The sequence below is a fragment of the Streptomyces sp. NBC_01268 genome, from assembly GCF_036240795.1.
GTDB lineage: Bacteria > Actinomycetota > Actinomycetes > Streptomycetales > Streptomycetaceae > Streptomyces.
Map to the genome: position 1 here is coordinate 6,532,887 of NZ_CP108454.1, position 226,025 is coordinate 6,758,911.

212 protein-coding genes, 1 tRNA gene and 3 pseudogenes (2 of these 216 cut by a window edge) are annotated in these 226,025 nt (G+C 73.6%); 108 read left to right on the forward strand and 108 right to left on the reverse strand.

What is annotated here, in order from left to right; all coding sequences use genetic code 11:
* The 7 genes from OG309_RS29320 to OG309_RS29345 all read right to left on the reverse strand — a co-directional run.
* Positions 1-119: the beginning of a phosphoadenylyl-sulfate reductase gene (locus OG309_RS29320; RefSeq protein ID WP_329425319.1), read on the reverse strand. Its footprint begins 598 nt before the window's first position; 119 of the gene's 717 nt are visible here — the first part of the coding sequence; the start codon lies at positions 117-119; the stop codon falls past the left edge of the window.
* Positions 116-295, reverse strand: coding sequence for a hypothetical protein (locus OG309_RS29325; RefSeq protein ID WP_329425321.1), 180 nt, complete (start codon positions 293-295; stop codon positions 116-118). The genes OG309_RS29320 and OG309_RS29325 overlap by 4 nt, the downstream gene beginning before the upstream one ends.
* Positions 292-1,989, reverse strand: coding sequence for a nitrite/sulfite reductase (locus OG309_RS29330; RefSeq protein WP_329425323.1), 1,698 nt, complete (start codon positions 1,987-1,989; stop codon positions 292-294). The genes OG309_RS29325 and OG309_RS29330 overlap by 4 nt, the downstream gene beginning before the upstream one ends.
* Before the next feature lie 126 nt (positions 1,990-2,115).
* A complete protein-coding gene (locus tag OG309_RS38175) occupies positions 2,116-2,199 on the reverse strand; it encodes a putative leader peptide (RefSeq protein ID WP_351188065.1) in 84 nt (27 codons plus the stop codon).
* Between the two features lie 145 nt (positions 2,200-2,344).
* Entirely contained in the window at positions 2,345-2,914 is a 570-nt protein-coding gene (locus OG309_RS29335) for a GNAT family N-acetyltransferase (protein ID WP_329425325.1), read from the reverse strand.
* Positions 2,915-3,078: 164 nt separating this feature from the next.
* Positions 3,079-4,386, reverse strand: a complete 1,308-nt coding sequence (locus tag OG309_RS29340; protein WP_329425327.1) for a GAF domain-containing protein — start codon at positions 4,384-4,386, stop codon at positions 3,079-3,081.
* A 331-nt stretch (positions 4,387-4,717) separates the two neighbouring features.
* Entirely contained in the window at positions 4,718-6,355 is a 1,638-nt protein-coding gene (locus tag OG309_RS29345) for an acyl-CoA dehydrogenase family protein (protein ID WP_329425329.1), read from the reverse strand.
* 17 nt (positions 6,356-6,372) lie between these two features.
* Between OG309_RS29345 and OG309_RS29350 the strand changes: the two genes are divergently transcribed.
* Together OG309_RS29350 and OG309_RS29355 are read left to right on the forward strand one after the other, a co-directional pair.
* Positions 6,373-7,503 carry a YihY/virulence factor BrkB family protein gene (locus OG309_RS29350; protein WP_329425331.1) on the forward strand — a complete coding sequence of 377 codons (1,131 nt, stop codon included), beginning with the start codon at positions 6,373-6,375 and terminating at the stop codon, positions 7,501-7,503.
* A gap of 103 nt (positions 7,504-7,606) precedes the next feature.
* Complete coding sequence (locus tag OG309_RS29355; protein ID WP_329425333.1) at positions 7,607-8,563, forward strand: IS481 family transposase; 957 nt, start codon at positions 7,607-7,609, stop codon at positions 8,561-8,563.
* An 8-nt stretch (positions 8,564-8,571) separates the two neighbouring features.
* Here OG309_RS29355 and OG309_RS29360 read toward each other — a convergent pair whose 3' ends face one another.
* From OG309_RS29360 to OG309_RS29385, 6 genes are all read right to left on the reverse strand, one after another.
* Positions 8,572-8,901: a hypothetical protein gene (locus OG309_RS29360; RefSeq protein ID WP_329425335.1), complete on the reverse strand. Its 330-nt coding sequence runs from the start codon at positions 8,899-8,901 to the stop codon at positions 8,572-8,574.
* A 72-nt stretch (positions 8,902-8,973) separates the two neighbouring features.
* Complete coding sequence (locus OG309_RS29365) at positions 8,974-9,795, reverse strand: IS5 family transposase (protein WP_443067645.1); 822 nt, start codon at positions 9,793-9,795, stop codon at positions 8,974-8,976.
* A gap of 129 nt (positions 9,796-9,924) precedes the next feature.
* Positions 9,925-13,290, reverse strand: coding sequence for an SAV_2336 N-terminal domain-related protein (locus tag OG309_RS29370; RefSeq protein WP_329425339.1), 3,366 nt, complete (start codon positions 13,288-13,290; stop codon positions 9,925-9,927).
* A complete protein-coding gene (locus tag OG309_RS29375; protein WP_329425341.1) occupies positions 13,280-14,302 on the reverse strand; it encodes an AAA family ATPase in 1,023 nt (340 codons plus the stop codon). The genes OG309_RS29370 and OG309_RS29375 overlap by 11 nt, the downstream gene beginning before the upstream one ends.
* Positions 14,303-14,338: 36 nt before the next feature.
* Positions 14,339-16,168 carry a VMAP-C domain-containing protein gene (locus tag OG309_RS29380; RefSeq protein WP_329425342.1) on the reverse strand — a complete coding sequence of 610 codons (1,830 nt, stop codon included), beginning with the start codon at positions 16,166-16,168 and terminating at the stop codon, positions 14,339-14,341.
* The gene (locus tag OG309_RS29385) at positions 16,168-16,623 is read right to left on the reverse strand and encodes a CU044_2847 family protein (protein WP_329425344.1); all 456 of its coding nucleotides are present in this window, start codon (positions 16,621-16,623) and stop codon (positions 16,168-16,170) included. The genes OG309_RS29380 and OG309_RS29385 overlap by 1 nt, the downstream gene beginning before the upstream one ends.
* 106 nt (positions 16,624-16,729) lie before the next feature.
* Between OG309_RS29385 and OG309_RS29390 the strand changes: the two genes are divergently transcribed.
* Complete coding sequence (locus OG309_RS29390; protein ID WP_329425346.1) at positions 16,730-17,467, forward strand: helix-turn-helix domain-containing protein; 738 nt, start codon at positions 16,730-16,732, stop codon at positions 17,465-17,467.
* Here OG309_RS29390 and OG309_RS29395 read toward each other — a convergent pair.
* Complete coding sequence (locus tag OG309_RS29395; RefSeq protein ID WP_329425348.1) at positions 17,404-17,856, reverse strand: VOC family protein; 453 nt, start codon at positions 17,854-17,856, stop codon at positions 17,404-17,406. The two genes, OG309_RS29390 and OG309_RS29395, sit on opposite strands and share 64 nt — an antisense overlap.
* Before the next feature lie 358 nt (positions 17,857-18,214).
* On the opposite strand from OG309_RS29395, the gene rsgA reads away from it, so the two are divergent.
* Together rsgA and OG309_RS29405 are read left to right on the forward strand one after the other, a co-directional pair.
* Positions 18,215-19,345, forward strand: coding sequence for a ribosome small subunit-dependent GTPase A (gene rsgA / locus OG309_RS29400; RefSeq protein WP_329425350.1), 1,131 nt, complete (start codon positions 18,215-18,217; stop codon positions 19,343-19,345).
* A gap of 146 nt (positions 19,346-19,491) precedes the next feature.
* Complete coding sequence (locus OG309_RS29405) at positions 19,492-20,865, forward strand: bifunctional transcriptional activator/DNA repair enzyme AdaA (RefSeq protein ID WP_329425352.1); 1,374 nt, start codon at positions 19,492-19,494, stop codon at positions 20,863-20,865.
* An 18-nt stretch (positions 20,866-20,883) separates the two neighbouring features.
* On the opposite strand, the gene OG309_RS29410 is transcribed toward OG309_RS29405, so the two are convergent.
* The 3 genes from OG309_RS29410 to OG309_RS29420 all read right to left on the reverse strand — a co-directional run bounded on the left by OG309_RS29410 (position 20,884) and on the right by OG309_RS29420 (position 23,041).
* On the reverse strand, positions 20,884-21,366 hold the full coding sequence (locus OG309_RS29410; RefSeq protein ID WP_329425354.1) for a DUF456 domain-containing protein: 483 nt from the start codon (positions 21,364-21,366) through the stop codon (positions 20,884-20,886).
* Positions 21,367-21,420: 54 nt separating this feature from the next.
* A complete protein-coding gene (locus tag OG309_RS29415; RefSeq protein WP_329425356.1) occupies positions 21,421-21,855 on the reverse strand; it encodes a hypothetical protein in 435 nt (144 codons plus the stop codon).
* Positions 21,856-22,057: 202 nt separating this feature from the next.
* Positions 22,058-23,041: a helix-turn-helix domain-containing protein gene (locus OG309_RS29420; RefSeq protein ID WP_329425358.1), complete on the reverse strand. Its 984-nt coding sequence runs from the start codon at positions 23,039-23,041 to the stop codon at positions 22,058-22,060.
* Positions 23,042-23,274: 233 nt separating this feature from the next.
* Between OG309_RS29420 and OG309_RS29425 the strand changes: the two genes are divergently transcribed.
* From OG309_RS29425 to OG309_RS29440, 4 genes are all read left to right on the forward strand, one after another.
* Positions 23,275-27,048 (forward strand): S8 family peptidase, encoded by a 3,774-nt coding sequence (locus tag OG309_RS29425; RefSeq protein ID WP_329425360.1) that lies wholly within the window; start codon positions 23,275-23,277, stop codon positions 27,046-27,048.
* A gap of 147 nt (positions 27,049-27,195) precedes the next feature.
* Positions 27,196-28,425 carry a protein phosphatase 2C domain-containing protein gene (locus OG309_RS29430; protein ID WP_329425362.1) on the forward strand — a complete coding sequence of 410 codons (1,230 nt, stop codon included), beginning with the start codon at positions 27,196-27,198 and terminating at the stop codon, positions 28,423-28,425.
* Between the two features lie 27 nt (positions 28,426-28,452).
* The gene (locus OG309_RS29435) at positions 28,453-30,195 is read left to right on the forward strand and encodes a pyruvate dehydrogenase (protein ID WP_329425364.1); all 1,743 of its coding nucleotides are present in this window, start codon (positions 28,453-28,455) and stop codon (positions 30,193-30,195) included.
* A gap of 149 nt (positions 30,196-30,344) precedes the next feature.
* Positions 30,345-30,683, forward strand: coding sequence for an ATP-binding protein (locus tag OG309_RS29440; RefSeq protein WP_402547161.1), 339 nt, complete (start codon positions 30,345-30,347; stop codon positions 30,681-30,683).
* Between the two features lie 51 nt (positions 30,684-30,734).
* On the opposite strand, the gene OG309_RS29445 is transcribed toward OG309_RS29440, so the two are convergent.
* Together OG309_RS29445 and OG309_RS29450 are read right to left on the reverse strand one after the other, a co-directional pair.
* Positions 30,735-31,808: a DUF2637 domain-containing protein gene (locus tag OG309_RS29445; RefSeq protein ID WP_329425367.1), complete on the reverse strand. Its 1,074-nt coding sequence runs from the start codon at positions 31,806-31,808 to the stop codon at positions 30,735-30,737.
* Positions 31,809-32,028: 220 nt separating this feature from the next.
* The gene (locus OG309_RS29450) at positions 32,029-32,886 is read right to left on the reverse strand and encodes a (2Fe-2S)-binding protein (RefSeq protein WP_329425369.1); all 858 of its coding nucleotides are present in this window, start codon (positions 32,884-32,886) and stop codon (positions 32,029-32,031) included.
* A 148-nt stretch (positions 32,887-33,034) separates the two neighbouring features.
* Here OG309_RS29450 and OG309_RS29455 point away from each other — a divergent pair, with 148 nt between their 5' ends.
* On the forward strand, positions 33,035-33,811 hold the full coding sequence (locus OG309_RS29455; RefSeq protein WP_329425371.1) for a GntR family transcriptional regulator: 777 nt from the start codon (positions 33,035-33,037) through the stop codon (positions 33,809-33,811).
* A 79-nt stretch (positions 33,812-33,890) separates the two neighbouring features.
* Entirely contained in the window at positions 33,891-35,456 is a 1,566-nt protein-coding gene (locus OG309_RS29460) for a WD40 repeat domain-containing protein (protein ID WP_329425373.1), read from the forward strand.
* Positions 35,457-35,683: 227 nt separating this feature from the next.
* On the opposite strand, the gene OG309_RS29465 is transcribed toward OG309_RS29460, so the two are convergent.
* Both OG309_RS29465 and OG309_RS29470 read right to left on the reverse strand, forming a co-directional pair.
* Positions 35,684-36,409 carry a hypothetical protein gene (locus tag OG309_RS29465; protein ID WP_329428597.1) on the reverse strand — a complete coding sequence of 242 codons (726 nt, stop codon included), beginning with the start codon at positions 36,407-36,409 and terminating at the stop codon, positions 35,684-35,686.
* A gap of 215 nt (positions 36,410-36,624) precedes the next feature.
* Entirely contained in the window at positions 36,625-38,319 is a 1,695-nt protein-coding gene (locus tag OG309_RS29470; RefSeq protein ID WP_329425375.1) for a PucR family transcriptional regulator, read from the reverse strand.
* Between the two features lie 298 nt (positions 38,320-38,617).
* On the opposite strand from OG309_RS29470, the gene OG309_RS29475 reads away from it, so the two are divergent.
* From OG309_RS29475 to OG309_RS29495, 5 genes are all read left to right on the forward strand, one after another.
* Entirely contained in the window at positions 38,618-39,508 is an 891-nt protein-coding gene (locus OG309_RS29475) for an FAD binding domain-containing protein (protein WP_329425376.1), read from the forward strand.
* 2 nt (positions 39,509-39,510) lie between these two features.
* Entirely contained in the window at positions 39,511-40,110 is a 600-nt protein-coding gene (locus tag OG309_RS29480; protein WP_329425378.1) for a (2Fe-2S)-binding protein, read from the forward strand.
* 2 nt (positions 40,111-40,112) lie between these two features.
* Entirely contained in the window at positions 40,113-42,518 is a 2,406-nt protein-coding gene (gene pucD / locus OG309_RS29485) for a xanthine dehydrogenase subunit D (RefSeq protein ID WP_329425380.1), read from the forward strand.
* A 212-nt stretch (positions 42,519-42,730) separates the two neighbouring features.
* Complete coding sequence (locus OG309_RS29490) at positions 42,731-44,197, forward strand: NCS2 family permease (protein ID WP_329425381.1); 1,467 nt, start codon at positions 42,731-42,733, stop codon at positions 44,195-44,197.
* 44 nt (positions 44,198-44,241) lie between these two features.
* Positions 44,242-45,378: an XdhC family protein gene (locus OG309_RS29495; RefSeq protein WP_329425384.1), complete on the forward strand. Its 1,137-nt coding sequence runs from the start codon at positions 44,242-44,244 to the stop codon at positions 45,376-45,378.
* A 131-nt stretch (positions 45,379-45,509) separates the two neighbouring features.
* On the opposite strand, the gene OG309_RS29500 is transcribed toward OG309_RS29495, so the two are convergent.
* The gene (locus OG309_RS29500; RefSeq protein ID WP_329425386.1) at positions 45,510-46,115 is read right to left on the reverse strand and encodes a TetR/AcrR family transcriptional regulator; all 606 of its coding nucleotides are present in this window, start codon (positions 46,113-46,115) and stop codon (positions 45,510-45,512) included.
* Between the two features lie 130 nt (positions 46,116-46,245).
* Between OG309_RS29500 and OG309_RS29505 the strand changes: the two genes are divergently transcribed.
* The 6 genes from OG309_RS29505 to OG309_RS29530 all read left to right on the forward strand — a co-directional run bounded on the left by OG309_RS29505 (position 46,246) and on the right by OG309_RS29530 (position 50,519).
* Positions 46,246-47,391 carry an acyl-CoA dehydrogenase family protein gene (locus OG309_RS29505; RefSeq protein ID WP_329425387.1) on the forward strand — a complete coding sequence of 382 codons (1,146 nt, stop codon included), beginning with the start codon at positions 46,246-46,248 and terminating at the stop codon, positions 47,389-47,391.
* A 107-nt stretch (positions 47,392-47,498) separates the two neighbouring features.
* A complete protein-coding gene (locus OG309_RS29510; protein ID WP_329425389.1) occupies positions 47,499-47,903 on the forward strand; it encodes a hypothetical protein in 405 nt (134 codons plus the stop codon).
* Positions 47,878-48,453: a GNAT family N-acetyltransferase gene (locus OG309_RS29515; RefSeq protein WP_402547172.1), complete on the forward strand. Its 576-nt coding sequence runs from the start codon at positions 47,878-47,880 to the stop codon at positions 48,451-48,453. The genes OG309_RS29510 and OG309_RS29515 overlap by 26 nt, the downstream gene beginning before the upstream one ends.
* Before the next feature lie 39 nt (positions 48,454-48,492).
* Positions 48,493-49,254: an SDR family NAD(P)-dependent oxidoreductase gene (locus OG309_RS29520; protein ID WP_329425393.1), complete on the forward strand. Its 762-nt coding sequence runs from the start codon at positions 48,493-48,495 to the stop codon at positions 49,252-49,254.
* A 58-nt stretch (positions 49,255-49,312) separates the two neighbouring features.
* A complete protein-coding gene (locus tag OG309_RS29525; RefSeq protein WP_329425394.1) occupies positions 49,313-50,005 on the forward strand; it encodes a TetR family transcriptional regulator in 693 nt (230 codons plus the stop codon).
* 118 nt (positions 50,006-50,123) lie between these two features.
* On the forward strand, positions 50,124-50,519 hold the full coding sequence (locus tag OG309_RS29530; RefSeq protein WP_329425396.1) for a Zn-ribbon domain-containing OB-fold protein: 396 nt from the start codon (positions 50,124-50,126) through the stop codon (positions 50,517-50,519).
* 86 nt (positions 50,520-50,605) lie between these two features.
* Here OG309_RS29530 and OG309_RS29535 read toward each other — a convergent pair whose 3' ends face one another.
* From OG309_RS29535 to OG309_RS29550, 4 genes are all read right to left on the reverse strand, one after another.
* On the reverse strand, positions 50,606-51,562 hold the full coding sequence (locus OG309_RS29535) for an electron transfer flavoprotein subunit alpha/FixB family protein (RefSeq protein ID WP_329425398.1): 957 nt from the start codon (positions 51,560-51,562) through the stop codon (positions 50,606-50,608).
* 33 nt (positions 51,563-51,595) lie between these two features.
* Positions 51,596-52,390 (reverse strand): electron transfer flavoprotein subunit beta/FixA family protein, encoded by a 795-nt coding sequence (locus OG309_RS29540; protein ID WP_329425400.1) that lies wholly within the window; start codon positions 52,388-52,390, stop codon positions 51,596-51,598.
* 28 nt (positions 52,391-52,418) lie between these two features.
* On the reverse strand, positions 52,419-53,570 hold the full coding sequence (locus tag OG309_RS29545) for an acyl-CoA dehydrogenase family protein (protein WP_329425401.1): 1,152 nt from the start codon (positions 53,568-53,570) through the stop codon (positions 52,419-52,421).
* Between the two features lie 102 nt (positions 53,571-53,672).
* Entirely contained in the window at positions 53,673-54,182 is a 510-nt protein-coding gene (locus OG309_RS29550) for a hypothetical protein (protein WP_329425403.1), read from the reverse strand.
* A 648-nt stretch (positions 54,183-54,830) separates the two neighbouring features.
* Between OG309_RS29550 and OG309_RS29555 the strand changes: the two genes are divergently transcribed.
* The 7 genes from OG309_RS29555 (at position 54,831) to OG309_RS29585 (ending at position 64,282) form a co-directional block, all read left to right on the forward strand.
* Positions 54,831-56,387 (forward strand): vanadium-dependent haloperoxidase, encoded by a 1,557-nt coding sequence (locus OG309_RS29555; protein WP_329425405.1) that lies wholly within the window; start codon positions 54,831-54,833, stop codon positions 56,385-56,387.
* A gap of 11 nt (positions 56,388-56,398) precedes the next feature.
* Complete coding sequence (locus OG309_RS29560) at positions 56,399-56,914, forward strand: HPP family protein (RefSeq protein ID WP_329425407.1); 516 nt, start codon at positions 56,399-56,401, stop codon at positions 56,912-56,914.
* A 5-nt stretch (positions 56,915-56,919) separates the two neighbouring features.
* Positions 56,920-57,831: a sulfurtransferase gene (locus tag OG309_RS29565; RefSeq protein WP_329425409.1), complete on the forward strand. Its 912-nt coding sequence runs from the start codon at positions 56,920-56,922 to the stop codon at positions 57,829-57,831.
* Positions 57,824-58,255 (forward strand): cupin domain-containing protein, encoded by a 432-nt coding sequence (locus OG309_RS29570; RefSeq protein ID WP_329425411.1) that lies wholly within the window; start codon positions 57,824-57,826, stop codon positions 58,253-58,255. The genes OG309_RS29565 and OG309_RS29570 overlap by 8 nt, the downstream gene beginning before the upstream one ends.
* Positions 58,256-58,668: 413 nt before the next feature.
* A complete protein-coding gene (locus tag OG309_RS29575) occupies positions 58,669-59,163 on the forward strand; it encodes a cobalamin B12-binding domain-containing protein (protein ID WP_329425413.1) in 495 nt (164 codons plus the stop codon).
* Positions 59,160-62,417 (forward strand): FAD/NAD(P)-binding protein, encoded by a 3,258-nt coding sequence (locus tag OG309_RS29580; protein ID WP_329425415.1) that lies wholly within the window; start codon positions 59,160-59,162, stop codon positions 62,415-62,417. Before OG309_RS29575 ends, OG309_RS29580 begins: the two co-directional genes overlap by 4 nt.
* On the forward strand, positions 62,414-64,282 hold the full coding sequence (locus OG309_RS29585) for an acyl-CoA synthetase (protein ID WP_329425417.1): 1,869 nt from the start codon (positions 62,414-62,416) through the stop codon (positions 64,280-64,282). Before OG309_RS29580 ends, OG309_RS29585 begins: the two co-directional genes overlap by 4 nt.
* Before the next feature lie 116 nt (positions 64,283-64,398).
* On the opposite strand, the gene OG309_RS29590 is transcribed toward OG309_RS29585, so the two are convergent.
* Positions 64,399-64,983: a TetR/AcrR family transcriptional regulator gene (locus tag OG309_RS29590; protein WP_329425420.1), complete on the reverse strand. Its 585-nt coding sequence runs from the start codon at positions 64,981-64,983 to the stop codon at positions 64,399-64,401.
* 140 nt (positions 64,984-65,123) lie between these two features.
* Between OG309_RS29590 and OG309_RS29595 the strand changes: the two genes are divergently transcribed.
* Both OG309_RS29595 and OG309_RS29600 read left to right on the forward strand, forming a co-directional pair.
* Entirely contained in the window at positions 65,124-65,672 is a 549-nt protein-coding gene (locus OG309_RS29595) for a carboxymuconolactone decarboxylase family protein (protein ID WP_329425422.1), read from the forward strand.
* Positions 65,673-65,822: 150 nt separating this feature from the next.
* A complete protein-coding gene (locus OG309_RS29600) occupies positions 65,823-66,836 on the forward strand; it encodes a LysR family transcriptional regulator (RefSeq protein WP_329425424.1) in 1,014 nt (337 codons plus the stop codon).
* 94 nt (positions 66,837-66,930) lie between these two features.
* Here OG309_RS29600 and OG309_RS29605 read toward each other — a convergent pair whose 3' ends face one another.
* A complete protein-coding gene (locus tag OG309_RS29605) occupies positions 66,931-67,386 on the reverse strand; it encodes a tellurite resistance TerB family protein (protein ID WP_329425426.1) in 456 nt (151 codons plus the stop codon).
* An 89-nt stretch (positions 67,387-67,475) separates the two neighbouring features.
* On the opposite strand from OG309_RS29605, the gene OG309_RS29610 reads away from it, so the two are divergent.
* Entirely contained in the window at positions 67,476-67,814 is a 339-nt protein-coding gene (locus OG309_RS29610; RefSeq protein WP_329425428.1) for an ArsR/SmtB family transcription factor, read from the forward strand.
* 97 nt (positions 67,815-67,911) lie between these two features.
* On the forward strand, positions 67,912-69,249 hold the full coding sequence (locus OG309_RS29615) for an MFS transporter (RefSeq protein WP_329428598.1): 1,338 nt from the start codon (positions 67,912-67,914) through the stop codon (positions 69,247-69,249).
* Between the two features lie 68 nt (positions 69,250-69,317).
* On the opposite strand, the gene OG309_RS29620 is transcribed toward OG309_RS29615, so the two are convergent.
* Positions 69,318-70,763 carry a glyceraldehyde-3-phosphate dehydrogenase gene (locus OG309_RS29620; RefSeq protein WP_329428600.1) on the reverse strand — a complete coding sequence of 482 codons (1,446 nt, stop codon included), beginning with the start codon at positions 70,761-70,763 and terminating at the stop codon, positions 69,318-69,320.
* A 267-nt stretch (positions 70,764-71,030) separates the two neighbouring features.
* On the opposite strand from OG309_RS29620, the gene OG309_RS29625 reads away from it, so the two are divergent.
* Both OG309_RS29625 and OG309_RS29630 read left to right on the forward strand, forming a co-directional pair.
* Positions 71,031-72,131 (forward strand): hypothetical protein, encoded by a 1,101-nt coding sequence (locus tag OG309_RS29625; protein ID WP_329425430.1) that lies wholly within the window; start codon positions 71,031-71,033, stop codon positions 72,129-72,131.
* Positions 72,132-72,292: 161 nt separating this feature from the next.
* Positions 72,293-73,159, forward strand: coding sequence for a DUF3592 domain-containing protein (locus OG309_RS29630; RefSeq protein WP_329425431.1), 867 nt, complete (start codon positions 72,293-72,295; stop codon positions 73,157-73,159).
* Positions 73,160-73,234: 75 nt separating this feature from the next.
* Here the strand turns inward: OG309_RS29630 and OG309_RS29635 are convergent, their stop codons facing one another.
* Positions 73,235-73,951 (reverse strand): sigma-70 family RNA polymerase sigma factor, encoded by a 717-nt coding sequence (locus tag OG309_RS29635; RefSeq protein WP_329425433.1) that lies wholly within the window; start codon positions 73,949-73,951, stop codon positions 73,235-73,237.
* Between the two features lie 120 nt (positions 73,952-74,071).
* Complete coding sequence (locus OG309_RS29640) at positions 74,072-74,857, reverse strand: hypothetical protein (protein WP_329425434.1); 786 nt, start codon at positions 74,855-74,857, stop codon at positions 74,072-74,074.
* A gap of 235 nt (positions 74,858-75,092) precedes the next feature.
* Between OG309_RS29640 and OG309_RS29645 the strand changes: the two genes are divergently transcribed.
* The 4 genes and pseudogenes from OG309_RS29645 to OG309_RS29660 all read left to right on the forward strand — a co-directional run.
* Positions 75,093-76,220, forward strand: a complete 1,128-nt coding sequence (locus tag OG309_RS29645; RefSeq protein ID WP_402547202.1) for an MFS transporter — start codon at positions 75,093-75,095, stop codon at positions 76,218-76,220.
* Entirely contained in the window at positions 76,217-77,341 is a 1,125-nt protein-coding gene (locus tag OG309_RS29650; RefSeq protein WP_329425438.1) for a sugar ABC transporter permease, read from the forward strand. Before OG309_RS29645 ends, OG309_RS29650 begins: the two co-directional genes overlap by 4 nt.
* An 83-nt stretch (positions 77,342-77,424) precedes the next feature.
* A tRNA-Trp gene (locus tag OG309_RS29655) sits at positions 77,425-77,501 on the forward strand.
* Between the two features lie 198 nt (positions 77,502-77,699).
* A pseudogene (locus OG309_RS29660) lies at positions 77,700-77,993 on the forward strand (transposase); the annotation flags it as partial.
* A 62-nt stretch (positions 77,994-78,055) separates the two neighbouring features.
* On the opposite strand, the gene OG309_RS29665 reads toward OG309_RS29660, so the two are convergent.
* Both OG309_RS29665 and OG309_RS29670 read right to left on the reverse strand, forming a co-directional pair.
* Positions 78,056-78,595: a hypothetical protein gene (locus OG309_RS29665; protein WP_329425440.1), complete on the reverse strand. Its 540-nt coding sequence runs from the start codon at positions 78,593-78,595 to the stop codon at positions 78,056-78,058.
* A gap of 14 nt (positions 78,596-78,609) precedes the next feature.
* Positions 78,610-79,809 carry an acyl-CoA dehydrogenase family protein gene (locus OG309_RS29670; RefSeq protein WP_329425442.1) on the reverse strand — a complete coding sequence of 400 codons (1,200 nt, stop codon included), beginning with the start codon at positions 79,807-79,809 and terminating at the stop codon, positions 78,610-78,612.
* A gap of 157 nt (positions 79,810-79,966) precedes the next feature.
* Between OG309_RS29670 and OG309_RS29675 the strand changes: the two genes are divergently transcribed.
* On the forward strand, positions 79,967-81,850 hold the full coding sequence (locus tag OG309_RS29675) for a CoA transferase (RefSeq protein ID WP_329425444.1): 1,884 nt from the start codon (positions 79,967-79,969) through the stop codon (positions 81,848-81,850).
* A complete protein-coding gene (locus OG309_RS29680) occupies positions 81,847-83,556 on the forward strand; it encodes a class I adenylate-forming enzyme family protein (RefSeq protein ID WP_329425446.1) in 1,710 nt (569 codons plus the stop codon). The genes OG309_RS29675 and OG309_RS29680 overlap by 4 nt, the downstream gene beginning before the upstream one ends.
* Before the next feature lie 60 nt (positions 83,557-83,616).
* Here OG309_RS29680 and OG309_RS29685 read toward each other — a convergent pair whose 3' ends face one another.
* Genes OG309_RS29685 through OG309_RS29695 form a run of 3 tightly spaced genes read right to left on the reverse strand, consistent with a single transcriptional unit; the run spans position 83,617 to position 85,930 of the window.
* Complete coding sequence (locus OG309_RS29685) at positions 83,617-84,471, reverse strand: metal ABC transporter solute-binding protein, Zn/Mn family (protein WP_329425448.1); 855 nt, start codon at positions 84,469-84,471, stop codon at positions 83,617-83,619.
* Entirely contained in the window at positions 84,393-85,298 is a 906-nt protein-coding gene (locus OG309_RS29690) for a metal ABC transporter permease (protein ID WP_329425449.1), read from the reverse strand. Before OG309_RS29690 ends, OG309_RS29685 begins: the two co-directional genes overlap by 79 nt.
* Positions 85,295-85,930, reverse strand: a complete 636-nt coding sequence (locus OG309_RS29695) for a metal ABC transporter ATP-binding protein (protein ID WP_329425450.1) — start codon at positions 85,928-85,930, stop codon at positions 85,295-85,297. Before OG309_RS29695 ends, OG309_RS29690 begins: the two co-directional genes overlap by 4 nt.
* Positions 85,931-86,181: 251 nt before the next feature.
* On the opposite strand from OG309_RS29695, the gene OG309_RS29700 reads away from it, so the two are divergent.
* Positions 86,182-86,916 (forward strand): DJ-1/PfpI family protein, encoded by a 735-nt coding sequence (locus OG309_RS29700; RefSeq protein ID WP_329425451.1) that lies wholly within the window; start codon positions 86,182-86,184, stop codon positions 86,914-86,916.
* 30 nt (positions 86,917-86,946) lie between these two features.
* Here the strand turns inward: OG309_RS29700 and lysA are convergent, their stop codons facing one another.
* Positions 86,947-88,281, reverse strand: coding sequence for a diaminopimelate decarboxylase (gene lysA, locus OG309_RS29705; protein WP_329425453.1), 1,335 nt, complete (start codon positions 88,279-88,281; stop codon positions 86,947-86,949).
* 14 nt (positions 88,282-88,295) lie between these two features.
* Positions 88,296-88,658, reverse strand: a complete 363-nt coding sequence (locus OG309_RS29710; protein ID WP_329425454.1) for an SAV_915 family protein — start codon at positions 88,656-88,658, stop codon at positions 88,296-88,298.
* A 397-nt stretch (positions 88,659-89,055) separates the two neighbouring features.
* Here OG309_RS29710 and OG309_RS29715 point away from each other — a divergent pair, with 397 nt between their 5' ends.
* Both OG309_RS29715 and OG309_RS29720 read left to right on the forward strand, forming a co-directional pair.
* A complete protein-coding gene (locus OG309_RS29715) occupies positions 89,056-90,141 on the forward strand; it encodes a hypothetical protein (protein WP_329425456.1) in 1,086 nt (361 codons plus the stop codon).
* A gap of 83 nt (positions 90,142-90,224) precedes the next feature.
* A complete protein-coding gene (locus OG309_RS29720; RefSeq protein ID WP_329425457.1) occupies positions 90,225-90,875 on the forward strand; it encodes a phosphoribosylanthranilate isomerase in 651 nt (216 codons plus the stop codon).
* On the opposite strand, the gene OG309_RS29725 is transcribed toward OG309_RS29720, so the two are convergent.
* From OG309_RS29725 to OG309_RS29775, 11 genes are all read right to left on the reverse strand, one after another.
* Entirely contained in the window at positions 90,872-91,399 is a 528-nt protein-coding gene (locus OG309_RS29725) for a PadR family transcriptional regulator (RefSeq protein ID WP_329425459.1), read from the reverse strand. The genes OG309_RS29720 and OG309_RS29725 overlap by 4 nt on opposite strands.
* A gap of 37 nt (positions 91,400-91,436) precedes the next feature.
* Complete coding sequence (locus OG309_RS29730; protein WP_329425461.1) at positions 91,437-92,300, reverse strand: hypothetical protein; 864 nt, start codon at positions 92,298-92,300, stop codon at positions 91,437-91,439.
* Between the two features lie 115 nt (positions 92,301-92,415).
* A complete protein-coding gene (locus OG309_RS29735) occupies positions 92,416-93,552 on the reverse strand; it encodes a DUF2306 domain-containing protein (protein WP_329425463.1) in 1,137 nt (378 codons plus the stop codon).
* A 359-nt stretch (positions 93,553-93,911) separates the two neighbouring features.
* Positions 93,912-94,706: a maleate cis-trans isomerase family protein gene (locus OG309_RS29740; RefSeq protein ID WP_329425465.1), complete on the reverse strand. Its 795-nt coding sequence runs from the start codon at positions 94,704-94,706 to the stop codon at positions 93,912-93,914.
* Complete coding sequence (locus tag OG309_RS29745) at positions 94,703-96,091, reverse strand: MFS transporter (protein ID WP_329425466.1); 1,389 nt, start codon at positions 96,089-96,091, stop codon at positions 94,703-94,705. The genes OG309_RS29740 and OG309_RS29745 overlap by 4 nt, the downstream gene beginning before the upstream one ends.
* A 35-nt stretch (positions 96,092-96,126) precedes the next feature.
* Entirely contained in the window at positions 96,127-96,807 is a 681-nt protein-coding gene (locus OG309_RS29750; RefSeq protein WP_329425468.1) for an HAD family hydrolase, read from the reverse strand.
* Positions 96,804-97,757, reverse strand: a complete 954-nt coding sequence (locus OG309_RS29755; RefSeq protein ID WP_329425469.1) for a pseudouridine-5'-phosphate glycosidase — start codon at positions 97,755-97,757, stop codon at positions 96,804-96,806. Before OG309_RS29755 ends, OG309_RS29750 begins: the two co-directional genes overlap by 4 nt.
* 88 nt (positions 97,758-97,845) lie before the next feature.
* Positions 97,846-98,544 (reverse strand): DsbA family oxidoreductase, encoded by a 699-nt coding sequence (locus OG309_RS29760; protein WP_329425470.1) that lies wholly within the window; start codon positions 98,542-98,544, stop codon positions 97,846-97,848.
* Positions 98,541-99,029: a nucleoside deaminase gene (locus OG309_RS29765; RefSeq protein ID WP_329425472.1), complete on the reverse strand. Its 489-nt coding sequence runs from the start codon at positions 99,027-99,029 to the stop codon at positions 98,541-98,543. The genes OG309_RS29760 and OG309_RS29765 overlap by 4 nt, the downstream gene beginning before the upstream one ends.
* A gap of 8 nt (positions 99,030-99,037) precedes the next feature.
* The gene (locus OG309_RS29770; RefSeq protein ID WP_046908007.1) at positions 99,038-99,355 is read right to left on the reverse strand and encodes a DMT family transporter; all 318 of its coding nucleotides are present in this window, start codon (positions 99,353-99,355) and stop codon (positions 99,038-99,040) included.
* 46 nt (positions 99,356-99,401) lie between these two features.
* Positions 99,402-99,815, reverse strand: coding sequence for a DMT family transporter (locus tag OG309_RS29775; RefSeq protein ID WP_329425475.1), 414 nt, complete (start codon positions 99,813-99,815; stop codon positions 99,402-99,404).
* A gap of 129 nt (positions 99,816-99,944) precedes the next feature.
* Between OG309_RS29775 and OG309_RS29780 the strand changes: the two genes are divergently transcribed.
* From OG309_RS29780 to OG309_RS29815, 8 genes are all read left to right on the forward strand, one after another.
* A complete protein-coding gene (locus OG309_RS29780) occupies positions 99,945-100,400 on the forward strand; it encodes a MarR family winged helix-turn-helix transcriptional regulator (RefSeq protein WP_329425476.1) in 456 nt (151 codons plus the stop codon).
* A gap of 377 nt (positions 100,401-100,777) precedes the next feature.
* Positions 100,778-102,235, forward strand: coding sequence for an AMP-binding protein (locus tag OG309_RS29785; protein ID WP_329425478.1), 1,458 nt, complete (start codon positions 100,778-100,780; stop codon positions 102,233-102,235).
* Complete coding sequence (locus tag OG309_RS29790; RefSeq protein WP_329425480.1) at positions 102,232-102,501, forward strand: phosphopantetheine-binding protein; 270 nt, start codon at positions 102,232-102,234, stop codon at positions 102,499-102,501. Before OG309_RS29785 ends, OG309_RS29790 begins: the two co-directional genes overlap by 4 nt.
* A 54-nt stretch (positions 102,502-102,555) precedes the next feature.
* Positions 102,556-102,930: an ectoine synthase gene (locus tag OG309_RS29795; protein WP_329425482.1), complete on the forward strand. Its 375-nt coding sequence runs from the start codon at positions 102,556-102,558 to the stop codon at positions 102,928-102,930.
* 86 nt (positions 102,931-103,016) lie between these two features.
* A complete protein-coding gene (locus OG309_RS29800; RefSeq protein ID WP_329425483.1) occupies positions 103,017-104,168 on the forward strand; it encodes an acyl-CoA dehydrogenase family protein in 1,152 nt (383 codons plus the stop codon).
* An 18-nt stretch (positions 104,169-104,186) separates the two neighbouring features.
* On the forward strand, positions 104,187-104,897 hold the full coding sequence (locus OG309_RS29805) for a transglutaminase-like domain-containing protein (protein WP_329425485.1): 711 nt from the start codon (positions 104,187-104,189) through the stop codon (positions 104,895-104,897).
* Positions 104,898-104,911: 14 nt separating this feature from the next.
* Positions 104,912-105,721: a maleate cis-trans isomerase family protein gene (locus OG309_RS29810; protein ID WP_329425487.1), complete on the forward strand. Its 810-nt coding sequence runs from the start codon at positions 104,912-104,914 to the stop codon at positions 105,719-105,721.
* Positions 105,722-105,725: 4 nt separating this feature from the next.
* The gene (locus OG309_RS29815) at positions 105,726-105,962 is read left to right on the forward strand and encodes a DUF6253 family protein (protein WP_329425488.1); all 237 of its coding nucleotides are present in this window, start codon (positions 105,726-105,728) and stop codon (positions 105,960-105,962) included.
* Between the two features lie 118 nt (positions 105,963-106,080).
* Here OG309_RS29815 and OG309_RS29820 read toward each other — a convergent pair whose 3' ends face one another.
* From OG309_RS29820 to OG309_RS29840, 5 genes are all read right to left on the reverse strand, one after another.
* Entirely contained in the window at positions 106,081-107,421 is a 1,341-nt protein-coding gene (locus OG309_RS29820; protein WP_329425490.1) for an esterase-like activity of phytase family protein, read from the reverse strand.
* Positions 107,422-107,458: 37 nt separating this feature from the next.
* Positions 107,459-108,325 carry a hypothetical protein gene (locus tag OG309_RS29825; RefSeq protein ID WP_329425492.1) on the reverse strand — a complete coding sequence of 289 codons (867 nt, stop codon included), beginning with the start codon at positions 108,323-108,325 and terminating at the stop codon, positions 107,459-107,461.
* A gap of 141 nt (positions 108,326-108,466) precedes the next feature.
* A complete protein-coding gene (locus tag OG309_RS29830) occupies positions 108,467-108,682 on the reverse strand; it encodes a DUF397 domain-containing protein (protein WP_329425493.1) in 216 nt (71 codons plus the stop codon).
* Between the two features lie 186 nt (positions 108,683-108,868).
* Positions 108,869-109,234 carry a hypothetical protein gene (locus OG309_RS29835; RefSeq protein ID WP_329425495.1) on the reverse strand — a complete coding sequence of 122 codons (366 nt, stop codon included), beginning with the start codon at positions 109,232-109,234 and terminating at the stop codon, positions 108,869-108,871.
* A 132-nt stretch (positions 109,235-109,366) separates the two neighbouring features.
* Entirely contained in the window at positions 109,367-109,831 is a 465-nt protein-coding gene (locus OG309_RS29840) for an ATP-binding protein (RefSeq protein ID WP_329425496.1), read from the reverse strand.
* A 137-nt stretch (positions 109,832-109,968) separates the two neighbouring features.
* Here OG309_RS29840 and OG309_RS29845 point away from each other — a divergent pair, with 137 nt between their 5' ends.
* Positions 109,969-110,865, forward strand: a complete 897-nt coding sequence (locus OG309_RS29845) for a SigB/SigF/SigG family RNA polymerase sigma factor (protein WP_329425498.1) — start codon at positions 109,969-109,971, stop codon at positions 110,863-110,865.
* Here the strand turns inward: OG309_RS29845 and OG309_RS29850 are convergent.
* From OG309_RS29850 to OG309_RS29885, 8 genes are all read right to left on the reverse strand, one after another.
* Entirely contained in the window at positions 110,807-111,376 is a 570-nt protein-coding gene (locus OG309_RS29850) for an ATP-binding protein (RefSeq protein ID WP_329425500.1), read from the reverse strand. The genes OG309_RS29845 and OG309_RS29850 overlap by 59 nt on opposite strands.
* Positions 111,377-111,392: 16 nt before the next feature.
* Positions 111,393-111,809, reverse strand: a complete 417-nt coding sequence (locus OG309_RS29855) for an STAS domain-containing protein (protein ID WP_329425501.1) — start codon at positions 111,807-111,809, stop codon at positions 111,393-111,395.
* A gap of 42 nt (positions 111,810-111,851) precedes the next feature.
* Complete coding sequence (locus OG309_RS29860; protein ID WP_329425503.1) at positions 111,852-112,268, reverse strand: STAS domain-containing protein; 417 nt, start codon at positions 112,266-112,268, stop codon at positions 111,852-111,854.
* A gap of 208 nt (positions 112,269-112,476) precedes the next feature.
* A complete protein-coding gene (meaB, locus tag OG309_RS29865; RefSeq protein ID WP_329425505.1) occupies positions 112,477-113,466 on the reverse strand; it encodes a methylmalonyl Co-A mutase-associated GTPase MeaB in 990 nt (329 codons plus the stop codon).
* Between the two features lie 4 nt (positions 113,467-113,470).
* Positions 113,471-115,657, reverse strand: coding sequence for a methylmalonyl-CoA mutase (scpA, locus tag OG309_RS29870; protein ID WP_329425506.1), 2,187 nt, complete (start codon positions 115,655-115,657; stop codon positions 113,471-113,473).
* The gene (locus OG309_RS29875; RefSeq protein ID WP_329425508.1) at positions 115,657-117,495 is read right to left on the reverse strand and encodes a methylmalonyl-CoA mutase subunit beta; all 1,839 of its coding nucleotides are present in this window, start codon (positions 117,493-117,495) and stop codon (positions 115,657-115,659) included. Before OG309_RS29875 ends, scpA begins: the two co-directional genes overlap by 1 nt.
* Positions 117,496-117,631: 136 nt before the next feature.
* Complete coding sequence (locus OG309_RS29880) at positions 117,632-119,521, reverse strand: glycoside hydrolase family 15 protein (protein ID WP_329428602.1); 1,890 nt, start codon at positions 119,519-119,521, stop codon at positions 117,632-117,634.
* Between the two features lie 153 nt (positions 119,522-119,674).
* Positions 119,675-120,685 carry a questin oxidase family protein gene (locus OG309_RS29885; protein WP_329425510.1) on the reverse strand — a complete coding sequence of 337 codons (1,011 nt, stop codon included), beginning with the start codon at positions 120,683-120,685 and terminating at the stop codon, positions 119,675-119,677.
* A 188-nt stretch (positions 120,686-120,873) separates the two neighbouring features.
* Here OG309_RS29885 and OG309_RS29890 point away from each other — a divergent pair, with 188 nt between their 5' ends.
* Positions 120,874-121,254: a BlaI/MecI/CopY family transcriptional regulator gene (locus OG309_RS29890; protein WP_329425511.1), complete on the forward strand. Its 381-nt coding sequence runs from the start codon at positions 120,874-120,876 to the stop codon at positions 121,252-121,254.
* A 4-nt stretch (positions 121,255-121,258) separates the two neighbouring features.
* Positions 121,259-122,191 carry a M56 family metallopeptidase gene (locus OG309_RS29895; protein WP_329425512.1) on the forward strand — a complete coding sequence of 311 codons (933 nt, stop codon included), beginning with the start codon at positions 121,259-121,261 and terminating at the stop codon, positions 122,189-122,191.
* Between the two features lie 18 nt (positions 122,192-122,209).
* Here the strand turns inward: OG309_RS29895 and OG309_RS29900 are convergent, their stop codons facing one another.
* From OG309_RS29900 to OG309_RS29910, 3 genes are all read right to left on the reverse strand, one after another.
* Positions 122,210-123,427 (reverse strand): serine hydrolase domain-containing protein, encoded by a 1,218-nt coding sequence (locus OG309_RS29900; protein ID WP_329425513.1) that lies wholly within the window; start codon positions 123,425-123,427, stop codon positions 122,210-122,212.
* A 180-nt stretch (positions 123,428-123,607) separates the two neighbouring features.
* Positions 123,608-124,612, reverse strand: a complete 1,005-nt coding sequence (locus tag OG309_RS29905) for an aldo/keto reductase (protein ID WP_329425515.1) — start codon at positions 124,610-124,612, stop codon at positions 123,608-123,610.
* 92 nt (positions 124,613-124,704) lie between these two features.
* Positions 124,705-125,184 (reverse strand): hypothetical protein, encoded by a 480-nt coding sequence (locus OG309_RS29910; RefSeq protein WP_329425517.1) that lies wholly within the window; start codon positions 125,182-125,184, stop codon positions 124,705-124,707.
* Positions 125,185-125,323: 139 nt separating this feature from the next.
* Here OG309_RS29910 and OG309_RS29915 point away from each other — a divergent pair, with 139 nt between their 5' ends.
* Positions 125,324-125,506, forward strand: a complete 183-nt coding sequence (locus OG309_RS29915; RefSeq protein ID WP_329425519.1) for a hypothetical protein — start codon at positions 125,324-125,326, stop codon at positions 125,504-125,506.
* 70 nt (positions 125,507-125,576) lie between these two features.
* Here OG309_RS29915 and OG309_RS29920 read toward each other — a convergent pair whose 3' ends face one another.
* Positions 125,577-126,362 carry a DeoR/GlpR family DNA-binding transcription regulator gene (locus OG309_RS29920; RefSeq protein WP_329425521.1) on the reverse strand — a complete coding sequence of 262 codons (786 nt, stop codon included), beginning with the start codon at positions 126,360-126,362 and terminating at the stop codon, positions 125,577-125,579.
* Positions 126,363-126,512: 150 nt separating this feature from the next.
* On the opposite strand from OG309_RS29920, the gene OG309_RS29925 reads away from it, so the two are divergent.
* Entirely contained in the window at positions 126,513-127,388 is an 876-nt protein-coding gene (locus tag OG309_RS29925) for an SIS domain-containing protein (protein WP_329425522.1), read from the forward strand.
* 183 nt (positions 127,389-127,571) lie between these two features.
* Positions 127,572-128,423 (forward strand): class II fructose-bisphosphate aldolase, encoded by an 852-nt coding sequence (locus OG309_RS29930; protein WP_329425523.1) that lies wholly within the window; start codon positions 127,572-127,574, stop codon positions 128,421-128,423.
* A 190-nt stretch (positions 128,424-128,613) separates the two neighbouring features.
* On the opposite strand, the gene OG309_RS29935 is transcribed toward OG309_RS29930, so the two are convergent.
* Entirely contained in the window at positions 128,614-130,119 is a 1,506-nt protein-coding gene (locus OG309_RS29935; protein ID WP_329425524.1) for an FAD-dependent monooxygenase, read from the reverse strand.
* Between the two features lie 193 nt (positions 130,120-130,312).
* Here OG309_RS29935 and OG309_RS29940 point away from each other — a divergent pair, with 193 nt between their 5' ends.
* On the forward strand, positions 130,313-132,184 hold the full coding sequence (locus OG309_RS29940) for a CASTOR/POLLUX-related putative ion channel (RefSeq protein WP_329425526.1): 1,872 nt from the start codon (positions 130,313-130,315) through the stop codon (positions 132,182-132,184).
* 174 nt (positions 132,185-132,358) lie between these two features.
* Positions 132,359-133,744 carry a cytochrome P450 gene (locus OG309_RS29945; RefSeq protein WP_329425527.1) on the forward strand — a complete coding sequence of 462 codons (1,386 nt, stop codon included), beginning with the start codon at positions 132,359-132,361 and terminating at the stop codon, positions 133,742-133,744.
* Positions 133,745-133,876: 132 nt separating this feature from the next.
* Here the strand turns inward: OG309_RS29945 and modA are convergent, their stop codons facing one another.
* On the reverse strand, positions 133,877-134,674 hold the full coding sequence (gene modA / locus OG309_RS29950; protein ID WP_329425529.1) for a molybdate ABC transporter substrate-binding protein: 798 nt from the start codon (positions 134,672-134,674) through the stop codon (positions 133,877-133,879).
* 351 nt (positions 134,675-135,025) lie between these two features.
* Between modA and OG309_RS29955 the strand changes: the two genes are divergently transcribed.
* The gene (locus tag OG309_RS29955) at positions 135,026-136,639 is read left to right on the forward strand and encodes a PucR family transcriptional regulator (RefSeq protein ID WP_329425530.1); all 1,614 of its coding nucleotides are present in this window, start codon (positions 135,026-135,028) and stop codon (positions 136,637-136,639) included.
* Between the two features lie 23 nt (positions 136,640-136,662).
* Here the strand turns inward: OG309_RS29955 and OG309_RS29960 are convergent, their stop codons facing one another.
* On the reverse strand, positions 136,663-137,061 hold the full coding sequence (locus tag OG309_RS29960; RefSeq protein WP_329425532.1) for a TOBE domain-containing protein: 399 nt from the start codon (positions 137,059-137,061) through the stop codon (positions 136,663-136,665).
* Between the two features lie 92 nt (positions 137,062-137,153).
* On the opposite strand from OG309_RS29960, the gene OG309_RS29965 reads away from it, so the two are divergent.
* Positions 137,154-137,993 carry a bestrophin-like domain gene (locus OG309_RS29965; protein WP_329425534.1) on the forward strand — a complete coding sequence of 280 codons (840 nt, stop codon included), beginning with the start codon at positions 137,154-137,156 and terminating at the stop codon, positions 137,991-137,993.
* 40 nt (positions 137,994-138,033) lie between these two features.
* Here the strand turns inward: OG309_RS29965 and OG309_RS29970 are convergent, their stop codons facing one another.
* The 4 genes from OG309_RS29970 to OG309_RS29985 all read right to left on the reverse strand — a co-directional run bounded on the left by OG309_RS29970 (position 138,034) and on the right by OG309_RS29985 (position 142,639).
* Positions 138,034-139,365 carry an MFS transporter gene (locus OG309_RS29970; protein ID WP_329425536.1) on the reverse strand — a complete coding sequence of 444 codons (1,332 nt, stop codon included), beginning with the start codon at positions 139,363-139,365 and terminating at the stop codon, positions 138,034-138,036.
* 50 nt (positions 139,366-139,415) lie between these two features.
* Complete coding sequence (locus tag OG309_RS29975) at positions 139,416-140,789, reverse strand: GH1 family beta-glucosidase (RefSeq protein WP_329425538.1); 1,374 nt, start codon at positions 140,787-140,789, stop codon at positions 139,416-139,418.
* 159 nt (positions 140,790-140,948) lie between these two features.
* Positions 140,949-141,593: a TetR/AcrR family transcriptional regulator gene (locus OG309_RS29980; protein ID WP_329425539.1), complete on the reverse strand. Its 645-nt coding sequence runs from the start codon at positions 141,591-141,593 to the stop codon at positions 140,949-140,951.
* Positions 141,593-142,639 carry a LacI family DNA-binding transcriptional regulator gene (locus tag OG309_RS29985; protein WP_329425541.1) on the reverse strand — a complete coding sequence of 349 codons (1,047 nt, stop codon included), beginning with the start codon at positions 142,637-142,639 and terminating at the stop codon, positions 141,593-141,595. Before OG309_RS29985 ends, OG309_RS29980 begins: the two co-directional genes overlap by 1 nt.
* Before the next feature lie 254 nt (positions 142,640-142,893).
* On the opposite strand from OG309_RS29985, the gene OG309_RS29990 reads away from it, so the two are divergent.
* Both OG309_RS29990 and OG309_RS29995 read left to right on the forward strand, forming a co-directional pair.
* Entirely contained in the window at positions 142,894-145,236 is a 2,343-nt protein-coding gene (locus OG309_RS29990) for an RICIN domain-containing protein (protein WP_329425543.1), read from the forward strand.
* Between the two features lie 205 nt (positions 145,237-145,441).
* Positions 145,442-146,749, forward strand: a complete 1,308-nt coding sequence (locus OG309_RS29995; protein WP_329425545.1) for an NAD(P)/FAD-dependent oxidoreductase — start codon at positions 145,442-145,444, stop codon at positions 146,747-146,749.
* Between the two features lie 37 nt (positions 146,750-146,786).
* Here the strand turns inward: OG309_RS29995 and OG309_RS30000 are convergent, their stop codons facing one another.
* The 10 genes from OG309_RS30000 to OG309_RS30045 all read right to left on the reverse strand — a co-directional run bounded on the left by OG309_RS30000 (position 146,787) and on the right by OG309_RS30045 (position 157,783).
* Positions 146,787-148,328, reverse strand: a complete 1,542-nt coding sequence (locus OG309_RS30000; RefSeq protein WP_329425546.1) for a flotillin family protein — start codon at positions 148,326-148,328, stop codon at positions 146,787-146,789.
* A gap of 105 nt (positions 148,329-148,433) precedes the next feature.
* Positions 148,434-148,961, reverse strand: a complete 528-nt coding sequence (locus tag OG309_RS30005; protein ID WP_329425548.1) for a hypothetical protein — start codon at positions 148,959-148,961, stop codon at positions 148,434-148,436.
* A 115-nt stretch (positions 148,962-149,076) separates the two neighbouring features.
* A complete protein-coding gene (locus OG309_RS30010; protein ID WP_329425549.1) occupies positions 149,077-150,141 on the reverse strand; it encodes a PucR family transcriptional regulator in 1,065 nt (354 codons plus the stop codon).
* Positions 150,142-150,266: 125 nt separating this feature from the next.
* On the reverse strand, positions 150,267-152,423 hold the full coding sequence (locus OG309_RS30015; protein ID WP_329425550.1) for a SpoIIE family protein phosphatase: 2,157 nt from the start codon (positions 152,421-152,423) through the stop codon (positions 150,267-150,269).
* Positions 152,424-152,612: 189 nt separating this feature from the next.
* Entirely contained in the window at positions 152,613-152,828 is a 216-nt protein-coding gene (locus OG309_RS30020; protein WP_329425552.1) for a DUF6243 family protein, read from the reverse strand.
* Positions 152,829-153,038: 210 nt separating this feature from the next.
* Positions 153,039-153,878: a DUF1295 domain-containing protein gene (locus tag OG309_RS30025; RefSeq protein ID WP_329425553.1), complete on the reverse strand. Its 840-nt coding sequence runs from the start codon at positions 153,876-153,878 to the stop codon at positions 153,039-153,041.
* Between the two features lie 103 nt (positions 153,879-153,981).
* Complete coding sequence (locus tag OG309_RS30030; RefSeq protein WP_329425554.1) at positions 153,982-155,319, reverse strand: class I SAM-dependent methyltransferase; 1,338 nt, start codon at positions 155,317-155,319, stop codon at positions 153,982-153,984.
* Positions 155,316-156,095 carry a DUF1365 domain-containing protein gene (locus OG309_RS30035; protein ID WP_329425556.1) on the reverse strand — a complete coding sequence of 260 codons (780 nt, stop codon included), beginning with the start codon at positions 156,093-156,095 and terminating at the stop codon, positions 155,316-155,318. Before OG309_RS30035 ends, OG309_RS30030 begins: the two co-directional genes overlap by 4 nt.
* Entirely contained in the window at positions 156,092-157,354 is a 1,263-nt protein-coding gene (locus tag OG309_RS30040) for an NAD(P)/FAD-dependent oxidoreductase (RefSeq protein WP_329425558.1), read from the reverse strand. Before OG309_RS30040 ends, OG309_RS30035 begins: the two co-directional genes overlap by 4 nt.
* Positions 157,355-157,660: 306 nt before the next feature.
* Entirely contained in the window at positions 157,661-157,783 is a 123-nt protein-coding gene (locus OG309_RS30045; protein WP_329425560.1) for a hypothetical protein, read from the reverse strand.
* Here OG309_RS30045 and OG309_RS30050 point away from each other — a divergent pair.
* Positions 157,782-158,084: a VOC family protein gene (locus OG309_RS30050; protein ID WP_329425562.1), complete on the forward strand. Its 303-nt coding sequence runs from the start codon at positions 157,782-157,784 to the stop codon at positions 158,082-158,084. The genes OG309_RS30045 and OG309_RS30050 overlap by 2 nt on opposite strands.
* Before the next feature lie 114 nt (positions 158,085-158,198).
* On the opposite strand, the gene OG309_RS30055 is transcribed toward OG309_RS30050, so the two are convergent.
* Positions 158,199-158,930 carry a helix-turn-helix domain-containing protein gene (locus tag OG309_RS30055; RefSeq protein ID WP_329425564.1) on the reverse strand — a complete coding sequence of 244 codons (732 nt, stop codon included), beginning with the start codon at positions 158,928-158,930 and terminating at the stop codon, positions 158,199-158,201.
* A 222-nt stretch (positions 158,931-159,152) separates the two neighbouring features.
* Here OG309_RS30055 and OG309_RS30060 point away from each other — a divergent pair.
* Both OG309_RS30060 and OG309_RS30065 read left to right on the forward strand, forming a co-directional pair.
* Positions 159,153-159,804: pseudogene (locus OG309_RS30060) on the forward strand (DUF4097 family beta strand repeat-containing protein).
* 135 nt (positions 159,805-159,939) lie between these two features.
* Complete coding sequence (locus OG309_RS30065) at positions 159,940-160,845, forward strand: alpha/beta hydrolase family protein (RefSeq protein ID WP_329425566.1); 906 nt, start codon at positions 159,940-159,942, stop codon at positions 160,843-160,845.
* Between the two features lie 85 nt (positions 160,846-160,930).
* On the opposite strand, the gene OG309_RS30070 is transcribed toward OG309_RS30065, so the two are convergent.
* The 5 genes and pseudogenes from OG309_RS30070 to OG309_RS30090 all read right to left on the reverse strand — a co-directional run.
* Positions 160,931-161,335, reverse strand: coding sequence for an alpha/beta fold hydrolase (locus tag OG309_RS30070; protein WP_329425567.1), 405 nt, complete (start codon positions 161,333-161,335; stop codon positions 160,931-160,933).
* Between the two features lie 96 nt (positions 161,336-161,431).
* On the reverse strand, positions 161,432-161,977 hold the full coding sequence (locus tag OG309_RS30075) for a dihydrofolate reductase family protein (RefSeq protein ID WP_329425569.1): 546 nt from the start codon (positions 161,975-161,977) through the stop codon (positions 161,432-161,434).
* Positions 161,978-162,032: 55 nt separating this feature from the next.
* Positions 162,033-162,896, reverse strand: coding sequence for a haloalkane dehalogenase (locus OG309_RS30080; protein WP_329425571.1), 864 nt, complete (start codon positions 162,894-162,896; stop codon positions 162,033-162,035).
* 40 nt (positions 162,897-162,936) lie between these two features.
* Positions 162,937-163,752 (reverse strand): SDR family oxidoreductase, encoded by an 816-nt coding sequence (locus OG309_RS30085; protein ID WP_329425573.1) that lies wholly within the window; start codon positions 163,750-163,752, stop codon positions 162,937-162,939.
* Positions 163,753-164,162: 410 nt separating this feature from the next.
* Positions 164,163-164,351 (reverse strand): annotated as a pseudogene (locus tag OG309_RS30090) (IS630 family transposase); the annotation flags it as partial.
* A 141-nt stretch (positions 164,352-164,492) separates the two neighbouring features.
* Here OG309_RS30090 and OG309_RS30095 point away from each other — a divergent pair.
* The 4 genes from OG309_RS30095 to OG309_RS30110 all read left to right on the forward strand — a co-directional run bounded on the left by OG309_RS30095 (position 164,493) and on the right by OG309_RS30110 (position 166,363).
* The gene (locus OG309_RS30095) at positions 164,493-164,663 is read left to right on the forward strand and encodes a tectonin domain-containing protein (protein WP_329425575.1); all 171 of its coding nucleotides are present in this window, start codon (positions 164,493-164,495) and stop codon (positions 164,661-164,663) included.
* Between the two features lie 201 nt (positions 164,664-164,864).
* Positions 164,865-165,464 (forward strand): hypothetical protein, encoded by a 600-nt coding sequence (locus OG309_RS30100; protein ID WP_329425576.1) that lies wholly within the window; start codon positions 164,865-164,867, stop codon positions 165,462-165,464.
* Positions 165,465-165,679: 215 nt separating this feature from the next.
* Entirely contained in the window at positions 165,680-166,117 is a 438-nt protein-coding gene (locus OG309_RS30105) for an NUDIX hydrolase (protein ID WP_329428604.1), read from the forward strand.
* 6 nt (positions 166,118-166,123) lie between these two features.
* Entirely contained in the window at positions 166,124-166,363 is a 240-nt protein-coding gene (locus OG309_RS30110) for a hypothetical protein (protein ID WP_329425578.1), read from the forward strand.
* Between the two features lie 184 nt (positions 166,364-166,547).
* Here OG309_RS30110 and OG309_RS30115 read toward each other — a convergent pair whose 3' ends face one another.
* Positions 166,548-167,675, reverse strand: coding sequence for a magnesium and cobalt transport protein CorA (locus tag OG309_RS30115; RefSeq protein ID WP_329425580.1), 1,128 nt, complete (start codon positions 167,673-167,675; stop codon positions 166,548-166,550).
* Positions 167,676-167,860: 185 nt separating this feature from the next.
* On the opposite strand from OG309_RS30115, the gene OG309_RS30120 reads away from it, so the two are divergent.
* The gene (locus OG309_RS30120; RefSeq protein ID WP_329425582.1) at positions 167,861-168,988 is read left to right on the forward strand and encodes a winged helix DNA-binding domain-containing protein; all 1,128 of its coding nucleotides are present in this window, start codon (positions 167,861-167,863) and stop codon (positions 168,986-168,988) included.
* Positions 168,989-169,121: 133 nt separating this feature from the next.
* On the opposite strand, the gene OG309_RS30125 is transcribed toward OG309_RS30120, so the two are convergent.
* Complete coding sequence (locus OG309_RS30125) at positions 169,122-169,952, reverse strand: helix-turn-helix transcriptional regulator (RefSeq protein ID WP_329425584.1); 831 nt, start codon at positions 169,950-169,952, stop codon at positions 169,122-169,124.
* 173 nt (positions 169,953-170,125) lie between these two features.
* On the opposite strand from OG309_RS30125, the gene OG309_RS30130 reads away from it, so the two are divergent.
* Positions 170,126-171,814: an AMP-binding protein gene (locus OG309_RS30130; protein WP_329425587.1), complete on the forward strand. Its 1,689-nt coding sequence runs from the start codon at positions 170,126-170,128 to the stop codon at positions 171,812-171,814.
* The gene (locus OG309_RS30135) at positions 171,811-173,430 is read left to right on the forward strand and encodes an AMP-binding protein (protein ID WP_329425589.1); all 1,620 of its coding nucleotides are present in this window, start codon (positions 171,811-171,813) and stop codon (positions 173,428-173,430) included. Before OG309_RS30130 ends, OG309_RS30135 begins: the two co-directional genes overlap by 4 nt.
* On the opposite strand, the gene OG309_RS30140 is transcribed toward OG309_RS30135, so the two are convergent.
* The 3 genes from OG309_RS30140 to OG309_RS30150 all read right to left on the reverse strand — a co-directional run bounded on the left by OG309_RS30140 (position 173,415) and on the right by OG309_RS30150 (position 175,978).
* The gene (locus tag OG309_RS30140) at positions 173,415-174,035 is read right to left on the reverse strand and encodes a GNAT family N-acetyltransferase (RefSeq protein ID WP_329425590.1); all 621 of its coding nucleotides are present in this window, start codon (positions 174,033-174,035) and stop codon (positions 173,415-173,417) included. The two genes, OG309_RS30135 and OG309_RS30140, sit on opposite strands and share 16 nt — an antisense overlap.
* A 67-nt stretch (positions 174,036-174,102) precedes the next feature.
* Complete coding sequence (locus OG309_RS30145; RefSeq protein WP_329425592.1) at positions 174,103-174,891, reverse strand: TIGR04222 domain-containing membrane protein; 789 nt, start codon at positions 174,889-174,891, stop codon at positions 174,103-174,105.
* 79 nt (positions 174,892-174,970) lie between these two features.
* Positions 174,971-175,978, reverse strand: coding sequence for a hypothetical protein (locus OG309_RS30150; RefSeq protein ID WP_329425593.1), 1,008 nt, complete (start codon positions 175,976-175,978; stop codon positions 174,971-174,973).
* Between the two features lie 364 nt (positions 175,979-176,342).
* Here OG309_RS30150 and gcl point away from each other — a divergent pair, with 364 nt between their 5' ends.
* On the forward strand, positions 176,343-178,130 hold the full coding sequence (gene gcl, locus OG309_RS30155) for a glyoxylate carboligase (protein ID WP_329425594.1): 1,788 nt from the start codon (positions 176,343-176,345) through the stop codon (positions 178,128-178,130).
* Between the two features lie 15 nt (positions 178,131-178,145).
* On the opposite strand, the gene OG309_RS30160 is transcribed toward gcl, so the two are convergent.
* Positions 178,146-179,165, reverse strand: a complete 1,020-nt coding sequence (locus OG309_RS30160; RefSeq protein WP_329425596.1) for an ArsR/SmtB family transcription factor — start codon at positions 179,163-179,165, stop codon at positions 178,146-178,148.
* Positions 179,166-179,240: 75 nt separating this feature from the next.
* On the opposite strand from OG309_RS30160, the gene OG309_RS30165 reads away from it, so the two are divergent.
* Positions 179,241-180,467 carry an MFS transporter gene (locus tag OG309_RS30165; RefSeq protein WP_329425598.1) on the forward strand — a complete coding sequence of 409 codons (1,227 nt, stop codon included), beginning with the start codon at positions 179,241-179,243 and terminating at the stop codon, positions 180,465-180,467.
* A 388-nt stretch (positions 180,468-180,855) separates the two neighbouring features.
* Here the strand turns inward: OG309_RS30165 and OG309_RS30170 are convergent, their stop codons facing one another.
* From OG309_RS30170 to OG309_RS30180, 3 genes are all read right to left on the reverse strand, one after another.
* Entirely contained in the window at positions 180,856-182,313 is a 1,458-nt protein-coding gene (locus OG309_RS30170; RefSeq protein WP_329425600.1) for a catalase, read from the reverse strand.
* A gap of 190 nt (positions 182,314-182,503) precedes the next feature.
* Positions 182,504-183,394, reverse strand: coding sequence for a 2-hydroxy-3-oxopropionate reductase (locus tag OG309_RS30175; RefSeq protein ID WP_329425602.1), 891 nt, complete (start codon positions 183,392-183,394; stop codon positions 182,504-182,506).
* 44 nt (positions 183,395-183,438) lie between these two features.
* Positions 183,439-184,272 carry a TIM barrel protein gene (locus tag OG309_RS30180; protein ID WP_329425604.1) on the reverse strand — a complete coding sequence of 278 codons (834 nt, stop codon included), beginning with the start codon at positions 184,270-184,272 and terminating at the stop codon, positions 183,439-183,441.
* A 140-nt stretch (positions 184,273-184,412) separates the two neighbouring features.
* Here OG309_RS30180 and OG309_RS30185 point away from each other — a divergent pair, with 140 nt between their 5' ends.
* The 9 genes from OG309_RS30185 (at position 184,413) to OG309_RS30225 (ending at position 192,472) form a co-directional block, all read left to right on the forward strand.
* On the forward strand, positions 184,413-184,691 hold the full coding sequence (locus OG309_RS30185) for a hypothetical protein (RefSeq protein WP_329428605.1): 279 nt from the start codon (positions 184,413-184,415) through the stop codon (positions 184,689-184,691).
* 44 nt (positions 184,692-184,735) lie between these two features.
* Positions 184,736-185,074, forward strand: coding sequence for a helix-turn-helix domain-containing protein (locus OG309_RS30190; RefSeq protein WP_329428607.1), 339 nt, complete (start codon positions 184,736-184,738; stop codon positions 185,072-185,074).
* Positions 185,075-185,229: 155 nt separating this feature from the next.
* A complete protein-coding gene (gene uraD, locus OG309_RS30195) occupies positions 185,230-185,745 on the forward strand; it encodes a 2-oxo-4-hydroxy-4-carboxy-5-ureidoimidazoline decarboxylase (protein WP_329425605.1) in 516 nt (171 codons plus the stop codon).
* The gene (gene uraH, locus OG309_RS30200) at positions 185,745-186,164 is read left to right on the forward strand and encodes a hydroxyisourate hydrolase (RefSeq protein ID WP_329425607.1); all 420 of its coding nucleotides are present in this window, start codon (positions 185,745-185,747) and stop codon (positions 186,162-186,164) included. Before uraD ends, uraH begins: the two co-directional genes overlap by 1 nt.
* Before the next feature lie 5 nt (positions 186,165-186,169).
* Positions 186,170-187,093 carry a factor-independent urate hydroxylase gene (gene pucL, locus OG309_RS30205; RefSeq protein ID WP_329425609.1) on the forward strand — a complete coding sequence of 308 codons (924 nt, stop codon included), beginning with the start codon at positions 186,170-186,172 and terminating at the stop codon, positions 187,091-187,093.
* Positions 187,094-187,162: 69 nt separating this feature from the next.
* Positions 187,163-188,569 (forward strand): nucleobase:cation symporter-2 family protein, encoded by a 1,407-nt coding sequence (locus OG309_RS30210; protein ID WP_329425612.1) that lies wholly within the window; start codon positions 187,163-187,165, stop codon positions 188,567-188,569.
* Positions 188,570-188,617: 48 nt separating this feature from the next.
* Positions 188,618-190,006, forward strand: coding sequence for an 8-oxoguanine deaminase (locus tag OG309_RS30215; protein WP_329425614.1), 1,389 nt, complete (start codon positions 188,618-188,620; stop codon positions 190,004-190,006).
* 391 nt (positions 190,007-190,397) lie between these two features.
* Positions 190,398-191,747 carry a nucleobase:cation symporter-2 family protein gene (locus OG309_RS30220; protein ID WP_329425616.1) on the forward strand — a complete coding sequence of 450 codons (1,350 nt, stop codon included), beginning with the start codon at positions 190,398-190,400 and terminating at the stop codon, positions 191,745-191,747.
* Between the two features lie 59 nt (positions 191,748-191,806).
* Entirely contained in the window at positions 191,807-192,472 is a 666-nt protein-coding gene (locus tag OG309_RS30225) for an aspartate/glutamate racemase family protein (protein ID WP_329425618.1), read from the forward strand.
* Positions 192,473-192,497: 25 nt separating this feature from the next.
* Here the strand turns inward: OG309_RS30225 and OG309_RS30230 are convergent, their stop codons facing one another.
* Positions 192,498-193,076: a hypothetical protein gene (locus tag OG309_RS30230; protein WP_329425619.1), complete on the reverse strand. Its 579-nt coding sequence runs from the start codon at positions 193,074-193,076 to the stop codon at positions 192,498-192,500.
* A gap of 326 nt (positions 193,077-193,402) precedes the next feature.
* Here OG309_RS30230 and OG309_RS30235 point away from each other — a divergent pair, with 326 nt between their 5' ends.
* Positions 193,403-194,287 carry a fibronectin type III domain-containing protein gene (locus OG309_RS30235; RefSeq protein WP_329428608.1) on the forward strand — a complete coding sequence of 295 codons (885 nt, stop codon included), beginning with the start codon at positions 193,403-193,405 and terminating at the stop codon, positions 194,285-194,287.
* A gap of 55 nt (positions 194,288-194,342) precedes the next feature.
* Positions 194,343-196,142, forward strand: a complete 1,800-nt coding sequence (locus OG309_RS30240; protein WP_329425621.1) for a hypothetical protein — start codon at positions 194,343-194,345, stop codon at positions 196,140-196,142.
* 159 nt (positions 196,143-196,301) lie between these two features.
* On the opposite strand, the gene OG309_RS30245 is transcribed toward OG309_RS30240, so the two are convergent.
* The 3 genes from OG309_RS30245 to OG309_RS30255 all read right to left on the reverse strand — a co-directional run bounded on the left by OG309_RS30245 (position 196,302) and on the right by OG309_RS30255 (position 200,197).
* Complete coding sequence (locus OG309_RS30245) at positions 196,302-197,450, reverse strand: GDSL-type esterase/lipase family protein (protein WP_329425623.1); 1,149 nt, start codon at positions 197,448-197,450, stop codon at positions 196,302-196,304.
* Between the two features lie 287 nt (positions 197,451-197,737).
* Positions 197,738-199,360: a malate synthase A gene (aceB, locus tag OG309_RS30250; RefSeq protein WP_329425624.1), complete on the reverse strand. Its 1,623-nt coding sequence runs from the start codon at positions 199,358-199,360 to the stop codon at positions 197,738-197,740.
* Positions 199,361-199,585: 225 nt separating this feature from the next.
* Complete coding sequence (locus OG309_RS30255; RefSeq protein WP_329425626.1) at positions 199,586-200,197, reverse strand: nucleotidyltransferase family protein; 612 nt, start codon at positions 200,195-200,197, stop codon at positions 199,586-199,588.
* Positions 200,198-200,364: 167 nt separating this feature from the next.
* Here OG309_RS30255 and OG309_RS30260 point away from each other — a divergent pair, with 167 nt between their 5' ends.
* Positions 200,365-200,730, forward strand: a complete 366-nt coding sequence (locus tag OG309_RS30260; protein WP_329425628.1) for a DUF5955 family protein — start codon at positions 200,365-200,367, stop codon at positions 200,728-200,730.
* A gap of 137 nt (positions 200,731-200,867) precedes the next feature.
* Here the strand turns inward: OG309_RS30260 and OG309_RS30265 are convergent, their stop codons facing one another.
* Entirely contained in the window at positions 200,868-201,494 is a 627-nt protein-coding gene (locus OG309_RS30265; protein ID WP_329425630.1) for a response regulator transcription factor, read from the reverse strand.
* On the reverse strand, positions 201,491-202,672 hold the full coding sequence (locus OG309_RS30270; RefSeq protein ID WP_329425633.1) for a sensor histidine kinase: 1,182 nt from the start codon (positions 202,670-202,672) through the stop codon (positions 201,491-201,493). Before OG309_RS30270 ends, OG309_RS30265 begins: the two co-directional genes overlap by 4 nt.
* Before the next feature lie 124 nt (positions 202,673-202,796).
* Here OG309_RS30270 and OG309_RS30275 point away from each other — a divergent pair, with 124 nt between their 5' ends.
* From OG309_RS30275 to OG309_RS30285, 3 genes are all read left to right on the forward strand, one after another.
* Positions 202,797-203,879: an FtsX-like permease family protein gene (locus OG309_RS30275; protein ID WP_329425634.1), complete on the forward strand. Its 1,083-nt coding sequence runs from the start codon at positions 202,797-202,799 to the stop codon at positions 203,877-203,879.
* On the forward strand, positions 203,876-204,574 hold the full coding sequence (locus tag OG309_RS30280; RefSeq protein ID WP_329425636.1) for an ABC transporter ATP-binding protein: 699 nt from the start codon (positions 203,876-203,878) through the stop codon (positions 204,572-204,574). Before OG309_RS30275 ends, OG309_RS30280 begins: the two co-directional genes overlap by 4 nt.
* Positions 204,575-204,822: 248 nt before the next feature.
* Positions 204,823-206,391 carry a trypsin-like serine protease gene (locus OG309_RS30285; protein WP_329425638.1) on the forward strand — a complete coding sequence of 523 codons (1,569 nt, stop codon included), beginning with the start codon at positions 204,823-204,825 and terminating at the stop codon, positions 206,389-206,391.
* Between the two features lie 160 nt (positions 206,392-206,551).
* Here OG309_RS30285 and OG309_RS30290 read toward each other — a convergent pair whose 3' ends face one another.
* Complete coding sequence (locus tag OG309_RS30290; protein WP_329425639.1) at positions 206,552-207,361, reverse strand: IclR family transcriptional regulator; 810 nt, start codon at positions 207,359-207,361, stop codon at positions 206,552-206,554.
* 333 nt (positions 207,362-207,694) lie between these two features.
* Here OG309_RS30290 and allB point away from each other — a divergent pair, with 333 nt between their 5' ends.
* Positions 207,695-209,038, forward strand: coding sequence for an allantoinase AllB (gene allB / locus OG309_RS30295; protein ID WP_329425641.1), 1,344 nt, complete (start codon positions 207,695-207,697; stop codon positions 209,036-209,038).
* A gap of 1 nt (position 209,039) precedes the next feature.
* A complete protein-coding gene (alc, locus tag OG309_RS30300) occupies positions 209,040-210,155 on the forward strand; it encodes an allantoicase (RefSeq protein ID WP_329425642.1) in 1,116 nt (371 codons plus the stop codon).
* A 109-nt stretch (positions 210,156-210,264) separates the two neighbouring features.
* Here the strand turns inward: alc and OG309_RS30305 are convergent, their stop codons facing one another.
* Complete coding sequence (locus OG309_RS30305) at positions 210,265-211,005, reverse strand: SDR family NAD(P)-dependent oxidoreductase (RefSeq protein ID WP_329428610.1); 741 nt, start codon at positions 211,003-211,005, stop codon at positions 210,265-210,267.
* A 177-nt stretch (positions 211,006-211,182) separates the two neighbouring features.
* Here OG309_RS30305 and OG309_RS30310 point away from each other — a divergent pair, with 177 nt between their 5' ends.
* Positions 211,183-211,791, forward strand: coding sequence for a dihydrofolate reductase family protein (locus tag OG309_RS30310; RefSeq protein WP_329425644.1), 609 nt, complete (start codon positions 211,183-211,185; stop codon positions 211,789-211,791).
* A gap of 113 nt (positions 211,792-211,904) precedes the next feature.
* The gene (locus OG309_RS30315; protein ID WP_329428612.1) at positions 211,905-212,840 is read left to right on the forward strand and encodes a DMT family transporter; all 936 of its coding nucleotides are present in this window, start codon (positions 211,905-211,907) and stop codon (positions 212,838-212,840) included.
* 51 nt (positions 212,841-212,891) lie between these two features.
* On the opposite strand, the gene OG309_RS30320 is transcribed toward OG309_RS30315, so the two are convergent.
* Complete coding sequence (locus OG309_RS30320; protein WP_329425647.1) at positions 212,892-213,113, reverse strand: hypothetical protein; 222 nt, start codon at positions 213,111-213,113, stop codon at positions 212,892-212,894.
* 145 nt (positions 213,114-213,258) lie between these two features.
* On the opposite strand from OG309_RS30320, the gene OG309_RS30325 reads away from it, so the two are divergent.
* The 4 genes from OG309_RS30325 to OG309_RS30340 are packed head-to-tail and all read left to right on the forward strand — an operon-like array spanning position 213,259 to position 216,847.
* Entirely contained in the window at positions 213,259-214,485 is a 1,227-nt protein-coding gene (locus OG309_RS30325; RefSeq protein WP_329425650.1) for a sensor histidine kinase, read from the forward strand.
* Positions 214,482-215,165 (forward strand): response regulator transcription factor, encoded by a 684-nt coding sequence (locus OG309_RS30330; RefSeq protein WP_329425652.1) that lies wholly within the window; start codon positions 214,482-214,484, stop codon positions 215,163-215,165. Before OG309_RS30325 ends, OG309_RS30330 begins: the two co-directional genes overlap by 4 nt.
* A 9-nt stretch (positions 215,166-215,174) precedes the next feature.
* Positions 215,175-216,353 (forward strand): cytochrome P450 family protein, encoded by a 1,179-nt coding sequence (locus tag OG309_RS30335; protein ID WP_329425655.1) that lies wholly within the window; start codon positions 215,175-215,177, stop codon positions 216,351-216,353.
* 5 nt (positions 216,354-216,358) lie between these two features.
* The gene (locus tag OG309_RS30340) at positions 216,359-216,847 is read left to right on the forward strand and encodes a PaaI family thioesterase (RefSeq protein WP_329425657.1); all 489 of its coding nucleotides are present in this window, start codon (positions 216,359-216,361) and stop codon (positions 216,845-216,847) included.
* Here the strand turns inward: OG309_RS30340 and OG309_RS30345 are convergent.
* On the reverse strand, positions 216,844-217,842 hold the full coding sequence (locus OG309_RS30345) for a Gfo/Idh/MocA family protein (protein ID WP_329425661.1): 999 nt from the start codon (positions 217,840-217,842) through the stop codon (positions 216,844-216,846). The two genes, OG309_RS30340 and OG309_RS30345, sit on opposite strands and share 4 nt — an antisense overlap.
* 203 nt (positions 217,843-218,045) lie before the next feature.
* Between OG309_RS30345 and OG309_RS30350 the strand changes: the two genes are divergently transcribed.
* From OG309_RS30350 to OG309_RS30390, 9 genes are all read left to right on the forward strand, one after another.
* On the forward strand, positions 218,046-218,765 hold the full coding sequence (locus OG309_RS30350) for a GntR family transcriptional regulator (RefSeq protein WP_402544703.1): 720 nt from the start codon (positions 218,046-218,048) through the stop codon (positions 218,763-218,765).
* 41 nt (positions 218,766-218,806) lie between these two features.
* Positions 218,807-219,862 (forward strand): sugar ABC transporter substrate-binding protein, encoded by a 1,056-nt coding sequence (locus OG309_RS30355; RefSeq protein ID WP_443067600.1) that lies wholly within the window; start codon positions 218,807-218,809, stop codon positions 219,860-219,862.
* Positions 219,859-220,923, forward strand: coding sequence for an ABC transporter permease (locus OG309_RS30360; protein ID WP_329425663.1), 1,065 nt, complete (start codon positions 219,859-219,861; stop codon positions 220,921-220,923). Before OG309_RS30355 ends, OG309_RS30360 begins: the two co-directional genes overlap by 4 nt.
* Positions 220,920-221,747, forward strand: coding sequence for an ATP-binding cassette domain-containing protein (locus OG309_RS30365; RefSeq protein ID WP_329425666.1), 828 nt, complete (start codon positions 220,920-220,922; stop codon positions 221,745-221,747). The genes OG309_RS30360 and OG309_RS30365 overlap by 4 nt, the downstream gene beginning before the upstream one ends.
* Positions 221,748-221,783: 36 nt before the next feature.
* A complete protein-coding gene (locus OG309_RS30370; protein WP_329425669.1) occupies positions 221,784-222,962 on the forward strand; it encodes an ROK family glucokinase in 1,179 nt (392 codons plus the stop codon).
* Complete coding sequence (locus tag OG309_RS30375) at positions 222,959-223,525, forward strand: hypothetical protein (protein ID WP_329425671.1); 567 nt, start codon at positions 222,959-222,961, stop codon at positions 223,523-223,525. Before OG309_RS30370 ends, OG309_RS30375 begins: the two co-directional genes overlap by 4 nt.
* 91 nt (positions 223,526-223,616) lie before the next feature.
* A complete protein-coding gene (locus OG309_RS30380) occupies positions 223,617-224,012 on the forward strand; it encodes a nuclear transport factor 2 family protein (RefSeq protein ID WP_329425673.1) in 396 nt (131 codons plus the stop codon).
* A gap of 55 nt (positions 224,013-224,067) precedes the next feature.
* Positions 224,068-225,354: a glutaminase A gene (gene glsA, locus OG309_RS30385; protein WP_329425676.1), complete on the forward strand. Its 1,287-nt coding sequence runs from the start codon at positions 224,068-224,070 to the stop codon at positions 225,352-225,354.
* A 134-nt stretch (positions 225,355-225,488) separates the two neighbouring features.
* Positions 225,489-226,025, forward strand: partial view of an amidase gene (locus OG309_RS30390; protein WP_329425679.1) — the start only. 891 nt of this gene lie beyond the right edge of the window; the window shows 537 of its 1,428 coding nt (coding positions 1-537); the start codon lies at positions 225,489-225,491; its stop codon lies off the right edge, out of view.

Consider the following 226,025-nt stretch of genomic DNA (forward strand, 5'->3'; position numbering starts at 1 on the left):
CCGGCCGCCCACTGGAGGATCTCCAGCGCGGAGGCGTCCTCCAGCTCGCGGCCGGCCTGCTCGGCGAGTGCCTGAAGGTCGGCCGCGGTGGCGTCCTGCGGAATCCGAGTGCCCGTCATATCTGTTCCCTCCCAGGTGTGTTGCCCGAAGTCTCCGGGGCGAGGAGCCCCAGGAACTTCAGCTGGAAGGCTCGACTGCAGGCCCTGCATTCCCACGCGCCGTGGCCCTGCTCGTGCGGACGCAGGTCCTCGTCCCCGCAGTAGGGGCAGTGGAAGGGGGCGGCTCGCTCGCTCACGACAGCGCCTCCTCCGACGCGCGCGCCGCCCAGGTGGCGAAGCGCTCGCCGTCCTCGCGCTCCGCCTGGAAGCGCGTGAGGACCCGCTCGACGTAGTCGGGCAGCTCGGCCGAGGTGACCTTGAGGCCGCGGACCTTGCGGCCGAAGCCGGCCTCCAGGCCGAGCGCGCCGCCGAGGTGCACCTGGTAGCCCTCGACGCGGTTGCCGTCGTCGTCCAGGACCAGCTGGCCCTTGAGGCCGATGTCGGCGACCTGGATGCGGGCGCAGGCGTTCGGGCAGCCGTTGATGTTGATGGTGATCGGCTCGTCGAACTCCGGGATGCGGCGCTCCAGTTCGTCGATGAGCGAGGCGCCCCGCCCCTTGGTCTCGACGATGGCCAGCTTGCAGAACTCGATGCCGGTGCAGGCCATCGTGCCGCGCCGGAACGGCGAGGGGGTCACCCGCAGGTCCAGGGACTCCAGGGCGGAGACGATCGAGTCGACCTGCCCCTCCTCGATGTCCAGGACGATCATCTTCTGCTCGGCGGTCGTGCGGACCCGGCCCGAACCGTGCGCCTCGGCGATCTCGGCGATCTTGGTCAGGGTGGTGCCGTCGACCCGGCCGACGCGCGGGGCGAAGCCCACGTAGTAGCGCCCGTCCAGCTGCTTGTGGACGCCCACGTGGTCGCGCCAGCGGCCGGCCGGCTGCTCGGGGGCGGGCCCGTCGGTCAGCTTGCGCTTCAGGTACTCGTCCTCCAGGACCTGGCGGAACTTCTCCGGGCCCCAGTCGGCGACCAGGAACTTCAGGCGGGCGCGGGTGCGCAGCCGGCGGTAGCCGTAGTCGCGGAAGATCGAGATGACGCCCTCGTAGACGTCGGGCACCTCGTCCAGGGAGACCCAGGTGCCGAGCCGGACGCCCAGCTTGGGGTTGGTGGAGAGGCCGCCGCCGACCCAGACGTCGAAGCCGGGGCCGTGCTCCGGGTGGTTCACGCCGACGAAGGCGATGTCGTTGATCTCGTGCGCCACGTCGAGCAGGGGCGAGCCGGAGACCGCGGACTTGAACTTGCGGGGCAGGTTCGAGAAGTCGGGGTTGCCGACGATGCGCCGGTAGATCTCCTCGACGGCGGGGGTGCCGTCGATGATCTCGTTCTCGGCGATGCCGGCGACGGGCGAGCCGAGGATGACGCGCGGGGTGTCGCCACAGGCCTCGGTGGTGGACAGGCCGACCGCCTCCAGGCGGTTCCAGATCTCCGGGACGTCCTCGATCCGGATCCAGTGGTACTGGACGTTCTGCCGGTCGGTGAGGTCGGCGGTGCCGCGGGCGAACTCCTGCGAGATCTCGCCGATGACCCGCAGCTGCTCGGTGGTCAGCCGGCCGCCGTCGATGCGGACGCGGAGCATGAAGTACTCGGCGTCCAGCTCCTCCGGCTCCAGGACTCCGGTCTTGGTGCCGTCCAGGCCCTCGCGGCGCTGGGTGTACAGGCCCCACCAGCGCATCCGGCCGCGGAGGTCGTTGGGGTCGATGGAGTCGAATCCACGCTTGGAGTAGATCGTCTCAATACGTGTCCGTACATTGAGACCGTCGTCGTCCTTCTTGAACTGCTCATTGCCGTTCAGCGGGGTGAAGTGCCCCGCGGCCCACTGACCCTCGCCGCGGTGGCGCCCGGTCTTGCGGCGGGCGGCTGCGGGAGTGGGGTTTTCCGGGGTGGCGGCCATGGCGATATGTCCTTCGGGACTGCGGGAGGGCGGCTCTGACCTGCACACTCGCGCTCGGGATGGAGGGCGGCGCGACAGTGCGCAGAGAAAGGGACTGCAGGAAGATGCGCGGCGGTGCTGGTTCGATCAGCGCGCCGAACAGATGGCGCTGGACATGCGGCCTAGGTCGACGTGCCGCCGACTCACCAAGGCAATTCCAGTTCCAGACATGACGGAAGCGTGTCACGGGACTTTGGACCCAGTCCAGCATTATCCATAATGTGGACATCAGTGTCTCGACTGGCGAGATGGTGTGGTCTGGGTCACGCGAAAGGGGCCCAGTTCAGGGCCCCTTCGGCGAGTGGAACGCGACGGCTCAGGCGTGCGCGCCCGGCCACGGCCCCGGGTTCGCGGGCTCCTCGATCTCCTCGACCTTCGTGTCGAAGAGGCGGAAGCCGCGGCGCTCGTAGTTGGCCATGGCGTGGGGGCCGTCCAGGGAGCAGGTGTGCAGCCAGACCCGCTTGGTCGGCTCACGGTCGGGCCAGCGCTCGGCCAGGTCCCAGGCGCGCTCCACCCCGTACGACAGCAGGCGGCCGCCGATCCGCCGGCCCCGGAAGGCGGGGATCAGGCCGAAGTAGACGATCTCCACGACCCCGTCGTCCTGCGGGTCCAGTTCGACGTATCCGGCCGGCGTCCCGTTCTCGTACGCCACCCAGATCTCGGCGCCCGGCTTCTCCACGATCTCCTGCCACTGGGGGTAGGTCAGCGACAGCCGGTCGGTCCAGCGGATGTCGCCGCCGACCGCGGTATAGAGGAAGCGGCTGAACTCCGCCGAGGGCACCCCGGCGCGCTCGATCCGCAGCTCGACGCCCTCCGGCGGGGCGACCGGGTTCAGATCCGACGGCGAGGTCTGTTCCAGCGACCAGGTGGTGAGAGTGATGCTCATGGGCTTATCGCATCATGCGGAGCGGCGGATTCCTACAGGTGGCGGGGGTGGGCCGGGTGTCCTCGGACACATTGTCCGCCATGCGGACGGGGCGCGGACGGGATGCGGGCGGGGTGCGGACGGGCGGCGTGCGGCTCCCTCGTGCGCGGCACAGTACTAAGGGGTCAAGCCCGCGGCCCGGTCGCCGTGCGCGCGGCCAGGACCGCGGGGGCCGTGGAGCGGGGCAGCAGGTCCGCCGGGTGGGCGGGGCGGCGCAGCTCCACCTCGACCTCCTCGTCGAAGCGGTACGGGCGGTGGGCGAGGACCCCCGCCAGGTTGCGCCGCACCCGCGACATCTCGGCCCGTACCGTCACCGTCCGCGTCCGGTCCCCGAACACGTCCTGCGCCAGCTCCGCCGCCGTCCGGCCCTCCGGGTGCAGCGCCAGTACGTACAGCAGCTCGGCGTGGCGCGGGCTCAGCTCCTGGGACCAGCTGCCCACCGCGCCCGACACCGACACCGTGCAGCGGCGCGGCCCGGTCAGGTCGAGCACCACCCGGCTCACCGCGCCCGAGGCGGCGTCGGCCCCCCGCGCCTCCTCCTCGGCCCGCAGCAGCCAGCCGCCCGGCAGCGGCTCCACCGCGCACATCCCCAGGGAGGGCAGCCACACCCGACCGGCCCGGAACGACTTGGGCAGCGCGAGCCGGTCCACCGGCGCCATCCCGGTCACCGCCGCCGTCCAGCCGTGCGTGTCGACGGCGACGGCCCGGCCGCCCACCCGGCACAGGATCGGCGCCGCCACCGAACGCAGCCGCTCGATCGAGCGCAGATGCCGCTGGCGCATCTCCGCCTCGGCGAGCTGCGCCACCGAGGCGACCAGCGCCAGCGTCGCCGGGTGGAAGCTGGACGCCGGGCCGCTCACGTCGACGATGCCGAGCAGTCGCTGGTCGCGCGGGTCGTGCACGGGTGCGGCGGCGCAGGTCCAGTTGTGCAGGGTGTGCACGTAGTGCTCGGCCGAGTGCACCTGCACGGCCCGGTCCATCGCGAGCGCCGTGCCCACCGCGTTCGTCCCGGTCGACTGCTCGCTCCAGGCCGCGCCCTCCTCCAGGCAGATCCCGTTGGCCTGGCGCAGCACCCCCAGGTTGCCCTCGCGCCACAGCACCCGGCCCTGCTCGTCCGTCACGACCATGATCTGCAGGGAGGCGTCCGCGATCCCCGCCAGACCCGCGCTCAGCGTCCGCATCACCTCGCCGAGCACCGTCGCCCGGCGCCGCTGCTCCAGCTCCTCGCGCTCCAGGAGCACGCTGCTCGTGGTCTGGTCCGGGTCGAGGCCGATCCGGAACATGCGCTGCCAGGACGCGTCGATGACCGGGCGGGGCGCCACCGGCGGCGTCCGGCCGGCCAGCGTCTCCTCGCGGACCCGGTGCAGCAGCCGGCTCGCCTTGCCGGCGTCCATCGCGGCGAGCCGGTTCAGGTCCAGCTTCGTGTTGTTCATCGGTCCCTCCCAGCTCCCCCGCGGTGCTGTATCGGTTCTGCCCCGGGTCGTGCCCGGTCCGGAGTCCTGCCGCCCATCGTGCCGCTCCGGAGAGCGACGCGCGGGGTGCTTGGGGTAATCCTGCAACCCTTTGCAACTCTGGCGACCCCCGCCCCTGTCGAGGAGTCTGGAGCCGAAGCGGAGGGTGGTGCCGTGTCGGCGCAGCACCACCCTCGGCTTTTCCGCGCGTGCCGACCTCCCCGGAGCGCCCGCCGACCGGCGGCCGTCCCCACGGGTCCACCCCTGGGCACGCGCGGACATCAACCCGAAGACGGTCCGACCGCACGCGAGTTCACGCGGCCGGCCGGGCCCGCTCCACCACCGCCGCCAAATCCAGGGTGTGCGGCAGCGTCCCGAACGACGCCCCCCAGTCCCCGCCGAGCCGCGAGGCGCAGAACGCGTCCGCCACCTCGGGCGGCGCCCACCGCACCAGCAGCGCCCCCTGGAGCACCCGCGCCATCCGCTCCACGAGCCGCCGGGCCCGCGCCTCGATGCCCTCCAGGTCCGCGAGTTCGGCCAGCACGTCCCGGATCGCCCGGTCCAGCCGGTGATCCGCGCCGCGCGCCCGTCCCACCTCGCCCAGGAAGGCGTTCAGCGCCGCCGGCTCCCGCTGCAGCACCCGCAGCACGTCGAGCGCCTGCACATTGCCCGCGCCCTCCCAGACCGAGTTCAGCGGGGACTCCCGCAGCAGCCGCGGCAGCCCCGACTCCTCCACGTACCCGTTCCCGCCCAGGCACTCCAGCGCCTCCGCCACCACCGGCGTGCACCGCTTCGTCACCCAGAACTTCGCCACCGGCACCGCGATCCGCAGCAGCGCCCGGTCCGCCTCGCTCCCGCCGTCGTACGCCGCCGCGAGCCGCAGCCCCAGCACCGTCGCCGCCTCCGACTCCAGCGCCAGATCGGCGAGCACGTTGCGCATCAGCGGCTTGTCGACGAGCAGCCCGCCGAACGCGCTGCGGTACGAGGCGTGGTGCACCGCCTGCGCCACCGCCTGCCGCATCAGCGCCGCCGAGCCGAGCACGCAGTCCAGCCGGGTCGCCGCCACCATCCCGATGATCGTGCGCACCCCGCGCCCCTCCTCGCCGACCCGGCGGGCCCAGGTCGACCCGTCGAACTCCACCTCGGCGGACGCGTTCGACCGGTTGCCCAGCTTGTCCTTGAGCCGCTGGATCGCGAACGCGTTCCGCGCGCCGTCCGGCAGCACCCGAGGCACCAGGAAGCAGGTCAGGCCGCCGGGCGCCTGCGCCAGCACCAGGAACCCGTCCGACATCGGCGCCGAGCAGAACCACTTGTGCCCCGTCAGGACGTACGCCCCGTCCTCCGCCAGCGGCCGGGCCCGGGTGGTGTTCGCCCGGACGTCGCTGCCGCCCTGCTTCTCCGTCATCCCCATCCCGAGCAGCACGCCGGTCTTCTCCAGCGGCGGCCGCAGCCCCTGCTCGTACACCCGGGAAGCGATCAGCGGCTCCCAGAGCGCCGCCAGTTCCGGCTCCGCGCGCAGCGCCGGCACCGCCGCGTGCGTCATCGACAGCGGGCAGCCGTGGCCCGCCTCCACCTGCGAGGCCAGCAGGAAGCCGGCCGCCCGCCGCACGTGCCCGCCCGGCCGGTCCCACGCGTCCGTCAGACCCGCCGCCACCCCGCGCCCGAGCAGCCGGTGCCAGGCCGGATGGAACTCCACCTCGTCGATCCGGTGGCCGTACCGGTCGTGGGTCCGCAACCGGGGCGCACACGCGTTCGCGAGCGTCCCCCACTCCAGTGCCTGGGCCGAGCCCGCCGAGACGCCGAAGGCCACCAGCTCCTCGCGCGCCTCGGCGTACAGCTCCGGCGGAAGGTGCCGCTCCACGGCCTCAGCGAGGGCCCGGTCGGTCGAGAAGACGTCATGGCCGACCAGGGGCGGAGCCTGGTTGGTCACGGTGTGGGTGCCGTCAGTCATGCCGATACGGTAAGGACGTGCAGGCAGCAAACGAAACACCCGAAAGGCCAGAGCGGCGGCCCTGGAGCCGGCTCCACCGCGCTCGCGTCCTCTACCGCAACGTCTCGAAGCGGAAGATGGTCTGGCTGCTCCTCAAGGACACCGTGAACTCGTGCATCGAGTACCGCATCCTCGGGCTCGCCGCCGAAGCCGCGTTCTTCACCCTGCTGTCCCTGCCGCCCCTGCTGCTCGGCCTGATCGCCCTCCTCGGCTACGCCGACGACTGGACCAACACCAACACCGTCGCCAGCATCGAGGAGAACATCCTCCACGCCGCCGGAACGGTCCTCTCCGACCGCGGCGTCAACGAGTTCGCCCGCCCCCTGCTGGAAGGCGTCACCCAGGGCAAACGGCCCGAGCTGATCTCCCTCGGCTTCGCCATCGCCCTCTGGTCCGGCTCCCGCGCCGTCAACGTCTTCATCGACACCATCACCGTCATGTACGGCCTCGACGGACACCGCGGCATCGTGAAGACGAGGCTCCTCGCCTTCCTCCTCTACATCGTCGCCCTGCTGATCGGCGCCGTCGTCCTCCCGCTGGCGGTCGTCGGACCGGACCGGATCGTCGAGCTCGTCCCCTGGGGCACGGAAGTCGTCTCCGTCCTGTACTGGCCGACGGTCATCCTGCTCTCCATCGCCTTCCTGACGACCCTGTACCACGTGTCCGTCCCGGTCCGCTCCCCGTGGATCGAGGACATCCCCGGCGCGCTCGTCGCCCTCGCCATCTGGGTCCTCGGCAGCTTCCTCCTCCGCATCTACCTGACCAGCCAGGTCGAGGGCCCCACCATCTACGGCTCCCTCGCCGCCCCCATCGCCGTCCTCCTGTGGATCGGCATCTCCGCCTTCGCCGTCCTCGTCGGCGCCGCCGTCAACGCGGCCATCGACCGCGTCTGGCCCTCCGTCGCCACCGGCGCCGCCCGCGAGGCCAACGAACGCGCCCGCGCCGTCCAGGCCGCCGACCTGGTCGCCCGGCTCCGGGCGGAGGAGGACGACGTGGACGAGGACGACCCGGACATGCCGTCGGAGTTCCCCGAACGGTGGTCGAGGTTCCTGCCGCCGGACGACGTGAAGTCCCGGCTGCATTCGGGGTGGGACAAGGACGCGCCCTAGGTGTATTGATCACGAGCGTTGTTGACACCGGTTCGGTCTTGAACATGGCGAAGACCTCCGGTGTGGTGGGAGCTGTCTAGGAACTCACCGCTCGGAGGTCTTCGTGGCCCACCGTAATGCCCGGCTGACCGTCTTCGGTAGGAGACTGCTGGTCGAACGTGTCTGCTCAGGCCGTCCGGTCGCCCACGTGGCCGCCGAGATGGGCATCTCGCGGGCTACGGCCCACAAATGGATCCGCCGGTGGCGGACCGAGGGCGAGGCAGGCCTGCACGACCGGTCGAGCCGGCCTCACACCACCCCGCACCGGACCGCGGCCGCCGTGGAAGAACAGGTCTGCGGCCTGCGACGGAACCGCAAACTCGGCCCGGCCCGGATCGGCCCGATCCTGGGTCTGCCCACCTCGACCGTGCACCGGATCCTGACCCGCCACCGGCTGAACCGGCTCGCCTGGATCGACCGCCCGACCGGAGTCGTGATCCGCCGTTACGAGCGTGAGCGACCCGGCGAGCTGATCCACGTGGACGTGAAGAAACTCGGCCGGATCCCCGACGGCGGCGGCCACCGCACGTTGGGCCGGCAGGCCGGCCGGGCCACCCGCTCGGCCATGGGTTTCGACTACGTCCACTCCGCCGTCGACGACCACTCCCGCCTCGCCTACAGCGAGATCCACCCCGACGAGAAAGTCGCGACCTGCGCGGCCTTCCTGGCCCGCGCAGCCGCGTTCTTCCACGCCAGCGGCATCACCCGCATCGAACGGGTCCTGACCGACAACGCCTGGGCCTACCGCAAGGGCCTGGCCTGGAAGACGGTCCTGGCCGACCTCGGCGCCACGGGCAAGCTGACCCGTGCCTACCGGCCGCAGACCAACGGCAAGGTCGAACGCTTCAACCGCACCCTGCTGGACGAGTGGGCCTACCTGCGGCCCTACACGTCGAACGACGAGCGGACCGCGGCCCTGGCAGACTTCCTCCACACCTACAACCACCACCGCTGCCACACCGCACTCGACGGACACCCGCCCATCAGCCGCGTCAACAACCCTGCGGGTCAATACACCTAGGTCGTGTTTTAGAACTCGCTGACCTGCTTGGTTGGCCGTCCGGGGAAGTCGCGGGCGGCCATCCAGATGGTGAGGTCGCGGGCGATGTTGCTGATGCTGGTCGCCGTGGTGACCTCGTGCTCGTCGCGGGAGGTGTCACGGCGGACGATCTCGTAACCGCCTTCATCGAGGACGGCCACGGAGGCGAACCAGACGGGGTCGTCCTCGTCGGGCTGGACGACGACGAAGGTGTTGTCGGAGTTGTTGAGGTCGCTGATCATCATGAACAGCGCGTCCTCGGAGGGGTCGTCGATGCGGTCGCCGTTCTCGCTGTCGGCGCCGTAGTACTGAGCCCCCATCGCTGTCTCTCCCTCACCCTGTCGATCCTGGTCGCGGTCAGCATTGCATGAGGAACCGACAGCTCAGACCGGTCATAACCATTCGCCGATCGCGGCGATCAGGACGGTGGCTTCGAAGCGGACGGCGAGTTTGTCGAACCTGGTGGCGACCGCACGGTTGCGCTTGAGCCGGTTGATCCCGCACTCGACCGCGTGCCGGGCCTTGTAGTCCTCGCGGTCGAACGCCGGAGGCCGCCCGCCGGCCTTCCCCCGCCGCTTGCGGTTGGCCACCTGGTCGGCAGGCTCGGGGATCGTGCACCGGATTCCCCGCTTTCGCAGGTAGGCCCGGTTGGCCTGGGACGAATACGCCTTGTCGCCCCGCACTCGCAGGGGACGGACACGGGGACGGCCCGGTCCGGTGCGGGGGACCCGGATGCCTTCCAGGACGGCGGCGAACTGAGGACTGTCACCACTCTGACCTGCGGTGACCAGTAGAGACAGCGGCCGCTGGCCTTGCTCGCAGGCCAGGTGGATCTTGGTGGTGAAGCCTCCCCGGGACCGGCCCAGGCCGTGGTCGTCGGGTTCGCTGCGGGTGCCGCCCGGCGGTTCCTTCTGGGCCTGTCCGTCGCGGCGGGCGCCTGCAGCGTGCTGATGGGCCCGGCAGATCGTGGAGTCGACGTTGACCTCCCACGTGATCAGCCCGCCCGCGTCCGCCCGGGCCTGCAGTCCGGTCAGCAATTCGGGCCAGGTGCCATCACGTTGCCAGCGGCGGAAGAGTCCGTAGACCGTTTGCCACGGCCCGTACTCCGACGGCAGATCCCGCCACGGAGCACCGGTACGAACCCGCCACCGGATCCCATCGATCAGCCTCCTCCGCCCCACCGCCGGCCTGCCCCGCATCGCGACCGGCAGCATCGGCTCGAGCACGGCCCACTGCTCGTCAGAAAGATCCCCTCGCCCCACACCGCGATCATCACGGCGCAGGGCGAACGGCGAAGCCCACTTCTAAAACACGGCCTAGGGCGCGTCCGACCGCTCCCGCCGCTAGGGCGCCCGAGGCGGGGGCGGGGGCCGCCGCCGGAACAGGCGGGCCAAGAAGCCCCTGGGCCGCTCCGGGGCCGGCTCGGGCGGCCACGGCACGGGAACCGAGGGCTGCGGCACCGACGTCACCGTGACCTCCAGCGGCGGAACCAGCTTCAACCACATCCACCCCTGCGGTCCGGGCGCCCCTCGCGCACGCATGCGGAGATGCTCGGGCAGGGCGTCGTGGATCCACCGCGGATACGCGAGCAGCAGCTGCGGCCCCCGCTCGGCTGCCGTCTCGGCCTGCGCCGTCTGGGCCTGGACCACCTCCGCGAGCTCGGACACCTCGGCCGTCGCCCCGGACACGACCAGCCGCAGGGTGACGGGCCGTCGGGGCCCCGGCCCGCGCCAGGCGGAGACGGTGGAGTCCGCCGCCAGCCGGACCGCCACCTCGGGCGGGAACTCCGTCAGATGGGTCAGGGGCGTGGAGCCCACGCCCTCCAGCCCCAGGACGTGCAGCACGGACGCGAATTCCCTGGCGGCCGCGCCTCCGGCGTCCGGGCCGGAGGCGACGGCCAGCAGCCGCGCCCCCCGTGCCGCCGCGGGCTCCGACAGCGCGGCCAGCCGGTCCTCCCAGTCCGCCCGCAGACGCAGCAGCTTGTGCCGCTCCGTGCTCGCCCACCGGCCCGGCAGGCCCGCCAGGGGCTCCGACCGCCACAGGACGAGGGCCGCCCGGTACAGCCGGGTGCCCGTCGCGCGGTCCCCGTTCCTCGCGGCCTCGGCCGCACGCTCCGCGAGCCGCTCGGCGGTCTCCAGGTCGAAGCGCGCGTCGGACAGGTCGATCCGGGCAGCCAGCCCCTCCCACTCGATCGGGTGTCCGTCGGCCCGCAGCCGCTCCAGATGGGCGTGCACGTCGGCGATGAGGTGGGGTTCGCCCCCGGTCTCGAAGGGCAGGGCCCCCATGTCGACGAACTGCCCCCGTCCCAGCAGCAGCCCGGCCAGCAGGAGTGCGTCCCGTTCGGGCAGCGGGTCGAACCAGGCCTTGACCGGCCCGAGGATCCGGTAGCTCGGGCCGGGCACGGCGCCCCACGGGCGCGCCCCGAGGGAGCGGACCAGCCCCGCCAGCCGCCGCAGGGCGTCGCTCCGGTGCGCGACGTGGTCGGACAGCAGGCCGAGGATGCCCTGTTCGAGCGCGAAGGGCACGTCCGGTCGCACGGCCCGGACGGACGGCTGCGTGCCGTCGTCGTCCCGCAGGGCCGTGCCCGTGGCCATCTCGTACAACAGCCGGCCCAGGTCGTACAGGTCGTCCTCGGCCCGCTGCTCCGGCACCGGCGCGGGCTCTCCGAGGAGCGGCTTCTCCTGCCGGGTCAGCAGGACGCGGTCCGTCCGCACGGCGCCGTGCACGAACCCGGCCTCGTGCAGCGCGAGGAGAGCGGAGGCGAGCTCGCCGCCCCCGTACAGGGCGCGGAACGCCGGCAGGCCGTCGGGGGAGGCGGTCAGCTGCTCGCGCAGCGTCGTGCCGGCGACCCCCGCCAGGACGACGGCGCAGCGGCCGTCGAGCTCCAGGCCGTCCAGGACCCTGAGGAGGTGGGGGTGACCGACGCTCCGCAGGGCCTCCACGCGGGCCGCGAACCCCGGCGGCGCGGCGAAGGGGTGGATGCGGACCAGGACCCGGCGGTCCTGCTCGCGGTCCCGGGCCCGCCACAGCTCCTCGCCCTCCGGGCCGGGCCGCCGCTCCAGGAGCTCGTACCGCCCGGCGAGCAGCCGCGGCCGCGCCGCGCCCGGCGTCGGCGCCGAGGCCGGCGGCACCCACTCCGGCCCCCGCAGCAGCCGCACGCTCTCCTCGCTCACCAGCGCGAACGGCCGCCCCATCGCCCGGTCCGCGCCCCGCCCCTCCAGGCTCTCCACCAGGGCGCGGAACTCGCCCGGCAGGGCGCCCGCGCGGGCGTCGATCTCGGCGCTGACGCGGGCCAGGAGTTCGGCCGTGCGGATCAGGGAGGTGCGGGGGAGGGCGCCGAGGAGGACCTCGCGGACGCCGGGGCGGAACGCGTACGCGCCCGGGTCCGCGCCCGGGTGGGCGCGGAGCATGCCGCTGAGGACCACCTCCGCCAGGTGCTGCGGCTCGGGACGTTCCTCCACCGCCGCCTGGACCAGCCGCATCACCGGCAGCCGTGCCGAGCCGACCGCCAGGTGCGCGGCGAGCCGGAAGGCCTGCGGCGAGGCCAGGGCGCGGAAGCGCAGCACCAGTTCCTCGGGGTCGGTGTCCTCCGGGACGAGCGCGTCGTCCGGGGCCACCGGCTCGCAGGGCGTCACGAAGGCCGCCGCGCCCGGCACCTCCGTACCCGCCGGGGAGGCGACCAGCTCGGCCCAGTGGCCGAGCCACACCTCGGTCGGCTCCAGGACCGGCAGCGGGACGCCCGCCCGGCCGGGTGCGCCGTCGTACGGGGTGAACCCCAGGGCCGTGTTGGGGACGCCCGCGGCGGGCGAGACGAACCGGCCCGGCACGGCGGGCGCCGCCGTGTGCCGCCACAGGCGCTCCGGCAGCGGCTGGAGCAGCGCGACCGGAGCCTCCCGGGCGAGCGCGGCGAGCGTGCCGCGCCACCGCACGCCGGCCGGGCCCTCGTGCCACTGCGGCCCCATCGCGTCGCTGACCACGAGCACCGCCGTACGGCCGCGCTCCCGGTGCCGCGGGGGCAGCCGCCCGTCCTCGCCGAGCCGCAGCACGTCGAGCGTGCGGAACGCCCCGGTCTGCGCGAGGGCCGTGTGCAGCTCGCGCGCCAGCGGGCGCCACATCGTCATCGTCGGGCCCGTGTCGAGGACGATCCGCAGGTGCAGCCAGCGCTCCTGCCGGGGCCGCAGCACCGGCAGCCACAGCCGCCGCCGGGCGCCGAGCGCGGCGATCCGGTCGGCCGTCGCGGCCTCGTCCAGCTCCCGGCCGGCCGCGCTCGGCACGGTCCGCCGCAGCGGTCGCAGCGAGCGCTGGAGGGCGAGCGGGCGGGCCAGCATCGGCGGCGCGGGCGCCAGCAGCGGGCTGTGCGAGGGCACGCCGGGAGCCGGCCGGGGGACGGGCCGCGGCGAGGGCCTCGGTTCGGGCGCGGCCGCCGGGGCGTGCAGCGGCACCCGGGGCGGCGCGGCCGGGGCCGGGGCCGGACCGGGAGGGAGCGCGAGGGGCGCCGGCGGGAGGTGGTCCGAGGGCCGGCGGTGGGGTGGAGCGGGCTCCGGAGGCTGCCGCACCGGCCGCTCCGGCGGCGGCTCCGGCGTCCCCATCTGCCGCGCCAGCCACAGCAGTTCCGCCAGCTCCCGCCCGGTCGGCGGCTCCTGCCCGGCCGCCTCCAGGATGCCCGCCAGGGCGGTCAGCGCCTCGCCGGCCGCCCGGTCAGACGTCATCGACGTCCCAGGACTCCGCCGCCCGCCCCAGGTACGGCATCAACGCCTTCGCCAGCTCCTCGCGCGACCCGGTGTCCAGGCCGGCCGTCCGGGTCAGGTAGATCGCGTTGAGCAGCTGGTCCGTGGCGAGCTCGCCCGCGCTGCCCCGGCGCAGGAACGTGTCGACGAGCGCGTGGTCCCGCTCGTCGAGCTCGCCCAGGTGCGCCCGCACGATGTCCTCCAGCTGCCGGCGCGGCGGCTGGTGCAGTTCGAGCCGCACGCAGCGGCGCAGGAACGCCGGCGGGAACTCCCGCTCGCCGTTGCTGGTGAGGACGACGAACGGGAAGGCCCGGCAGCGCACCTCGCCGTGCCGCACCGGCACCCGCTCCTCCGAGTCCGCCACCATCACCTCGGCCACCGGGTGCGAACGGGCCGCCCGCACCAGCTCGGGGATCTCGTACTGCCCCTCCTCCAGCACGTGCAGCAGGTCGTTGGGCAGGTCGAGGTCGCTCTTGTCGATCTCGTCGATGAGCAGCACCCGGGGCCGCTCGTACGGCAGCAGAGCGGTGCCCAGCGGGCCGAGCCGCAGGTGGTCCTCGATCGCCGCCTCCCCGGGCAGCGGCTCGCCGGCGCCGGCCCGCCCGGCCGCGTACAGCCGCGACAGCGGGTCGTACCGGTAGAGGCCGTCGGTCAGCGCCGTGCGGCTCGTCACGTTCCAGCGCAGCACCCGGCCGAGCCGCAGCTCGCGCGCCACCGCGTACGGCAGGCTGGACTTGCCGCTCCCCGGCGGGCCCGTCACGAGCAGCGGCCGCCGCAGGTGCAGCGCCGCGTTGACCAGCTGCACCGTCTCGGGTGTCGGCTGGTACGTGCGGGCCCGGTGCACCCGGCCCGGCGCGCCGCCCGCGGCGTCCTCCTCCCGGGCCGGCGGCAGCGCGGGCCCGCCGTCGAACGCGCGCCACGGCGGCGGCGCGGGCAGCGCGTCGACGCCGTCGTGCGGCGCGCTCGATCCGGTGTAGACGGGCCAGAGGGACATGCCTGCTGCTCCAAGGAGTGGGTACGGGACGGACGGTCAGCCGACGGGGGAGTGGCGCAGGGGGCGGACCTCGGGAAACCGGCGCGGGTCCTCCCACACCAGAGACACGTGCGCCGCCCAGTGCGGCTCGGGGCCCTCGTGCAGGAAGGCCTCCTTCCGCAACCGGAAGACGACGTCCGGGAGCTCGGCCGGTGGAAGGCGGGAGATCCGCTCCGCGATCCGGTCGAGGAAGCCGGCCCCCGAGCAGCTCCCCGTGCACGGCCCGCCCGGCGGGCAGCCGTTGCGCGGCCACAGCACGATCGGCGCGGGCGCGTCCAGCGCCGCGCCGTACAGAGTGCGCTCCCGGGACGCCGTCGGCGGCCGGGAGAAGCCCACCGCGCCGCGCACGTCCTGGAGGAGCACCGACAGCTGCGCCGCGCCCTGCGGGGTGGCGCAGGCGACCCGGTGCAGCGGCGAGCCGTCCTGCCGGTCCAGCTCCTCCCACACCCGCTTGAGGGCGAACTGCTGCCGGCCCTTGGACCGGCGGTCGTGGTCGAGCACGACCACCGGTGAACTGCAGCCGAGCGGCGGCTCCTTGCCGCGCCTGCGGGTCCACTGGTCGACGTCCTTGTTCAGCCACGACCGGGGCAGCGCGAACGCGATCAGCGGACGTCCCTCGACGATCTCCTCGTACGCCTCGTCGATCCGGTCGAGGACCCAGCCGCGCAACTTGGCGACCGCGAGCCGCCGTTCGCTGACGAGGATCCGGTCCCCGCCCCGGTACACCGACACCTCGGCGATCACGGTGCCGCCGTCGGCGCCGCTGCGCCGCACCTCGACGAGGATCGGCGCCCAGGGCAGCGGACCGCCCGGCGCGGCCACCGGGGCGGCCGGCCGGGCGCGCTCGCGGTCGTGGCCGTGCGGGGCGTACGCCGCGGTCTCGTGCCGGGGCTCGTCGTCGTACGCGAACACCGGCCGGGGCCCCTGGTGCCGGTCCCGGTGCTCCCGCGCCCACGCCCGGAAGGCGCGCCGCAGCTCCTCGTCGTCCGTCAGGTCGGCCACCCGCAGGGCGAGTTCGGCGAGCGGCACCCGGCCGCGCCCCGGGGTGGTCTCGGTGAGCAGGTGCCACACGCCCTGCCACAGGTCGCGGGGCGGGGCGGGCGGCAGCGCGGGGCCCAGCGGGCCGGTCGCGGCGGCGAGCAGCCGCTCCACCGGGACGGACAGCGGACCGGCCCGCTCCACCAGGTCCAGGAGTCCGCGCTTCTCCTCGGAGGAACAGCCCGGCGTGGGCACGAGCGCGGCGAGGGCGGGGACGTACCGGGCCAGGATCCGGGCGGGGATGATCCGGGCGTTGCGCACCACCGGGTCGTACGAGGCGACCATCCCGACCACGGCCCCGTCGGCGGCGCGCATGGCGGCGGCCCCGCTGAACCCGTGCGAGGGCTCCTGCCCGAAGCCCTTCCAGTACTCCGCCTGCTGCCACTCGTCGTGGATCAGCTGTCCGGCCGAGGTCGTCCGCAGCTCCGTCTGGGCGCCCTCGTGCGCGTACCCCTCGGGGAAGCCGTACGCCACGAGCCGCGGCGGTTCCCCGTCCTCACCGACGCCCTCGGGCCCCGCGAACGCGATCGGCGGGACCGGCACCGGCCGGTCCAGGGTGAGCACCGCGACATCGCCGGGGTCGGTGCGGCCGCCGCCCCAGGGGCCACGGCGGGCGACCCGGGCCGACACCTCCCCGAGGCCGTGGGCGCCGGGGAACCAGACCGTGGCGTCCGCGCGGCCGTCGACCACATGAGCGCAGGTCAGGACCGTGTCGGCGGCGACGAGGAACCCGGAGCCCAGCACCTGGCCCGCGCCGTCGACCCGCACGTGCCAGGCGGGGGAGCCCATCAGTGCGGGCCGGCGGTCGCTCCGGCACCCGCCTCGGCGGCGCCCGCGCCCGCGGTGCCCGCCGTTCCGCCCGTCGCCGCAGGGCCCGTCGTGCCGTCGGAAGCGGCCGTCGGGACCGTGACCGAGGCCTGCGGGCCGTCGCCGTCCGGCGTCCAGGACAGCTTCACCGTCAGATGCCCCTCGACGGCCGTCTTCGCGATCACCGCGCCCGCCTCGGCCGTCAGCTTCACCCCGAACTCCAGCTCCACCGCGTCCGGCCGGAGCGAACCGCCCCGGAACACGGCCAGCGCGGACTCGGCCGCCGCGCGGATCCCCACGAGCGCCTCGTCGAGCGTCTGGCCCGCCCGGACCAGGGAGTTCCCGCCGCGGGAGACGGGCCGGGCACCCGGCTGATCACCGTCCGCCTCGACCAGGACCGTGCCGTCCGCCGTGTCGAACTCCATGAGTGTGCCCACAACTACCCCCGTGCCCAGAACAGTTGGTTCACGCACCATTCTGTCCGACGGCCCCGTCCGTGTCAGCGGATCGGCGGCAGGGCCGGGCCCGGCCTACCCTGGAGGGGTGTACGAGGAGCGCCCCGCGCGGCTCGCCGGCGCGGTCGTCTGGACCCGCGCGACCGGCCCCGCCGACCCCGGCCGCCGCCCGGTCCTGCCGGACGGGTGCATGGACCTGATCTGGGCCGACGGCCGCCTGATGGTCGCGGGCCCGGACACCGGCGCGTACCTCCCGGAGAGTTTCGCCGCGCACTACGCCGGCCTGCGCTTCGCGCCCGGTGAGGCGCCGGGCGTGCTCGGCGTCGAGGCGAGCGCCCTGCGCGACCGGCGGGTCGACCTCGCCGACCTGTGGGGCGCCCGCGAGGCCCGCCGGCTCGCCGACGGCGTGACCGGCGCCGCCGACCGCGCCGCCGCCCTGGAGGGCCTGGTGCTGCGCCGGGCCGCGGGGGCCCCGGCCCCCGACCCGCTGCTGCGGGCCGTCGTCGCCCGGCTGCGGGCGGGCGACGCGGTCGGAGCCGCCGCCGACGCGGTCGGACTCGGCGCCCGGCAGCTGCACCGGCGCTCGCTCGCGGCCTTCGGCTACGGGCCGAAGACACTGGCCCGGATCCTGCGGCTGCAGCGGGCGCTCGCGCTGGTGCGGGCGGGCGTCCCCTACGCGCAGGCGGCGTACCGCGCGGGCTGCGTCGACCAGGCCCATCTGGCCCGCGAGATGCGGGCCCTGACGGGGACGACCCTGACGGGTTACACCGCGTCCGTCGCGGGGGCGCCGGCCGGTTCCGCCGCCGCCCCGGCGTGGTCGGCGTAGAGCGACACCGCCGCTCCGTCCGGGTCGAGCACCACCGCGTACCGCTGGCCCCACACGGCGTCCCAGGGCTTGAGGTGCCCGCGGTGTCCGGCGCCCGTCAGGGCCGCGTAGACGGCGTCGACCTCGTCCGGGTCCGCGCAGCGGAAGGCGAGGGCGACCCGGTCGCCGCCGGAGGGACGGGTCCAGGCCGGGTCGTAGGACCGGGCGATCTCCTCCGTGTCCCACAGGACGCGCACGCCGCCGGGCAGGGCCAGCTCCACGTGCGGGGCGGTCTCGGCGCCGGGCGGCAGGTCCAGGCCGAGCAGCCGGTAGAAGGCGAGGGAGGCGCCCATGTCGGAGGTGACCAGGCCGATGACGTCGAGGCACGGGGTGGGTCGCTTGGTGTCCATGCCCCCGAACGTAGACCGCTCCGAGCCGCCCGTCTTGTACGGATCGGACACCGGGGCCGCGGGCGCGCGGAGGGGCCCGCGAGGCGCTACCCGACGGGGACCGGGCCGCCCGGAAAATGCTTGGCGCCTCCGGCCCGGCCTCCGCTACGGTGAGCGCACCGCGAAGATCGCGGTCAGGAGACCATCACGACCAGGAGGTGTGACCGATGGCTGTCGTCACGACGGGCGTTGCCCACATCGAGAAGTCCGTCCACACCACCTCCGTGGCCACCGGCTGACGTCCCTCACCGGCTGACGTCTCCCACTCCCCGCGCGCACCTGCGCGCGATGCCGGGGCCACCCCTGTGAAGGGTCCCCCTTGTCTTTCTCGCTTTCCCGTTCCACCGACGACTCCCGCTCCACCCCCGACCCGTCCTCCCTGCGCGCCTACGGCTGGGACGACGCCTGGGCCGCCGAGTTCGCGCCGTACGCGGCGCAGGGCCTGCTGCCCGGCCGGGTCGTCCGCGTCGACCGCGGCCAGTGCGACCTCGTGACCGAGGCCGGACTCGTGCGCGCCGACACCGCCTTCGTCACCCCGCACGACCCGCTGCGGGTGATCTGCACCGGCGACTGGGCCGCCGTCGACCCCGAGGGCGTCAACGACCCCCGCTACGTACGGGCCTGCCTGCCCCGCCGCACCGCGTTCGCCCGGTCCACCTCGTCCAAGCGGTCCGAGGGGCAGATCCTCGCCGCCAACGTCGACCACGCCATCATCACGGTCTCGCTCGCCGTCGAGCTCGACCTGGGGCGCATCGAACGCTTCCTCGCCCTGGCCTGGGAGTCCGGCGCGCAGCCGCTCGTCGTGCTCAGCAAGGCCGACCTGGTGCCCGACCCGGTCGGGCTCTCCTACCTGGTCGAGGACGTCGAGACGGTCGCCCCCGGCGTCCAGGTGCTGCCCGTCAGCTCGCTCACCGGCGAGGGGGTCGACGTGCTCCACGCGGTCGCCGCCGGCGGCACGAGCGTGCTGCTCGGCGTCTCCGGCGCGGGGAAGTCGACCCTCGCCAACACCCTGCTCGGCCAGGACGTGATGGAGGTCCAGGCCGCCCGCGACGTGGACGGCAAGGGCCGGCACACCACCACCACCCGCAACCTGCTCGTGCTGCCCGGCGGCGGGGTGCTCATCGACACGCCCGGACTGCGCGGCGTCGGCCTCTGGGACGCCGAGGCGGGCGTCGGCCAGGTCTTCAGCGAGATCGAGGAGCTGGCGGGCGACTGCCGCTTCCCGGACTGCGCCCACGAGACGGAGCCCGGCTGCGCCGTCACCGCCGCCATCGAGGACGGCTCGCTGCCCGAGCGGCGCCTCGACAGCTACCGCAAGCTGATCCGTGAGAACCAACGCCTCGCCGCCAAGACCGACGCGCGGCTGCGCACGGAGATGCTGAAGGACTGGAAGCGCAAGGGCGCCGAGGGCCGCGCGGCCATGGACATCAAGCGGGGCCGCGTCCGCTGAGCCGGTGGGCCGCCCGGGCGGGGGCGGGGGCGGGAGCGGGAGCCCTGCGGGGGCGGGCCCGCCCGAGCCGCCCCCGCCACCGCCCCCGGCTCTCGGCGTCCGAAAACCGCCAGACGGGTGCGGGGCGGTCCCGCACACTGGAAGGCATGACGGAGACGCTCACGCCCCCGCCCGGGGGCACCGAAGAGGACACCCGGTACGAGGCGGTCAGCAGCCGCGACGCCCGCTTCGACGGCGTGTTCTTCTTCGCCGTCTCCACCACCGGCATCTACTGCCGTCCCAGCTGCCCCGCCGTCACCCCCAAGCGGCGCAACGTCAGCTTCTTCCCCACCGCCGCGGCCGCCCAGGGCCACGGCTTCCGGGCCTGCCGCCGCTGCCGCCCCGACGCCGTGCCCGGCTCCGCAGAGTGGAACGTCCGGGCCGACGTCGTGGGGCGCGCCGTGCGGATGATCGGCGACGGCGTCGTCGACCGCGAGGGCGTCCCCGGTCTCGCCGACCGGCTCGGCTACAGCGCCCGGCAGGTCCAGCGCCAGCTCACCGCCGAGCTCGGCGCCGGGCCGGTCGCCCTGGCCCGCGCCCAGCGTGCCCACACCGCGCGGCTGCTCCTGCAGACCACCGGCCTGCCCGTCACCGAGATCGCCTTCGCGGCCGGGTTCGCCAGCGTCCGCCAGTTCAACGACACCATCCGCGCGATCTACGCCCGCACCCCCAGCCGGCTGCGCGAAGAGTCCGGCACCGGAGCCGGGCCGCGGACCGCGCTCGCCGCCGGGGTGCCGCTGCGGCTCGCCCACCGGGGCCCGTACGCGGCGGGCGAGGTCTTCGACCTGCTCGCCGCCGAGGCCCTGCCCGGCGTCGAGGAGGTCGTCGGGACCCCCGGCGCCCGCACCTACCGGCGCACCCTGCGCCTCCCGTACGGCACCGGCGTCGTCTCCGTCGACGAACGCTCCCCGGGCCGCTGGCTGGAGGCCCGCATCCACCTCACCGAGCTGCGCGACCTCACCACCGCCGTCCAGCGGCTGCGCAGGCTCCTCGACCTGGACGCCGACCCGTACGCCGTCGCCGAACGGCTCGGCGCCGACCCCGTCCTCGCCGCCGAGGTCGCGGCCCGGCCGGGCGTCCGCTCGCCGGGCACGGCCGAACCGGAGGAGTTCGCGGTACGGACCCTCGTCGGCCCGGACCGCGCCGGGCGGCTCGTCGGGGCGCACGGCACCCCGCTGGAGACACCCTGTGGCAGCCTCACGCACGTCTTCCCCGAGCCCGCCGCCCTGACCGGCGACCCGCTCGCGGGCCCGCTCGCCACCGCGCTCGCCGACGGCACCCTCCGGCTCGACCCGGGCGCCGACCGCGCCGCCACCGCCGCCGCCCTGGCCGCCGTGCCGGGCCTGACCCCCCGCGCCGCCGCCGTCATCCGCACCCGCGCCCTCGGCGACCCCGACGTCGCCCCGGAGGGCCTGCCGGACCGCCCGGAGTGGCGGCCCTGGCGCTCGTACGCGGCCCGGTACCTGCGCGTCACCGGCTGAACCGGCTGGGGGCCGGCCTCAGCCCCAGATCACCGCGCACGCCCACGCGCCGACGATCAGCAGACAGGAGAAGAGCTCCACCAGGACGCTCGTCCCGGCCGCCCGCATCACCGTGCGGGTGGCCGCCCGCGCCTGGCCGTGGCCGCCGAGCCGCAGCCGCTCGGAGAGGTACACACCGCCGACGAAACCGGGGATCGCGCCGAGCACCGGGATCAGCAGGAACCCCAGGACGGCGCCCACCCCCGCGTACGCGACCATCCGCCGGGTGATGCCGACGCCCCGGAAGCGGCGGGGCGGCAGCTGCCACACGACCACCTGGGTGAGGAGCAGCAGGCCCGTCGACGAGACCAGCAGGATCCAGGCGAGCCCGGTCTGCTCGTGCAGCGCCCACCAGAGCATGGCCGCCCACACCAGCCACGTCCCCGGCACGCCGGGCGTCAGCACCCCGAACAGTCCGAGCAGCATCACCATCGCGATCAGCAGGAGCTGCCACACACCCATCTGCCAAGGGTGCAGGAATCCGCTCGTTCTCGCAGGTCGCGGGGTACGTACGGGTCAGGCGGCGAGCGGTATCGCGGCGGCGACCAGGTGCCGCTCCCGGCGGCTGATCAGCGGGAAGACGATCTTCAGAGAGCTCTCGCTGTACGGCGAGGAGAGCACGAAGGAGGAGTTGAGGATCCGCTCCTTGATCTCCGAGCGGAAGAGGTGGGCGCGCTGGATCGTCATCCGGTGCCCCACCGGCTTCGCGAAGGTCTGGTCGGCCTCGAAGATCAGCAGTCGGCGGTCGGTCATCGCCAGGTACATGGGCGTCGGCACCGGGACCACCGTCAGCGCCCCGCCGCTCGCGAGCGCCGACGCCACGCCGAACGCCGCCGTCCTGCCCACCGACACGGTGCTCAGGCCCACGATGGTCGTCACCTCCACCCGCTCCCCCGGCTCCAGCATCGGGGTGACGGCGGTCAGCAGGGCGCGGCGGCGCCTTCCGTTCATGAGGGTGCTCCTGGGAGGGAAGTGGGGGTACGGGGACGGCGTGGCGGGTGCAGGGCGAGTGCGACGCGGGCGGAGGCGGAAATCGGCCGCCACCTTACGGCCACCCCGCCGCGCCCCGGCCACCGCCCCCGCGCTCCCGCGCTCGACGCCGCGCCCCCGCGCTCGACGCCGCGCTCCCGCGCTCGACGCCGCGCCCCCGCTCCTACCGTCGGGCCACCCACCCCTTCTCGTACGCGTGCCAGCCCAGCTGCAGCCGGGTCGTCACACCGGTCAGCTCCATCAGCCCCTTCACCCGCCGCTGGACCGTGCGCAGGCCCAGCTCCAGTTGCTTCGCCACGCTCGCGTCGGTCATCCCGGCCAGCAGCAGCGACAGGATCTCCAGGTCCGTCGGGTCCGGGCCGGGGCTCTCGTCCTGGGTCAGCTGCGCGCCCGCGCCGAGCCGCAGCGGAAGCGCCTCCCGCCACACCGACTCGAAGAGGCCCATCAGCGATTCGAGCAGACCGCTGGCGTGCACGACGAGCGCGGCCGGCTCCGCACCGCGGCCGGTGAGCGGCACCATGGCCAGGGACCGGTCCGCGACCACCAGCTTGGTCGGCACCCGGTCCACGATCCGGATCCGCTCCTCGCGGCCGAGCGCCGCCGACAGCTCCAGCAGCCCCGTGGGCAGCGTCAGCACCTCGCGCTCGATGACCACCCGGTAGCGCACGCCCCGCTCCGCGGCCTGTTCCTCCGCGTCGTTCTCCATGCCGGACACCGCGATCGGCTTGCCCGTCACCAGTGCGCAGACCTCCTCGGTCGCGCCGAGCTGGAGCTGGAGGAAACGGTGCGTGACGGCGCTCGCGCCGGTCACCACCTCCACCAGGTCGTGCACGGCGGGCTCGGTCGCCTCGGCGCGGTACTCCTGGGCCAGCAGCGCCGCCGCCAGCTCCGCCTGTTCCAGCTCGTGCCGCTGCTGGGTGAGCAGCGCGCCGAGCGCCACACCGGGCGGCGCGGCGACCCAGCGGCCGGTGCGCGCGGAGGACTGGGCGGCGAGTCCCTGCGACTCCAGACGGCGCAGCGCCCGCTCGGTGTCGTTCTCCGGCAGCGCCAGCCGGTGGGCGAGATCGGAGACCTCCGCCGCGCCCAGCGCGACGAGCGCGCGGTAGGCGGACTCCTGCCGTTCGTCGAGTCCTATCGCACCCAGCATCCCTGACCCCACCCCTCGCCGGACGTCCCCGGACGACCCGGACATTCACCGGACGTCCACCGGACGCGTTCGTTCCGTTGGTGCATTGGCGGGAAACGGCCACGGCGCATTCCCGCCTCGCCCATCCTGCCTGCACCACCCTCACCTCTGCCAATGTGGCGCCACCGCAGCACCAACAGCCTCCGGACATGGGGCCTTTATGCCTGCATTGCCGGAATCAGATGGGGAGAGCGATGCGCCCGATTTCGCGTACGGCCCTGGGGGCGGCGACCGCCGCCGTCCTGGCCGTCACCGCGGTCGCGGCGTCCGCGGCCGCAGCGCCGCAGGACGCCCAGGCGACCGGCAAGCGACCGCTGGTCGGCAGCGACACCGCCGCCAGGAGCGGGCAGCGGCCCGCCACCGTCACCCTCGTGACCGGCGACCGGGTCCTGCTCACCCGCGACGCCGAGGGCAACCCGGCCGCCGCCGCGCTGCCCCGCGAGGACGGCACCGTGCCGCTCGTGCAGACCCGCCGATCCGGCCAGGACCTGTACGTGTACCCCGAGGGCGCCACCGCCGCGCTGGCCGCGGGCCGGGTCGACGAGGAGCTGTTCAACGTCACCGGCCTGGTCCGTCAGGGCTACGACGACGCCGCCTCCGCCACCCTGCCGCTGATCGGCGTCTACGGCACGGATCTGGCCACCACCCGCGCGGTCCCGCCCGCCCCGCGCGGCGCCACCCGCGGCCAGGTCCTGAAGACCGTCGACGCCGTGGCCCTCAAGGCCGACAAGAAGCAGGCCGCCACCTTCTGGGCCGATGTCACCGGGCCCGCCGCCCGCTCGGCCGGCGGTCTGCGCAAGCTGTGGCTCGACCGCAAGGTCCAGGCCACCCTGGAGCGTTCCACCGCCCAGGTCCACGCCCCCGAGGCCTGGGCCGCCGGCTACGACGGCACCGGCACCAAGGTCGCCGTCCTCGACACCGGCGCCGACGCCGAACACCCGGACCTCAAGGGCCGGATCGTCGCCTCGGAGAACTTCACCGACTCCGCCGGCACCGACGACCGCCAGGGCCACGGCACCCACACCATCTCCACCGTCGGCGGCTCCGGCGCCGCCAGCGGCGGCAAGAAGAAGGGCGTCGCTCCCGGCGCCGCCCTGCTCAACGGCAAGGTCCTCAACGACTACGGCTCCGGCGCCACTTCGTGGATCATCGCCGGCATGGAATGGGCCGTCGCCCAGGGCGCCGACGTCGTCTCCATGAGCCTCGGCAACCCCTCCGAGACCGACTGCACCGACCCGATGAGCGTCGCCGCCGAACAACTCGCCCAGAACGAGGGCACGTTGTTCGTCATCGCCGCGGGCAACTCCGGCCCCGGCAACAACACCGTCTCCTCGCCCGGCTGCGCGGTCGGCGTCCTGACCGTCGGCGCCACCGACCGCGACGACTCCACCGCGTCCTTCTCCAGCCGCGGCCCGGCGTCCGACGCGGCCCACACCCTCAAGCCGGAGATCGCCGCGCCCGGCGTCGGCATCTCCGCGGCGGCGGCCGGCGGCCGCGGCGTCTACGCCTACCAGTCGATGTCCGGCACCTCGATGGCCACCCCGCACGTCGCGGGCGCCGCCGCCATCGTCAAGCAGCGCCACCCCGACTGGACCGCCCAGCAGATCAAGGCCGCCCTCGTCTCCTCCGCCGACAGCGGCGTCCCCGGCGACGCCCGCCAGGTCGGCGGCGGCCGCCTCGACGTCAAGGCCGCCGTCGACCAGACCGTCCTCAGCGCGCCCGCCGTCCAGGGCGGCACCTTCAACTGGCCGCAGGACAGCAGCGACCGCACCACCGTCACCGTCCCCTACACCAACACCGGCGACCGGCCCGTCACCCTCTCCCTCGCCGTCGAGAGGCTCACCGGCAACGACGGCTCCGCCGTCCGCTCCCCGATGGCCCGGCTCGGCGCGCGCACCGTCACCGTCCCGGCCGGCGCCACCGTCCAGGTCCCGCTCCGCATCGACCCCGCCGCCCACCTGGAGCGCGCCCAGTACGGCGACGTCACCGGCCGGGTGGTCGCCACCGGCGCCGGCGGCGTCCACGTCTCCACCCCGTTCGCGCTGTACGTCGAACCCGAGACCCTCACCCTGCGCGTCAAGCTGATCGACCGGCAGGGCAAGGCCGCCGACGGCGCCTCCTCCGTCGACGTCATCGGCACCGACGACGCCACCGGCTCCCGCCGCTTCAACGAGGGCTCCGCCGACCAGGTCTACCGCCTGCGCGCCGGCCGCTACTTCCTCTCCTCCTTCGTCACCACCGCCGACCCCGGCGAGGGCGCCACGCTGACCGACTCGATCAGCTACCTGGCCCGCCCGCAGCTGGAGCTGAAGAAGGACACCACCGTCGTCCTCGACGCCCGGCAGGCCCACCGCCTCTCGGTCCGCACCGACAAGCCGTCCGAACCCCGCGGCGCCACCCTCGCCTTCGCCCGCTCCTGGGACGGCACCTGGCTGCACGCCGGCACCGCCACCGGACCGCGCACCGTCCGCGGCTACTACGCGTCCGTCGAGGGCCGCGCCGACGACGGCGACTTCGAGTTCGGCAGCTACTGGCGCGCCGCCGCCCCGCAGATCGAGCGCCTCGCGACCGGCGACGGCATGCGACTGCACCCGCTGACCGCGTCCATCGCCTCCGACAACCTCGACGGCACCGGCTCCGCCCGCCTCGTCGACGCGGGCACCGGCACCCCCGACGAGCTGAAGGCAGCCGCGGTGCAGGGCCGGATCGCCCTGGTCCGGCTGCCCGACGGCAGCACCGCCGCGGGCACCCTCGCCCGCAACGCCAAGGCGGCCGGAGCCGTCGCCGTCGTCGCGTACCACCAGGCCGCCGGCCGCTGGTACCCCGGCGGCGGGTTCACCGGCCTCGGCCTGCCGGTCCTCTCCGTCCCCGCCGACGAGGCCACCGCGCTGCTCGGCAGGCTCACCGCCGGCGAGGTCACCCTCTCCTGGAAGGCCACCGCGAAGAGCCCCTACCTCTACAACCTCGCCTTCCCCGAGGACCGCCCGGTCCGCGACGACCGGAGCTACCGCGTCGAGGACCGCGACCTCGGCCGCACGGACTCGCGCTACGGGTCCGCCGGCATCGCCACCGACTTCGTCGACTTCCCGGCCGCCTACCGGCCCGACGGCACCGCCGTCTCGTTCGGCTCGCTGGAGACCGTCCCGGCGCCCGGCACCCGCACCGAGTACTACACCGCCGGCGACACCACCTGGCGGCAGCTGGTCGGCAGCAGCTTCCCGTTCGGCGAGCTCATGGTCGGCGACGCGCACGGCTACCGCCCCGGCGAGCGGCGCACCGAGCACTGGTACGACGGCGTCATCGCCCCCACCGCCCCGCGCGACGCGGCCGGGAAGCCGGTCCTCGTCGCCGAGCGCCAGGGCGACCTCATCGGCTTCGCGGACGCCATCTGGGGCGACTCCACCCACCACGCCGAGCCCGGCTCCTTCGGTGACATCGGCAGCCTGCGCCTGAGCAGGGACGGCGAGACCATCGGTGAGACCGGCTGGCCGTTCGGCGTCTTCGAGGTCCCGGCCGAGCCCGGCACGTACCGGCTCGAGCAGAACACCATGAAGATCGGCAGCAAGGTGTGGGCCCGCTCCACCTCCGTCAACTCGGTGTGGGAATTCACCTCCAAGTCCGACCCGAGCGTCTATTCTCAGGGCATCCCGATTCTCTTCCCCCGGTACGACCTTCCGGAGGACGGACTCAAGACCCTCGCCGCGGCGGACGGCCAGCGGATCGGCCTCAGCGCGACGGGTCACGCGGGCTACACCCCCGCGGCCCTCACCTCGGCCAGGCTCTCGTACTCCTACGACGGAGGCGAGACCTGGACCTCGGCCCGGGTCTCCCAGCAGGGCGACGGCTGGACCGCGACCGTGAACCACGCGGGCGCGACCGGCAAGCAGGTCACCCTGAAGACCGAACTGACGGACGCCAACGGCAACTCCGTCACCCAGACCGTGGTCCGCGCTTACGACGTGCGCTGATCACGCCGGTCCGCCGGGCGTCCTTCCCGTGGGGGGTGGGGTCGCCCGGCGGACCATTTTCCGCCCCACCCGTTCGCCACGGCGCTTTCCGCGACACATTTCCGGATGTCCCGTTTTCTGACGGCCTGTGCGGTGGACAATAAGGGCATGACTCAGCAGGGGGACAACTGGTGGGACGAGCTCTACGACGCCTCGGCCGCGGACACCGGGCCCGTCACGACGCCCGACAGCCTCGACGACCGCTTCGACTCCGCGTCCAGGACCACGACCCTGGACACGCCTCCTGAAGAGGCACCCCCGGATCGCCCGCCCGCCGAGGCGTCCGTCGGGTCACCCACCGCGGAGCCCGCGGCGGCACCCACCCTCCAGGTCCCCGCGCCCCGCCCCCGCACCGGACACGTCGGCAGCCGGCCGCCCACCTACGAGGCGGAGCCCACCGCCCTGCCCGCCGCCCGGCCCGGCGAGCTCGACGAGCTCGTCGCCGACACCGTCCTCGACGGCGCCCGCTACGGCGCCTACACCCTGCGCGCCGCCTCCGTCCGCGGCGACTCCGCCCGCTTCCGCGGCGAACCCCGCCGCGACGCGCTCCTCACCGCCCGCTTCGGCCAGGACGAGGCCGCCCTCGTCCTCGTCGCCGTCGCCGCCGGACGACGCGCCTCCGAACACGCCCACCTCGCCGCCGCCGACGTCTGCCGCTGGATCGCCGACTCCGTCGGCCGCAGCCACGCCCGGCTCTCCGAGGACATCCGCACCGGCCGCCGCGGCGACCTCAAGTCCGGTCTCCACCGGCTCACCGACCGCACCTACGGCCGGCTCCGCACCCGCGCCGCCGAACGCGGCCTCGCCCCCGAGGAGTACACGGCCGGCCTGCGCTGCCTGCTGCTCTCCGCCGACCCCGGCTGCCGCACCCGGGTCTTCTTCGGCATCGGCACCGGCGGCCTCTTCCGGCTGCGCGACGGGGCCTGGCAGGACATCGAACCGCTCCTCCCCGAACCCTCCGTCGGCGCCCCCGTCGTCGGCTACGGCTCGCCGCCCGCCCGGACCCCCGACGCGCCGGAGGCCACCGAGGAGGGCGACCGCTTCACCATGGACCTCGGCATCACCACCGCCCCCGGCCCCCTCGTGGAGCCCCCCGTGCCCCCGCCCGCCGAGCCGTTCCGCTTCCGCGCGTCCGTCGCCCGCCCCGGCGACACCCTGCTGCTCGCCTCCCACGGCCTCGCCGATCCGCTGCGCGGCGAACCCGCCCTCGCCCGCGAGCTCGCAGCCCGCTGGGCGGGCGCCGCACCGCCCGGTCTGGCCGCCTTCCTCGCCGACACCCAGCTGCGCGTGACCGGCTACGCCGACGACCGCACGGGGGTGGCGGTCTGGGAGGCGTAACCTCCCCGGCCATGGGTTGATGGACCCATGGCCAAACAGAATGTCGCAGAACAGTTCGTCGACATCCTCGTCCGCGCGGGCGTCCAGCGCCTCTACGGAGTGGTCGGCGACAGCCTGAACCCCGTCGTCGACGCCATCCGCCGCAACTCGGCCATCGACTGGATCCAGGTGCGGCACGAGGAGGTCGCCGCCTTCGCGGCCGGCGCCGAGGCCCAGATCACCGGCAGACTGGCGGCCTGCGCCGGCTCCTGTGGCCCGGGCAACCTGCACCTCATCAACGGCCTGTACGACGCCCACCGCTCCATGGCCCCCGTCCTCGCGCTGGCCTCCCACATCCCGTCCGGCGAGATCGGCCTCGGCTACTTCCAGGAGACCCACCCGGACCAGCTGTTCCGCGAGTGCAGCCACTACAGCGAGCTGATCTCCACCCCGAAGCAGATGCCCCGGCTGCTCCACACCGCGATCCAGCACGCGGTCGGCCAGAGCGGCGTCAGCGTCGTGTCGCTGCCCGGCGACATCGCCTCCGAGCCCGCGCCGGAGAAGGCCCCCGAGATCGCCCTGGTCACCTCCCGGCCCACGGTCCGCCCCGGCGACACCGAGATCGACGCCCTCGTCCGGATGATCGACTCAGCCGAACGGGTGACGCTGTTCTGCGGAAGCGGCACCGCGGGCGCGCACCCCGAGGTCATGCAGTTCGCCGAGCGCGTGAAGGCGCCCGTCGGACACGCGCTGCGCGGCAAGGAATGGATCCAGTACGACAACCCGTACGACGTCGGCATGAGCGGACTGCTCGGCTACGGCGCCGCCTACGAGGCCACCCACGAGTGCGACCTGCTGATCCTGCTCGGCACCGACTTCCCCTACAACGCCTTCCTGCCCGACGACGTCAAGATCGTCCAGGTCGACGTGCGGCCCGAGCGGCTCGGCCGGCGCTCCCGGCTCGACCTCGCGGTCTGGGGGGACGTCCGCGAGACCCTGCGCTGCGTCATCCCGCGCGTCCGGGCCAAGACGGACCGCCGCTTCCTGGACAAGATGCTGAAGAAGCACGCCGACGCGCTGGAGGGCGTGGTCAAGGCGTACACCCGCAAGGTGGAGAAGCACGTCCCCATCCACCCCGAGTACGTCGCCTCCGTCATCGACGAACTCGCCGACGACGACGCCGTGTTCACCGTCGACACCGGCATGTGCAACGTCTGGGCGGCCCGTTACGTCTCGCCCAACGGGCGCCGCCGCATCATCGGCTCCTTCAGCCACGGCTCGATGGCCAACGCCCTGCCGCAGGCGATCGGCGCCCAGTTCACCGACCGGAACCGGCAGGTGATCTCGATGTCCGGCGACGGCGGCTTCTCCATGCTGATGGGCGACTTCCTCACCCTGGTCCAGTACGACCTGCCGGTGAAGGTGATCGTCTTCGACAACTCCTCGCTCGGCATGGTCGAGCTGGAGATGCTCGTGTCCGGACTCCCCTCGTACGGCACCACCAACAAGAACCCCGACTTCGCCGCCATCGCCCGCGCGGCCGGCGCCTACGGCGTCCGCGTGGAGAAGCCGAAGCAGCTGGCGGGCGCCCTCAAGGACGCCTTCAAGCACAAGGGCCCGGCCCTCGTGGACGTCGTCACCGACCCCAACGCGCTCTCCATCCCGCCCAAGATCAGCGCCGAGATGGTCACCGGCTTCGCCCTCTCCGCGAGCAAGATCGTCCTCGACGGCGGCGTGGGCCGGATGCTCCAGATGGCCCGATCCAACCTGCGCAACGTGCCCCGTCCCTGACCGTGGGGCGCGCCATGAATGCGGGCCTCCCCAGGGGGCATGCATCCCCGTGAACCTGTTCGATCCGACGCAGGGTGGGGGATATGGCCGGGGAGGCGCGACAGCCGACTCAACTGCTCAGAAAGGTGGGGTGCGCGGATCTCACCGCCGTGCCCGAAGTGCGCCACGCCTTGCGGGCGATGCTCGCGACGTGGGGCGCGCCGGGCGCCGGTGACGTCGCGGAACTGCTCACCAGCGAACTGGTGACCAACGCCCTGATCCACACGGACACCGGGGCGGTCGTCACCGCCACCGTCGCCCCCGAGCAGCTGCGGGTCGAGGTCCGGGACTTCGTCTCCGGACTGCACCGGGCGCGGGCGCCGCGCGCCGAGGACGGCACGCACGGCAGAGGACTGGTCCTGGTGCAGGCGCTCGCCGACTCGTGGGGGGTCGAGAACCACGGGGTGGGCAAGGTGGTCTGGTTCGAACTGAACGGCGGGGCCGCCTGAGGGCGACCCCGCCGTTCGGCGTGGGGCGTGCGCGCACCCGCGTACCCGAGCTCAGCCGAACTGCTGCTCCAGGTCCGCCAGCTTGCGCTCGAGGGAGTCGAGCCGGGGCAGCGTCTGGGTGTCGTCCTCGGCGGTGAGGTCCACCGTCCGGGGCTCGCCCGGGCGCGGCTCAGCGCCCTTCACGGCTTGGAGGGAGGGCCGGTGTCGAAGCGGCAGCTGTCCGGGGTCCGCTATGGCGGGCTCCGCGACGGCGGCCTGCACCGGCGTCGCGGAGCCCGCACCCGTGCCGGTCCCCAGGGCCGACACCTCCACCTGACGACCGCCGCCGCGCCCGAACGCGCGGTGCTGCCGGTTGAGCGCCTTCAGGCGCGCCCGGTCCAGCTTCGCCTGCTCCCGCCTGCGGATCCGGTTGGCCTCCTTCTCCTTGCGGTCCTCGCGCACCTCGTCGACGGCCTCGTCCAGGGTCCGTACGCCTTCCAGGAGCATCAGCGACCAGGCGCCGAAGGTCTCCCGGGGCGCCCGCAGCCAGCGGACCATGCGGATCTGCGGCAGCGGCCTCGGGATCAGGCCCTGCTCGCGCAGCGCGGCCCGCCTGGTCTGCTTCAGCGCCCGGTCGAAGAGGACCGCCGCCGACAGGGACATGCCCGCGAAGAACTGCGGGGCCCCCGCGTGGCCCAGGCCGCGCGGGGCGTGCACCCAGTTGAACCAGGCCGCGGCCCCCGCGAACGTCCACACCAGGAGGCGCGAGCCGAGGGCCGCGTCGCCGTGGCTGGCCTCGCGGACGGCGAGCACCGAGCAGAACATCGCCGCACCGTCGAGGCCGAACGGGACCAGGTACTCCCAGCCCCCGGTGAGGTTGAGGTTCTGCCGGCCGAAGCCGACGAGGCCGTGGAACGAGAGCGCCGCCGCGACCGCGGCGCAGCAGAAGAGCAGGACGTAGGAGGCGGTTCCGTAGACCGCCTCCTTGCGTCTGCGGCGTTCCTCGCTGCGCTCCCAGGAGTCGTCGGCCGCGGCCTGGTCACCGGCGCGCTTCCCGCGCGCGAGCACCGCCACCGCCGTCAGGACTCCCGCCACCATCACGCCGCCCGGAAGCAGCCAGTCCAGCGATATGTCGGTCAGTCTCATTGCGGTGTCCCTTGCCTCGCAGTAGTGCCTCGCAGTTAGGGCGATACGGCCGCCCATACTGGCCGACCCGACGGGGCGGCCACGGGGTTTCGGGACAAGAGCACGCCATCGGGGCCTTATGGCGTACGAATAGGTGCCATCTTGTCGAACTCGTACGCGAGGAAAGGGAGTTGCGTTCGAAGCGCGCCACCCCTGGGGGTGGCGTAACGGCAAGAGTCGGTCAGGCGGTCACGGCGAGCCTGCGGACCCGCTCCGGGTCGGCGGTGCGCGGGCAGGTCAGGCAGGTGTCCTCGGGGCGCAGCGTGTAGAAGAAGCAGCAGGTCGCCCGGTCGCGGGTGGAACGGGTCGCTCCGCAGGCCTCGGCCGAGCCCTCCAGCGCGCGGAAGCCCGCGGCGCCCACGAACGGCTTGTCCGTCCCCGGCATCAGCAGCTCCAGCTCCGCCATGGCCCGGCCCTCCTCGTCCAGCAGCTCCCCGACGTACCAGAGCCCCTCGACGATCTCGTCCGTCACCATGCCCCACAGCGCCCGCCTGCCACGCCGCATCCGGGGCCCGAAGCCGGCCAGCAGCTCCCCGAAGTGCTCGCCGAGCGAGGCCCGCACCTCGGCCCGCAGCGCCTCCTCGTCCGGGACCACCCGGGCGCCGGGCAGCGCGGCGGCGGGGTCGCCGGGCAGGCAGGCGAACTCCTCGACCCGGACCGCGAGCCGGCCGAGGGCGCGCTGGAAGGCCACGTTCCGTGCGGGCAGCCGGGGCACCCTGCGGTGCAGGAACCAGGGGAGCGTCACGAGCAGGCAGGCGGGCCAGGCGTACCGGTGCAGTCCGAAACTCGCCACCACGTCGGGCCGGGCCGCGCGCCCGTAGTCGCGCCGCACCTGTGCCTCGTCCCAGGCGAGGAAGGCGTCCAGGGCGGCGCCGCCGGCGCCGAGCTCGTCCGCGCCGACCCAGCCGGTGCCGTGGGGCATCCGTTCGTCCCGGGCGACTTCGTCGATGCGCAGACCGGAGAAGACCTCGCCGAGCCGGGCGTAGGAGGCCGCGACGGGCGAGGCGGGGGGAGACGGCAGCAGAGCGGGGACGGCCATGAAGGACCACCGAATCGCGATCGTTAGCAGGTTAGCCTTACCTTACCCGATACGCATGGTGTTTGAACTGCGACGCCGTCCGCCTATCGTGCACGGGGGACCCCGGCGCCGCGAGCCGGGCCCGGCACCAAGGCGCAGGAGGACCCGGGTGGAGCAGGGCAGCACGCGCGAGCGGACCACGGACCGCTCGGCCGCGTCGCCGTACGGTGACGCGGCGCGGGTCCCCGAGCAGGCCCGCGTCCACGACGTCCGGGGGGAGCACACCCACGGCGAACCCCCGGCCCCCGGCCTCGCGCCGCGCGCCGTCCGCCGCCACTCCGTGCGCGGCCAGATCCTCGAAGCCCTCCGCACCGCCCTGGTCGGCGGCGAGCTCGTACCCGGCGAGGTCTACTCCGCCCCCGCCCTCGGCGAGCGCTTCGGCGTCTCCGCGACCCCCGTGCGCGAGGCCATGCAGCAGCTCGCCACCGAAGGCGCCGTCGAGGTCGTCCCCAACCGGGGCTTCCGGGTCACCGAACGCACGCCCCGCGAACTCGCCGAGCTCGCGGAGGTCCGCGCGCTCATCGAGGTCCCCGTCATGCTCCGCCTCGCCCGCACCGTCCCCGCCGCCCGCTGGGCCGAACTCCGCCCGCTCGCCGAGGCCACCGGAGCCGCCGCCGCCCGCGGCGACCGCGCCCACTACGCCGACGCCGACCGCGCCTTCCACCGCGCCGTCCTCTCCCTCGCCGGCAACGAACAGCTCCTCGTCATCGCCGACGACCTGCACCGGCGCTCCCAGTGGCCGCTGGTGAGCGCCCCCGCCACCCGGCACGGCGACCTCGTCGCCGACGCCGCCGAGCACAGCGCCCTGCTCGACGCCCTCGTCGCCCAGGACCTGACGGTCGTCTCCTCGCTCGTGCGGGAGCATTTCACCGGGGCGCAGGACTGACGACTGGGGCGCCACGGGCGACTAAGGTCGACAACGTCAGCACGACACCCGTCGCGACCGCGCCGACCGAGAGGTGCCCATGCCGTCCGTCCGCGCGGAGCTCCCCGGGGCCCCGGCCCTGCTCGGCTGGCTCACCGACCCCGAGGCCCCCCGCCTCTGCCTCGTCACCGAAGCGCCCGGCCTGCTCGACTGGTTCGCGGGCCACGGGCCCCGTGGCGCCGGGCGCCGCCGCACCGCCCGCGCGCTCGTCCCGCTGACCGGCCAGACCGCCCTCGGCACCACCTGGGCCGTCGCCGGCCGGCTCGGCGTCGTCGCCACCTCGCCCGCCGACCTCGTCCGGGTCCTCGCCACCACCGAGACCGGCCGCGTCCCCCGCACCGTCCTGATCCTGCCCGCCCTGCACACCGCCGCCGAACCCGTCCCGGTCGCCGAACTGCTCCGGGACCTCGCCACCCTCGGGCGCGTGCGGGTGGTCGTCGAGACCCGGGAGGGCAGCCCGGAGCACGCGGTCCTCGCCGAGGGGCGGGTCGCGGTCGTGGCGGCGGAGGACGAGGAGCGCGGGGAGCGGGCGGACGGCGGGGGCGACACCGGCCCCACCGGCGACACGGGGCGAGCGCACCCCGCCCCCCTGCCGGACCTCTCCGACCCCCTGGCCGTCTGCGCCGCGGACCCCTTCGCGGTCACCGCCGGATACGTCCGTGACCCGGGCGACCAGCACGGCGGCCTCCGCCCGGCCTGGCTCCGTGCCGGGCAGGCGCTCTGTACGGCCCGTACCCCCGCCGACCGGGCCCTCGCCCTGCTCGCCGTCCTCGGCGACGGCGCCGACCCGAGACTGCGGCCCGCGCTGGAGGAGGCGGCCGCGCCGGCGCGCTGGCGGCTGCGGTGGAGCCGGGTGGTGGGGGACGTCGCCCCGCCCTGGCCCGGCCCGGTCGCCGCGCTCGCCGTGCAGGGCGGCACGCTCCTCGCCGCCGACCTGGGCGGCACGGTACGGCTGCTCGGCGCGGCCGACGCGCGCCCGCTGGGGCGGCTCGACCACCCCGTCACCGGGCGCGTCATGGCCCTCGCGCCGGCGCCCGACGGAACGGTCCTGCTTCTCGACGAGCGGGGCCGGCTGCACACCGTACGGGGCAGGGAGCCGCGCCCGCCCTACCTCCAGCGCCTCACCGAAGCCGTCACCGCCACCCTGACCCGGCACCCCGGCACGGCGCTCGCCGCCATCTCCGGCTCGGTCGTCGTCGGTGACCGGCTCGGCTCCGTCCACGCCTTCGGTCTGACCGGGCTGCACCAGGCGTCCCTGCACAGCGGGCGGGTCACGGCCGTCGGTGCGGTGGAGTCGGAGACGCCGTTCGTGTGCAGCGGCGGCAGCGACGGAACGGTTCGCCTGTGGACCCCCGGGCGGGACCCGGAGCCGGCGGCCCTGGCCGAGCGCCCCTCGCCGGTGGTCTCGCTCCACGCGACGGAGACCCCGTACGGCCCGTTCGTGGCGGTGGCCTGGGCCGACGGCTCCGTGGAGCTCCACGACGTCGAGTCGCACACCCACCGCTCCTTCCGCCCGGGCCCGCCCGTACGCGCGGTCGCCGTGACGCCGGACGGCGCGCTGGTCGTCGGCCTGGACGAGGCCGCGGTGTGCCTGGAACGGGCCTGAGGCGGGGGCGGTCGGGGCCGCCGGTGGCGGGACCTCCGCGGGGGTGGGGGTGTCCGGACCGCGACCTCCACTGCGCTGCGCTCGTTCCGGGCGCCGCCCCGTCCGGACACCCCCACCCCCGCTCCGGTCCCGCCGCCGGCGGCCCCGACCTGGGGTGCGTCCGACCGTCCGAGGCGCACGGACGGGAGTGGGGGACGCGGACCCCCGAACGGCCCCCGCCCCGCCCCTCAGATCGCCGGCCGAGGCGTCAACTGCGCCGCCAGCCACGTAGGCACGCCCCCCAGGAGCCGGAACAGCCGCTCGGCCTCCGCGCGCAGCCGCCCCGCCTCCGGTTCCGTCTCCGCCTCGGCGAGCGAGGCCAGTGCCGGAGCGGTGCCCACCAGGTAGCCCAACTCCTCGCGGATCCGCAGCGATTCGGTGAAGCCGTGCCGGGCCTCCGCCAACTCGCCCTCGCGCAGGGCGAGTCCGGCGAGGTGGCGCCAGGTGAAGGACAGCAGCAGGGTGTCACCGTGCGTCGTCGCCCCCTCGTGCGCCCGGCGGTAGGCGGCGCGGGCCGCCTGTGGGGACTCCCCGAGGTTCTGGGCGATCAGGCCGCGCCGGAAGTCGAGCAGGGCCCGCCCGGAGGTCTCGGGGTCGATGAGGGCCGCCGCGCGGCCGAGCGCCGCCCGTGCCTCGTCGGCCCGGTCCCGCACCCCGAGCAGGGTCGAGGCGTAGGCCAGGTAGCCGCGCTCGCACGCCGCCGCCCCGCGTTCCTCGTCGGTCCTGGCCACCGCTTCGGCGGCCCGCAGGGCCTCCTCCGCGTCGCCCCAGCCCTGTTCGGTGTAGAGACAGCGCTCGATCAGCAGCGCCGCCCGCTCCAGAGCCGCGGCGGGCTCCGTCGCGCGTGGGGCGAGCAGTTCGGCCGCGTCCGTCCAGCAGCCGCGGGAGCGAAGTCTCCATACCGCGGTCTCCAGTGGGGTTCCCCGGCCGTACGCCACATTGCCCTCCCCGAGCGCGCCATCGAGCTGTGAGTAGGACGGCATCTCAGCACGGACGCGGGGGCGGGGCCAAGGGGTCGGGTGAAAGAATTCACAAGGGGAGGCGGCGTGGAAGGCGCGCGGGGAGCGGAAAGGGGCGGCAGTCGCCTGTCGCCCCGTCAGTTCACTTGATCACCCGAAGAGATGAACCGTCAGCTCATCCGCAGCGCGAGGAAGAAGTCCAGCTTGTCCTCCAGGCGGGACAGGTCCCGGCCGGTGAGCTGCTCGATCCGGCCCACCCGGTACCGCAGCGTGTTCACGTGCAGGTGCAGGCGGGTCGCGCAGCGCGTCCAGGAGCCGTCGCAGTCGAGGAACGCCTCCAGGGTCGGGATGAGCTCCGCGCGGTGCCGGCGGTCGTAGTCGCGCAGCGGGTCGAGCAGACGGGCCGTGAAGGCGCGCCGCACGTCGTCCGGGACGAAGGGCAGCAGCAGGACGTGCGAGGCCAGCTCGTGGTGTCCGGCGGCGCAGACCCGGCCGGGGCGGGCGGCGGCGACCCGGCGGGCGTGCCGGGCCTCCTCCAGGGCGCCGCGCAGGCCCTCGGCGGAGTGCACGGCGGCGCTGACGCCCAGGGTGAGCCGGCCGTCGTCGGAGAGCCCGGAGGAGAGCGGGGCCCGTACGGAGGCGAGCAGCGCGTCGGCGTGCAGGCCGAGGGCGACGGCGGGCGGCTCGTCCTCGCTGTCCGGCAGCGGGGCGGCGGCCAGCGGGACCAGGGCGATGGCCTCGTCGCCGCTGTGGGCGACGGCGATCCGGTCCGAGGACTCGGCGCCGGTGCCGGCGGGGTCGACCAGGATCTCCTCCAGGAGCGCCTGGGCGACCGGGCCGCTGTCGACGGCCTGGCCCTGTCCGGACTCGTCCCACTCGACCCGGGCCACCACGACCTGCCAGTGCGGGGCGCTGCCGAGGCCGGGCAGCAGCACCGGGGCGGCCACCCGCAGGCGGGCGGCGATCTCGGCGGGGGCGGCGCCCGTCTGGACCAGCTCCAGGACCTCCTGGGCGAGCCGGCGCCGTACCGTGCGGGACGCGTCCCGGCGGTCCCGCTCGACGGCGATCAGCTGGGTCACGCCCTGCAGCAGGTCGAGTCGGGCGGCCGGCCAGTCGCCGGCGTCGGCCTCGACGGCGAGCAGCCAGTCGGACAGGACGGTCTCGCGGACGTCCCGTGCGGCGGGGGCGGCGCCGCGGCCGGTGTTGCGGATCGGGAAGAGCGAGTAGGTGTTTCCACCGAGGTTCAGGCGGTGCGGGCCGCGCCGCCCGGTGCGGGTGGCGGCGAGGTGCTCGCCCGCCAGGGTGGCGGCGAGGGAGGGTTCCAGGGGCTCCCCGGCGCCGGCGATCTGGCGGCCGGTGGGGGAGAGTACCCAGGCCCGGAGGTCCAGGTCGGAGCCGAGGAGATCGAGGACGACCTCGGGGCCCCCGCCGGCCGGGCCGGAGGTCATCAGGCGTCTGTGGCGGTCGACGACGGCGGCCAGGTCGCCCGCCCGCTCACCGGAGACCTGTCGAACAACGTGCTCGGTGATCGTCGCGAAAGCAACGGACTCGTTTACTGCGAACAGGGGAAGCCGGTGGCGTGAACACGCCTGTACGAGGTCGTCGGGGATGTCCCCGAGCTCGGCCTCGCCGGCGGCCAGCGCGGCCACCCCGGCCGAGGCAAGGATCCGCACGAAAGGCTCGGCGTCGGCCGGCTCCCGCAGCCAGGCGAGGCCGGTGAGGACCAGCTCGCCCCCCGAAAGATAGCGGCTGGGGTCCTTGAGGTCCGTCGTCATCACGCCACGGACGGTGCGGTCCAGCTCCTCGTCGCCGCCGAGCAGGCGCAGCCCCAGCGCGTCGTTCTCCAGCAGTGCGCGCAGCCGCATGATGTCGCCGCCGTTCCTTCTCGTGGGTGTCGCGTTGTCGCCGGTGGCGTGGTGCCACCGTTTCCAGGGGGAAACGGAGAGGTTGCCGTTTCCCGCCTTTCGTTCGAATCTACAAGACGAGGATGGCAGCCAGCCAACTCCTTCATGTTTTCGGTGACTGCACCCGGGCGACACGGGCTTGTGTACTAGGCCACACACCGCGTTAACAGCACATGAAGAGATCGTCGCGGGCCGGCCGTCCCCCCAGCCCCGTACGGACGACCCCCCCGTTCACTAGAAGCACAAGAAGAGAGCCACCATGGACTTCCTTCGCCCCGCCAGCTGGGAGGAGGCGCTCGCCGCCAAGGCCGAGCACCCCACGGCCGTGCCCATCGCGGGTGGTACCGACATCATGGTCGAGATCAACTTCGATCACCGGCGTCCCGAGTACCTCCTGGACCTGAACCGTATCGAGCTGCTGCGCGAGTGGGAGGTCGGCGAGGAGAACGTACGCCTCGGCGCCTCCGTCCCGTACACGCAGATCATGGAGAACCTCCGGGCCGAGCTGCCCGGTCTGGCGCTCGCCTCGCACACGGTGGCCTCCCCGCAGATCCGCAACCGCGGCGGCGTAGGCGGCAACCTGGGCACCGCGTCCCCCGCCGGTGACGCCCACCCGGCGCTCCTCGCGGCCGGTGCCGAGGTCGAGGTCGAGTCGGTGCGCGGCAGCCGCTTCATCCCGATCGACGCGTTCTACACGGGTGTGAAGCGCAACGCGCTGGAGCCCGACGAGCTCATCAAGACCGTCCACGTGAAGAAGGCGGACGGTCCCCAGCAGTACTCCAAGGTCGGCACCCGCAACGCGATGGTCATCGCCGTGTGCGCCTTCGGCCTCGCGCTGCACCCGGAGACCCGGACCGTACGGACCGGCATCGGCTCCGCCGCGCCCACCCCGATCCGCGCCAAGGAGGCCGAGGCCTTCCTGAACGCGGCTCTGGAGGAGGGCGGCTTCTGGGACAGCGGAAAGATCATCACCCCGTCGATCGCCAAGCAGTTCGCCGAGCTGTGCTCGGGTGCCGCCAACCCGATCGACGACGTCCGTGGCACCGCCAAGTACCGCCGCCACGCCGTCGGCATCATGGCTCGCCGCCAGCTCGGCTGGACCTGGGAGCAGTACCGCGGCAACGGCCGCACGCTTGAGGGAGCTGCATAACCATGCGCGTCAATTTCACGGTCAACGGACGTCCGCAGGAAGCCGACGACGTCTGGGAGGGCGAGTCCCTCCTCTACGTCCTGCGTGAGCGGATGGGCCTGCCCGGCTCCAAGAACGCCTGCGAGCAGGGCGAGTGCGGTTCCTGCACGGTCCGCCTGGACGGGGTGCCGGTCTGTTCCTGCCTCGTCGCCGCCGGCCAGGTCGAGGGCCGCGAGGTCGTCACCGTCGAGGGTCTCGCCGACTTCGCCAAGGAGCGCGCCGAGCACGGGGGCTGCGCCTCCGGGGCCTGCGGCACCTCGCTCGACGAGGCCAAGAAGTGGCAGGCGCGCCCGGGCCAGGACTCGCAGACCGGCGAGGCCGGCACCGACCCGGCGGCCCTCTCGCCGATCCAGCAGGCGTTCATCGACGCCGGCGCCGTCCAGTGCGGTTTCTGCACCCCGGGCCTGCTGATCGCGGCCGACGAGCTCCTGGAGCGCCAGAGCGACCCGTCCGACCAGGACATCCGGGAGGCCCTCTCCGGCAACCTCTGCCGCTGCACGGGCTACGAGAAGATCCTCGACGCGGTCCGCCTGGCGGCCGCCCGTCAGGGAGAGGCGGTCTGACCATGGCGCAGAACACGCGCACCGTTCCGGCGGGCACGCCGACGAACGTCACCCAGAACCACACGAAGGGCGGCATCGGCGAGTCCACGCTCCGCCCCGACGGCACCCTCAAGGTGACCGGTGAGTTCGCCTACTCCTCGGACATGTGGCACGAGGACATGCTGTGGGGCCAGACCCTGCGCTCCACCGTCGCCCACGCCGAGATCGTCTCCATCGACATCTCCGAGGCCGTCGCGATGTCCGGCGTCTACGCCGTGCTGACCTACGACGACCTGCCGGCCGAGGTGAAGAACTACGGCCTGGAGATCCAGGACACCCCCGTCCTGGCCCACGGCAAGGTACGGCACCACGGCGAGCCGGTGGCGCTGATCGCCGCCGACCACCCGGAGACCGCCCGCCGCGCCGCCGCCAAGATCAGGATCGAGTACAAGGAGCTGCCCGTCGTCACCGACGAGGCCTCCGCGCTCGCTCCCGACGCGCCGCTGATCCACGAGGGCCGCGACGACCACCACTCCGGTCACGTCCCGCACCCGAACATCGTGCACCGCCAGCCGATCATCCGCGGAAACGTGGCGGCGGCCCGCGAGCGGGCCGACGTGATCGTCGAGGGCGAGTACGTCTTCGGCATGCAGGACCAGGCCTTCCTCGGCCCGGAGTCCGGCCTGGCCGTGCCCGCCGAGGACGGCGGCGTCGACCTCTACGTCGCCACCCAGTGGCTGCACTCGGACCTCAAGCAGATCGCCCCCGTCCTCGGCCTGCCCGAGGAGAAGGTCCGCATGACGCTCTCCGGCGTCGGCGGCGCCTTCGGCGGCCGCGAGGACATCTCGATGCAGATCCACGCCTGCCTCCTGGCGCTGCGCACCGGCAAGCCGGTAAAGATCGTCTACAACCGCTTCGAGTCCTTCTTCGGGCACGTGCACCGCCACCCGGCGAAGCTGCACTACGAGCACGGCGCCACCAAGGACGGCAAGCTCACCCACCTCAAGGCACGGATCGTCCTCGACGGCGGCGCCTACGCCTCGGCCTCCCCGGCCGTCGTCGGCAACGCCTCCTCGCTCGGCGCCGGCCCGTACGTGGTCGACGACGTCGAGATCGAGGCGGTCGCCCTCTACACGAACAACCCGCCCTGCGGCGCCATGCGCGGCTTCGGCGCGGTCCAGGCGTGCTTCGCGTACGAGGCGCAGATGGACAAGCTGGCGGCCAAGCTGGGCATGGACCCGGTCGAGTTCCGCCAGATCAACGCCATGGAGCAGGGCACGCTCATGCCGACCGGCCAGGTCGTGGACTCGCCGGCCCCGGTCGCCGAGCTGCTGCGCCGGGTCAAGGCCCGCCCGCTGCCGCCGGAGCGCCAGTGGGAGACCGCCGGCGAGGGCGCGGACGTCCGCGCGCTGCCCGGCGGCCTGTCCAACACCACGCACGGCGAGGGCGTCGTCCGCGGCGTCGGCTACGCCGTCGGCATCAAGAACGTCGGCTTCTCCGAGGGCTTCGACGACTACTCGACCGCCCGCGTGGTGCTCCAGGTCATCAACGGCGAGGCCGTCGCCATGGTCCACACGGCCATGGCCGAGGTCGGCCAGGGCGGTGTCACCGTGCACGCCCAGATCGCCCGCACGGAGCTCGGCGTCACGCAGGTGACCATCCACCCCGCCGACACCCAGGTCGGCTCCGCCGGTTCGACGTCCGCCTCCCGGCAGACGTACATGACCGGCGGCGCGGTGAAGAACACCTGCGAGGCCGTCCGCGAGAAGGTCCTGGAGATCGGCCGCCGCAAGAACGGCTCCTACCACCCCGCGTGGGCGACCGCCGAGCTGCTCCTGGAGGGCGGCAAGGTCGTCACCGACGGCGGCGAGGTGCTCGCGAACCTCGCGGACATCCTGGAGGGCGAGGAGCCGATCGACCTCGAACTCGAGTTCCGGCACCGTGCGACCGTGCCGTTCGACCTGGTCACCGGCCAGGGCGACGGTCACGTCCAGTACACCTTCGCCGCGCACCGCGCGGTGGTGGAGGTGGACACCGAGCTCGGCCTGGTCAAGGTCATCGAGCTCGCCACCGCCCAGGACGTCGGCAAGGCGCTCAACATGCTCTCCGTCGTCGGCCAGATCCAGGGCGGTACCACCCAGGGCCTGGGCGTCGCGGTGATGGAAGAGATCATCGTGGACCCGAAGACCGCGAAGGTGCGCAACCCCTCCTTCACGGACTACCTGATCCCCACGATCCTCGACACGCCGACCATCCCGGTCGACGTCCTCGAACTGGCCGACCCCAACGCGCCGTACGGCCTGCGGGGACTCGGCGAGGCCCCGACCCTGTCGTCCACCCCGGCCGTCCTCGCGGCGATCCGGAACGCGACGGGCCTGGAGCTCAACAAGACGCCGGTCCGCCCCGAGGCGCTCACCGGCACCCTGTAGGACCTCTCCGGACGGTGCGTGCCTCCCAGGAACGTCACACTTCCCCCCGCCCGCACCGTCCGGGGAACCGCAGTACTCGGTAGTACCCGTTCGTCTCGGGCCGTCCCCCGGGTCGTGCAGCCCACTTGATTTCCCAAATCCCGCAGCTTCACAGATCAGAACACCTTCGAAGTCTGATGCGGGTGCCCCTTTGAACCTTGGGAGTAGGCCCCATGACCCAGTCGTCAGTGGAGCCCAAGACCACGGCCGAGGACGCGGGCAACGGCTCGCGCAACCCCGCCGGCAGGTCTTGGCTCGACCGGTACTTTCACATCTCGGAGAGAGGATCCACCGTCGCGACGGAGATCCGCGGCGGCGTCACCACCTTCATGGCGATGGCGTACATTCTCCTGCTCAACCCCCTGATCCTCAGCGGCAAGGATGTCGACGGGAACATCCTGAGCCAGCCCGCGCTGATCACCGCCACCGCGCTCTGCGCGGCCGCGACCACTCTCCTGATGGGCTTCTGGGGCAAGGTCCCGCTCGCCCTGGCCGCGGGCCTCAGCGTCTCCGGCGTGATGGCCTCGCAGGTCGTGCCGGTCATGACCTGGCCGCAGGCCATGGGCATGTCGGTCGCGTACGGAGCGGTGATCTGTCTCCTGGTGGTCACCGGCCTCCGCGAGATGATCATGAACGCGATACCCCTCGCGCTCAAGCACGCCATCACCATCGGCATCGGTCTCTTCATCGCGATCATCGGCTTCGTGAAGGCCGGCTTCGTCCACGAGAACCCCGCCCCCGGCGGCGGTCCCGTGACCCTCGGCCCGGCCGGTGAGCTCGAAGGCTGGCCCGTCCTGATCTTCGCCTTCACCCTGCTGCTGATCTTCGCCCTGCAGTCCCGCAACATCCCCGGCGCCATCCTCATCGGCATCGTCGCGGGCACCGGCGTCGCCGCCCTCCTCAACGCGGTCGTCGACATCCCGGCCAAGGCCTGGTTCTCCGGCGCCCCCGAGCTGCACGGCAGCGCCGTCTCCGCCCCGGACTTCTCGCTCATCGGAGACGTGTCCTTCAGCGGCTGGGGCGACGTCGGCTACATCACGATCACCATGATCGTCTTCACCCTGGTGCTGGCCGGCTTCTTCGACGCCATGGCGACCATCCTGGGAGTCGGCACCGAGGCCAAGCTGGCCGACGACAAGGGCCGCATGCCGGGCCTGTCCAAGGCGCTGTTCATCGACGGCGCCGGCGGCGTCCTCGGCGGTGCGGGCGGTGCCTCGGGCCAGACGGTCTTCGTCGAGTCCGCCACCGGCGTCGGCGAGGGCGCCCGTACCGGTCTGGCCTCCGTGGTCACCGGCGCGTTCTTCGCCCTGTGCCTGTTCTTCACGCCGCTCACCGCGATCGTCCCGCAGGAGGTCGCCGCCGCGGCCCTGGTCGTCATCGGCTCGATGATGATGCAGAACGCCAAGCACGTCGACTGGAGCGACCGCTCCGTCGCGATCCCGGTGTTCCTCACCGTGGTCCTGATGCCCTTCACGTACACCATCACCACCGGTGTCGCGGCCGGCGTCATCTCCTACGTGGTCATCAAGAGCGCGCAGGGCAAGGCGAGGGAGGTCGGCGGTTTCATGTGGGCGCTGACGGCCGTCTTCGTCATCTACTTCGCGATCCATCCGATCGAGAGTTGGCTGGGCGTCGGCTGACGCCCGTAACGTCGCCCTCCACACAACAATCCGAGGAGTTCGAGATGCTGGACATCGCCGAAGAGCTGCACCGGTGGGTCGAGCAGGGACGCGAGTTCGCCGTCGCCACCGTGGTGGCGGTCGGCGGGAGCGCGCCCCGGCAGCCGGGCGCCGCCCTCGCCGTCGACAGCGAGGGCACGGCGATCGGATCGGTCTCCGGCGGATGTGTGGAGGGAGCCGTCTACGAGCTGTGCCGGCAGGCGCTGGAGGACGGCCGCACGGTCGTCGAGCGCTTCGGCTACAGCGACGAGGACGCCTTCGCCGTGGGCCTGACCTGCGGCGGGATCATCGACATCCTCGTCACCCCGGTCCGCGGCGGGGTCTACCCCGCCGCGCTCGCGGCCGCCGTCTCCGGCGAGGCGGCCGCCCTCGCCCGGATCGTCGAGGGACCCGAGGACCTGAGGGGCCGGGCGCTCCTGGTCCACCCCGACGGCTCGTACGAGGGTGCGCTCGGCGGCCACCCGGAGCTCGACCGCACCGCCGCCGCAGAGGCCCGCGCGATGCTCGACGCGGGCCGCACCGGGACCGTCGGGATAGGCGAGGACGGCAGCCGCTGCGGACAGCCGCTGACCCTCCTCGTGGAGTCCTCCGTCCCCGCCCCGCGCATGATCGTCTTCGGTGCCATCGACTTCGCGTCCGCACTGGTCCGGGTCGGCAAGTTCCTCGGCTACCACGTCACCGTCTGCGACGCCCGCCCGGTCTTCGCCACCGAGCTGCGCTTCCCCGAGGCCGACGAGATCGTCGTCGCCTGGCCCCACCGCTACCTCGCCACCACCGACGTCGACGCCCGCACCGTCCTGTGCGTCCTCACCCACGACGCCAAGTTCGACGTCCCGCTCCTCCAGGCCGCGCTCAAGCTGCCCGTCGCCTACGTCGGCGCCATGGGCTCCCGCCGCACCCACGAGGACCGCAACAAGCGCCTGCGCGAGGTCGGCGTCACCGAACTCGAACTCGCCCGGCTGCGCTCCCCGATCGGCCTCGACCTCGGGGCCCGTACGCCGGAGGAGACCGCGCTGTCCATCGGAGCCGAGATCGTCGCCGACCGCCGCGGCGGCAGCGGCGCCGCGCTCACCGGAGCGCACACCCCGATCCACCACGACGGCCCGCGCGAACCGGCCGGCCGGCTCGGCTCGGTGGCCTGACCACCCGCACCGCGGGGGCGCGCGGGCGGGGCGCCGGGCCGTCCCCGCCGTCGGTCCGGCAGAGCTCGCACGGGCACCCCGGGAGACCGGGGTGCCCGTGCGAGCTCCGCGCGTGTACGGGGGTGCGGGGGTCAGCCCCGGCGCAGGCCGTTGAGCAGGAGTTCCGCCAGCTGGTCGTAGGCCTCGGCGTCGGCGAGGCCGGTCGCGGTGGCGACCTGGCGGCGCTGGATGCGGACCATGACCGAGGAGATGACGTCGGCGGCGAAGCTCACGTGCACCTCGCGGAAGACGCCGGCCGTCACGCCCTCCTCGATGAGCTCCTGGACCCGGCCGGCCGCCGCGCGCGTGTTGCGCTCGTACACCTCGGCGGCCGGCTCGAAGGCGGCCACGTCGTCGAAGAAGCGCGGGGAGACCGGGGCCAGTTCCGCGGAGACGGCGCGCAGGTAGGCGGCCAGGCGTTCCGCCGGGCCGGTCGCGGCGGCCAGGACCGCCTCGACGCGGACGGTCGCACGCCGGAAGAAGTGCACGACGGCGGCCCGGACCAGCTGCTCCTTGCTGCCGGCCAGGCCGTACAGGGTGCGCTTGGAGCAGTGCAGCCGGGCCGCGAGGTCGTCCAGGGTCAGCTGGGCGAAACCCTCGCCGACGAGCAGCGTCACCAGCTTCTCGAAGAGCTCGGAGCGGCGGGCGGCGCCCCGCCCCGTGAGCTTGGGTGCGTCGGCGGCTGAGGTCTCGATCACCCGAACAGTATGCCGGGTCGACTCGTTCGGGGGGTTACTCCGGCACCCATCTGCGCTACTCTCACCGGTACTGCCGTACCCCTTGCAGTACCGTTTCGCGGTACCAGCTCGTGTCCTGACTGGAGTCGCCATGGATGTCGACCGCCTGCTTCCCACCCCCGAAGCCGCGGACCTCATCGCCCTCACGCGGGAGATCGCCGACAAGGAGCTCGCGCCCCGCGTCGACGAGCACGAGGCCGCCGAGACGTACCCGGAAGGCCTGTTCGCGACCCTCGGCGGAGCCGGGCTGCTCGGTCTCGCGTACCCCGAGGAGTTCGGCGGCGGAGGCCAGCCCTACGAGGTGTACCTCCAGGTCCTGGAGGAGCTCGCCGCCCGCTGGGCCGCCGTCGCCGTCGCCACCAGCGTGCACACCCTCGCCTGCCACCCGCTGCACTCCTTCGGCACCCCGGAGCAGAAGGAGCGCTGGCTGCCCGAGATGCTCGAGGGGCGCCGCATCGGCGGCTACAGCCTCTCCGAGCCGCAGGCCGGCTCCGACGCCGCCGCGCTCTCCTGCAAGGCCGAGCTCACCGACGACGGGGCCGCCTACCGGGTCACCGGCAACAAGGCGTGGATCACCCACGGCGGCAAGGCGGGTTTCTACACCCTCTTCGCCCGCACCGCGCCGGGCAGCCACGGCATCTCCTGCTTCCTCGCCCCGGGCGAGACCGAGGGCCTCACCTTCGGCAAGCCCGAGCGCAAGATGGGCCTCCAGGCCGTCCCCACCACCTCCGCCCACTGGGACGGTGCCCTCGTCGACGCCGACCGGCGCATCGGCGACGAGGGGCAGGGCCTCCAGATCGCGTTCAGCGCCCTCGACTCGGGCCGCCTCGGCATCGCCGCCTGCGCCACCGGCCTCGCCCAGGCCGCACTGTCCGCCGCCGTCGCGTACGCCAACGAGCGCAGCACCTTCGGCCGCAAGATCGTCGACCACCAGGGCCTGGGCTTCCTCCTCGCCGACATGGCCGCCGCCGTCGACGCGGCGCGCGCCACCTACCTCGACGCGGCCCGCCGCCGCGACCTGGGCCGTCCCTTCAGCCGCCAGGCCAGCGCGGCCAAGCTGATCGCCACGGACACGGCGATGAAGGTCACCACGGACGCCGTCCAGGTGCTCGGCGGCTACGGCTACACCCGGGACTTCCCGGTCGAGCGGTACATGCGCGAGGCCAAGATCATGCAGATCTTCGAGGGCACCAACCAGATCCAGCGGCTGGTCATCAGCCGGCAGCTGAAGGCCTGACCCGTTCCGGTTGCCGGGCCACCCCGACGGGCGTAGTCCGGAAGGGGGACTTCTCCCCGGCTCCGCCCGGGGGACCCCCACCGTCGTGACCGGAGAGGAGTCCCATCATGCTGGGCGACCTGATCGGTGAGGAACAGGGAGAGACCACGGGCATCCGGGTGCTGTCCACCGACGGCGGGCATCCCGTCCTCGAAGCCTCGTTCGCGGCGACCGGCACACTGCTGGGCGTCGGGGTCAAGGACATGGGGACGTACGAATCGGCCATGGGCCCCGACGGCACGCTCTTCGGGGAAGGCCAGGGCGTCATCATGGCGCAGGGCGGTGCCACGATCACCTGGCACGGCTCCGGCGTCGGGCGTCTCGACGAAGCGGGCACGGTGCACTGGCGTGGCGCGATCTTCTTCGACACCGACGCCGAGGCGTTCAGCCGGCTCCACACGATCGCCGGCGTGTTCGAGTTCGAGACGGAAGAAAGCGGTAAGGCCACTGCGAAGATCTGGGAATGGAAGTAGTCCCGCCCCGCCGTCCGCTCCGCCGCTCGTCTACCGGGCGGCGGAGCCGGCCGACCGGGCGGCGATCGAGGCGATCGACGACTCCTTCACCACGGACCGGGTGTACGAGGTCCTTGCCGACGGGGACGGGTTCAGGCTGACGGAGACCCCGGTCGACCCGCCGCTCGTCAAGGTCTTCCCCGAGGAGGACGACGAGGACGCCGCGGGCTCCGGGGACCTGCACGTCGAGGTCGCCGTCGACGCCGGACTGGTGCGCGGCTTCGTCGCCGTCGGCGTGGAGGAGTGGAACCGGCGCCTCGTCGTCCACACCCTCGCCGTCGCGCCCACGCACCGCGGCGCCGGCGTCGGCCGGGCCCTGATGGAGCGGGCCTGCGCCTACGGGCGGAGCCTCGGCGCGCGCACCGCGTGGCTGGAGGTGACGAACGTGAACGCGCCCGCCGTCCGTGCCTACCGCCGGATGGGGTTCGAGCTCTGCGGGCTCGACACCACCCTCTACCGGGGGACGGCGAGCGAGGGCGAGACCGCCCTCTTCATGAGCAGGCCGCTGTAAGGCCGCTGTCAGCAGACGCACGTGAACACAAGGAGATCCATGGACATCGCTGGTTCCGCCGCACTCGTCACCGGTGCCGCCTCGGGGCTCGGGGCCGCCACCGCCGCCGCGCTCGCCGCGAAGGGGGCCACCGTCTACGGCCTCGACCTCGACAAGGCCGTCGCCGGGGCCGAGGGCGGGGTGGACGGGGTCACCCTGATCGCCGCCGACGTCACCGACGAGGAGCAGGTCCGGGCGGCGCTCGCGCGGATCGACGACGACGGCGCCGAGCTGCGGCTCGCGGTCAACTGCGCGGGCATCGCCCCCTCGGCGCGGCTCCTCGGTCGCAAGGGCCCGCACGACCTGGAGCTCTTCCGGACCGTCCTGGACGTCAACCTGGTCGGCACCTTCAACGTGCTGCGGCTCGCCGCCGAGTCCATCGCCCGCCGGGAGCCCGACGAGAACGGGCAGCGCGGACTCGTCGTCAACACCGCCTCCATCGCGGCCTTCGAGGGGCAGATCGGCCAGATCGCGTACGCGGCCTCCAAGGCCGGCGTCGCCGGGATGACGGTCACCGCCGCCCGGGACCTCGCCCAGTACGGCATCCGGGTCGTCACGGTCGCCCCCGGCATCGTCGACACCCCGATGATGGCCGGCTTCAGCGACGAGATCCGGGCCGGGCTCGCCGCGAGCGTCACCTTCCCCCAGCGGCTCGCCCGCCCGGAGGAGTACGCCCGCCTGGTCACCATGATCGCCGAGCACGACTACCTCAACGGCGAGACCATCCGGATGGACGGCGCCCTGCGCATGGCCGCCCGCTGACCACTGCGATGGCACCAAGTGCCGCCGCGTGAGGGATCCGAGTGCTAAATTCCGGGGTATGAGCACCCACCCCGTCAAGCCCTCGATGCGTGACTCCCTCGTCGCGGCGGCCTTCCAGCTCTTCCTGGAACGCGGCTACGAGCAGACCACGATCGACGACATCGTGAAGACGGCCGGGGTGGGCCGGCGGTCCTTCTTCCGGTACTTCCCGTCCAAGGAGGACGTGGTCTTCCCCGACCACGAGCAGAGCCTGGCCGACATGACCGAGTTCCTCGCCGCGAGCGAGGACACCGACGACCCGCTGGTCCGGGTCTGCGAGGCCACCCGGCTCGTCATGCGGATGTACGCCGAGAACCCCACCTTCTCCGTCCAGCGCTACCGCCTCACCCGCGAGGTGACCGGCCTGCGGACGTACGAACTGTCGGTGGTCTGGCGGTACGAGAAGACCCTCGGCGACTACCTCCGCACCCGGTTCGCCGACCGCCGCGACGGCACCCTGCGGGCCAACGTGGTCGCGGCGGCCGTCGTGGCCGCGCACAACCACGCGCTGCGCCACTGGCTGCGCTCGGGCGGCGAGGGCGACCCGCTGGCCGAGGTGGACCGGGCCCTGGAGTTCGTCCGGGAGACCTGGAGCCCGGAGGCGGCGGCCCCGGTCGAGGGCGACGACGACGTGGTCGTGGTGATCACGAAGCGCTCCACCCCGATGTGGCGCGTGGTGCGCGAGGTGGAGTCGAGCCTCGGGGAGAGTTAGGGACACGCGGGGATCTCAGTATCGTCAAATGAGGGAACTCAGGTCTTTATTTGCTGGCACTGAGTGCCATATGTTTGCTCCCTGCACGGTCGAGCCGCCGAGTGCTAGGAGAAGCATCGTGTTCCACACCGGATCCACGGGTCTGCGCAGCGGGACCGCCGTCCTCGTCGAGGAATCGGCCGCCGAGCCCGAGCTCCACTTCCAGCGCTGCCGCTGGTGCCACAACACCACCTTCCAGCGCCTGCTCTGCCCCACCTGCGGGTCGACCGACCTCGCTCCCGAACTCAGCGCCGGAGAAGGCGTGATATCGGTGCGGCGCGGCTTCACCGCCGCCGAGGCCGACCTCTGGCCGGTGCACATGGCCGAGGGCTTCGTCGTGCGCTGCCGGGTCGACGGGCCGCCGCACGCGGTGCGCCCGGGCGTCCGGGTCAGGCTCGCCCCCGGAACCCTCGGCGTGGGACGCAGGCCGGTCGTCCGGCTCTGCGAGGAGGTCGCCCTGGACGGCTGGTTCTGAAGCGGACCGCGCGGGTTCGAGGACATCGCGAAAGGGGGGCGGGTGGCACAGAGTGCCACCCGCCCCCCTTTCGTATGACCTCGGCGTCAGCGCGCGCCGATCTCGTCCGTGAGCTGCGGCAGCACCTCGAACAGGTCGCCCACCACGCCGTAGTCGACCAGGTCGAAGATCGGCGCCTCCGCGTCCTTGTTCACCGCGACGATCGTCTTCGAGGTCTGCATGCCGGCCCGGTGCTGGATCGCGCCGGAGATGCCCGCCGCTACGTACAGCTGCGGGGAGACCTGCTTGCCGGTCTGGCCCACCTGGTTGGAGTGCGGGTACCAGCCCGCGTCCACCGCGGCGCGCGAGGCGCCGACGGCCGCGCCGAGCGAGTCGGCCAGCTTCTCCACGACCGCGAAGCCCTCGGCCGCGCCGACACCGCGGCCGCCGGAGACCACGATCGCCGACTCGGTCAGCTCCGGGCGGCCGGTGGAGACCCGCGGGGTGCGCGAGACGACCTTGGCCGCGTTGCCGGTGAAGGCGACGGAGGCGTTCTCGACCGCGCCCGCGGCCGGAGCGGCCTCCGGGGCGGCGGAGTTCGGCTTGACGGTGATGACCGGAACGCCGTGCGAGACGGCCGACTTCACCTGGTATGAGGCGGCGAAGACCGACTGGGTGGCGACCGGGCCGTTCGCGCCGGCCTCCAGCTCCACCGCGTCGGTGATCAGGCCCGAGCCCAGGCGCAGCGCCACGCGCGCCGCGACCTCCTTGCCCTCGCCGGAGGAGGTCACCAGGACGGCGGCGACGCCCTTGTCCTTGGCGATCTGGGTGAGCGCGTCGACCTTCGGCACGACGAGCTGCTCGTCGAACTCGGGGCCGTCGACGACGTACACGGTCGCCGCGCCGTACTCGCCGGCCTTCGCGGCGACGGAGGCCGCGGCCTCCCCGGCGCCGAGCACGACGGCCGAGGGCTCGCCGATGCGGCGGGCCAGGGTCAGCAGTTCGAGGGCCGGCTTGCGGACCGCACCGTCGGCGTGGTCCACGAGAACCAGGATCTCAGCCATGATTCCTTGCTCCTGAGGGATGGTGACGGTGGGTCAGATGAACTTCTGGGCGGAGAGGAACGCGGCGAGCTGCTTGCCGCCGTCGCCCTCGTCCGTGACGATCGTGCCCTGCGTACGGGCCGGGCGGGCGTCCGCCGACTCGACGAGGGTCCAGGAGCCCGCGAGGCCGACCTCGTCGGCGTCGATGCCGAGGTCGTCCAGGTCCAGCTCCTCGACCGGCTTCTTCTTGGCGGCCATGATCCCCTTGAAGGAGGGGTAACGCGCCTCGCCCGACTGGTCGGTGACCGAGACGACGGCCGGCAGCGGGGCCTCCAGCTGCTCGCTGGCGGCGTCGCCGTCGCGGCGGCCCTTGACCGTACCGGTGGGGCCTCCCTCGACCGACACCTCGGAGAGCAGGGTCGCCTGGGGCAGGTTCAGACGCTCGGCGAGCAGGGCCGGCAGCACGCCCATGGTGCCGTCCGTCGAGGCCATGCCGCAGACGATCAGGTCGAAGCCGGTCTTCTCCAGGGCCTTGGCGAGGATCGCGGAGGTCCCGATGACGTCCGAGCCGTGGATGGAGTCGTCGTTGACGTGCACGGCCTTGTCCGCGCCCATCGACAGCGCCTTGCGCAGCGCGTCCTTGGCGTCGTCGGGGCCGACCGTGACCACGGTGACCTCGGCGTCGTCGGCCTCCTCGGAGATCCGCAGGGCCTGCTCGACCGCGTACTCGTCGAGCTCCGAGAGCAGCCCGTCCACGTCGTCGCGGTCGACCGTCAGGTCGTCGGCGAAACCGCGGTCGCCGGTGGCGTCGGGAACGTACTTCACACAGACAGCGATCTTCAGGGTCACGGCCTGTCTCCTTTCAACGGGCGGGTGGTTACGGGAGGTTGCGGGCCATGACGATGCGCTGGACCTGGTTGGTGCCTTCGTAGATCTGGGTGATCTTGGCGTCGCGCATCATGCGCTCGACGGGGTAGTCGCGGGTGTAGCCGTAGCCGCCGAGGAGCTGGACGGCGTCGGTGGTGACCTCCATGGCGACGTCGGAGGCGAAGCACTTGGCCGCGGCGCCGAAGAAGGTCAGGTCGCCGTCGAGCCGTTCGGACTTGGCGGCGGCGGCGTAGGTGAGCTGGCGGGCGGCTTCGAGCTTCATGGCCATGTCGGCGAGCATGAACTGGATGCCCTGGAAGTCGGCGATGGGCTTGCCGAACTGCTTGCGTTCCTTGACGTAGCCCTTGGCGTAGTCGAGGGCGCCCTGGGCGATGCCGATGGCCTGGGCGGCGATGGTGATGCGGGTGTGGTCGAGGGTCTTCATGGCGGTGGCGAAGCCGGTGCCCTCGGCGCCGATCATGCGGTCGGCGGGGATGCGGACGTTGTCGAGGTAGACCTCGCGGGTCGGGGAGCCCTTGATGCCCAGCTTCTTCTCCGGGGCGCCGAAGGAGACGCCCTCGTCGCTCTTCTCGACGACGAAGGCGCTGATGCCCTTGGAGCGCTTGTCCGGGTCGGTGACGGCCATCACGGTGTAGTACTCGGAGACGCCGGCGTTGGTGATCCACCGCTTGACGCCGTTGAGGACCCAGAAGTCGCCGTCGCGTACCGCGCGGGTCTTCATGCCGGCGGCGTCCGAGCCCGCGTCGGGCTCGGACAGCGCGTAGGAGAACATCGCGTCGCCCTTGGCGAGCGGGCCGAGGTACGTGGCCTTCAGCTCCTCCGAGCCGGACAGCACGACCGGCAGCGAGCCCAGCTTGTTGACCGCGGGGATCAGCGAGGAGGAACCGCACGCGCGGGCGACCTCCTCGATCACGATCACCGTGGCCAGCGCGTCGGCGCCCGCGCCGCCGTAGGACTCGGGGACGTGGACGGCGTGCAGGTCGGCCGCGATCAGCGCGTCCAGGGCCTCCTGGGGGAACCGGCCCTCCTCGTCCACCGCCGCGGCGAACGGCGCGATCTTCGCCTCCGCCAGCGCACGGACCGTCTCACGGAGCATGTCGTGCTCCTCCGACAGGCGATACAGGTCGAAGTCCTTGGCCATGGTCTGGGGCTCCCCTAGCAATGCTTGTGGCACTTTGGCACTGAGTACCCTCAGCAAAACACACTCAGTGCCATGACGCCAGTGGCCAGGGGGCCGGACCACTCAGACGGCGCGGCGCGGCCGGGTCGTCAGGACCACCGCCGCCGCGAACAGCACCACGTTCTTCACCACGAACTCGCCCACCATCGTCAGCAGCAGCGGATTGGAGTGGTCGAACGCCAGCTGCGGGGTGACGAGCAGCACGGCGAAGGTGCCGAGCAGGTGCCCGCCGAGCACGGGCAGCAGCGCGGCCTGCCCCCGCCCGGCGATCAGCCACACGCCGAGGACGATCTCGACCCAGCCGAGCGCGGGGACGAACCAGCCGCCCGTGTCGAACGGCATGACGTCGACGACGAGCTGCGCCGCCGGGCTGAGCCCGATCGCCTTCAGGACGCCGAACCAGACGAAGACCCCGCCGAGGCCGGCCCGCAGCAGCACCAGGCCGTACCGGTGCAGGCGCGGCGCGAACCGCTCGAAGAGGGCGGCGGGCGACGCCGGGGGAGTCGTGTCGGTCGGGCCGGTCGGGCCGGCGGGGGTGCGGGTGGACGGGGTCAGCTGCGAGGAAACGGTCATGCGCGGCCACTCCAGACGGATCGGTGCGGGATCGGTGAGGTCGGGGCGGACGCGCGGCGCCGACGGCCCGGGGCAGGTCGGGGCCGCGTGTCCTGTGGGGAGCGTCCGGCGGCCGGCGGCCCACGACGCCCCTCCGGAACGGAGGGTGGCCGGGGTGGCCGGGATGACCGGGGTGGACCCGGGCGACCGGGTCGGTGGTGCGGGCTGCGCGGTGCCGGGGCACCGAGTGCGGGTGCCGGGGCCGGGGCAGGGGGAGAGGGCCTGCCGGAGCCTCGGAGCCGCCGGTACTCCAGGGTCGGGAACCGGCCAACGGGCGTGACCCCCGGCGGTGCGCCCCGCCCTGGGGACGGGACCGGGTGCCACGCCCTGGCGGTACGGCGTACCCGTCCGCTCGGCGGCGTGGCGCATCGGTCCTGCGGACGCGCGGCCGGCCGCGCACCGACGGGGCCGACAGCGCCCGGTGCCGACCCACGCTAGCCACTCGCCGGGGCCGAGGCGACGCCCATCGACTCCTTGCATGCCTCCGATGGAAGAAGCCGATAGGCCGTTGCCCCACACGATCAGATCTCGCCAGCCTGAGCTCTGTTCGAACTGTGTTTGACCGTTTGATCCGCTCCCGCCCCGCACCACACGCGAAGGAATCCAGGGATGTCTCAGCGACCCGTCTCCACCCCGACCACCCCCGCGGCCCGCACGCCGCTGACCCGGCGCCGGGTGCTCACCGCCTCCGCCGCCGCGGCGGGCGCCTTCGCGCTCGCCTCGGGGACCAGCACGGCCTGGGCGGCGGCCCCCGTCGCGCAGTTCGAGGCGGAGACCCGCACCGGCCGCCGGGCGCCCGGCGCCGGCGCCGAGCCCAGCGTCGTGGTGCGCTGGAACCAGGCCGCCATGGACGCGATCCTGGGCCGCTACCAGGCCGCCGGCAACCGCTTCGGCCCCGCGACCGTCAACGCCCGCGCCCTCGCGATCATCCACAACTGCATCTACGACGCCTGGGCCTGCTACGACCGGGTCGCCGGCGGCACCCGCTACGGCGGCTCCCTGCGCCGCCCCCGCGCCGAGCGCACCCTCGACAACAAGAACGAGGCCATCAGCTACGCCGCCCACCTGGCCCTGCTCGACCTCTTCCCCGAGTACAAGGTCGCCATCGACTCGATGCTGAGCAGCCTCGGCTACGACCCGGCGCTCACCGACCCGGCCCCGAAGAGTCCCGCGTGGATCGGCCGCCGCACCGCCCAGGCCGTCCTCGCCTACCGCCACGGCGACGGCGCCAACCAGCTCGGCACCCCCGCGTACGGCGACACCACCGGCTACCAGTCGAAGAACCCGCCGCAGACCGCCGGCTCCTTCGACCCGTCGATCGTCGTGTCGCCGGAGCACTGGAGCCCGCTGATCGTCGGGGGCAAGACCCAGCGCTACCTCACCCCGCAGTTCGCCGTCATGAAGCCCTTCGCGCTCAGCCGCCCCGACCAGTTCACGGTCGCCGCGCCGCCCGCCTACCCCTCGGTCCGGATGACCGCCGCGATCGAGGAACTCCTCGACATCAGCGCGAACCTGACGGACGAGCAGAAGTGCATAGCGGAGTTCTGGCTCAACGACGACGTCACCCCGCCCGGCGCCCAGCAGATGTGGGGCCGCTTCGTCTCCGCCCGTGACGGACACGACGTCGACGAGGACGCCAAGCTGTTCTTCGGCCTCAACATGGCCGAGTGCGACGCCGCGATCGGCTCCTGGGCGGTCAAGGCCCAGTACGACTTCGCGCGGCCCTCCACCCTCATCCCGTACGACCGCCGCGGCCAGCGCATCCAGGCCTGGGGCGGCCCCGGCCTCGGCACCGTCGCCATGGACGGCGTCGACTGGCAGGCGTACGTGGCCGTGCCGCCGTTCCCGGCCACCGTCTCCGGACACAGCACCTTCTCCGGCGCCGCCGCCGAGTTCCTGCGCCGCTTCACCGGCACCGACGCCTTCGGCGACTCGTACCGCTTCAAGGCGGGCGCCTCCACCGTCGAGCCCGGTCTCACCCCGCGCACCGACACCGTCCTCACCTGGCCCACCTTCAGCGAGGCCGCCCGCCAGGCCGGCATCTCCCGGGTGTACGGCGGCATGCACTGGAGCTTCGACAACGAGCCCGGCATCGAGATGGGCCACCGGATCGGCCGGGTCGTGTACCGCCAGGCCGAGTGTTACTTCACCGGCACGCACCGCTGAGGAGACGAACGATGACCCAGACCCAGAACGCCACCCCGCCCAGGACCGGCAGCGGGGCCCCGCCGTTCCCAGGTGCCAAGGCCACCGTCCTCGGCACCGTCGCCACCGTCGTCTCGCTGCTGGTCCTCGTGGCCCTCGGCGAGGCCACCGGCCACCTCCTGATGATCGCGCCGCTCGCCGCCACCGCGATGATCATCTGCAGCACGCCCGCGCTGCCGCCCGCCCAGCCCCGCAACGTGCTCCTCGGCCAGGTCGGCTCCGGCGTCCTCGGCCTCGTCGCCGTCGCCGTCTTCGGGCACAACCTGTGGGTCGCGTCCGTCGCCGCCGGCCTCAGCGTCGGCCTGATGCTGCTGCTGCGCGCCGTCCACGCGCCCGCCGCGGCCACCGCCGTCCTCGCCGTCCTCCAGCACCCGGCGCCGCTGAGCTTCCTCGTGCTCCTCACGATCGGCAGCGTCCTGCTCGTCCTCGTCGGCCTGATCGCCTCCAAGGCCGCCGTGATCGCCAAATACCCGACGTACTGGTGGTGAGCCCGATGACCCGAGACACCCTCCTCGTCAGCGCCGAAGCCCTCCAGGCCCGCCTCGGGCAGAGCGACGGCCCCGTCCTGGTCGAGATCACCGACGGCGGCAACGACGGCGGCGGCCGCCAGGGCCGCATCCCCGGCGCCGTGCGCCTCGACTGGACCGGCGACCTCCAGGACCCGGTACGCCGGGACGTCATCGGCCCGGAGGCCTTCGCGGACCTCCTCGGCCGGCACGGCATCGGCCCCGACGACACCGTCGTCTTCTACAGCGGCAACAACAACTGGTGGGCCGCCGCCGGCTACTGGCAGTTCCGCCTCTACGGCCACCGCGAGCTGCGCCTCCTCGACGGCGGGCGCGCCCGCTGGGAGGCCATCGGCGGCGCCCTCACCCCCGAGGCGCCCGAACGGCCCCGCGCCGACTACCCCGTGCCCGCGGGCCCCGACGAGTCCATCCGGGCCCGCCGCGACGACCTGCTCGACCACATCGGCCGCCGCACCCTGCTCGACGTCCGTTCCCTGGAGGAGTACCTCGGGCAGAGCAACACCCCGCCCGGCGTCCCCGAGGACATCGGCGTCCGCTGCGGCCACGCCCTCTCCGCGGACCACCTGCCCTGGCACACCGCCATCCACCCCGACGGCACCTTCCGCGACGACGAGGAGCTGCGCGCCGCCTACGGCGTCCTGCCCACCGACCGTCCCACCGTCGTCTACTGCCGGGTCGGCTGGCGCTCCGCCCACAGCTGGTTCGTCCTGCACGAGCTGCTCGGCCTGCGCGACGTGCGCAACTACGACGGCGCCTGGCGGGAGTTCGGCTCGCTGATCGGCGCGCCCATCGTCAACGGACCCCAGCCCTGGGGCCCCGACGGCATCCCGTCCGTCGTCGCCCAGCGCGCACCCTCGGAGGTCACCGCCCGTGCCTGACGTCACCGTCTTCCGCGATGTCCTGCGCAACGGCTTCGAGCAGACCGACCTGCCCTGGGTGCCCTGGACCGAACCCGGCCGCGAGGGCGTCGAGTTCGTCGTCCTGTGGGGCCCCGGCCACGCCGGCGAGGAGGACTCCGCGTCCCTCCTGCTCCGCTTCCCGCCCGGTGCGCACGGCGACTTCCACGAGCACCTGGGCCACGAGCTGATGCTGGTCCTCGACGGCACCCTCGACCACAGCGACGGGCGCCGCTTCCACCGCGGCGACCTGGTGATCGAGGAGCCGGGCACCCGCCACCAGATGTCCAGCGAGACCGGCTGCACCGTCCTCGCGGTCCGCGCCCGCCCGGCGTCCGCACGGACGCCGCAGCCCGGCGAGATCACCACCGGCGTGGGCGCGGGCGCACCCGCCGACGCGGCCTGACACCACGGCCGGCCCCGCCGTCCGGCACAGCCGCCCGACGCGGCGGCCCGGCCCGCGGCCCGACGCCACGGCCCGACGCCGGGCCCCCGATCCGGGGCCCGGCCGTCCGGCCCGGGCCGCCCAGGGCGCACCCGCCACACCTCCGCCGCCCCGTACGGGGCCGCGAGGCGTACGGCCGGCGCGCCCCTGCACGCCTTGCACGCCCTGCACGCCCTGCACGAGCCGCGCGAGCCGCACGGCCGACATGCCCTGCATGCCCTGCATGAGCCGCACGCCCCGCACGAGCCGAGCCGTACGGCCGGTACGCCCCGGCCGGCCGCACGAGCCGCACCGGCCGTGCCGGCGGTACGGCAGGCCCCGCACGCCTCGCACGGCCCGCACCACTCCGCATCCGCACCGTCATTGGAGCCACCATGCACCCCTCGTACAGTCCGGACAGCGACAGTCCGCGCCGGGTCCTGCTCACCACCGGATCGTCCGACGCGCACACCTGGAACCTCGTCCACCTCCAGCTGTTCCTGGAGGAGCACGGGCACTCCGTGCTCAACCTCGGACCGTGCGTGCCCGAGCGGCTGCTCGTCGACACCGCCCGGATGACCAACCCCGACCTGGTCGTCCTGTCCTCCGTCAACGGACACGGCCACCAGGACGGCCTGCGCGCCGCGCGGGCCCTGCGCGCGGACCGGCGCACCCAGGACATCCCGATGGTCATCGGCGGCCTCCTCGGCATCTCGCCCGAGGGCGCCGAACAGCGCACCGCCGAACTCCTCGACGCCGGATACGACGAGGTGTACCCCGACGGCACCGCCCCCACCGCCCTGCTGCGGCGGCTCGGTGAGACCGGCAGGACGCCCGCGGTGCCGGCCGCCAGGCCGAGAGGCGCGTGTACCGGGCGGGCCGCGGCGTGACCCTTGCCGCGCAGCCCGATCTCGGCGCGTTCGTCCAAGAGGCCGCCCAGGCCGGAGAACTCGTCGTCCAGCCCCGTATGGGCATGGTCTCCCCCGAGGACATGGCCGCCGGCGTCACCGCCGTCGCCGACCTCCCCGAGCGGACCGTGGCCACCCTGACCATCGACAGCTACACCCGCGTCGGCGACCACGCCGCCGCCACCGCGGCCCTGCGCACCGGCCAGCCCCTCAACGGGTTCCCGCTGGTCAGCCACGGGCCCAAGACCACCGCCCGGGTCGCCTCCGCCGCCGGCCGGCGCACCCCCGTCCAGGTCCGGCACGGCTCCGCCGACCCGATGGCCATCTTCCGCACCATGACCGCCGCCGGACTCGCCGCGAGCGAGGGCGGCCCCGTCTCGTACTGCCTGCCCTACGGGCGCACCCCGCTCGCCGAGTCCGTCGCCGCCTGGCGCGACTCCGTGCAGTTCCTCACCGAGGAGAGCCGGAACCAGGGCCGCCGCGCCCACCTGGAGTCCTTCGGCGGCTGCCTCCTCGGCCAGCTCTGCCCGCCGTCCCTGCTCGTCGCCGTCTCCGTCCTGGAGTGCCTCTTCTTCGTGGCGAACGGCGCCACCAGCGTCTCCCTCTCGTACGCCCAGCAGACCCACGCCGCCCAGGACGCGGGCGCGCTCGCCGCGCTGCGGCGGCTCGCCGACGAACTCCTGCCGCCCACCGTGGACCGGCACGTCGTGCTCTACACGTACATGGGCGTCTACCCGCGGACCGTGCCCGGCGCCCGGCTGCTGCTGCGCCGCAGCGCCGAACTCGCCGTACGCGGCGGGGCGCAGCGCCTCATCGTGAAGACCGAGACCGAGGCACACCGCATCCCCACCGTCGAGGAGAACCTGACCGCGCTGAGGGTGGCCGCCGACGCGGCCCGCGCCGCCCGCGCCCGGCCGCACGTCGCCGGTCCGCCGGCCGCGGGCGGGGCGGACGCGGAGGAGATCCTGGCCGAGGCCCGCGCCCTGGTCGGCGCCGTCCTCGCGCTCTCCGACGACCTCGGCGTCGCGCTCCTGAAGGCCTTCGACCGGGGCCTGCTCGACGTCCCGTTCTGTCTGCACCCGGACAACCGGGGCGAGGCCCGCTCGGCCGTCGCCGCGGACGGCCGGCTCCAGTGGACCGACCTGGGCGCCCTGCCGCTGCTCACCACCAGCCGGAGGACCACCCCGATGACCTCGCGTCAGCTCGCCGGGATGCTCGGCCGGGTCGCCCGCGAGCACGACCTGGCGGCCGAGACCGACCCGCCGCCCGAGCCCGCCCCGCCGCCGGTGCAGCGCTGCCTCGCGGACCCGGTCCGCCCGCCGCTGCGGGTGGCCTTCGCGGGCATGGGACCGCGCGGCCTGTCCGTACTGGAACGGCTCGCCGCCCACTGCGCGGAGCGCCCGCCGGGGCGCCGGATCGAGGTGTACGCGATCGATCCGTACGAGACGGGAGTGGGCCGGATCTGGCGCACGGACCAGTCGCCGTGGTTCCTGATGAACACCCCGGCGCAGGAGGTCACCATGTTCTCCGGCCCGACCGACGCCGGCCCGCACCGGCCCGGCGCGGGCCCCAGCCTCGCCGAGTGGTGGGCCGAGGACGACCCCGAGCACGCGGAACCGGAGGGCTACGCGCCGCGCCGGGTCTACGGCCGCTACCTCGCGTACGTGATGGAGCGCGTCGAGGCGACCCTGCCGCCGTGCCTGACCGTGCACCGCGTCCCGGCCCGGGTGATCTGCGCGGACCGCGTGGAGCCGGCCGAAGGCGCCGCCGCCGGCCCCTTCGGCGCCGTCGGCGAGGGGACGCACCGGCTGCGGCTCGACCGCGGCGACGTCCTCACCGTCGACCGGCTGGTCCTCACCACCGGCCACCCCGTCAACGAACCCGACGCGCGGCAGCGCGCGTGGACGCGGTTCGCCCGCACCCACTCGACGCCCGCCCGCCCCGTCCGGTACGTGCCCGGCGGCTCCGCCGACGAGAGCGAGCTGGCCGACATCCCGGCGGGCGCCCGCGTCGGCGTCATCGGCATGGGGCTCACCTTCTACGACGTGCTGGCCGAGCTCACCCTGGGGCGCGGCGGCACGTTCACGGAGGGCGGCGACGGGCTGCGCTACCTGCCGAGCGGCAAGGAGCCGCGGATCCACGCCGGTTCGCGGGGCGGGGTGCCGGTGCTGACCCGCGGCCTCAACCAGAAGGAGCCCGGCCACCGCTACCGCCCGGTGCTCTTCACCCCCGAGCGGATGACGCGGCTGCGCGCCGAGCACGCGCCGCTCGACTTCGAGCGGTCCGTGCTGCCGTGGCTGCTCGCCGAGGTGAACACGGTGCTGCTCGCCACCCGCATCCGGCAGGTCCACGGACCCGACGCGGCGCGCGAGTTCACCGAGCGGGCGGAGGAGGCGCTGGCCCTGACGCCGGAGCTCCCGGTGCTCCAGCGGCTCGCCGCCGGCTACCGGGTCGACCCGCTGCCGCTGACCGGACTCGACGCCCTGGCCCGCCCGTTCGGCGACCGCCGGTTCGGCTCGCCCTCCGAGTTCCACAAGGTGCTCACCGAGTGGCTGCGCGCCGATCTCGGCGACGCACGGCTCGGCAACGCGGACGGCCCGATGAAGGCGGCGGCGGACGTCCTGCGGGACGTGCGGCAGACCATCCGCGGGGTCGTCGACTTCGGCGGGCTCACCCCGGACTCGCACCGCTGGTTCCTCACCGCGTTCGGGCCGGTCGCCTCGCTGGTGTCGACGGGGCCGCCGCAGCTGCGGTCCGAGCAGTTCCTCGCGCTCCTCGCGGCCGGCGTGCTCGAACCGGTCGGCCCGGGCGCCCGGTTCGGCACCGATCCCGTCGAGGGCCGCTTCACGGTCGAGTCGGCGCAGGTGGAGAACTCGTGGACGCCGCTCGACGTCCTCATCGACGCGCGCGTCCCCGGCACCGACATCACCGCGGACCGCGATCCGCTGATCCGCGGCCTGCTGGCCGACGGGCGGATCCGGTCCTTCGTCAACGCGGTCGAACGGCCCGAGGGCGGCACGTCGGAGTTCGCCACGGGCGGCATGGACTGCACGGACGCGCCGTTCCACCCGGTCGGCGCGGACGGGGAGCCGGACCGGGCCACCCATGTGCTCGGCATCCCGAGCGAGCACACCCGCTGGTTCACCCAGGTGGGCAGCGGGCGCCCCGGCCCGTGGGGTTCCTTCACCAAGGACGCCGACGCGATCGCCGCGGCGCTGATGGGAGGGGCGGAATGAGCGTCACGACAGGGCACGGTGCCGCGTACGCCGAGCACCGTGCGACGGCGGCCCACGAGGAGTACCGGGCCGCCCGGGACCTGCTGCTGCGGCTGCGCGGCGACCGCGAGGCGGCCTCGGCCGCCTTCCGGTGGCCGCGCGCCCCGCACTTCAACTGGGCCCTGGAGTGGTTCGACGTCGTCGCGGAGGGCAACGAGCGGACCGCCCTGGAGATCCTCGGCCGCCCGGCCCCGGACGGCTCCGTGCCGGTGGCCGACCGGGTCACCTTCGCCGAACTCGCCGCCCGCTCCGACGAGGTGGCCGTCTCGCTGGCGGAGGCGGGGGTGGTGCGCGGCGACCGGGTGCTGATCCTGCTCGGCACGCGCACGGAACTCTGGGAGACGCTCCTCGGCTGCATCAAGCTGGGTGCGGTCGTCGTCCCCGGCTACCAGGACCTCACCCGCGACGAGGCCGCCGACCGGATCGCGCGGGGCGGCATCAGGCACGTCGTCTGCTCACCCGAACTCGTCTACCTGATGGGCGAGTTGCCGGTGCCCGGCCTGCGGATGGCGCCGGGGGCGGCGGGGCTGCACGGCTGGACGGCGTACCCCGACACCCGCGATCCCGACCGGCGCCGGCCCTTCCTTCCTGCCGGCCCGACCCGCTCGGCCGATCCGTCCTTCTGCTACTTCACCTCCGGCACCACCTCGCTGCCGAAGCTGGTCGAGCACTCCCACGCCGGCTACGGCGTCGGGCACCTCTCCAGCCTGTACTGGAGCGGGCTGCACCCCGGCGACCGGCACCTCAACCTGTCCGCGCCCGGCTGGGCCAAGCACTCCTGGTCCAGCTTCTTCGTCCCCTGGACGGCCGGTGCCACGGTCGTCGCGCCCCCGGACGGCGGCCTCCCACCGTCCGTGCTGCCCGGCGTCCTCACCACCCAGCGGATCAGCAGCCTCTGCGCCCCGCCGAGCGCCTGGCGGGCGTTGCTCCCGTACGTGACGGACGGCCGGGGCGCGCCCCGGCTGCGGGAGGCGACGGCGGCGGGGGAGCCACTGACGGCGGAGGTGACGGACCGGATCGAGTCGGCCTGGGGGGTACGGGTCAGGGACGGCTACGGCCAGACGGAGGCCACCGCCCTCATCGGGCGCGCCCCCGACACCCCGTCCCCGCTCTCCCCGCTGGGCCACCCGCTGCCGGGCTACCGCATCGTGCTGCGCGACCCGGAGACCGGTCTGGTGGGGGATGCGGGGGAGGTGTGCGTGGACCTGACGGAGCGCCCGCCGGGGCTGATGCGGGGATACGTGGACAGGGTGGACAGGGAGGACAGGGAAGACAAGGGGGCCGGGGAGGACAGGGAAGACAAGGGGGCCGGGGAGGACAGGGAAGACAAGGGGGCCGGGGAGGACGGGGGTGACGGGGCCGGCGGCGCCGACCGTGGCCCTGCGGACGGGGCGGCCGCCGTCGCGGACGCCCGTACCGCGGCCGTCTTCGCGGACGGCCTCTACCGCACGGGTGACCGGGGCGAGCGCTGTGCCGACGGGTCGATCCGGTTGCTCGGGCGGATGGACGAGGTGTTCAAGTCGTACGGGCACCGGGTCTCCCCGATGGAGATCGAGGCGGTCCTGCGCACGCATCCGGCGGTCGCGGACGCGGCCGTGATCCCCTGCCGGGACGAGTTCGGCGGCCTGGCCCCGTACGCGGTGGTCGAGGCCCGCAACGCCTATCCGCCCGAGCTCCTGGAGCGGGAGCTGATCGCGCTCGCCGCGAAGCGGCTGGCCCCGGTGTTCGTGCCGCACGGCGTGGACCTGGTGCCGCGGCTGCCCCGTACCCGTTCGGGCAAGGTCCGCCGGGGCGCCCTGCGCCCGGGTGGCGGGGTGGTCGCCTAGGGGCGCCCTGCGCCCGGGGGGTGGTCAGGGGGCGGCGCGCCGAGTGGCGTGCCGCCCTCGTGTGTTGCGGGAGGGGTGCGCGCCGGCGCGTCGCCGGCCGGGCCGCCGACCGGTGTCTAGGGCGCGTCCGCGGCCGGTTCGCGTGCGGCGGTGCGGAGCAGGACCGTGGCGACCGCGCGGGCGCGGACCGCGGCCTCGGTGGTGCCTTCGCGCAGGGCCGTGACGATGGCGCCGTCGCCGAGGAGGGCGAGCTGGCGGGCGAGGGTCTCGTGCTCGTGGTAGCCGCCCTCGGCGAGCAGGCCGTCGAGGCGGGCGATGACCTTCTCCTTGTGCTCGGCGGCCACGTGGTGGGCCGGGCTCTCGGGGTCGGCCGTCTCGACCATCGTGTTGATGAAGGCGCAGCCGCGGAAGTCGGCCGAGGCGAAGCGCTCGGCGAGTCCGTCGAAGAGGGCGAGCGCGAGTTCCTCCGGATCGCGGCCGGAGGCCTCGATCCGGCCGTCGAGCCAGGCCCGCCACATGCCGTCGCGCCGCCGCAGCACCTCGACGACCACGTCGTCCTTGCTGGGGAAGTGCCGGTAGAAGGAGGCGCGGCCCACCCCGGACTCGGAGAGGATCCGCTCGATGCCGACGGCCCGGATGCCCTCCTCGTAGAAGAGCCGCTCCGCCGCGCTGAGGAGCCGTTCTTTAGCGTTCGTGGCCATACCAGACGGTACCACTCGGTTCCGTCGCGGCGTGCTGCCCGTACCGGATCGACCGCCTCCCGTTGCGCCAGACGGAACCGATCGGTACCGTCAGGATGGTACCGATCAGTTCCATCTTGGTCCGGCTCAAGGAGAGCTCCATGCCCCGCCTGCCCCAACTGACCGTCGACACCGCCAACGAGGAGCAGCGCGAGCTGCTCGAAGGCACCCTCAAGCAGCTCGGCAAGCTGCCCAACCTCTACGCCGCGCTCGCCAACGGCCCGGCCGCCCTGCGCGGATACCTCGCCCTGCGCGAGTCCCTGGTCGGTGGCAGCTTCAACGCCCGGCAGCGCGAGCAGCTGGCGCTCTACATCGCCCAGCGCAACGACTGCACCTACTGCGTCTCCGCGCACACCCTGCGCGGCGGCAAGGTCGGCCTGAGTGAGCAGGACCTGCTCGCCACCCGCCGTGGCGCCGACGCGGGCGACCCGCACATGGACCAGGTGCTGCGGATCACCGGCGCGATCATGGAGAGCGGCGGCCGCGTGAGCGACGCCGCCCTCGCCGACGCCCGCGCCGCCGGCGTCTCGGACGCCGAACTGGCCGAAATTGTCGGACATGTGGCGCTCAACGTGCTGTCCAACTTCTTCAATCACGTTGCGCAACCGGAGTTGGACTTTCCGTTGGTCCCGGCCCAGCTGGCCGAGTAGAGTCCTTCGCGGCCGACCAGGGGTGCCGGCGCGCGAGGGAGCGTGCCGGCACCCCTGTGGTGTGACAGACCGACTGGGGCGATCGAACGGGTGGCGTGACCTGCCATTCGAGTCCAGCTGCCGCCGGGGTGCGGCAAGGGGGTTATTCACGTGGACATCGACGCAAGAACCCTGAGAACTTTTCGTGAGGTGACCCTGACCGGGTCCTTCACCCAGGCGGCCCGCCGCCTCGGGTATTCGCAGTCCAGCGTCACGGCGCAGATGCGTGCGCTGGAGCGGCAGGTGGGGGAGCCCGTCTTCGAACGGCTGCCGAGCGGCGTGCGCCTCACCCGCGCCGGCACCGTCCTGACCGAGTACGCGCGGCAGATCCTCACCCTCGTCGGCGAGATGGAGACCGCCCTGCGCCGCCCCGCGGCCAACCCGCCGCGGATGACCGTCGGCATCGTCCCCGCCCTCGCGTACGGACAGCAGCTCGCCCGGGTGACCCACATCGGCCGACGCCTGCTCTCCGGCGTCCAGTTGGCGCTGCGGGTCATGGGAACCGCCGAGGTCCACGACGCCTTCCGCGCCGGGTCGATCGACGGCGCCCTCGTCCTCACGGTCGTCGAGGCCGACGACCCCACCGTGCTCTCCGCCGGGCTGCCCGACCAGCAACGCGTCGAACGCCCCGACGACCTCACCGAAGTGCGCGTCCAGGAGGTCGAGTTCGTCCCCGTCACCGGCGTCTCCCGGGCCCGGGGCCGCGCCTCGGCCGGCCGCCAGGTGGTCATCGCGGACCCCGACTGTCCCTCGCAGCGCTGGCTGCCCGAATTCCTCCGGCTCCGCTCCGACGGGCCGCCCGAGATCCACGAACTCGGCTCCATGGCCGGAGTCCGCGCCGCCGCCCAGTCCGGGCTCGGCTGCGCGATGCTTCCCATGGCGCTCGCCGCCTCCCCGCGCGAGGCCACCGGGCTGCGCCCGCTGCCCGGCGTCCCCCGGATGCGCTGGAACGCCTCGCTCGTCTCCGCCCGCGTCGACGACCGCCCCGCGCTCGACTGGGAGAACCTCACCGAGACGCTCCGTCAGGCCACCGCACTCGCCTGCGCGGTCGACCCCGGCCGCCGCGAGGACCCGGCCGCGCTCCCCGCCCTCGACCCGGGCGTCGCGGGCCGGCCCACCCCCTGATCGGGTGCCACGGCACACCGCTCCCTCCCCGGACCCACACCCCCGACCGGGCCCCGAGGGCGGCGGTGCGCCGTGGCACCTCTCCGCGCTCCCGCTACAGGTCGAACTCGTGCGGCGGCAGGTCGAGCGCGAAGCACGCCTCGCGGACCACGGCCTGCTCGGTCTTGTCGAAGTCGCCGTCGGCGCCGCCGATGACGATGCCGATCTGTACCACCGCGCGGGCCTCGGCCGGCTTCTTCTTCGCCTTGGCGATCTCCTGGAGCACGCTGACCTTGCCGAAGTCGAAGTCGGCGGCCAGCTTGTCGAGGTTGGCGTCGAAGCGGCGCTGCAGATCCGTCGCGTCGAAGTTCTGGAGCACCTCGTTGGAGGCGATCAGCTGGGCGACGCGGCGCCGCTCCGAGGGGTCGATCGAACCGTCCGCGGCGGCGACCAGCGCGCACATCGCCATGCTCGCGTCGCGGAACGCGCCGCTCTTGAGGTCGTTCTTCTTCGCCACCAGCTGGGTCTGCATCGTCGATGCGGACTCCTTGATGCGGTCCCACAGGGCCATGTGCAAGCACTCCAGACGTCGGTTGTTTCTACTGGCCTGTAGAACGTACCAGCGGGGCCGGTGGTTCCCGCCCTGCCTACGATGAGGACATGCCGGAACGTCAAACCCACGAGCGGAACCCGGGCCCGCCCGAACTCGCCGCAGCGGCCGCGGTCTTCGCCCTCCTCGCCGACCCCACCCGCCTCCAGCTCGTCTGGCTGCTCACCCGGGGCGAGGCCGACGTGGGTGCCCTGACCGAGGCGTGCGGGGCGTCCCGGCCCGCGGTCAGCCAGCACCTGGCCAAGCTGCGGATCGGCGGCCTCGTCCAGTCCCGCAGGGACGGGCGGCGAGTCGTGTACGCGATGCCGGACGGGCACCTCAAGCGGCTGGTGGTCGAGGCGATCAGCCGCGCCGACCACGAGGTGAGCGGAGAGCCCTGGCACGACTGATCCGGCGAGCGAGTGGCATCAACATGTGCGCAATCGCGCACATGTCGGCTACGGTGGAGACGTGCCGCCCGTGCCCTCCGCAGCGTCCGTGCTCCCGGTGGTCTCCGTACTGCGCCACCGCACCTACCGGCGCCTCTTCGCCGCCCAGGTCGTCGCCCTCCTGGGCACCGGCCTCGCCACCGTCGCCCTCGGCCTGCTCGCCTACGACCTCGCCGGCGCCGACGCCGCCGCGGTCCTCGGCACCGCCCTCGCCCTCAAGATGTGCGCCTACGTCGCCGTCGCCCCGCTCACCGCGGCCCTCGCGGCCCGCGTGCCCCGGCGGGCCCTGCTCGTCTGGGCCGACCTCGTCCGGGCCTGCGCCGCGCTGGCCCTGCCCTTCGTCGACCAGGTCTGGCAGATCTACGGCCTGATCCTGCTGCTCCAGGCCGCCTCGGCCACCTTCACCCCGGTCTTCCAGGCGACCGTCCCCGACGTCCTGCCCGAGGAGCGCGCCTACACCGAGGCCCTGTCGCTCTCCCGGCTCGCCTACGACCTGGAGAGCCTCGTCTCACCGGTCCTCGCCGCCGCGCTCCTCGCCCTCGTCCCGTACTCCTGGCTCTTCACCGGCACCGCCGCGGGCTTCCTCGGCTCCGGACTGCTCGTGCTCTCCGTCGCCCTGCCGCGCCCGCCCGCGCCCCGCACGGACCGCGACGGACGGCGCCCGAGGGCCGGCTCCGGGGCCCGGCTCTTCCTCGCCACCCCGCGCCTGCGCGCCCTGCTCGCCCTCGACCTGGCCGTGGCCGCGGCGGGCGCCCTGATCCTGGTCGGCACCGTCGTCCTCGTCCGCGACACCCTGGGCCGCCCGGCCGTCGACGTGCCGCTCGCGCTCGGCGCATACGGAGCGGGCTCCATGGGCGTCGCGCTGCTGCTGCCCCGCCTCCTCGACCGGCTCGACGAACGCCGGCTCATGCTGACCGGCGCCTTCGCCCTGCCCGGCGTCCTCGGCCCGTTCGCGCTCGCCCTCGCCGCCCCGCCCGGCGGCTGGTCCTGGCCCGCACTGCTCGCCGCCTACCTGCTCGTCGGCGCGGCCACCTCCGCCGTCCTCACCCCCAGCGGGCGGCTGCTGCGCCGCTCGGCCGCCTCCGGAGACCTGCCGGCCGCGTTCGCCGCCCAGTTCTCGCTGTCGCACGCCTGCTGGCTGCTCGCCTACCCGCTGGCCGGACTCCTCCTCACCCGCGCGGGACCCGCGCCCACGGCGGCGGTCCTGGCAGGGCTCGCCCTGGCCGCCGCGCTGGCCGCGGCCCGCCTGTGGCCCCGTGCGGACCCGGTCGCCCTGGCGCACGTCCACCCCGAGCTCCCGGCCGACCACCCGCACTTGGCGGGAGCGGCGGGCCCGCACACCCACGTCTTCCACATCGACGCCCTGCACCGGCGCTGGCCGGCGCCCGCCCGGTGACGCGGAACGGCGGTGGGGCGATCGCCCCACCGCCGTTCACGCGATGCAGTGCCGTACGGCCCGCCGGATCAGACCGCCGGAGCCGGGAAGGTCGGGTACTCGACGCCCGAGACGTGCTGGACGACCCGGATGACCTGGCAGGAGTAGCCGAACTCGTTGTCGTACCAGAGGTACAGGATCGCGTTGTCGCCGTCGACCTTGGTCGCGCCGGCGTCCACGATCGACGAGTGGCGCGAGCCCACGAAGTCCATCGAGACCGCGTCGGGCGCCGTGGTGAAGTCGATCTGGCGCTTCAGCGGCGAGTGCAGCGAGACGTCGCGGAGGTACTCCAGGACCTCCTCGCGGGTGGTCTCGCGGCCCAGGCGCAGGCTGAGGATGGCGATCGAGACGTCCGGGACGGGGACGCGGATCGAGCTGCCCGTGATCGGGGCCTTCAGGTCCGGCAGCGCCTTGGCGACGGCCGAGGCGGCACCGGTCTCGGTGATCACCATGTTGAGCGGCGCGGACCGGCCGCGACGGTCGGCCTTGTGGTAGTTGTCCAGCAGGTTCTGGTCGTTCGTGAACGAGTGGACGGTCTCCACGTGACCGCGCAGCACACCGTACTCGTCGTCCATGGCCTTCAGCGGCGGGACGATCGCGTTGGTGGTGCAGGACGCGCAGGAGATGACCTGCTCGTCCGGCTTGATCGTGTCGTGGTTGACGCCGTGCACGATGTTCGGGACGTCGCCCTTGCCCGGAGCCGTCAGCACGACCTTGTCGATGCCGGGGCGCAGGTGCTTGGACAGACCCTCGCGGTCGCGCCACTTGCCGGTGTTGTCGATGAGGATGGCGTTCTCGATGCCGTACGCCGTGTAGTCGACCTCGGAGGGGTCGTTGGCGTAGATCACGCGGATCGAGTTGCCGTTGGCGACGATCGTGCTGTTCGCCTCGTCGACGGTGATGGTGCCCTGGAACTGGCCGTGGATCGAGTCCCGGCGCAGCAGCGACGCGCGCTTCACGAGGTCCTGGTCGCCGCCGCCGCGGACGACGATGGCACGCAGGCGCAGGCCGTTGCCGGAGCCGGCCTTCTCGATGAGCAGGCGGGCGACCAGGCGACCGATGCGGCCGAAGCCGTACAGGACGACGTCACGGCCGTCACTGCGAGCGATCTTGTTGGCGCCGATGGCACCGGCGACGGCGTCGGCGGTGAACTCCGCCACCGACAGACCGCGGTCGTCGGCCTTGTACTCCGCGGCCAGCATGCCGATGTCGATCTGGGACGGGCCCAGGTCGAGGGTGGTCAGCGCCTCAAGGAACGGCATCGTCTCGGTGACCGAGAGCTCCTCGCCGTCGATCTGGCGGGCGAACCGGTGGGTCTTGAGAATGCTCACCACCGACTTGTTCACCAGGGAGCGGCTGTGCAGGAGGACGGTGACGTCCTGCTCCCGGTGCAGCCTCCCGATGATCGGAATCATGGACTCCGCGATCTCCTCGCGGTTCTTCCAGTTTGTGAACGAGTCCTCGTTGACAGTCACAGAAAGCATCTCTCGATCGAGCTAGGCAGTGCTCATATGCTAACCCGACGGTCATCCGGTCCTTCAAGGGGTCCCCGGCGAGGCGGTCGTCACGTCGCCGAGAACCGGCCATTCCGGTCATGAGCGGAGCGTGACCACGCCGCCGGGGCCGGGATGTCCGCTCGGAGGCGGTGACGGTCGCAACACCCATCCCAAGAAACGCCGTTGGGGAGCAGAAGGGCTCCCGGACGCCTACCGGACCGCGGCCCGGCCCGACACAATCCCCGTATGACGATCACGCCGGCCACCCCGAGCGCACCGCCGACGCGCCGCACCCTCCACCTGGGCCGCGGCATCCTCACGGGCGCGGTGATCGGGAGCTCGCTCGCCGCACTCGTCGTCGGCACCGTCCTCGAACACGTGCCCCTGCTGGTCGGCGGCCTGGCCGTCCCCGTGGCCTACGGGCTGCTGGTCCTCGCCGCCGGCGCGCCGGCGCGCGCACGCGAGGCGGCCGTCGTCCCCCGTACCGCGCTCGCCATGATCGAGAGCCTGCGCGCCACCGGCGGGGAGGCCAGCGACGTGCCCGTCCGCTTCGACCTCACCGTCGCCCCGGACGACGGGCCGGCGTACCGCGTCGAGTCCACGCAGTTCGTCAACCTCGTCGACCTGCCCGACTACAAACCCCGCGGCATCGTCGTCGTCCAGTACCCGCCGCACCAGCCGTGGGAGGTGAGGATCGTGAAACGGCCGACACCCGAATGGGAGGACCGCGCGTCCGGGGCTCGCATCGACTCCGTGCCCGGCCCGGTCCTGGCCGGCGAACCGACCGGACGCAGCGCCGTCGGCGGCTACCTCACGCTCCTCGCCCTGCTGCTCGGCGCGGCCGGCGTGGTCTTCCCGTTCCGGGCCGAACTCTTCGGCCCGGAGGACACGACCGCGCGACCCCCCTTGGCCGCGGGGCCCGCAGACTCCGGCACGTCCACCACGATCGTCTCGGCGGCGTCCGGTACGGTCGCCCTCGGCCCCGGGCAGTCGATGCTCGACGAGGGCGCGTTGCGCCGGGCGGTCGACTCGCTCACCGAGGGCGAGAAGAAGGGCCCGGCCCTCACCGTCGTCGTGCAGGACCGCCTGCTGACGGTCGTGTTCACCCCCACGGGCTCGCAGGCCCCCGGCTTCGACCTGGACGCCCTGCCCTACGCGCGCATCCCCGCCCTCGTCCGGGAGGCCAGGACCACCCTCGGCGTCCGCTCCCCGCGGACCTGGCAGGTCACCGCCGAGCGCCTGACCGGCGCCCTCACCCTCAGGGTCGGCGTGACCGGCGCCGACGGCGTCGCCTCGCTGGAGGCGAACGGCGACGGAGAGGTCGTGCGGCGCATCCGGGCGCGCTGACGGCCCGGGAGGACCCGGGCGGACCTCGGCGGTCCCGGGCGGTCCCGGGCGGGACGGGCGGGGTGGGCGAGACGGACAGGGCGGGCGGCGCGGACGGTCTACGGGGCCGACGGGGCCGACGGGCCGACGGGGTCGACGGGGTGGGACCAGGAGGAGCACGGATGGGCTGGCACGGATTTCTGGCGTTGTGGTGCGGTGTCCTCGGCACGTTCGCGCTGGTCGGATACGGGCGGTCGCTGGCCGGGGTGACCCGGGCCCAGCGGGCGGTCCGCGTCACGGGCCGGATCGAGCGGGTCGGGGAGCCGCGGCACGGGAGCTCGGGGAGCGAGGGGATAGCCGTGGTCGTCACCTTCCGCGACCCCGCCACCGGGCAGGAGTTCACCGTCACCAACGACGGCGAGCGCGGCGACCGGATCAGCACGGCCTGGACGGGACGGGAGATCGGCATCCGCTACCCCCCGGGCAGGCCGCACGCCTACCGCTTCACCGCCGACCCGGAGGCCGGCCGGCTCGGACTCGGGTGGCCCAACTTCGCGGTCTTCCTGATCTACGTCGGGCTGGTCGTCGTCGCCGCGGTCGACTGGGGCTGGCCCTGGTCGCTGATCGGCTTCGGAGTGCCCTGGACCCTGCTGGGCGCGACCTACCTGCCCGGGGCCGTGCGCGACACGCGCCGGCGCGTCGAGGAGCTGGCCTCCGGGGGTCCGGTCCCCGGCCGCGTCATCGCCGTACTGAAGGACGTCAGGATCGACGAGGACGGCGACACCCTCACCAGCCACACCCCGGTCGTCGCCTTCACCACCCACGAGGGCACCGCCGTCACCGCGTACCGCACCCACGGGCTGCGCGACCCCGCCCGCTCGCGCGGCCGTGACCTCACGATCCACTACCGGCCCGACGACCCGGCCCTCTTCACCACGGACCTCGCCGGCGAACACCGCTCCCGCACGGGCGAGATCGCGTTCGGCATCGCGGCCCTCCTCGTGGGGGTGGCGGCGGCCGTGGCGGGAGGGATCCTGGTCGCGGGGTGACGCGCACCGGCTCGTGACGAACCGGCCGAACGGCCGGTGCTCCGGGAGCACCGGCCGCACGCGTCCGACCCGGCGTCAGGCGGCAGCGAGTACGGGCGAGTCGCCCCCCACCCCCTCGTCATGCCTCAGCAGGGCGAGCAGTGCAGCCCGGGCCCGCGCCACCCGCGAGCGCACCGTACCGACCGGACAGCCGATGGCCTCGGCGGCCTCCGCGTACGGCAGTCCCAGGAGCTGCGTGAGGACGAAGGCGTCACGGCGTTCGTCGGGGATCGTGGCGAGGAGCTCGGTGAGGGCGATGCCGTCCTCGAATCCGGGCAGGTCACGGGGCTGCGCGTGCTCGGCGGCCGTCTGCCAGTCGTCACGGTCGGAGAGGCGGGGCCGGGCGGCGGCGTGCCGCAGACTGTCGACGACCGTGCGCCGCGCTATCGAGAGCAGCCAGGTACGGGCGGACGAGCGGCCCTGGAACCGGGGCAGGGCGGCGAGCGCTCTGAGGAACACCTCCTGGGTGAGGTCGTCGGCCGCCTGACGGTCGGCGCTGAGGTAGGCCACGTACCGCCAGACGTCCCGGTGCAGCGCGCGCACGAACTGGTCCGCCTTCGCCGGGTCCCCGTCCCGGGCCGCGAGGGCCAGCAGGGTCGTGGCCGCGTCGGACTCGGCGGAGTGGTGGGTACGGGCGTGAGGACGGGGCCGGGTGTCGGTCCGCGGGCCGGCCGGGGGTTGGGTCCGGGGCCGGTCGTGGTCGAGGTTGTGGTCGAGGTTGTGGTTGTGGTTGTGGTTGTGGGCAGGTTTCATCGCCACAGGTCCTTGGGTCCTTGAGGAAGGCGGAGGGTACGGCCTGCCGGAGGGCACGGCCGAGGCCCGAGCGGCGGCCGTGTGCGAAGGGCCGGCGGGCTCGGGGAACCAGCTGTCGGATCAGAGGACAGCGCCTGCCCGCGGAGGACCCCGCGAGACGAGGGAATGGGCGAGATGAAGCCGCCGGGGCGCACGCTCGTCACCCGGGCGTACGGGGCGGAAGCGCGGCCGGTCCACGGGAACGGGCCCGACGGCGAGCAGCAGCCCGAGCGGCCGGAACAGCCCGGCGGGCAGCGCCCGCAGCAGCCGGAACGCCCCGCGCTCGCCGTACGCGAGCCACAGACCGCTGAGCAACGCGGCCAGGAGGTGCGCCGCGACCATGCCGGAGGACGCGGAGAGCGAGGAGCCCGGCAGGTCGCCGAGGGAGGACACCATCGACGCCATGTCGTGGGCGTCGGACGCGGCCGGCAGATGCGCCGAGGTCAGATGACCCGTGTGCCCGGACTGGCCCATGTCCAGCCCGAGATGGGGCAGGTGCCCCATGGTGAGGGAACCCATGTCGCCGGAGGACACGACGCCGGAGGACACGACGCCGGGCCCGGACCCGGCCCCCGCGCCCATGTCCGGGCCGGCGTGCGGCGCCGTGCCGCCGTCGGACTGCGCCCAGGAGAACGCCGAGTGCAGCACCGACTGCACCGCCACGGCCGCCGTCGTCACCGCGCACAGGCCCCGCTCGCGGCCGCCCACGGCCCAGGCCGCCGCCGCCGTCGCCGCGAAGGCCGCGCCCAGCACCCAACCGGCCACAGGGCGGCCCGACATCAGGATGTGGCCGGTGGCCGCGAGCAGCACGCAGACGGCCGCGAAGAGGGCGGCCCGTACCGCACGCGCTAATCGGCCCGGTGTCATGGCGTGCTCATCCTCGCACCCCTCCCCGGTGGCCTGCCCGCTCCCTCGAACCGTGGAGAACATGCCTACGCGACATGTGGTCCGTCCCACAAGAGGGCCCGGGAACTCCCCGGCCGCCCCGGCCGACTCCTCCTCCCGGAGACGCCCCGGAGGCACCGGGCGCGGCACGGGGGAGGAGTGGCGGTTGAGCGACGAGCGCCCGGCGCGCGGGCTGACCGCGCTGCTCACGACGGCCATGGCGTTCTCGATGATGCAGCTGTTCCTGCTCGGCGCGCTGGGGCCGCGCCTGGTGGAGCGGTTCGGCATCTCCGAGACCCTGCTCGGCCTGACCACCACCGTCGGTTTCGGCACGGCCGCCGTCCTGTCGCCGCTCGGCGGACGGATCGTCGACCGGGTCGGCCCCCGGCGCGCGCTCGTCACCCTGCTCGCGCTCTCCGCCCTCGCCCTCGCGCTGATCGGCGCCGCGCCCGGACCGGGGTTCCTGCTGGCCGCGGTCGCGCTGGGCGGCGTACCCCAGGCGCTGGCCAACCCGGCGACCAACAAGGCGATCCTGGCCGCCGTTCCGCCGGCCCGCAGGGGCGCGGTCACCGGCACCAAGCAGTCCGGCGTGCAGGTGGGGGCGTTCGCGGCGGGGCTGCCGCTCGCCTCCGCGGCGGGGGCGCTCGGCTGGCGGGGCGCGGTGTGGGCGGCGGCCGCGGTGGCGCTGCTCGCCGCCGTGTGGGCCTGGCACACGGTGCCGCCGCACATGTCTCCCGCACCCACCACGCCCGGCGGCCCGACGGCGGGGGACCGGCGCACGGTGGGCTGGCTCGCCGCCTTCTCCGTCTTCCTCGGCGCGGGCATCGCGTCCGTCAACACCTACCTCGCCCTGTTCGGCGCCGGGCGGCTCGGCATGGGCCCGGCCGTGGCGGGCGCGCTGGTCGCCGTCCTCGGCGTCGCCGGCATCGCGGGCCGCGTCGGCTGGTCCCGCGCCGCCGCACCCGGCCGGGCCCCGTGGCTGCCCGGCGGGCTCGCCGCCGGCGCCGTGGCCGCCGCCGCGCTCCTGGCCCTCGCCGAACACGCCCCGCCGCTGGTGTGGGCGGGGGCGGTCGCCGTGGGCGTGTTCGCCGTCGCGGGCAACGCCGTCTCGATGGTGCTGGTGCTCCAGCGCTCCGCCCCCGGCCGCGCCGGACAGGACTCGGCGCTGGTCGCCGCGGGCTTCTTCACCGGATTCGCCGTGGGCCCGCCGCTGTTCGGGACGCTCGCGGCCGGCGGCCGGTACGACCAGGGCTGGCTCCTGGTCGCGGCCGAGTTCGGCGCCGCCGGCGCCGTCGCCCTCACCTGGGCGCTGCGGGACCGCCGTACGAGGGAGAGCGTCGCGTGACCGCACCGGACTGGGCCGAGTCGGCCCTCGCACTGCTCCTCCACCGGGCGGGACGGACCGCCCGACAGGTCGGCTCCCGCTTCCCGTTGTACGCGGAGCCCGGCGACGGGCGTTGGACGACGACCGGCCGCGGCTCCTGGACCGGCGGCTTCTGGGCCGGGCTGCTGTGGCTGCGCGCCCGGCACCGGGCCGGAGTCGCCCCGTCCGACGTCCTCGCCGCCTCCGCCTGTACGGCCCGTCTCGCGCCCTGGGCCGCGGCCGACACCGCGACCCGCGGGCTCATCCTCTGGTACGGGACCGCGCTGGCCTTCGACGACAAGGGCGCCGACGCCCTCAGGGCCCGCGCGGCCCGGACCGTGCTGGAGGCGTGGGAGCCGCGCCACGGCCTCGTCCCGTGGGGCGCGGCGCTCGGCGGCGAGCGCCTGCGGGCCAGGGCGGACGGCGTGCCCGGCCTCGTACCCCTGCTCGCGGCCGCGGGCGCCGAAGGCGAACGGGCGGCCGACGCGCACCTGCGCCGGCACCTCGACCTGTGCCTGCCCGGCGACGGGCGGTGCCCCCAGCCCTCCTGGCGTTACGACGAGGCGTCCGCCACCTGGGCCGCGGAACCCGAACCGGCCCCCGGCTGGACCCGAGGCGAGGCCTGGCTCCTCCTCGCGGTGGCCGACGGCCTCCTGGGCGTGGGCGCGAACCGGTCGGGGACCGGCTCCGTCCCCGACCGGCGTCCCGGCACCGCGACCCTGTCCGAAGCGGCCGAACAGCTCCTCTGCACGGGTGAGTTCCTGGCCGGTCCCCTCATCCCGCCCGCCGACGCCCGCCACCCCGACGGTCCCCTCGACACCTCCGCCGCCGCGATCGCCGCGGTGGCCCTCCGCAAACTCGCCCTGGTCCCCGACGCCCCCTGGGCCACCGCCTGCACCGCCCGCTCGGACGCGATCCTCCACCGTCTCGTCCACGCCCACCTCACCCCCTCGGGCGGCACCCGGCCGGGCGGCATGCTCCTGGACGGGTGCTACGACTCGACCGAACGCACCGCCGTCTGGCACGAACTCGTCTGGGGCGACTTCTTCCTGGCCCTGGGCCTCGCCGCGCTCCGCGGCGACGTGGACCTGACGCGGGTCTGAGGAGCCCCGCACCCGGCGGCGCCGGGGCACCGGGAAACGAGTTGGCGTGCCCTGCCCGGAAGATGGCATGCTGGCACCCGCAGAGGGGTGTAGCTCAGATGGCCAGAGCGCCGGTCTCCAAAACCGGATGCCGCAGGTTCGACTCCTGTCACCCCTGCCACCGACAGCGCCCCCACCTTCCGGGTGGGGGCGCTGTCGCGTCTGGTCACCGGACCACGCGCCGAACGGCGGCGGGGTCGGTGGGGCCCAGGGCCGGACGGCGGGGCGTGCGCGTGGAGTTCGGGTGGCGTCCGAGTGGTGTCCGGGTGGAGTCCCGGGCAGGGCGTGTCCCCCGGGCGGGTCGGCCGGTTGACCGGGCGTGTCCGTCCGGCTCGTGATCACCGATGCGATGTGGGACCGGATCGAGCCGCTGATGCCGGCCGATCCGGTCCACGGGCGGCCGTGGGCCGACCACCGCCGCACCCTTGAGGCCATCGCCTGGAAGTACCGCACCCGCTCGCCCTGGCGGGAGCTGCCCGGCGAGCTCGGGTCCTTCCAGACCGCGCACCGGCGGCTGACCAGATGGGCCACGGACGGCACGTGGGAACGGGTCCTCACCGTCGTCCTCACGGAGGCGGACGCCGCCGTCGACGACATCGGCTGGACCGTCTCGGCAGGGGGCCACCGCTCGCCGCGCCCGTCAGCGGCCGACGGAACGGGCCCCCGGCTCCGGGTCTAGCCCAGCCACTCCCGCAGCAGTTCCTCGCGCTCCGAGCGGCGGGGGGTGCCGCCCTCCCGCGTGCGGCCCCACTGCGCCATCGTCGCCAGCGTCGTCTCCAGGGTCGCCTCGCCCTCCGTCAGCCGGGACAGGAGCGTGCGGGAGAGGTCGGCCTCGGCCTGGGAGTAGCCCCGGGCGGCGGCCACGTACGCCATCAGTTCGTGGACGCCGTCGGCCGTCTGCACACCGACCGTCATCAGCGGCGGCACGTCGCCCCCCAGGCCCGCGCCGCCGGCCATGGCCAGCTCCAGCACCGTGCCGAGGGCCAGGTCCTTGACCGCGCCGACCTGCCGCATCAGCGTGTTCAGCGGGACGCCCGACACCGTCAGGTCCCGCACGTCCTCCCACAGGTGCAGGCGGGACTGCCCGTCGCCGAGGCCGACCACCGCCTCCGGGGTCAGACGCACTCCGGGCGCATGACCGGACGGCTTCGCGCCCACGTACACGTCGCCCTCGGCGATCCAGAACAGGCCCACCATGGCCATGCTTGTGCTCACTCTTCTTCCGGCGGTCAGGTCGCCCACGGGAACGGACGGACACCCCCGGAAGTTCCCTGGTCACGCAGCACCCTGCGCGCCACCGACGTGATGTGCAGCTCGTCCGGGCCGTCGAGGACGCGGGCCGTGCGGCCGCTGCGGAGCAGGGCGGGGAGCGCGGTGTCCGGGCCGAGACCCGCCGCGCCGAAGACCTGGACGGCACGGTCCGCCACGTCCTGCAGGGTCCGGGCCGCCGCCGTCTTCGCCAGACCCACCTCCACATGGGCGTCGCGGCCGGCCGCGACCAGGGCCATCGCCTCGTACACCAGGGGCCGGGTGGAACGCAGGGCCAGCAGCGCCTCGAAGACGTGCCGCTGGACGAGCTGGCGGCCCGCCAGCGGACCCCGGACGCCCTGCCGGGCGACGGCCCGCCCGCAGAGCAGGTCGAAGGCCCGCCCTGCCTGTCCGAGCCACCGCAACGCCCGCAACGTGCGCCCCAGTTGCAGCCGTTCGCCCGCCACCGCCAGTGCCCCGCCCAGCGGACCCACCAGATGGTCCTCGTCGACCCGCACCCCGTCCAGGGCGATCTCGTACTGCCCGGTCGCACCGAACACCGGCAGCTCGCGCACGACGCGGAAACCGGGCGAGGCGGTCGGGAGCAGGAGGAGCGAGAGGCCGGATCTGTCGCCGGGCTCCCCGCTCGTCCGGGCCAGGACGGTCACCAGGTCCGCGTCCAGGGCGTTCGACACGAACCACTTGCGCCCGCTCACGCTCCACCCGCCACCGGGCCGCCGCTCGGCCCGCGTCGCCGTCAGGACCGGCTCCGTGCCGGGCACGTCGGGCTCCGTCATGGCGTAACAGGCGCGGAGCTTCCCCGAGACGAGCAGCTTCAGGTGGGCGGCCCGCACCTGGGGCGAGCCGTGCCGGGCCAGCATCGTCACGTCCAGGAGGGGAGCCGAGCCCAGGGCCGCCGGGCCGTGGTCACTGGCCCCCTCCACCTCCGCGAGCGCCGCGTAGTCGCTCAAGGGCAGCCCCCCGCCGCCCAGTTCGGCCGGGAGCGGCAACGCCCACAGGCCTGCCTCCCGGGCCTCCTCCCGCAGGCGCGCCCTGATCCGGGCGGCCTCCGGACCGCCCGCGTCCAGCCGTGCCTCGCACGGGAAGACCCGCTCCCTCACGAACACGGCGACCCGCTCCCGCAGTCGCTCCACCTCGGTCGCGGCCGTCGGCTCCGTCACTGCTCTCCCCTCTCACCGGGTCTCACCGGGAACTCGGCAGAACACGCGTCCGACTGTCTGCCCGTGGGAGTGGTCGGGCCCCTCCGCCCACCGGTTCCCGCGCCCCGCCCCCCTCCCCATCCCTGCCCCCGCCCCCGAGACGCGCCAGGAGACGAGCATGCCGTCAGCGACGACGAACCCGCGGCCCGCCCGGCCCCTCGACGGGCTCCGCTTCGAGCTCGCCGGACCCACGGCGCTCACCTGGGCGGTCCGCGACCACCTGCGCCGACTGGGGGCGGGGGAGGGCGAGGGCGAGGGCGAGAGGACCGGGTGGTCCGCCGGCGGCTCCCGCACCGGCGAGGCGCGGTGCGTCCTCGGGGGCGGCGGGTTCCCCTCCGTCCGCGCCCGCGCCCGTTGGGGTGCCCCCGGCTCCGGAGTCGAGGACGAGGCCACCGCGCAGGCCGCCACCGGCGTGATGGGCGTGCACGGACGCCGCCACGGCACCCCGCGCGGCCTGGGCGTCGACCTCCTCGCCACCGCCACCGGCGTCCTCACCGTCCAGGGCCTGCTCGCCGCACTGATCGGCCGGGCCCGCGGCACCGCACCCGTCGGCCATGTGGACACGGCCGCCGACCGCACGGGCCTCCTCCTCGTCTCGCAGTACCTCGCCGCCGCAGGCGCCGACGAACCCGAAGCCGTCGAACTCGCCCCGGGCGGACCGCCGTTCACCTCCCGCGAAGGGGTCGTCTTCGAGCTGGAGACACTGGACCCGGGCGCCTGGGCCGCGTTCTGGCGGGCCCTCGACGCGCCCGCCGACGCGATACGGGCCGGCTGGCGCCCCTTCCAGTTCCGGTACGCCACCGCCTGCGCGCCCCTCCCGCCCGCCCTGCACGCGACCGCCCTCGCCCACGGCGTGGAGGACATCCGCCGGGCCGCCGCCCGCTCGGGCGCCGAGGTGTGCCGGCTGCGGACGCTCGCCGAACGCGCCCGGGAGGAGGAGGTCGGCGGGGTCGACCCGTGGGCGTTGCGCCCGCTCGGGCCGGGCGGGCACCGGCGCGGCTCCGTGCCGGGACCCGGTGCCGCGGCGGCGTCCGCGGGCGGGCCGCTGGCAGGGCTGACCGTCCTGGAGGCCGGGCGCCGGATCCAGGCGCCCCTCGCCGCCCACCTGCTCGGACTCCTCGGGGCCCGCGTCGTCCGGATCGAGCCGCCGGGCGGCGACCCGCTGCGCGGCATGCCGCCCGCCTGCTCGGGCGTCTCCGCCCGCTGGCTCGCCCTCAACCGGGGCAAGGACGCGGTCGAGCTCGACATCACGTCCCCGGGCGACCGGGACGCACTGCGCGCGCTCGCCGCCGAAGCGGACGTGTTCCTGCACAACTGGGCCCCCGGCAAGGCCGCCGGACTCGGCCTCGAAGCGGAGGACCTGAGCGTCGCCAACCCGGGCCTCGTGTACGCCTACACCGGAGGCTGGGGCGGGCGGCTGCCCGGCGCCCCCATGGGCACCGACTTCATGGTGCAGGCCCGCACCGGCGTCGGCGAGGCCGTCCACCCGGAGGGCGAACCGCCCGTGCCCTCCCTGATGACACTGCTCGACCTGCTCGGCGGCCTGCACGGCACCGAGGCCGTCCTCGCCGGACTCCTGCTGCGCGAACGGACCGGCCACGGCGTACGGGTGGAGTCCTCGCTGCTCGGCGCCGCCGACACCCTCCTGGCCCCCGCCCTGCGCGGGGCCGCCCGGGGCGCCGCCCCGCGCAGACCGGCCGGCTTCCGGGACACCCTCCCGACCGCCGACGGCCGGATCGCCCCCACCGACACCTCCGCCGCCGCGGCCGCCACGTACCCGCTCCACACCCTGCCGACCACGGAGGCCCTGGCCCTGCTCCGTACCCACGGCCTCGCCGCCACCCGTGTCGTCACCGACCTGGGGGCGTTGCCGGCGGGGGGCGACCCCAGGGGCAGCGGGTCCGCCGGGGGTGCCTTCGCCCTTCCCCCGTGTCCGCCCGGCCCGATCGGTCGTGACCGGCACGGGGCGCCCACCGTTCCCGACCCCTGGAGCTTCGCGTGACCGTCGTCCTGCACGATCTGCTGCCCGCCCGGCTCCGTCGCTCCTGGGCGGTGGCGGGGCTCTGCCCCGACCTCGACCTGTACAGCCTGTTCCGGGCCCGGCAGATCGCCGACCCGCACCGGACGGCCGTGATCGACGCCAAAGGGGCGCTCTGTTACACGGCGCTCGACCGCAAGGTCCGATGTCTCGCCGAGGGACTGAGACTGCTCGGCGTCGGGCCGGGCGACGTCGTCGGGGTCCAGCTTCCCGACGGGCGTGGCGCGGTCGTCGCCGATCTCGCGCTCGCCGCCCTGGGCGCCGTCGCCCTGCCGTTCCCCGTCGGCCGGGCGGCCCCGGAGGCGGAGTGGCTGCTGCGGCGAGCCGAGGCCGTCGCGGTCATCGCCGCCACCGAGCACCGGGGACGAACGCCCGCGGCCGACCTGTCGGCCCTCGCACCCACCTTGCCCGCACTCCGGCACGTCATCTCCGCCGGGCCGGGCCCCACACCGGCGGGAACGATTCCGCTGGCCAGGCTGCTCCGCACCGACCCCACCGGTTTCGTCCCCGCCCGCCCCGACCCCGACGGCGCCGCCCGCATCCTGGTCTCCTCCGGCTCCGAGGCCGCGCCGAAGATGGTCGCCTACTCGCACAACGCCCTCGCCGGCGGACGGGGCAACTTCCTCGCTTCCCTCCTGCCCGACGCCACCCCGCCCCGCTGCCTCTTCCTCGCCCCCCTGGCCTCCGCCTTCGGGTCCAGCGGCACCGCCGTCACCCTCGCCCGGCACGGCGGCACCCTCGTCCTGCTCGACCACTTCACGCCCGAGGCGGCGCTCGCGGCCGTCAGCGCGCACGCGCCCACCCACGTCCTCGGCGTCCCCACCATGATCCGGATGATGCTCGAACACGTGGAGTCGGCGGGCCCGGCCGCGGCGCTGCCGGCCCCCACCGCCCTCGTCCTCGGCGGCGCCCCCCTCGACGAGGCCACCGCCACGGCCGCCACGGCCGCCTTCGGCTGCCCCGTCGTCAACCTGTACGGGTCGGCGGACGGCGTCAACTGCCATACGGGGATCGACGGACGGGCGACGCCGACGAGCCCCGCCCGCCCCGCTGCGGCGCCCGAGACGGCCGGCCCGCCGCCGGCCGCCCCCGGCATCGTCGTCGGCAGACCCGACCCCCGGGTCGCCGACATCCGCATCGCCGATCCCGAGACCCACCAGCCGCTGCCCGGCGGCCGGATCGGCGAGATCGTCTCGCGTGGCCCGATGACCCCGCTCTGCTACGTCGCCGCCCCCGAACTCGACGCCCGCTACCGCACCCCCGAGGGCTGGGTCCGCACCGGCGACCTCGGCTACCTCGACGCCGACGGCCTGCTCCACGTCGTCGGACGGCTCAAGGACGTCGTCATCCGCGGCGGCGCCAACATCAGCCCCGCCGAGGTGGAACGCGCACTCGCCACCCACCCCCGCATCCGCGACGTGGTGTGCGTCGGCGTCCCCGACCCGCTCATGGGAGAGCGCCTCGCCGCCTGCGTCGTCCCCCGGGGGCCCGGCGCGGCCCTGGCGCTCCCGGAGCTCGGCGCGCACCTGACCGCGCGAGGACTCGACCGCCACAAGCACCCCGAGCTGCTCCTGCTGATCGACGCGCTGCCGCTCACCGCCGCGGGGAAGCCCGACCGGGGCGAACTGCGCCGGCGGGCCGCGCTCGCGCCCGTACCCGCGGAGGCGTGAGGGTGGAGGAGCGGAGGGCGGGGGTCACGGCCCCCGCCCTCCGCTCCCGGGGTGGGCGGATCACCCGTCCACCCCGCCCATGCCCTTCCTCAGCTCCGTCGCCGCACCCCGGTACACGGCCAGCAAGTCGAGGTCCTCACCCGGGTAGTTGGCGATCTCCACCTGCCTGGCACCCGAGTCGGGCAGGACCGTGCCCGTCGACATGTGGGCGTTGTCGAGGACGAGCGCGGGCTTCTTCGCGGAGAGGGCGGCGAGCTGGGCCGGGGTGACGGGCTCGGGGCCGTACGTGCCGACCGTCGTGGCGCCCGCGAGGCCGGCCGCCCAGCCCGTGAAGACCTGCGTGACGACCGTCGGGCTCCGGCCGCCGGGCCAGGCCGCGCGCAGTTCGCCGCGCAGCCTCGCCACCTCCGCGTCCAGGCCCGTCTTCCAGTGCGCCGCAGCCTCCTTCGTACCGAACAGGGCGCCCAGACGCGCGACTTCGGCGGCGGCCTTGCCGGGCTCGTTGTCGAGGTTCACCTCGACGAGCCGCGCCTTGGAACCGGCCGCCTCCTTGATCTTCGCGGCGTACGGCTCGAACGGCGCGTACAGCACGAAGTCCGCCCCGGCGACGGCCGCCAGGTCGGAGGGCTTCGGGTCGTAGTCGGGGGCGTGATGGACCGACCGCGGCACGATCACCGTGACGTCCTCGGCCCCCGCCGCCCTGGCGAAGGCGCCCTCCCAGGTGGTCGTCGCCACGACCACCGGCTTGCCGTGCCCGCCGGGTGCCGCGTGGTCGTCGGCAGCCCCAGGGGCCGGGTCCGCGGTACCGCAGGCCGACGTCACGAGGAGGGCGGCGCTCAGTGCGAGGAGGGGAAGGACGGGAGCGAGGCGGAGACGTCGGGTGAGGCGGGTGGTGCGGACGCGGAAGCGCGCCATGGGCGGATTCTCCGTTCGGGGACGAGATGGACGGCGAGGACGACGAACCCCGCCGTCAGGACCAGGACCGGCCCCGGCGGCCAGTCCAGCCACAGGGCCAGCAGGAAGCCCGTCAGATTGACGCCGACGCCGATGCCGACCGCCCACAGCACGATCGACCGCAGCGAGCGGCCCAGGCGCCGCGCGGCCAGCGCGGGCAGGAGGGTGAGGGCGTCGACGAGCAGGGCGCCGGTGAGCTTGATCGCGCCGGCGACCGCCACCGCGACGAGGACCAGGAGCACCGTGGTGAGCAGCCGGACCGGCACCCCCGAACACTGGGCGAGCTCCCGGTCGTACAGCAGCAGCGCCACCTCGCGCCGCCGCCACCACAGCAGCGCCGGTACGGTCACGGCGAGCGCGGCCAGGACGACGAGGTCCGCCGTGCCGACCGACAGGATCGACCCCCAGAGCAGGGCGAACGCCCCGGAGGCGTTGACGCCGGACACGGCGAGGACGAGCAGCGCGCCCGCGATGGCCAGGCTCATCAACAGGCCCATCGCGCCCGAGAGCCCGTCCGGCGTACGGGCCAGCGGGGCCACGCCCGCGCCCGAGAGCGCGCAGGCGACCAGCGCGCACAGCATCGGATCGAGCCCGGTCAGCAGACCGACCGCGATGCCCAGCAGGGCCACGTGCATCATCGCGAACCGCACCGGCATGATGTCGAGCCCGACGATCACCACCCCGACCACCGGGAGCCCCACGGCCGCGAGCAGCAGCGCGAACCCCGCCCGCCGCACCGGCACCAGGTCGAGCAGTGCCCCCAGGTCGGCGGTCGCGAGCGCGCTCACCGCACCTCCCGCAGACGCCCCGCGGCCATCTCCAGGACCCGGTCGCAGCGCGCGGCGAGGGCCCGGTCATGGGTCACCACCACGAGCGTCACCGGCAGCGCCGCCAGCACGTCGGCGGCCTCCTCCTGGCCCGCGAAGTCCAGCGCGGCGGTCGGCTCGTCGGCGAGCAGCACCTGCGCTCCGGCCGCCACGCAGCCGAGCGCCCGGGCGAGGTACATGCGTTGCAACTGGCCGCCGGACAAGGTGTGCACGGGCCGGTCCGTCAGCCCGCCGACACCGAGCCGCCCGGCCGCCTCGGCCGCCTCGACGGGCGCGCCGCCGCTCGCCAGGAGCTCGTCGCCGCGCAACGGGAAGCGCCCCGCCGCCGGCTTCTGCGGAATCCACGCGCAGGCCCGGCGCCGCACGCCCCACTCGGCCGCTGAGCGGGCCGTGCGGCCGCCTACCTCGATGGTGCCGGTGGTGTGCGGGTGCAGTCCGAGGACCGCGCGCAGCAGCGTCGTCTTCCCGGAGCCGTTGGTGCCGGTCAGGGCCACCCGCTCACCCGCCGCGATCACCAGGTCGACGTCGGCGACCGCCTCCGTACGCCCATGGCGGCAGCCGACCCCGCGCATGCGTATGTCCAGTCCGCCCATGCCCTGCCTCTCAGCCCTGCCCCGCCTCGCGGGCGGGGGAGAAGTCGGCGGGCGCCGCCCCGGGGTTCCCACGGATTCGCCGGAACCCGCGGACGGCACGGACCGACCCCTTTCCCGAAACACATGGGACGCATGGCACCCAGAGAACCCAGAGAACCCAGAGGCATCTCCCACCTGACTGGCCCCATCTGCCTCAGCTGCCCTACCTGCCCCACCTGCCCCATTCCTCACGTCAGCCCCAGGAGCTTCCGATGAACCGCAGGCAGTTACTCCGCGCCACCACCGCCCTCGGCGCCACGGGCACCCTCGCGGCCACGGCCGTACCGGCCGGCGCCGCTTCCGGCCCCGCCGCCGCGCCCGCCCCCGCCCCGAACCGGCCGCTGCGCGTGCACATCCCGCTCTTCGACGGCGTCGAGGAGCTCGACTTCGCCGCCCCGTACGAGGTCCTCTCCGGAGCGGGCTTCTTCACCAGCCGCCCGGTGGAAGTCCGTTACGTCTCCGCCACCGGCGCGCGCTCCGTCACCGCCGCCTACGGGACGGCCGTCCGCGGCGTCCGGCCCTGGGCGCCCGAGGAGGCCGACGTCCTCCTCGTCCCCGGCGGCGGGTACGCGCGGCGGGACAGCCCGGGGGTCTGGGCGGAGATCGACCGGGGGACCCTGCCCCGGGCCCTCGCGGCCGCCGCCCGCCCGGGACTCACCGTCGCCGCGCTCTGCACCGGCGTCATGCTCCTGTCGGCGGCCGGCCTGACCCGGGGGCGCCCCTGCACCACCCACCACAAGGCCAAGGCCGACCTGGAGGGCCAGGGCGGCCTGGTCAAGAACGCCCGGGTCGTCGACGACGGCGACCTCGTCACCGCGGGCGGCGTCACCTCAGGCCTGGAGCTCGCCCTGTGGCTGGTCCACCGCGAGCTCGGCTCCGACGCCGCCACCGGCCTGGAGTCGATGCTGGAGTACGAGGCCCGCGGCACGGTCTGGACCTCCGCCTAGGAGCCGGGCGGGGCCCCACCGCCCGGGGTCCTACAGGCCCACGTCGCGGGCCTGGAGGTCGGCCTGGGTCTCGCGGCGCACCAGCAGGCGGCTCGTCCCCGCCGCGACGGCCACCACGGGCGGACGGCCGACCAGGTTGTACGTGGAGGCCATCGACAGGTGGTACGCGCCGGCCACCGGCACCGCGAGCAGGTCGCCCGGGTGCACGTCCGAGGGCAGCACGACGTCCTCGGCCAGGACGTCCCCGGCCTCGCAGTGGCGCCCCACGACCGTCGCCCGCCGGGCCGCCGCCCCGGACCGGCGCCCGATCAGCCGGGGCGCGTACCGCACCCCGTACAGCGCCGGGCGCGGGTTGTCGCTCATGCCCCCGTCCACGGCGACGAAGAAGCGCTCGGGCGTCGCCTTGACCGCGAGGACCCGGTAGACGACGACCCCGGCCGGGCCCGTCACCGCCCGCCCCGGTTCGATGACGAGCCGGGGCACGGGCAGCCCCGCGCCCGCGCAGCTCTCGGCCAGTTCGGACCGCACCCTGCGGGCGAGGGCGGTCAGGTCGAGCGCGGGGTCGCCCGGCCGGTACGCGATGCCGTGCCCGCCGCCGAGGTCGAGCTCGGACAGCACCACCCCGTGCGCGTCCCGGGTGCGGGCCATCAGCCCCACCATCCGGCGGACGGCGACCAGATACGGCTTGACGTCGGTGATCTGGGAGCCGAGGTGGCAGTGCAGCCCGGTGAGCCGCAGCCGGGGCTGGCCGATCAGACGGGTGATGGCGTGCTGGGCGTGCCCGTCCCGCAGCGAGAGCCCGAACTTCTGGTCGTCGGAGCCGGTCCGGATCTTGGCGTGGCCGCCCGCGCTGATGCCGGGCGTCACCCGCAGCAGCACCCGCTGCCGCTCGCCCGGCCCGACGGCGGCGGCGATCCGCGCGATCTCGGCGGGGCTGTCGATGACGATCCGGCCCACGCCGAGCCGCAGCGCCGTCCGCAGGTCCTCCGGGGACTTGGCGTTGCCGTGCAGCAGGATCCGCTCGGGCGGAAAGCCGGTGGTGACGGCGAGTTCGAGCTCCCCGGCGGAACAGACGTCCAGGCCGAGGCCCTCCTCCTCGACCCAGTGGGCCAGGGCGCGGCACAGGAACGCCTTGGCCGCGTAGTGGACGTCGGCCTCGGGGAACGCGTCCCGATAGGTGCGGCAGCGCTCGCGGACCTCGGCCTCGTCGAGGACGTAGACGGGGGTGCCGTGGCTCTCGGCGAGCTCGTCCAGCGGCACGCCGCCGACGGACAGGCCTCCGTGGGGCCGCTCTTCGGTGCTGGCGGGCCACACGGACAGGTCGCCCGCCGGGACGGCGACCGGAGGCAGCGGCGTGACGGTCATCTCGGGGCCGCCCTTCAGCGCGCGGACGCGGTCAGGGGGCGGACGGGGGCGGCGACCCGGGGGACGGCGGCCCCGCCCGGGACCGGTGCCGTCAGCGTCGGGTCGACGGCCAGGGCGTCGATGCCCAGCGGCCGTACCAGCGCCCGCAGCGCGGGCTCGGAGAGCGACGTCCACGGCTGGTCGGCGCCGAGGACGGCACGCAGCCGCGCGGGAGTCGTGAACGCCACCGCCGTACGGGCGCCGACGGGGGTGCGGAAGAGGCGGGCGGCGCAGCCGTGGGCCACCGGCCGGACGGGCACGCAGAGCCGTCCGGCCGGCACCTGTTCGGAAGGCTCGGGATCGTCGCCGTACAGATCACCGCACTGGACGTGGGGCATGGTTCCTCCAGGGAACGGGCGTGCGCTCCGGCGGAGTTCGCGCCGGGGCGGTGAGCCGAAGCTACGCCCGCCCCCGGTGCCCGGGAGCTCCCCTGACGTACCCCTGACGCCGGTTTGACGCGAATCGCGCGCCTGAGTGGCGCCGAATCGTCCGCCGGAACCTCCGCCTACGTGGCGCCGGATCCTCCGCCGGACCGCGGCCGGATCCTCCGCCGGACCGCCGGCCGGGCCGCCGGGCGGGCCGCCGGGCGGGCCGGCCGGCCGGCGGTCCGCCCGATCGTTCGCGTTCGCCCGGACGTCACCGACGCGACGCCGGGACGGCCGGGCCAGGGCCCCCGCGTGACGAGATTGCGCGATCACCTCGATCCGCGCGCGGGGAGCTGGCACGCTTGCCGTCGTGACGTACGTCGTAACCGTGGAAACGTGCATACCCCAAGGTGCTCCCGAGCTGGACGAGCTGCGCCGGATCGGGGCCGGGACGCTGCTGGAGCGGGGCTTCGACTCCGTGGCCGGGGTCGAGGGGCCCGACGGGGTCGAGGTCGGCGTCCTCGACGTCGTCGTCGGGGTCCATCCCGGCGGTGCGGTGCTGAACGTGTTCGTCGAGGCACCCTCGCTGGAGGTCGCCGAGGACGCGGTCGGCTCCGTGACCCAGGAGGTCCTCGACCGGTCCGAGGTGCTCGCCGACTGGGTGGTGGAGAGCAGCGAGGTCAAGCTGCACACCGATCTCGCCCGGGAGAGCCTGGAGGCCGCCGACGGGCCCGACGCCCCGCCCAGCGATCCGCAGGCGCGGCGCGCCCAGCACGCCCAGAAGGCCGACGAGCCCTTCGAACAGGCCGAGGAGACGCACGACCCCGAGGCCGAGATCCGGGGCATGGCCGCACGGCTGCGCTCCTTCCCCCCGGCCGCGTTCGGGGTCGTCGACCCCGTCGACGAGTTCGGTGTCGGCCCCTCAGCCGCCGAACTGGCCGCCGGCGCCCTGGTCTACGGCGCCGAGGTGCTCATCGACGAGCTGTTCGACGACGTGCAGGCCCTCGCCGACGAGGACACCAACGTCGCCGACTGTGAGGGCCATCTCTGGCACCTGGACCAGCTCCCGGTGCGCTACGCCGCCCGCTACGACGAGCTGTTCGCCCGCCGCTTCCTCGTCACGGCCATCGCCCTCACCACCCGCTTCACCGACGGCGGCTTCGAACGGCTCGGCTGCCTGGCCGAGGAGCTCGTGCTGAAGTTCCTCCTGGAGCAGGCGCACGTCACCCTCGACCTGTACGGCCTGCTGGACGACGAGGTCACCGCGGCGCTGGAGTCCTTCTCCGCCGGCGTCTACGAGGACCAGGACTTCGAGTGGCTCTTCGACGACGCGGGCGACACCCCGACCGAGCCGACGGTCCTCGGCTTCGGCACCTGGTTCACCCCCTTCGGCGAGGACCGCTACGTGCACCCGTACGCCGCCGACGAGCTGGTCCAGGAGCCGGAGGACGCGTAGGCGGTAGGCTCCCGGGAGGCGGGCCGTCCGGGAGGGGTTCCGGACCCCGCGCCCCGGGAGAAGTCCGCGAGCGAGGAGCAGCAGTGTTCGTCAAGGTGTGCGGGCTCGCCACGACCGCCGACATCGATGTGGCCGCCGAGGCCGGGGCCGAGGCCATCGGCCTGGTGATCAGCGGGACCAGCGTCCGCGGCCTCGACTGGGACCGGGCGGTGCGCCTCGCCGCCCACGTGCCCTCCCACGTGCGGTCCGTCCTCGTCGTCAACGACACGGCCGCCGGCGACGCCGCCCGCGCGGCGGACGAGCTCGGCGTCGACGCCCTCCAGCTGCACGGCCCCGCTTATGCCCGGGCCGACTTCGAGGAGGCGGCCCGCACCTTCCCGCGCCTGTGGCGCGCCACCTCCCTGAACGAGAAGCCCGACACCCGGGTCGGCGCCTACGGCGAGGAGGTCCTGCTCCTCGACTCGCCCCGCGCCGGATCCGGCGCCCGCTGGGACCTCTCCCTGCTCGACGCCGCCCGCCCCGAGGGCGCCTGGCTGCTCGCCGGTGGGCTCGCCCCCGACAACGTCGCCGAGGCGATCCGGCAGGCCCGGCCCTGGGGCGTCGACGTCTCCAGCGGCGTCGAGTCCGCCCCCGGCGTCAAGGACCACGCACGCGTCCACGCCTTCGTCACGGCCGCCAAAGCCGCCGCCAAAGCCGCCGCCGAGGCCGCGGCGAAGACCGGGGACGCTCCCTAAGGGGTGTCCGAGGGCTCGCGGTCCGCCACCCAGCGCCAGAAGTCGACCATCATCCGCTCGTAGCGGATGCCGAACTCCAGGGCCTCGCGCTGGCCCCGGCTGAGGAGTTCGCCGACGCTCGTGGCGAGCTCCTCGTACTCCTCCAGGGTCCGGGCGTGCTCCGTGACCTGGACCGGGGCGTGCACCCGGGGGCTCGCGCCGAACCACAGTTTGAGGATGCCGCGTTCCCGCGCCTCGACCGGCACGAACGCCGGGTCGTCGAGCCAGCCGCGCAACGCCCGGACGCCGTCCTCCGTGAGCCGCATGAGGCGCCGGTTGCGCCCGCCCTCCCGCCGCGTCTCCGACAGCAGGCCCGCAGCCAGGAGCCGGTCGCACTGCGCGTACACCTGCGCGTGCGGAACCGACCAGAACGGCGCCACCGTACGGGCGGCCTCGACCTTCACGTCGTAGGGGCTGGCCTCGCCCAACGCGTCGATGATGCCGAGCACCAGGAACGAGGGCGTGGTCAACCGGACTTCAGACATGCCGCGACCGTACACGCAGCCGACGGCCGGGACGGGGTCAGCCGGTGGCCGCCGCCAGGTGCCGGGTCCACAGCACCTGGCCGGACACCCCCGTCGCCAGCAGTCCGACGACCAGACCGACCAGACTCAGGGCCGGCCCGGAGCCCCAGTCGACCGCCGAGGCATGCACGGCCAGCAGCACCGCCGCCGCGAGCGCGACCAGCGGCACGGACAGCAACGCGGGCCGGATGCGCGCCAGATCGTCCTCGGCGAGCGAACCCAGCACCCCCACCCCGAGCGCGAGCGCCCACACCCCGAGCCCCTGGGCGTCGGCCCGGCTCACCGCCCAGGGCACCAGGGCGCCCCAGAACGCGGGCGAGACGAGCAGCCCCGTGCCGAGGCCGAACCAGCCCGCCCCCAGCAGTGCCAGCGCGGGCTTCGACCAGCCGGGCAGCGGGGCGATCCGCGCGACCGGGGCCCGCACCGGCCGGCGCAGCTGCAGCACCAGGCAGACCACCGCGCCCAGCGCCAGCAGGGCGAGCGTCGCGACCCAGCCCAGGCTGAACAGGACGAGGAAGATCGGGCCGCCGGACACCACCCGCAGGGCGCCGCCGTTGAGCAGCGACACCGCGAACAGGCCGACGAGCACGACCGCGAGCGGCCAGATCAGGGTCCGCACCTCCGCCCAGCTCCCGGACCGGCCGACGGTGAGCAGCGCCGGTGCCACGCCCGCCATCGCCGCCCCGAGGAGCCCGGGGCTGAGTGCCTCGGGAGACACCCACGGCCCGGCGGCGTGCCCGGTGACGCTCGCGACGACGAGGAGCGCGCCGACGCCGATGCTGATCAGGGCCACGGCCGTGCTGAGCACGACCACCCCGGGGGCGAGCTCGCGGCCGTCCGTCCTGCCGGAGGTGCTGGTCATGGCTGCTCCGTCTCGGCGGGGAGAAGGGGGAGAAGGGGAAGAAGAGGGAGAAGGGGAAGAAGAGGGAGAAGGAGGAGGGAGGGGGAGAGGGGGGAGCGGGACGGGGAATGGGCGGTCAGGCGGCTTCCGCCGTCGGTACGGGGTCCGGTGCCGCGGGGTCCCCGGCGTCCGACCGGCGCCGCGACGCCTCCCGCCCGTACAGCACCCGCAGGCTCAGCACCGTGTTCGCCGCGAAGGCCATGAAGCCGCAGCCGATCCCGGCGCCCGCGACCAGCGCCGTCAGCGGGTCGAGGCCCGTCGCGCGTTCGAACACCGTCGCCGTGCCCGCCGACAGCGCGGGCGCCAGGCACAGGGCGGCCAGCTGGGTGCGCCACTCCTCGCGCGGCCAGTGCGCGCCGCGCCGGTCCGCCCGCAGGGCCCGCAGGTGCAGGACGGCCGCGATCACGACGTACGGCACGAGGTAGGCGAGGAGCAGCCGGCGGCCCTCGGTGCCGTGGCCGAGGAAGGCCCGCCCGAGCCAGACGAGGCCGGCCGCGCCCAGCACGTGGGCGGCGGCCAGCACCGGTACGGGGCACCAGCTGCCGGTGACGGTGGGCAGCTCCTCGCGCCGGTCCAGGGCGCGGGAGGCGAGCAGCGCGCCGAAGGCGACGAGGGCGCCCAGGTGCATGATCGCGACCCGGTTGACGTCCTGGAGGGAGAGCCCGGGGTAGAGCACGGGCAGCGCGCCCCATTCGAGGCGCAGCAGCGGGGCGGTCATCAGGTAGCCGTAGCCGAGCAGCATCCACCGCTGGTGCAGTTCCGGGAGTCCGGCGACGGCGGTGAGGACGCCGAAGGTCACGCTGAAGACGGTGCCGGCCAGGATCGTGGCGAGCACGATCCAGAACGCGGCGCCGCTGAAGGCCTCGTGGGGCGGGGTGCGCGCGAGGTAGACGGCGGCGCCGGCCATCGAGGCGTAGACGACGACGGCGTACGCGATCCCGGCCGCCCGGTGGAGCCGGATCCGGCGGCGGACCGCCGAGAGCAGCTGGAGCGGGCCGAGCAGCATGAGCAGTCCGCCGAGGACGGAGTGCGCGAACAGCGGGACGAGGCTGCGGGTGTACGGACCCATCCGGTCGCGGACGGCGTCGGCGACGTACCCGGGCGACACCGACCTGCCGAGCAGCCACTCGCCGAACGCCGGGGCGCCGGGGCTGGCGTACGGCCACAGCTCGGTCATGGCGATCGGGGCGTAGAGGAGGCAGGTGACGGTCACGGCGATCGCGGCGATCCGGGCCAGGCGCGGAGCTCGACGCGGAGCCGGTGGCCCTTCCTGCCGCGGTCCTCGGCGCGGGCCCGGGAGCCGACCCCGCCGCGGTTCCCGTCCCGGCCCTCGGCGCGGACCGTCGTGTGTGTCCGTCGCACCTGCCATGGAGGCGCCCCCGTTCCTCGATAGTCCTTTCTGGACTATCGAGGAAGGTAGGGCCAACCTCCGCTCCGGTCAATGCCCCGTACCTACCGGCGAGTTCGCGTCGTCCGGCGCGGGACGCGGACATGGCCGTGCCCCGGCGGCGGGGGACGGCGCGCCGGGGCACGGAGCTCGGGAAAGCCGGCGGGGTCTGCCGGGCGAAGGTGTCAGGGCGTGGCGGACGCGCCCCGGTGCGAGCGGAACAGGCGGCCCTGCCGCTCGTCCCCCCGCTCGCCCGCCGCGCGCAGCGCGGACCACAGCACGGACTGGTTGGCGGTGACGACCGGAACGTCCAGGACCTTCTCCAACAGCGGCACCAGCGCCTGGCTGCGGAAGCCGCTGCCGGGCACGAGGACCCCGTCCGCCCGGCCGTCCGCGGCCTCGAAGGCGGCGGTGGTCTGGCGCAGCACCTCGTCCGGGTCGATCGCCCAGCGGGCGCCCGCGTCGAAGGCGTTGTACGGAGGGACGTGCGCCCACTCCGGACCGAGCTCGAAGGGGTGGACGAACACCTCCTCGACTCCGTGCGCCGTCAGGTACGCCTCCGCCGCGCGGTGCGTCGGCGGTGTGAACCACGGCGGCATCACCACCAGCGGGCGCCGCACGCCCACGGCGGCCAGCGCCTCGGTCAGGGCCTGCCCCGAGGTGAAGACCGGCGTGCCGTGGGAGTGCGCGAGGGCGGCCTCGGCGAACTCGGCGTCGAAGCCCTCGCCGCCGAAGAAGCTGGGCGAGCCGAAGCAGAACGCGATCCGGTCGACGCCGAGCCGGCCGAGGAAGTCCAGCGAACGGACCACGTCGGGCGCGTCGGCGAGCAGCCGCGCCGTGCTGCCGGTGTACTCGGCGTCGTCGAGCCGCGGGCACTCGAAGCGCGCCGTGTGGACGCTGGTGCCGTCCGGGGCCGCCCGCCAGATCTCGGTCTCGGGCACGGGGTCGTTGTGGATGACGAGGATGCCCAGGCGGGTCATGCCGCCGTCTCCTTCCCGCGCAGGCCCTGGAAGCCCCGCCAGCTCCACAGCGCGCCCACCGCGGCGATCGCCGCGGCCAGCAGGAACCCGGGCAGGAAGCGGGAGTCCGCCGGCCCGTCGCCGAGCAGGATGACCAGGACGGCCACGCCGAGCGCCCCGCCCGCGTACTGACTGGTCGTCATGAGGGCGCCCGCGACACCCTGGTTGGCGTCGTCGACGTCCCGCGTGCCGCCGACGAACATCGACGTGTAGATCATGCCGTGGCCCAGGCCCGAGACGATCAGGCCCGGCAGCATGCCGGTCCAGTACGAGGTCGTGTGGACGCCGAGGGCGAGCAGCACCAGACCGGCCGCGCCGACCAGGAAGGCGACCGGGGTGCTGACCCCGACCCCCACCTTCGGGATGATCCGGCCGGCGATCATGTTGCCGAGCGTGATGCAGACGGCCAGCGGCAGGAAGGCGATGCCGGCGGCCAGCGGGGCCATCTCCCGGTTCTCCTGGAGGAAGAGCGTCACCATGTAGAACTCGACGCCGGCGACGCTCGCCATGTACAGCGCCGTCGCGCCGCAGCCGACGAGCAGGGTGCGGGTGCCGCGCAGGGACCGCTCGATCAGCGGCTCCGAGCTGCTGCGCTCCCGCACCACGAAGACGGCCAGGCCGACCACCGCGGCGGCGAAGGAGACCAGCGTCGACGGCGCGCCCCAGCCGTCGCCCGCGGCGAAGGTCAGACCGAACACCGAGGCCAGCACGGTCGCCGTGCACACCACGGCGCTGAGGACGTTCAGCGGCTTCGCCGTGCGCACGTCCGCCTGGTGGAGGAAGCGCGGTGCGGCGAGCACGCAGACCAGCGCGAAGGGCAGGTTGACGAAGAAGGTCCACCGCCAGGACACGGTGGTGAGCAGACCGCCCACGACGACCCCGGCGGCGAGTCCGCTGGCGCCGACGGTGCCCCACACGGCCATCGCGCGGGTCCGCTCGCGGCCCGCCTCGAAGCTGGTGTTGAGCAGGGCGAGGATCGACGGCTGCAGCGCGGCGGCGGCGATGCCCTGCGCGGCCCGGGCGAGCAGCAGCACGGCCGCGCCGGCCGCGAGGCCGCCGGCGAGCGAGGCCAGGCCGAAGAGGGCGAGCGCGCCGATGAACAGGGTGCGCGGGCCGATCCGGTCGGCGATCCGGCCGCCGAGGATCAGGAAGCCCGCGAAGAACACGCTGTAGGCACTGACGACCCACTGCATGGCGGAGCCGGACAGGTCCAGGTCGGCGCTCATGCTGGGCATGGCGACGAAGATGACGGAGAAGTCCAGCGCGATCAGGAACTGTGCGGCGGAGATGGTCAGCAGGCTGCCCGTGACGCTCCGCTTGTGGGTGGAGGTGAGTGTGGCTGTCATGTCCCCTGGTCTCTACGGTTCGCTGGGTCGGGCTTCTAGTGCGGTGCGGACAGCGGCGCTGCGGTCAGCGTGCCGAGCACGTCGGCGAGGGCGTCGACGGTGCGGACGACGGTGTGCGCCCCCGCGTCGGCCAGGGCCTCCTCGGTGGCGACGCCGTAGGTGACGCCGACCGCGCGCATGCCCGCCGAACGGGCCATCCGCATGTCGTCGACGGCGTCCCCGACCACCACGCACGCCTCCGGGCCGCGGCCGAGCCGCCGGGCGGCCAGCAGCGCCAGGTCCGGGTGCGGCTTGCCGCGCTCGGCCATGCCGTGGCAGACCACCGCGTGGAACAGGTCGTACAGCCCGGCGGGCTTGAGGAGTTCCTCGGCGCTCGGCCTGATCTTGCTGGTCACGATGGCGATCTGGTGGCCCTCCTCGCGCAGCCCTTCGAGGAGGCCGCGGACGCCGGGGAAGACCAGCTCGCGGGCGCGCGGCACGGCCTGCTCGCGGAAGAGGTGCCGGAAGAGGGCGACCGAGGCGTGCACCTCGGCGTGGTCCTCGGGAAGGTCCGTCAGCTCCGCGAAGGAGGCGGCCAGTGGCCGGCCGATCGTCGCCCGCACCCGCGCGTCGGAGGCGCTGCGGCCCCGCTCGGCGAGGGTGGCGTGGAGGGTGTCGGCGATGGCGGACGGCGTGTCGAGCAGGGTGCCGTCCAGGTCGAAGAGGACCGCGCTCACCGCTGCTCCTCCTTGGCGAGGTGGACCGCGAACTGGGCCGCGAGGGCGGTGGTCGACTTCAGTACCGACACGTTGGCGTCGGCGGTGCGGCCCTCGGTGGCTTCGGCGATGGCCTTGAGCAGGTACGGGGTGACCGCCGGGCCCGTGATCCCTTCGCGGGCCGCGCGCTCGGTCGCCTCGGCGAGCGCGTCGGCGATCTCCTGCGAGGGGATGCCGTCGTCCTCGGCGATGGGGTGGGTGACGAGGACGCTGGTGTCGTTGCCGGAGCGCCAGTGGGCCCAGGTGGCCCGGGCGACGTCGGCGAGGTCGTCGAGGCGGTGCGGGTTGCGCACGCCGCTGGAGACCGAGAGGTAGGCGGGGAAGTCGTCGCAGCGGTAGCCGATCACGGGGATGCCCGCGGTCTCCAGCCACTCCAGGGTCCACTGGGGGTGCAGCATCGACTTCGCCCCGGCGCACACCACCGCGGTCCGCGCGCGGGTGAACTGGACGAGGTCGGTGGAGATGTCGAAGCTGGCGGGGGCGTCGCGGTGGACGCCGCCGATGCCGGCGACGGCGAAGACGCGGATCCCGGCCAGCTCGGCGGCGAGCAGCGACGAGGAGACGGTGGTGCCGCCGGGGCCGCCCGCCGCGAGGGTGACGCCGATGTCACGGGTGGAGACCTTCGGCACCTTCCCGGCGGCGCAGAACTCCTGGAGCAGCGCGTCGTCCAGGCCGACCCGCAGCTTGCCGCCGAGCAGCGCGATCCGCGCCGGTACGGCGCCCTGGGCACGGATCCCGGCGTCCATCTCCCGGGCCAGCTCCAGGTTGTAGGGGTGGGGGAAGCCGGAGAGTACGGAGGATTCCAGGGCCACGACGGGTCTGCCGTGGGCCAGGGCTTCTGACACCTCCTCGCCGAGTGCGAGGAGAGTCGGGTCGAATGCCGGCGCACGAAGGTGCGAGGAGGTGGTCATGAAGGGTCCCCTTTGTGGTGCGTAGTGCTGTGCGGTGCTGTGCTGTGCCTGTCTTTCCGGTCTTCGGGTTCCGTGGAGGGCGGACGCGTTACGCGCAGCCCGTGCCGTCGGCGCGACAGACCACGCCGTCGAGCGCGACCGACTCGGCCAGCCTCGCCCGCTCGTCCAGGACGGCCTTGCGGATCTGCGCGGTGCTGGGCACGCCCTCCAGACGGGTGTCGCCGACGAGGATCGTCGGGACGGCCTGCACGCGGTTCGCCTCGGCGTCCCGCAGGGCGTCCTGATGACGCTCGTAGTACGTGCCGTCCTCCAGGGCCTTGCGGTACGCGGGGCCGTCGAGGCCGATCTCCTCGGCGAGGCCGACGAGGACGTCGAGCCGGCCGAGGTCCAGGCTCTCCTGGAAGAAGGCCCGGAACATGCGCTGGTTGTACGCGTCGCCCCGACCGTGCTCGACGGCGAACTGCCAGCCCTCGAAGGCCAGCCGGGTGTACGGCTGCGGCGAGACGGTGGGCAGGGTGATGTCCACGCCCAGGCGGCGGGCCATCGGGTAGACGGCGCGCTTCCAGATCTCGGGGAGGTACGGGTCCTCCGGGCGGAGGGTCGGCTTGGGCTCGGCGCGGAGCTCGAAGGGCTTCCACTCGATCTCGACGTCGAGGCCCTCGACGGCCTCCTCCAGCGGGCCCTCGGCCAGCATGCAGAAGGGGCACACGTAGTCGGACCAGACCTGGATCCGTACCTTCTCGGTGCTCGGGGCGGCCTCGGGCGTCCCGTCGGTCTCGGTGCTCACGAGTGGATGCTCCCTCGGTTGGCCAGGTACTCCTGGAACGGCACCTCGTGTCCCTCGACCGGAAGGTGGGTGGTCCTGATGCCCCACGCGGTCGGGTCGGTGCGGTAGATGCCGTACGAGCCGGAGTAGTCGAAGCCGTGCCGGGCGGCGGTCCCGCGGTCGGCGGCGAAGACGATGTGCTCGACGCCGAAGTACAGGGCGACCTGGTAGCACAGGGCGCACGGCTCTCCGGAGGCGATCAGGGTCGCCCCGTGCACGGCGAACGAGCCGTGCTGCTTGGTGGCGTTGCGCAGGGCGACCACCTCCGCGTGGGCGGAGGCGTCGCGCTCCTCGCGGACGCGGTTGAAGCCGGTTCCCAGGACCCGGCCGTCGTGGCGGACCACGATGCCCGAGAAGGGGATGCCGCCGGAGGCGACGTGCTCGCGGCTGATCCGGACTGCTTCTTCCACCTGCTTGGTCAGGTGGTCCTTGGCTGCGGTCGTCATGAGGGGGCTCAGACGGAGGTCACGCGCAGGATGATGGCGCCGCCGATGATCGACGCGAAGGAGAGCAGCCGGGCGAGGGTGATCTTCTCCTTGAAGATGATCGCGCCGAAGACGACGGTGCCGACGCCGCCGATGCCGGTCCAGATGGTGTAGCCGACCGACACGTCCAGCTCCAGCAGGGCGTGGGACAGCGTGTAGATGCCGCCGGCCGCGGCCAGCAGGGTCAGCACGCTGGGCCACAGCTTGGTGAAGCCCTGTGTGGCGTTGGTGCCGAGCGCGAAGAGGATCTCGAAGACGATGGCGATACCGAGGTAGACCCAGGTCATGGGAACGGCTCTCTCTACTGGAAGTGAGGTGGGGAGGGGGGGAGGGTCAGACCGTGGCCTTGGCGCGCTCTTCGGCGACGCGCTCCTCCGCGACCTTCTTGTTCGCGGCGATCTTGTCCGTGATGCGCAGGGTGGTGCCGCCGCCGATGATCAGGACGAAGGCGAGCACCTTCCAGATCGTCATCGGCTCGTCGTAGATCAGGGTGCCGAAGATGACGGTGCCGACGCCGCCGATGCCGGCCCAGACGGTGTAGCCGACGCCGACGTCGACGTACTTGAGGGCCTGGGAGAGCGTGTAGATGCCGCACGAGGCCGCGGCGGCCGTGAGGAGCGAGGGGCCGAGGCGGGTGAAGGCGTGGGTGGCCTCGGTGGAGAGGGCGAAGGTGATCTCGAACAGCGACGAGAACAGCAGCCAGGCCCAGCCGATGTTCTGGTTCTTCTGTGTCTGCTCGGCGGACACTATGCCTCCATAGTTGTTTGTGCGTGCAAGTTCCTTAGGATCATGAAGCTCCTAAGTACGGCACGGAGTTAGCTAGGATCTTGCATGGTCATATAACCTGTTGTCAAACCCCCTTTTGAGGAGAGGTACATGAACAACGCCAGCACCACGTCTCCCGCACCCACCTCGGACCAGGCCGTCTGGGACCGTGTGCTCACCCTCCACGCGCGGGTCGAGCGGGAGCTCGCCAACGCGCTCCAGCGCCGGCACGGCATCGGCCTCTCGGAGTACCGGGCGCTCGAGAACCTGTCCTCCTCACCCACCAGCGAGCTGCGCATGCAGGAGCTCGCCGACAAGATCGGGCTCGGGCAGTCCTCGGTCACCCGCCTCGTCGAGCGGCTCAAAGGTGCTGGTTACGCGTTCAAGGACCTCTGTCCCTCGGACAAGCGCGGGGTCTACGCGGTGATCACGGACGAGGGTCGCAGCCGTTACGTGGCCGCCCGTGCGACCTACGCGGAAGTGCTCTCCGGCGCGCTCAACTCGCAGGGCGCCGACCCCGCGCTCGCGGCCACCGTGGCCTCGCTGCGCAGCGCCCGCCCGGCGTAACCCCCTCTTCCAGGGCTCACCCCGAGCGCACCCCCGTCCCCCCGGGCTCGCCTCCGTCCCCTCCCCGCATCCCTCCCCCGACCGCTGGCCGTCGCCTCCCACCGTCTCCATCCGCCGGAGACGGAAGGGCGCGGCCTTTTTGCGTTCACACGTCCGCAGCACCGACTTAATGATCTTGACTTAGAGTATTAGTTGCATGCACAAGCGGTGACCTAGGTCACAACGCGACCGCTCGGTATATGCTTGACCGTGCATGGAAACTCGGTAGTGTCTGATCCCGGCGCAGATCGGTCCGAACGGAAGGCGTTCACTCGAACGAAGACCGGACGGACCGGACGGTGCTTGGCCCAGTCTTTTCCAGACCATGCGGGGGAAACGTGCCATCGCCCAGCCTTGCCCAGAACATCGCCGCGCACGCCGAGCGGCAGCCTTCCTCGACGGCGCTCGTGCTCAACGACGAGCGGGTGACCTACGGCGAACTCGCCGCCCTGGTGGCGCTCCTGTCGGAGCGGCTCGCGGCGGCGGACCTCCCGGCCGACAGGCCGGTGTGCGTACCGGCCCGCAAGGACCCGGCGACCGTCGCCCTGATGCTCGCCGCCTTCGGCCGGCCCCTGGTCGTCCTCGCGCCCTCCGCCGAACTCGGCGGGGACGCCCTCGACCGGATCTGCCGTCAGGCGCGGGTCTCGGCGCGCCTGACGGCCGCCGCCGACGGCACCCTGACCGTCCGGCACCAGGAGGAGGACGAGGCCGCCGCGGACGGCTTCGCCCGGCCCGCCGCCGACGCGGCCCGGCTGCTCCTGACCACCTCCGGCTCCACCGGCACCCCCAAACTGGTGCCGATCGGGACCGGGGCCTTCGACGCCTTCGCCGCGTGGGCCGTCGAGGAGTTCCGCATCACCGCCGCGGACGGTTCGCTGTCCTACGCCCCGCTCAACTTCGACCTGGCCCTGCTCGACGTGTGGACCTTCCTCGGCGCCGGGGCGCGGGTCGTCCTGGTCGACCGCGAGAAGGCCACCGACGCCCCGTACCTGCGGAGCCTCGTCGCGGACGGCACGGTCACCTTCGTCCAGGGGGTGCCGCTGCTCTACCGCCTCCTCACCGAGGGGGAGGGGGGCTTCGAGCGGGTGCGCGAGGTCGTCCTCACCGGGGACGCCGTACCGCAGGACCTCCTGAAACGTGCCGCAGAATCGTTTCCTCTCGCGCGGTTCCACAACGTCTACGGCTGCACCGAGACCAACGACAGCTTCGTGCACCCCATCGACCCGCGCACCGCACACGGGAAGATCCCGATCGGCCGGCCGCTGCCCGGCGTCGAGGCCGCGGTCCTCGACGACGAGGGGCGGACGCTGACCGGACCCGGCAGCGGCGAACTCGTCGTCCGCACCCCCTTCCAGACCACCGGCTACCTCCAGGAATCCCTGAACCCGGACGTGTTCGTCGTCCGCGAGGGCCGGGTCTTCTACCGCACCGGGGACATCGTCACCCGCAACGCCGACGGCCTCTACCAGCTCGAAGGCCGCTCCGACTGGCAGGTCAAGGTGCGCGGGGTGCGCACCAACCTCCAGGAGGTCGAGTCCGTCCTCGCCCGGCACCCCGACGTCGAGGAGGCGGCCGTCGTCGCCCTCCCCGACCCGGAAGCCGGGGTGAAACTGCACGCCCGCCTCACCAAGCGGGCCGGAGCCGGCCTCAACTCCCTCACGATCCGCTCGTACGCGGGAGCCAACCTGCCCCGCCACGCCATTCCGTCCAGCGTCCGCATCAGCGAGATCCCCCTGCCGCGCACCTCGACCGGCAAGCCGGACCGCAACAAGATCAAGGAGGAGATCAGCGCATGAGCGCCCCCACCCGTGACATCGCCGGAGAGATCCGCGCCCACCTGCTCACGCAGTACCTGAAGGGCGAGGACATCACCGCCGAGGACCTGCCCGGCGACTACGAGCTGATCGAGTCGGGCGTCGTCGACTCGCTGGGCCTCGTGAAGCTCATCCAGCACATCGCCAACACCTACGGCGTCCCCATCGACGACATCGAGATCGGGCCGGACAACTTCCGCACGATCGACGCCATCACCAAGACGATCACGGACAACACCGCTCTCTGAACGACCCCCTCAGGCATCCGCCAGGTTTCCGCACATTCCGCAGAGGAGTCACGCATGTTCACGCGCACGCTCGAGGACGTCACCCCGGTCGAGTGGGGCAACGGCACCAGCCACCGGCTGCTGACCGACGCCGACAAGATGGGCTTCACCGTCTGCAAGACGCTGGTCCGCAAGGGCACCAACTCCGCCCTCCAGTACCGCAACCACCTGGAGGCCTGCTACTGCGTGGCCGGCTCCGGCGCGGTCGTGCACAAGGACGGCACCGTCTTCAAGATCAACCCGGGCACCATCTACGTCCTCGACGAGCACGACCCGCACTACCTCATAGCCTCCGAGCACGAGGACCTGCACCTCATCTCGGTCTTCAACCCGCCGCTCACGGGCGCGGAGCAGCACAGACTCTCCGAGGACGGCTTCTCCCAGTACTAGGCCGCCCCGCGTTCCCCGGCCGGGCCGTCGGCGCGACATGGCCCGGCCGGGGACGCACGCCCCGCCCGCATCCAGGAAGGAAGACCGTGACCGCCGATGTACTGCCGCCCCTGACCGACCGGGACGGCCCGCTCACCGAACTCGTCGCCCCCTATGCCGACGTCCTGAACGCCGACCTCGCGGAGCTGGACGCAGGCGGCGTCTTCTCCCGCGCCAAGTGGCAGGCGATCAGGGACAGCGGCATCCTGCGCACCCCCTTCAAGGAGGAGCACGGCGGCAGCGGACGCAGCTTCACCGAGACCATGAAGGCCCTCGAAGGCCTCGGCTACCACTGCCGCGACGCCGGCATCGCCTTCTCCACCTCGACGCAGATCGTCTCCCTCGCCACCCCGCTGGAGAAGTTCGGCTCCGCCGAGCTGAAGGCCCGGTACCTGCCCCGCATCCTGTCCGGCGAGGCGATCACCGCCCACGCCATCACCGAGGAGTCCGGCGGCTCCGACGCCATGAACATCAGCACCGTCGCCGTCCGCGAGGACGACCACTACGTCGTCGACGGCGGCAAGATGTTCATCACCAACGCCCCCGTCGCCGACCTCTTCCTGCTGTACGTGCGCACCGGCAAGCCCGGCCCCTTCGGCCTGACCTGCCTGCTCGTCGAACGCGACACCCCCGGTCTGGAGATCGGCGAACCCCTCGACAAGCTGGGCCTGCGCACCTCCCCCCTCGGCCGGCTGAGCTTCGACCGGCTGCGCGTCCCGGTGACCAACCGGGTCGGCGCCGAGGGCGGCGGCTTCCTCGTCCTGGACTACGTGATGAAGCGGGAGATCCTCTACGCCTTCTCGCTCTCCCTCGGCGAGATGCGCCACCGGCTCGACACCGTCATCCGGTTCGCCACCGAGCGCTCCCAGTTCGGGCGGCCCATCTCCGGCTACCAGGCCATCAGCCACAAGATCGTCGACATGCGGATCGCCGTCGAGACCGCCGCCAAGTGGCTCGCCGACACCGGCGCCAAGGCAGAACGCGGCGAGGACATCTCCCTCGACCTGGCCTCCACCAAGATCGTCGTCTCCGAGGCCAACGTGAAGACCGCCCTGGACGCCGTCCAGATCCACGGCGGCCGCGGCGTCCTCACCTCGTACGGCATCGAGCGCGACCTGCGCAACTCCGTCGCCGGAACCATCTACTCGGGCAGCAGCGAGATCCAGCGCAACCGCATGGCCGCCCTCCTCGGACTCTGAGCTAGGAGCTCTCCCGTCATGAGCATCGCCCTCGACGAACTGCACGCACTGACCCGGCCCACGGACTTCCTCGACCACGAGTCCGACGAGGTCCAGAACTTCGTGGACTCCGTCGTCAAGGACCGTGCCGCCGACCGGCGCGAGAACGCCGTGAAGCTCTACTACGCCGTCCGGGACGGCCTCGACTACGAGGTCTACGACACCGACCTCAGCCCCCGGGGCCTCAAGGCGTCCAGCGTCCTCACCGCCGGCCAGGGCTTCTGCCTGCACAAGTCGGTCGTCTACGCCGCCGCCGTCCGCGCCCTGGGCATCCCCTCCAAGCTGGTCTACGGCGACGTCCGCAACCACCTCGCCAGCCCCCGGCTGATCGCCCACATCGGCGGTGACGTCTTCTTCCACGGCCTCACCCAGGTCTACCTGGACGGCCGCTGGGTCAAGGCCACCCCCGTCTTCAACAAGCTGCTCTGCCGCCTCTACGGCATGGAGGCGCTCGAGTTCGACGGCACCGGCGACTCCCTCTACCACCCGTACGCCGGCCAGGGAGGCAAGGGCTCCATGGAGTTCCTCAAGGACCACGGCTCCTTCGACGACGTCCCGTACGACTTCGTCATCTCCACCATGCGCGCCAAGCACCCCAACTTCCTGAGCAGCGAGGGCAGCGGCACCGTCAAGGGCGGCTCGCTCGCCGCCGAGGCCGACACCGCCGTCGACGCCACCGCCGGCAGATGAGGAGCCGAGAGAGCATGAGCAGCGCCACCACCTCGCCGTCCGACGGCTGGGACGCCACCACCCGCATCGGCGTCGTCGTCCCCTCGGCCGACATCGGCCCGGAGGCCGAACTCCAGGCCGTCTCCCCGGACTCGGTGACGATCCACGCCTCGCGCATCGACTTCGGCGGGATGCTCCCCGGCGGGCACATGGTCGCGGAGAAGATCCCCCAGGACCCCATCACGGCGTTCGTCGAGCCCCCGGCCGTCGACAACGCCGTCAAGCTCCTGGCAGACTCGCCGCTGCACGCACTCGTGCTCGGCTTCACCAGCTCCTCGTACGTCCTTGGCGTTGACGGCGAGAACGCCCTCTACGAGCGCCTCGCCCCCGTCACCCGCGGCATCCCCGTCACCGGCACCGCCAGGGCGGCCGTCGCCGGCTTCCGCGCCCTCGGCGCCCGGCGGATCGCGATCGTCAACCCCCCCTGGTTCGACGACAAGCTCTCCACCCAGGGCCAGGAGTACTTCGAGGCCCAGGGCTTCACCGTGGTCCACCACGGACCCGTCGGCCTGCCGTCCGAGCAGACCGCGATCACCCCGCAGAACCTGTCGGAGTGGATCCGCACCACCGTCGCCGACGCCCGCCCCGAGGCCATCCTCGTCGCCGGCAACGGCATCCGCGCCGTCGGCACCGTCCGCGGCCTGGAGGACGAGCTCGGCTTCCACGTCCTCACCGCCAACCAGGCCGTCCTGTGGCACGCCCTGCACCTGGCCGGCGCCGCCGAGGCCGCCGCGCGGGTCACCGACTACGGGCGCCTCTTCCGCGCCGTACCGAAGGAAGCGTGAGCGGATGCTGCCCGCCGACGGCTACGTCGCCGTGTTCACCACCCCCGAGGGCGACGTCTACCGCACCCCCCTGGTCTGCTGGCGCACCGACGGACCGAACGTGTACGGAGTGACCCTCCACAAGGGCGGGCTGCGCAGGGCCGAGGAACTCCCCGGCTTCACCCGCTACGCCGTCAAGCCCGACTGCTCCTGCGCGACCGCCGTCCCGGCGCCCGTCGCCAGGCAGCTCGCGAGCCGGTAGGTACGGTCCCCGGACCCCCGGGGCAGTGCGAAGGCGCCGTACCCGCCACGAGGCCCGCCCCGCTCCGCCGGCGAACCGGGGGAGCGGGGCGGGCCCTCGGCACACGGAGCCGGGCGCGTCAGCGCAGCGGGCGGTCCAGCCGCACCTTCACCAGCCGGGTCTCGATGCCGCTGTCGACCAGGCGCCCGGCCGCGTCGAAGGCGCCGGTGCCGTCGGTCATGCCGAAGTCGTTGTCGTTGAGCAGCACCAGGGTCCGCTCGCCCTCGACCGCGACACCCTCGATCTTGCCGGGGACGCCCTCGACCGTGCCCAGGTCCACCACCAGGCGCTTGGCCGGCACCGGGACGCCCGCCGCCGCCGGGTCGTCGAGCTGCTCAAGGGCCGGGCTGGTGCCGGCCGCGTCCCAGGCGGAGCCGAGGATGTCCGAGCCGCGCCGGAGCCGGATCTCGTACAGCCGTGCCGCCTTGTCGGTGCGCTCCTCGACGAGCAGCCGGTCGCCGCCCAGCGCGACGAGCGCGGAGATCTTCAGCTCGGAGGTCTTGGTCTGGCCGGGCTCGACGACGCCGACCGGGTCGAAGCGGTACGCGTACTCGGCGGTGACCTTCGCCTTGCGCGGCGAGAAGCGCAGCAGCCGGGTGGTGCGGGAGTTCTCCCCACTGTCCTTGTCGGGGTTGAGCAGCGGGCTCTGCAGCGCCATCACCAGGTCGCCGTCGGGCAGCAGCGCGAGCCCCTCGAAACCGCGGTTGATCTTGCGCTGGAGGTAGATCGACGGCAGCGACTCGATCACCGGGTAGTCGGCGCCGGTCAGACCGAGCCCCTTCGGCACGTGCCGGGCGAGCACCCGGCCGCGCGCGGAGACGTGCACGAGGGACGGGCCGTACTCGTCCACCAGCCAGAAGCTGCCGTCCCGGTCCCGCACCAGTCCCTCGGTGTCCAGACCGTTCGGGTCGTAGCGCAGCGGGGTCCTCGCGTCGTAGGTGTACGGCGCCTCGTCGCGGCCCGGCTGGTTCGGCAGACCGGTCACCGGGGCGCCGGAGGACGTGGTCAGCGGGATGGCCTTCAGGACCTCGACGCGGTCGCCGACGGTACGGATCTTCACGATGGCCGGGTCGAAGCCGGGCACGGGGAAGGTGCGCCGCTTGTCCTTGCCGACCGCTATCTGGCCGTTGGGCCCGCGGTCGGTGACGGTCCAGTACTCACCGCGCCGCCCGGCCGGGTAGAGGTCGCTGCCGATGCCGCCCAGGTCGACCCCGCGGTCGTCGGCGACGCTGCCCGGCAGCAGCCGGTTGCTGAACCCGGCCAGCGGGACGTCGGGCAGGACCGAGGCGGAGACGACCCGGGCGGGGGAGCCGTGCGGGGCCGGCGTGCCCTCGGCGGGCCAGGCGACCGCGGTCAGGGCGAGGGCGGCGGACAGCGGCAGTACGGCGGCGGCCGGCCGGCGCAGGCGGCGCGGATTCATGAGAACTCCTGCTGGGGAAGAGGAACGTGGGGGTGGATCAGTAGCGGTCGAGGATCAGCTGCGTCTTCAGGATGTCGCCGTGGTAGAGCCAGCCGTGGGAGTCGGCGACGGCGACGGCGTCCTGGTGCAGCTCCGCGGCGTCCGCGTACGAGTCGGTCTTGAACGACAGCTCGATCACGTACTCCGTGCCGGTCCCGCCCGCGCCGACCACCGGCAGCACCTCGATGCTCGCGTCGTCCGAGGCGCCCCAGCTTCCGCCGTACACCTGGGAGCTGACGGGGCCGTGGGTCCGGGAGGCCTGGAGGGTGCTCTTGCCCCAGCCCGAGGAGCCCCAGTCGGTCAGCTTCCCGGGGATGTCGTCGACGAGCCAGCCGCGGCCGGTCGCGTCGGACGGCAGCGTGGTGCCCGAGTAGCCCTTGGCGCTGTGGCTCTTCTCGTTGCTGAAGCTGAGGGTCTGCTTGGCGTAGCCCCAGTCGACCTCGGCCTTGTAGTTGCTGTCCGAGCTGTCGAAGCCGGCCGCGTTGGCGGCGCTCAGGGCCGCGGCGATGTCCCCGCCCGTCACGGGGAAGCGCTTCTTGTAGGTCTCCTCGAACGACGAGCCGTCCTTGTGGCGCAGCCGCACGCTCCAGCCCTCGGAGTCCAGGCCGAGCGCGGCGGTGTCGTAGTAGCCGTACGAGCGGGGCTTGGCCGCGCCGGTGATGCCGAAGGCCGACCGGACGGCGGCGCTCGGGTTGTGCGAGGCGTCCAGCGCCGCCGTGGTGAGGTTGATCTTCACCTCGTACGTGGGGACGGCGTCGGACGCGGCGAACGCGGGCGTGGCCGGGGCGAGGAGCGCGGCGGAGGCGGCGAGGGCGACGGCCGAGGCCGCGGCCGAACCGCGGAGCACACGAGAAGCGGTGGTCATGGCGGGGATGGTCCAGACCGCGGGTGAGGACCGTGTGGCGCCCGGGGGTTGACCGGGTGAACCGGAGACGGCGGCTCGGCGCCCGGCCCCGCGAAGCGGCCGGTCGGCGGCCCGCACCGCCGCCCGGCCGCCCGCTGTCCGCTAGCGGAACTCCCCGGCGCGCACGCCCGCGCAGAAGGCCGCCCACTCGGCGGCGGTGAACCGCAGGTCCCCGCCCTCGGGATTCCGGGAGTCGCGCAGCGCGACGGCCCCGGCGCCCAGGCGGGTCACCTCGACACAGCCGTCGGTCGCGCTGTGACTGCTCTTCCGCCAGACGGCCTTGGTCAGGTTCTGCGAGTACAGCGGTTCCTTGTTCATCTGGGTGCTCTCCTCTCACCCCCAGCGTCACGGGGTCCACGGAGGACCGCAAACGGGGTTCGGCCGCCCCGGTGGATGGGTACACCACGGACGGAACGGGCGCGTGCGGTGGGCGGCGCGCTCCTGGGTGCGTACGCGGCACGCCGGCGCCTCGGGTGAGGGCGCCGACGGGCGCGGCCGGGCCGCTCAGTCCAGGTCGGTCAGCTCGTCCGCGTAGATCTGCGACAGCGGCTGCGGCCCGACGTACTGCTGGCAGTTGCACTGCCCCGCCTCGTACCGCACCGGCTTCTTGTTCTCGTCCCAGGCGGTGGGCACCTCGACCCGCTCATGGCACCGGCCCTGCCTGTCGTGCTTGGCCAGGTGGTGCGTGCACCCGCAGACCGGCTCCGGCGTCCTGTGCACGGCCTCCAGGGCGAGCCGCTCCTGCTTCGCCGCCTCCAGGACCTCCATCTTGCGCTCGTGCCGGTGCTTCAGCGCCGTCCTGACGTTGTCGGCCGCCCATGCGAAGCCGCCCGTCCAGAACAGGATGAGGATCACCCATATCCAGTTCACGCCGTGCTCCCTCCCCCCGCTTCCCCCGTGAAAGCCTCCGGGCATTTTAGGCCGGGCGGGTCAGGTTGTCGTCCGTCGGATCGGCTGCCGCCGCGCCCGGGGCCGCTTCCCGGAGCGCCCCCCGTCCCCGCTCTAGGGCCGACCCGGGGGAGCGGCCTGGGGGAGTGTCCGCGGCAGCACCTCCACCTCGAACCACACCGTCTTGCCCCGGGAGCCCCGCGGCACCGAGCCCCAGCGCGTCGAGAGCCGCTGGAGCAGGTAGAGGCCGTGTCCCGAGGAGCGGTTCGCGCGGTGTGGGCCGTGCGGGCGGGGCCGTACCGGGCTGGTGTCGCTGACCTGCACCCACACGGCCCCGCCCCGTCGGTCCATCCGCAGCTCGTACGGGACGCCGCCGTGCGTGCACGCGTTGGTGACGACCTCGGAGACCAGGAGCAGCACGTCCTCGGTGTGCTCCCGGCCCGGCTCACCCGCGGCGCCGAACCACGTGTCCAGCGCCGTCCGCGCGAGGTCGCGGCACTCCGCCACCACACCCGTCCCTCCCACGATGTCGTACCGCAGGGAGCGGTCGGTGGGCGAGGGCTCCTCGTGCATGACCATATAGGGCAGCTTTCCCTGTCATATCGTGTCAAACGGCCTGGAACGGGAATCCTTCTCTCAGGACGCTCGACCCGACGGACCCCCGCCGCACGCCCTACGGAGCGGCGCCGGCCCACCGCCACCGTCGAAGGAGCCCCATGCCCTCCACCGAGATCCGCCCCCCGCTCGCCGGGGCCGCGACGCGCCGTGAGGCGCTGGCCGGCCTGCCGGAGATCGACCGGCCGACCCGGGCCTCCACGGACGACTCCCGGACCCTGTCCGCCGCGCTGTTCGTGCGGCTGGGCGAGCTGGAGGAGGGCACGCCGGAGTACGCGTACGTCCGCAACACCCTGGTCGAGCTCAATCTCAGCCTGGTGAAGTTCGCCGCCCGGCGCTTCCGGCACCGGCCCGAGGACCGCGAGGACGTCGTCCAGGTCGGCACGATCGGCCTGATCAAGGCGATCGACCGCTTCGACCCCGAGCGGGGGACCGACTTCTCGGCCTTCGCGCTGCCGACCGTCGTCGGTGAGATGAAACGATTCTTCCGTGACACCAGCTGGGCCGTACGGGTACCCCGCCGGCTCCAGGAGCTACGCATCGAGCTGGCGAGGTCGTCCGACGGGCTGGAACAGCGGCTCGGCCACCGCCCCAGCCGCACCGAACTCGCCGCCCAGCTCCACACCACCGAGGAACGCGTCGAAGAGGGCGAACTCGCCTCCCACGCGTACACCGCCCGCTCCCTGGAAGCCACCTTCGGTGACGACACGGACGCCGCCCGGCCGGGCGCGCGCTACCTGGGCGTCACGGAACCCTCGTACGAACTGATCGAGAACCTCGAAGCCCTGAAACCGCTCCTCGCCCGGCTCGACGAGCGCGACCGGCGCATCCTGTCGTTGCGCTTCGGCGAGGAGGAACTCACCCAGAGCGAGATCGGCGAGCGGGTCGGCCTCTCCCAGATGCACGTCTCCCGGCTGCTCACCCGGATCCTCGGCGAACTCAGGCAGGGTCTGCTCGACGAGGGCGGCGCCGCCACGGCGGCCGGGACGGCCGGCTGACCTCCAACCACACCACCTTCCCCGGCGCACCGTCGGCCTTCGCCACGGAGCCCCAGGCGCCCGCGAGCCGGTCCAGCACCATCAGCCCGTGACCGCCCGGCAGCGCGGGCGACCGCGGGGCGCCCGCGTGAGGGGGCTCGGGGCTGGGGTCCGACACCTCCACGCGCAGCCACCCGTCGTCGTGCCGCAGCACCAGCTCCTCCGGGCCCCCCGCGTGCAGGCAGGCGTTGGTGACGACCTCCGACACCATCAGCAGCACGTCGTCCGCCCGCTCCCGGCCCTCCGCCGTACGCGCCGGCAGCCAGCCCCAGTCGGCCAGCGCCGTCGCGGTGAAGTCCCTGCAGCGCGTCACGGCCCCGGAGGAACCGCCGAGGACGAGCCGCCGGATCTGGCCGCGCCCGCCGACGGGGCCGGGGGGCGAGCCCGCGTGCCCGGCCTCCGGGCCGGAGTGCCGCACGCCGTCCTGGACAGAGTCCTCGCCGGCGTCCCCGCCCGCGTCCTCGTTCGCCATGGTCCCTTCGCCCCCTCTACGCGTCCGAGCGTCCGTCGGCCGGGTCCGCCGTGTCGGCGAGCGCGTCGGCGGCGTCCCCGTACACGCGGAAGATGGAGCGCGCTCCGGTGATCTCGAACATCCGGTCCACCGGCGGCCGCAGCCCCGCCAGGTCCAGGCGGCCGCCGCTCTCGTTCAGCCGCAGCCGTGCCCTGAGCAGCACGTTGAGACCGGTCGAGTCGCAGAAACGCAGGCCCGAGCAGTCGACGACGACGCGTGCGGAGGCGTCCGTCCGTGCGAGGGCCTCCCGCAAGGGGGCCGCGGTGTCGTGGTCGAGTTCGCCGGCCACCGCCAGTACGACCGGGCCGTTCCCCGGCCCGGGACGTGTCCGTACGGTGAGCCGAGCCGGCGGCCCGGCGCGTTCGGCGTGCTCCTCGCGATCCGTCGGTGCCATGGCCAGGGCGCCTCCTTCCGTGCGGGACCGGCACTCCCATGATCAGGCGAAGTCCGGACTGTGGCGATCGCTGACGAAGGTGAACAGCTGCAGCGTCCCCGTCATCGTGAACAGCTGGCGCAGCTGGCGCGGGACCGGGCCCAGCAGGACGAACCGGTCCCCCGCGAAACGCGCGGTCACCAGCTCGTGCAGGAACGACGAGTCTCCGAAGCCGACCTGCGAGATGTCGAGGACCGTCCGGCGCGGACCGTCGTGCCGGGCCTCGGCGAGCGCCGCGCGCAGGCAGCCCACGGTGTCCACGTCGAACTCACCCGTCGCCGACAACAGCACCGTGCCCGGCGCGGGCGACGGCTCGCGGACCACCCACGCGGTCCCCGACGGCGTTCGGTACGTCCGCCCCTCGCGGCGGTCGCGCGGGGCCTCCGCGGACTGCGTCGGGGGACGGTTCTTCCGGGCCATCACGGCGCCTCTTTCGTCACCCGCTGCCGACGGTACGGCTGTACCGGGAGGCACGTCAGCGCGTCTCCACCGGGCGACTGCCCCCATCCGGACCCGGCATGCCGTCCGCGCCGGGGGACGAGGACCGAACGGGGCGGAAGACAGGGCCGAACGGGGCGGAAGGAGGGGGCCGAACGGTGCCGCCGGGGCGGCGGGGAGGTGCTGCGGCTCAGTCCCGCGCGCCGCCCCCGAACGCCCCCAGGATCCGCTCCGCCGCCAGCGTCGCCGTCAGCTCGCCGTCCCGGACCAACCGCTCCACCTCCGGGGCGAGGGCCCGCACCGCCGGATCGGCGTGCAGCCGGCCGAGGAGCTCGTCGCGGACCATCGTCCAGGCCCAGTCGACCTGCTGCTCCCGGCGCCGGGCGGACAGCCGGCCGGTGGCGTCGAGGCGGGTCCGGTGCTGTTCGAGCCGGTCCCACACGGTGTCCAGGCCGGTCGACTCGCGGGCGCTGCAGCTGAGCACCGGCGGCGTCCACACCGCGTCCGTGCCGTGCATGAGCCGCAGCGCGCCCGACAGCTCGCGCGCCGCCGCGCGGGCGTCCGTGGTGTGCGGGCCGTCCGCCTTGTTCACGGCGACGACGTCCGCCAGCTCCAGGACGCCCTTCTTGATGCCCTGCAGCTGGTCGCCGGTGCGCGCGAGGGTCAGCAGCAGGAACGAGTCGACCATGTTCGCGACGGCCGTCTCCGACTGCCCGACGCCGACCGTCTCCACCAGGATCACGTCGTACCCGGCGGCCTCCATCACCACGATCGACTCGCGGGTCGCCTTGGCCACGCCGCCCAGCGTCCCCGCGCTCGGGGAGGGCCGGACGAACGCCGCCGGGTCCACCGCGAGCCGTTCCATCCGCGTCTTGTCGCCGAGGATCGAGCCGCCGGTACGCGTCGACGACGGATCCACGGCGAGGACCGCGACCCGGTGCCCCAGGCCCGTCAGCATCGTGCCGAACGCGTCGATGAAGGTGGACTTGCCCACCCCCGGCACCCCGCTGATCCCGATCCGCCGCGCCCGGCCGCTGTGCGGCAGCAGCCGGGTCAGCAGCTCCTGGGCGAGCACCCGGTGGTCGGGCCGGGTGGACTCCACGAGGGTGATGGCGCGCGCCACGAGGGCGCGCCTGCCGTCCCGTACGCCCTTCGCGTACGTGTCGATGTCGATCGCCATGGGATCAGAGGCCGTGCCCCGCGGGGTGCCCGAGCTCCGCCGACAGGCGCCGCACCAGGTCCGCCGCCGCGTCGGGGATCACGGTGCCGGGCGGGAAGACCGCCGCGGCGCCCATCTCCAGGAGGACCGGCACGTCCTGGGGCGGGATGACCCCGCCGACCACGATCATGATGTCCTCGCGGCCCTCCGCGGCCAGCTCCTCCCGTAGCGCGGGCACGAGCGTGAGGTGGCCCGCCGCCAGCGACGAGACACCCACGATGTGCACGTCCGCCTCGACGGCCTGCCGGGCGACCTCCGCGGGGGTCTGGAAGAGCGGGCCGACGTCGACGTCGAAGCCCAGGTCGGCGAAGGCGGTCGCGATCACCTTCTGGCCGCGGTCGTGGCCGTCCTGGCCCATCTTGGCCACCAGGATGCGCGGACGGCGGCCCTCGGCCTCCTCGAAGGCGTCGACCAGGGCGCGGGTGCCGTCCACGGACGGGGACTCGCCTGCTTCGTTGCGGTACACGCCGGAGATCGTACGGATCTGGCCCGCGTGCCGTCCGTACACCTTCTCCAGGGCGTCCGAGATCTCGCCGACCGTCGCCTTCGCACGGGCCGCGCGGACCGCGAGCTCCAGCAGGTTGCCCTCGCCGCCGGCGGCCCGGGTGAGGTCGTCCAGCGCGTCCCGGCAGGCCCGCTCGTCGCGCTCCTCGCGCAGCCGGCGCAGCTTCTCGATCTGCTGGGCCCGCACCGAGGAGTTGTCGACCTTCAGGACCTCGATCTGCTCGTCGCCGTCCACCCGGTACTTGTTCACGCCGATCACCGGCTGGCGGCCCGAGTCGATCCGCGCCTGGGTCCGGGCCGCGGCCTCCTCGACGCGCAGCTTCGGGATGCCCGCGTCGATGGCCTGCGCCATGCCGCCGGCCGCCTCGACCTCCTGGATGTGCTGCCAGGCCCGGCGCGCCAGGTCGTAGGTGAGCCGCTCCACGTACGCGCTGCCGCCCCACGGGTCGATGACCCGGGTGGTGCCCGACTCCTGCTGGAGCAGCAGCTGCGTGTTGCGGGCGATGCGCGCCGAGAAGTCCGTCGGCAGCGCCAGCGCCTCGTCCAGGGCGTTGGTGTGCAGGGACTGGGTGTGCCCCTGGGTGGCCGCCATCGCCTCCACACAGGTGCGGGTGACGTTGTTGAAGACGTCCTGCGCGGTCAGCGACCAGCCGGAGGTCTGCGAATGGGTGCGGAGCGACAGCGACTTGGCGTTCTTCGGGTCGAACTCCTTCACCAGCTTCGCCCACAGCAGGCGGGCCGCGCGCAGCTTGGCGACCTCCATGAAGAAGTTCATGCCGATCGCCCAGAAGAACGAGAGCCGCGGCGCGAACGCGTCCACGTCGAGCCCCGCCTCACGGCCCGCCCGCAGGTACTCGACGCCGTCCGCCAGCGTGTACGCCAGCTCCAGGTCGGCCGTCGCACCCGCCTCCTGGATGTGGTAGCCGGAGATCGAGATGGAGTTGTAGCGGGGCATGTTCCGGGACGTGAAGGCGAAGATGTCGGAGATGATCCGCATCGACGGCTTCGGCGGGTAGATGTAGGTGTTGCGGACCATGAACTCCTTGAGGATGTCGTTCTGGATGGTCCCCGTCAGCTTCTCGGCCGGCACCCCCTGCTCCTCGGCCGCCACGATGTACAGCGCCAGCACGGGCAGCACCGCGCCGTTCATCGTCATCGACACCGACATCCGGTCCAGCGGGATGCCGTCGAAGAGCTGTCGCATGTCGTAGATCGAGTCGATGGCCACGCCCGCCATGCCGACGTCGCCGGTGACCCGCGGGTGATCGCTGTCGTAGCCGCGGTGCGTCGGCAGGTCGAAGGCGACCGACAGGCCCTTCTGCCCGGCGGCCAGGTTGCGCCGGTAGAAGGCGTTGGACTCCTCGGCGGTGGAGAAGCCCGCGTACTGCCGGATCGTCCACGGCTGGTTGACGTACATCGTCGGGTACGGGCCGCGCAGGTACGGCGCGACGCCCGGGTACGTGCCGAGGAAGTCGACGTCCGCCAGGTCACGCCCGGTGTACAGCGGCTTCACGCCGATGCCCTCGGGCGTCTCCCACAGCAGGTCGTCCCCGCCGGAGGCCCGCTTGAGGGCGGCGCGCCACTCCTCGGCGCTCCCGGCGGGCGAGGGGGATCCCAGGCCGATCCCGGTGAAGTCGGGGATTCCCATCAGGAGGACACTCCCATGCGGTCGAGGGTGGCGGAGAGCACGGCGACCGCGTCGCACCCCGCGAAGACGAACGTGTCGACACCGGCGTACGCGCCGGGCCGCCCGGCCAGGGACACGTGCCCGGCACCGGCAGCGCGCAGCGCGGCGGCTTCGGACCCGGCCCGCTCCTCGTAGAGGGCGTCGCTGGAGCACAGGCAGGCCTCGGCGGCGCCGCTGTCCGCGAAGGAGCCCTCGGTGACGGGCTCGATGCCGCCCGCCTGGAACAGGTTCGCGGCGAACGTGAGCCGCGCGGTGTGCGCGGCGGCCGGCCCGAGCGCCGCCAGGAAGACCTTCGGCCGGGCCCCGGTCGCCGCGAGATGCGCGTCGGACCGGGCCCGCAGCGCCTCGAACGCCTCGTCGCGCCGCACCCGCGGCAGGCCGCCGACCGGCTCGGCGGGGGCGGGCGCGCGCACCACGGGCTTCTCGCCGAGGTGCGGGAACTCGCTGACGCCGGTGACGGGTTCGCGGCGCTCGGCCAGCGCCCTGGAACGCTCGGCCCAGGTGGCGGCCAGGTCCCGGCTGAGCCGGCCCGAGCGCAGCACCGCCGCCTGGCCGCCGTCGCGCTCGATGCCCTGGAAGAACTCCCACGCCGCGTGCGCGAGTTCGTCGGTCAGCGACTCCACGTACCAGGAGCCGCCCGCCGGGTCGATCACCCGGGCCAGGTGCGACTCCTCGATGAGGATCGTCGACGTGTTCCGCGCGATCCGGCGCGCGAAGGCGTCCGGCAGACCGAGGGCGTGGTCGAAGGGGAGCACCGTGACGGAGTCGGCGCCGCCGACGCCGGCCGCCAGGGTGGCGAGCGTCGTCCGCAGCATGTTCACCCACGGGTCGCGGCCCGTCATCATCACCGACGAGGTCACCGCGTGCTGCGGCTGCGCCCCGGCCGCCGGAGCCCCGCAGGCCTCCGCGACCCGCGCCCACAGCCGCCGCGCGGCGCGCAGCTTGGCGATCGTCAGGAACTGGTCGGCGGTGGCCGCGTAGCGGAACTCCAGCTGCCCGAGGGCCTGCTCGACCGTCAGCCCGCCCGCGGTGAGCGCCCGCAGATAGGCGACGCCGGTGGCGAGCGAGGCGCCCAGCTCCTGCGCGGCGGAGCCGCCGGCCTCGTGGTACGGCAGGGCGTCCACGGTCAGCGCGCGCAGCCCCGGGTAGGACTCGGCGCACAGCCGGGTGAGGGCGACCGTGGCGGGGAAGCCGTCGCCGTCGTACGCGGAGCCCGTGCGGGCCTCGGTGCCCAGCGGGTCGGCGCCCAGGTTGCCGAGGGCGGCCTCGGGCGCGATGCCGCGCCGCGCGTAGACGTCGAGGAGCTCGGCCGCGGCCGTCGGGGTCTCCGCCCCGGCGTCCAGGACGACGGGGGCGAGGTCGAGGTACACGTCCTTGAGGACCCGGTCGAGTTCGCCGGCCGGGATGCCGTCGGGGCCCACGGCCAGCCACAGCGAAGTGACGCCGTTCTCCAGGTCGGTGAGGACCGCCTCGGGGTCGGCCACGGTGTGCCGCTGGCGTACGTCCCAGCCGTTCGCCGTGTTGCCCTCGGCGCGGCCGGACCGGACGAAGGGAGCGAACCCGGGCAACCCGGCGTCGGGCGCGGAGGCGGAGCCGTCCGCCGGCCCGTCCGCCGTGTACAGGGGGCGGGCCCGCAGGCCGTCCTCGAGCGCGGTGGACAGGACGTCCTCGGCCTCGGTGTCCGGAACGTCCTTGCCCGACCTGCTCAGTACGCCCGCCACGAGGCGCTGCCACTGCGCATGGGTCGCTGCGGGGAATTCGGCGGCCAGCGAAAGGCCGTCGTCAGGCAGCACAGTCATGCTCGGATGCTAGGTCAGCTTCACAAAGGAGCGCAGGGTGATCCGCTGTGACCTTGACCTCCCCTGATCGGCCTTGAACGGCGGGCCGCATCCGTGCTGGCCACCCCGCGCACCGGCCCGCGGACCAGGGGTCACGTCACCCGCCGGCGTCGCGGTCGTCGTCCCCGTCGGTGCCTCCGGCGTCCCCGCCGGCGTGCCGGTCGCGCTTCCCGTCGAGCTCCTCGTCCAGGGCGATGGCCGCCGAGATCAACGCGAGGTGCGTGAACGCCTGCGGGAAGTTGCCCAGTTGCTCGCCCGACGGACCGATCTCCTCCGCGAAGAGCCCGACGTGGTTCGCGTACGTCAGCATCTTGTCGAAGGAGTACCGCGCCTCGTCGAGCCGCCCGGCCCGCGCGAGCGCCCCCACGTACAGGAAGCTGCACAGCGAGAAGGTGCCCTCGCTGCCGCGCAGCCCGTCGGGCGACGCGGCCGGGTCGTACCGGTAGACGAGGCTGTCGGTGACGAGCTCGGCCCCCATCGCGTCGAGCGTCGACAGCCAGCGCGGGTCCGACGGCCCGATGAACCCGACCGCCGGCATCAGCAGCAGCGAGGCGTCGAGGACCTCGCTCCCGTAGTGCTGCACGAAGGCACGCCGGTCCGGGCTCCAGCCGCGCTCCATCACCTGACGCAGGATGGCGTCGCGGGACGCCGTCCATCCCGCCAGGTCGGCGGGCCGGGCGAAACGGGTGGCCAGCCGGATGCCCCGGTCGAAGGCGGTCCAGCACATCACCCGGCTGTACGTGAAGTCCTGCCGCCCGCCACGGGTCTCCCAGATGCCCTCGTCGGGCCGGTCCCAGTGGGCGGCCAGCCAGTCCAGCACCCCCGACACCGCGACCCAGCCGTCCCAGCCGATCCGCCGCGCCGCGGACCCGCCCTCGCGGGCCAGGCCGAAGACCGCCTCGCCGTAGATGTCGAGCTGGAGCTGACCGGCCGCCCCGTTGCCCCGGCGCACCGGGGCGGAGCCGCGATAGCCCTCCAGGTGGTCGAGGGTCTCCTCGGTGAGGTACGGATCCCCGTCGACCCGGTACATGATCTGCAAGGGCTCGCCGGTCACCGTCCGCTGCTCGCTCAGCCGCGCGCCGAGCCACAGCCGGAACGCGTCCGCCTCCTCCTCGAAACCCAGATCGAGCAGCGCGTGCACCGACAGCGAGCCGTCCCGCACCCAGGTGTAGCGGTAGTCCCAGTTCCGCTCGCCGCCGACCTGCTCCGGCAGGCCCATGGTGGCCGCCGCGACCGGGGCGCCCGTCGGCGCGTACGTGAGCAGCTTGAGCGTGATCGCCGACCGGTTGACGGCCGCCTGCCACCGCCCCCGGTAGCGGCTGCGCCGGATCCAGCGGTGCCAGAAGTCGCGGGTCCGCCGGAACTCCGCCGTCAGCGACGCCCGGTCGACCGGCGCCGGAGCCGCGCCGCCCGCCTCGTCCACGGTCAGCACCACCGCCGCCGCCTGCCCCTGCTCCAGCTCCACCTCCGCGCGCACGTCCCGCCCGTCGCGCCGCAGCTCGACCGGACCCGCGCCCTGGAGCACCGCCTGGAGCCCCGCCCCCACGAAGGTGGCCGTGTCCGAGCCGTCGAGGCTCAGCTCGTGCTCGGCCCGGCCGTAGTCGAACCGGGGCCGGCACTCCACGGAGAACCGGACCCGGCCCCGTGCCACCCTCAGCACCCGGACCAGCCGGTGCCGGCCCGTCGCCGTCTCCGGCCGGTCCAGCGGCATGAAGTCGGCGACCTCGCCGACGCCGTCGGCGGTGAGGAAACGGGTCACGAGGATCGCGGTGTCGGCGAAGTACAGCTGCCGCGTGGTGACGTCGGGGGCGTCGACGGTCACCGCGAAGTATCCGCCGCGCTCGTGGTCGAGGAGGGCGGCGAACACGCTCGGCGCGTCGAAGCGCGGCGAGCAGAACCAGTCGACCACCCCGTCGGAGGAGACCAGGGCCGCGGTCTGGAGGTCACCGACGAGTCCGTGGTCGGCGATGGGTGGATAGCGGCGCACCGGGCACACGGGACCTCCTCGGCCGGGAACGGACGCCGGTGCGGACCCCGCTCCGACGACCCCGACGTTGCCCCGAGCCTCGTGGCGATCCGCGGGCACGACCACGCGGGGTCGGCCGAACGGGTGAAGCCGCCCCGGCCCGCCGCCCCGCCCCTAGCCCAGCGGCTCGCTCAACTCGATCGCACGCAGGGCCGCCGCCAGGGCCTGCGCGTCGCCGACGTCGAGGGCCGTGTCCGTCAGCTTGACGACGTGCTCGTCGCCGTGGGCCAGGGCACGTTCCATGACCTCCTCGGCGGTGAGGGTGCCCGGTGGGACGTACGCGACGGGGGCGTCCGGCGCGTACATGGCGGTCACCGCCGCCGAGGCGGTCCAGGCGGCCCGCAGGCTCGGCACCCACAGCGTGCGGGGGAGGGCCGGCAGGGCGCGCAGCACCGCGTTGGGTGCCGTCGCCGCGTGGACCAGCATCGTCTCCTCGCCGTGGCCGTGGGTGGCGTACCGGTGGGTGGCCGCCCGCACGAGCTCGGCGAGCAGCGCCCGCGCCTCCTCCGGGTCCGTCACCCCGGCCGCCCACACCGGCAGGCCCGTGACCCGGCCGAGCCGGTCGGGGAAGCCGCCGTCCCGCTCCGCGACCGGCCCGACCGCGTCGAGGGCCGCCGCCGCCCGCTCGGCGCCGGGCAGCGGCACGAGCCCCTCGACGGGGCGGTGCCGGGCGGCCCAGTAGCCGAGGCCGTGCGCGAGCTCGGCGAGCCGCGGCCCGGTGGCCTCGCCCGCGAGCAGGGTGCGCACGGCGTGCCCGACCCGGATCACGGGGTGCGTGGAGCCTCCGTACATCCCCGGCAGCAGCCGCGGCCACCACACGGCGAGCACCTCGCGCCAGGGACGCTCGGCGATCGCGCGCTCGAAGTACCCGATCCAGTCGGCCGCGCGCCGCGGATCCCCCAGCGCGCCCCGCCAGTCGGCGTCCGTGACCGCCGCGACGCCGGCCGGGAACTCCTCCAGCTTGGCCGCGTACCGGTCGAGCCAGCGGTGCACCGCGCCCGCCTGCCCACGCGCGGCGAGCGCCTCCACGGCCATCGGCGCGTGGTTGGTGAGCCGCCCGAGCCGCTCGGGCCCGCAGGAGTGCAGTCGCCGGAGGGCCTCGTCGAGCGTGCCTGTCGCATCCATGAGGGGCACGGTAGGCGGCCGGGCGCGGCCCGCGTATCGGGCTGGGGAGGAGGACCGGACCTAGGGCGCGTCTTAGGACCGGGGGTGGTCCGCACCGCGTCCTCCCGGTCGACTCCGGTGGGACGCCGGGTGGCGCGTCAGTACGATGGGCGGCCGGGTCGGGGAGCGGTGAGGCGGAGGTCGGCAGGATGGCGGGTGTGCCGCGGAGGCGTGGGCAGGGCGAGCTGGAGACGCTGGTGCTCGCCGCGCTGAGGGCCGCGGACGGGCCGGTCACCGCGGGCTGGGTGCAGGAGCGGCTCGGCGGCGGCCTCGCGTACACCACCGTGATCACGATCCTGACGCGCCTGCACGCGAAGGGCGCCGTCGCGCGGGAGCGGGCGGGCCGGTCGTTCGAGTGGACGCCGGTCGCGGACGAGGCGGGTCTCGCCGCGCTGCGGATGCGCCGGGTCCTGGACGGCGAGTCCGACCGCGAGGCGGTGCTCGCCCGTTTCGTGACGGGCCTGTCGTCGGCGGAGGAGCAGCTGGTGCGGGACCTCCTGGCGCAGGCCGGGGAGGACGGGGAGGACTGACGCCATGGGGGTCTTCGTCTTCCTGCCGCTCGTCCTCCCGCTGACCGCGTGGCCGGTCGCGCGGCTCGCCGAACAGCACCTGCACCCGCGCACCGCGACCCGGATGCTGACCGCCGTCGCCGCGGTCCTCGCGCTGTGCAGCACGCTGTGCCTGGGGCTCCTCATGGTCGTCGGCACGGCCCAGCTGCCGGGCAACCCGCTGCCGGACGCCTGGTCCGATCCGGAGGTGCGGGCGGCGGTGCCGTACGACGAGGTGGCCGGCCGGCTCGCGATCCCGGCACTCCTCGCCGTGCTCGGTGCCTGCGGCTGGACGCTGCTGCGGCACCGGCGGGTACGGCGGCGGGCGGAACGCGCCCTCGCCCCGCTGCCCGCCCGCGCCGTCGCGGTGCTGCCGGACGACGTCCCGTACGCGTACGCGCTGCCGGGCGGGCGCCGGGACCGGGTGGTCGTCAGCCGGGGGATGCTGGCGCGGCTGACGTCACGGGAGCGCCGGGCGCTCTTCGCCCACGAGCGGGCCCATCTGGAGGGCCGCCACCACCGTTTCCTCCTCGTCGTCCGGGTGGCGGCGCGGGCCAACCCGTTCCTGCGGCCGCTGTGCACGGCCGTCGGTTACACCGCCGAGCGGTGGGCCGACGAGGAGGCCGCGGCGCGGGTCGGCAGCCGCCGGGTGGTCGCCCGCGCCATCGGCAAGTCCGCCCTGGTGTCGGCGGGGACGCCGGTGCCGACCCTCGCCGGCTTCGCCGCCGCGGGCCCGGTCCCGCGGCGGGTGGCCGCGCTGCTCGCCCCGGCGCCGGTCGCCCGGGCCTGGCCGCGGGTGGGCACGGCGACGGGGATGGCGACCTGGGGCGCGGCCGTGGGGACCGCCGCGTCCGCCGTCTCGTCGGCGAACTCGGCCGTCACGCTCTACGCGATCCTCCACACGGCCGCACCGCTCTGACCGTCCGCGAGGGCTCCGTCAGCTGATCGCCAGCGGGATCCCCGGGGCGAGTGCGGCCGCGATGCGCTCGGCGACGACCTCGGCCTGGTTGCCGTCCGGCGTGGTCGCCGTCTTCGTCGCGGACACGGCGAGCGCGAGCCGTTTGGACGGCAGGTACGCCTGGATCGCCGCGTACCCCGAGAACGACGGGTTCTGCAGGATCCACCCGTTGACGACGATGACGCCGAGGCCGAAGTGCTTGGCCTGCGTCTGCTTCAGGCAGATGGTGGCCGGGCAGCGGGCGGTGCCGCCGCCGAGGCCGACCGTGCCCGGGTTCAGCAGGGTGCGGTACGCGCGGGGCGAGAGCAGCTCGCCGCTGCCGATGCCCTCGGCGGAACGGGCCAGGTCGCAGATGTGGGTGGTGATGACCGCGCCGGGCGCCGTGGTCCACGACGGGTTCCAGAAGGTGGACTCCTCGTAGAAGCCGCGGTCGGAGGTGAAGGCGTGCAGCACCCGCTGCGGGATGTCGGGCGTGAAGCCGGGCCGGGTGTCGCGCAGCCCCAGCGGGCCGGTGACCCGCTGCTTCACGAAGTCCTGGATCGGCATGCCGGTGATCTTCTCCAGGGCGGAGACGAGCAGCAGGTAGTTGGCGTGCGAGTAGCTCCAGTTGGTACCCGGCTCGTACCAGAAGGAGTGGCTGTACGGGTAGGCGAGCAGCTGCTCCGGGGTCCACTGGCGGAACGGGTGCGGCACCAACTCCTTGAGGAAGGCCGGGTCGGTGACGTAGTCGTGCAGTCCGGAGGTGTTGTTCGCGAGCATCCGCAGGGTGATCTCGTGCGCCTTGGGCACGTCGGGAAGCCACCGGTCCACGGTGTCGTCCAGGCTCACCCTGTGTTCCTGGACCAGCTGGAGCAGGGCCGTGCCGATGTGCGCGAAGGCGACCGAGCCGGCCCGGAAGTGCATGTCCGGCTCGGCGGGCACGCCGGTCATCGACTCGCCGAGCGCGTCGGTGAGGACCTCGCGCCCGTCGCGGGTGACCTTCACCTCCACGGAGTTCAGCCGCAGGTCCGCCTTGGCCTTGCGGGTGATGTCGAGGACCCGCCGGGCCTGCGCGTCGAGCGGCCGCTGGGTCCGCACGCACGACCGGTCCCCGTGGCCCCCCGCCCCGCGGGCGGAGGCGGGCACGGCGGCGGAGGTCTGGGACACGACGGCGAGGAGCGCGGCGCAGAGGGCCGCGCGAAGGGTGGTGCGTCTCATGCCCGCACTATCTCCGCGCCCACGCGCCCGCCCCGTCCGCAACTCCGGCGGACACTCCGCACGGGGGGTGGGGACGCGCCCGTGTGGGGCAAGGCGGGCAAGGGAGGCAAGGGGGCGGCCGTGGACCCGGTCCTCGTTCGGGGGTCGGCTCCGCCCCTCACGCGGGGTCGGCTCCGCCCCTCACGCCCCCGCGGCGTCCAGGCGTGCGAGCTGCTCGGCCGAGAGGCCGAGGTCCAGGGCCGGGAGGGACGCCTCGAACTGGGCCAGGGTGCGGGGGCCGATCAGCGGGATCGCCCGGGGCGAGGTCTGGTGCAGGAGCCAGGACAGGACCAGCTGGTTGGGGGTCACGCCCGTCTCGGCGGCCAGGCCGGCGAGCGCTTCGAGCCTCGCGTCGGCGTCGGGACCGGCGTACCGCTCCATCATCCAGTGGTCCCGGCGCTTGGCCGGGTCGTCGTAGATGCCGCGCAGGATCGGCGAGTACGCGACGAGGCTCAGCTCCTCGTGGGCGCGCAGGTAGTCCAGCTGCTCGTGGTCGACGACCGAGGCGACGTCGAGGCCGGTGCGGGGCCGCAGGTAGGAGTGCTGCTGCTGGAGGGCGACCGGGGCGGGCCAGCCGTGGCGTTCGCACAGGCCGCGGATGCGCTCCATGCGCCAGGTCCGGACGTTGGACCAGCCGATGTAGCGCGCCTTGCCGGACCGTACGATCCCGGCCAGCGCCTCCAGGGTCTCCTCCAGCGGCGTCGCCCGGTCGTCCACGTGGACGTAGAGCAGGTCCACGTGGTCGGTGCGCAGGCGGCGCAGGCTGTCGTCGATCGAGGTGTTCAGGGTCGTCGCCCCGGCGCCGTCGAAGCGGGCCCGGCTCCAGTCCGCCCCGCCCCCCGGGAGCCGTGCCTCGTCCGCGTTGAGGACGAGCCCCGCCGCCTTCGTCGCCAGGAACACCCGGTCCCGGCGCCCGCCGCGGGCCGACCAGCGCCCGAGGAGCTCCTCGCTCTCGCCCCCGTTGCTGCCCGGACGGTCCCACCAGCAGTAGCAGTTGGCGGTGTCGAGGAAGGTGCCGCCCGCCTCGGTGAACCGGTCGAGCATGGCGACCGACGTCGCCTCGTCCGTCGTCGTGCCCATCAGCATGCAGCCGAGGCCGACCTGGCTGACGCGTTCCCCGGTGCGGCCCAGTTCGACGTGCTTCATGGAACTCCCCCTCGTGATCGGCCCGTTCGCCGGTCGCACACGCTAGGCGTTGGAGTGCACGCGAAGGCAAGCCGTGCCGCGCGGGGGTGTTCTCAGTCCGTCGGGCCGGACAGCGGGGCCAGGTCCGGCTCGACCCAGGAGGTCCTCGCGGTGTCGCCGGCCAGCGTCTCCCGCCGGTAGTGGCGGTGGAGCAGGGCCGCGTCGAACAGCTCGGGGTGGCGGACGGCGAAGGGGTCGAAGCCGTCGGCGGCGTCCGCCTCCCCGTCGGCGGCCGCCCGCAGGCCCACCAGCTCGACCCACGCCCGGGTCATCGTCACGTGGAACTTCTGCGGCGCCCCCGCAGCGGTCGCCGTGCGGTCGATGCCCGTGCCGACCAGGTCCACGGCCGCGGCGGTGCCGTACGCCCGTGCCGCCCGCCAGGCCAGCTCGACGTGCTGCCGGTGCCCGAAGCGGTCGGCCCCGGCCATGACCTCCCGCATCAGCGCGGCGAAGGCCTCGGCGGGGAGGGGCCCGGCGGGGGTGCCGGTGCGGTCGGCGGGGGTGCCGGCGGGGTCGGCGGCGGGGGTGCTCATGCGGGAGGCCTTCGGGGGAGGGGAGGCGGGGAGGGGGGCAGCGGACGCTGCGGCTCCGCATCGTACGTATCGGGCGCATCCGGCGGCAAAGGGGGCCCGTGGGCAGCGGGCGGCACCCGTCCGCCGGCCACGGGCCGCCGTGCACGTGGGTGAAGAGGCGGCCCGGCTGGGTCCGGTGATCGGGTGGCGCCGTATCGCCCACGAGCGCGGCCACGACGTGCGGTTGAAGGAGTTGACGCTCCTCGGCGTCCTCACCGTCCCCGCCGCGTTGAGCGCCGCCACCGTGGCGCTCTGGGGCTCGCTGGCGCTGCTCGGCCCGTAGCCGGTCCGCGGCGGGGTCCGGCGGGCCGGGACGGTCGGCGGCCTTGTCAGGGGTCGGCGGCGGGAGGAGCCTAGACCCGCCGGACGTCGACGCCCTGGTCGGAGAGCGCCTCGACGACGGGGTCGGGGGCGTCGTGGTCGGTGACGAGGATGTCGATGTCGGAGATGGCGCAGACGCGGGCGAAGGCCCGCCTGCCCAGCTTGGTGGAGTCGGTCACGACGATGAGGGTGGCCGCCCGCTCCGCCATGGAGCGGTTGGCGCTCGCCTCGCCCTCGTCGTGCGTGGAGGCGCCGAAGTCGGGGTCGACCGCGTCGATGCCGAGGATCGCGTAGTCCAGCGAGAGGCCCTGGAGCGTCGCCGCCGCGAGCGGACCGGTGAGCTCGTAGGACTGCGGGCGGGCGACCCCGCCGGTCACGACCGTCTTCACGTACGGGCGGACGGCGAGCTCGTTGGCGATGTTCACGGCGTTGGTGACGATGGTCAGCGCCGGGCCGCCGGAGTGCGCCGCGAGGTCGCCGCGGGTCGCCAGTTCGCGCGCGACCTCCGAGGTGGTCGTGCCGCCGTTGAGCCCGACGATCGCGCCCGGCGGGACGAGCGCCGCGGCCGCGCGGGCGATGCGCTGTTTCTCGTCGGCCTTGCGGGCGGTCTTGTAGCGCAGCGGGAGGTCGTAGGTGACCCCGCTGAGGACGGCGCCGCCCCGGGTACGGGTGAGCAACTGCTGGCGCGCGAGCTCCTCCAGGTCGCGGCGGACCGTGGCGGGGGAGACGCCGAGCAGTTCGGCCGCCTCGCCGACCTCGATGCTGCCCTTCTCGCCCAGCGCGTCGAGCAGCCGCGTCCAGCGCTCGTGCGTGCTCATCACCGTTCTCCTCGCCTCGTGACCTCGGGGGCCGAGCGTAACGCCCCTTCGCCTCCACATGAGCATTCCTTGCACGTGCTTGCTCAAAGTTGCGCGCAGACTCTATAAAGGAGCCAACTTCAATCATCATCGGTTCGGGGAGGCGCCGCCATGAGTCATGTCGACACGGAGATAGCCAGCCAGCCCGCCTGTTGGCGCCGCGCACTGGACACCAAGCCCGCCGGTCTGCCCGCCGACGGCGAGCGCGTCGCCGTCGTCGGCTGCGGCACCTCCCTCTACATCGCCCAGGCGTACGCCGTGCTGCGCGAAGCCGCCGGCCTCGGCGAGACCGACGCCTTCGCCGCCTCCGAGTACCCGGCGCACCGTGCCTACGACCGGGTCGTCGCCATCACCCGCTCCGGCACCACGACCGAGGTCCTCGCCGCCCTGGCCCGGGTCCCCGAGGGCACCCCGACCGTCGCGCTCACCGGAGACCTCGACACCCCCGTCGTCCGGGCCGCCGGCACCGTCGTCGACCTGTCCTTCGCCGACGAGCGGTCGGTCGTGCAGACCCGCTTCGCCACCACCGCCCTCGTCCTGCTGCGTGCCGCCCTCGGCCTCGTACCGGACGACCTCGTCGAGCAGGCCGAACGGGCCGTCGCCGAACCGCTGCCCGAAGCCGCCGTGGAATCGGGGCAGTTCACCTTCCTCGGCACCGGCTGGACCATCGGCCTCGCCAACGAGGCCGCGCTGAAGCTGCGCGAGGCCGCCGGGGCCTGGACCGAGTCGTACGCGGCGATGGAGTACCGGCACGGCCCGATCAGCGTCACCGGACCCACCAGCACCGTCTGGTTCTTCGGCGCGCCGCCCGCCGGGCTCCTCGGCCAGATCGCCCCGACCGGCGCGTACGCCTCCGTCTCCGACGCCGACCCCCTCGCCGACCTCATCCGCGCCCAGCGTCTCGCCGTCACCCTCGCGACCCGCCGCGGCCTCGACCCCGACCAGCCCGAGGGCCTGACCCGCTCGATCGTGCTGGCCGACTCCTGAGCGGGACCGGCCGACCCCTGACCCCGGCCGGGCGGTCCCTGACCCCGCCCGGCCGGTGACCCGGCTCCCCGCCGCCGGCCCCTTCCGGCGGCGGGGACGCACGGCCCGCATCCGCCCTCCGCCCTCCGCGCTCCGCCCTCCGTACGCGCACCCGCATCCAGCCGACCAAGGAGCAGAACCGTCATGCCCCTCGTAGGAACCGGCGACGTCGTCGGACCGGCCGCGGCCGCCGGTCGTGGCGTCGGCGCCTTCAACGTCATCCAGCTCGAACACGCCCAGGCGATCGTGGCCGGTGCGGAAGCCGCCGGCACCCCGGTGATCCTCCAGGTCAGCGAGAACACCGCCCGCTACCACGGCGCCCTCGCCGCGATCGGCACCGCGACCCTGGCCGTCGCCCGGGCCGCCGGGGTCCCCGTCGCCGTCCACCTCGACCACGCGACCTCCGCCGGACTCGTCGAGGAGGCCGTCGCGCTCGGCTTCTCCTCCGTCATGTACGACGCCTCCACGCTGCCGTACGAGGAGAACCTCGCCGCCACCGAGCGGGTGCGGGCCCTGTGCCACGCCGCCGGGGTGTGGGTCGAGGCCGAACTCGGCGAGGTCGGCGGCAAGGACGGCGTCCACGCCCCGGGCGCCCGCACCGACCCGGCCGAGGCCGCGGACTTCGTCGCCGCCACCGGTGTGGACGCCCTCGCGGTGGCCGTCGGCACCTCGCACGCCATGGCCACCCGGGACGCCGCCCTCGACTTCGACCTCATCGCGGCCCTGCGCGCGCGGCTGCCCGTGCCGCTGGTGCTGCACGGCTCGTCGGGCGTCGGCGACGAGGACCTGGCCACCGCCGTCGCCCACGGCATGACGAAGGTCAACATCGCCACCCACCTGAACCGCGTCTTCACCCGCGCCGCCCGCGAAGTCCTCGACGCGGACCGGGCGCTGGCCGACACCCGCCGCTACCTCGGCGCGGGGCGGACGGCGATGACCCACGAGGTCACCAGGCTGCTGGGGATCCTCGACGCGCGGGCGGGGAGCATCGCCTGACGGCACGGCACGGCACGGCATGCACGGCACGGGCAAGGCGGCGGGCCGTCGCCGGGGGCGGCTTCGGCTCCCGCCGCCGGTGGCGAGCTCGACCTCGACCGCGTACCGGACGCCGATGGCTGCCTCCGGTCAGGCGCCGGTGGGGTCCTTCGGCCTCGGCCGCGTGCCCGACACCGGTGGCGGCCTCCCGTCAGGCGCCGGTGGCGACCTCGGCTCCCCCGTCGGCCGCCGCCGCGCCGAACCACCGCTCCAGCCGCGCCTCCAGCTCCCCCTGCTCCTCGCCGACCCAGGCCACGTGCCCGTCCGGCCGCAGCAGCACCGCGGGGGTGCCGGGCACGTCGCCGGAGCCCTCGAAGACGTCGGCGTCGGCGGCGTCGACGAAGTCCTCGACCCGGTCGACCCGGTCCGCCCAGCCCGCCACCGAGAGCCGGCCGGTCTGGTCGAGCAGCAGCCCGCGACCGGCGTGCATCAGCCCGTACAGGCGTCCCCGCTTCAGCGCGACGTCCCGCATGCGCCGGCCGACGAGCCGGTGGGTGTCGCCGAAGTCGTAGCGGACGTCGATCGCGGTCACCATCCCGGTCATGTACCGGTTCACCTCGTCGAAGTCCATCAGCCGCGACAGCAGCGCCCGCAGCGCGGCCGCACCCGGGTCCTCCGTCCCCATCAGCGTGATCTGCGCGCGGGTGTTGTCGAGGACGGCCGCGCCCACCGGGTGCCGCTCGGCGTGGTAGCTGTCGAGGAGGCCCGCCGGCGCCCGGCCGCCCACCTCGGCGGCCAGTTTCCAGCCGAGGTTGAACGCGTCCTGCACGCCGAGGTTCAGCCCCTGCCCGCCCGTCGGCGGATGGATGTGGGCCGCGTCCCCGGCCAGCAGCACCCGGCCGGACCGGTAGCGCTCGGCCTGCCGGGTGGCGTTCCCGAACCGGGAGAGCCAGCGCGGCGCGTGCGCGCCGAAGTCGGTGCCCGCGTGGGCCCGCAGCTGGCGCCGGAACTCGTCGAGGGTCGTCGGGGCCGCCCGGTCCTCGGCCACGCCGTCGGCGGGCACGACGATGCGGTACAGCCCCGGGTGCCCGTCGATGTCGGGGACGGCCCCGAACCGCAGCTGGGTCCTGCGCACCTCCTCGACGACGCTCATGACCGTCGCCCGGTCCGCGGTCACCTCCATGTCGCCCAGGAGCGTCTCGACCGTCGACGGCTCACCGGGGAAGCCGATGCCGGCCAGCTTGCGCACCGTGCTGCGGCCGCCGTCGCACCCCACGAGATAGCGCGACCGCAGCCGCGTGCCGTCGGCGAGCACGACGTCCACCCCGGTGTCGTCCTGGTCGAGCCCGACCACCTCGTGGCCCCGCCGCAGCTCGGCGCCGAGCGCGACGGCACGCTCTTCGAGCAGCCGCTCGGTCACGTGCTGCGGGGTGGTCAGCCCGTACGGATGCGCCGTGTCCAGGCCTTCCGGCCACGTTTTGTGGATGCCCCCGAAGAATCCGCCGACCCGGAACTTCTCGCTCTCCGCGAGAAAACCGTCGAGCAGCCCGCGCTGGTCCATCACCTCGACGCTCCGTGCGTGCAGCCCGCGCCCCCGGGAATGCCCGAGCCGCTCGGCCGACCTCTCCAGGACGAGCACCCGTACGCCGTGCAGCCGCAGCTCACCGGCCAGCATGAGACCGGTCGGCCCGCCGCCGACCACGATCACGTCCGTCATTTCGGAACACCTACTCATGAGATACGCCATTCCGGCAGCTTCTGGAATCGGCCGCCTATTCTGCGCCTCGTACCGGGCCTTGCCGCAAGCCCCCCTGTGCGCTATATCTTGATAGTGGCAAGGAGTCTGTGACTTCCTTGCCTTTGTCATTTCCCGGACCTCTCCCGGGGAACAGGGGGAGGGACGGCGAGTGGTGCGCGAACGGCTTCGGGCCCGGTTCCGTTACTGGTTCGACGGCACGATGGACCGCGGCACACCCGCCCTGATCAGCTGGCTGGCCCTCGCCTCGCTGCTGCTCATCTCGGTGGCCTCCGCGCTGGTCGTCCTGTTCACCGACACCGACGCCGAGGACAACGGCGGCTGGGCGGGCGTCGCCTGGATGAGCCTCCTGCGCACCCTGGACCCCGGCACCATGGGCGGGGACACGGGCGGCCCGGTCTTCCTCGGCCTGATGCTGGCCGTGACGATCGGCGGCATCTTCATCGTCAGCGCCCTCATCGGTGTGCTCACCACCGGCCTGAACCAGCGGATCAACCAGCTCCGCAAGGGCCGGTCGCAGCTCATGGAGCGCGGCCACACCATCGTGCTCGGCTGGTCGGAGCAGGTGTTCACGGTGGTCGCCGAGCTCGTCGAGGCGAACCAGAGCGAACGCCGCTCGTGCGTGGTGATCCTCGCGGACCGGGACAAGGTCGCCATGGAGGACGCGATCCGCGAGCGCATCCCCGAACCGGGGCGCACCCGGGTCGTGTGCCGCTCCGGCAACCCGCTCGTCCGGGCCGACCTGGAGCTCGTCAGTCCCGACACGGCCAAGTCCATCATGGTGCTGCCGCCGTCCGGCGACGACCGCGACGTGGACGTCATCAAGGTGCTGCTCCTGCTCAACAGCCGTGCGTGGAAGCCCGTGCGCCCCCACGTCGTCGCGGCCGTGCACGACTCGGAGAACCTCGCCGCCGCCCGCCTGGCGGCCGGCGGGACGGCCCTGGTGATCGACGCCGAGGACATCGCGGTCCGCCTCATCGCGCAGGCGCACCGCCAGACCGGCCTGTCCACCGTCTTCAACGAACTGCTCAGCTTCGTCGGCAACGAGTTCTACTTCCGCGACGAACCCTCCCTCGTCGGCGCCACCTACGGGGAGGCCCTCGGCGCCTACGCCCGCGGGGTGCCGGCCGGGCTGCACCGCAGCGACGGCCAGGTCCTGGTCAACCCGCCGATGGACACCGTCATCGCCCCCGGCGACCAGCTGCTCATGGTCGCGGAGGACGACCTCCTGATCCGCCTGGCAGGCGCCCCGGCGCCGGTCGTCGAGGCGGCGATCACGACCGCACCCGTCCAGCCGCCGCACCTCGACCGGACCCTCCTCATCGGCGAGAACTCCCGCACGGCGAAGCTGGTCGCCCTCCTCGACAGCTTCGTCGAACCCGGCTCCACCCTCGACATCGCCGCCCCCCGACGCCCGGAGGCCGCCCTGCACGGGCACCTGGCCCACCTCACCGTCGGGTTCAAGCGCTGCGAGCCGACCCGCAGGTCCTCCCTCGAAGCCCTGGACCTGGGCGGCTACCAGCACATCGTGGTGCTCTCGGACGACACCATCGCCCCCGGCCGGGCCGACGACCGCACCCTCGTCACCCTGCTGCACCTGCGGGACATCGAAGTGGGCCTCGGCGACCCGTACTCGATCGTCACGGAGATGCACGACGACGCCAACCGCGAGGTCGCCCAGGTCACCAAGGCCGACGACTTCATCGTCAGCACCAAGGTGATCAGCCTCCTGCTCACCCAACTCACCGAGAACCGCGCCCTGTACGCGGTCTTCGCCGACCTCTTCGACCCGGAGGGCTCGGAGATCTACCTCAAACCGGCCTGCGACTACGTGGTCCTCGGCGCCGAGGCCGACTTCGCCACCGTCGTCGAGGCCGCCCGCCGACGCGGCGAGACCGCCATCGGCTACCGCCTCGCCCGGCACGCCGAAGCGCCCCCCACCTACGGCATCTTCCTCAACCCGTCCCGCAGGGCCCCGCTCGTCTTCGGGGAGCGGGACGCGGTGGTCGTCTTCGCCGAGAGCTAGGGCGTACCCGCCGGTGACCCTTCCCGCAGGGTCCGGCCCGCCAGGCACGCACGCTCGGCCCGGGGGCCCTCCGCCGGCCGTCAACCGGCGGCCGCCCGGTCACCTGCCGCTGACCTGCGGCTTTCCGCGGCGGACGGGTGCGACGCCGCACGGCTGCGCTAGATACAAGCCTCCATGAAGGCTTCCCCCTCGATCCCCTCGATCCCCTCGATCCCCACGAGCGCCTCGATTCCGACCGCTCCCCGCGCGCTGCCCCTCGTCGGGCACGTCGTGCCGCTGCTGCGGGATCCGCTGGCGTTCCTGAAGTCCCTGCCCGCCCTCGGCGAGTTGGTCCGCATCCGGCTCGGCCCGCTCGGCGTCGTCGTGATCTGCGACTTGGAACTCACCCGGCAGGCCCTGCTCGACGACCGGATCTTCGACAAGGGCGGACCGCTCTACGACCGCCTGCGCGAAGTCATCGGCGAGGGCGTGGTCTCCTGCCCGCACCAGGCGCACCGGCGGCTGCGGCGCCTGTCCCAGCCGGCCTTCCACCAGGCGCGGCTGCCGGAGTACGCGCGCGCCATGACCGCCTGCGTCCAGGAGACGACGCGGTCCTGGAACCCCGGCCAAGTCCTCGACGTGCCCGCCGAGATGATGAAGGCCAGCGCCAGGATCATCACCGCCACGCTGTTCTCCGACACGCTGCCCGCGCTCGCGCACGGCCGGCTCACCGACGACGTCACCACCGTCGTCAAGAGCCTCTACCAGCGCATGTTCCTCGTCCCGCCGCTGGACCGGCTGCCCACCCCCGGCAACCGCGCCCACCTCGCCGCCCGCGCCCGCCTCCATGCCACCGTCGAGCGCGTCATCGCCCGGCGCCGCGCCGACGGCACCGACCGCGGCGACCTGCTCTCGGCCCTGGTCGCGGCGCACGACCCCGAGGACGACCGCCCCGGTATGAGCGGCGCCGAGATCAGCGACACCGTCGTCTCCTTCGTCCTCGCCGGCATCGAGAGCACCGCCGCCGCGCTGTCCTCGGCCCTGGACCTGCTGGCCCGTCACCCCGAGGTCGAGAGGCGGCTGCACGCCGAGCTCGACACCGTCCTGGGCGGCGCGCCGCCCACCTACGCCGACCTGCACCGCCTGCCGCTGACCGAGCACGTCGTCACCGAGACCCTCCGGCTGCGCCCGCCGGGCTGGTTCTTCACCCGCGTGGTCACCGCCGACACGTCCCTCGGCGGACACCTCCTGCCGGCCGGGACCAGCGTCGCCTACAGCCCCTACCTCATCCACCACCGGCCCGACCTCTACGCCGACCCCGAGGTCTTCGCCCCCGACCGCTGGGCCGACCCGCACTCCCGGCCGCCCCGCCACGCCTTCCTGCCGTTCGCCGCGGGCGCCCGCAAATGCATCGGCGACGCGTTCAGCATGGTCGAGGCCACCCTGGCCCTCGCGACCATCGCCGCCCGGTGGCGCCTGGAACCCGTGGCGGGCCACCGGGGCCGCCTCGCGGCGGCGGTGACGCTGGAGCTCCGCGACCTGCGCATGCGGGCCCACCCGCGCGTCGCGACGCCGGTGTGACGGGGGAGCCGTCCGCGGTGTCCCGGAGGGCAGGCCCCTGCGCGCCGAACACCGCGGACGGCGCGCAGGGGCCTTCCCGACCGGTGCTCCCCGCGCGGCGAGAGCCACTCCAGCGCGCGGGACCGGTGGCCGTCACGGCTTCTGGAAGCCGGCGTCCTGGAGGATCTTCTGGGCCTCGGGGGTGCTGAGCCAGGCGACGAAGGCGGCGGCGGCCTCGGCGTTCCCGGAGCCCTTGAGCGTGGCCGCGGGGTACTCGGCGACGGCGTTCTGGGCGTCGGGGATCTCGACGGCGTCGACCTTGTCCTTGGCGCTCTCGGCGTCGGTCTTGTAGACGAGTCCGGCGTCGGCCTCGCCCAGCTCGACCTTGCTGAGGACGGCGCGGACGTTCGGCTCCTGCGAGACCGGCTTCACGGTGATCCTCTGGGCGTCGAGGATCTTCTTGCTGTACTTCCCGGCGGGGACCTCGGGGGCGGCCAGGACGACCTTGAGCCCGGGGTCGGCGAGGTCCCTGAGCTCGTCGACCTTGTGCGGGTTTCCCTCGCCGGTGGCGATGACGAGCCGGTTCCTGGCGATCACGGTCGGGGTGCCGGTGTCGTTCTTCGCCTTGGCCATGGACTTGGTGTCGGCGGTGACGAGGGCGTCGGCGGGCGCACCCTGGGCGACCTGGGCGACGAGCTCCTGGGAGCCCGCGAAGGAGAAGGTGATCCTGGTGCCGGGGTGGGACTTCTCGTAGGCGGCGCCGGCGGTCTTGAAGACGTCGGTGAGCGAGGCGGCGGCCAGGACGGTGAGCTTGGTGTCGGCGGTGGCGGACCCGCCGGTGGCCTTGCCCTTGGCGCCGTCGGTGTCGCTGGAGCAGGCCGCGAGCGGTACGAGCAGCGCGGCGGTGATGACGGCGGCGGCGGTACGGCGTCCGGTGAGCGTGCGGGACATGAGGCTGAACTCCTTCGGGACGGAGGGAAGTACTGCATGAGGGCTCAGGCGTCAGGTGCGGCCGACTTCCACTCCCGGCAGGACTGCATGTGCGACACGGTAGGGCTGTTCTGCTCTCATCTGCAACAAGACTGGAGGACTCTCCATCGCGAATGAGAGGAAGCTCGGAGGAACGGCCAACAGGCGCCTTGGGGTTTCCCGGAAACTCCGGAGCCGGCCGTCGGGCCCAGTGCGTTCGGACGAGAGGCGTTTTCGCGGCCTGGCATGGCATCTACGATGGATCGTCTCGTATTCACCTTGCGCATGTGAGGTGGGAGACGCGTGCATTCACCAGGGGGCAAGGAGTTCCGCATGCAGGTCGACCATCTTCTCCGCCTCGACCGTCTCGACCTCTCCCTGGTCTGGGGGGACCGGGCCCTGCTCGGCCAGGAGGTCGGCGGCGTCACGGCCACGGACCTGGAGGACCCGGCACGGTTCCTGGAGACCGGGGAGATCGTGCTCAGCGGACTGGTCTGGTGGAGCCGGGAGGACGACCCGGCCAAGGCCGACCGCTTCGTGTCGGCGCTCAGCGGGGCGGGCGCGGTGGCCCTGCTGGCCGGGGAGGAGACCCACGGTGGGGTGCCGGAAGAGGTCGTCGACGCCTGCCGCCGCCATCGCGTCGCCCTGCTCGCCGTACCCGCGCACACCAGCTTCCGGGCGGTCACCGAGGCCGTCTACCTGCGCCAGTGGGGCGAGCTGAGCCGCCGCCCCACCGACCTGTACGCCCTGCCGGAGAGCGTCCGCGCCGACCTCGACCGCGCCCTCGAACACGACGTCCCGGTGGCCGAGTTGACGGATCGGGCCTTCGCCCACCTCGGCACCCCCGACTGCCACCTGCTCACCGGCAGCGGCCGTACGGTCGCCCGGACCGGCGGCGCCGTCCCGCTGCCGCCCCGGCGGGCCGCGGAGCTCCTGCGCGCCGCGCGGGGCACCACCGTCCGGGTCGAGGGAGACGACGACACCGCCTTCGACGCCTGGCACCTGTACCTGCCCGAGGAGGGGCAGGTCCCGCCCCGGGTCCTCCAGGAGATCGCCGAACTCCTCGGCCGCCACCGGCGCCGCGAGGACCGCCGGCGGGCGACGCGCGCGACGGCCTCGGCCGAGCTCATGGCCGCGGTGGGCGCCGCGTACCCCGACGCGCACCGGGTGCGGGGCGCGCTCGCCGCCTGCGGCCTGGGCGACGGACGCGCCTACACGGTGGTCGTGGCGAGCGCGGAGCCGGGCGGGGGGCCCGACGGGGGCCCGGGCCGGGGGCGGGACGGGAACGAGGGCAGGGACGGGGCAGGGGGAGCCCGGAAGGCCGCTGCCCCCGAGGCCGCCGCCGCCCTCGCGGAGGCGCTGAACCACCTCCCCTCCGCCGCCTTCGCCTCCGTCGTCGGCAAGCGCCCCGGCGGCGAGGCCATGGCGGTCCTCGCCCACGACGCGGACGCCGCGGCGGAGCTGCGGGCGGTGCTCGGTGAGGCGTGGCCGCTGGTGCACGCCTGCCGGCCCGGGACCGCCCTGCACGCCGGGTTCGGCGAGCCCGTCACCGGCCCGGCCGAGCTGAACGCGGCGCTCGCGCAGGCCCGTTACGCGCTGGCCGCGGCCCGCGCCGCCGCGCCCTCGGCGCAGTGCGTCGCCGGTCTCGACGACCTGCGGGGCCTGGACTCCCTGGTGGCCGGCATCCCCGCCGCCGTACGCGAGGTGTACCGCACGACGGTCCTCGGCCCGCTCCTCGGACCCGGCCGGGCGTCGCACGCGACGCTCCTGAAGACCCTGGAGGTCTTCCTCGCGCACAACTGTTCCTGGGCCAGGACCGCCGAGGCCCTGCACCTGCACGTGAACACGGTCCACTACCGCATCGAGCGCGTCGAGGCCCTCACCGGACGCGACCTGTCCCGGCTCGACCACAAACTCGACCTGCGCGCCGCCCTGTTGTGCCGCTGAGACGGCGCGGGAGGCCGGCCGCGTCAGGGCAGGTCGACGTGGACGCTGGTCGACTTCACCCGCGCGGTGACCGTCACCCCGACGGCGAGACCCAGCTCCTCCACCGCCTCCCGCGTCACCAGCGACACGAGCCGGTGCGGACCGGACTGCACCTCGACCTGCGCGGCCACGTCGTCGACCCGTACCGCCGTCACGATCCCCACGAACGCGTTCCGCACCGACGTCGGCACGTCGTCCTCGGGCACCGCGTGCGGTCCGGCCCCCCGCTCCACGGCGAAGCGGGCCAGGTCCGCGCCCTCGACGACCCGGGCGCCCGCGCCGTCCCGTGCGACGCGGAGCCGCCCGCCGTCCGCCCAGCGGCGCACGGTCTCCGCACTCACGCCGAGCAGCCTCGCGGCCTGTCCCATGCTGTACGAAGGCACTGCGGCACCCCCCTCACTCGATGGTGTGGAAAGCGGCCCCGGGGCCCTTGTGGGCGTCTTTGGCCGATGATCGAAGCCTAGACTTCCCGCACATGTCGCTCTGGCTGCTCAATCATTTCAGCACCTTCACCCTGACCGTGGTCACCGTCGGCGGGACCGTCCTCCTGGCCGTCGCGGGCAGCGTGCTGGCCCGCCGCAGGTACCCCTCGCTGGCCGAGGGCGAGCACAACGACATGGTGGGCGTGACGCTGGGGATGTTCGGCGCGATCTACGGGATCATCCTCGCCTTCGTCATCGTCACGCTCTGGACGCAGCTGGACAACACGCAGACCATCGTGGCCACCGAGGCCACCGACGTCGCGCTCATCGCCCGGGACGCCGCCGCCTTCCCCGCCCCGGTCCGCGCCGACGTCGACGCCGCGCTCAGCGGCTACGTCCACGCGGTCGTGGAGGACCAGTGGCCCCGGATGCGTGCGGGGGAGCCGAGTTACGGCGCCACGGGCGAGAAGCTGCAGACCGTCTTCGACGCGCTCCAGGCGTACGAGCCGAAGACCGCCCGCGAGGAGGTCTTCTACGAGGAGGCCGTCGGCCGCCTCAACGACGTCGCCGGGCAGCGCCGGGCCCGCCTGACCATGGCCGAGCAGGAACTCCCCCCGCTGCTCCAGGTCCTGGCCTTCGGCGGCGCGATCGTCCTCATCCCCCTCACCTTCCTGTACGGCATGCGCCGTCTGCGCATCCAGCTGCTCTTCGTCTCCGCCGTGGCCGGTCTCGTCGGCTTCAGCCTGCTGCTGGTCTTCGTCCTCGACCGCCCCTTCGCCGGCGAGCTCAGCGTGAGCCCGGCACCGTACAAGGAGGGAGCGCTCGCCCCGTACTGGAGCCGGCCCGCCGTGGGGGACCCGGCCGCCCGGGCCGGTGGCCGGGGCAGCCCGTAGCCGGCGACGGCCGCGCGGATCACCTCGGCCGTCACCCCCGTCAGGCCACCCCGCGGATCCGGGTGACGAGGACGCCGCCGAGGAGGATGACCAGGGCCGCGGCGACGTACAGGCCCGTGTAGCCGCCGAGATGGGCGATGACCGGCGCGGCGAGCGCCGGCGCGAGGACCTGGGGGCCCGAGTTGGCGATGTTGATGACGCCGAGGTCCTTGGCGCGGTCGGCGGCCCGGGGCAGCACCTGCGTCACCAGGGCCTGGTCGACGGCGAGGTAGATCCCGTACCCGGCGCCGAGGACGGCCGCGGCCACCAGGGCGGACGACCAGGTGTGGAGCAGGGCGAGCAGCAGTGCGGCGGCGGTCATGACGACGGAGCACAGCACGACGAAGGCCTTGCGGCGCCCGACACGGTCGGAGAAGGCGCCGACGGGGATGGCGGTGGCCGCGGCGCTGAGCGTGTAGACCCCGGTGAGGATCAGCACGCCGGTGCCCGGATCGCCGTAGTGGACGGCGTCGGCGAGGAAGTAGAACAGGTAGAGGGTGCCGAGGGCGTTGCCGAGGTTGATCAGGAAGCGGCTCAGCCAGGCCCACCCGAAGTCCGGGTGCCGCCGGGGGCTGACCCAGAAGGACCTCGCGAACGCGCGGGCGTCGAAGGCGGGGCGCAGCTCCCGGGGCAGCGCCGGTTCGCCGTGGCGCAGCACGAACGGCAGGGCGAGGGCCACGGTCAGCACCGCGAGGGTGACGTAGCCCGACCCGACTCCGGTGACGAGCAGGGCGGTGATCAGCGCGCCGAGGACGAGGCCGATGGACTGCATGAGGCCGGTCCAGCCGGACACCTGCGCGCGCTGGGCGAGCGGCACGCGGTCGGCGATCGGGGTGGTGACCCCGGCCAGCATCGCGTTCAGGCCCGCCTGCGCCAGGCACCAGCCCACGGCGACCCCGGCGACCGTGTGCTGACCGGCGGTGAACACGAGCCCCGCCGCCCCGGCGAGCGCGCCGCCCAGCGTCCAGGGGCGGCGGCGGCCGAACCGGCTCGTGGTGCGGTCCGACCAGGCGCCGGCGATCGGGTTGGCGAGGACGGCGACGAGGGCGCCGAGCCCGGTCACGAGCGAGAGCGCGGTGTTCTTGTCCTGCGGGTCGATGCGCTCCAGCTGGAGCGGCAGCAGGATCTGGATCGGGGTCATGAAGGCCATGAAGACGGCGAGGGTGGCCAAGGACAGGCCCACCGTCCACCCGGCCCCGACGGGGACGGTGGGTTCCCCGAAGAGCGCGGAGCCGCCGTCCCCGGCCCCCGCGTCCCGCCCTGCCTCCGGGCCCGCGTCCGCTGCCTCGTCCCGCCCTGCTCGCGGGCCCGCTTCCGCTGTCGCGTCCCTCATGCCTCCGGGGCCTCTCGGGCCCCCCGCGTCGGCCATCCCGGCTCCTCCGCTCATGCGCGTTGGGCGGCTATCAGGGCGCGGTACCACTCGAAACTCGCGCGCGGCGTGCGGAGTTGGGTGGCGAAGTCGACCTCGACCAGGCCGAAGCGCTGGTGGTAGCCCTCGGCCCACTCGAAGTTGTCGAGCAGGGACCAGGTGAAGTAGCCGCGCACGTCGACCCCCTGGTCCATGGCCCCGGCGATCGCGGCGAGGTGTCCGGCGAGGTAGTCGACGCGCGCCCGGTCGTCCGTCCCGGCCGGCTGCGAGCAGCCGTTCTCGGTGATCCACACCGGGGGCAGGGCCTCGCCGTAGCGGGCCTTCAGACCGGTGAGCAGCTCGGTGAGCCCGTCGGGGACGACCGGCCAGCCGAACGAGGTCCGCTCGTACGCCTCCTCGGGCTCGGCCAGGTCGAAGGGCAGCCCGAGCGACGGGTCCACGGGGGCGGTGATCCAGCTCGGGTTGTAGTAGTTGACGCCGAGGCCGTCGAGCGGGGCGGCGATCGTGGCGAGATCGCCGTCGCGCACCAGGCCGCCCCAGGCCGGGTCGGGCATGCCGTACGCCGAGAGGTCGGGGTAGGTGCCGCGCAGGACCGGGTCGTTGAAGAGGCGGTTGTGCAGGTTGTCGTAGGCCTCGACGGCCGCGGCGTCCGCGTCCGAGCGGGCGTCGGAACGCAGCCGGACCGGGGTGCAGTTGTTGGCGACGAGCACCTGCGCGTCCGGGACGGCGGCCCGCAGCGCGGCGGTCGCGAGACCGTGGCCGAGGAGCTGGTGGTGGGCGACGGGCAGGGCGTCGAGCATGAGGGTGCGGCCGGGGGCGTGCACGCCGAAGGCGTAGCCGAACGACATGTGCACGAAGGGCTCGTTGAGGGTGATCCACCGCTTGACCCGGTCGCCGAGCCGCTCCGCGACGACGGCCGCGTACGCGCCGAAGTGGTGGGCCGTGTCCCGGTTCAGCCAGCCGCCCTCGTCCTCCAGGGCCTGGGGCAGGTCCCAGTGGAACAGGGTCGGGGTGGGCTCGATCCCGGCGTCGAGCAGGGCGTCGACCAGCCGGTCGTAGAAGTCGAGACCGCGCGGCTCCACCTTTCCCGCGCCGGCCGGCAGGATCCGCGGCCAGGAGAGCGAGAAGCGGTACGCGTCGAGGCCGAGCCGGCGCATCAGCGCGACGTCCTCCCCGAACCGGTGGTAGTGGTCGCAGGCCACCTCGCCGGAGTGCCCGTCGCGGACCGCGCCGGGGCGGCGCACGAACGTGTCCCAGATCGAGGCGCCCTTGCCGTCCTCGTCCGCCGCACCCTCGATCTGGTAGGCGGCGGTCGACGCCCCCCACACGAAGTCCGCCGGGAACGAGGGGAGTCGGGTGGGGTCGGTGGAGCTCGGAGTCACGGGCACCTGCCTTCGTCGCACTGATGCGGAGTCGCACGTTCGGGGCCGCAGGGTGCACGGCGGGCCGCAACATAACATGAACCCTTGTTCATGTTCTATGGATGTGCGCGCGACGAGGAGACGGACCGCCTCGGGGCGGCCCCCCTCGGGACCGGGCGGCCCTCCTCAGGGCCGGGCGGCCTCCGACAGGCGTCCGCGCAGGTCCGCCCAGTAGACGTTCAGCATCCGCTTCAGCTCGTCCACGGTCTCGCGGTCCGGCTCGCCGTCGCCCTTGAACACCTCGTGCAGCACGGCGTTGGCCGCCCACACCACCATGCGGGTCGCGCGCCGCGCCGGCTCCCCGCCGGGGCCTCCGGTCAGGTGCTCCACGATGCGCTGGAGCCCCGCGGCGACCAGCGTGTTGCTCGCCTCGTCCGCCCGTGCGAGCTCGGGGCTGAGGTGCCGTCCGGCCCAGAGGGCCATGCCGCCCGGCTGGGCGCGGAAGAGGTCGGCGTAGACGTCGACCATCGTGCCGACCAGGTCCGTCAGCTCGTCCGCCAGCGCCCGCTCGACGAGGTCGTCGATCGCCCGCTCGAACCCCTCCAGGTAGCGCCGCCCGAGCGCGTCCACGACGGCGCTCTTGTCGGAGTAGAACTGGTAGATGCTGCCGACCGGTGCGCCCGACTCCTCGGCGATCCGGCGCATGGTCAGGGCCTCGTACCCCTCCTGGGAGAGGATCCGGTCGGCCGCGGCGAGGATGGCCTCGACCCGCGCCCGGCTGCGTGCCTGCCGCGGCTGTCTGCGCAGGCCCGGCTCCGATGGTTCCGTCATCACGTGCTTCCGGTCGTCCGATGGGGCGGCGGCGCCGTGCTCGCGCGCACGACGAGGCGGGGTTCGATGGAGCGCGGCTCGGGGAGCGAGCCGGGGGCGGCGATGCGGCGCAGGAGATGGGTGACCGCCTGGGCGCCGATCTCCTCGAAGGGCTGGGCGACGGTGGTCAGCGACGGCGAGCAGTACGCGGCGAGTTCGATGTCGTCGAAGCCGATCACGGAGACGTCGCCGGGCACCCGCCGGCCGGCCTCGTGCAGGGCGCGGACCACGCCGAAGGCCATCTCGTCGCTGGCCACGAACACGGCCGTGACGTCGGGGATCCGCGCGAGCACGAGGCCGTTGCGGTAGCCCGAGGCGGGCGTCCAGTCGCCTTCGAGCGGCGGCGGTACGGAGCGTCCCGCGGCCTCCAGGGCGGACCGCCAGCCGTCCCGGCGCAGGCCCGCCTCCAGCCACTCGTCGGGACCCGCGATGTGCCAGACCGTCTCGTGTCCGAGGTCCAGCAGGTGCCGGGTGGCCATCCGGGCGGCCTCGGCCTGGTCGAGGGCGACCACGGCGGTGGCGTCGGTGCGCGAGCCGTCGGTGGTGAGGGTGGGGGTGCCGCGGGTGAGCTGCTCGATCCGGGGGCTGCTGTGGATCAGCGGCACCGAGAGGATGATCCCCTCGACGCCCTGCTCGGCCAGCCGGGACAGCGCGTTCTCGATGGCGAAGGTGTCGAGCGAGGTCGTGGTGGCGGTGCTGACGGCGTAGCCCGCCGCGTGGGCCGCGTTCTCGATGCCCGACGTGACGGCTGCCCTGGAGTAGAAGTTGGTCTGCAGCGTCACCACGCCGAGGGTGCGGCTGCGCCCCGAGGAGAGCGCGCGGGCGGCGTTGTTGCGCCGGTAGCCGAGCTGCTCGACGGCGGCCAGCACCTTCGCGCGGGTCCGCTCCTGCACGTTCGGGTGCCCGGCGAGCGCGCGCGAGACGGTCTGCGCCGAGACCCCGGCGACCCGGGCCACGTCCGCCATCCCCGGTTGGCGCGCGCCTTCCACCGTGCTCCGTCTGCCCATCGTTCCCCTCCCGCCGTCCGCCGCCGATGGTAGCGCCCCGCGGTTTGGGCACCCAGGCTTGGCGCCGACGGTTGGCATCGATAACAGTCTCTGCCATAGTTTCGGCCATCGCCGGGAGCCTTAACGGCCTTGTGCAGCAATGCTGTTGTCGAGCAGCGCGACCGATACGCTCCAGTCCTTTGGCATCGATAACATCCCGGCTTCAGCACCGCGAGTCGCGTCACCGACCTGACCTCTTCACCCGAGGAGTACTCGTGAAAGCTCCGCGCAGCAGACTGGTGAGCGTGCTCGCCACGGCGGCCCTGGCCGTCGCCGGCGGCGGCTCGCTCGCGGCGGCGCCGGCCGCCTCGGCGGTCCCCCCGGCCTCGTCAGCCCCTTCAGTCGGTTCAGCCCCTTCAGCCGCCTCGGCCCCGGGTGCCCAGGCGGCGGCCCCGGCGGTCCCGTCGGGGCCGGCCGGCCCCTCGGCGGCCACGTACACCGTCACCGTCGGCGCGAAGGGCTCGTGGACCCGCCCGGACGACACCCCGGCGAGCCCGTACCTCGACAAGGACGGCACCTTCTACTACCAGCAGGCCCACGCGCTCTACGGCGCGAACGAGGGGCGCAGCTGGACCTTCTACACCGGCACCGACTTCGACACCGCCAACCGCTCCGGCGCCCTCAGTGACGCGGTCAACCCCGCCAACGCCAACGACCGCAACAACGACACCACATGGCGCTGCAACAACAGCCCCACCGGCGTCGAGTCCACCCAGGCCCCCGCCGGCAGCGGCTACGCCCACCGCAACTACTGCGACCTCACCGGCCTGTGGGTCGACCCCGACACCGGCGACTGGTACGGGCTCGTGCACAACGAGTTCACCCCGCAGCCCTTCGGCGACGGCATCCACTACGACGGCATCGACTACGCCGTCTCCAAGGACCAGGGGAAGACCTGGACCGTGAAGGACCACGTCATCACCTCGCCGTACAGCACCAGGCGCGGCGACACCACGGCCTTCCCGCAGCAGACCTACCACTACGGCACCGGTGACCCGCGGCTCTTCGTCGACACCGCGTCCGGCTACTTCTACGTCTTCTACGGCTCCCGGATCGTGGACAAGGGCGGCAGCTGGCGCGCCTTCTACGGGCACGTCGCCCGGGCGCCCATCGCCGGCAAGATGGCGCCGGACTCCTGGAAGAAGTGGTACGGCGGCGCCTGGACCGAGGCCGGCGTGGGCGGGCGCGAGAGCACCATGGTCCCGGTCGGCGCGGGCAGCACCACCGGATACGTGCCGACGGACAAGGAGTACGCGCCGTCCACCAGCGGCACGGTCGGCCAGCAGATCGCCGCGGGCCGGACGCCCGCCACCTCCCCGCTGTTCGTCATGGACATCACCTACAACGCGTACCTCGGGCTCTACGTCGGCGAGCCGCAGGCCGTCGACCAGAGCGGCAACGCCCCGCAGGAGCTGTACGCCACCGACGACCTGACCACCCAGAAGTGGTTCCGGCTCGGCGACACCGGCGGGTACAGGACCGCGTCCTGGTACCGCTGGTTCCTCGACAGCGGCAGCAGGACCGGCTCGGGGACCGTCGGCAAGGACTTCCGCGCGTACTGCTCCTTCGGCTGCTCCGGCGGCGCGAGCAGCGAGTACGTCAACCTGAGCATCGGTACGAGCGCGCCCGCCGCCCCCGTCGACACCACCAGGACGTACAGGATCGGCAGCGCCGCCGGGCGGGTCCTCGCCCAGGTCCAGGGCGGCTCCGCCACCACCTCGGTGGCCGCCGCCACGGGCTCCGCGCTCGAGTCGTGGACCTTCGCCGCGAAGGGCGACGGCTCCTACCGCATCGCCAACGCCTCCACCGGGCAGCTCCTCGGCGTCCCCGCCACCGCTCCGACGGGCCGCGCCTGGGGCACCAGGCCCACGGTCACCCCGGCCGGCCCCGGCGGCTCCACCACCGGGCAGGAGTGGTTCGTCATCCGTGGCGCGGGCGCCGCGGACAACGCCCCCACCGGCACGTACAAGCTCGTCAACCGCTACAGCGGGCTCGTCCTCGGCCTGTCCGGCGCCGCCGGCCGCACCGCCGAGACCACACCCGTCCGCGCCTGGACCGACACCACCGGCGGCCCGGTCGGCGGCGGCCGCACGGCCGGCGAGCAGACCCTGACGCTCGCCGCCACCGGCGACGTCCCGGGCGGCGGCTCCCTCGACGGGGTCCACACCCTCACCACCGGCGGCAAGGCCCTCGACGACCCGGACCACAGCACCGCGAACGGCACCCAGCTCATCACCTGGACCGCGAACGGCGGCGCCAACCAGAAGTGGACCTTCACCCGCCGGACCGACGGGAGTTACGAGCTGAGGAACGGGCACTCCGGCAAGTGCGCCGACGTCGAGAGCGGATCCGCCGGCGCGGGCGCCAAGGTCATCCAGTGGACCTGCCACGGCGGCCCCAACCAGGGCTGGACCGCCACCCGCCTCGCCAACGGCGCGTACACGCTCGCCTCGGTCGGCAGCGGACTGCTCCTGACCACGGCGACCACGGCCGACGGCTCGCCGGTCACGCAGCAGGCGGACGGCGGGAGTGCGCGCCAGCAGTGGACGATCGGCTGAGGCGATGACGCGCGGCGCGTCGACCGCCGGGGGCACGGGGCGCACCCCCGGGGCCCGCGGTGATCGGCGCGCCGCGCGCGCCCGCCCCGCCCCCGTCACCCCCCCGACTCCCCGCCCCCTCCCTATAGTTGGGCATGTGCCTGACAGTCGTGGCACTGTGCCACTCCCATGAACGGCACCACACCCCGAAGGGAGCGATCAGCGCATGACCAGCCCTGAGAGCGCGGGACACGCCTACGACGTCGTCATCAGCGGAGCCAGCCTCGCCGGAAGCGCCGCCGCCATCCTGCTCGCCCGCCGCGGCGCCCGCGTCGCCCTGCTGGAGCGCCGCTCGGACCCCGCGGCGTACAAGGTGCTCTGCACCCACTCCATCACCGCCAACGCCTTCCCCGTCCTGGACGAGATCGGTCTTGTCCCCGCCCTGGAGAAGGCCGGAGCCGTCCGCAACGAGGCGCGCTGGTACACCCGTTGGGGATGGATCGAGCCCCGGGCCGCACCCGGCGGGCCCGAGCTGCCGTACGCGTACAACGTCCGGCGCAGCGTCCTCGACCCGATGATCCGGGCCCGGGCGGCCGAGACCCCCGGTGTCGACCTGCTCCTCGGGCACCAGGTGACCGGGCTGCTGCGGGAGGACGGGCGCACCGCGGGGGTGCGCGCGTCGACCCCCGACGGCGAGCGCGAGATCCGGGCCCGTCTGGTGGTCGGCGCCGACGGCAAGGACTCGGCCGTGGCGAAGTTCGCCGGGATACCCGCCCGGCAGCACGAGAACGGCCGGTTCGGCTACCTCGCGCACTTCCGCAACCTGCCGCTGGAGGGCGGGATAGGCCAGACGTGGTTCCTCGAGCCCGACATGGCGTACGCCTTCCCGAACGACGACGGGGTGACCGTCCTCGCCGTCCTGCCGGACAAGAAGCGGATGTCGGCCTTCCGGGAGGACCTGGAGGGCAGCTTCCTCTCCTTCGTCCGCGCCCTGCCCGAGGCGCCGCCGATCGACTCCGCCGAGCGCGTCTCGAAGATCATCGGCACCGTGAACTACCCGCTGCACAGCCGCAGGCCGGCCGCGCCGGGCGTCGCGCTCATCGGCGACGCCGCGCTGACCGGCGACCCCCTGTGGGGCGTGGGCTGCGGGTGGGCCCTGCAGTCCGCGCGCTGGCTGACGGACGCGATCGCTCCGGCCGTGGCGGGCGCGGGTGCGGCCGGAGCGGGTGCGGGCCCGGGCGGGGGTTCCCCCGACGCCCTCGACAAGGCCCTGGAGGCCTACGCCCGAGGACACCAGCGGCGGCTCCGCGGCCACCAGCAGATCGCCGCCGACTTCGCCACGTCCCGGCCGTTCAACCCCGTGGAGCGCCTGGTCTTCTCGGCGGCGGCCCGCGACGAGGCGATGGCCCGGCACATGTACCTGTTCGCCTCCCGCCTGATCGGCCCGCTGCGCTTCCTGAACCCCGCGATCGTGGCGAAGGCCGCCGCGATCAACCTCAGGCACCGGCGGGCGGTCGCGCGGGCGGCGGCATGACACCCGCCGCCCGTCGCCCGCCGCCCGCGGCCCCGGCCTACTCGGTGATCTCGATGACCCCGTTGCCGGCCGGCGCCGCCGTCGGCACCGGGGCCGCCTGAGCCGGTACCGCCTTCTGCCGGGTGACGCCCTGCAGGAGCGAGGCGAGGTCGACGCCGGTGGTGGAGGACAGCAGCTCCATGCCCTGGGCGACGTTGTCCGTGACCGTACGGGTCAGGCTGCCGGCGCCGTCGGTCGAGATCACGGTCAGCTTGTCCACGGCGGACAGCGGCTCGGACGCCTTGGCGACGATCTGCGGCAGCGCCTCCACCAGCATCTGGAGCATCGCCGCGTCCCCGTACCGGTCGAACGCCTCCGCCTGCTTCTGCATGGCCTCGGCCTGGGCCGTGCCCTTCGCCGCGATGGCCGCGGCCTCCGCGTCGCCCTCCAGGCGGACGGCGTCGGCGATGGCGGCACGGCGGGCGCGCTCGGCCTCACCGCGCTTGGCGCCCTCGATGGCCTCTGCCTCGGCCAGCGCCTGACGGCGCTGCTTCTCGCCCTCACCGGTCAGCCGGGACCGCGCGGCCTCCGCCTCGGCCGCCGCGATCGCGGCCAGCCGCTCGGCCTCGGCCTGCTTGACCCGGGCCACCCGCTGCGCCTCGGCCTGCTGCTCCGCCTCGTACCGCTTGGCGTCGGCCGGCTTGCGGACCTCGGTGTCGAGCTGCCGGTCCGTCAGGGCGGCCTGCCGCTCGGCGACCTTCTCCTGCTCGGTCAGGATCTGCTGCTGCCGGGCCGCGTCCGCCAGCGGTCCCGCGGCGTTGGCCTGGGCGGCCGCCGCGTCCGTCTCGGCCTTGATCTCGGCCTGCCGCAGGTACAGCGTGCGCTGGGCGACCGCGATCTCCTCCTCCGCCTTCAGCCGGGCCTGCTCGGCCGCCCGCCGGGCGCTCGCCTCCGCGATGTCGGCCTCCTGCTTGGCGCGGGCGGCCTCCGGCCTGCCGAGGTCCTCCAGGTAGGAGCCCTCGGTGGTGATGTCCTGGATCTGGAAGGCGTCGAGCACCAGGCCCTGCCCGGACAGGCTCGCCTCCGCCTCCTCGGCGACCTGCCCGGCGAACGCGGCCCGGTCGCGGATGATGTCCTCGACCGACATGCGGCCGACGATCGAGCGCAGCGCGCCGGACAGCACCTCCTGGGTGAAGCCGACGATGCCGTCCTGCTGCATCAGGAAACGCTGGGCCGCGGCGCGGATGGAGTCCTCGGTGCCGCCGACCTTGACGATGGCGACACCGTCCAGGTTGGCCTTGACGCCGCGCAGCGTGACGGCGCCGCGCACGGCGACCGGGATGTGCCGGCTGGACAGGTCGAGGCTGAACTTCTGCTGCACGAAGGGGATGACGAAGACGCCGCCGCCGACCACGACCTTCTGGCCGCTGTTGTCGGTGAACACCTGCCCGGTGGCCGGGTCGGTGGACTTCTTGCCGCGGCGGCCCGTGACGATGAACGCCTCGCTGGGACCGGCGACCTTGTACCGGGTGATGACGACGAGACCGAGCAGCACGAGCAGCACGACGATGCCGACGACGGCCAAGAGGACAGGGCTCATGACGGGAGACCCCCTTCGAGCGGAACGGAACGGAACTGGCGGGGGGAGGGAGGCGGGGCGGAACGGAACTGGCGGGGGAGGGAGGCGGGGCGGGCCCGGCAGCCGTCAGCGTTCGACGGGGCGGACCGCGACGGACGTCGGCGAGAGCACGCCCTCGACCCAGACCTCGGCGCCGCGCGCGACGGGCGCGTCGGCCTTCGCGGCGTACTTCACCGGCTGGCCGGCGAGCCGGAGCAGCACCTCGCCGTAGCCGCCGGCCGGAATGGCGGTGACGACCGACCCGGAACTTCCGGTGAGGTCCTCGCCCCTCGGCGCGGGCGCGCCGCCGTCGCGCATCAGCATCCGGCCGAACCGGCCCACTCCCCAGGCGACACCGGCCCCCGCGACGGCCCCCGCCCCGGCGGCCCCGCCGGCCCCCAGGCCGGTGGTCCCGAGGACGATCGCCCCCGTGAAACCGAGCGCCGACACGAACCCGGCGATCGCCGGCAACGACAGAAACCCGTCGAGCCCTCCGCCGAGTCCGTCCAGCGCCCCGCCGAAGCCGTCGAGGACGCTCTCCAGCACTCCGTCGAGGAGCAGGCTCAGGACGAGCAGCACGAGACCGCCGATGCCGAGACCGAGAAACCACGCCATGTCCCTGCCCCCTCCGGCCGCGGTGCGCTGTCTGCCGTCGGGTGGATCGTTTCATCGACCCGGGGGAGGATTCATTGCCGGACTCCGGCAATCTTTACGCGTTCTTGATGCCGCCTCACAGCTCCCGTTCCGGCCAGCCCAGCAGGCGGGAGCCGATGACGGCGGTCTGGAGCGTGTACCGCTGCGTGGGGTCGGCGGGGTCGACCCCCGTCAGACGGTGGATGCGGTCGAGCCGGTACGTGACGGCGCGCACGCTCAGCGACAGGCGGCGGGCCGCTTCGGTGGTGACGCACCCGCTGTCGAAGTACGCGGTCAGGGTGTCGAGGAGCGGCCGGGCACCGCCCCGGGCCTGCCGGACGGGCCCGAGCACGGTGCTCACCAGGTCGGCCATCGCCTGCCGGTCGCGCGTCAGGACCGGATAGACCAACAGGTCCGCGGCGTGCAGCACCGGCCCTTCGAGCTCCATGCGCGCGGCCAGGTCCAGGGCGTTGAGCGCCTCCTCGTACGAGTGGACGACCCCGCCCGGCCCCGGATGCGCCCGCCCGACGGCGACCAGCCCCCCTCCCCCGGTCGCCGCGTACGCCTGCTCGGCGAAGTATCCGAGCACATCGGGCTCGTCGGCGGGCGCGACGCAGATCAGCCGCCCGTCCTTCGTGGTCAGCAGGATGCGCCGGTCACCGAACCGGGCGAACAGCGAGGACTCGACGCCCCGGGAGACCGGGAACCCGTCGGCGTACGGCTCCGGCCCCTGGGCGACGGCCACCGCGTGCGCGTGCGACAGCAGCAGCCCGAACCGCTCCGCCCGCTCCGCGAGACGCCCCAGATCGCTCCGCCCGTACAGCAGGTCGTCGATGAACTCGCGCCGCGCGGCCTCCTCCTGCCGTACGGCCAGGGTCTGCGCCCGCTCGTGCCCCTCCGCGAACGCGTCGACCGCCTGCTCGACGGCGGCGAGCAGGCGGCCGTCGTCGGCCCGCGCACCGCCCGGCCGCACCTGCCGCGCGGCGGACAGATGGGCCCGTACGAGGGACCGCAGCCCGTGCCCCGCCTCCGCGGCCCGCTCCCCGCGCGCCCGCAGCGCCTCCAGCTCCTCGCGGGTCAGCCGCCTGCCCGTGGCGCAGACACCGGCCAGCACCTCGACGTACCCCTCCAGGTACTCCTCCACCGGCATCGGTTCCCCCATGACCCCTCCCCGTGACCCCGTCCGCGCCCCGCGACGGTTCTCCGACGCGCGGTGATCAAGGGTGGCACGGGACCGCCCGCCGCCCGCCGAGGGGTGTGCGGCCGGCGCCCCGCGGCCGGGTCCCGCTAACCGCTCTCCGGCGGCCGGAGGTCCAGCTCGGCCCACACCGTCTTGCCGTCCTCCCGGTACCGCACGCCCCAGCCGGCGGCGAGCGCCGCGGTGATGTGCAGGCCGCGTCCGCCCTCGTCCACGGCCTTGGCGTGACGGAGGTGGGGGGCGGTCAGGGCGGCGTCGTCGACCTCGCACACGAGGGTCGCCTCACCGCGGATCAGGCGCAGGGCGATCGGTGCGGTGCCGTAGCGGACGGCGTTGGTGACGAGTTCGCTGACGACCAGCTCGGCGGGGAACGTGTCGGCGTCCGGCCACCACTCCCGCACCCGCCGCTCCGCCTGCCGTCTCGTGGGGCCGACGGACCGCAGCTCGGCGGGCACCGGCCAGACCGCGAGGTCCCGGGCCGGCAGTCGCCGGGTCCGGGCGACGAGCAGGACCCGGTCGGGGGAGAGCAGCGGGGCCACGTCGTCCGCCATCGCCCCCGGGGCGCGGTGGGGCTCGGCGAGCGCGGCGACGACCTCGCCGGGGGCCGGGCCCTCCTCCCGCGACGTGGCCGGGGAGGCGAGGCAGATCGTGCTGCCCTCGGGCAGGACCAGGCCGACGCTGGCGAACGGCGGCCCCTCCTCGCCGAGCAGCGGCCCCTCCGGGAGCGGCGCGGTGTCGACCGAGCCGTCCGGGCGGACGATCGTGAGCAGCGAGGCCCCGGCCCGCGCGATGTCGAGCCGCCCGTGGACGGGGTCGTGCACGGCGAAGGTGCAGTGCGCCGTGGGTTCGTCCGTGCTCCGCGGATCGCCCAGCACGTCGCCCTGCTCGCGGGCCAGCCGCAGGACCGTCGCGTGCAGGCGGGCCAGCAGCTCGTGCGGGTCGAGGTCGAGCGTGGTGAGGCTGTGGACGGCGGTCCGCAGCCGGCTCATGGTGGCGACCGCGCTCGGCCCCGGGTGCTCGACCCGCCCCACCACCAGGGCCACCCGGGCCCCGGGGAGCGGCAGCGCGTCGCACCACGACCCGGCACCGGTGCCGCCGGCCCGGCGGCGCTGGGCGATCTCGGCGGCGCGCTGGGTCTCCCGCTCCTGGCGCAGGGGCCAGCTCTGCAGGGCCGTCATGACGACGTGCTCGCGGGTGAACCGCAGCGCGTTCTCCAGCGCCGTCGCGGCCCGGGTCACGATGCCGTGCGCGAGGTCGAGATCGGCGCGCAGAAACGGCTCGGTGCCCGGCAGCCGCTCGAAGGCCACCGCCCCGAAGACCTGCCCCCGTACGGTCAGCGGCGCCACCAGCCGTACGGACTCCTCGCCGGGCACCAGAGCCGGAGCGACCGGGAACGGGTCGCCGAACAGCCCCGGCACCAGCACGCACCCCGCGGCCGGCACCGCCCCGCCCGCGTCCCTGGCCCCGACGGCGGCACAGCGCATCAACATGCCCTCCGTGCCGGCGAGTTCCGGATCCTGGCCCTGCAGGACGGCGTCGGTCAGGGCCACGACCACCACGTCCGCGAAACCCCCGTCGAGCGCGACGTCGACCAGCTCGCGGGCGGTCCGCTCGACGTCCAGGGTGCGCCCGATCCGCTCGCGCGCCTCGTGCAGCAGTCGCAGCCGGGCGTTGGCCCGCTCCCGCTCGGTCACGTCCACCGAGGTGGCGACCAGCCCCACGACCCGGCCCGCGTCGTCGTGGAGCCGGTAGACCGACACGGACACGACGTGCTCGCGCCCGGGATCGGAGGGCGGCCGGCTCCGGACCAGCGCGTCACGCAGGGGCGTCCCCGTCGCCAGCACGTCGAGCAGTGCGCCCTCGTCGACGGTCACCCCCAGGGACGCGTACGCCTCGGTGGCCGAACGCCCGACGACGCTCTCCTCGGGCACCCCGCGCATCCCGATGGACACCGGGTTGACCCGCACGACCCGCAGCTCGGTGTCGAGCACGTGCAGACCCACGGCCGACTGGGTGAACACGGCATCGAGAACAGCCTCCCCGAGGTCCCCGGCGGCCCCGGCCCGACTCCCCGCCCCGTCTCCGGCCCCGGCCCGACTCCCCGCCCCGTCTCCGGCCCCGACCCGATTCCCCGCCCCGTCTCCGGCCCCGACCCGCTCCTTCTCCGCCCCCGCCTCCCACGCGCTCTCGCCCGCCCGCTCCATCCACCCCGCTCCTCGCCCCGGTGTCGTCAGCTCACCACCCATCCTGCGACGTGCCGCGGAGATCGGCACGGCGAGACGAGGGCCGTGCCCGGGCGGACCGTCCACACCGGCCCGCTGCCGACGCCGGGCAGGGCGCCGCGCTGGCCACCACGCGCACAGAGCAGGGCCCGGACCGCCACGCGCGGTCCGGGCCCTGCCCTGTTGGGGTGCCGCCCCTGCGGCGGCGGTGCGTCAGCTCTGCGCGGCGCCCTCGCCGGCCTGCTCGGCGTCCTCGGCCGCGCGCACCTTCTCCCGCATCTTGCGCACCAGCTCCGCCTTCTGGTCGGCGGCGCCCCGGCGGTCCAGGTTGCGGTGCGGACCGTTGTTCTGCCGCTCGGCACGGGACTGCCGCTTGCGCTGGCCGCCGCCCTGGCCCACGGGGTTGTTGATGTTCTTGCTGTCGGTCACGGGTTCTCCCGGTGGTGATGTGAAGTGATCTACGGATTCGACGGTGGGGGACGGGCGCGGCGACGCCGAGGGGCGTCAGCGGGGGCCCGTCACGCTCTCACTCGTAAATCGGTGTCTGGAAGAACATGACCACGACGGTACCCGGTCCCACCGCCCCCGCGCGCCAGGGTTTCCGCCGCCCCGAGGTCGGCCGGACACCGGGGGCGGCGTTCACGGGGTCCCTCCGCCGCTCTCCGCCCCGTCGTGGGTGCGTCGGCGCGGGGGCAGCGGGAGGAATCCGCTGGTCCGCGCGGCGTACGCGGCGTAGCCGGGACGCCCGGCCATGTGCTTCTCCAAGAGGCGCTTGCCACTGCCGACGGTGAGCAACAGGGTCATCAGGACCGGGGAGACCAGGACGGCGAGGGCCGGCTGCCAGGCCGTGCAGGCCACTAGGTACAGGCCCCACCAGACGAGGCTGTCACCGAAGTAGTTGGGGTGCCGTGTCCAGGCCCAGAGGCCCTCGTCCATGATCCGGCCGCGGTGGGCCGGATCTTCCTTGAAGCGTGCCAGCTGACGGTCGCCGACGGCCTCGAACGTGAGCCCGAGCGCCCACACCGCCACACCGCACAGGGCCAGGAGCCCCAAGGGCGCGGAGCTGTAGGAGGCCGCCTGGACGGACAGGGAGACCAGCCAGACGAGGGCCGCCTGGCCCAGGTAGACGGTACGCAGCGCGTAGAGGGTCCGGTTGCCGGGGGCCTTGTCGAGGAGGGCCGTGTAGCGCGGGTCCTCGCCGTGGCCGCGGGAGCGGCGAGCGATGTGCGCGGAGAGCCTCAGCCCCCAGACGAGCGTCATCGCGGCGACGAGAAGACGCCGGCCGTCGTCGCCGTGCCCGGCGGAGAGGAGCCAGGTGACGGCGGCGACGGCACTGAAGGCCAGGCCCCAGGCGATGTCGACGATCCGGTGCAGCCCGCGGCGCACGGCGACCGCGAAGGCGGTGAGGAGCACCGCTCCCGCGGTGGCCGCGCAGACGGCGAGGTTGAGGGCGAGGGCGCCCCAGTCGGTGCCGGTCATGCCAGGGCGTCCAGCGACGCGGTGGAACGGGCCTCCAGGCCCGCGGTCTCCAGCAGGTCCACGGTGCGGCCGACGGGGCGCACGTGCAGGTCGGCGGCGTGCCTCATCGGGGGGTCCCTTCGGTGAGGAGCAGTTGGCGTACGTCGAGGTAGCGGGAGCGGAATCCGGCCTCCGAGTAGGCGAGGTAGAACTCCCACATGCGCTGGAAGACGGCGTCGAACCCCAGCGCGGTGACGGCGCTGCGGTGGGCGGTGAACCTGTCCCGCCACAGCCGGAGGGTCTCCGCGTAGTGCGCGCCGTAGCCGTGGTCGGCGACGGTGCGCAGGCCCGCGGCCCTGGCGTGGTCGGCGAGGGCCCGGCGGGAGGGGATCAGTCCGCCGGGGAAGACGTACTTGCTGATGAAGGTGTGGGTGGCGGCGGTGTGGAGCATCTGCCGGTGGCCCATGGTGATGGACTGCAGGGCGATCCGGCCGCCGGGGGCGAGCGCGTGGCGCAGGGCCGTGAAGTAGGAGGGCCAGTACTCCGCGCCGACCGCTTCGATCATCTCGACGCTGATCACGGCGTCGTGGCGTCCTTCGATGTCGCGGTAGTCGCGCAGCTGGACCTCGACCCTGTCGGCGAGTCCGGCGCTCGTGACGCGCTCGCGGGCCAGGGCGGCCTGCTCGGCGGAGAGGGTCAGCGTGGTGACCCGGGCGCCGCGCGCGGCGGCCCGCAGGGCGAGCTCGCCCCAGCCCGTGCCGATCTCCAGCAGCCGTGTGCCCTCGCCGACGTCGGCGAGGTCCAGGAGCCGGTCGATCTTGCGGTGCTGTGCGGAGGCGAGGGACTCGAAGTCGGCGGGGAAGGCGGTGAAGACCGCGGAGGAGTAGGTGAGGGTGGGGTCGAGGAACGCCGCGAACAGGTCGTTGGACAGGTCGTAGTGCCGCTGGATGTTGTCGCGGGCCCCGGTGGGGGTGTTCCGGTCGGCGGCGGGGCGGGTGGCCGCCCACAGGCCGCGGAGCCGGCGCAGCGGAGCGGGGACCAGCTCGTCGGCGTGGCCCGCGAGGACGGTCAGGACGCCGACCAGGTCGTCGCTGTCCCATTCGCCGGCCATGTACGACTCGCCGAAGCCGATCAGTCCGTGGCGGCCGATGCGCCGGTGGAAGGCGTCCGGGTCGTGGAGCGTCAGCCGCGGGCCGGCGGCCGGCTGCCGGGCGCCGGCGGACGGCCCGGTCAGGGCCAGCCGGTCCAGGGCCCGGCTCACCAGGTGACGGGCGACGGCGGTCCGGGCGGGCCCCGCCGACGGGAGCCGGGCCACGTCCGGCCAGCGGCCGGCGTCGACGTCCGCACGGCTGAAGGCGGGCGCGGCGGCCGAGGGATCCCTGCCCGGCGGCTGCGGGGGAACCCCGACGGTTCGGCCGGCGGGCTGGGAGCGGCCCTGGGACGTGAGGGCGGGACGGGTCACGGCAGCATGCCTTTCTGCGGGGTGCGACGGGGGCGGGGGTGCACGGGCAGACCGCGCAACAGCAGGTGGACGCCGTGGCGTCGGATACCGACCCAGACCGCGGCGGTGGACCAGGGCCTGCGCACGGCCTCGGACAGCAGGGCGGGCACGGTGGCGGGCCGGCGGCGGCCCCGGACGACCGCGGTGAACGCCCTGCCGCTGTCGTTCTCCAAGTGGACGGTCAGGTGCAGGAGTTCGCCGGGCAGCGGCAGGCGCATCCGGTAGCGGCCCTCGACCGCGAAGAACGGCGAGACGTAGAACGCCTTGTCCACCTCGGCCTCGTCGCCTCCGTCCGTCCGCAGCAGGTAGCAGTGGCGCTGCCCGTAGGTGTTGTGGACCTCCGCCACCACGCACACCAGGGCGCCGGAGGAGTCGTGGCACCAGAACACGCTGAGCGGGTTGAAGACGAACCCGAACACCCGGGCGTGCGCCAGCATCACCACCCGCCCGCCCTCCAGGTCGACGCCGTGGGCGGCGAGGAAGGCGTCGAGTCCGCCACGGATGGACCCGGCGGCTCCGTCGAAGTGGTCGCGGGCGTCGAAACGGGCGAGCGGACGCAGCGGCCCGGGCGGCACCGGCAGCCGGTCGAGGTCCACGCACCACAGGTAGGTACGGTGCCGCAGGACATGGCGCAAGGGCGTACGGCGGACGTGCGTGATCACGCACTCGTACAGCGCCGCGGTGGGTTCCGCGCCCAGGGGGACGGCGGTCAGGACGCCTCCTCCGGCGCGGATCACCAGCTCACCCCCAGGGACCGGGCGGCCGCCACGCCGGAGCGGCAGCCGTCCTCGTGGAAGCCCCAGCCGTGCCAGGCCCCCGCGTACGCGGTCACGCCCGTGGAGAGGCGGGGCAGCTCCCTCCGCGCCGCGACCGAGACGGGGGTGTACACCGGGTGCTCGTAGACCATCCGCTCCACCACCCGGTCCGCGGCGACGCCGTCGTCACCGCCCAGGGTGACGACATATCCGGAGCCGGCCGGCAGACGCTGCAGACGCTCCATGTCGTAACTGACGCGCACGGGCGCTGCCGAAGGGGCGCAGCCGGTCATGCGGTAGTTCCAGGAGGCGCGTGCGCGTGGCGAGCGGGGCAGGAGCGAGGCGTCGGTGTGCAGCACGGTCGGGTTGCGCTCGTACCTGAAGGCGCCCAGGAGCCGCGTCTCGTCCGCGGTGGGGTCCGCGAGCATCCGCAGGGCCTGATCGGGGTGCGTGGCGACGACCACGGCGTCGTACGCCTCGGCGGCGCCGTCACGGGTCGTGATCAGCGCGCCCCGCCCCGTACGCCGGACGGTGTCGACCGGGCTGGCGGTCCGGACGCGCTGGACGTGTCGGGAGACGGCCGCGACGTACGCGGAGGAGCCGCCGGTGACGGTCTTCCACTGCGGCGAGCCGGTGACGGACAACAGGCCGTGGTGGCGCAGGAACGTGAACAGGTAGGCGGCCGGATAGGCCAGGACCGTGCGCGCGGGGCAGGACCAGACCGCGGCGACCAGGGGAAGGGCGAAGTGGCTGACGAAGTACGGGGAGAACCCGCCCTCCCGCAGGAAGTCCCCGAAGGTGAGCCCCGAACGGCCCCCGCGGTCCAGCAGGCGCCGGGCACGCCGGTGGAAGACGGGCACCTCCGCCAGGAGCCGCAGGTAGCGTGCCCGCAGTGCGGCACGGGAGGCGAACAACCCCGCCACGCCCCGGGCGCCCGCGTACTCCAGGCCGCAGCCGTCGCACCGCACCGACATGCTCATCTCGGCGTCCTGCGTGCCGATCCCCAGCTCCCGGAACAGACGCAGCAGCGTGGGGTAGGTGCGCTCGTTGTGGACGATGAACCCCGAGTCCACGGCGATCGCCCGCCCGCCGGGCCCGGCCAGCTCGCGGGTGTGGGCGTGGCCACCGAGCCGTCCGTCCGCTTCGTACAGCGTGACCCGGCACGCCGCCGCCAGAACGTAGGCGGCGGTGAGCCCCGCCACCCCCGCCCCGACCACCGCCACCTTCCGGCCTTCCACCATGTCCGCTCCCGCCCTCGCACTCCGCACGCCTGATGCCTCTCACCCGTACTTCGGAGCGGCCGGGCTGTCGGATGCGGGTCGATTTCTGGCGGTGGGGGCGGGCGGTGCGGGGTGGCGGTCGCGGTGGGTGGTGGCGGTGCGCGGTGGCGTGCCGGTTCGGACGTCAGGTGGACCGGGCACGCGCGAAGGGGAGGGCGCTTCGGTGCCGCACCGCCGGGGTGGCTGCCGGCCATGGCAGTGGAGACTCGCTCGCCGTTCAGACGCGGGACCAGCGCTCGGCTGGGTGATTGCTCGTGCCCGGGCCGCTCAACGCGCCTGGGGTGCGTCCTGTTGGAACTCGCCGAGGTCGCGTACGACGGCGGCGAAGGCGCGGATCATGTCGGTCTCGGTCGCGCCGCGCCAAACGGGCCCATGGGTCAGGGAGTACATGTCGGGGACGGGCAGCCAGGCGACGTCCGGGCGGGCCCAGAACGGCCGCGACGACGCCGCCCCGGACATCCTGCTACGGCAGCGCGACCTCGAACTGCCGCCCGGCCGCGGGCCGGTCGGGGTGCTGGTGTCCTTCGCCGTCACCGATGTCGCCGCCGAGTACGCGCGAGTGCAGCGGGAAGGCGCCAACATCACCACCCCCCTGCACCACGAGTCTTGGGGCGAACAGCTGCTGGAGCTCACCGACCCCGACGGCGTCGTGGTCCAGCTCGCGGAGTGGATTCCTCCCGCCGGGACCTGACCCCGCGTCACGCCCGTCAGGCCGTGCCACCGACATGAACAGCCCCAGGCGCGCCACGGATGTCGAGGGTCCACGTGCGGCCCGCGTTCCCGCGCGGAATCCACCGCCGGGTCGTCACGTGCCGCCTGAGGCCGCTTCGGCATTCGCGCGGAGGATCTCGCGGGCCTGCATCGCGGTCCGGCTGAGGCTCTCGGAGACGAAGTCGAGGACGTGGGCGATGTCCCCAAGACGCGCGGCGGCCCGGCTGTGGGAACCGAGGACACCGACGCCTTGCCGTGCGGCTTCGACGAGCCGGGCGGTGGAACGGGCGCTCGCCATCATCGTCCGGTACCAGACCTCGTCGTCGACGGTGTAGCGCTCGTGGCGGCGTTCACCACGTTCCCGGCGGATGAGGCCCTGGCCGTCGAGGAACGCGACCGCCTTGGAGACGGATGCCGGGCTGACCTGGAGGTGCCGGGCGAGTTCGGCCGCGGTGAGGCTGCCGGCCTCGGCGAGGGTGAGGCAGGCCATGACGCGGGCCATCATCGAGGGCAGGCCCGCGGCCACGAGGACGTCGGTGAACGTCCCCTCGTACTCCCGCACGGCTTCTATGTGGCGTCCGCGGACGGGCGGGCGCGCTTGCGTTCCTCGGGGCGTGCCCTGCCTTCGGCGGCGGGCCCGGCGTTCGGTGGCGCGGTGGGCCAGGTCGGCGCGGTAGGCGGTGGGACCACCGTTGCGCATCACCTCGCGCGTGATGGTCGAGGCCGGACGGTCGAGGCGCCTGGCGATCTCCGCGTAGGCGAGGCCGTCGGCCAGCCCCAGTGCGATCCGCCGACGTTCCTGCTGAGTGAGCCTGCCTCCCGGCATCGCGGTCTCCCTTCACGTTTCCCTGAGGCGCCGAACCTAGCGTTCACCGTCCGCTCAATGCAACGACCATGAGGCTCTCGTTGCATTGAATTCTATTCCATTGCAACGATTAGTTCGCTTGACCTGGATGGATAGGCGCAATCTGCAACTTGCATGTTGCGTAACACTCGAAGGCAACGTAGCGTTTCTGATATCGGAAACAGCGGAACACGGGAGAGCGCCATGCAGGAGTTCGACACCCCCGCCCCGGTCTCCGTCGTCCTCGACATCCCCGCCGGGCGGATCCGGACCATCGCCGCCGACCGCACCGACACCACGGTCGAGGTCCTGCCCCTGGATGCCTCGAAGGGCCGCGACGTGAAGGCGGCGGAGCAGACCGAGATCGCCTACGTCGACGGCGTCCTGCGGATCGAGGCGTCGGAGGCGAAGAACCGGGTCCTCGGCAGCGCCGGGTCGGTCGAGGTGACCGTCCGGCTGCCCACCGGCTCCCGCGTCCAGGTGACGTCGGCGAACGCCGAACTCCTCGGCGACGGACGGCTCGGCGACGTCACCTTCGAAGGCTCGAACGGCGCCGTCAAGCTTGACGAGACCGCGAGCGCCCGGCCTCGCCCTCGTCGCTGGTGACATCACGGTCGGCCGCCTCGGCGCCCCCGGCGAGATCGACACCGAGAAGGGCGACATCCACATCACCGAAGCTGTGCACGGCGTGGTGTCGCTGCGCACCGTGTCCGGCGACCTGGCCATCGGCGCCGCCCACGGAGTCTCCGCCAGCCTCGATGCCGGCACCACGGTGTGCCGGATCCACAACGCCCTCCAGAACACCGACGGCACCCCCGCCCTGACCATCCGCGCCACCACCGCCCGCAGCCTCTGACGCAGCATCACGTCACCCTGCTCGCGAGACGGCCAGAGTCATCCATCGAGCCTCCCAGGCCCTCACCACCCCCGCGGCGCCGACACCACCGTGGCGTCGCCATGCCCGGATGCGGCACCCAGGAAGCACGGAACAATGAGCACCATGCAGGACTACCAGGCCGCGGAGCAGCTCCTGCGGCGGCCCGCCCGCCCCGGCGAGCTCGTCGTCGGCGACAAGGTCAGGCCGCAGTGGATCGACGGCGGCGACCGGTTCTGGTACGCGGTGGGCAACGGCGTCGGCTGGCGGTTCGTGCTGGTCGACCCGGCGGCGGGTACCCGCGGGCCGGCCTTCGGCCGTGCCCGGCTCGCCGCCGCGCTGGCCGCCGCCTCCGGACAACAGGTCGACCCCGAGGCCCTGCCGTTCCCGGCCATCCAACCGGCTGGGAACGTCGTGGAGTTCGGTGCACTCGGCGCGTACTGGCGCTGGGTGCTGGTCGAGTGGGAGCGCGCCGACATCGGCAAGCTCACCGCCACCGGCTGGACGCCGCCCGAACGGTTCCGCGTCAAGGCAGCCGACGGGGTGACCGACATCTACGGCGTGCTGTACCGGCCGCGCGGGTTCGACCCCACCCAGCGCTACGCCGTGGTGGACAACGTCTACCCCGGCCCGCAGGTCAACCGGGTCGCCCCGTGCTTCGACCCCGGCGGGATGGGCATGGACGCCGAACCCCTCGCGGTGCTGGGCTTCGTGGTGGTGGCGCTGGACGGGCGCGGCACTCCGGGGCGGAGCAAGGCATTTCACGACGCCTCCTACGGCCGGCCGGCCGACGCGGGCTGCCTGGCCGACCACGTCGCGGCGCTGCGGCAACTGGCCGAGACCCGGCCGTGGACGGACCCGGACCGGATCGGCGTGTTCGGCCACTCCGGCGGCGGGTTCGCCGCGGCGCGGGCGATGCTGGACTTCCCTGAGGTGTTCAAAGCCGGCGTCGCCCTCTCCGGCTCGCACGACGCCCCCCCCATCGCCCTCGGTCCCGAGCTGCTCGCCGAGCTGTTCGCCTGAGTGCCGCGCCATTGAACCCTCTCAACCCCGGCCGACGGCCCGGCACCCCTCACGGGGCGGCGGGCCGTCGGCCGGGGTGGCCGATTCAGACGGACGCGACGTGCTCGGCGAACGCCTGCGGGTTGTCGAGCACGATGTTGTGTCCGGCGTCAGGGACGGTGACGCCCCGGACGCCGACGGCTTCCAGCTCCGCCGTACCCGCCGGCGGCTGCGAGAGCGCCCCGACGAGGAGCGTGCGCGGGATCGTCAGGGCGTCGGCGTGGTCCTCCAACCGGTAGCCGAGGTCCGCGGGCCGGTCGCTGAGCCCGGACCCCAGGAGATCCGCCATCAGCGTGCGCCGGCCGGCCAACGGCGGCCGGGTCACCACGTGGGTGAAGTACGCCGCCGCCTGTCCGCCGGCGCCGTGGACCGACACCCGGGCCGGTTCCCTCCCGGCGATCTCCACCCGACGGATCCGGGCATCGCCCGGTCCGGCTATCGCCTCTCTCACGCTTGCTCACAGTCGGTCGGATCTTCTTCGGAGCGTCTTCTTCGAAGCGGAGCGACGACGCTCGCGCTGTCCGGCCTCGGTGGCGGGTGGTTCGAGTCAGGCCGGCTGGTAGGTGAGGTCCAGCACGCCGGTGGCGAAGGTGGCCGAACGGGCGAGCCGGAGCGGCACCCGGGCAGTACCTTCCGGGAACAGGCGCAGCCCGGTGCCCAGCGCGATCGGGTGGACCAGCAGCCGCAGTTCGTCGACGAGCCCGGCCACCAGCAGGGTGCGGGTCAGGGCGATGCTGCCGGTCAGGTTGATGGTTCCGCCCGGCTGCTGCTTGAGGTCCTTGACCGCGGTGATGACATCGCCCTCGATGAGGGTGGAGTTGTTCCAGTCGGTCCCGGTCAGGGTGGTGGACGCGACCAGCTTGCGGATGCCGTTGATGCCGTCGGCCATCTCGCCGCTCCGCTGCGGCCAGGCAGCGGCGAACGACTCGTAGGTCTTCCGGCCCAGCAGCAGCGTGTCCGCCCCGGCGAACATCTCGCCGACGGCGGCTTCCATCTCGTCGTTCAGGTACGGGAAGTGCCAGGTGTCCGGCGCCTCCACGACGCCGTCCAGCGAGATGAACAGCCCGGCCGTGATCTTGCGCTGTGCGGTCATGCGATTTCTCCTCGGTAGCAGTCTCGGGGTCTTCGTCGTGCTGTGGTCGTCCGCCTCAGCGGAACTCGTGCCGGTCGGCCCAGGCGGCGATGGCGGCGCCGATCGTTCGGGGCTGGTCCTCCGGGGTGTGGTGGCCGGCGACCGCGTCGTGGTGCTCGATCTCCAGGCCGGCGATGTTCGCCGCGCACCAGTCGACGATCGCCGGGCCCATCATGGCTCCAGGGCCGGCCGCGAAGGTGAGGAGCAGTTTGGGCACGTCCGCGCTGGCCGCCAGCCACGTGTCGTAGGCCTGGATCCTGGCCACGACGTCGGCGGGTTCGCCTCCCAGTGGCATCGAGCGCGGCCACTGCAGCAGTGGGCGGCGGCTCTCCCGGGTGGGGTACGGGCGACGGTAGACGTCCAGGTCGGCCGGGTTGAGCGGGGTGGCGACGGTGCCAGGCAGTGCCTGCTCGATGAAGGCGTTGTCGTCCAGGATCAAGGCCTCGCCGACCCCGGGCGTCTTGATCGCCTCGAACAGCGGGCGACCGCCTTCGGGGAACTCCTCCCAGGCCATCGGCTTGATGATGGTCTCGGTGAACGCGATGCCACGTACGCGTCCGGGATGCCGGGCGGCCCAGTCGAAGGCGAGGGCGCCGCCCCAGTCGTGTCCGACCAGGACCACCTCGTCGAGGCCAAGCGCGTCGAACCAGGCGTCCAGATAGCGGGCCTGGTCGGCGAAGGTGTAGGCGATGTCGGGCTTGCCCGACTCGCCCATGCCGATCAGGTCCGGGGCCAGCAGGCGGCCCGGTTCGCCGACGGCGGGGAGGACGTCCCGCCACAGGTGGGAGGAGGTGGGGTTGCCGTGCAGGAAGACCATCGGCGCTCCGGCGCCGAGCTCCCGGTGGAACATGGTGGAGTCGAGTACGGGCTGAACGGGCAAGACGACGGAGCCTTTCAAGTGTGCGGCTGGTAGCGCTAGTTCACCGGAATGCGGGGGCGGCGCGTGCGGCCCAGTCGGCGAAGGTGCGCGGCGCCCGGCCGAGGATGCGCTCGACGGCGGAGCTCGTCTCCTGTTCGGCGGGCAGCGGCTCGCCGAGGATGGCGAGGGTTCCCTCCACCACCGGTTCGGGCATGAAGGACAGCATCTGCGCGCGGGCCTCGGCGCGGCTCTGCTCGATGAACCGCACGGGAGTGCCCAGGGCCTCGCCGATCGCCTCGGCCCGCTCGCGAGGGGTGACCGGAGCGGGGCCGGTGAGGTCGTACGTGCTGCCCGCGTGGCCGCCCCCGCGCAGGACCACAGCCGCGACCTCGGCGACGTCCGCCGGGTCGACGGTGGGCAGCCCGACATCGCCGAACGGCGCGGCGGCCGTTCGTTCCGTACGGATGGACCCGGCCCAGGCGAAGGCGTTCGAGTTCAGTCCACCGGACCGCAGGATCGTCCAGGCGAGACCCGAGCCGCGTACAGCGCCCTCGAACGCGACGGGGTGTCGGTAGACCTCCGGCCGCGTCCCGGCCCCCTGGGAGGACAGCAGGACGACGCGCCGCACCCCAGCCGCCTCGGCAAGGCCGAGGATGCCCTCCGGATCCTCTCCGGCGACGAGCAGGAACAGCGCGTCGGCTCCTTCGAGGGCGGCAGCAAGGCTCGGTGGATCGGCGAGATCTGCCTCCATGTGCCGCACGCCGTCCGGTAGTTGAGATCTGCGACGAGAAACGGCCGTTACCCGCGCGCCGGCTCCGACCAGGATCCGTACGAGCTCCTGACCGACATTCCCGGTTGCACCCGTCACGACAATCATGAAACCCCCTGATGTGTAGGTTGGTTGGCCGGTTCGCGAAGCGCCCCGCGCTCGCCGCCTGAACGGTCCGTCGCGACCCACGGCTTGTCAGGGGAGGCCGCGAGCCAGTGGCGCGGCAGGGTGCTGCTTCGTCACACGATGGACGAGCTGCGTGAGGAGCGGTTTCTCGACAGGCACCGCCCGGCGTCCCGGCACGGGGAAGGCTATGTTTCGGTCATGCGTGGGTCAATCAAGTCGAGGCCGGGGTCGGCCGACTTCCCAGGTCGAAGCCGTTGAATTGCTGCAATGGGGATGCCGGTGAATGCACAGGTGCACTGCAAATGGCCTGCAGATAAGCCGCCGAGCGGCGGTCCGATGATGGCCGGAGCGTCGAGCGCCACCTAGTGATCTGAGTCAGAGATTCGTCGGCAGGTGGGAGTGAAGTACAGGTGGAACCGCGGGTGGGCCAGCGGCCACTTCTTGATGTCGGGTGTCTTGTGGGTCGCGTAGTCGTCCAGGATCGGATGAACCTGCAGGTCGGGGACGCCTGGCACCATCGGCAGGACGGGCTGGGACCGTTCCAGCGCCTGGATCTGCGACTTCTCGTCCACGCAGAGCAGCTTCAGGGAAGCCCAGCTCGTCCAGCAGCATGTCGAACGGCTCCTCCACGAAGGTCTCCTGTGCGCGCAGCAGTTCCTCGATCCGAGGTTGCTGCGCCGCGACTTGGAGACCAGCTGCTGACGCCCACATCCCGGTCCAACGTGTGGGGCATCAATCCCGACGGGGGGATCTACAGGTTCACCAACGACGACGCCACTCCGTGGCACAACGTCCCCGGTGGTCCGACCGACTTCAGCGCCGCGGCCGACGGAACCGTCTGGGGCGTCAACGCCAACCACGAGATCTTCCGCTACATCGGCGACCAGCCCTGAGCTTGGTCGGGCTACACCCGTCGCCCCGTCAGCGAATCACGGTGACGGGGCGCTACGGCTTCTCTGCCCCGCCGAGCGGGTCGAAGGGAAGCCGATGTCCAGTCCACATCGCAGCGACACGTACCCCCTGCCCGTGTCGGTCGCGTTCAGCGGCTCCGACAACAGGGAAGACGAAACAGATTCGGAGTCCTCGCCCGGCGCATGGGACGGGCCGCGACCTCCGCGGGTCCGCTCGACCACTACGACCCGCGCTGGGCCGCCATCAAGGCCGGCGGCATGACCCGCTGGTGGTTCGAGACCGGCCCGGTCCAAGAGGTCGCCGACGTCCTCGCCACCTCCTACCTCGAACGCTCCCGGAACCCCTTCTCCGCGCCCGTGCGCCTGCTGGACCGGGGCATCCCGATGCCGGGGGCGTCCGTCGCCGCGACCGTGGCCGTACGGGAGGACCTGGGCGCCGAGCAGGCCGCGTACCGGGCCCGGCTCCTGCTGGCCCCGTACGAGACCGACCTGCGGGTCGACGAGGAGAGCGAGCGCGCACTCGTCCTCCTGCACTGCGACGACCCGGAGGAAGGCACCCGCCGGAGCATGGCCCACGAGGTCACCGTCACCGACACCTGCGCGGCGTACCAGCGCCACCTCCACGCACAGGTCAACCGGCTCGTCGACGAGGACCGCTTCCCGATGGCCATCCGCATCGGAGACCGGCCCACCGTGGCCAACCAGGACGAGGTGCGCCGACTCCTGGCACCCCTGCACCCGGACGTGCCCTGCAGGTCGCCTGGAACTACGCCCTCGGGGTGAACCTCACCGCCCACTACCGCACCTGCCACGCATTCACGCCCGGCATGGTCGAGCGCCGCTGGGGCCGGATCGTGAACATCGGCAGCGTCAACGCCCTCGGCCTTGATGGCGTTCCTCGTGGGCCCCTCCGCCTCGTTCATCACGGGGCAGTCCGTCCACGTCGACGGCGGCCGGCTGTTCCACTGAGACATCAACAAGCAAGGAGACGAACCGAGATGATCGAACGAGTCCGCGCCGTCCTCGTCACCGCCGACGACACGATGCTGGTCATCCGCCGCACCCGGCCCGGCATCCCCGAGTACTGGGTCCTGCCCGGCGGCGGTGTCGAGCCCAGCGACGAGTCCCGGGAGGCCGCCCTCCACCGGGAGATCCACGAGGAGATCGCGGGGAAGGCCGACATCATCCGCCTCCTCCACACGATGGAGGCCGACGACGAGCGCCAGCTCTTCTACCTCGCCCGGATCGCGACCTGGTCCTTCGACGACCGTACCGGTCCCGAGTTCAGTGCCGAAGGCCGCGGCGAGTACGCGCTGGAGGAGGTCCCGCTGACCCTGGAGGGGCTCGACGGCATCGACCTCAAGCCCGAGGAGATCGCCCACGTGCTGAGGGGGGCCGTCGGCGACGGAAGCCTCGGAGTCGAGGCGTCGCTCTGAGCCAGCGTGTACGTCGTCCTGCCGCAGGGCCGATCCGTCGGCGTGGACGGGGACGGGGCCGCCCCAGTCCTTGTCGAAGGTGAGGCGGGGGCGGACGTGGCGGCTCGCGTGGACGAGGGCGCGGTATTCCTCGATGTCGCCCCTGGCGAGGAGTCGGAAGACCTCCTCGTCCACGCCGGAGAACGCCTCGACGCGAGGCCCGTTCAGGCGGAAGACGCGGTCAGTGCCGACGGCCTCGTGGCGTAGTCCTTCGCCTGCACGTGGCAGCCCCGAACGGGTTCCGGTGCCACCAGACCCTCGGTCGGCGGGTGGATGTCCGGCATCACGTTCGCCTGGAACGGTGGGGCGTTCAGGTTCGGCTCACGGCCTTCCGCCGGTGACAGCCGACCTCCGCTGCCGAGTGCCTGGAGGGGGCGGTACTGGGGCTCCGCTACAGCCAGTCCTTCTTCTTGAAGACCACGTACAGACTCGTGCACACCACCGCCATCAGCACCACCGCGAACGGATACCCGCCCGCCCAGTGCAGCTCCGGCATGTGGTCGAAGTTCATTCCGTAGATCGTTCCCACCAATGTGGGTGCAAACAAGATGGCGGCCCAGGAGGAGATCTTCTTGATCTCCTCGTTCTGCTCGAAGCCCGCCTCCGCCAGCGCGCGCATCTCCGCGTTCTGCTGCTGCGTGACCAGGGTCGCGTTGACCGTGAGGATCTCCGTCAGGGCCTGGCGGAAGCCGTCGACGCGTTCGCTGGTGTGGGTGACGTGGTCGGCCACGTCGCGGAGGTAGCGCTGGAGTTCCTCGTCCGTGCCGTACTTGGCGAAGCCCGCCATCAGGCCGTGGAGCATGCCCACCAGGGGGCGGGTGGCGCGTTGGAACTCGACCATCTCACGGGAGAGTTCGTAGATGCGGCGGGACACCGCGGGGTCGCCGCCGAAGACCTCGGTCTCGATCTCGTCGATGTCGTTCTGGACGCCGGCCACCACCGGGGCGTAGCCGTCGACCACCGCGTCCAGGATCGCGTACAGCACCGCCTCCGGGCCGAGCGCGAGCAGGTCGGGGTCCTCCTCCATGCGGCGGCGGACCGCGGAGAGGTCCGGGGCGGCGCCGTGCCGGACGGTGATCACGAAGTCGGGGCCGACGAAGACGTGGAGTTCGCCGAAGTCCACCTCCTCCTGCGCGTCCAGGTAGCGGGCGGCCCGCAGGACGACGAAGAGCGTGTCTCCGTACCGCTCCAGTTTCGGGCGCTGGTGGGCCTCCATCGCGTCCTCGACGGCCAGTTCGTGCAGGTCGAACTCGGCGGCCAGCGAGTGGAGTTCCTTCTCCGTCGGGCGGTGCAGGCCGATCCAGGCCATGCCGTCGGGGTGCTCGCGCAGCTGGCGGAAGGTCTCCGCGAGCGTGGCGGGGGAGGAGACGTGCCGGCCGTCGCGGTAGAGGGTGGCCTGTGTGACGCTCTGCCGCTGCTCCGCGGGCGCCGGAGAGGCGGGGGAGGGCGACGGCTGGTGTGCCGCGGGCGGTTGCTCCGGCTGGCGGCGCCAGGTCGGGCGGGGGCGGCGGTCGGACATGTGCGTTCACCTCCTGGAGGGGGTGCGGGGCGGGTGCGGGCGTCGTCCCGTGCAGGATATAGGGGGGAATGTCCGAGGAGGGTGCGCGGGTCGGCGTCTTCCCTGGGCGGGGGCGGCGGTTTTCCCTGGGGGCTCTCACACATTGAGGACGGTATCTGACCTAGATCGTCGCTAGCGTGTTCCCCATGGCCCCGAAGACGACGTCCCCGGTCCTCAGCACCCGCGCCCTCAACCGCGCCACCCTCGACCGCCAGCTGCTGCTCGCGCCCTCCCCGCTCTCCGCCGAGCAGGCCGTGCACCACCTCGTCGGTCTCCAGGCCCAGAACACCAAGCCCCCGTACTACGCCCTCGCCGCCCGCCTCGACGGCTTCCGGCCCGAGGCGCTGTCGGAGGTCATGGAGTCCCGCGCCGTGGCCCGGATCGTCTCGCTCCGGTCCACCGTCCACACCCACACCGCCCGCGACGCCGTCGTCCTGCGCCGGCTCGTCCAGGCCGGGGCCATCGACCGGGAGCTGCGGATGTTCCGCAAGGGGCTCGACGGCGTCGACCTCGACCGGCTGACCGCGCTCGCCACCGCCTACGTCGAGGAGCGGCCCCGGCCGCCCAAGGACCTGCGCGCCCATCTGCTGGAGGTCTGGCCGGACGCCGACCCGCTGGCCCTGACCATCGCCGCCCGCTGTCTGCTGCTCATGGTGCAGGTCACCCCCCGGGGTCTGTGGCGGCGCAGCGGGCAGGTCTCGCTCACGACGGTCCGGGCCTGGTTCGGCGAGGGGGGTGTCGTGGACAGCGTCGTCGACGAGGGCACCCTCGACGAGACCGTGCTGCGCTACCTCGGCGCCTTCGGGCCCGCCTCGGTGCAGGACATGCAGACCTGGTCCGGACTCACCCGGCTGCGCCCCGCCTTCGAGCGGCTGCGCTCGCGGCTGCTCGTCTTCCGCGACGAGCAGGGCACCGAGCTGTTCGACCTTCCCGAGGCGTCCCGCCCCGACGAGGACACCCCGGCGCCGGCGCGCTTCCTGCCCGAGTTCGACAACCTCCTGCTCTCCCACGCCGACCGCACCCGCGTCGTGCCCGCCGACCTCCGGGGCCGCACCTGGACCGGCAACCAGGCCCACAGGGTCTTCCTCCTCGACGGGTTCCTCGCCGGGCTGTGGCGCCTCGACGAGGGCAAGGAGCGGACGACGCTGACGATCGAGCCGTTCGGGGCGCTCACCCGGGCCCAGCGCGCCGCGCTCACCGCCGAGGCCGAGCGGACGCTGCGGGTCACGGGACGGGAAGGGGTCCCGTACGACGTCGTCCTGACCCCGGCCTGAGTCGCCCGGCGCCTCACGGGAGCGCCCCCGCCCGTCTCGCCGGTCCTGACCCCGGCCTGAGTCGCCCGGCGCCTCACGGGAGCGCCCCCGCCCGTCTCGCCGGTCCTGACCCCGGCCTGAGTCGCCCGGCGCCTCACGGGAGCGCCCCCGCCCGTCTCGCCGCCACCACCGCCTCCAGGCGCGTGTGCGCCCCCAGCTTCCGCATCGCCGAGCGCAGGTAGCCCTTCACCGTCTCCGGGCGCAGCCCCAGCCGCTGGGCGGCCGTCGCGTTCGTCGCGCCCGAGGCCACCGCCGCCAGTACGTCCGTCTCACGCGGGGTCAGCAGCGGTGCGGGCGCGCGCCCCGGGGCGCCCTCGGGGGCGCCGGAGGCCGTCTCCAGGCGGCCGCACACCGCGAGCAGGCGGGCGCGCAGCTCCGGGTCGGCCACCTTCGGCGCCAGTTCGCGCAGCTCCCCGTACGCCTGCCGCACCTCCTCCCAAGAGGGGCCGGGGCTCGCCGCCCGCGCGTGCAGCTCCCGCACCTCGTCCCGTACGGCGAAGGCCTGCTCCACGTCCCGGGCCGCCGCGACCGCCGCGTCGAAGACCCGCTCGCCGATCGGCAGGGCGTCGCGCAGCGCCCCGTACAGCACCCCGCGCACCTTGCGGCGTACGACGAGGGGCACCGCGATCACGGAGCGCAGGCCCTCCGCCGAGACGGGGAGGTCGTACTCGTGCGTGATGTGCCGGGAGGAGGCGTAGTCCGTCACCGCGCACGGCCGCGACAGGGCCAGGCACTTCCCGCCCAGGCCCGAGCCGGTCGAGATCGTCAACCCGCGCAGCGCGGGCGTCACCGCCCCGTCCAGCTCCGCGATCCGCATCGCGCGCCCGTCGTGCAGCAGGCCCCCGAACACCACCTGGAGACCGGTGGTGCGGCGCAGCCGCAGCAGGGCGCCGCGCAGTTCCACCGATTCGACGTGCTCGGGCACCGTGCGCTCTCCTTCTGCCCGACCGGACGGACCGGGCCTGTCCCGACCGGCCGGACGGGCCGGCCGGGCGGTCCCGTCCGCCCGATCCGCGCGGTCACCCCCGAACGGGGGTAGTGAGACCTGGGTCACCGATTACACGATGTCCGGGACCGGTCCCGCAACGAGGAGGGCACATGACGGCAGCGAGCGCGACGGACGCGACCCAGGGGTTCCGGGAGGCCCGGGACTTCCTGCTCCGGCACCGTGAGGACTACGAGACGGCGTACGAGGGTTTCAGCTGGCCCCGGCCCGACCGTTTCAACTGGGCGCTCGAATGGTTCGACGTCATCGCCGCCGGCAACGGACGCACCGCCCTCCACATCGTCGAGGAGGACGGCACCGAGACCCGGCTGAGCTTCGCGGAGATGTCCGCCCGCTCCAACCAGGTCGCCAACTGGCTGCGCGCCCAGGGTGTCCGCCCCGGTGACCGGATCATCGTCATGCTCGGCAACCAGGCCGAGCTGTGGGAGACCATGCTCGCCGCGATGAAGCTGCGCGCCGTCGTCATCCCCGCCACCCCGCTGCTCGGCCCCGCCGACCTGCGCGACCGGGTCGACCGGGGCCGCGCCCGTCACGTGCTGGTCCGCGCCGAGGACACCGCCAAGTTCGACGACGTGCCCGGCGACTACACCCGGATCGTCGTCGGCGGCGACGGCGTGGGCTGGCTCGGCTACGAGGACGCCTACCGCGAGTCCGCCGACTTCGCCCCGGACGGCGTCACCCTCGCCGACGACCCGCTCATGCTCTACTTCACCTCCGGCACCACCGCCCGCCCCAAGCTGGTCGAGCAGACCCACATCTCGTACCCCGTCGGGCACCTGGCGACCATGTACTGGATCGGTCTCCAGCCCGGTGACGTGCACCTCAACATCTCCTCGCCCGGCTGGGCCAAGCACGCCTGGTCCAACCTCTTCGCCCCCTGGAACGCCGAGGCGACCGTCTTCATCCACAACTACAGCCGCTTCGACCCGGCCCGTCTGATGGCCGAGATGGACCGGCACGGCATCACCAGCTTCTGCGCCCCGCCCACCGTGTGGCGCATGCTCATCCAGGCCGACCTCGGGCAGCTGGCCACCCCGCCCCGCGAGGTCGTCGCCGCCGGTGAACCGCTCAACCCCGAGGTCATCGAGACCGTGCGGCGTGCCTGGGGCGTCACCATCCGGGACGGCTTCGGCCAGACCGAGACGGCCGTCCAGGTCTCCAACAGCCCGGGGCAGCGGCTCAAGGAAGGCTCCATGGGCCGGCCGAGCCCCGGATACGTGGTCACCCTCGTCGACCCGGTCAGCGGGAGCGCCGGCGTCGAGGAGGGCGAGATCTGCCTCGACCTCTCCGCCCACCCGGTGGGCCTGATGACCGGCTACCACGGCGACCCGGAGCGCACGGCCGAGGCGATGGCCGGCGGCTACTACCGCACCGGCGACATCGGCTCCCGCGACGCCGACGGCTACATCACGTACGTCGGGCGCGCCGACGACGTCTTCAAGGCGAGCGACTACAAGATCTCCCCGTTCGAGCTGGAGAGCGCGCTCCTGGAGCACGAGGCCGTCGCCGAGGCCGCCGTCGTCCCCGCCCCCGACCCGCTGCGGCTCGCCGTCCCCAAGGCGTACGTCGTCCTCGCGGCGGGCTGGCAGCCGGACGCCGACACGGCGAAGGCGCTCTTCGCGCACTCCCGCGAGGTCCTCGCGCCCTACAAGCGCATCCGCCGCATCGAGTTCGCCGACCTGCCCAAGACCGTGTCCGGCAAGATCCGCCGCGTGGAACTGCGCCGGCTGACCGCCGAGGGCCAGGGCGGCACGGAGTACGCCGAGGGGGACCTCGCGTGAGCACTCCCGTCGTCACCTCCGCCGCCGCGCTCTCGTACGCGCACGGCGCCGACCCCACGCCCCTCCTCGGCGACACCATCGGCGCCAACCTCGACCGGGCCGTCGCCGCCTGGCCGGACCGGGAGGCGCTCGTCGACGTGCCGAGCGGACGCCGCTGGACGTACGCGGCGTTCGGCGCCGACGTCGGCCGGCTGGCGGACGCGCTCCTCGGCAGCGGGGTCCGCAAGGGCGACCGGGTCGGCATCTGGGCGGTCAACTGCGCCGAGTGGGTGCTCGTGCAGTACGCCACCGCCCGCATCGGCGCCATCATGGTCAACATCAACCCCGCCTACCGCTCCCACGAGTTGCGGTACGTCCTCGACCAGGCCGGGATCACCCTGCTGTTCGCCTCCCTCGCGCACAAGACCAGCGACTACCGCGCGATGGTCGAGGAAGTGCGGCCGGCGTGCCCGCAGCTGCGCGAGGTGGTCTACTTCGGCGACGCGAGCTGGGACGAACTCCTCGCGCGCACCGCGCCGGAGGGCGTCGGGCCGGCCGAGCCGTCCTGCGACGAACCGGTCAACATCCAGTACACCTCGGGGACGACGGGCTTCCCGAAGGGTGCCACCCTCTCCCACCACAACATCCTCAACAACGGTTACTTCGTCGGGGAGATGATCGCCTACACGGAGCAGGACCGGATCTGCATCCCGGTGCCCTTCTACCACTGCTTCGGCATGGTCATGGGCAACCTCGCCGCCACCTCGCACGGCGCCTGCATGGTGATCCCGGCCCCGTCCTTCGACCCCGCCGCCACCCTCCGCGCGGTGCAGGACGAACGCTGCACCTCCCTGTACGGCGTGCCGACGATGTTCATCGCCGAACTGGGCCTGCCCGACTTCGCCTCGTACGACCTCTCCAGCCTCCGCACCGGGATCATGGCGGGCTCGCCGTGCCCGGTGGAGGTCATGAAGCGGGTGGTCGCCGAGATGAACATGGCCGAGGTGTCCATCTGCTACGGCATGACGGAGACCTCGCCCGTCTCCACCCAGACCCGGCGCGACGACGACCTGGAGCGGCGCACCGGCACGGTCGGCCGGGTCATGCCGCACGTCGAGGTGAAGGTCGTCGACCCCGCCACCGGCCTGACCGTCCCGCGCGGCACCGCCGGCGAGCTGTGCACCCGCGGCTACAGCGTCATGCTCGGCTACTGGGACGAGCCCGAGAAGACCGCCGAGGCGATCGACCCGGGCCGCTGGATGCACACCGGCGACCTCGCCGTGCTCCGCGAGGACGGCTACGTCCAGATCGTCGGCCGGATCAAGGACATGATCATCAGGGGCGGGGAGAACGTGTACCCGCGCGAGATCGAGGAGTTCCTCTACGCGCACCCGAAGATCGGGGACGTCCAGGTCGTCGGCGTCCCCGACGCACGCTACGGCGAGGAGATCCTGGCCTGCGTGATCCCGCGCGACCCGGCCGACCCGCCCACCCTGGACGAGCTCACCGCCTTCTGCCGTGACCGCCTCGCGCACTACAAGATCCCCCGACGCGTGGAGATCCTGGGCGAGTTCCCGATGACGGTGAGCGGGAAGGTGCGGAAGGTGGAGCTGCGGGAGCGTTACGGGGCGGGCTGACCGGCCTGCTTCTGGGGGCGTGCCTGCTCCCGGAGGCGTGCCTGTCCACCGGGGTGCTCCCCGGGGAGCACCCGCTCCCGGGTCTGCGGCTCCGCGACCTCGCGGCGCATGCAGACCCGGGGCCAGGCGGCCAGTCCGTGCGCCGCCTCCGCGCGGCTGATCTCCCGCAGGCCCTCGCTGAGCGCCGGATCGCCCTCCGCCAGACGGCGGAAGCCGAGCCGGGCGTAGTACGGGGCGTTCCACGGGACCTCGGTGAAGGTCGTCAGGGTCAGCGCCGCGAGGCCCTGCTCCCGGGCGGCCGACGCCAGGTGTTCGATCAGCGCCCGGCCGACGCCGCGCCGGGCGGCGTCCGGGTGGACCGAGACCTGTTCGATGTGGGCGGCGCCGTCCACGGTGTCGCTCAGCAGGTACCCGACGGGCCGGTCGGCCGCGTCCACCGCGACCCAGGCCCGGCCCGCGCTGCGGTAGCCCTCCAGGACGTCCAGCGGCAGGGGTTCGTCGTCGGCGATGTCATCCATGCCCAGGGGGCGGAAGGCCTCGCCCGCGGCGCGTTCGATGTCCTGGAGCAGGGGGAGTTCGGCCGGTGCGGCCGCTCGGATGCGCATACGTCAGTATGGCCCCGCCGGTGTGAAGAAGGCGTCCACCGGGTGGTACCGGATCGACCGGGTCCCGTCAGTCCGGGGCGCCGCTCGTGCAGGTGGGGCCGTTCTCCGGGTTCCAGCCGCGGCCGGTCGCGTAGCCGTCGCCCCTGTCGCCGCGCCGGCCGAGCAGCCCCCCGTCCCGGGAGAAGTGCGGCAGGAAGAGCGCCAGGGCGGGGTCGCCGTACAGCGCCACGTACAGCAGGACGTCCTTGCCGTCCGTGACCTCGCGACGGTGCGCGGGCAGCGGGTGCCGCTCGCGCAGGCCCGCGAGGAGGCGACGGGCGGCCCGCGTGGTCGGCGGCACGCAGAGCAGCAGCGCGGCGGCGGCCACCGGCACGGTGCCGAGCAGCAGGGCCGGCGCGGTGACCTCCGTGGCGAGCAGCCCCACGCCCACGGTGACCGGCACGCAGGCCAGCAGGGAGCGGGCCGCCCGCAGCCGGCCGGGAGGGCGGAGCAGGCCGCTTCGCCCGAGCTCCGTGCGCAGCGCGTCGAGCGCCTGGCGGGCCTTCGGCCGCGTGGCCAACACCCGCAGGCCGAGGGAGCGTTGCAGCGAGCGGTGCACGCCCAGCTGGAGCGGGTCGTGGGTCCGACCGGCCCCGCCGTTGGCGCGAATCGTGCCCCGCCGCCCGGCCGCGACGGCCCCCCGCTGGTGCAGGGCGACCAGCGCGACGGTGACGGCCGCCCGCGGGCCGCCGCGCAGCAGCGCCAGGGCCTGCGGGGGCAGTTCGGGCCGCCCCCTGCTGCGGGTACGCAACAGCACGACCGCCAGCGCCAGTTGACCGAAGGTCACTCCGAAGAACCACCACGTCCCCGTCGTCATGGTGTTCACCCCCCGAGGGTGTTGTTCCCGGAGGAGGGCCTGTCGTCACCCGTGATTGGCCGGAAATGCTAGGGCGTGTCTAGGCGGCTCCGGTGTCGACGAGGGTGTCGGCGGGAGCGTTGACGGGCTGCGGGGTCCCGGTGAGGTCGAGCACGAAGAGCGGGATGCCCAGGCCCTCGGCGCGCTCGTGGGCCTCGGGGGTGTAGCCCGCGAGGGAGAAGCAGACGCTGGTCGCCCCGTTGCTCAGCCCGTTCAGCCAGAGGCACTCCACGGCCCGCAGTCCCGTCGGCCGGGTGCTCGGATCCACCTGCGCGACGAGCCCGGGCCCCCGCAGGTCCACGGCCACCGCCGACCGCTCCTCCGGCTGCACGACGTCCCGGAACCCCAGCCAGCGCAGATACCCGGCGGACGCCGCCACCGCGTCCCGCGCGGTCCTGATCGTCACGGGCCGGAACGCGGGCCTGACGGGGAGGGCGGGGGCCTGGGCGCCGGGGAGGGTGTGGTGCGGGGGAGAGGGGTGGCGCTGGGTGAAGCTGGGGTAACCGTCGCGGTCGGTGTCGCCCTCGGCGTCGGGTACGGGGGAGTGGGCGGGAGTCGGGGCCGGGGCCGGTGCGGGAGTGCCGCTCCGGGCGGCCGGCCGGAGCGCGCCCTCGGGGACGTCGTGGGACCCGGCACCGGCACCGGACCCCGGCGTGGCGGGCGCGGCGGTGTCGTCGGCGGCGGACCGGGCGTCGTCGGCGGCGGAGGCGGACCCGCCGAGCGGGCCCCGGTCGCCCGCGCCGTCCGTACCGCCTCTGTCGCCTCTGTCGCCCCTGTCGTATCCGTCGCCCCCGTCGTACCCGCCGTCCGCACCGCCGGACCGGTCCGCGCCGTCCACCCCGCGGGCGCCGTCCGGCTCGCCCGTTCCGCCGGCACCGTCCGCCTCGCCCGCTCCGTCCGGCTCCTCCGCGTACCCCGGGCCCCTCACCGGCACCCGCAGCACCGCCCCGCACGCGCACCCCAGCTCCGGGTGCGGCCAGTCGGAGGGGCGGGCGCAGGCGGGGCAGAGGACGGTGACCCACTCCTCGGACCAGTTGCGGTGCGTCACGGGCCGGGCGGTCGCGCCGTGGATCACCGGGGGCGCGATCGGGGTGCCGCAGACGCAGGGGAAGGCGGGTGGCGCGTATCTCTGCGTACGGAGGCATTCCGGGCAGCGCACCTGTACCGATTCACCCACACCGAACCCCCTCTGCTCGCCCACCCATCGTCCACCAATCCGGCCGCCCGGGGGAGCCACTTCGGCCACCTCGGACGGTCTCCCCGCAGATCGTCTCTTGACGCCTCTCCTCCGGCCCACCTACATTGCTTCCGTATAGCAGAACAGTATTTCCGCATTATGGAAACAAGGTGCTGAGGGCCCCCGCCGGAGCCCGGCGCGCTTGTCTCCTCCTGGCCGAAGCAGGAGCACTCCCATGCCTCGTATGACCGCCGCCGCAGCGGCCGTTGAGATCCTCAAGCGCGAAGGCGTCACCAACGCGTTCGGTGTGCCCGGCGCGGCCATCAACCCCTTCTACCGGGAGCTCAAGAACGTGGGCGGGATCGCCCACACCCTCGCCCGCCACGTCGAGGGCGCGTCCCACATGGCCGAGGGCTACACCCGGGCCAAGGCCGGCAACATCGGCGTCTGCATCGGTACGTCCGGCCCGGCCGGCACGGACATGATCACCGGCCTGTACTCGGCGATCGCCGACTCGATCCCGATCCTCTGCATCACCGGCCAGGCGCCGGTCTCGAAGCTCCACAAGGAGGACTTCCAGGCCGTCGACATCGCCACGATCGCCAAGCCGGTCACCAAGGCCGCGACGACCGTCCTGGAGGCCGCGCAGGTCCCCGGCGTCTTCCAGCAGGCCTTCCACCTGATGCGCTCCGGCCGTCCCGGCCCGGTCCTCATCGACCTGCCGATCGACGTCCAGCTGACCGAGATCGAGTTCGACCCGGAGACGTACGAGCCGCTGCCGGTCTACAAGCCGTCCGCGACCCGCGCCCAGGCCGCCAAGGCACTGAGCTTCCTCCTGGAGTCCGAGCGCCCGCTGATCGTCGCCGGCGGCGGCATCATCAACGCCGACGCCACCGACCTGCTGGTCGAGTTCGCCGAGCTGACGAACATCCCGGTCATCTCCACCCTCATGGGCTGGGGCACCATCCCGGACGACCACGAGCTGGCGGCCGGCATGGTCGGCGTCCAGACCGCGCACCGCTACGGCAACGCGACCTTCCTGGAGTCGGACGTCGTCATCGGCATCGGCAACCGCTGGGCCAACCGCCACACCGGGTACAACCTGGAGGCGTACACCAAGGGCCGGAAGTTCGTCCACGTCGACATCGAGCCCACCCAGCTCGGCAAGATCTTCGCCCCCGACTACGGCATCGCCTCCGACGCCAAGGTCGCCCTGGAGCTCTTCATCGAGCTCGCCAAGGAGCTCAAGGCCGAGGGCAGGCTGCCGGACTTCTCCGCCTGGGCCGCCTCCGCCCAGGAGCGCAAGGCCACCCTGCAGCGCCGTACGCACTTCGACGACATCCCGATGAAGCCGCAGCGCGTCTACGAGGAGATGAACAAGGCCTTCGGCCAGGACACGCGCTACGTCACCACCATCGGCCTCTCGCAGATCGCGGCCGCGCAGTTCCTGCACGTCTACAAGCCGCGCCACTGGATCAACTGCGGCCAGGCCGGCCCGCTCGGCTGGACCATCCCGGCCGCCATCGGTGCCGCCACCGCGGACCCGGAGACCCCGGTCGTCGCCCTCTCCGGCGACTACGACTTCCAGTTCATGATCGAGGAGCTGGCGGTCGCCGCCCAGCACAAGGTCCCCTACGTCCACGTCCTGGTGAACAACGCCTACCTGGGCCTGATCCGCCAGGCGCAGGGCGGCCTCGGCATCAACTTCGAGGTCAACCTCGAGTTCGAGAACATCAACACCCCGGAGATCGGCGTCTACGGCGTCGACCACGTCAAGGTCGCCGAGGGCCTCGGCGTCAAGGCGATCCGCGTCACCGACCCGGACCGGCTGGGCGAGGCGCTGGAGCAGGCCAAGAAGACGGCCGTCGAGTTCCAGGTCCCGGTCGTCGTCGAGGCGATCCTGGAGCGCATCACCAACATCGCGATGAGCAAGACGGTCGACATGAGCGACGTCACCGAGTTCGAGGAGCTGGCCACCGAGCCCGGCCACGCGCCCACCGCGATCAAGGCCCTCAAGGTCTGACCGCACCAGGCCTGATCAGGGAGTCGTGAGACGGCCCCCGCCCCGACGAGCACCGGGGCGGGGGTCCTCCTGTGCCCGGATGAGGGTCGCCCCCGCCTCCGTCCAGTCGTACAGCACCGACCGTCCCGCCCTTCGGCGCCGGACGAGCCCGGCGTCCAGCAGCACCTTCAGGTGCCGCCCCACCGACCCGAGGCCCTGACCGGTCAGCGCCACCAACTGGCTCGTCGACTTGGGGGTCTCGAGCCGTACGAGGACGCCGGCCCGGGCGCCGCCGAGCAGGGCGCCCAGGGCCTCGGGGACGGTCGGTCCCACCGTGTCGGCCAGGGTGCCGGAGCACGCGTACACGATCGCGGACCGCTCCGCGCCCTCCCACGACACCCAGCCCTTGGCCGGTGTCACCGGCACGAACAGCAGCCGGCCGCCGTCGATCCATCGCGGCGGATACGCGCGGGGGTTGACCTGGAGGCGACCGTCGCCCAGCCAGCGCATCTTGCCGGGGCACAGTTCGTCGAGCGCCGCCGCCCAGCCGCCCTGGCCGAGCCGCGCGGTCCTGGCCACCACGTCGGCCTCCAGGACCCGCCGCCGGCGCGGCCAGTCGGGCAGCACCGTCTCCCGCCACACCCAGTCCAGGACCCCCGCCATCCGGTGCGGCAGGTCGCGCGCCGAGCGCAGCGGGTCCGGGACGGGACCACCCACGGACACCTCCAACTGGGGGAGCGCGTCCGCCGGTTCGGCCTGCCGGACGGCCTCGACCTCCTCCTCGAAGGTCTGCTCGCCCTCGCCCAGCGGCGTCGGCGTCAGGAAGTCGGCGTTCCACGTCCGCCCGAGGGCGGCCCGTACGAGAAGGGCGTCGACCGGCTCGGCCGCGAGGCGGGCCCGGTACGCCGGGAGGTGGCCGGCCAGCCAGGCGCGCTCGCCCGGGTGGGAGCCGGTCGCGGCGTGCAGGGTCTTCAGCGCGGCGACGGCCTCGGCCAGCGGAGAGATGACGAAGCGTCCCGTGGCCAGGGAATCCGTACCGAGCTGCCACCAGCCCACGTGTCCACCCCGCTCTCGTTTCGCACCCGCGCGAAACACTATCGGGCCGACCGGCGCCCCCCGAGACTTCCCGGCATGCCCACGATCCCTCCCGCCCACCGAGAACCGCGCCCCCCGCGCTACCGCGATCTCTTCCGTAGCCCCGAATTCACTCCGCTCTTCCTCAGCGGCGCCGCCCAGATCGCCGCCCAGACGGTGTCGGGCCTGGGCCTTGCCACCCTCGTCTACCGGGCGACGGGCTCTCCGCTGCTCTCCGCGCTCGCCATGTTCGGGCCCGCGCTCGCCCAGCTGGTCGGCGCCACGACGCTCCTGTCGGCCGCCGACCGGCTGCCGCCCCGCGCGGCCCTCACCGGCGTCTCGCTCGCCTTCGCGGCCGGCACCGCGGCCCAGACGGTCCCCGGGCTGCCCACGGGGGCCGTCTTCGCGATCCTCTTCCTCCAGGGGCTCGTCGGCTCCCTGGGCGGGGGCGTGCGGTACGGGCTGCTGCGCCAGGTCCTGCCCCCGGACGCGTTCCTGCTGGGGCGCTCCGTCTTCAACATGTCGACCGGCGTCTGCCAGATCGCCGGGTTCGCCACGGGCGGCCTGCTGCTGGCGCTGCTCGCACCGCGCGGGACCCTGGCGACCGGCGCGGTCCTCCATCTCCTGGCGGCCCTGGTCGCCGGGCGCGGACTGTCCCGGCGGGCCCCGCGCGTGACCGGGCGGGTCTCGGTCGCGGAGACCTGGCGGACGAACGCCCGGCTCTGGGCCTCGGGGCCCCGGCGGCGCGTCTACCTGGCCCTCTGGGTGCCCAACGGCCTGATCGTCGGCTGCGAGTCGCTGTTCGTGCCGTACGACCCGGAGCGCGCGGGGCTGCTGTTCGCCTGTGCCGCGCTCGGGATGCTGGCCGGGGACGTCGCGGTGGGACGGTTCCTGCCGGCGGGGCTCCGGGGCCGGGCGGCCGCGCCGCTCCAGGCGCTGCTGGCCGCCCCGTACCTGCTGTTCGCCCTCGACCCGGAGCTGCCGTACGCCGTCGCCGCGATCGCGGTGTCGGCCGTCGGCTACGGCGCGAGCCTGCTCTACCAGGAGCGGCTCATGGCGCTGGTCCCCGAGGAGCTGAGCGGCCACGCGCTGGGACTGCACACCTCCGGGATGCTCGCCCTCCAGGGGGTGAGCGCGGCCCTCGCCGGCGGGCTGGCCCAACTCACCTCGCCCGCCGCGGCGATGAGCCTGCTGGCGGTGGCCTCGCTGGCGGTCACCCTCGCCCTCGTCCTCGCCGGGCGGCCCGTCGCCGCGGCCGGGGAGCGGAAGAGGGCCGAGGCCTGACCCCTGTGCGTGGGTCAGGCCTCGGCCTTGGTGCGCGCGGTGCGGGACCGTAAACCGCACAGCGCACGTGATGCCCGCCCGACGGTGCGAGGCTGGCGCGACAGGACGTTCGCGCCGCCGGGCGGAGTCTGTGGTCCTCCCCGTGTGCCGAAGCCCTGCGGGGGAGGGGCGTTGGGACCGCGGCGGCACCGACGGGCGCACCGGCGGTTCCCCTCCCTTCAGGTCAGGAAGGGGGGGCCGGGCGTCCTTACCACCGCACTGGCTCGGAGCCGCCGCGGTCCTCACGCTGTCCGGTTCACCGACCACCCCTCATCCGGGCCGGTGTCCCGGACCGCGTACGGTGCTGACCTCCCGTCAGGCACCGTACGCTGTCTGGGTGTTCGGAGGATCAGTCCTCGCGCAGGGCGCGGACGGCCTCCTCGACGCGCTTGCCGTACTCGGCGTCGGCGGCGGCGAAGTGGGCGATGTTCTTCTCGATGATGTCCTCGCGGGAGACCTGGGAGAGGCCGCCGGCGATGTTGGCGACCAGGCGGCCCTTCTCGTCCTCGGACATCAGGCGGTAGAGCTCACCGGCCTGGAAGAAGTCGTCGTCCTTGGTGTGCTGCGGCGCCTCGTGGGTGCCGGTCCAGCCGTGGATGGCGAGCGGCGCGGACAGCGCGGCGTCGGTCTGCTGCGGACCCGAGTACGAGTTGGGCTCGTAGTTCTTGTCGTGGCGCGAGCCGTTGCGGGTGGCCATGTAGCCGTCGCGGCCGTAGTTGTCGGCGGTGGTCGCCTTGGGGGCGTTGACCGGCAGCTGGGTGTGGTTGACGCCGAGGCGGTAGCGGTGGGCGTCCGCGTAGGCGAAGAGGCGGCCCTGGAGCATCTTGTCGGGCGAGGGGCCGATGCCCGGAACGAAGTTGTTCGGGGAGAAGGCGGCCTGCTCGACCTCGGCGAAGACGTTGTCCGGGTTGCGGTCGAGGACCAGTCGGCCCACGCGCTGCAGCGGGTAGTCGCTGTGCGGCCACACCTTGGTGAGGTCGAACGGGTTGAAGCGGTAGTCGGCGGCCTCGGCGGCCGGCATCACCTGGACGTAGAGGGTCCAGGAGGGGCTCACGCCGCGCTCGATCGACTGGAGCAGGTCGGTCTGGTGCGAGTTCGCGTCCTTGCCGACGAGCTCGGCGGCCTGCTCGCCGGAGAGGGAGCGGATGCCCTGGTTCGTCTTGAAGTGGTACTTGACGAAGAAGGCCTCGCCCGCCTCGTTGGTCCACTGGTAGGTGTGCGAGCCGTAGCCGTTCATGTGGCGGTACGAGGCGGGGATGCCGCGGTCGCCCATGAGCCAGGTCACCTGGTGGGTCGCCTCGGGGGCGTGCGCCCAGAAGTCCCAGACGTTGTCCGGCTCCTGCTTGCCCGTGAAGGGGTCGCGCTTCTGGGAGTGGATGAAGTCGGGGAACTTGATCGGGTCCTTGATGAAGAACACCGGGGTGTTGTTGCCGACGAGGTCGTAGTTGCCCTCCTCGGTGTAGAACTTCAGCGCGAAGCCGCGCGGGTCGCGGACCGCGTCCGCGCCGCCGAGCGAGTCGGCCACGGTGGAGAAGCGCAGGAAGGTCTCGGTCTTCTTGCCGACCTGGGAGAGGAAGTCCGCCTTGGTGTAGGCGGTGACGTCGTCCGTCACCTCGAAGTAGCCGTACGCGCCGGAGCCGCGGGCGTGCACCACGCGCTCCGGGATGCGCTCACGGTTGAAGCGCGCGAGCTTCTCCAGCAGGTGCTGGTCCTGGAGCAGGATGGGGCCACCGACGCCGGCGGTGGCGGAGTTCTGGTTGTCGGCGACAGGGGCGCCGGACTCGGTCGTAAGCACGCGCTTCGACATCGTGACCTTCCGTACGGGAGCTGCACTGCTGGGAGTGCTCTGGAGCGTATGTACGCCCGCCGAGCAGCGTCAACAGTTTGTTGAAATTGAAGTGTGGTGTTCCGGACGGCGGCGACGCCTGGGCGCGACAGGACAGGTGTCAGCGCCGCCGCCGCCCGGAAATCAGGGCCCCGTCAGGACGGGGGGCGGGTCAGACCTGCCGGCCGGAGAGGCGCTCGACGGCGCGCAGCAGGGCCGAGTGGTCCAGGCCGCCGTCGCCCTGGGCGCGCAGCGACGCGACCAGCTGGGCGACCACGGCGCCGACCGGGAGGGCCGCACCGACGTTGCGGGCGGCGTCGGTGACGATGCCCATGTCCTTGTGGTGCAGGTCGATCCGGAAGCCGGGCTTGAAGTCCCGGTTCAGGAAGTTGTCCTTCTTGCGGGTCAGGACCGTGGAGCCGGCCAGGCCGCCGTTGAGGACGTCCAGGGCGGCCTGGAGGTTCACGCCGGACTTCTCGAGGAAGACGACGGCCTCGGCGCACGCCTGGATGTTCACGGCGACGATCAGCTGGTTGGCCGCCTTCACCGTCTGGCCGGAGCCGTGCGGGCCGCACAGGACGATGACCTTGCCGAGGGCCTCGAGGATCGGCAGGGCCTCGTCGAAGTCGGCCTGCTCGCCACCCACCATGATCGACAGGACGGCCTCGATGGCGCCGGCCTCGCCGCCGGAGACGGGGGCGTCGATGACGCGGATGCCCTTCTCCTTGGCGTTCTTCGCCAGGTCGACGGAGGTCTGCGGGGTGATCGACGACATGTCGACGATCAGCGCGCCCGACCTGGCGTTCTCCAGGATGCCCGCGGGGCCGTAGGAGATGGCCTCGACCTGCGGGGAGGCGGGCACCATCGTGACGATCACGTCGGCGTCCTTGACGGCCTCGGCGATCGAGCCGGCGACGGTGCCGCCCGCCGCGGCGAGGCGGTCCAGCTTGTCCTGCTCCAGGGTGAAGCCGGTGACCGAGTAGCCGGCCTTGATCAGGTTCTCGGACATGGGGGAACCCATGATGCCGAGACCGATCCATGCGATCTTCGGAAGAGTGCTCATGAGGGTGCCTCTCAAAACAAGGTCGTACGGGGAGGGGGCCTGCGTCAGCGGGCGGGGCGGGCCTCGGGGGCGAGCCATTCGAAGGACGCGGCGGCGTCGGCGGCCTTGTACTCCAGGCCCACCCAGCCGTCGTAACCGGCCTTCCCCAGCTCGTCGAGGAGCTGCTCCAGCGGCAGCTCGCCGGTACCCGGGGCGCCACGGCCCGGCTTGTCGGCGATCTGGACGTGGCCGGTCCTGTCCGCGTACTCCGCGATGACCCGGCTGACGTCCTCGCCGTTCATGGCCAGGTGGTAGATGTCGAGGAGGAACTTGGCGTTGCCGAGGCCGGTGGCCGCGTTCACCTTGTCGACGACCTCGACGCCGGCGGGGGCGCTCACCAGCGGGTAGAGCGGCGACTCCGGCTTGTTGAGGGTCTCGATCAGCAGGATCGCGCCGACCCGGTCGGCCGCGCGGGCGGCCAGCACCAGGTTCTCCAGGGCGAGCTCGTCCTGGACGGCCGGGTCCACGCCCTCGACGCGGTTGCCGTAGAGCGCGTTGAGCGCCTTGCAGCCGACCGAGGCCGCGAAGTCCGCGGCGATGTCGATGTTGGCCCGGAAGCGGTCCGACTCCTCGCCGGGCACCGAGACCGCGCCGCGGTCGGGGCCGGGGAGCTGTCCGGCGTAGAAGTTCAGGCCCACCAGCTGGGTGCCGGCGTCCTCGAGAGCCTTCTTGAGGGCGTCGAGCTCGCTCTGCTCGGGGGTGGCGGTGTCGATCCAGGGCCACCACAGCTCGACCGCGGTGAAGCCCGCCGCGGCGGCGGCCGCGGGGCGCTCCAGGAGCGGGAGTTCCGTGAAGAGGATCGACAGGTTCACATCGAAGCGCTGGTCCGTGTATCCCATGAGGGGCGGCGCTCCTTCCGTATTGCGGAAGTAAGTTTCTGTCTGACGGAATGTTGCAAGCGGACCGGTCGACTTGTCAAGAGGTCCCCGCAGGTCCGGGGCTCCCGTGGGCCGGGGCCGGGCCGTAGCGTGGGGGCATGGTGCGTTTGAGAGTGGAGTTCACGACCGAGCCGTTCGACCTGGAAGAGGCGCCGGCGCACGCGGTCGTGGCGCGTGAGGTCATCCAGTCGGCCGAACTGGACGCGGTGGATGTGGGGCCCTTCGGCAACACGGCGGAAGGCGGTGCCGACGCCGTGCTCACCGCGGTGGACGCGCTGCTGCGCAAGTCCCTGGCGGCCGGGGCGACCCGGGTCTCGCTCCAGGTGAACGTGATCGGGGGGTCCCGGGAGTCCGTGGAGTCGAAGGAGGGGGAGAAGTGAGCGAGCATCCCCTGGTGGCGGCGGTGAAGCCGCTCGTCGACGCGATGGGCGCCGAGCTGCTGGTGCCGGAGCAGGCCGGAGTGGACGACGTGGTCCTCGCCTGGGAGGGCGAGGACGTGCTCGCCGTGCGGCTGCCGCAGCTGTCCGAATCGCTGGATCACATTCTGGCCGCGATGGAACGACGGCACGGGATGCCGCTCGCCGAGCTCGACCGCAAGAGCAAGCAGGAGGTCGTGCGGATCCTGGAGGCACGGGGTGCCTTCTCGGTGCGCCATGGAGTGGAGACGGTGGCGGGGGCGCTGGGCGTCAGCCGCTTCACCGTGTACAACTACCTGAACAGGGAGACCGCCCTGAACAGGGAAAAGGCCCCCAAGAGCGGGTAGTTGATCATGAGTGACCACGAGCCGTCGTCCAGATGTCGGGACGACGGCTTTTGTGTGGCCGAGTTTTCAACAAAGTGTTGACGTCGTGTTGCGGAGGGCGTTAGCTATCCGCAGCCCGTCCGACGCACAGCGAAAAACAGCCACGGAGGCTTCCCGTGACTTCAGGTACGACACCGGGTCTCACCCGGTTCAACACCTCGGCGGACGGCGACGCCGTCGCCGCACTCCACGAGGTGTGCTCCAGTTCGGCGTGGGGGAGCAAGCTGCTCGCCCAGCGCCCGTACGCCACCGCGGAAGCCCTCTTCCTCGCCAGTGACGCCGCCATGGCGGAGCTGACCACCGAGGACCTGGCCGACGCGATGGCGGGCCACCCGCCGATCGGTCGTCCGAAGGCAGGGGACCCGACCTCCTCCCGCGAGCAGAGCGGGATGGCCGGCGCCTCCGCGGAGCTCAAGGCCGAGATGCTCGAACTCAACCTGGCCTACCAGGACAAGTTCGGTCATGTCTTCCTCATCTGCGCCACCGGCAGGACCGGCGAGCAGATGCGCGACGCGGTCCGCGAGCGGATCGAGAACTCGCCCGAGCAGGAGCGGGAGATCGTCCGCACCGAACTGGGCAAGATCAACCGCATCCGTCTGACCCGTCTCGTCGAGACCGAGGAAGAGAACTGATGAGCACCGACACCTCGGCTTCGCCGAGCAGCTCCGTGTCCACCCACATCCTGGACACCAGCGTCGGCCGTCCGGCCGAGGGCGTGGCCATCACGCTCGCGGCCCGCGCCGGCTCCGACGCCGAGTGGACCGCTCTGGGCGGCTCCGCCACCGACGCGGACGGGCGATGCAAGGACCTCCCGGCCCTGCCGGAGGACACGACCCACGTACGGCTCGACTTCCAGACCGAGGCGTACTTCCTGAGCAAGCAGAACAAGCAAGCCGAGGCGCAGCAGGACGCCCCCGCGAATCGGGACAGCGGTACGACCGGAGCGTTCTTCCCGGAGGTGGCGATCACGTTCGCCGTCGTCCCGGGCGAGCACTACCATGTACCGCTGCTGCTCAACCCGTTCGGCTACTCCGTTTACCGAGGGAGCTAGCAGACATGCCCACGATTCTCGGCCAGAACCAGTACGGCAAAGCAGAGAACCGCGTCGTCAAGATCACGCGGGACGGCGCGACCCACCACATCAAGGACCTGAACGTCTCCGTCGCCCTCTCCGGTGACCTCGACGACGTCCACCTCACCGGCTCGAACGCCCACTGCCTCCCCACCGACACGACGAAGAACACCGTCTTCGCGTTCGCCAAGGAGTACGGCATCGAGTCCGCCGAGCAGTTCGGCATCCACCTGGCGCGTCACTTCGTGACCAGCCAGGAGCCGATCCACCGGGCCCGCATCCAGATCGAGGAGTACTCCTGGGAGCGGATCGCCGGCTCGGACGCCAATTCCAAGTTCATCGGCTCGGACGAGGTGAACCACTCCTTCGTCCGCAAGGGCCAGGAGACCCGCGTCACCCAGATCACCTATGACGGCGAGAACTGGGAGGTCATCTCCGGCCTCAAGGACCTCGTCGTCATGAACTCCACCAACTCGGAGTTCTGGGGCTACATCAAGGACAAGTACACGACCCTCCAGGAGGCGTACGATCGCATCCTGGCCACGCAGGTGTCCGGCCGCTGGCGGTTCAACTGGACCGACGACGAGCAGCGGATGCCCAACTGGGAGCGGTCCTACGAGCAGACCAAGAAGCACATGCTCGAGGCCTTCTCGGAGACGTACTCGTACTCCCTGCAGCAGACGCTGTACCAGATGGCCACGCGGATCATCAACCACCGTTCGGAGATCGACGAGGTCCGCTTCTCGCTCCCGAACAAGCACCACTTCCTGGTCGACCTCGAACCCTTCGGTCTGAAGAACGACAACGAGGTCTACTACGCGGCCGACCGCATGTACGGCCTCATCGAGGCCACGGTCCTGCGCGACGGCGCCACGGCGCAGATCCCGGTCGACATGACCAACCTCTAAGCGGCACCGAGTGCTCGCCCCCGCCCGCCCCGCAGCCGGGCGGGGGCGTGCACACCGGAGGGAACTTCCATGGCACAGCCCGCAAAGGGGCCGGCAACCGCCGAAGGCCCGTGTTCCACCCCGTCCACCACCCCGGCCGCCTGCCACCCGGTGGACGAGAAACTCCCCGCCTCGCGGCTCGTCCCCGCGGCACTGCAGCACATCGCCGCCATGTACGCGGGTGTCGTCACCCCTCCGCTCATCATCGGTCAGGCGGTCGGCCTGGACACCGCCGGCATGACCCGGCTCATCGCCGCCGGCCTGCTGATCGCCGGCTGCGCGACCATCCTGCAGACCCTCGGCCTCGGGCGCTTCGCCGGCAACCGGCTCCCGTTCGTGAACGCGGCCTCGTCGGCCGGCATCACCCCGATGCTCGCCATCGCCGAGAACACCGCCCCGGGACACCAACTCCCCGCCATCTACGGCGCGGTGATGGTCGCCGGAGTCTTCTGCCTCGCCGTCGGCCCCTTCTTCGGCCGGCTCCTGCGCTTCTTCCCGCCGCTCGTCACCGGCGTCGTCATCACCCTCATCGGGGTCACCCTGATGCCCGTGCCGGTCGGCTGGGCGCAGGGCGGCGACAAGAACGCCGCCGACTTCGGCGACATGAGGCACCTGGCCCTCGCCGGCTTCACCCTCGTCGTCGTCCTCCTCTTCCAGCGCTTCGGCAAGGGCTTCGTCAAGCAGATCGCCCTGCTGCTCGGCCTGTTCATCGGCACGCTCGCCGCGGTCCCCTTCGGCATGGCGGACTTCACCGCCCTGCGCGAGGCCCCGGTCGCCGCGCTGCCCACGCCCTTCGCCTTCGGCGCCCCCGAGTTCCAGCCCGCCGCGATCATCTCCCTGTGCATCGTGATGCTGGTCCTGATGACCGAGTCCAGCGCCGGGATGCTCGCCCTGGGCGAGATCTGCGAGCGGCGCAGCGACGGCCGGACCATCACCCGCGGACTGCGCACCGACGGCATCGCCACCCTGCTCGGCCCCGTCTTCGGCGGCTTCCCCACCTCGGCCTTCGCCCAGAACGTCGGCGTCGTCTCGCTGACCCGGGTGCGCAGCCGGTACGTCGTCGCCGTGGCCGGCGGCGCCCTCCTGGTCCTGGGAGCCTTCCCGGTCCTCGGCGCGGTGGTCTCCCTGGTGCCCATGCCGGTCCTCGGCGGCGCGGGCATCGTGCTCTTCGGCTCCATCGCCGTGAGCGGCATCCGGACCCTCTCCGAGGCCGGACTCGACGACAGCTCCAACATCATCCTGGTGGCCGTCGCGCTCGGAGCGGGCATCATCCCGCTCGCCGCACCCACCTTCTACGCCGGATTCCCCGCCTGGGCGCAGACCGTGCTCGGCTCCGGCATCAGCGCGGGGGCGCTCGTCGCCGTCCTGCTGAACCTCTTCTTCCACCATCTCGGCACCCGGAGCCGTCACGCGTCTCCGGCACTCAAATCCTCCTAGGGTCCTGCCGTGCCCAACCATCCCCCCAGGAATGAAGGAAGCACCGTCATGGCAGCACCTTCGGCAGCCCAGCGCATCGTCATCGAGAACGCGGCGATCGCGACCGTCGACGCGAACGACACCGAGTACGCCACCGGCCACCTCGTCGTCGCCGACAACAAGATCGAGTCCATCGGTGCCGGCAAGGCCCCCGAGGGCCTGGAGAACGTGGTCCGGCGGATCGACGCCACCGGCCATCTGATCACGCCGGGTCTCGTCAACACCCACCACCACTTCTACCAGTGGATCACCCGGGGCCTCGCGACCGACCACAACCTCTTCGACTGGCTGGTCGCGCTCTACCCGACCTGGGCCCGCATCGACGAGCAGATGGTGCGCGTCGCCGCCCAGGGATCGCTGGCGATGATGGCCCGCGGCGGTGTCACCACCGCCATGGACCACCACTACGTCTACCCGCAGGGCTCCGGCGACCTGTCCGGCGCCATCATCGGCGCCGCGAGCGACATGGGCGTCCGCTTCACCCTCGCCCGCGGCTCCATGGACCGCAGCCAGAAGGACGGCGGCCTGCCGCCGGACTTCGCCGTCGAGACCACCGAGGGCGCGCTCGCCGCGACCGAGGAGACCGTCAAGAAGTTCCACGACGCCTCCTTCGACGCGATGACCCAGGTCGCCGTCGCCCCCTGTTCCCCCTTCTCCATCTCCACCGAACTGCTCCGCGAGGGCGCGGCGCTCGGCCGCCGCCTGGGCGTGCGCATGCACACCCACGGCTCGGAGACCGTGGAGGAGGAGAAGTTCTGCCACGAGCTCTTCGGCATGGGCCCGACGGACTACTTCGAGTCCACCGGCTTCCTCGGCGAGGACGTGTGGATGGCGCACTGCGTCCACATGAACGACTCCGACATCGCGGCCTTCGCCCGCACCAAGACCGGTGTCGCGCACTGCCCGTCCTCCAACGCGCGCCTCGCCGCCGGCATCGCCCGCGTACCCGACATGCTCAAGGCGGGCGTGCCGGTCGGCCTCGGCGTCGACGGCACCGCCTCCAACGAGTCGGGCGAGCTCCACACCGAGCTGCGCAACGCCCTGCTGATCAACCGGCTCGGCGCCCACCGCGAGGCCGCGCTCAACGCCCGCCAGGCCCTGCGTCTGGGCACCTACGGCGGTGCGCAGGTCCTCGGCCGCGCCGACAGCATCGGTTCGCTGGAGGCCGGCAAGCTGGCCGACTTCGTGCTCTGGAAGATCGACGGCCTCGGCCACTCGTCGATCGCCGACCCGGTCACCGCCATCGTCTTCGGTGCGGCCGCCCCGGTCACCGCGTCCTTCGTCAACGGCAGGCAGATCGTGGAGAACAACCGTCTGCTGACCGCCGACGAGGACCGGATCGCGCGCGACGCGCGCACGGAGGCACAGCGCCTGGCCCGTATCGCGGCCCAGGCCTGACCCTCCCCAAGGAGTCCGGTCGAGGGGGACGGCCCTCGACCGGTCGCCGCGGACCCGAGCGGGGTTCGCGGCAGCCCGACCGGGGGGTGACGTGCGCCCAGTCGTACGCACCCCCCGGGACGGTGAACGGTCTCCGTGCCCGACCCGGGCATTCCCCATCGGACACCCCGTCAGCGCCGCACCCCCTCCGCCGGCGCCGCATCGAGCCGCACCTCCTGCACCTCGCACCGCATCGCACCACCTCCCTGACACCCACGTCTCTGCCGACGTGTACCCGACCGGAGGAACCGCCGTGGCCGCCAAGCCCCAGGTTCGCAATGCACAAGACGCAGGGTCCGCCCCCGAGGCCCGGGACACACACCCGGTAGACGAGGTCCTGCCCCCACTGAAGATGCTCACCAGCGGCCTCCAGCACGTGGCCGCCATGTACGCGGGGGTCGTCGCCCCGCCGCTGATCGTCGGAGCGGCCGTGGGCCTCTCCGGAACCGAACTCACGTTCCTCACCGGAGCGAGTCTCTTCACCGCCGGACTCGCCACCTTCCTGCAGACCCTCGGCGTCTGGAAGATCGGCGCCCGGCTGCCGTTCGTCAACGGCGTCACCTTCGCCGGCGTCGCCCCGATGCTCGCCATCGCCGACACCACGAAGGACAAGGCCGACGCCCTGCCGGTGATCTTCGGCGCGATCATCGTCGCCGGACTCCTCGGCTTCCTCGCCGCCCCCTTCTTCTCCCGGCTCGTGCGGTTCTTCCCGCCGGTCGTCACCGGCTCCGTGATCACCCTCATCGGGGTCTCCCTCCTCCCGGTCGCCTTCGGCTGGGCCCAGGGGCCCAACCCCCAGGCGGACGACTACGGTTCGACCACCTTCCTGTCCCTCGCGGGCGTCACCCTCGTGATCGTGCTGCTGCTGCGGCGCTTCACCCGCGGCTTCCTCAAGCAGGTCGCCGTCCTCGTCGGCCTCGTCGTCGGCACGCTCATCGCGATACCGTTCGGCGTCACCGACTTCACACCGGTGACGGAGGCGGACATCGTCGGCTTCCCGAGCCCGTTCCACTTCGGCGCACCCCAGTTCGCGGTCGCCGCGATCATCTCCATGTGCGTGGTCATGCTGGTCTCCATGACCGAGTCGACCGCCGACATGCTGGCGCTCGGCGAGATCGTCGAGCGGCCGGCCGACGAGAAGACGATCGCGGCCGGACTGCGCGCCGACACCCTCGGCTCCGCGCTCAGCCCGCTCTTCAACGGCTTCATGTGCAGCGCCTTCGCCCAGAACATCGGCCTGGTCGCCATGACCCGGATCCGCAGCCGCTTCGTGGTCGCCTGCGGCGGCGGCTTCCTGGTCCTCATGGGCCTGTCGCCGGTGGCCGCCTCGCTGATATCGGTCGTGCCCCGGCCGGTCCTCGGCGGCGCGGGCATCGTCCTCTTCGGCTCGGTCGCCGCGAGCGGCATCCAGACCCTGGCCAAGGCCGGCCTGGAGAAGGACAACAACGTGCTGATCGTCGCCGTCTCGCTCGCCGTCGGCATCATCCCGATCACGAAGCCGGAGTTCTACCACGCCTTCCCGGAGACCGCGAAGATCATCCTGGACTCCGGCATCTCCACCGGCTGTGTCGCGGCCGTCCTGCTCAACCTGGTCTTCAACCACCTGGGCAAGCGCCGTGACGACGACACCGTGACCGCGCCGATGGAGCCCGGCGACGAGATCTCCGAGACCAGAACGGCCAAGGCGGCGCACGTCCACTGAGCCACCGTCCGCAGCCCCCGCCCGCCCCGGGCCCCGCGCATGCCGCGGGGCCCGGGGCGGTGGTGCTGGTCAACCCCAACACCTCCACGGCGACCACCCGGATGATGGCCTCCCTCGCCCGCCGCGCCCTCGCGGGCACCGGTCTGCCGGTCCGGGGCGTGACCGCCGCGCACGGCCCGACGATGCTGACCGACCCGGCCACCCTGCGCGCCGCGGTCCCGCACACCGTGGCCGCCGCGCGCGCCGCCCTGGCCGAGGGCGGCGCCGCGGCCCTGATCGTGGGCGCGTTCGGCGATCCGGGCGTGGCCGAGCTGCGGGCGGCCGTCGGGGAGGCCCTCCCCGTCGTCGGCATCGGAGAGGCCGCCCTCGCCGAAGCCGCGGCCGACGGGCGCCGCTTCGGCGTCGCCACGACCACCCCGCTCCTCGCGGACGCGATCACCGGCCACGTCGAGCGGCTCGGCCTCGGCCCGGGATACACCGGCACCCGATGCACCGCCGGCGACCCCCGGCGCCTCACCGCCCACCCCGAAGCGCTGCTCACCGCCCTGGAGGACGCCGTCCGCACCTGCGTCCTGCGGGACGGCGCGGAGGCGGTCGTCATCGGCGGTGGCCCACTGGGCGACGCCGCCGCCGCCCTGCGCACCCGCCTGCCCGTCCCCGTCATCGCCCCGATCCCGGCGGCCTGTACCCGGGTCGCCCGGCTCCTGGCCGCCGCCGGGGCCTGACCGCCGCTCATCCCCCGCACCGCCCTCACCGCTCCAGCTCCATGCGCCGCCCGCACTCGTGGGCCAGCGCCGGATACGCCGCCGCGATCGCCTCGTACAGCCGGCGGCGCAGCAGCCGCTCCGCCTCGGCGCGGCCGGTGTCGCCGTACAGCCCGTCGAGGAGCGTCTCGTACCGGGCGAGCGCCTGACGCAGGTAACCCACCTGCCAGCGGACCATCGCGCCCGCGGTGATCCCGCCGGGTCCGCGCGCCCCGAGCAGGTGCCGGTGACGCACCGCGCGGCGCTCCAGCTCGGCGGCGGGCAGCCGGGGGACCTCGATGGGCTCGGCCCGGATCGCCGCCAGCACCGCCCTGCGCCGCTGCTCGGCCCCCGCCCCGGCCGCCGCCGAGCCCCGCCCGGCGACGGCGGCGGTGTGGAGGAACTCCGGGGTGCGCTCGACCGCCTCGATCCGGGCGAGCAGATAGAGCCGCACCGGGGCGAGGGACCAGCGCCTCGGGTCCCGTCCCTGCACGTCGGCCTGACCCAGCAGCTCGTCGATCATCGCGTCGCTCCAACCGCGCAGGCGCAGCCCCAGCACGGTCACGTAGGTCGTACGGTCCGTCACGAATCCCCCTGAAGTCGACTACGGAGAGTGAGGGATCCAGTGAAGCGCACCCCACTGACAACGCCCCTCCCCGCCCGCCCCTTGTCGAGTCGCCCACCCCTGTGTCATACAGGTCCAGACCTTTCCCGGATCGCCCGGCCGGACGGAGGCGTCCCGTGCAACGCCCGCTCGCCGCAAGCCTGTTGACCTCGTGGACCGCAAGGACCGCAAGGACCGCAAGGACCGCAAGGACCGCAACGAACGCAGCCGCCACCACCACGGTCGCCGGCGTAGTCACCACCGTCGCCGTCCTCCTCGTCCTCCTCGGCCTCGCGGCCTGTTCCGCACTGCCCGCGCAGGACACCAGCGCCCCGACCGCCCCCACCGGAGTCACCGCCGCCGCGGGCAGCGCCAGCACCGTGCACGTCATGTGGAGCGCCGCCACCGACGACCGCGCCGTCACCGGCTACGCCGTCTACCGCCAGGGCCGCAAGGTCAAGGACCTCCCCGCCGACACCCTCATGACCGACGTCACCGGCCTCGCCCCGGCCGCCCCGCAGACCTTCACCGTCCGCGCCCGCGACGCCGCGGGGAACCTCTCCCCGGACAGCGCCACCGTCTCCGCCACGACCCTCGCCGCCACCGCCGAGGACCGCACGCCCCCCACCCGCCCCACCGCCCTGCGCGTCGCCCCCGCCGGACCCGACGGCGCCACCCTGGCCTGGCGTCCCGCCCGCGACGACACCCGGGTCACCGCCTACGACGTCTACCAGGGCGACGCCCGCGTCCACACCGTCCCCGGCACCGAGACCACCGCCCGGCTCACCGGCCTGCGCCCCGGCACCGCCTACTCGTTCACCGTCCGGGCCCGCGACGCCGCCGAGAACTCCTCCCCGGACAGCGGCCCCGCCGACCTCACCACCGCCCCCGCCCCCGGCGCCCCGCCGAACACCGCGCCCACCGCCGTCACCGCGAAGGCCACGAAGGGGGCCGTCACCCTCACCTGGACCCCGCCCCGCACCGGCGCCCCCGTCGAGGAGCACCAGCTCTACCTGAACGGCCGATTCGCCACCACCATCGTCTGGGGTGCGCAGCCCCCGCCCGGCCCCGTCACGTACACCCTCACCGTCCCCACCGCCCCCGGCACCCGCTACACCCTCACCCTCCGCGCCCGGCTCCCCGACGGCACCTGGGGTGACTTCTCGGCGCCGCGCACGGTGGTGACCCCCTGAAGGGTGACCCCTTGAAGGCACGCACGCACACCGCGTCGGAACTACGCTGGGAAGCGTGGCCGAGATCGTTCTCACCAACACCGGGCTCGCCGCGTTCCTGGAGGCGAGCCCCGAGTTCCGGGGCCCTGGATCGCGCAGGGCCGCCGATGCCGTGCTGGGCCTGCTCGCGCTGCGCGGGGCGGACCGGGCCACGGGGCTGCCCGAGCCGACGCCCACCCTGGTGCGGCGGCTGCTCGTGGAGGACCTGCCCGCCTTCGTGTGCGCGGCGCCCGAGGAGCTGGCCGCCTACCCCGCCGTGCTCCGGGCGCTCGCCCGCCGCTTCGACGGCGACGGCCGCACGGGCGTCGAGGGGGTGATCGGAGAGGCCGCCGACGACTTCGAACGGGCCATGGCCGACCCCGGCAACCTCACCTGGCCCCGCTGGTACGCCCAGCTCCTGCGGGCCGACGGCACCGACCCCGACGACCCCGCGGCCGTCCGGGCCTGGCTCGCCCGGCTCGACGGGCCGCCGGTGCCCGACGGGGTGCGGCGGGCCGACCTCATGGGGCGCACCGCCCTCGCCGACGTCCTGCTCGCCGAGGCGCTGACCCGGGCCTATGTGCGCGACGCCGAACAACCGCCGCCCGCCGGACCGGTCCTGACCGACCACGACGTGGCCCAGGGGATCGGGACGGTCGCCGCCGCGCTGCTCGACCGGTGGACCGCCGCCGGCCTCGCCGAAGGCCTCACGGGCGCCTACGCCCACCTCGCGCCCGGACCCGACGCCTTCCCGCACCTCGTCCTCGCCGACGCCCTGCTCGACGAACACCTCGACTACTACGGCGACCCCGCCGAGCCCCTGCCCCCGCCGCCGGAGGAGGCCGACCCGCCGGACCCGGAGGGCGACGCCGACCTGCTCGCCGCCGCCGTCGACTCCCTCGCCGACCAGGGCACGTACGGCAGTGAGGCCGCCCACCTGCTCTACACGCTCTACCAGCGCGGCTGCTCCGCCGAGTCCGTCGCCCGCCGCGCCGCCGAGTTCGAGGACTGGCCGGTCGACCCGGCCCTGGAGGACGCCCCCGTCCGCGTACCGCCGCCGGCCTCACCCGCGTACACGACGCCGACCGCCGGCGAGCTGGCCCGCCTGCTCGGCACGCCGGGCGTCAACGACACCGACCGGGCCCGGCTCGACGGACCCGCCCACGAGCTGGCCGCGGTCGTCGACCGGCTGGCCTCGACCGCGCTCGTCTTCCGCCGCGGCGACGCCTTCGGCCTCACCCCCGACGGCTGCGCCGTCGTGCGCTACCTGCTCGCCGTCCGCGGGGTCGCCGTGCCCGACGCCGCCGACACCGCCGCCTGGGACGCGCCCACGCTGGTGGCCGCCGCCGCGGGCTGGCCCCCGGCCGCCGCCGAGCGGGTGCTCGGGGAGTGGCTGCGGTCCCTGGAGGCGGTTCCCGGCGACGTCGACGAGCAGGCCTGGACGGAGCTGCTCGGCGCCGTCGGCCGCGTCAACGCCGGCACCTCCGACGCGGTCGCCACCCGGGCGCTGCTCGACGTCCTCGACCTGTCCGCGGCCCCGGTCGGCGCCCTGCGCCGCGCGCTCGCCGACCCGGTGGCCGGGGTGCGCGCGGAGGCGGCCCTGCGGGCCCGGGGCGAGGACGTCGACCCGGAGTCGGTGCCGGCGTCCGCCCGGGCCCTGGCCGTCCTCGACGGGCTGCCCGGCAAGAAGGGGCCGCTGGAGTCCCGCCGTACCGCCTTCGACGCGGCGGCCGGGCGCTGGCCCGGCGGTTCGGCCGCGCTGGTGGCCGCGATGGCCGCGGCCGACCCGCACGAGACCGCGCGGGTCCTGGGGCCGCTGGGCATCGCCATGCCGTGATCCGGCCGGGTGGCATGGCCCCGCCATGATCCGGCCGGGTGGGGGCACCCACGCCGTGACCGGACCGGCGGCGTCACCCCGCCGTGATCGGGACTGGCGGGCGTCGCCCCGCCGTGACCCGGTCCGGCGCGTCGCCCCGCCGTGACCGGCCCGGCGGCGTCACCCCGCCGTGAGGTACATCCCCGAGGCGCCCGCGCCCGCCGTGTTGCGGCAGCTGTAGTCACCGGTGGTGCGGGCGTTGATCAGCGCCAGACAGCGGCCCAGCGCGGTCTGCCCGTAGTAGTTGGGGTGCATGTCCTCCTGGAGCGGCCCCTGGGTCTCGTTCTGGTCGATCCAGCGCGCCCACTCGCTCGTCGAGGCCGAGGCCGGGACGGTGGAGCTGACCAGTTTGCTGGCCTTCGCGCAGACCTCGCGGCCCTGGAGCATGTCGCGCAGATCCATGAACTGCGCGCCCTTGGCCCGTGCCACCGCCTTCAGACGGTTCGCGATCTGCGGGACGAGGGAGTCGCGGGCCCAGTCGGAGTCGGCGTTCCAGAAGGGGCAGCCGCCGGTGTTGGTCCGGGTCCAGCCGCTCTCGCCGTATCGGTTCTCCGTGGAGCGCGGGATGGGGGAGGGGTACGACTGGAGGACGATCCGGTAGTCCGCCGTTCCGTATCCGGCGCCGGTCATCACGGCCCTGATCTCGTCGATCGACTTGCCGACGGCGGCCATCGCCCCGTCGATCTTCGCGTCGACGGCGGCCTGCTGGTCGTCGTGGCAGTAGGAGTACCAGACGATGTAGTCGGTGGCGCAGGTGGTGATGACGTCGGCGAAACCGAGGTCGTTGCCGCCGATCGACAGCGCGATCAGCTTCACGTCGCGGGTGGCGGCGACCGCCGCCAGCTGGTCGGCCTGCGGGGCCTCGCCCTTGTAGGCGACCCCGCCGTTGGAGGCGCGGAAGACGTTCCGGGTGGTGGCGCCGGAGCAGGCCAGGTTGATCTGCTCGGTGGCGAGGCCGCCCGCGCTCTTCACCTCGGCCGAGTCCGAGCGGTGGCAGCCGTCGGCCTCCGAGGCGCCGTACACCCGGCTCGGGTCGTAGCCGCTGCCGGTCCAGGCCCGGTCGGTGCCGTTGCGGCTGCCGCTGGTGGTCAGGCTGTTGCCCTGCCAGCGGCCGGCCTCGCCGGAGATGTAGCTGTCGCCCATGGAGACGACGGCGGTGGGACCGGAGCCGGGCGCGGCCATGGCGGGGGAGGGGGCCAGCGAGGCGAGTCCGGCGGCGAGGCACAGGGTGAGCAGTCCGCGCAGGGCGCGGTGGGGGGACGAAGGCATGGCTGTGCTCCTGCGGTATGCGGTGCGCAGTGAGTGGGGGACAGCCGCCGGCCGGTGGCATGGCGGAATCTCGCACGGCACGACTTATTACCGCTAGGTAGCAGCGCGTCTCGGTTACGTCACGTGACTTGTGAAACGCCATGGATCGAAAGGTCGGGCAAACGTGCGAACGGCATGCGGAAAGGGCTCCGCCCCCGGTGCCTGGGCATCGGGGGCGGAGCCGGTGCGCGCGAGCCGCGCGCGGGTGCGTGGCGCGTGAACGCCCTTGCTGTTCGGCCGCTGTGCGGTCAGCCGACCAGCTGGTCGTACGCGGGGAGGGTCAGGAAGTCCGCGTAGTCGGCGTCGAGCGAGACGTGCAGCAGGAGGTCGTGCGCCTGCTGCCACTTCCCGGCCGCGAACGCCTCGTCGCCGATCTCCGCGCGGATCGCGGCCAGCTCCTCGGCGGCGACCTCGCGGGCCAGCTCCGGGGTGGCCTGCTTGCCGTTCTCGAAGACGACCTCGGCGTTGATCCACTGCCAGATCTGCGAGCGGGAGATCTCGGCGGTCGCCGCGTCCTCCATCAGGTTGAAGATCGCGACGGCGCCCAGGCCGCGCAGCCAGGCCTCGATGTAGCGGATGCCGACCTGGACCGCGTTGCGCAGGCCGTCGTAGGTCGGGTGGGCGTCCAGGGAGGCGATGTCGATGAGCTCGGGGCCCTCGACGTGCACGTCCTCGCGCAGCCGGTCCTTCTGGTTCGGCTTCTCGCCGAGCACCGCGTCGAAGGAGGCCATGGCGATCGGGACCAGGTCGGGGTGGGCGACCCAGGAGCCGTCGAAGCCGTCGCCGGCCTCGCGGTCCTTGTCGGCCTTGACCTTCTCGAAGGCGACCTTGTTGACCTCGGCGTCCCGGCGGGACGGGATGAAGGCCGCCATGCCGCCGATCGCGTGCGCGCCGCGCTTGTGGCAGGTGCGGACGAGGAGTTCGGTGTACGCGCGCATGAACGGGGCCGTCATCGTGACCGCGTTGCGGTCCGGCAGGACGAACTTGGCGCCGCCGTCCCGGAAGTTCTTGACGATCGAGAACAGGTAGTCCCAGCGGCCCGCGTTCAACCCGGCGGCGTGGTCGCGGAGTTCGTAGAGGATCTCCTCCATCTCGTACGCGGCCGTGATGGTCTCGATGAGGACCGTGGCGCGCACGGTGCCCTGCGGGATGCCGACGTAGTCCTGGGCGAAGACGAAGATCTCGTTCCAGAGGCGGGCCTCCAGGTGCGACTCGGTCTTCGGCAGGTAGAAGTACGGGCCCTTGCCGAGGTCGACGAGGCGCTGCGCGTTGTGGAAGAAGTAGAGGCCGAAGTCGACCAGGGCGCCGGGCACCGCGCGCCCGTCGACGGTCAGGTGGCGCTCCTCCAGGTGCCAGCCGCGCGGCCGCATGACGACCGTGGCGAGCTGGTCGGCCGGCTTCAGCGCGTAGGACTTGCCCGACCGCGCGTCGGTGAAGTCGATGTTCCGGGCGTAGGCGTCGACCAGGTTGACCTGGCCGAGGATCACGTTCTCCCAGGTCGGAGCCGAGGCGTCCTCGAAGTCCGCGAGCCAGACCTTCGCGCCCGAGTTCAGCGCGTTGATCGTCATCTTGCGGTCGGTCGGGCCGGTGATCTCGACCCGCCGGTCGTTCAGGGCCGCCGGGGCGGGCGCGACCTTCCAGGAGTCGTCGGCGCGGACCGCGGCGGTCTCGGGAAGGAAGCCCAGCGAGGAGGTGCGGGCGATCTCGGCGCGGCGCTCGGCGCGGCGGGCGAGCAGCTCGTCGCGGCGCGGGGTGAACCGGCGGTGCAGCTCGGCCACGAAGGCGAGGGCCGCGTCGGTGAGCACCTCCTCCTGGCGCGGCAGGGGCTCGGCTTCGACGACGACCAGGGAGGACGGCGCTGGTGCGGACATGAACTGTCACTTCCTTCAGCGGGCTTCACGGGCGGTGCCAGACGGCCGCCGGGCGTCGCGTACGGCACGGAGTGCCACAGGCGCCGAGGTACGGCCGCGAGCGCCGTCTCAAAGAGCAGGCGCTTCTGAACAGTGGATACTAGTTTCCTCATGGTGGAAGTTCAATGGTTTGTTGATGTCGAGATTCTTCGGGTCGACACAACGTGGCGCTCGGTGCCACCGCCTTCACTCCAGGTGCACCAGATCCGCCTCCGTGTCGATGTCATAGGGCTCGGCCACATCCGAACAGTCCACGAGCGTGATCGCATCCCGGTGCGCCATCAGGTAGTCCCGCGCCCCCTGGTCCCCCACCGCCCCCGCCGCGATCCCCGCCCAGCGCCAGGCGCCGAACAGCACCGGATGGCCGCGCTTCCCGTCGTACGCGGCCGCCGCCAGGGTGTCCCGCGAGCGGTACGCGGCCCGCACCCGGGCCACCGCGGCCGCCCCGATCCCCGGCTGGTCCACCAGTGACACCAGTGCCGCGTCCACCGGCAGCGCCGCCGCCTTCAGGGAGGCGAGACCCGTCCGCAGCGAGGACCCCATGCCCTCGGCCCAGTCCGGGTTGTCCACCAGCACGCAGCCCGGCAGCACCGCCCGCTCCCGCACCTGGTCGGCCGCCGCGCCGAGCACCACGTGCACCACCTCGCAGCCGCCCTCGCGCAGCACCCGCACCGCGTTCTCGACGAGCGGGCGCCCACGGTGCGTGAGCAGGGCCTTGGGTCGGCCGCCCAGCCGCCGGCCACCGCCGGCGGCCAGCAGGAGGCCCGCCACGAGGGGTTCTTCCGTCTCACCAGTCATGAGGACTGCATACCGCATCGCCCTCCCCACGGACCGGTCACACGGACGCCTGAATTACGTCCGCCCGCTGGCGCGCCGGGCGCGCGAAGGAGTTAACTGGCCCGCGACCCCGGGCGCCCGGCCACGCCCGACGGGTCGGCACAAGGACGTGCGCGAGGGGGAGATCCATGTTGCGAAGCGTGGGGCAGAGGCGAGTGACCGGCGAGGGCGTGGACCCCAGGGTGGACGGGCTGAGGACCGCCGTCTCCCGGCTCAGGCGCGAACTGGCCGCGCTGCGCACCGACTTCACCGACCGGGGCATCGCCGAGGAGGAGCTCGCGGCGCTGGACGCCATGGCCGCGGGCGGCGCCCCCGAGGTACGGCGGCTGCGCCGCTCGCTGCTGCTCGTCGCCGGCTCGGTCGGCTCCGTCAGCGCCCTCGCCGACGGCCTGACGGCCCTCCGCCGCGCCGTGGACCTCTTCGGGCCGCCGACGGTGACGCCGCCGATGCCCCCGCCGGCGGTGGGCGAGCCCGGGCCGCCGACCGAGGCCTGACCGCCCGAGGCCCGACCGGCACGGCGGCCCGACCGGGGCCCGACCGCCCGAGGCCCGACCGGCACGGCCCGCCCGGGGGCGGGCCTGGCCACCCCGGGCCGCCCGCCCGCCCGGTCTCAGCGCTCGGCGCTCGGCGCTCAGCGCCGGATCAGCCGCCGGGCCGTCGCCGCCGCCACCGCCGCCGTGCGCGAGTCGACGCCCAGCTTGGCGAAGACGTGCACCAGATGGGACTTCACCGTGGCCTGGCTCAGGAACAGCGCCTTGCTGATCTGCTGGTTCGACAGGCCCTCGCCCACCAGCTGGAGCACCTCCAGCTCCCGCTTGGTCAGCGCCTCCGCCGGGGTCCGCATCCGGTCCATCAGCCGGTGCGCCACCGCGGGCGCCAGCGCCGACTGGCCGGCCGCGGCCGTCCGTACCGCCGCCGCGAGCTCCTCCGGCGGGGCGTCCTTCAGCAGATAGCCCGAGGCCCCGGCCTCCACCGCCGCCAGGATGTCCGCGTCGGTGTCGTACGTCGTCAGGACCAGCACCCGCGGCCCGCCCGGCACGGCCGTGATGGCGGCCGTCGCCTCCGAGCCGTGCATCCCGGCACCGAACTGGAGGTCCATCAGGACCACGTCCACACCCCCGGCGGCGGCCAGCTCCACCGCCCGCTCGGCCGTCGCGGCCTCCGCGGCCACGGTGAAGTCCGGCTCCGTGTCGAGGACGGCGCGCAGCCCGGCCCGTACCACCGGATGGTCGTCGGCGAGCAGCAGTCGGATGGTCATGCGTCGGCTCCAGCGGGCAGAGGGGCGGCGGGCAGGGGAAGGGTGACGGCCACGGCGGTGCCCTGGCCGGGCGCCGACTCGACGGTGAACGCACCGCCCAGCGACTCGGCGCGGGAACGCATCGCGGGCAGCCCGAAGCCGCCCTCCGAGGAGGGCCGCAGCGCGCCGGGCTCGAAGCCCGCGCCGTCGTCCACGACGTCCAGGGCCACCGAACCGCCCATGAACGACAGCGTGATCTCCGCCCGCGAGGCCGAGGCGTGCCGGACGGTGTTGGCGAGCGCCGACTGCGCGATCCGCAGCAGCGCCACCTCGTACGGGGTGGGCAGTTCGGCCGGCGTCCCGCTCACCGAGAAGCGCACTCGCGGACCGTCCGGCCCGGCCGTCTGGCACAGGCGTTCCAGGGCCCCGGCGAGCGAGCCGTGCTCCAGGTCCGGCGGGGAGAGGGCGCGCACGAAGCGCCGGGCCTCCGCGAGGTTCTCCTGCGCGGCCCGCCGGGCCTCCTCGATGTGCCCGGCGGCCGGGGAACCCTCCGGCAGCGCGCGCTCGGCGGCCCGCAGCAGCAGCTGGATCGAGGACAGGCCCTGCGCGAGGGTGTCGTGGATCTCCCGGGCGAGCCGCTCGCGCTCGGCGAGCGTCCCCGCGTTCCGCTCCGCCGCCGCCAGCTCGGCCCGGGTGGAGATCAGCTCCTCGATGAGGCACCGCCGCCGCTCGCTCTCCCGGTACAGCGCCTGGTAGCCGAGCACGGTCGCCACGGCCACCGCCGCGCCGAGCAGCGGCCCGATGAACACCCCCGGGGTGAGCGGGGCGCCGTGCCGCACGTACGACAGGATCGCGGCGCCCGCCGTCAGGCCCACGGCCGGTAGCGACCAGCGCACCGGCAGCAGGTGCAGTTGCAGGAAGTAGAGCGGGAAGGCCACCCACAGCGCGTCGGGCGTGATCCAGAGCAGCAGCAGCCAGGCCGCGCACAGGGCGCCCAGCCACACCGCGGCGGCCCGCCACGAGTCCCGTACGGAAGGCAGCAGCGCACCCGCCGCGTAGACCGCGCCGGTCAGCGCGGCGGCCGCCACGGCGGCGGCCGACTCGGAGCCCAGGACGGCGAGCACCAGCAGTCCCGCCATCAGCAGGTGGAGGCAGAGGCGCAGGGCGCGCAGGACGGGGGTCAGTGAACGGGGATCCATGGTCTGTCCAGCGTATGCGCGTGCGAGGGCCGGTCCGGACAATCCGGACTCAACCGAAAGTTTGATTGCGGTGCAATCCGTGGCGCGATGCCCGGGGACGGCCCGGCCGAGCAGGCTTGGCCTCATGTTCGTGGCATGGAGAGACCTGAGATTCGCCAAAGGGCGATTCACGTTGATGGGCACGGTGATCGTCCTGATCACCCTGCTGGTGGGACTGCTGTCCGGCCTCACCGCCGGGCTGGCGCGCGAGAACATCTCCGCGATCACCGGCCTGCCCGCGGACCGGCTGGCCTTCGCGGCCCCGCCTTCGGGCCAGTCGGTCTCGTTCACCAATTCGACCGTCACCGGGAGCCAGTGGCGGGACTGGGCCGCACGCCCGGGCGTGGACAGCGCCGAGCCGCTCGGCATCCGCACCCTCAACGCCACCGCCGGCGGCCGCACGGCCGCGCTCTCCGCCTTCGGTACGGAGCCGGGCTCCGGGATCGCCCCGGAGAGCGGCAGGCTGGCCCCCGGCAAGGCGGTCCTCTCGGAGTCGGCGGCCGAGGAGCTGGACGTCCGGGCGGGCGACGCGGTGCGCCTCGGCCCCGTGCAGGCCACGGTCGCCGCGGTCTCCGGGGACGCCTCGTACAGCCACACGCCCGTCGTGTGGACGTCGCTCGACGACTGGCAGAAGCTGGGCCACAGCGGCACCACGGATCAGGAACAGGCCACGGTGATCGCGCTCAGCGGCGCCGACGTGGACTGGGCCGCCGGGGACGCGGCTGGGAAGACCTCGTCGCTGACGCCCGACGAGGCGCTCACCGCCATAGGGTCCTACCAGGCCGAGAACGGCTCGCTGCAGATGATGCGCGGCTTCCTGTTCGCGATCTCGGCGCTCGTCATAGGAGCCTTCTTCACCGTCTGGACCATCCAGCGCAGCGGTGACGTGGCCGTCCTCAAGGCGCTCGGCGCCTCCACCCCGTACCTCCTCAAGGACGCGCTGGGCCAAGCCGTGATCATGCTCGGCGCGGGCACGCTGATCGGCACCGGCCTCGCGACCGGCATCGGCGCGCTGATCAGCGGTGGGAACGTGCCCTTCGTCCTCCAGCCGCTGACCGTGCTGGGACCGGCCGCCGTGATCATCGTGCTCGGTGTGCTCGGCGCGGCGCTGTCCATCCGGCGGATCACCGCCGTCGACCCTCTGACCGCCCTTGGGAGTGCGCGGTGACCACCGACAAGCTCGTCCTCGACGACGTGACCCTGACCTACCCCGACGGCGACGGACGGCTGACCGCCCTCGACGCGGTCTCCCTGGACGTCCCCGGCGGCTCCCTGGCGGCCGTCGTCGGCCCCTCGGGCTCCGGCAAGTCCAGCCTGCTCGCGGTGGCCGCGACCCTGGTCACCCCGGACAGCGGCCGGGTGCTGGTGGCCGGCACGGACACCGGGCCGCTGAGCCCGGCGGCCAAGGCGGAGCTGCGGCGCGAGAAGATCGGCATCGTCTTCCAGCAGCCCAACCTGCTGCCCTCGCTCGACACGGTGGAACAGCTGGAGGTGATGGCGCACCTGTCCGGGCGGATGGGCCGGGAGGCGCGGCGGCGGGCCATGGAGATCCTCGACGCGGTCGGCCTCGCGGACCAGGCCCACAAGCGCCCGCACCAGCTGTCCGGTGGTCAGCGCCAGCGCGTGAACATCGCGCGGGCCCTGATGAACGAGCCCTCGGTCCTCCTGGTGGACGAGCCGACCAGCGCGCTGGACCACGAGCGGGGGGCGGCGGTCATGGAGCTGCTCGCCGGCCTCACCCGGGAGCGGGGCACCGCGACCGTCCTGGTCACCCACGACCGCACCCACCTGGACCGGGCGGACCGGGTGGTGACGGTCCGGGACGGCCGCCTGACGGAGAACACGGTCCCGGCCCAGGCCTGACCGCCGTCCCGACGGGCCGCGCCCCGCCCCCGACAGGGCGGGGCGCGGCCCGTCGGGACGGCGGCGGGGGCCGGCCGGCCCCCGCCGAGACACGTCTGAGCGGTTGCCGTGATGTGCCTGATACACGGGCGAGGCGAACCGGAGGCTCCCCGCGTTCAAGATCGTGGCCATGCGGAACGGCCCGATGCTGTTCCTCCGTACATGCCCGCCCGGCCTCATGTCCGGCGGCGGACGAACGGGAGTCACACATGCGCACATGGATGAGCCGAAGGACGGCCGCCGTCCTGACGACGGGGGCCGTGGCGATCACGAGCCTGGTCACCGCCTTGCCGGCGCAGGCCATCGTCGGGGGTACCGAGTCCACCCAGCCGTATTCGTTCATGGTCTCGCTCCAGTACGACGCTCCCCGCCCGGACGGACACCGGTGCGGGGCCGTGCTCATCGCTCCGCAGTGGGCGGTGACCGCAGGGCACTGCGCCAACACCCCGACGGGCTCGAAGGCGGGCGTTCCCCGCGGCTGGAAGGTCCGTGTCGGGTCGCTGGACGTCACCGACGGCGGCGAAGTCACCGAGGTCGACACGTTCTACCGGCGTACAGCCAAGTACGACCCCCCGGGCGAGGACATCGCGTTGCTGCACCTGCGCAACCCGGTGCGGGCCAAGCCCGTACGGCTGTCCGAGACCACGCCCGCCGTGGGCACGCCCGTCCGCATCCTCGGCTGGGGCGAGGCTTCGGACGCCTGCGGTGACTTCGACGACCCCGCGTGCTTTCCCAGCAGACTGCGCGAAGCCGACACCGAGGTCGTGCCGCTCCAGGAGTGCTGGGACGACGTCGACGCCACTTCGCCCCTGTGCGTCGGCCGCCTCGATCCTCCTGTCGGGCCGGGGATGACGGACTCGGGAGGACCTGCCCTGGTCCGGGCGGGCGGCGAGTGGGTGCTGGCGGGAACGGTCATCGGTCCCGGCATCAGGGGCGCCGACCATCCCGCTCTGTACACCGATGTCGCGAAGAACTCCGCCTGGATCGACGGCATCGTGACCGGAACCGATGTGCCGCCCTTCGACCCGATCCCGAACGTGGAGGGCGCGGCCAAGGTGGGCGACTGCCTGGGGTCCGTGGTGCGGCCCCCCACCGCGCGCCCCCAGGACCCGGCGTTGGCGCTGACCAACGGCCACTGCGTGCCGAGCGGTCGGCCCGCGCCGGGGAAGGCGTTGGTGGACCGGCCCGCCGATCTGGAGAGCCCGGTCACCATCAACGACTCCGCCGGCTACACCCGGACCACCGCCCGCGCGACCCGGCTGGTGTACGCGACGATGACGGGCACCGACATCGCGCTGTACCGGCTGGACAAGACCTACGCACAGTTGGCCGCGGAGGGCGCGAAGGTCTTCCGGTTGTCCACCACCCCGATGCGCAAGGGCGACCGGCTGTCCATGGCCTACAACGTCAACCGTCCGTCGTGCACGGTGGAGGCCGTGGTGCCGCACCTGCGGGAGGACGGCTACCAACAGGACCGCGCGGTGCGCTACGCCACCAGCGACAGCTGCGTCAGCAGGCCCGGCCACTCCGGCACCGCACTGCTGGCGTCCGACGGGGAGACCGTCGTGGGCATCAACAACACCCACAACCGCGACGGCGAGCAGTGCACCGACAACAACCCCTGCGAGGTCGGCCGGGACGGATCCGTGACCGCGGTGCGGGGCCGCAGCTACGGCCAGCAGGTCCATCAGATCGCCGCCTGCCTCACCGCGGGCTCGCGATGGAAGCCGACCCGCCCGGGCTGCGCGCTGACCGGTGCCACGGCAGGACCTCGCTAGGTCGTCTCCTTCGGATCCTGCCGGTCGGGCCCGCGGCGTCCGGTGCCGTGCATCGCGAAGCGGAGAGGCTCCCGATCACTGGACGCACTCGGGTGCCTCGACGACGCGGCGAGGTGCGCTGCCAGGCGTCGCGGGGCAGGCGGGAGTTTGACGACAGGCCCTAGCCCTGTCCGTTGCCCGCCGTGTTCGCGAGGGCCGCGGACAGCTCCTCCGCGACCTGCTGCAGGATCGGGACGATCTTCTCGGTGGCCGCCTCGGTGACCCGGCCGGCCGGGCCGGAGATGGAGATCGCCGCCGCGGTGGGGGAGTCGGGGACGGAGACCGCGAGGCAGCGGACTCCTATCTCCTGCTCGTTGTCGTCGACCGCGTACCCCGTCTCCCGCACCGCCGCCAGCGCGTCGAGGAAGCCCTCGGGCGTGGTGATGGTCTTCTCGGTGGCGGCCGGCATGCCGGTACGGGAGAGCAGCGCGCGCACCTCGTCCGCCGGGGTGTACGCGAGCAGTGCCTTGCCGACGCCGGTGGAGTGCGGCAGCACCCGGCGGCCGACCTCGGTGAACATGCGCATGGAGTGCTTGGACGGCACCTGCGCGACGTACACGATCTCGTCGCCGTCGAGCAGCGCCATGTTCGCCGTCTCGCCGGTCTCCTCGACGAGCCGGGCCAGGTACGGGCGGGCCCAGGTGCCGAGCAGGCGGGAGGCGGACTCGCCGAGGCGGATCAGCCGGGGGCCGAGCGCGTACCGCCGGTTGGGCTGCTGGCGTACGTACCCGCAGGCGACGAGGGTGCGCATGAGGCGGTGGATGGTGGGCAGCGGGAGCCCGCTGCTGGCGGAGAGCTCGCTCAGCCCGACCTCGCCGCCGGCGTCGGCCATCCGCTCCAGGAGATCGAAGGCACGCTCGAGGGACTGGACGCCACCGCTCGCGGCGGCGGGCTTGGCGGCGTCGGTGGTGCTGGCGCTGGACGTCGGCACGGCAACGGTCCTTTCGGGGCAGGCGGGCAAGGCAGCAGCCTACCGGGCGGGTGGCCGGGACACACGGTCCGGTTCTGGCGTCCGCGCCGGTCAGGGGGGTGTTTGTCCGGTGTCGGAGGCCTCCGGGAGGCGTCCTGGTCGACCTCGCATGTGCAGAGCTACGTTCTACTGTACGAAATTTACATTCCACTCTGTGGAAACATCCAAGGCGGGTTCAAGAGCGGCCCATGCTGGAAGTGTGCCCTTGACGACATGTCGTCTCGCGTGAAGACTCCTTCAACAGTTCGTTGAATTTCTGCTTCGTGGAAGAAGTTCGTGGAAGAAGGGGTACGGGTGGACGTCAACCTGGTCCTGCGCTCGACGCGCGTCATCACTCCCGAGGGGACGCGCGCCGCGTCGATCGCCGTCGCCGGCGGGACGATCGCGGCCGTGCTGCCGTACGACGCCGAGGTACCGGCCGGTGCCCGGCTGGAGGACGTCGGCGACGACGTCGTCCTGCCCGGACTCGTCGACACCCACGTCCATGTGAACGACCCCGGTCGCACCGAGTGGGAGGGCTTCTGGACCGCCACCCGCGCCGCGGCCGCCGGCGGCATCACCACCCTCGTCGACATGCCGCTCAACTCGCTGCCGCCCACCACCACGGTCGACAACCTGCGCGTCAAGCAGGAGGTCGCCCGCCCCAAGGCGCACGTCGACACCGGCTTCTGGGGCGGCGCGCTGCCGGACAACGTCAAGGACCTGCGCCCCCTGCACGACGCCGGGGTTTTCGGCTTCAAGTGCTTCCTCTCGCCCTCCGGCGTCGACGAGTTCCCTCAGCTCGACCAGGACCAGCTGGCCGCCTCGCTCGCCGAGATCGCCGGCTTCGGCGGACTGATGATCGTCCACGCCGAGGACCCGCACGAGCTCGCCGCGGCCCCGCAGATGTCCGGCGGCAGGGCCGTCGAGTACGCGGCCTTCCTCGCCTCCCGGCCGCGCGTCGCCGAGAACACCGCGATCGAGAACCTGATCAACCAGGCCCGCCGCCTGGGCGCCCGCGTCCACGTGCTGCACCTCTCCTCCTCCGACGCGCTGCCGCTGATCGCCGCCGCCAAGGCCGAGGGCGTCCGCATCACCGTCGAGTCCTGCCCGCACTTCCTCACCCTCACGGCCGAGGAAGTCCCGGACGGCGCCACCGAGTTCAAGTGCTGCCCGCCGATCCGCGAGGAGGCCAACCAGGACCTGCTCTGGCAGGGCCTCGCCGACGGCACCATCGACTGCGTCGTCTCGGACCACTCGCCGTCCACCGCCGACCTCAAGACCCCCGACTTCGCCTCCGCCTGGGGCGGCATCTCCTCCCTCCAGCTCGGCCTGCCGGCCATCTGGACCGAGGCGCGCCGCCGCGGCCACGACCTCACCGACGTGGCCCGCTGGATGTCCGAGGCGCCGGCGCGGCTCGCGGGCCTCGGGCAGAAGGGCGCCATCGAGGCCGGCCGCGACGCCGACTTCGCCGTGGTCGACCCGGACGCCACCTTCACCGTCGACCCGGCGGAGCTCCAGCACCGCAACAGGGTCACCGCCTACGCGGGCCGCACCCTGTACGGCGTCGTCACCTCCACCTGGCTGCGCGGAGAGCGGATCGCCGACCGCGGCACCCTCGCCGAGCCCTCCGGCCGCCTCCTCGAAAGGACCAACTGACGTGTCGTCCATACCCCGCTTCACCGGTGACGCGAGCCCCTACGGCGGCGGTGACCCGTACGCCGACTACCGCACGGCGGACTTCCCCTTCACCCAGTACGCCGACCTCGCCGACCGGCGACTCGGCGCGGGCGTGACCGCCGCCAACGACGAGTTCTTCGCCGAGCGCGAGAACCTGCTCAAGCCCGAGGCCGCCGAGTTCGACCCCGAGCACTTCGGCCACAAGGGCAAGATCATGGACGGCTGGGAGACCCGCCGCCGCCGCGGCGTCTCCGCCGCCGTGCCGCACCCCACCGAGGACGACCACGACTGGGCCCTGGTGCGCCTCGGCGCCCCCGGCGTCATCCGCGGCATCGTCGTCGACACCGCCCACTTCCGCGGCAACTACCCGCAGGCCGTCTCCGTCGAGGCCGCCTCGGTCGCCGGCTCGCCCTCGCCCGAGGAGCTGCTCGCCGACGACGTGAAGTGGACGACGCTCGTCCCGCGCACCGCCATCGGCGGCCACGCCGCCAACGGCTTCGCCGTCGACGTGGAGCAGCGCTTCACCCACCTGCGGGTCAACCAGCACCCCGACGGCGGCATCGCCCGCCTGCGCGTCCACGGCGAGGTCGCGCCCGACCCGCGGTGGCTCGGCGTGCTCGGCACCTTCGACCTCGCGGCCCTGGAGAACGGCGGCCAGGTCGAGGACGCCTCCGACCGCTTCTACTCCCCGGCCACCAACACCATCCAGCCCGGCCGCTCGCGCAAGATGGACGACGGCTGGGAGACCCGCCGCCGCCGTGACAAGGGCAACGACTGGATCCGGTACAGCCTCGCCGCCGAGTCCGAGATCCGCGCCGTCGAGATCGACACCGCCTACCTCAAGGGCAACAGCGCCGGCTGGGCCGCGCTCTCCGTGGCCGCCGAGGGCTCCGAGGACTGGACCGAGATCCTGCCCCGGACCCGCCTCCAGCCCGACACCAACCACCGCTTCGTGCTCGACGTGCCGGCGGTCGGCTCGCGGGTGCGGATCGACATCTTCCCGGACGGCGGCATCTCCCGCCTCCGTCTCTTCGGTTCGCTCACCGAAGCGGGCACGGCGCGGCTGACCGCCCGCCACCAGGAGCTGGGCGGCTGACGCCACCCCTGAAGACGACCGGGTGGGCACGACACCCCACCCGGCGGCACACGAGGGCGCACCGACCCGACAGCACCGGTGCGCCCTCGTGCATTTCCCCGCGCCTTCCCTACGCCGCGTGCCCGCCGTCCACCGAGAACTCCGCGCCCGTCACGTACGCCGCGTCCGGGCCGGCCAGGAACGCGACCATCGCCGCGACCTCCTCGGCGGTGCCGAAGCGGCCGAGGGCCGTCATCCGTGCCTGGGGCTCCGCGTACGGGCCGTCGGCCGGGTTCATGTCGGTGTCCGTCGGGCCCGGGTGGACGATGTTCGCGGTGATGCCGCGGTCGCCCAGCTCCCGCGCCAGCGCCTTCGTCAGTCCGACCAGTGCCGCCTTGCTCGTCGCGTACAGCGTGCCGCCGGGGCCCGGGACCCGCTGCGTCATGCAGGTGCCGACCGTGACGATCCGTCCGCCCCGCGCCATCCGCGCCGCGGCCGCCTGCGAGGCCAGGAAGGCCGCGCGGACGTTCACCGCGAGCACCCGGTCCACGTCCGCCAGGGTCAGTGACTCCAGGGGGCCGAGCACCCCGACGCCGACGTTGTTGACGAGCACGTCGAGCCGCCCGAGGGCGTCCGCCGCCCATTCCACCGCGCCGGCCGCGTCACCCGCGCTCGCCGCGTCGGCGCGCAGCGCCAGCGCCTTGCCGCCCGCGGACTCGACGCGCGCGGCGACCTCGCGGGCCCGCTCCTCGCCCTGGACGTAGGTGAAGGCCACGTCCGCGCCCTCCCGGGCGAACCGGACGGCCGTCGCCGCCCCCACGCCCCGGCTGCCACCGGTGACCAGTACCGCCTTGCCGCTCATGCCGGCCATGTCGCACTCCTTCTCGACCATCGCTTGTCCTCGTGTCGTTGCGAGTTCAATCAAACGCGGGGCGCGGTTCCGGAGCTGGCGGGAATCGGACGGCGAGGCGATCACCGATGAGTTCCGCCGGGCGGCGCGGTCGACAGGGGTGAGACACGATGGTCCGGAAGAGAAAGGGCACCTGTCATGGCCACCCTGAGCCTCACCCAGTTCCTCACCCTCGACGGCGTCCACCAGGCCCCCGGCGGCCCCGAGGAGGACACCAGCGACGACTTCGACCTCGGCGGCTGGTCCGTCCCGTACGGCGACGACGACTTCGGGCGCTTCGTCACCGAGGTCTTCGAACGGCCCACCGCCTTCCTGCTGGGCCGCCGCACGTACGACATCTTCGCGGGCTACTGGCCGAAGCACACCGACCCGGACGACCCGATCGCGAGCAAGCTCAACGACCTTCCCAAATACGTCGCCTCGCGCACCCTGACCACCGCCGAGTGGCACGACACCACCGTGCTCTCCGGCGACGTGGCCCAGGAGGTCGCCGCGCTCAAGGAGCGGCTCGACGGCGAGATCCAGATGCACGGCAGCGCCGGCCTCGCCAAGACGCTGATGGAGCACGACCTCATCGACACCCTGCACCTGGCCGTCTTCCCCGTCGTCCTCGGCAAGGGCCTCCGCTTCTTCGCGGACGGCGCCACGCCCAGCGCCTTCCGGCTCACCGGCGCCCGCACCACGGCCGCCGGCGTCGCCATCCAGACGTACGAGCAGGCGGGACGCCCCACGTACGGGAGCTACTGAGCACGTCGCCGCTGACAAGGTGTAGCCACCACGGGCCGCTTTGGATACGGTGAGCCTCCCGCGTGCGAGCCGTCGAAGTCTCCACCCCGTTCATCGAGTTGGAGACGGCTGCCATGTCCTCCTTCGCCGTACCCGCACCCCTCGACGCCCCGCGCCGCGCCTGGCTCACGGACCTGCCGGTCCTGCTGGTCGCGGTCGTGTGGGGCGCCAGCTACCTCGCCGCCAAGGGCGTCACCACCACCCACACCGTCATCGCGGTGCTGGTCCTGCGGTTCGCGGTGGTGCTGCCCGTCCTGGTGGCGGCCGGACGGCGCAGGCTGCGGGCCCTGAGCGCCGCCCAGTGGCGCGGGGCGGGGACGCTCGGGCTGATCCTCGCCGGGATCTTCCTCCTGGAGACGTACGGGGTCGTCCACACCTCCGCCACCAACGCGGGCCTGATCATCAGCCTCACCATGATCCTCACCCCGCTCGCCGAGGCCGCCGTCACCGGCACCCGGCCGCCCCGCGCCTTCCTCGCCGCCGCCGCGCTCTCCGTCGCGGGCGTGGTGCTGCTGACGCAGGGCGGCGGCTTCACCGGGCCCACCCTCGGCGACCTGCTGATGCTGCTCGCGGCCCTCGCCCGCACCGTGCACGTCCTCGCGATGTCCCGGATCAAGGCGGTGCGGAGCGCGGACTCCCTCTCCCTCACCACCGTCCAGCTCGGCTCCGCCGTCGCGGTCTTCGCCGTCCTGGCGGCACTGCCGGGCACCGGGGCCTCGCCCTGGTCCGTGGCGCTCGGCTTCGGGCCCCGAGAGTGGGCCGGACTGCTCTTCCTCTCCGTCTTCTGCACGCTCTTCGCCTTCTTCGTGCAGATGTGGGCCGTACGCCGCACCTCGCCGTCCCGGGTCAGCCTGCTGCTCGGCACCGAGCCGCTGTGGGCCGCCGCCGTGGGCATCGCCCTCGCCGGTGACCGGCCCGGCACCCTCGGCCTCGCGGGCGCGGTCCTGGTCCTGGCCGGCACCACCTGGGGCCGCCGGGCCGCCGACGCAGCCGACACCGCCGCGCGGTAGCGCCGACGGCGGACGGCCGAAGGCGGCCGGGCCGGTGTCGGACGTCAGGCGTCAGGACTTGGGGACCCGGTCCGACACCACCATGATCACCAGGCCGAGGGCCGCGATCACGATGTTCGCGAACAGCTCGCGGCCCTCCAGGAACCACACGTGGTCCGTCAGGAACCGGGTCACCCCCATCAGCTTGAACCAGCCGTCGGTGAGCTCGCGGACCACTCCGCACACGCCGAAGACCATGACCAGAAAACCCGTGACCTCAAGAAACCTCTTCATGCCCCGAGCATGATCCACACGCGCTGCGGGCCGCGTCGGCCACCGGTATCCCGCCGTACGACCGAAGTCGACGCCCGTACGACTTTGGTATCCGACCGGCCGTTCCGGCCCGCGTCCACCGCCCCCGCCTGCGTACATTTCCGGTATGACACGCACGGCACGCCCGGAGCGGCACACCTGGCTGCTCCCCTCCCACCTCGTCCAGGCCGCCGGGACCGAGACGCCCGGGCGCGGCCGGCCGCGGCGCACCGTGCGCGACTGGATCGTCGACACGACCCTCTTCCTGCTCGCCGCCTTCGTCGGGCTGCTCGCCGCCGAGACCAGCCTCAAGTACAGCAGCGAGTCGGTCGCGCTCACCGACCAGGTCGTCGGCGGCCTGGCCTGCTGCGCCCTCTGGCTGCGCCGCCGCTGGCCCGCCGGGCTCGCCGTCGCGCTCTCCGCCGTCAGCATCGTCGCACCCACCGCGAGCGGCGCCGTCCTCGCGAGCCTGTTCAGCGTCGCCGTACGGCGCCCCTTCCGGGAGGTCGCCTGGATCGGAGGCCTGGCCACGGCCGCCTCCGTCGTCCAGGTCTTCGTCCGGCCCGACCCCAGCGTCAACGTCGTCGTCGCCATCGGCCTCGGCGTCGTCCTGATCCTCCTCGTCACCGCCTGGGGCATGCTCGTCCGCTCCCGCCGCCAGCTCGTCGAGGCCCTGCGCGACCGGGCCCTGCGCGCCGAGGCCGAGGCCGAACTGCGCTTCGAGCAGGCCCAGCGGCTCGCCCGGGAGGCCATCGCCCGCGAGATGCACGACGTCCTCGCGCACCGGCTCACCCTGCTCAGCGTGCACGCCGGCGCCCTGGAGTTCCGGCCCGACGCCCCTCCCGAGCAGGTCGCCCGCGCCGCCGGCGTCATCCGCGACAGCGCCCACGAGGCCCTCCAGGACCTGCGCGAGATCATCGGCGTCCTGCGCGCCCCGGGGGAGGAGGCCGCGGACCGGCCCCAGCCCACCCTCGCCACCCTCGACGCCCTGGTCGACGAGGTCCGCGAGGCCGGCATGCGGGTCGTCCTCGACACCACCGTCACCGATCCCGGATCCGTCCCCGCCTCCACCGGGCGCACCGTCTACCGCATCGCCCAGGAGGCCCTGACCAACGCCCGCAAGCACGCCCCCGGCGCCGAGGTCACCCTCACCCTGCGCGGCCGCCCCGGCGAGGGCCTGACCGTCGAGGTCCGCAATCCCGCCCCCACCGGCCCCGTCCCGGAGGTCCCCGGCTCCGGGCAGGGCCTCATCGGACTCACCGAACGCGCCACCCTCGCCGGTGGCCGGATGGAGCACGGACCCGCCCCCGACGGAGGGTTCGCCCTGCGCGCCTGGCTACCGTGGCCCGCATGACCATCCGTCTGCTCATCGTCGACGACGACCCGCTGGTCCGCGGCGGCCTGGCCCTGATGCTCGGCGGCGCCGAGGACATCGAGATCGTCGGCGAGGGCGCCGACGGATCCGAGGTGCCCGAGCTCGTCGAACGGCTCGCCCCCGACGTCGTCCTCATGGACATCCGCATGCCGCAGGTCGACGGCCTCACCGCCACCGAACGGCTGCGCGCCACGAGCGGGGCCCCCGAGGTCGTCGTCCTCACCACCTTCCACGCCGACGAGCAGGTGCTGCGGGCGCTGCGGGCCGGTGCCGCGGGCTTCGTCCTCAAGGACACCCCGCCCGCCGAGATCATCACCGCCGTCCGCCGGGTGGCCGCCGGCGACCCCGTGCTCTCCCCGGCCGTCACCCGCCAGCTGATGAGCCATGTCGCCGTGCAGGCGCAGGAACCGCCCCGCCGCGCCACCGCCGCCGAGCGCCTGGCCCTGCTCGCCGACCGCGAGCGCGAGGTCGCCGTCGCCGTCGGACAGGGCCGGTCCAACGCCGAGATCGCCGCCACCCTGTACATGAGCGTCCCCACCGTCAAGACGCACGTCTCGCGGATTCTGGCCAAACTCGGCCTCAACAACCGTGTCCAGATCGCGCTGCTCGTCCACGACGCCGGACTTCTCGATCTTCACGACGGCGAGCGCGATGCATAGGCTTGAGCGATGTCCGTCATCGATCTGGGGGAGTACGGCGCGGACTTCACCGCGAACCCGTACCCGTATTACGCCAAGCTCCGCACGCAAGGGCCCGTCCACGAGGTGCTGACGCCGGACGGCATGCCGGCCTGGCTGGTCGTCGGGTACGAGGAGGCCCGCGCCGCCCTCGCCGACCAGCGCCTCTCCAAGTCCTTCTCCGCCTTCGGCATGCCGCTGCCCGAGGAGGAGATCGTCGGGCCGAACCTGCTCATCGTCGACCCGCCGGACCACACCCGGCTGCGCAAGCTGGTCGCGGGCGAGTTCACGGGCCGCCGGGTCGAGGCCCTGCGCCCGCGCATCCAGCAGCTCACCGACGAGCTCCTCGACGCGATGGAGCCGGACGGCCGCGCCGACCTCGTCGACTCCTTCGCCTTCCCGCTGCCCATCACCGTCATCTGCGAGCTCCTCGGCGTCCCGGCCGCCGACCGCGACTCCTTCCGCGCCTGGTCCAACGAGCTCGTCGCGCCGACCGGCGCCATGACCGACCGGGAGGCCGTCGAAGGATTCGGCGGCTACCTCGACGCGCTCATCGAGGACAAGCGGGCCGCGGGCCCCGCCGACGACCTGCTCTCCGCGCTCATCACCACCCGCGCCGAGGACGGCGACCGGCTCTCGCTGCCCGAACTCCGGGCCCTCGCCTACCTGCTGCTCATCGCGGGCCACGAGACCACCGTCAACCTGATCTCCAACACGGTCCGCGCCCTGCTCACGCACCCCGAGCAACTGGCGGCCCTGCGCGCGGACTCAGGCCTGCTCGACGGCACGATCGAGGAAGGGCTCCGCTACGACGGCCCGGTGGAGAGCGCGACCCTCCGCTTCGCCCCCCAGGCGCTCACCCTCGGCGGCGCGGAGATCCCCGCCGGCGCCATCGTCCTGATCGGCCTCGCCGCCGGAGACCGCGACCCGGGCCGCTTCCCGGAGCCGGACCGCTTCGACATCCGCCGCGACCCGCGCGGCCACCTGGCCTTCGGCCACGGCATCCACTTCTGCCTGGGCGCCCCGCTCGCCCGCCTGGAAGGCAAGATAGCCGTTCGGACACTCCTCGAACGCTTCCCGCGGCTGGAAATCGACCCCGAGGCAGGGTCGCTGGAGTGGCTCCCCGGCATGCTGATCCGCGGCACCCGCCGCCTGCCGGTCGTATGGTGACGCCCATGAGCACCGCCGCGAGCGCCGGAGGCCCCGGCGCCTTCGACCTGCACATGGCGCAGAAGGTCCTGGACGCCCAGCCCTTCAGCCGGCTCCTCGGCGCGAGGATCACCGCCTTCGGCGAGGGCGGGGCGATCCTGGAGCTCGACATCCGCGAGGAGCTGCACCAGCAGAACGGGTTCGTCCACGGCGGGGTCCTCTCCTACGCCGCCGACAACGCCCTCACCTTCGCGGCGGGCGCCGCCCTGGGCCCGGCCGTCCTGACCGCGGGCTTCTCCATCCAGTACGTCCGCCCGGCGCGCGGCACCCTGCTGAGGGCCCGCGCCTCGGTCGTGCACGCCGGCCGCCGCCAGGCGGTCGTCCGCTGCGACCTGCTCACGGTGGCGGCCGACGACTCGGAGACGCTGTGCGCGGTCGCCCAGGGGACGGTCCTGTCGACGGCCGCCCAGGCAGCGCCCGAAGTCTCCTGGTCCCCTAGGGGACCAGGAGACTAGGGGACCTCCGCCAGTGGCACCACGCGCCGCTCCCGCCGCGACCGCTCGCACGCCTCCGCGACGCGCAGCGCGGCGAGCGCCTCGGCCCCGTCGCAGGGGTTGTCCCGCTCGCCGCGCACCACGCGGACGAACGCGTCCAGCTCCGCCTCGTACGCCGGCGTGAACCGGTCGAGGAAGCCGCTCCACGGCTTGGCGGGCGGGCGCGGGCCCAGCGGCTCGACCGACTCGACCGGGGTCCGCTCGTCCCACCCCACCGCGATCTGGTCCAGCTCGCCCGCCAGCTCCATCCGCACGTCGTACCCGGCCCCGTTGCACCGGGTCCCGGTCACCGTCACCAGCGTCCCGTCGTCCAGGGTCAGCAGCGCGGCCGCCGTGTCCACGTCCCCGGCCTCCCGGAACATCGCGGGCCCCGCGTCCGACCCGGTCGCGTACACCTCCACGACCTCCCGGCCGGTCACCCAGCGCACGATGTCGAAGTCGTGCACCAGGCAGTCCCGGAACAGCCCGCCCGACTGGGGCAGGTACGCGGCGGGCGGCGGCGCCGGGTCGGAGGTGGCCGCGCGGACGGTGTGCAGGCGCCCGAGTCGTCCGTCGAGCACGGCGTCCCGCGCCGCCCGGTACCCGGCGTCGAACCGGCGCATGAACCCCAGCTGCAGCTCGGTGCCGGCCGCCTCGACCGCCCGCAGCGCCTCCAGCGTCCCCGGCACGTCCAGGGCGATCGGCTTCTCGCAGAAGGCCGGGAGGCCCGCCGCCGCGGCGCGCCCGATCAGCTCCGCGTGCGCGGCGGTGGCCGACGCGATGACCACGGCGTCCAGCGGGTGCCCGAGCAGGGCGTCGACGGACGGGGCCGCGTCGGCCCCGAGCGCCCCCGCCACCCGGGCCGCCCGCACCGCGTCGGCGTCGGCCAGGACGAGCGCCTCGACCTCCGGATGCCGGGCGAGCACCCCCGCGTGGAAGGCCCCGATCCGTCCCGTGCCGATCAGTCCGATGCGCATGGCCCCAAGGTGGTGCGGAACGGACCCCCTGTCAAGGAAATGTCAGGACAACAGGACGCCACGCCTTCCCGGGGCCGACCCCCGGGGCTACGCTCCCGGACGTGCTTCCCCAGCCGCCGCAGTCCCCACCTCCCTCACCTCCCTCATCGCCCCCACCCCCCGCACCGGTTCCGTCTCCGTCCCCGGCGTCGCTCCCGCTGTCCGTGGACCGCGCCAGCCCGGTGCCCCTCTACTTCCAGCTCGCCCGGCAGCTCCAGGCGGCGATCGAGAACGGCGCGCTGACCCCGGGCACCCTGCTCGGCAACGAGATCGACCTCGCCACGCGCCTGGGCCTGTCCCGGCCCACCGTCCGCCAGGCCATCCGGTCGCTCGTCGACAAGGGCCTCCTGGTGCGCCGCAGGGGCGTGGGCACCCAGGTCGTGCACAGCACCGTCCGCCGCCCGCTGGAGCTGAGCAGTCTCTACGACGACCTGGAGGCGTCCGGGCAGCTGCCCGCCACCCGGGTCCTGGCCGACCGGCTCGAACCGGCGGGCCCACGGGCCGCCGCCGCCCTCGGCGTCGCGGAGGGCACCGAGGTGCGCTACCTGGAGCGGCTCCGCTCCGCGCACGGCGAGCCCCTCGCGCTGCTGCGCAACCACCTCCCGGCCGACCTGCTCGACGCGGACGCCGAGCGGATCGCGGAGACCGGCCTCTACCGGCTGCTGCGCGCCGCCGGGCTCACCCTGCACAGCGCCCGCCAGACCGTCGGGGCCCGCGCCGCGGAACCGGCGGAGGCGGAGCCGCTCGGCGAGCTCCCGGGCGCCCCGCTGCTCACGATGGAGCGCACCACTTTCGACGCGACGGGCCGTGCGGTGGAGTTCGGTTCCCACCTCTACCGGGCCTCGCGTTACTCCTTCGAGTTCCAGTTGCTGGCCCGTGGGTAGGCCCCCTGAAGATCCGCGCGACCCCCATGACCGATACTGCAATGCACGCAGAAGGACACAAAGGAGGGCACGGCCTCGTGACCAGGGTTCCTAATGGAGGGGTACGCGCGGCCATCGGCGCCGTGCTCGCGGTGGCGCTGACCGCCGCGCTCGCGGGATGCAGCAGCACCGGCGGCAAGCGCGCGGAGGACGCCCGCAAGGCGGCCGCTGCCCAAGGGCGGGCAGCGGTGGACACCCCCCGCTGGACCTTCGCCATGGTCACCCACTCGGGCGATGGGGACACGTTCTGGGACATCGTCCAGAACGGCGCCAAGCAGGCCGCCGTCAAGGACAACATCAACTTCCTCTACGCCCACAGCGACGAGGCGCAGCAGCAGGCCCAGCTCATCGACTCGTACGTGGCGAAGGGCGTCGACGGGCTCATCGTCACGCTGGCCAAGCCGGACGCGATGAAGACGGCCGTGGAGAAGGCCGTGAAGGCCGGCATCCCGGTGATCACGGTGAACTCCGGCGCCGACGCCTCCAAGGCCTTCGGCGCCCTCACCCACATCGGCCAGGACGAGACCGTCGCGGGCGAGGCGGTCGGCGACGAGCTGGACGAGCGCGGCCGCAAGAAGGCCCTGTGCGTCCTGCACGAGCAGGGCAACGTGGGGCACGAGCAGCGCTGCGCCGGGGCGAAGAAGACCTTCGGCGGCGACCTGCAGAACCTCTACGTCGACGGCACCAACATGCCCGACGTACAGGCCTCCATCCTCGCCAAGCTGCAGTCCGACCCGTCCATCGACGCCGTCGTCACCCTCGGCGCGCCGTTCGCCGACGCCGCCGTCCAGGCGAGGAAGAGCGCGGGCAGCAAGGCCGAGGTGGAGACCTTCGACCTCAACGCCAAGGTCGCCGACGCGCTCGCCGCCGGCACCCTGGGCTTCGCCGTCGACCAGCAGCCGTACCTCCAGGGGTACGAGGCCGTCGACCTGCTCTGGCTCTACCGCTACAACGCCAATGTCCTCGGCGGCGGCAAGCCGGTCCTGACCGGCCCGCAGATCATCACCAAGGACGACGCCGCCGCGCTCAAGGGCTACACGGAGCGGGGCACCCGATGAGCGCCGCCGCCCCGCCACCGGCGCCCGCCGACGGCCTGGACCACGTCGACGAGCGGCTGCTGCGCACCTCGCCGATGAAGAAGCTGCTGGCCCGCCCCGAACTCGGCTCGGTCGTCGGCGCGCTCGCCGTCTTCGTCTTCTTCTCGCTGGCCGCCGACAGCTTCGTGCGTGCCGCCAGCCTCGGCACCGTGCTCTACGCGGCCTCCACCATCGGCATCATGGCCGTGCCGGTCGCGCTGCTGATGATCGGCGGCGAGTTCGACCTCTCCGCCGGTGTGCTCGTCACCAGCTCGGCGCTGATCTCCTCGATGTTCAGCTACCAGATGACCGCGAACGTCTGGGTCGGCGTCGGCGTCTCGCTGCTCGTCACCCTCGCCATCGGCGCGTTCAACGGCTTCATGCTGACCCGCACCAAGCTGCCCAGCTTCATCATCACGCTCGGCACCTTCCTCATGCTGACCGGCCTGAACCTCGGCTTCACCAAGCTGATCAGCGGCACGGTCTCCACCAAGTCGATCGCCGACATGGAGGGCTTCCCCTCCGCCAAGAAGCTCTTCGCCTCGACCTGGACCGTCGGTGGCGTCGAGCTCAAGGTCACCATCCTGTGGTGGATCGGCCTGGTGGCCGTCGCCACCTGGATCCTGCTGCGCACCCGCTTCGGCAACTGGATCTTCGCGGTGGGCGGCGGCTCCGACGCGGCCCGCGCGGTCGGCGTCCCGGTCTTCAAGACCAAGATCGGCCTCTACATGGGCGTGGCCTTCTGCGCCTGGATCTCCGGCCAGCACCTGCTCTTCTCCTTCGACGTCGTCCAGTCGGGCGAGGGCGTCGGCAACGAGCTGATCTACATCATCGCGGCCGTCATCGGCGGCTGTCTGATCACCGGCGGCTACGGCTCCGCGATCGGCTCCGCGGTCGGTGCCCTCATCTTCGGCATGACGAGCAAGGGCATCGTGTACGCGGAGTGGAACCCCGACTGGTTCAAGTTCTTCCTGGGCGCCATGCTGCTGCTCGCGACCCTGCTGAACGCCTGGATCCGCAAGCGCGTGGAGGCCGCGAAGTGACCACGGAACCCACCCCCGCCGGCGGCTCGCCCGCTCCCCTCGTGGAGCTCGACGACGTCAGCAAGTACTACGGGAACATCCGCGCCCTCGAAGGGGTGTCCCTGGAGGTCCGCGCGGGCGAGATCTCCTGCGTCCTCGGCGACAACGGCGCGGGCAAGTCCACCCTCATCAAGATCGTCGCCGGTCTGCACCGGCACGACGGCGGCACCTTCCGCATCGAGGGCGAGGAGGTCGAGCTCGCCAACCCGCGCGACGCCCTGGACCGCGGCATCGCCACCGTCTACCAGGACCTGGCCGTCGTCCCGCTGATGCCGGTCTGGCGCAACTTCTTCCTCGGCTCCGAGCCCACGAAGGGCAAGGGCCCCTTCAAGCGCCTCGACGTCGACCTGATGCGCGCCACCACCCGTACCGAGCTGCTGCGCATGGGCATCGACCTGCGCGACGTCGACCAGCCGATCGGCACCTTGTCGGGCGGCGAGCGGCAGTGCGTGGCCATCGCCCGCGCGGTCCACTTCGGCGCCAAGGTCCTCGTCCTCGACGAGCCGACGGCCGCGCTGGGCGTCAAGCAGTCCGGGGTCGTCCTGAAGTACGTGGCCGCCGCACGTGACCAGGGCCTCGGCGTGGTCCTCATCACCCACAACCCGCACCACGCGTACCTCGTGGGTGATCGTTTCGTGCTGCTGAAGCGCGGTGTCATGGCGGGCAGCCACACCAAGGACTCCGTCACGCTGGACGAGTTGACCCGCCAGATGGCCGGTGGCAGCGAGCTGGAGGACCTGCGCCACGAGCTGGAACGCCCGTCCGGACCGCCCTCCGCTTCGTAACGCGCCCCACACGCCACAGCTGGCAGAATCGAGCCGATGAGTACCTACCGTGACCTCACGCACCGCGGCTCGGCTCGCGGCACGGTCCTGCGGACCGTCGGCACCCGGGAGCGGCGCTCGCACCTGACCGCGCCCCGGGTGCCGACCGTCGGCATCGACATCGGCGGTACGAAGGTGATGGCCGGCGTCGTCGACGCGGACGGCAACATCCTGGAGAAGATCAAGACCGAGACGCCCGACAAGTCGAAGAGCGCCAAGGTCGTCGAGGACACCATCACCGAACTCGTCCTCGACCTCTCCGACCGGCACGACGTGCACGCCGTCGGCATCGGCGCGGCCGGCTGGGTGGACGCCGACCGGGCCAGGGTGCTCTTCGCCCCCCACCTCGCCTGGCGCAACGAGCCGCTGCGCGACGCCCTGCAGGACCGGCTCGCCGTCCCCGTCATGGTGGACAACGACGCCAACACCGCCGCCTGGGCCGAATGGCGCTTCGGCGCCGGCCGCGGCGAGGACCACCTGGTCATGATCACGCTCGGCACCGGCATCGGCGGCGCCATCCTGGAGGACGGCCAGGTCAAGCGGGGCAAGTACGGAGTGGCCGGCGAGTTCGGGCACATGCAGGTCGTCCCGGGCGGCCACCGCTGCCCCTGCGGCAACCGCGGCTGCTGGGAGCAGTACAGCTCGGGCAACGCGCTGGTCCGCGAGGCGCGCGAGCTCGCCGCCGCCGACTCCCCGGTCGCGTACGGCATCATCGAGCGGGTCAAGGGCAACGTCCCCGACATCACCGGCCCCCTCATCACCGAGCTGGCCCGCGAGGGCGACGCCATGTGCGTCGAGCTCCTCCAGGACATCGGCCAGTGGCTCGGCGTCGGCATCGCCAACCTGGCCGCCGCGCTCGACCCCTCCTGCTTCGTCATCGGCGGCGGTGTCTCCGCCGCCGACGACCTGCTCATCGGCCCCGCCAGGGACGCCTTCCGCCGCCACCTCACCGGCCGCGGCTACCGCCCCGAGGCCCGCATCGCCCGCGCCCAGCTCGGCCCCGAGGCCGGCATGGTCGGCGCCGCCGACCTCGCCCGGCTCGTCGCCCGCCGCTTCCGCCGCGCCAACCGCCGCCGCGTCGAGCGCTACGAGCGCTACGGCCGCTACGCCCAGGTCCTGCGCGGTGTCCCCGCGACGGACCGGGACTCCCGCAACCCCCAGGATCCGCGTTCATGACCGTGCCCCACCCGACGGCCCCCCAGGACGGAAAGCTCCCCGAGGACCGGCGCCACATGCTGCGCCGCCGCTGGCTCACCGCCATCACCATCGTGCTCCTCGTCGGCATCCCGGCCGGCTACCTGGTCATCTCGGCCGGCCAGAGCCGCGACAGCGGCCGCGACAAGGAGCGCGAGTCCTCCGCCGCGGGCCTCCAGCACAACTGGCCCTCCCAGATGAAGCGCCGGGTCTTCGAGATCCCCGTCCCCACGGGCGCCTGGGACGTCAGCTACTACGAGACCAGCAACTGGAAGACCAGCCGTCTCTACGTCCAGTTCACGACCACCGCGAACGGCCTCGACAGCTACCTCCACGACAGCGGCACCAGCCGCTCCGCGCTGACCCCGGGCGTCTCCGTGGGCGACCACGACGCCGGCATCGTCGGCTGGGACTTCGTCCCGGCCCACTCCTGGACCGGGACGACCGTCAGCCGCGAGCGGCCCCGCCCCACGAGCGACATCACGGTCGACCTGACGGACCCGGCCTTCCCGCGCGTGTACGTGGTCTCGGCGACCTCGCCCTGACGAGCGGCTCCCGCTCCTTGTCGGCCGTCCGGCCAGACAGTACTGTCCGGCGTACCTAGTCAACTCGTTGAGTATTGAGGGGTACGTTTCCATGCACCCGTTCCGCACGGCGGTCGAGGCCCGCGACATCGACGCCATCGAGGCGCTGCTCGCCGAGGACGTCGTCTTCACCAGCCCCGTCGCCTTCAAGCCGTACCCCGGCAAGGCGATCACCGCCGCGATCCTGCGCGCCGTCCTGCGCGTCTTCGAGGACTTCACGTACGTGCGCGAGATCGCCGACCCCGGCGGCCGCGACCACGCCCTCGTCTTCACCGCGACCGTCGGCGGCCGGCGGATCCAGGGCTGCGACTTCCTCCACTTCGACGAGGACGGCAGGATCGACGACTTCACCGTCATGGTCCGCCCGCTCTCCGCCGCCCAGGCGCTCGCCGAGGCCATGGGGGCCCAGTTCGAGCGGATCGCCCGCGAGGCGGCAGAGGTTTCCTGAGCCACGGGGAAGGATCTGTCCCGCCAGCACTCCCGCGCGACGAAGGTCCGGTGCCATGGATCCGGTGACCGAATCCCTCAACGAGATCCACCGACGGCTCGGCGGCCTGCGGGACGGGCGGGTCGCCGACTACATTCCCGAGCTGGCCCGGGCCGATCCGGACGACTTCGGCATCGCCCTGGTCAGCATGGGCGGGCACGTGTACCGGGCCGGGAAGGCGGACAGCGCGTTCACCGTCCAGTCGGTGTCCAAGCCCTTCGTCTACGCCCTCGCGCTCGGCGACCTCGGCCCGCGCGAGACGCTGCGCCACGTCGGGGTCGAGCCCAGCGGCAACGCGTTCAACGCCATCAGCCTGGAGCCCGGCACCGGCCGCCCGGCCAACCCCATGATCAACGCCGGTGCCCTCGCCACCACCGCACTCGTACGGGCCGACGGGCCGGCGGAACGCTTCGCCCGCATCCTCGCCTGCCTGTCCGCGTTCGCCGGCCGCCCCCTCGACGTGGACGAGGACGTCTACGCCAGCGAGGCCGCCACGGGGGACCGGAACCGCGCCCTCGCCTACCTGATGCGCTCGGCCGGATCGCTGCGCGCCGACCCGGCCGAGACGGCCGACACGTACTTCCGGCAGTGCGCGGTCCGGGTCACCGCCAGCGACCTCGCCGTCATGGCCGCGACCCTCGCCAACGGCGGCCGCAACCCCGTCACCGGCGTCCGGGTCGTCGCCGAACCGGACGCGGTCCGCACCCTCGCCGTCATGGCCACCTGCGGCATGTACGACGGCGCCGGCCAGTGGCTCCTGGACGTCGGGCTGCCCGCCAAGAGCGGCGTCTCCGGCGGCCTCATCGCCGCCAGCCCGGGGCGCTTCGGCGCCGCCGTGTACAGCCCCCCGCTCGACGCCTCCGGCAACCCGGTCCGGGCCGTGGCGGCCCTCGGCGAGATGTCGGAGCGCTTCGGGCTGCACATCATGCACAACTCCGGGCTCCACGCGGCGACGGTGACCGGCGCCGAACGCGTCGAACGCGACGGCCGGAGCATCGGCGTCGTCACCGCCCAGGGAACCCTGGAGTTCACCGAGACCGAAGCGCTCCTGTACGCCCTCCGCGACCTCACCCCGCCCACGCCCGGCCGGCTGGTCCTCGACCTGACGGCGGTCTCCCGCGTGCTCCCGGGCCCGGCGACCGCCCTGTCCGCCGTCCTGGGCGACCTCGTCGGCCGGGGCCACCGCGTCGCCGTCGCCGCCCAGCTGACCTTCGAGGAGGCGGGGGAGGGGCACCCGCGCACCTGGGAGCTGTTCGACAGCCGGGAGTCCGCGCTGACCTGGGCGGGCGGCGACCGAGTCTGAGGGGAACGGCGGCGCGGCCTTACGACAACAGCATTGACGTGTCCGGAGCGCGGCGGCTTTCATGACGCCCATCCGGAGCGCGCATGCGTCAACAGGCCGTACCCATCGGGCAGTACGTCACAAGGAACAGGCACATGACCGACACCACCGAGCTCGCCTACCTCCCCGCCACCGAGGCGCTGCGCCGGTTCCGCGACCGCACGCTGTCGCCCGTCGAGCTGATGGGCGCCGTCATCGCCCGCGCCGAGACCGTGGAGCCGACCGTCAACGCCCTGGCCGAGCGGACCTTCGAGGCGGCGATGGACGCCGCCCGGGCCGCCGAGGCGCGCTACGCGGGCAAGGGCGAGCCGCCGCGCCCCCTGGAGGGGCTCGCCGTCGCCACCAAGGAGGAGCAGCCGATAGCCGGCCGCCTGGCCACCGACGGCTCCCTCGCCTTCAAGGACGAGGTCGCCGACGAGACCCACCCGGTCGTCGAGCGGGTCCTGGCCGCCGGCGGCATCGTGCACGCCCGCACCACCACGCCGGAGTTCAGCAGCGCCGCCTTCACGCAGTCCCGGCTGTGGGGCGTCACCCGCAACCCGTGGAACCCGGCCTACTCGCCGGGCGGCTCCTCGGGCGGTGCGGGCGCGGCCCTCGCGGCGGGCGAGACGACCCTCGCGACCGGCTCCGAC

Excerpts from the sequence above, each read along its gene's own strand:
- OG309_RS29330 (WP_329425323.1), bottom strand. The coding sequence starts at position 1,989 with ATGGCCGCCACCCCGGAAAACCCCACTCCCGCAGCCGCCCGCCGCAAG.
- OG309_RS38175 (WP_351188065.1), bottom strand. The coding sequence starts at position 2,199 with ATGTCTGGAACTGGAATTGCCTTGGTGAGTCGGCGGCACGTCGACCTA.
- OG309_RS29335 (WP_329425325.1), bottom strand. The coding sequence starts at position 2,914 with ATGAGCATCACTCTCACCACCTGGTCGCTGGAACAGACCTCGCCGTCG.
- OG309_RS29340 (WP_329425327.1), bottom strand. The coding sequence starts at position 4,386 with ATGAACAACACGAAGCTGGACCTGAACCGGCTCGCCGCGATGGACGCC.
- OG309_RS29345 (WP_329425329.1), bottom strand. The coding sequence starts at position 6,355 with ATGACTGACGGCACCCACACCGTGACCAACCAGGCTCCGCCCCTGGTC.
- OG309_RS29360 (WP_329425335.1), bottom strand. The coding sequence starts at position 8,901 with ATGGGGGCTCAGTACTACGGCGCCGACAGCGAGAACGGCGACCGCATC.
- OG309_RS29365 (WP_443067645.1), bottom strand. The coding sequence starts at position 9,795 with ATGCTGCCGGTCGCGATGCGGGGCAGGCCGGCGGTGGGGCGGAGGAGG.
- OG309_RS29370 (WP_329425339.1), bottom strand. The coding sequence starts at position 13,290 with ATGACGTCTGACCGGGCGGCCGGCGAGGCGCTGACCGCCCTGGCGGGC.
- OG309_RS29375 (WP_329425341.1), bottom strand. The coding sequence starts at position 14,302 with ATGTCCCTCTGGCCCGTCTACACCGGATCGAGCGCGCCGCACGACGGC.
- OG309_RS29380 (WP_329425342.1), bottom strand. The coding sequence starts at position 16,168 with ATGGGCTCCCCCGCCTGGCACGTGCGGGTCGACGGCGCGGGCCAGGTG.
- OG309_RS29395 (WP_329425348.1), bottom strand. The coding sequence starts at position 17,856 with ATGGACACCAAGCGACCCACCCCGTGCCTCGACGTCATCGGCCTGGTC.
- OG309_RS29405 (WP_329425352.1), top strand. The coding sequence starts at position 19,492 with ATGACGGAGACGCTCACGCCCCCGCCCGGGGGCACCGAAGAGGACACC.
- OG309_RS29410 (WP_329425354.1), bottom strand. The coding sequence starts at position 21,366 with ATGGGTGTGTGGCAGCTCCTGCTGATCGCGATGGTGATGCTGCTCGGA.
- OG309_RS29415 (WP_329425356.1), bottom strand. The coding sequence starts at position 21,855 with ATGAACGGAAGGCGCCGCCGCGCCCTGCTGACCGCCGTCACCCCGATG.
- OG309_RS29420 (WP_329425358.1), bottom strand. The coding sequence starts at position 23,041 with ATGCTGGGTGCGATAGGACTCGACGAACGGCAGGAGTCCGCCTACCGC.
- OG309_RS29425 (WP_329425360.1), top strand. The coding sequence starts at position 23,275 with ATGCGCCCGATTTCGCGTACGGCCCTGGGGGCGGCGACCGCCGCCGTC.
- OG309_RS29430 (WP_329425362.1), top strand. The coding sequence starts at position 27,196 with ATGACTCAGCAGGGGGACAACTGGTGGGACGAGCTCTACGACGCCTCG.
- OG309_RS29435 (WP_329425364.1), top strand. The coding sequence starts at position 28,453 with ATGGCCAAACAGAATGTCGCAGAACAGTTCGTCGACATCCTCGTCCGC.
- OG309_RS29445 (WP_329425367.1), bottom strand. The coding sequence starts at position 31,808 with ATGAGACTGACCGACATATCGCTGGACTGGCTGCTTCCGGGCGGCGTG.
- OG309_RS29450 (WP_329425369.1), bottom strand. The coding sequence starts at position 32,886 with ATGGCCGTCCCCGCTCTGCTGCCGTCTCCCCCCGCCTCGCCCGTCGCG.
- OG309_RS29460 (WP_329425373.1), top strand. The coding sequence starts at position 33,891 with ATGCCGTCCGTCCGCGCGGAGCTCCCCGGGGCCCCGGCCCTGCTCGGC.
- OG309_RS29470 (WP_329425375.1), bottom strand. The coding sequence starts at position 38,319 with ATGCGGCTGCGCGCACTGCTGGAGAACGACGCGCTGGGGCTGCGCCTG.
- OG309_RS29475 (WP_329425376.1), top strand. The coding sequence starts at position 38,618 with ATGGACTTCCTTCGCCCCGCCAGCTGGGAGGAGGCGCTCGCCGCCAAG.
- OG309_RS29480 (WP_329425378.1), top strand. The coding sequence starts at position 39,511 with ATGCGCGTCAATTTCACGGTCAACGGACGTCCGCAGGAAGCCGACGAC.
- pucD (WP_329425380.1), top strand. The coding sequence starts at position 40,113 with ATGGCGCAGAACACGCGCACCGTTCCGGCGGGCACGCCGACGAACGTC.
- OG309_RS29490 (WP_329425381.1), top strand. The coding sequence starts at position 42,731 with ATGACCCAGTCGTCAGTGGAGCCCAAGACCACGGCCGAGGACGCGGGC.
- OG309_RS29495 (WP_329425384.1), top strand. The coding sequence starts at position 44,242 with ATGCTGGACATCGCCGAAGAGCTGCACCGGTGGGTCGAGCAGGGACGC.
- OG309_RS29505 (WP_329425387.1), top strand. The coding sequence starts at position 46,246 with ATGGATGTCGACCGCCTGCTTCCCACCCCCGAAGCCGCGGACCTCATC.
- OG309_RS29510 (WP_329425389.1), top strand. The coding sequence starts at position 47,499 with ATGCTGGGCGACCTGATCGGTGAGGAACAGGGAGAGACCACGGGCATC.
- OG309_RS29520 (WP_329425393.1), top strand. The coding sequence starts at position 48,493 with ATGGACATCGCTGGTTCCGCCGCACTCGTCACCGGTGCCGCCTCGGGG.
- OG309_RS29525 (WP_329425394.1), top strand. The coding sequence starts at position 49,313 with ATGAGCACCCACCCCGTCAAGCCCTCGATGCGTGACTCCCTCGTCGCG.
- OG309_RS29535 (WP_329425398.1), bottom strand. The coding sequence starts at position 51,562 with ATGGCTGAGATCCTGGTTCTCGTGGACCACGCCGACGGTGCGGTCCGC.
- OG309_RS29545 (WP_329425401.1), bottom strand. The coding sequence starts at position 53,570 with ATGGCCAAGGACTTCGACCTGTATCGCCTGTCGGAGGAGCACGACATG.
- OG309_RS29550 (WP_329425403.1), bottom strand. The coding sequence starts at position 54,182 with ATGACCGTTTCCTCGCAGCTGACCCCGTCCACCCGCACCCCCGCCGGC.
- OG309_RS29555 (WP_329425405.1), top strand. The coding sequence starts at position 54,831 with ATGTCTCAGCGACCCGTCTCCACCCCGACCACCCCCGCGGCCCGCACG.
- OG309_RS29560 (WP_329425407.1), top strand. The coding sequence starts at position 56,399 with ATGACCCAGACCCAGAACGCCACCCCGCCCAGGACCGGCAGCGGGGCC.
- OG309_RS29565 (WP_329425409.1), top strand. The coding sequence starts at position 56,920 with ATGACCCGAGACACCCTCCTCGTCAGCGCCGAAGCCCTCCAGGCCCGC.
- OG309_RS29575 (WP_329425413.1), top strand. The coding sequence starts at position 58,669 with ATGCACCCCTCGTACAGTCCGGACAGCGACAGTCCGCGCCGGGTCCTG.
- OG309_RS29585 (WP_329425417.1), top strand. The coding sequence starts at position 62,414 with ATGAGCGTCACGACAGGGCACGGTGCCGCGTACGCCGAGCACCGTGCG.
- OG309_RS29590 (WP_329425420.1), bottom strand. The coding sequence starts at position 64,983 with ATGGCCACGAACGCTAAAGAACGGCTCCTCAGCGCGGCGGAGCGGCTC.
- OG309_RS29595 (WP_329425422.1), top strand. The coding sequence starts at position 65,124 with ATGCCCCGCCTGCCCCAACTGACCGTCGACACCGCCAACGAGGAGCAG.
- OG309_RS29605 (WP_329425426.1), bottom strand. The coding sequence starts at position 67,386 with ATGGCCCTGTGGGACCGCATCAAGGAGTCCGCATCGACGATGCAGACC.
- OG309_RS29610 (WP_329425428.1), top strand. The coding sequence starts at position 67,476 with ATGCCGGAACGTCAAACCCACGAGCGGAACCCGGGCCCGCCCGAACTC.
- OG309_RS29625 (WP_329425430.1), top strand. The coding sequence starts at position 71,031 with ATGACGATCACGCCGGCCACCCCGAGCGCACCGCCGACGCGCCGCACC.
- OG309_RS29630 (WP_329425431.1), top strand. The coding sequence starts at position 72,293 with ATGGGCTGGCACGGATTTCTGGCGTTGTGGTGCGGTGTCCTCGGCACG.
- OG309_RS29635 (WP_329425433.1), bottom strand. The coding sequence starts at position 73,951 with ATGAAACCTGCCCACAACCACAACCACAACCACAACCTCGACCACAAC.
- OG309_RS29640 (WP_329425434.1), bottom strand. The coding sequence starts at position 74,857 with ATGACACCGGGCCGATTAGCGCGTGCGGTACGGGCCGCCCTCTTCGCG.
- OG309_RS29645 (WP_402547202.1), top strand. The coding sequence starts at position 75,093 with ATGGCGTTCTCGATGATGCAGCTGTTCCTGCTCGGCGCGCTGGGGCCG.
- OG309_RS29675 (WP_329425444.1), top strand. The coding sequence starts at position 79,967 with ATGCCGTCAGCGACGACGAACCCGCGGCCCGCCCGGCCCCTCGACGGG.
- OG309_RS29685 (WP_329425448.1), bottom strand. The coding sequence starts at position 84,471 with ATGGCGCGCTTCCGCGTCCGCACCACCCGCCTCACCCGACGTCTCCGC.
- OG309_RS29695 (WP_329425450.1), bottom strand. The coding sequence starts at position 85,930 with ATGGGCGGACTGGACATACGCATGCGCGGGGTCGGCTGCCGCCATGGG.
- OG309_RS29700 (WP_329425451.1), top strand. The coding sequence starts at position 86,182 with ATGAACCGCAGGCAGTTACTCCGCGCCACCACCGCCCTCGGCGCCACG.
- lysA (WP_329425453.1), bottom strand. The coding sequence starts at position 88,281 with ATGACCGTCACGCCGCTGCCTCCGGTCGCCGTCCCGGCGGGCGACCTG.
- OG309_RS29710 (WP_329425454.1), bottom strand. The coding sequence starts at position 88,658 with ATGCCCCACGTCCAGTGCGGTGATCTGTACGGCGACGATCCCGAGCCT.
- OG309_RS29725 (WP_329425459.1), bottom strand. The coding sequence starts at position 91,399 with ATGTCTGAAGTCCGGTTGACCACGCCCTCGTTCCTGGTGCTCGGCATC.
- OG309_RS29730 (WP_329425461.1), bottom strand. The coding sequence starts at position 92,300 with ATGACCAGCACCTCCGGCAGGACGGACGGCCGCGAGCTCGCCCCCGGG.
- OG309_RS29740 (WP_329425465.1), bottom strand. The coding sequence starts at position 94,706 with ATGACCCGCCTGGGCATCCTCGTCATCCACAACGACCCCGTGCCCGAG.
- OG309_RS29745 (WP_329425466.1), bottom strand. The coding sequence starts at position 96,091 with ATGACAGCCACACTCACCTCCACCCACAAGCGGAGCGTCACGGGCAGC.
- OG309_RS29755 (WP_329425469.1), bottom strand. The coding sequence starts at position 97,757 with ATGACCACCTCCTCGCACCTTCGTGCGCCGGCATTCGACCCGACTCTC.
- OG309_RS29765 (WP_329425472.1), bottom strand. The coding sequence starts at position 99,029 with ATGACGACCGCAGCCAAGGACCACCTGACCAAGCAGGTGGAAGAAGCA.
- OG309_RS29770 (WP_046908007.1), bottom strand. The coding sequence starts at position 99,355 with ATGACCTGGGTCTACCTCGGTATCGCCATCGTCTTCGAGATCCTCTTC.
- OG309_RS29780 (WP_329425476.1), top strand. The coding sequence starts at position 99,945 with ATGAACAACGCCAGCACCACGTCTCCCGCACCCACCTCGGACCAGGCC.
- OG309_RS29790 (WP_329425480.1), top strand. The coding sequence starts at position 102,232 with ATGAGCGCCCCCACCCGTGACATCGCCGGAGAGATCCGCGCCCACCTG.
- OG309_RS29795 (WP_329425482.1), top strand. The coding sequence starts at position 102,556 with ATGTTCACGCGCACGCTCGAGGACGTCACCCCGGTCGAGTGGGGCAAC.
- OG309_RS29805 (WP_329425485.1), top strand. The coding sequence starts at position 104,187 with ATGAGCATCGCCCTCGACGAACTGCACGCACTGACCCGGCCCACGGAC.
- OG309_RS29810 (WP_329425487.1), top strand. The coding sequence starts at position 104,912 with ATGAGCAGCGCCACCACCTCGCCGTCCGACGGCTGGGACGCCACCACC.
- OG309_RS29815 (WP_329425488.1), top strand. The coding sequence starts at position 105,726 with ATGCTGCCCGCCGACGGCTACGTCGCCGTGTTCACCACCCCCGAGGGC.
- OG309_RS29820 (WP_329425490.1), bottom strand. The coding sequence starts at position 107,421 with ATGAATCCGCGCCGCCTGCGCCGGCCGGCCGCCGCCGTACTGCCGCTG.
- OG309_RS29825 (WP_329425492.1), bottom strand. The coding sequence starts at position 108,325 with ATGACCACCGCTTCTCGTGTGCTCCGCGGTTCGGCCGCGGCCTCGGCC.
- OG309_RS29830 (WP_329425493.1), bottom strand. The coding sequence starts at position 108,682 with ATGAACAAGGAACCGCTGTACTCGCAGAACCTGACCAAGGCCGTCTGG.
- OG309_RS29840 (WP_329425496.1), bottom strand. The coding sequence starts at position 109,831 with ATGGTCATGCACGAGGAGCCCTCGCCCACCGACCGCTCCCTGCGGTAC.
- OG309_RS29845 (WP_329425498.1), top strand. The coding sequence starts at position 109,969 with ATGCCCTCCACCGAGATCCGCCCCCCGCTCGCCGGGGCCGCGACGCGC.
- OG309_RS29850 (WP_329425500.1), bottom strand. The coding sequence starts at position 111,376 with ATGGCGAACGAGGACGCGGGCGGGGACGCCGGCGAGGACTCTGTCCAG.
- OG309_RS29855 (WP_329425501.1), bottom strand. The coding sequence starts at position 111,809 with ATGGCACCGACGGATCGCGAGGAGCACGCCGAACGCGCCGGGCCGCCG.
- OG309_RS29860 (WP_329425503.1), bottom strand. The coding sequence starts at position 112,268 with ATGGCCCGGAAGAACCGTCCCCCGACGCAGTCCGCGGAGGCCCCGCGC.
- meaB (WP_329425505.1), bottom strand. The coding sequence starts at position 113,466 with ATGGCGATCGACATCGACACGTACGCGAAGGGCGTACGGGACGGCAGG.
- scpA (WP_329425506.1), bottom strand. The coding sequence starts at position 115,657 with ATGGGAATCCCCGACTTCACCGGGATCGGCCTGGGATCCCCCTCGCCC.
- OG309_RS29875 (WP_329425508.1), bottom strand. The coding sequence starts at position 117,495 with ATGACTGTGCTGCCTGACGACGGCCTTTCGCTGGCCGCCGAATTCCCC.
- OG309_RS29885 (WP_329425510.1), bottom strand. The coding sequence starts at position 120,685 with ATGGATGCGACAGGCACGCTCGACGAGGCCCTCCGGCGACTGCACTCC.
- OG309_RS29890 (WP_329425511.1), top strand. The coding sequence starts at position 120,874 with ATGGCGGGTGTGCCGCGGAGGCGTGGGCAGGGCGAGCTGGAGACGCTG.
- OG309_RS29895 (WP_329425512.1), top strand. The coding sequence starts at position 121,259 with ATGGGGGTCTTCGTCTTCCTGCCGCTCGTCCTCCCGCTGACCGCGTGG.
- OG309_RS29900 (WP_329425513.1), bottom strand. The coding sequence starts at position 123,427 with ATGAGACGCACCACCCTTCGCGCGGCCCTCTGCGCCGCGCTCCTCGCC.
- OG309_RS29905 (WP_329425515.1), bottom strand. The coding sequence starts at position 124,612 with ATGAAGCACGTCGAACTGGGCCGCACCGGGGAACGCGTCAGCCAGGTC.
- OG309_RS29910 (WP_329425517.1), bottom strand. The coding sequence starts at position 125,184 with ATGAGCACCCCCGCCGCCGACCCCGCCGGCACCCCCGCCGACCGCACC.
- OG309_RS29920 (WP_329425521.1), bottom strand. The coding sequence starts at position 126,362 with ATGAGCACGCACGAGCGCTGGACGCGGCTGCTCGACGCGCTGGGCGAG.
- OG309_RS29925 (WP_329425522.1), top strand. The coding sequence starts at position 126,513 with ATGAGTCATGTCGACACGGAGATAGCCAGCCAGCCCGCCTGTTGGCGC.
- OG309_RS29930 (WP_329425523.1), top strand. The coding sequence starts at position 127,572 with ATGCCCCTCGTAGGAACCGGCGACGTCGTCGGACCGGCCGCGGCCGCC.
- OG309_RS29935 (WP_329425524.1), bottom strand. The coding sequence starts at position 130,119 with ATGACGGACGTGATCGTGGTCGGCGGCGGGCCGACCGGTCTCATGCTG.
- OG309_RS29945 (WP_329425527.1), top strand. The coding sequence starts at position 132,359 with ATGAAGGCTTCCCCCTCGATCCCCTCGATCCCCTCGATCCCCACGAGC.
- modA (WP_329425529.1), bottom strand. The coding sequence starts at position 134,674 with ATGTCCCGCACGCTCACCGGACGCCGTACCGCCGCCGCCGTCATCACC.
- OG309_RS29955 (WP_329425530.1), top strand. The coding sequence starts at position 135,026 with ATGCAGGTCGACCATCTTCTCCGCCTCGACCGTCTCGACCTCTCCCTG.
- OG309_RS29965 (WP_329425534.1), top strand. The coding sequence starts at position 137,154 with ATGTCGCTCTGGCTGCTCAATCATTTCAGCACCTTCACCCTGACCGTG.
- OG309_RS29970 (WP_329425536.1), bottom strand. The coding sequence starts at position 139,365 with ATGAGGGACGCGACAGCGGAAGCGGGCCCGCGAGCAGGGCGGGACGAG.
- OG309_RS29980 (WP_329425539.1), bottom strand. The coding sequence starts at position 141,593 with ATGACGGAACCATCGGAGCCGGGCCTGCGCAGACAGCCGCGGCAGGCA.
- OG309_RS29985 (WP_329425541.1), bottom strand. The coding sequence starts at position 142,639 with ATGGGCAGACGGAGCACGGTGGAAGGCGCGCGCCAACCGGGGATGGCG.
- OG309_RS29995 (WP_329425545.1), top strand. The coding sequence starts at position 145,442 with ATGACCAGCCCTGAGAGCGCGGGACACGCCTACGACGTCGTCATCAGC.
- OG309_RS30000 (WP_329425546.1), bottom strand. The coding sequence starts at position 148,328 with ATGAGCCCTGTCCTCTTGGCCGTCGTCGGCATCGTCGTGCTGCTCGTG.
- OG309_RS30005 (WP_329425548.1), bottom strand. The coding sequence starts at position 148,961 with ATGGCGTGGTTTCTCGGTCTCGGCATCGGCGGTCTCGTGCTGCTCGTC.
- OG309_RS30010 (WP_329425549.1), bottom strand. The coding sequence starts at position 150,141 with ATGGGGGAACCGATGCCGGTGGAGGAGTACCTGGAGGGGTACGTCGAG.
- OG309_RS30015 (WP_329425550.1), bottom strand. The coding sequence starts at position 152,423 with ATGGGTGGTGAGCTGACGACACCGGGGCGAGGAGCGGGGTGGATGGAG.
- OG309_RS30025 (WP_329425553.1), bottom strand. The coding sequence starts at position 153,878 with ATGACCGGCACCGACTGGGGCGCCCTCGCCCTCAACCTCGCCGTCTGC.
- OG309_RS30040 (WP_329425558.1), bottom strand. The coding sequence starts at position 157,354 with ATGGTGGAAGGCCGGAAGGTGGCGGTGGTCGGGGCGGGGGTGGCGGGG.
- OG309_RS30050 (WP_329425562.1), top strand. The coding sequence starts at position 157,782 with ATGTCGGGGACGGGCAGCCAGGCGACGTCCGGGCGGGCCCAGAACGGC.
- OG309_RS30045 (WP_329425560.1), bottom strand. The coding sequence starts at position 157,783 with ATGTACTCCCTGACCCATGGGCCCGTTTGGCGCGGCGCGACCGAGACC.
- OG309_RS30055 (WP_329425564.1), bottom strand. The coding sequence starts at position 158,930 with ATGCCGGGAGGCAGGCTCACTCAGCAGGAACGTCGGCGGATCGCACTG.
- OG309_RS30065 (WP_329425566.1), top strand. The coding sequence starts at position 159,940 with ATGAGCACCATGCAGGACTACCAGGCCGCGGAGCAGCTCCTGCGGCGG.
- OG309_RS30075 (WP_329425569.1), bottom strand. The coding sequence starts at position 161,977 with ATGACCGCACAGCGCAAGATCACGGCCGGGCTGTTCATCTCGCTGGAC.
- OG309_RS30085 (WP_329425573.1), bottom strand. The coding sequence starts at position 163,752 with ATGATTGTCGTGACGGGTGCAACCGGGAATGTCGGTCAGGAGCTCGTA.
- OG309_RS30100 (WP_329425576.1), top strand. The coding sequence starts at position 164,865 with ATGGGACGGGCCGCGACCTCCGCGGGTCCGCTCGACCACTACGACCCG.
- OG309_RS30105 (WP_329428604.1), top strand. The coding sequence starts at position 165,680 with ATGATCGAACGAGTCCGCGCCGTCCTCGTCACCGCCGACGACACGATG.
- OG309_RS30115 (WP_329425580.1), bottom strand. The coding sequence starts at position 167,675 with ATGTCCGACCGCCGCCCCCGCCCGACCTGGCGCCGCCAGCCGGAGCAA.
- OG309_RS30120 (WP_329425582.1), top strand. The coding sequence starts at position 167,861 with ATGGCCCCGAAGACGACGTCCCCGGTCCTCAGCACCCGCGCCCTCAAC.
- OG309_RS30130 (WP_329425587.1), top strand. The coding sequence starts at position 170,126 with ATGACGGCAGCGAGCGCGACGGACGCGACCCAGGGGTTCCGGGAGGCC.
- OG309_RS30140 (WP_329425590.1), bottom strand. The coding sequence starts at position 174,035 with ATGCGCATCCGAGCGGCCGCACCGGCCGAACTCCCCCTGCTCCAGGAC.
- OG309_RS30145 (WP_329425592.1), bottom strand. The coding sequence starts at position 174,891 with ATGACGACGGGGACGTGGTGGTTCTTCGGAGTGACCTTCGGTCAACTG.
- gcl (WP_329425594.1), top strand. The coding sequence starts at position 176,343 with ATGCCTCGTATGACCGCCGCCGCAGCGGCCGTTGAGATCCTCAAGCGC.
- OG309_RS30165 (WP_329425598.1), top strand. The coding sequence starts at position 179,241 with ATGCCCACGATCCCTCCCGCCCACCGAGAACCGCGCCCCCCGCGCTAC.
- OG309_RS30170 (WP_329425600.1), bottom strand. The coding sequence starts at position 182,313 with ATGTCGAAGCGCGTGCTTACGACCGAGTCCGGCGCCCCTGTCGCCGAC.
- OG309_RS30175 (WP_329425602.1), bottom strand. The coding sequence starts at position 183,394 with ATGAGCACTCTTCCGAAGATCGCATGGATCGGTCTCGGCATCATGGGT.
- OG309_RS30180 (WP_329425604.1), bottom strand. The coding sequence starts at position 184,272 with ATGGGATACACGGACCAGCGCTTCGATGTGAACCTGTCGATCCTCTTC.
- OG309_RS30190 (WP_329428607.1), top strand. The coding sequence starts at position 184,736 with ATGGGCGCCGAGCTGCTGGTGCCGGAGCAGGCCGGAGTGGACGACGTG.
- uraH (WP_329425607.1), top strand. The coding sequence starts at position 185,745 with ATGAGCACCGACACCTCGGCTTCGCCGAGCAGCTCCGTGTCCACCCAC.
- pucL (WP_329425609.1), top strand. The coding sequence starts at position 186,170 with ATGCCCACGATTCTCGGCCAGAACCAGTACGGCAAAGCAGAGAACCGC.
- OG309_RS30210 (WP_329425612.1), top strand. The coding sequence starts at position 187,163 with ATGGCACAGCCCGCAAAGGGGCCGGCAACCGCCGAAGGCCCGTGTTCC.
- OG309_RS30215 (WP_329425614.1), top strand. The coding sequence starts at position 188,618 with ATGGCAGCACCTTCGGCAGCCCAGCGCATCGTCATCGAGAACGCGGCG.
- OG309_RS30220 (WP_329425616.1), top strand. The coding sequence starts at position 190,398 with ATGCTCACCAGCGGCCTCCAGCACGTGGCCGCCATGTACGCGGGGGTC.
- OG309_RS30245 (WP_329425623.1), bottom strand. The coding sequence starts at position 197,450 with ATGCCTTCGTCCCCCCACCGCGCCCTGCGCGGACTGCTCACCCTGTGC.
- aceB (WP_329425624.1), bottom strand. The coding sequence starts at position 199,360 with ATGTCCGCACCAGCGCCGTCCTCCCTGGTCGTCGTCGAAGCCGAGCCC.
- OG309_RS30255 (WP_329425626.1), bottom strand. The coding sequence starts at position 200,197 with ATGACTGGTGAGACGGAAGAACCCCTCGTGGCGGGCCTCCTGCTGGCC.
- OG309_RS30260 (WP_329425628.1), top strand. The coding sequence starts at position 200,365 with ATGTTGCGAAGCGTGGGGCAGAGGCGAGTGACCGGCGAGGGCGTGGAC.
- OG309_RS30265 (WP_329425630.1), bottom strand. The coding sequence starts at position 201,494 with ATGACCATCCGACTGCTGCTCGCCGACGACCATCCGGTGGTACGGGCC.
- OG309_RS30270 (WP_329425633.1), bottom strand. The coding sequence starts at position 202,672 with ATGGATCCCCGTTCACTGACCCCCGTCCTGCGCGCCCTGCGCCTCTGC.
- OG309_RS30275 (WP_329425634.1), top strand. The coding sequence starts at position 202,797 with ATGTTCGTGGCATGGAGAGACCTGAGATTCGCCAAAGGGCGATTCACG.
- OG309_RS30285 (WP_329425638.1), top strand. The coding sequence starts at position 204,823 with ATGCGCACATGGATGAGCCGAAGGACGGCCGCCGTCCTGACGACGGGG.
- OG309_RS30305 (WP_329428610.1), bottom strand. The coding sequence starts at position 211,005 with ATGGCCGGCATGAGCGGCAAGGCGGTACTGGTCACCGGTGGCAGCCGG.
- OG309_RS30310 (WP_329425644.1), top strand. The coding sequence starts at position 211,183 with ATGGCCACCCTGAGCCTCACCCAGTTCCTCACCCTCGACGGCGTCCAC.
- OG309_RS30315 (WP_329428612.1), top strand. The coding sequence starts at position 211,905 with ATGTCCTCCTTCGCCGTACCCGCACCCCTCGACGCCCCGCGCCGCGCC.
- OG309_RS30320 (WP_329425647.1), bottom strand. The coding sequence starts at position 213,113 with ATGAAGAGGTTTCTTGAGGTCACGGGTTTTCTGGTCATGGTCTTCGGC.
- OG309_RS30325 (WP_329425650.1), top strand. The coding sequence starts at position 213,259 with ATGACACGCACGGCACGCCCGGAGCGGCACACCTGGCTGCTCCCCTCC.
- OG309_RS30330 (WP_329425652.1), top strand. The coding sequence starts at position 214,482 with ATGACCATCCGTCTGCTCATCGTCGACGACGACCCGCTGGTCCGCGGC.
- OG309_RS30335 (WP_329425655.1), top strand. The coding sequence starts at position 215,175 with ATGTCCGTCATCGATCTGGGGGAGTACGGCGCGGACTTCACCGCGAAC.
- OG309_RS30340 (WP_329425657.1), top strand. The coding sequence starts at position 216,359 with ATGAGCACCGCCGCGAGCGCCGGAGGCCCCGGCGCCTTCGACCTGCAC.
- OG309_RS30345 (WP_329425661.1), bottom strand. The coding sequence starts at position 217,842 with ATGCGCATCGGACTGATCGGCACGGGACGGATCGGGGCCTTCCACGCG.
- OG309_RS30355 (WP_443067600.1), top strand. The coding sequence starts at position 218,807 with ATGCACGCAGAAGGACACAAAGGAGGGCACGGCCTCGTGACCAGGGTT.
- OG309_RS30360 (WP_329425663.1), top strand. The coding sequence starts at position 219,859 with ATGAGCGCCGCCGCCCCGCCACCGGCGCCCGCCGACGGCCTGGACCAC.
- OG309_RS30370 (WP_329425669.1), top strand. The coding sequence starts at position 221,784 with ATGAGTACCTACCGTGACCTCACGCACCGCGGCTCGGCTCGCGGCACG.
- OG309_RS30375 (WP_329425671.1), top strand. The coding sequence starts at position 222,959 with ATGACCGTGCCCCACCCGACGGCCCCCCAGGACGGAAAGCTCCCCGAG.
- OG309_RS30380 (WP_329425673.1), top strand. The coding sequence starts at position 223,617 with ATGCACCCGTTCCGCACGGCGGTCGAGGCCCGCGACATCGACGCCATC.
- glsA (WP_329425676.1), top strand. The coding sequence starts at position 224,068 with ATGGATCCGGTGACCGAATCCCTCAACGAGATCCACCGACGGCTCGGC.